Below are 230,686 nucleotides of genomic sequence, written 5' to 3' on the forward strand. Positions count from 1 at the left end.
CCTAGCCAAGCTTCGGCGTATCCGGCCATCGTCGAGCCTATGTCGCCGCGTTTGGCGTCGGCCAGCGTCAGCGTTCCGGCATCGCGGAGCGCGGCTAGCGCCTCTTCGAGGATCGCCAGCCCGGCGGAGCCGTACCTTTCGAAGAAGGCCACCTGAGGCTTCACGAGGGCGACGTGGCCGGCGAAGGCGTCGACGCATGTGCGGGTGAAGGTGCGCAGGCCGTTGACGTCGCGGGGCAGCCCCCACGCGTCGAGCAGCGCATCGTGGGGGTCGATGCCGACGCAGAGCCGGCCGTGAGTCTGGGCTGCGTCTAGCAGCCGCTCACCGAAGGTCGTCGTCATGAGGCCTGTCCCCCACCGTGATTGAGGTCCTGTAGCGCGCGGACCTGCAGCTCGTCGGAGCGCAGAGCCTCAATGCCCTGGACGCACGCGGTGACTCCCTGCACGGTCGTCATCAGCGGGATACCGGAGGTGACGGCCGCCGCGCGGATGTCGTAACCGTCGTGACGCGCACCGGCGGAACCGGCCGGGGTATTGAGGATGAGGTCAACCTCGCCGTTAAGGATGCGATCGACGATGGACTCGCCCTTCGCGCCGTCGCGGACCTCGGAACCCTTGAGCACCACTTCGCAGTCGATGCCGTTGCGGCGCAACATCTGGGCGGTGCCAGAGGTGGCGAGCAGCTTGAAGCCCATGGTGTACAGACGCTGGATCGGGAAGATGAGGGTGCGTTTGTCGCGGTTGGCGACGGTGACGAAGATAGTGCCTTGCGTGGGCAGTTCGCCGAAGGAGGCGTGCTCGGCCTTGGCGTAGGCACCGCCGAAGTCGTCGGCCAGGCCCATGACCTCGCCGGTGGACTTCATCTCGGGGCTGAGCAGCGTGTCCAGCATGGAGCCGTCGGGGCGCCGGAAGCGGGTGAAGGGCAGGACGGCTTCCTTGACGGCGATCGGGTGGTCAAGGGGCAGGGAGCCACCGTCGTAATCGGCGGGCAGCATGCCTTCATCCTTGAGTTCGGCGATGGTGGCACCCATCATGATGCGGGCGGCAGCCTTGGCCAGGTGGACGCCGGTGGCCTTCGAGACGAAGGGAACGGTACGCGACGCCCGCGGGTTGGCCTCGATGACGTAGAGGACGTCGTCCTTGAGGGCGAATTGGATGTTGAGCAGGCCCTTGACACCCACTCCGAAGGCGATGGCGGTGGCGGACCGACGCACGTTGGCGATGTCCTCCGGGCCGAGGGTCATCGGTGGGAGCGCGCAGGCGGAGTCGCCGGAGTGGATGCCGGCCTCCTCGATGTGCTCCATGACGCCGCCGAGGTAGACCTCTTCGCCGTCGCACAGCGCGTCGACGTCGATTTCGATGGCGGAGTCGAGGAAGCGGTCGACGAGCACCGGGTGGTCGGGAGACAGCTCCGTGGCGCGGTCGATGTAGTTCTTCAGGCTGGGCTCGTCGTAGACGATCTCCATGCCACGGCCGCCGAGCACGTAGGACGGGCGCACGAGCACCGGGTAGCCGATGTCCTTGGCCACGGCTTGCGCCTGCTCGAAGGAGGTCGCGGTGCCGAACTCGGGGGCGGGCAGGTTCGCATCGGCGAGAACCTTGCCGAACTCACCGCGGTCCTCGGCGAGGTCGATAGCCTCCGGCGAGGTGCCGACGACGGGCACGCCGGCGTCGGCGAGGCGCTGCGCCAGGCCCAGCGGCGTCTGCCCACCCAGCTGCACGATGACGCCGGCGACGGTGCCGGACTGGCTCTCCGCGTGGTAGACCTCCATGACGTCTTCGAAGGTCAACGGCTCGAAGTAGAGGCGGTCGGCGGTGTCGTAGTCGGTGGAGACGGTCTCCGGGTTGCAGTTGACCATGACCGTCTCGTAGCCGCGGGCGCTCAGTTCCAGGGCCGCGTGGACGCACGAGTAGTCGAACTCGATGCCCTGGCCGATGCGGTTCGGCCCGGAGCCCAAGATGATGACCTTGTCCTTGCCAGTGACGGCCACCTCGGACTCCGCGTCCGGGTCGAGCTCGTAGGCGGAGTAGTGGTACGGGGTTTGGGCCTCGAACTCACCGGCGCACGTGTCCACCGTCTTGTAGACCGGGCGCACTCCCAACGACCAACGTAGGGAGCGCACGCCGTCCTCCCCCGCCAATTCGGGACGCAGGGCGGCGATCTGGCGATCAGAGAGGCCAAACACCTTCGCTTCGCGCAGCAGGGACTCGTCGAGCACCGGGGCGTTGGCTAGCACAGCACGGAAGTCAACGAGGGCCTTGAGCTCGGCGAGGTACCACGGGTCAATACCGGAGACCTCGTAGACCTGCTCAATGCTCGCGCCGAGGCGCAGTGCGAGCTCGACGTCGTACATGCGCCCGTCCGTGGGGCGGCGCAGGTCCTCGAGCACCGCGTCGACGTCCGTGGCGCGGTCGCCGGCAAAGTAGGCGTCGGTGGTGGTCCAGAACCCGGCCTGCTTCTGTTCCAGCGAGCGCATGACCTTGTTCAGCCCGGAGATGTAGTTGCGGCCGATGCCCATGGCCTCGCCGACGGACTTCATGGAGGTGGTCAGCGTGTCGTCGGCCCCGGGGAACTTCTCGAAGGCGAAGCGCGGCGCCTTGACGATGACGTAGTCGAGGGTGGGCTCAAAGGCGGCCGGGGTGGTGCCGGTGATGTCGTTGCGCACCTCGTCGAGGGTGTAGCCGATGGCCAGTTTGGCAGCCAGCTTGGCGATGGGGAAACCGGTGGCCTTCGACGCCAGTGCGGAGGAGCGGGACACGCGCGGGTTCATCTCGATGACGACGGTGCGGCCGTTGGTGGGGTTGACGGCGAACTGGATGTTGCAGCCGCCGGTATCCACACCGACCTCGCGGATGATGCCGATGCCGAGGTTACGCAGGTGCTGGAACTCGCGGTCGGTCAGCGTCAGCGCCGGGGCTACGGTGACCGAGTCGCCAGTGTGCACGCCGACGGCGTCGACGTTCTCGATAGAGGCAATGACGACCACGTTGTCGTCGCCGTCGCGCATGAGCTCTAGCTCGTATTCCTTCCAGCCGAGGATCGACTCTTCGATGAGGACATTGGCTTCCGGCGACGCGGCAAGACCATCGCCGGCGATGCGCTCGATGTCTTCCTCCGTGAACGCCAGGCCGGAGCCCAGCCCACCCATGGTGAACGACGGGCGGACGACGACGGGCAGGCCGAGTTCCGCGACGGTCGCCCGGACCTCCTCCATGGAGTAGCAGACGGTGGAGCGAGCGGACTCACCGCCGACCTTTTCAACGATGTCTTTGAACTTCTGCCGGTCCTCGCCGCGCTCGATGGCCTCGATGTCGGCGCCGATGAGTTCCGCACCGTGCTTGGCGAGGATCCCCTGCCGGTCGAGTTGGATCGCGGCGTTAAGCGCGGTCTGTCCCCCGAGGGTGGCCAGTACCGCGTCGATCGGGTGGCCGGCGGCGGCTTCCCGGGTGAAGATCTTGTCGATGTATTCGGGGTGAATCGGCTCGATGTATGTGGCGTCGGCGAACTCCGGGTCGGTCATGATGGTGGCCGGGTTGGAGTTGATGAGGGTGACGCGCAGGCCCTCCTCTTTGAGGATGCGGCAGGCTTGGGTGCCTGAGTAGTCGAACTCGCAGGCCTGGCCGATGACGATCGGGCCGGAGCCGATGACGAGGACATGGTGTAAGTCGGTGCGCTTAGGCATGTGGGGTTTCCTCTTTTCGGGCTTAGGCCTGGTTCGGCGAGTGGTTGGTCATCAGGTCGATGAACTGGTCGAATAGGGGGTTGGCGTCGTGCGGGCCGGCGGCGGATTCGGGGTGGTACTGCACCGAATAGGCCAGACCGTTGGCCAGTGCGACGCCTTCGACGGTGTCATCGTTGAGGCAGGAATGCGTGACGATGGCCTCGCCGAAGTCGGTCTCGAAACGGCCGCCGGGCGTGCCTTCCAGGGCGAAGCCGTGATTCTGGGAGGTGATGTCGATCTTGCCGGTGAGGTGGTTGATGACCGGGACGTTGATGCCACGGTGGCCGAAAGTCATCTTGTAGGTCTTCAGCCCTAGGGCGCGGCCGAGGATCTGGTTGCCGAAGCAAATGCCGAAGAAGGGGATCTGCGCGGCGAGGACATCGCGGACGATGGCCACCATCTCGTCGGCGGTGGCTGGGTCGCCGGGGCCGTTGGAGACGAAGACGCCGTCGGGGCGGTACTGCTCAATGTCGGCGAAGGGCGTGTTGGCGGGGACGACGATGGTGCGGATGCCGCGGCGGGCGAAATTGCGCGGGGTGTTGGTCTTAATGCCCATGTCGTAGGCGACGACCGTGAAGCGCGGATCGCCTTCCGGCTCGTAGACGTAAGGCTCCTCGGTGGAGACTTCGGCGGCGAGATCAGCGCCGGCCATGGGCGGCTGCGAGGCGACGATGTCGACGAGCTCCTCGACGCTGCGCTCGGCGTCTGCTCCCGAGAAGATTCCGGCGGCAATGGAGCCGAAGTTGCGCAGGTGGCGCACGAGGGTGCGGGTGTCGATGCCGCGGATACCGATGATGTTTTGGGACGCCATTTCCTCGGCCAACGAGGTAGTGGCCCGCCAGTTGGATACGGTGTGCGACAGGTCGCGGATGACGAGCCCGGCTACCTTGATGCGGCAGTCGCGGGATTCGTCGTCCTCATCGTTCCAGCCGGTGTTACCGATGTGCGGGGCGGCTGCCACGACAATCTGCCGGTGGTAGGACGGGTCGGTCATCGTCTCTTGGTAGCCGGTCATGGCGGTGGTGAAGACGGCCTCACCCAGCGTGGTGCCGGTGGCGCCGAAACCGCGGCCGCGGAAGACGCGGCCGTCGGCGAGAACCAGGACGGCCTGGGGGTCGGTGGTGGAGCTCACGGCAGTTCCCTTTCGCTGCAAGTTATTCGTCATGATGGATGTTATACGGTTAGGCGTTGGCAGGCTGGCTCGGCTGCCCATCCAGCGCGGTCACGCGCCCGCGCAACAGCGTCGCCTTCACCTTCGTGCTGAAGGTGAGATCGTGGTAGGGGGTGTTCTCAGCCTTCGACGCCAACTCTTCCCGGTCCACCGTCCACTCGTGCTCCGGGTCGACGAGAGTGAGGTTCGCCGGCTCGCCCACCGCGATCGGGCGACCGTGATCAGGAAGCCGGGTGATCTGCGCCGGCCGCTCACTCATCACCTTCGCGACGAAACGCCAATCCGCCAGACCAGGCTTGACGAAGATCTCGGCAATGATCGCAAGCGACGTCTCCAGCCCGAGCATGCCCGGCCGGGCGACGTCGAACTCGCAGCACTTCTCCTCCGAACCGTGCGGGGCGTGGTCCGTAGCCACGCAGTCGATCGTGCCGTTGAGCAGCGCCTCGCGCAGCGCCACGGTGTCGGACTCCTCACGCAGCGGGGGGTTTACGCGGTAGACGCCGTCGTAGGACTCCAGCTTCGCGTCAGTGAGCAGCAGGTGATGCGGTGTGGCCTCTGCGGTGACGGAAATCCCCTGCTGCTTCGCCCAGGCGAGCAGCTCGACGGTTCCCGCCGTCGACGCGTGGCACACGTGCAAGCGCCCGCCGTAGTCGCGCGTCATGATGATGTCCCGAGCCACGATGGATTCCTCGGCGACCCGCGGCCAGCCGCGCAAGCCCAGCCGCGCGGCGGTCGAACCCTCGTGGGCCACGGCGCCCTCCGTGAGCCGGTGGTCCTCCGAGTGCTGGGCGAGCAAAACGTCCAGCCCGGCAGCGTACTCGATGGCGCGGCGCATGATGAGGGGATTGTCCACGCAGCGGCCGTCGTCGGAGAACATCCGCACCTTCGCATCGCCGGCGGCCATCATCCCATACTCGGTCAGCGATTCGCCCTTGAGTCCCTTGGTGATGGATCCCACCGGGTGGACGTCGCACAGCCCCGCGGCTTGGCCTTTGTGCCACACCGAGTCGGCGATCACCGGCTGGTCCATGACCGGTTGCGTGTTCGCCATGGTGAACACGGCGGTGAAGCCTCCCAGGGCGGCCGCCTGGGAGCCGGTGACAATGGTCTCAGTGTCCTCGCGGCCTGGCTCGCGCAGGTGTACGTGCATATCCACCAGCCCGGGCAGCAGCACCGCACCGTCGCCGTCGATGACCGTCGCGTCCTCGGGCACCGCCGGCGCGTCCGCGGCGTCGGGGCGGTAGTCGAGGCTGGCGATGACGCCGTCGGTGATGAGCACCGTGACCGGGTCGCCTTCGCCGTAGATGCGGACGTTTTGAAGAACGGTAGTTCCGGAGTTATTCATAGTCATTTCTCGTCCTGAAAGTCCTTGAGCTTTTCCTCGGCTACGCCAGTGACGCATCGGCGCCGGCGATTAGGGTGAACAACACGGCCATGCGCACGTGCACGCCGTTGTTTACCTGCTGAAGGACGGCGGTCCGGTCCAGATCCGCCACCCGGTAGTTGATTTCCATGCCGCGCAGCATCGGGCCGGGGTGCATGACGATCGCGTGGTCGGCGAGCATCCGCTCCCGGCGGGCCGACAGCCCGTACAGCGCCGCGTACTCACGCTGCGAGGGGAAGAACCCGCCATGCATGCGTTCGGCCTGCACGCGCAGCATCATGACCACGTCGGCACCTGGGATCTCGGAGTCGAAATCGTAGGCAACCCGTACCGGCCACTTCTCCACCCCAGCAGGCAACAGCGACGGCGGGGCGATGAGCACGACCTCGGCGCCCAGGGTGGACAGCAGGTCAACGTTCGACCGGACGACGCGCGAATGCAGGCAGTCGCCGACGATGAGCACCTTCCGGCCTTCGAGGCCGCCGAGGCGCTGGCGCATGGTGACCGCGTCGAGCAGCGCCTGCGTGGGGTGCTGGTGAGCTCCGTCGCCGGCGTTGATGACGCTGGGGCCCTGCCCGCCCGGGGCCACCCAGCCACTCAGCAGCTTCGCCGCGCCTGAGGACGGGTGGCGCATGATAATGGCGTCGGCACCGATCGCGGTCAGGGTCAAGCCGGTGTCCTTGAGTGACTCGCCCTTCTTCACGCTCGATGACGACGCCGAAATGTTGATGACATCCGCGCTCATCCACTTGCCGGCCGTCTCAAACGACGATCGGGTACGGGTGGAATTCTCATAGAAGAGGGTGAACACGGTCCGCCCGCGCAGTGTGGGCAGTTTCTTGATCTCGCGGTCGAGCAACGTCTCGCGGAAGCGATCCGCCTCATCCATGATGCCGAGGATTTCGTCCTTGCTGAGATCGGCAATATCCAACAGGTGCTTCATGTCTCTACCGGCCTGCGCTTTCCTCTGTGCCTTCGTCCTGGTTTACCTGCGAGCCGCTGTCGTAGCGGGTCAGGATGACGGCGTCGCGGCCGTCGATGGCTTCGGTGAGAACCTGCACGTCCTCGGATCGCGAGGTAGGCAGGTTTTTGCCGACATAATCCGCCCGAATCGGCAGTTCTCGGTGGCCGCGGTCCACGAGGACCGCCAGTTGCACGGCGGCCGGGCGGCCCAGGTCGCGCAGGGCGTCGAGCGCCGCGCGGATCGTCCGGCCGGAGAAAAGCACGTCGTCGACGAGCACGACGATGGTGCCGTCCACCCCCACCGACGGGATGGTGGTGGGACGCAGCGCGCGGTGTGGGCCTCGGCGCAGATCATCCCGGTACAAGGTGATATCCAGGGAGCCGGTCGGCACCGCCACCCCAGAGAATTCGGCGATCTTCTCGGCCAGCCGCGTTGCCAGCGGCACTCCCCCGGAGGGAATGCCAAGGAGCATGACCGGGGCCTGCTCTGCGGAACCGAGCGCATTCTTTTCAATGATCTGGTGCGCGATGCGTGCGACAGTGCGAGCAACGTCGTCGGAGCCCAGCAGCTCCGAGCTCGTTACCCTCAGTGACTGTGTTTCACTCATCGTGACCTCCTTTCCCGCCTCACAGTGCGGTATTTAAAGGATGGTTGATGGTTATTAAGTTATGCCGGCAGCAGCCTACCACGCCGACGCGCCCAGGTTCCACGCGCTAGCGTGGGCGCATGAGCTTCTCCCACACCCATAGCGTCGACGCCCCGGTCGAGAAGGTCTGGCGATGGCACACCCGCCCCGGTGCCGTCGAAAGACTGACCCCACCCTTCGCCCCCATGCGGGTTCGTGCCGAAGCCGATAACCTGCGCGACGGCGTCACCGTCTTTCGCCTCGCCCGCGGACTCACCTGGCGCGCCGAGCACCAGGCCGACGGCTTTCGTGACGGGGAACGCTTTAGCGACCTATGCACCTCTGCTCCCCTAGCGCAGCTCACCCGCTGGCACCACACCCACGACTTTCACCCCGATGGTGAGCTGCGCACCCTCGTGACCGACACGGTAGACACGACTGTCCCGGCGGCGCTGCTGAAGCGCACGTTCGCCTACCGCCAGCACCAGCTCAACGGCGACCTCGCCGCCTTGGATCGGCTCGCGGATTTCGACGCTCGGCCACTGAGGATCGCGTTAACCGGTTCCCGCGGAACGGTCGGTCGAGCACTGCGAGCACAGCTCGGCACCGCCGGCCACACCGTCGTACCCCTGGTGCGCTCCGGCGCTAAGGAAGGTGAGCGGCTGTGGAACCCGGACCGGCCTGCCCCGGACCTGCTCGACGGCATCGACGCCGTCATCCATCTGGCCGGAGAACCCATCTTCGGGCGCTTCACCGACGCGCATAAGGCGCGCATTTTCGCCTCCCGGGTCGGGCCGACGCGTCGGCTCGCCGAGGTGGCCGCCACGGCCGGGGTGGACGTGTTCGTCTCCGCTTCCGCCATCGGAGCCTACGGAGCCGACCGCGGTGAGGAGCCACTTGCCGAAGACGCTGGCTACGGCGACGGCTTCCTCGCGGACGTCGTTAAGGCCTGGGAGCACGCCACCCAGCCAGCGTCCGCCGCAGGCGTGCGCGTCGTCACCATTCGCACGGGCATCGCACTGAGCGCCGCCGGCGGCATGCTGCCGCTGCTTCGGGCCCTGTACTCGACGGGGCTCGGTGGTCCTATCGGCGACGGAACGCAGACCATGTCGTGGATCGCCCTCGACGACCTCACCGACATCTACCTTCGGGCCGTCCTCGATCCGGGACTCTCCGGTCCGATCAACGCCGTGGCACCCCACCCGGTAACGGGACGCGACTTCGCCACCACCCTGGCGTCGGTCATGCACCGGCCGGCGCTACTCACCGTGCCCGAGATGGGCCCGAAACTGCTCATCGGAGACGAGGGAGCGCGAGAACTCGCGCTCGCCAACCAACACGTCGTCGCCCAGGCGCTCACCGATCGCGGCCACGTCTTCCGCTACCGGCAGCTCAGCGACGCACTACGCCACGAACTCGGGCACGAATCGATGCTTCGGTAGATTACAAAGCGCACTAGTGCCCATCGACACAGCAGAAAGGATGGACTATGGCCGATTCAGAATCCAGCGCGTTGCCGGATACGCCGATTGAGCCCCTCACCATCAGCCGGATTGAGGAAATCCTCACCAGCGAGGGCATAGAGTACCGCACCGACGAGATTCCCGGGCCGGAGGACACCACCCGCACCGTGGTCCACACCGGCTACCGAAACTCAGCGCTGACCTTCGTCCACGACGCCGACGTCCTCATCTGCGACTCCATTTGGCGCGGCGAGCTCGACGTCGCCGAGGCCCCCAGCGTGCTCGCCGCGGTGAGCAATTGGAACCAGATGCGCATCACCCCAACCTTGCGGTTCTTCGAGCAGCATGGCTCCAACCTCGTCATCAGCGCCTACCGGCAGCTCTACGTGGGCGAAGGCGTGAGCCGGAACCAGCTCGGAGGGTTCATCCTGTCCAGCCTGGCCGCGATCCTGGAGGCCTACGCGAGCCTGGAAGACCGCTTCCCCGACGCCGTGACCTGGAGGTACGAAGAGTAATGGGCTTTGAAGAATTCCTGCCCCCCGCCCCGGACAACACGCACACCCTGCCGGAGGTGACCCTGGAGCGGGTTATCCACGCCATGGCCGGTCACGGCGTGGAACTCACTCCTGCCGAACACAACGTTCCGGCCGCGTCCGCCAACCTCAACGGCGTAGCGGTGAGCTTCGGCTGCCTGGGAACAACAGTGATCGTTCGCGCAGAGGCGCTCACCGACATTGACACCACCTCCGGGGACGCGGTGCTGTACATGGCCGCGAACCAGGTCAACAGCTTGCAGATGCTCGCCCGGGCGGCGGTGGTGGACCAAGCGGACAAGTTGATTGTGCGGACCGAACACGAAATTGCCGCCGGGGCCGGCCTCAGCGACGAGCAGCTCGCCGGCGCGCTGAAGGCAGCGGTCGACGGCGTGCTCGCCACCATGGACGGGCTGACAGTCGTCGCCGAGCAGCTTCGGGAGGCGTTCCCGAGCCAGGGCTAGTCCAGCCTGGGGGCCTCGTCGCTCGGCGCCGCTTCGGCGGGAGCCTCTAGTGAGGCTTCCGCGGACTCGGAGGCGTCGTCGGCATCGTCGGTGTCGTCGAGCACGGCGTTCATCGGATTGTCCGGGGAGCCAGCGTGCGCGATGTCATCGAGCACGGCGTGGATATACGGCGCCGCCTTGTCGGTGGAGTATTGCGTCGCGATCTCCACGGCATCGACAACGCTAATGGGCGCGTCGACGTCATCATTGAACATGACTTCCCAGCCAAGAACGCGAAGGATGGCCCGGTCGACAGCCGGGAGCCGTTCCAGCGTCCACTGCTCGGACAGGAAACGCTCGATGGCGGCGTCGATCTCGTCGAGCTTTACCGCCGTTCCCGACACGAGCTCGCGGGTGTACTGCGCAATCGGAGCCACTCCGGATTCTTGATCGTGCGACAACGCGATCCGCTCGTCGACGATCGCCACCGGGTCAACGTCACGAACCTCCGCCTCGAAGATGATGTCGACGGCGCGGCGACGCGCCCGGTAGCGCGCGCCATGGCGCCGGTCACGCTTGTGGGAAGTGCTCACGGAACTCTCTTCGGGTTTTGCTTACTGGGAAACGCGGGACAGGTACTCGCCGCTGCGGGTGTCAATCTTCAGCACGTTGCCGATCTCGATGAACAGCGGAACCTGCACCTCGGCACCGGTCTCCAGCGTGGCCGGCTTGGTGCCGCCGGAGGAACGGTCGCCCTGCAGGCCCGGCTCGGTGTGCTCGACCTTGAGGTCGACGGACACCGGCAGCTCGCCGAAGAGAGCCTCGCCGTCGTGGAAGGAGACCTGAACGCGCATGTTCTCCAGCAGGAACTTGCCGGCCGCACCGAAGGCGTCGTGGGACAGCTCGAACTGCTCGTAGGTCTTATCGTCCATGACAACGTAGGACGAACCATCGTCGTAGAGGTAGGTCATATCGCGACGGTCGACGGTGGCGGTCTCCACCTTCACGCCAGCGTTGAAGGTCTTGTCGATGGTCTTGCCGGACACAACCTCCTTGAGCTTGGTGCGGACGAAGGCGGGACCCTTACCCGGCTTGACGTGCTGGAACTCAGTGATCTGCGAGAGCTTGCCATCGATAACGAGGACAAGACCATTCTTGAAGTCGGCAGTAGTTGCCACGGAAGTCTCCTACGAAGGTGTCGGATAAAGGTCGAAAAACTTGAGCCAGTCTACACGAGCAGGAGGTTCTTATCCCCATCGGTGATAAGGACCGGTCCGTCGGCCGTGATGAGCAACGTGTCTTCGATCCGCACTCCGCCCCGCCCCGGTACGTAGATACCGGGCTCGATGGTCAGAGTCATATTCTCAACGAGGGTTCCCTGGCCGTTTTGCGCGGCCGACGGCGCCTCATGGACGTCGAGGCCCACTCCGTGGCCCGTGGAGTGCACGAAGTACTCGCCGTAACCGGCTTCGGCAATGATGTCGCGGCACGCGGCGTCGACGCGCGTTAATTCGGTGCCCACCGTCGCCGCGTCGATGCCTGCCAGTTGCGCGCGCAGGACGACGTCGTAGATCTCGGCCGCGAAGCCGTCGGCCTGCCCCACCACGACCGTGCGCGTCATGTCCGAGTTGTAGCCGTTGAGGTGAGCGCCGAAATCGACGGTCACCAAATCTCCCTGTTCCAGGACGCGCCCTTCCGCTCCGTGGTGCGGCTTCGCCGAATTGGGACCCGAGGCGACGATCGTGTCAAAGCTCGTGCGCTCCCCTCCTTCGATCCTCATGAGGTACTCCAGCCGGGCGGCTACCTCCCGCTCCGTCACGCCCGCCTTGATCGCGTGCTCGGACAGCAACGTCGCCCAGGCTCGGTTGGCGACAGCGGCGACGGTGCGAAGCGCGTTGATCTCGTCCGCGTCCTTGATTAGTCGTAGGTCCTCGACGAGCCGGCCGGCGGCGACGAGTTCCGCGCCGTTCACATGTGAGGTCAAGGCCGAGAACGCGGCCATGCTGAGGTGCGAATCCTCGACGCCGATCCGCACCGAGCCTGCGGAGACCGCCTCCTTGGCCTTATCAATAAGCGTCGCGGAGCCGTCGCGCACGATCGTGGCGGCGAGGTCGGGGACTTCCTGAGCGATCTGGGTGGTGTACCGGCCGTCGGTGGTGATGGCGGCGGAGCCGTCGGCAAGAACGAGCAGGTGGGCGTTCGAGCCGGAGAAACCTGAGAGGTAACGCAGGTTGGGCAGATGGGTGATGAGGATGGCGTCGAGACCGCGCTCACGCAGGCTCTCGGCGAGCCGACGGCGCCGGGCCTGGTAGTCGGGCCCCTGCCGCGTGGCATCGGAATGGGTGGGGGACGAAGTGTCAAGCTGCATGGCGTCATGATAGCCCTGCCAACGTGGCCGCCGGGCGCGGGGTGGACAGGCAGGGCCGGCACCAAAATTACCCCCTTTCCAGGGTGGCCAGGTCGCCACTGACCAGCCATTTTTGTTCGGGGTGTAACACCTTTCACACAGGTGTCCCAAAAAGTGTGGTGAAGCTAAAGATCTGCTATTCTGACCGGCGAACCCTAAGGGTTTGCTGAATACCACCTAATTGAAAGGCACTAAGCCGTGGACTTCCTTCTTCAGATCCCGGATGCACTCGCTGCCCTGACCGTTCACGGTCCGGCCCCGATCGAGCTTCCGGAACACGTGAACCTCGAGGCCCCCGAGACCATCACGGTTGGTGACATCTCCGGCGAGAACGGTGACACCACCGCCCTCAACGACGGCTCCGCTGACTGGGGCTTCGACGAGAACACCTTCGGCAACAACGGCTCCGCCGAGTGGGGTTCCTCCCAGGATGGTGCCGAGTTCTCCTCCCGCGACGGTGACTACACCTCCTCCTTCGGTCAGGAAGGCTCCGCCGATTGGGGCTCCTCTCAGGATGGTCTGTCCTCCGAGTGGACCTCCTCCAACGACCAGACCTCCTCCACCGACCAGTTCGGCTCCTCTCAGGCTGACCTCGGCGGCTCCTCCAGCGCTGGTGGCGAGGGTGGCAACGGCTCCTCCGGCGCCCTCGGCGGCCTCGGCGGCCTGGTTGCCCCGCTGCTCAAGGGCCTGATCGGCTCCTAAAGCCCCGTCCGTCACCACGAAGCGCATGCTTCGTGGTCTGAAAGGTTCAACATGGATTTCCTCATCTCTGTTCGCGAACTCCTGGACGGCATTTTCGCCGGTTCAGTGACCGGCGGACCGCTGAGCTCGATCACCTTCCCGGAAAAGATCGTCTTTGAAGCGCCGGAGAGCATCTCCGTCGGCGACATCACTTCCTCGAATGGTGACGTCGAGATTCTCAACCACGCTTCGTCCAACTGGGGCTCGTCCGACAACGAGTTCTTCAACCACGCCTCTTCTGGCTGGGGTTCGTCGCAGGATGGCGCCGAGTTCTCATCCCGAGACGGGGACTACACCTCGTCGTTCGGGGATGAGGGGTCCGCTAACTGGGGTTCGTCCCAGGATGGGTTGTCCTCCGAGTGGTCTTCGTCTAACGATCAGACCTCCTCCACGGACCAGTTCGGTTCTTCGAATGGCCCGGCCGTCGACGATGCCAAGCCTGAGCCTGTCGAGGCTGGCGATCAGCCGGCTGGCGATGACGCCGCTGCCGGTGCCGACACGAAGCCGGCGGCCGGCGAAGCTGCTGGCAAGCCGGAGGCCGAAGCAACCGGCGAGGGCAAGCCGGAAGGCGAAGCAACCGGCGAGGGCAAGCCGGAAGGCGAAGCCGCTGAGAAGCCGTCTACGGAGTCAAAGCCGGAGGCCGGCGATAACGCCAAGCCGGGCGAGGCTACTGAGAAGCCGACTGCTGAGGCTGGAACCGAAGCTAACAAGCCTGCTGAAGAACCTGCAGGCAAGCCCGCCGCAGCTTCCGAGACCACTAAGCCGACCGAGTCCGGTGCCGCTGAGACCACCGAGCCGAAGCCGGAAGAGAAGCCGACCGCCCCGGAGACTACCGCCAAGCCGGAGACCACCGAAGGCGCTAAGGCTGAGGCCTAGCGCTGGTCCGTCGCTTTCCTGGACAACACCCAACACAACTTAAGGATTCGAGAAAACATGGATTTTCTTCTTCAACTCCCCGAAGCCCTGCTTAACATGACCGTCCACGGCCCGGCCCCCATCGCCCTGCCGGACCTGACCTTCGGCGCTCCCGACGACATCTCCGTCGGCGACGTCACCGCCACCAACGGCGACTCCGAGCTGCTCAACGGCGGCTCCGCCGACTGGGGCATCGACGGCAACAAGTTCGGCAACGAGGCCTCCTCCGCGTGGGGTTCCTCCTTCGACAAGGCTGAGTTCTCCTCGCAGGACGGCAACTACGGTTCCTCCTTCGGCCAGGAAGGCTCCGCCGGCTGGGGTTCCTCCCAGGATGAGCTGTCCTCTACCTGGACCGCTGAGAACACCCAGACCTCCTCCACCGACCAGTTCGGTTCCTCCGGCCTGAACTTCGGTGGCGCTGAGCCGAAGGCCGAGGAAAAGTAGTAGCCATGGATTTCCTCGTTCAGCTACCCGAACTGCTTAACTTCGAGGCCCCGGACACCATCGAGGTCAACGACGTCTCGTTCACCAACGGGGCCACCGACGCCCTCAACGGCGGATCCGCCGACTGGGGCATCGACGAGAACACCTTCGGTAACCACGGCTCCGCCGCGTGGGGTTCCTCCCAGGAATCCGCCGAGTTCTCCTCCCGTGACGGTGACCACACCTCTTCCTTTGGGCAGGGAGGCTCCGCTGAATGGGGTTCTTCCCAGAATGAGCTGTCCTCTGCGTGGACCGCGGAGAACACCCAGACCTCGTCGACTGACGAGTTCGGTTCCTCCGCTGCCACCCTGCCGGAGACCGGCGGCAGCAGCCTCGACGGCCTGGGGAAGATCATTGGTGGCGCCGCGGGCACCGCAGCCGGTAACCCGCTGTCCATCATCTCGATCATCACCGGCCTTTCCTCCTAGGGAAAGCTAGCCGACAACACAAACGGCAGGAAACGAGCGAAAGCTTGTTTACCTGCCGTTTTGTTATGCCGTTGACCCAACCCCGCGCGGCATGCGAGGTGCCGCGTCTAGCCCTGGGCGAGGTAATGCAAAGCCGCCTCGTAGCCGTAGGCTCCCAAACCGGCAATGACTCCCCGGGCGATAGGCGACAAGTAAGAGTGGTGCCGGAACTCCTCCCGGGCGTGAACGTTGGAAATGTGCACTTCCACGAAGCCGGCCCCGTCGGCAACTTCGGCCAATGCGTCGCGCAGCGCCACCGACGTATGTGTCCACCCGCCGGGATTGATGATGACCGCCGCGTTGGCGTCGGCCGCCTCATGGATAACGTCTAGCAAGACGCCCTCGTGGTTAGACTGCGCGCAGCGCACCTCGAAGCCCAGCTGCTCCCCCACCTCGGTGCAGCGTCGTTCGACGTCAGCAAGTGTCGTGGTCCCGTACACTTCCGGCTGGCGCTTGCCCAGCCGGTTGAGATTCGGTCCGTTGAGGACATACACGATGCGCGTCATGCCTGTGCCTCGTTGGGAGAGGTGATCGACGCATAAGCGCCGCGGAGTTCGTCGAGGCTCGGGCCCTCGATGCGGGTCATGACACCCACTTCTCCGTCGAGCGCGACGAATCGAATAGTCCCGGCCCGATTCTTCTTATCCCGAGTCATGACGGTGTACAGGTCGTCGAAACGCCCCGGCTCGTAGCCGGTGGGCAGGCCAACGGAGCGGAGAATGCGGCGATGGCGCTCCACCAGATCTGCCGAAATAAGGCCTCGCCCGCGGGCGAGCTCGGCCGCGAACATCATGCCCACGGCGACGGCGCTGCCGTGACGCCACCGGTAGTTCTCGTAACGCTCCACTGCATGGCCGAACGTGTGCCCGTAGTTGAGGATCTCCCGCAAGCCGGACTCCTTGAGGTCCTGGCCAACTACTCGGGCCTTAACGCTCACCGAACGGGCGACGAGGTCGGCTAGCCGATCACCGACGGTGAGGCAGCCAGCCGGATCCTCTTCGTAGTGGGCAAGAATCTGCTCATCAGCGATGAAACCCGTCTTGATGATCTCTGCGCTGCCGGCCACCAAGTCGCTAGCCGGCAGAGTGTGAAGCCGCGCCAGGTCGATGAACACGCCGATGGGTTCGTGGAACGCTCCGACGAGGTTCTTGCCCGCTTCGGTATTGATACCGGTCTTTCCGCCCACGGCCGCATCCACCATGGCAAGCAGAGTGGTCGGTACCTGGATGACGTCGATGCCACGCATCCATGCCGCCGCCACGAAGCCGGCTAGGTCGGTCGCCGCTCCCCCGCCCAGGCCAATAATCAGGTCCTGGCGTCCGAAGGCGGCCGCTCCCAGGGCGTCCCAGAGGCGCCCGGCGGTCGCTAAGGTCTTGCCGTCCTCGGCGTCGGGGATCTCAAGACACGTCACCTTCACACCAGCGTCCTGGGCCAGCGCCGCGCTCAGCTCGCGGGCCGCGTCGGCGAGCGGCGGCTGGTGCACAATAGCCACCCGAGTCGCGGGGTGGTCAGCCACCAGCGCTGCAATCTTGGCGTCGAGGTCCTGGCCGATGAGCACGTCATAGGGGCGGGGTCCGTTGACCGTAATCGTCGTCACGATGGGCACACCATTCTTTAGAAGGATTCCAGGAAGGAGAGGATGTCGGCGACGAGCTGCTGCGGTGATTTATCGTCGCTGCGCAGGCGGTATCCCGCCACCTCGTGATAGTAGGGCTCGCGGGTGGCGATGAGGTTGCGATAGTGCTCTAGCGGATCATCGGCGTCGAGCACCGGCCGGGTTCCTTCGTCGCGGGTGCGGCGGTAGCCTTCCTCGGCGCTGACATCGACCCACACGACAGTATGGCCGGTCAGCAGAGCCCGGGTTGAGTCGGTGAGGACGGCCCCACCGCCGAGGCTGAGGACGCCGCCCATCTGGAGAGCGTCGGCGATGACTTCCGCCTCCAATTCGCGAAAGCGCGGTTCGCCGACCGCGGTGAACAGCTCCCCGCAGGTCATCCCGTGCCTTTTCTCCAGCAAGAGATCGGAGTCTACAAGCGGGAGGTTGAGGGTGCGCGAAAGGCGACGTCCGATGGTGGACTTTCCGGCTCCGGGCGGGCCTACCAGCACCACACGCGGGGCGGAATGGCAGGACCGGGTTGCAGCCTGAGGGATCATGACTTTCCCATCTCCTAGAAGGTCAAACGGGTGGCGACGTAGGCCTGGTACGCCGCAATGGAGCGAGTGATCTCGGCCAGCGAATCGCCGCCGAACTTGTGAAGAACCGCCCGGGCGAGAACAAGGGCCACCATGGCTTCGGCGACGACGGCGGCGGCGGGGACGGCGCACACGTCGGAGCGCTGGTGGATGCCCGTCGCGGCGGAACCGTCCGCCATGTCCACGGTCTTCAATGCACGCGGAACGGTAGAGATCGGTTTCATCGCGGCTCGTACGCGCAGCGGTTGCCCGTTGGTCATCCCGCCTTCCAGACCGCCGGCGCGGTTGGTCAATCGGGTGACTCCGTCGGCGCTGCGAACCATCTCGTCGTGTGCTTCGGAACCACGACGGCGGGCTTCTTCGAAGCCATCGCCGATCTCTACTGCCTTGATCGCCTGAATGCCCATGAGAGCGGCGGCGAGCTGGGCGTCAAGGCGTTCGTCGCCCGACACGTGCGAACCCAAGCCGATCGGCAGCCCGGAGACCACCACCTCGACGATGCCGCCGAGGGTATCCCCGGCCTTCTTGGCGGCGTCGATCTCGGCGATCTGGGAGGCTTCGGCGGCGCTGCTGAAGGCGCGGGTAGGACTGGCGTCGATGGCGTCGATGTCCGCTGCGGTGGGTGCGGGACCCTCGTAGGGCTCGGAACGGCCGATGGAGATGACGTGAGAGACGATCTCCACGCCGAGCGCTTCCCGAAGAAAGTTGCGAGCGACGGTGGCGGCCGCTACCCGGGCGGCGGTCTCGCGGGCCGAGGAGCGCTCAAGGATGGGGCGAGCGTCATCGTGGCCGTACTTCACCATGCCGGCGAAGTCGGCGTGTCCGGGCCGAGGCCGAGTCAGCTTCGCGCCGCGGCCGGAGTTCATGGCCGCGGCCACCTCCGGGTCCGTCATATCCAACGGGTCCGGGGACATGATGGTCGTCCACTTCGGCCATTCGGAATTGCCGATGATGATCGAGATGGGGCTTCCCAGGGTACGGCCGTGGCGGATGCCAGTTAGCAGGGTGAGGTCGTCCGCTTCGAACTTCATTCGAGCCCCGCGGCCATATCCAAGACGACGGCGGGCTAGCTGATGACCGATCTCTTCGGCGGTGACAGGCACCCCAGCGGGCATATTTTCAATCAAGGCCACGATGCCTCGGCCGTGGGATTCTCCGGCGGTCGTCCAACGCAACATAGGGATTATTATCGCACGAGGTCTTACGCCGGCGACTATCGCCCGGCTTCACCAGCATCCTCCAGCCACTGCCCCAATAAGCATCGCTGGGCCGTGTGGAGTGCCAGCTTGAGGGCGGCCGGATGCCGCGAGCCCGGATATCGCCCCGATGAGTGAGGAAACTATCACCGCGCGCAGTACACCGAGCGGCCCACCGAACGCAGCTACGAGAATGCCCAACGGCACGGCTAGTTTAAGGTCTCCCCCACCGATGCCGCCGCGTCTGGCCGCCACGGCCGCGTAGAGTACTGGCCACCCCAGGCCGACGAACCACCCCGGGTCCCACAGCAGCGCGCAGAGGCAGGCCGCCACACCTGGCGGCAGGGTGAGCCCGTTGGGCAGTCGGAGACTACGAATATCACTGATGCTCAGGGCTGCTGCCCAGCCAGCGAGGACAAGGATGCTTAGGCTCATGTCCGCTGAGCCTAAGGCCTAGATCCCGAGGTCCTCCTCCAGCGCCGAGCGCATCTGTGGATAAGGTGCCTTGCGGCCAGTGAAAGCCTCGAATTGTGGACAGGCTTGGTGCACGAGCATGGCATGTCCACCCACGGTGCGATAGCCATTCGCCGCGGCGTGGACGGTCAGCGGGGTGGGCCAGGGGTCATAGATGACATCGAGGATCGGGGCGTGGCCAAGGTCGCGCTCGTGTCCCTTGACAGCCGCAGCGGGAACGGTGGAAATGACGACGTCGGCCTGCCGGCTCGCCGTGGCCAGATCGGCGTCGAAATCCACGAACTGTGCGGTGATGCCGCAGGTCTCAAGCAGCTCACTAAGCTCTGCTTCACGGTCGGAGCGGTTGACGATGGTGACGTCGCGGCATCCTCGCTCAGCCAGAGCCCACAGCGCCGGCCGGGCGGTTCCGCCGGCGCCCACCACCACAGCGCTAGTGATCCCTACCGCGCCAAGAAGCTCGTCCAGGCAACCGAGCACGCCCACGCCATCGGTGTTGTCGGCGTACCACCCGTCGCCGGTGCGCACGAGGGTGTTGGCCGCCCCGATCACCCGCGCGCGCTCGGAGGCGTCGTCGGCGAGCGCCAGCGCCTCAAACTTGCCTGGCATGGTCACGGAGAACCCGGCGAAGCTCGCATCGGACTCTTCGACGGTTCGGCGCACGTCGTCGGCGCGGGTCTCGATGCGCAGGTACTCCCAGTCGGTCAAACCCAACGCCCGATAGCCGGCGTTGTGGATTAGTGGGGACCGGGAGTGGTGAATGGGCGAACCCAGGACGGCGGCGCGGTGGCGGATCGGAGTCACGGGGTCGTCCTTCTTTCTTCGGCGGCGTTCGGTGGCGGGTAGTGATCGGGGTTTGGTTACCGGTTGGAGTCTAGGACGCCGCTGTCGAAGGCCTGCTGTTGGGCTTCGTTGTGGGCTTCCAGCGAGCTGTTGAAGATGGTCGTCCCGTCCTTGTCCACTGTGACGAAGTAGAGCCAGTCACCTTCCGCCGGGTTCTCCATGGCACGGATCGCTTCCTCGCTCGGGGATGCGATGGGGGTTTGCGGCAAGCCGTCCGAAGCGTAGGTGTTCCACGGCGTGACGCGCTCCCGGTCCGCGTCGGTGGTAGCGGTCTCCACGGTCTCAAGGTCGTAGTTGACGGTCGAGTCCATCTGAAGCCGCATGGGCAGCTCCAGGCGGTTGAGGATGACGCGAGCGACCTTGTCGAACTCGCCGGCCGGTGCTTCCCGTTCCACGATTGACGCCGCGGTGAGCAGCTCATAGGGGGTCAGATTGATGGCCTTCGCCCGATCGACGATGCCAGTGTCGTTGTACACCTTCGTCGATCGTGTGAGCAGATCGGTGAGGATCTCCTGCGCGGACATGCCGGGATTAACGACATACTGGCCGGGGCTAATGAGCCCCTCCAGGCGCTTCGGGTCATCCCCGCGCGCCCGGATCGGTTCCAGCGCCCACTCGGGGGCGCCGAGCTCTGCGGGGTCGACGGTGGCCGCCACCCGCTCCAGATCGGCCGCGGTGACACACCCGTCGTTGCCGGTCACGCTGCACGCCACCTGGGAGATCTGCGTGTAGATACCGAAGCGGACGTCGCCGTTCGTCAGGTGTAGATCCATCAAGGTCATGCCGGGGTTGACGTTGAGCATGTCGATCTTATTGTCCGGGTTGGTCAACACGTCGACGGCGGCCTCGGCGCCCATCCCCTCCCGGAGGCGATAGAAACCCGGGTACACCTCGTGCGACTTAATGTTCAACGAGGCGGCGGTGAGGAACTCGGAGGCGCTGTCGACGATGCCCTTGTTCTCCAGCTCGGGGGCGATCTCGCTCAGCGTCGAGCCCTCCGCAACCTCGACGAGGACCTCGGCGCCTTGGCCTTTCCCAGGCCCCGGGAGTGCCAAACTCACGCCGAGAACCGCGATGACTCCGACGAGCAAGATGAGAGCCGCGGAGATGAACGCAGTTCCGCGCTGTTGGGGCTTGGAGTGGCGCCCACGCCGACGCCGGCGATGAGCTCGATGATTATGCTTCATCGGCGGTTTCTTCCTCTTCCATACGGGCCAGCGCCATCTTTCGGGCGTCGAGCCAGGATTGCAGGATCTCGACGGCCGCGACCTGATCGATGATCGACTTACTGTTCTTGGCCTTCACTCCGACCGCTTGCAGAGCGCTCATCGCGGTCACCGTGGTGAGGCGCTCGTCGGCGAAGCGGATGGGGATCGGGGTACCGGCGTTAGTCAGGCGGCGATTCAGCCGGAAGGCAATCTCCTTGGCGTGCTTCACGCTCGCCGAGCCATTGCCCTTGAGGTCGCGGGGCAGCCCGACGATGATCTCCACCGCGTCATACTCGGCGATGATCTCAAGCAGGCGGTCGATATCGCCCTTGTCCCGATCCTTGAAACCGGTCTCCCGGCGGACTGTCTCCACCGGGGTAGCGAGCACGGCCGAGCGGTCAGAGGAGGCTACGCCGATGCGGACCGTGCCGACATCGAGCGCGATCCGCCGACCGTCGCCGGGGTCCTGCTCGCCTGGGGTATCCGGGGTCGGCTTCATTGCCCTCCTTTGTTGGACATCTGACTATGTAACCAATTCGTTATTTTAACCGGTTACTGCCCGACCCCGATAATGGACTAGCTGAGAGTTTCCACAATGGCGGCGAAACCGGCGTCGATCCCGCCCGGCTCGGTGCCAGATCCCTGCGCCATGTCCGGCTTTCCGCCGCCGCGACCGCCGACGTACTGGCCGAATACCTTAACCAGCTCACCCGACTTCACCCCCGCGGCGACGGCCTCCGGAGTGGCGGCCACAATGAAGGGGACCTTGTCACCGTCGGCGCTGGCGAGCACCACAACGCCGGAGGTACCGGCCAGCTTGCCACGCAGATCGGTAGCGAGGATTCGCAGGTCACCGCCGGAGATGCCATCGGGCACGCGGACGGCAACGAGGGTGTGCGCACCCACCGTGGTCTGCTCGGACAGCAGCGACGCGGCGTTGGACAACAGTTGGGCCTGGCGAAGGGTAGCGATCTCCTTCTCGGCGGCCTTGATCCGCTCCGCCATCTGCTGGATGCGATCAGGCAGCTCGGCGGACTTCACCTTGAGCTCACCGGCCAGAGCCGACGCCAGCGCCGACTCGGCGGAGAAGTGCTGGAATGCGGCCATGCCCGAGTAGGCCTCGACGCGGCGGGCACCGGAGCCGACCGAGCCTTCAGAGAACACGGCGATGGGCCCAATCTCCGCGGAGGTGGCGACGTGCGTGCCGCCACACAGCTCACGGGAGAAGTCGCCACCGATCTCGACAACGCGCACCTGAGAACCGTAGTTCTCGCCGAATAGCGCCATGGCGCCCATCTTCTTGGCCTCGTCGAGGGAGGTTTCCACGGTGTTGACCGTGAAGTTGGCGTCCACCGCCTGGTTGGTGATGGTGGCCACCTCGCGCAGCTGCTCGTCGGTGAGGGCCTCAGTGTACTGGTAGTCGAAGCGCAGGTAGCCGGGGCGGTTGAGCGAGCCGGCCTGGACGGCGGTGGGGCCGAGCACCTGGCGTAGCGCAGCGTGAATGAGGTGGGTGCCGGAGTGCGCCTGGGTCGCGCCGTGGCGCCAGGTGGCGTCGACGGTGGCGGTGACCTTGTGGCCGAGCTCAATGCCGCCGGAGACGACGGTGGCCTTGTGGATCCACAGCTTCTTGCCGATCTTCTGCACGTCGGTGACGTCAAGGACCGTATCTCCGGCGACGAGCTGACCGCGGTCGCCCATCTGTCCGCCGGACTCGGCGTACATCGGGGTGGCGTCGAGGATAACCTCCACCGCGTCGCCGGCGGCAGCGCTGGTCGCAGACACACCGTCGACGACCAGGCCAATCACGGTGGCCTCGCCACTGAGATCGGTGTAGCCGAAGAACTCGGTCGGGTTGTTATCCACCCACTCGCGGTAGATGGACTGATCGGTGTGGCCGTGCTTCTTGGCGGCGTTGTCCGCCTTGGCGCGGGCCCGCTGGGCCGCCATGGCCTTGTCGAACTCGACCATGTCCACCTTGAGGCCGGCCTCGGCGGCCATCTCAACGGTGAGGTCGATGGGGAACCCGTGGGTATCGTGCAGCTCGAAAGCCTCCGCACCGCCGAGTACGGTCTTGCCGGAGTCCTTCAGCGCCGCGGCGGCCGAGTCGAACAGCTGCGTGCCGGATTCGAGGGTCTTGAGGAACGCCTTTTCCTCGGTGATGGCGACGCGGATGATGCGCTCCCGGTTCTCTGTGATCTCCGGGAAGGACGGGGTCATCGTGTCCATGATCGTGTTCATGAACACCTCCAGGGCGGGTCCGGTGGCGCCGAGGATGCGAGCGGAGCGAATAATGCGTCGCATGAGGCGGCGCAGGATGTAGCCACGGCCCAGGTTCGACGGGGTCACGCCGTCGAGGATGAGCATCATGGCGGTGCGGGAGTGATCGGCGATGACCCGGAAGCGGATATCGTCGTCCTGCTTGGCGCCGTAGGCCGCGCCGGTGACCTGCTGTGCGGCGTCGATGACCGGCCGCAGCAAGTCCGTCTCGTAGACGTTGTCCACGCCCTGCAGGATGCACGCGACGCGCTCAACACCCATGCCGGTATCGATGTTCTTCTTGGGCAGCTCCCCGACGATCTCGAAGTTGCCCTTCTTGTCGCCAGGTCCACGCTCGAACTCGGTGAAGACCAGGTTCCAGATCTCCATGTAACGGTTGTCGTCGGCCTCCGGCCCGCCGTCGGCGCCGTACTCCGGGCCGCGGTCGTAGTAGATCTCCGAGCACGGGCCGGCCGGGCCGGGAATGCCCATGGACCAGTAGTTGTCCTCCATCCCCATGCGCTGGATCCGCTCGGCCGGGATGCCGACCTCCTTGTTCCAGATCTCCGCGGCCTCATCGTCGTCGAGGTACACCGTCACCCACAGCCGCTCGGGGTCCAGGCCCAACCCGCCGTCGTCCACCGGCTTGGTCAGCAGGTCCCAGGCGTAGTGGATGGCTTCACGCTTGAAGTAGGCGCCGAAAGAGAAGTTGCCCGCCATCTGGAAGAACGTGTTGTGGCGGGTGGTGATGCCTACCTCGTCGATGTCGAGGGTACGCACGCACTTCTGGATGGAGGTGGCCGTTCCGTTCTTAAAGGGCGGCGTCTCCTGGCCCAGGAAGTAGGGCTTAAACGGCACCATGCCGGCGTTGACGAACAGCAGCGTCGGGTCATCCAGAATCAGCGAGGCGCTGGGGACCGCGGTGTGGCCGTTGTCGACGAAGTGCTGGGTGAACCGTTCCCGGATCTCATGGGTCTGCATGCGCGACGACACCTTCCATGCGTTAAGAAGTCAAAAATCGTCTTGAGTGTAGCAAGCGACAGCCGATAGCTAGGCCCCAGTGCCCCGCACGATGCTGCGCAGCCGGGAGACCAGCCCGGCCAGCCGCGATTCCTGACCATGGTCGGTGGGTACGTAGTAGACGGCGTCTTCCAACCCGTCGGGGATGTAGCGCTGCTCCACCACTGCGCGGGGATCGTTGTGGGGATAGACGTAGCCGACGGCATTGCCCATCTTCTTCGCGGCCGCGTAGTGACTATCGCGCAGGTGCGCGGGAACCGGCGCCGACTTGCCGGCGGCAACGTCCTCTTGGGCCTTGTTGATCGCCGCGTACACCGCGTTCGACTTCGGCGCCGTCGCCAGGTGCACGGTGGCCTGGGCCAGCGGCAACCGGCCCTCGGGCATCCCAATGAAGCTGACGGCCTCGGCGGCGGACACAGCGACCTGCAGGGCTGTCGGATCCGCCATGCCGATGTCCTCCGAGGCGAGGATAACCAGCCGGCGGGCGATGAACCTCGGGTCCTCGCCGGCCTCGATCATCCGGGCCAGGTAATGCAACGCGGCGTCGACGTCCGAGCCGCGCATGGACTTGATGAAGGCGCTGACGATGTCGTAGTGCTGGTCACCGTCGCGGTCATAGCGCACGATGGCCCGGTTGACGTTCTCACGCACCGTCTCCACCGTGAGCGTCTCCCCCGGTTCGACGGCTTCCGCGGCGGCCTCCAGATAGGTCAGGCTGCGGCGGGCGTCTCCCCCGGCGAGTAGGACGATCTGGTCGATGGCGGCGTCATCGACCGCCACCTTTCCCGCCAGGCCGCGGTCGTCGGCGATGGCGCGGCGCAGCACCGACGCCACCTCCTCGGGGGCCAGCGACTCTAGCTGCAGCAGCAGCGAACGGCTCAGCAGCGGCGACACCACCGAGAACGCCGGATTCTCCGTGGTGGCCGCTACCAACAACACGATGCGGTTTTCCACCGCACCGAGCAACGCGTCCTGCTGCGACTTGGAGAAGCGGTGGACCTCGTCGATGAAGAGCACCGTTCGCTCATCCCGGGCAAGGTCGCGCCGGGCCTGGTCGATGACCTCGCGGACCTGCTTCACCCCGGAACTCAGCGCGGACAGGGCCACGAAGTTCTGCCCCATGGCGGAGGCGATGAGCGAGGCGATCGTCGTCTTTCCCGTGCCCGGCGGGCCGTAGAGGATAACCGAGGCCTCACCTGAGCCCTCGATGAGCCGACGCAGCGGCTTGCCCTCAGCAAGCAGGTGGCGCTGACCAGCCACTTCCGAAAGGTCCCGGGGCCGCATGCGGGCGGCCAGCGGGGCCGACGGGCCGGCCTGGAAGAACGCCGATCCCCTCGCCCCGGCGGGGGCCGACGAAGCGGGAGCGAATAAGCCGTCCTGCAGATCCTCACTCATGGTTAGGCCTCCGGATCCTGTGCCAGGCGCGCACTGACGATCCGGGCAAACTCAGCGACGCAGCCGTCGCCAGGTTCCGTGCCCAGCGCCGCGAACCGAGCCAGCGCGGAGAAGGTCTCGTACAGGTCCAGTCGCATCATCCGTTGCTCAGCGGAGAACTCCTTGTCCGCGGCGGGCAGCAACAGCTCCGAGGGCTCGCCGGCATCCTGGTCGTCGTCGCCGGCGTCGAGTGCCGCCGTGTCCAAGGCCGTGAGCGCCCCTGCCAGCGACCCGTAGTGCATGAGGGCCACCGAGGAACAGGCCCACCCCACCAAGGCGGCGAGGATGTTGCTGTGAAGATAGTCGGCCCGGGTGGCCGTCGGCCACACCGTACGGACCTCGTTGACCCAGCTGCGCAGGAAGACATCCGTTTCCTCGTCGGTGAGCGGCTGAGTGCCCAGGTACTGCGGGAAGCCGCCGATGACGCAGGCGAGATCAAAGGTCACGTCGCGGAAGTCCGCCCATTTATAGTCGAGGAACTTCACCCGCTGCGTGGCGATGATGTTGTCCGGCGACAGGTCAAAGGGTGTGAAGGCCCGCGCGCGGGTGGAGCTGAGCTTGCGCACTGCCCGGTCGGCCAGGGTGTGCACCGCCGCCGGGACTGCCACTCCTGAGCGCTGCAGGATGTCGGTGCCGAGGTCGATGGCCGGAACCAGGGAGCGATCGCGCAGGTCATAGGCCGCCTCAGCCTCCGGGTGGGCGGTGAGCATCCGACTCAGCAACACCCGGAAGTGCTCCTCGCGGCCGGCGGTGGCGGCGTGCATCCGCCCCAATGCAACTCCCAGGTCGCGGACGATCTGCCGGCGCGCCGTCGGGTCGGGGCGGCTGAGCAGCGATGCCAGGGTGTCACCGTCGCCGACGTCGGTGAGCACGATGAGCCGATCGGTGATGTCGTGGGCCAACAGCGTTGGCCCGGGCTGGTGCTGCGGAGCCAACGACGTGGTGAATTGGTAGGCGGCCACCTCGCGGCACAGGGTGGCATCGTCGAGGATGTCGCCGGTCTCCGGGACGTACTTCAGGATGACCGAGCGGTGCGGGAACAGCGGTTGGTTCGCCACCCGGATCCGGAACACTTCCGCCGACCCGGAGCCCGAGAGCCGCTCCGGCTCGCTGAGCCGTTGCACGCCGCCGAAGCGGTGGCGTAGGAGCCGCTCTGCTTTCGCGATGATCTCCGAGCTGCTCGGCACGACGATGATGGCCTCCTGGGTCGGTCGGCGGGGTGTTACTTCTTGGCCTTACCCGGCTTAGCGTCCACGCCGGTCTCGCGGCGCTGCGCCGCCGGGATCGGGGCGGGGGCGTCGGTCAGCGGGTCAACGCCGCCACCGGACTTCGGGAAGGCGATGACGTCGCGGATCGAGTCAAAACCGCCGAGCAGCGAGACGATGCGGTCCCAGCCGAAGGCGATGCCGCCGTGCGGCGGGGCGCCGTACTTCATCGCGTCGAGCAGGAAGCCGAACTTCTCCTGCGCCTCCTCGTCGCCGATGCCCATGACCTTGAACACCCGCTCCTGAACGTCCCGGCGGTGAATACGGATGGAACCGCCGCCGATTTCGTTGCCGTTGCACACGATGTCGTAGGCGAAGGCTGTTGCCTCCCCCGGGTTCTCGTCGAACGTATCGAGGTACTCCGGCTTCGGGGAGGTAAAGGCGTGGTGCACGGCGGTCCAGGAGGAGTTGCCGAGAGCAACGTCGCCCGAGGCGGTGGCGTCAGCCGCCGGCTCGAACAGCGGGGCGTCCACCACCCAGGTGAAGGCCCAATCGCCCTCCTTGATGAGGCCCAGCTTGCGGGCGATCTCACCGCGCGCCGCGCCGAGCAGCGCCCGGGCGGACTTGGTCTCGCCGGCGGCGAAGAAGATAGCGTCGCCCGGCTTCGCACCGACGTGGGCGGCGATGCCCTCGCGCTCCGCGTCGGTGATGTTCTTGGCCACCGGGCCGCCCAGGGTGCCATCCTCGGCGATGGTGATGTAGGCCAGGCCCTTGGCACCGCGCTGCTTCGCCCATTCCTGCCATGCGTCGAACTGACGGCGCGGCTGGGAGGCGCCGCCCTCCATGACGACGGCGCCGACGTACTCGTTCTGGAACACCCGGAAGGTGGTGTCCTTGAAGAACTCGGTGCACTCCGTGATTTCGATGTCGAAGCGCAGGTCCGGCTTGTCCGAACCGTACTTCTTCATCGCCTCCGCGTAGGTCATCCGCGGGATCGGGGTGGTGATCTCGTAGCCGATGAGCTTCCACAACTCGACGAGGATCTCCTCGGCCAGGGCGATGATGTCGTCCTGGTCAACGAAGCTCATCTCCACGTCCAGCTGGGTGAACTCCGGCTGACGGTCGGCGCGGAAGTCCTCATCGCGATAACAGCGGGCGATCTGGTAGTAGCGTTCCATGCCGCCCACCATGAGCAGCTGCTTGAACAGCTGCGGCGACTGCGGCAGCGCGTACCACGAACCGGGCTTGAGGCGCGCGGGGACGAGGAAGTCGCGCGCACCCTCGGGGGTGGAGCGGGTCAGCGTCGGGGTTTCGATCTCGGCAAAGTCGTGCCCGTCGAGTACCTTGCGGGCGGCGCGGTTGGCCGCCGAGCGCAACCGCAGGGCCTTGGCCTGGCGCTCGCGGCGCAAGTCCAGGTAGCGGTACTTCAGGCGGGTCTCCTCGCCCACCTCCTGCGACGAGGCGTCTTCCACCTGGAACGGCAGGGCGGCGGACTCGTTGAGAACGGTGAGCTCGGAAACGTTGACCTCGATCTCGCCGGAAGCGAGGTTCGGGTTGGTGGAGCCCTCCGGGCGGCGTTCGACGACGCCGGTGACCTGCACGCAGTACTCGCTGCGCAGGTCGTGGGCCTGCTCGGCGACGTCGGACTCGCGGAAGACGACCTGGGCGAGGCCGGAGCGGTCACGCAGGTCGATGAAGATCACGCCGCCATGGTCGCGACGGCGAGCAACCCACCCGACGAGGGTGACAGTCTGTCCGGCCAGTTCAGTGCGGAGTTCGCCCGCGAGGTGTGTTCGAAGCACGATAGAGATTCGTCCTTTACCAAGAGTGATCGGTAGTGATGTTCCCGGGTAATTCTACCCTGCTGCACCAACCGATGACCGGCGGGGCTTATGGTTGAATGTTGACATGACGTTCAAGGACAACGCGCAACTTGATACCAGCCATGCTCGAGGCTCCGGTAAGGGTAAGGGAATTGTCCTCGCAGGTGGCGGCGGCATCGGCACTCTGCTGCTCGTCGGCCTCTATCTCCTCATGGGTGGCAGCCCCCAGGGCGCCGGCGACATCCTCATGAGCAACCAGGGCACCTGGCAGGATGAGACCGCCTCCGGGGAGACTAGCTTCGAGCATTGCCAGACCGGAGCCGACGCTATGGAGCACGCGGACTGTTTGCTCATTGGCGCCGGTAACTTCACCGATAAGTTCTGGACGGAGACCCTGCCTGTTCAATTCGGCGCAGAGTACACCCGCCCCTATCAGGTGATCTTCCAAGGTTCAACTAATTCCGGCTGCGGCCAGGCGACGTCGGCGACTGGGCCTTTCTATTGTTCCGCGGATACCACCTCTTACTACGACACGTCGTTCTTCTCCCAGCTTGAGCAGCTGGGCGGGTCCGCCGCCCCGCTGGCGCAGATGTACATCGTCGCCCACGAAATCGGCCACCACGTGCAAACCATCGAGGGAACCATCGGACAGATCGACTACAACGATCCGGGACCGGAGTCCATGGCCGTGAAGATGGAGCTGCAGGCGGACTGTTACGCGGGCATGGCACTAAGCTCCGCCGACGACGGCGAGAACGCCATGCTTGAACCGATCACCCCCGAGCAGGTTCAGGCAGCCATCGACACAGCCCGCGCCGTCGGCGACGACAACATCCAGCGGTACTCCGGCCAGGGCGTGCGCCCCGACGCGTGGACCCACGGTTCCTCCGAGCAGCGCCAGGAAGCCTTCCTCACAGGCTACGAAAAGCAGTCCATGGCGGCCTGCGACTACCCCGGATTCGGCCACTACCGGGGCTAATCCGGCGTGCTCAGGCCGAGACGTTGGCGTTCGGCGGCGATGATTTGCTCTGCCAGCGCCCGCTCGGACACGTCGACGGCGTCGGGAACCTCGGCGGCAGCCGAATCTCGCGCGTAGGCGTCGAAGATCGCCTGCTTCTGGCTGAGTACGTCCATCATTCGCTCATCGACGGTCTCCACTCCGACGATGCGGTGCACGAGCACCGTCGACGTCTGGCCCATGCGGTGCGCACGCGCCACAGCCTGCGCCTCGATGGATGGCTTGACCTGCGGCTCGGCGAGAATGACGACGCTCGCCGCCTGGATGTTCAGTCCCGTACCGGCCGCCCCAATCTGCGCAAGCAACACCGAGCCGCCCGGCGCGGAGGCGAGCTCGTCGACGAGCAGCTGCCGCTTCGCGGGTGCCAGCGCACCCGTGATCGAGCCGATGACACAGCTGCCGAGGAGGCCTTCCAGGCGTTCGAGGACGGGCAGGAAATAGGAGAAGATGACGACCTTGCGCCCGTTGTCTGCGGCCTCAGCGACGATGTCTGCGATGCGCCGGGCCTTCGCCGGAACACCGTGGGGTGTGGTCAGCGCGGCGCGGCGCATGGCCATCCAGTTGCTGTCCGCTACCGCGTCGCGATAATGCTCCTGGTCCGCCGCGTTGAGCTCCACGAAGTCCAGGTGGGCGTTCATCTCCGGGAGTTCATCGAGGACATCCGCCTGGTTGCGGCGGAGATACGCCGGTGCGATCCGCTGGCGAAACAGCGTCGCCGGCATGGTGGATTCCTCTTCGGAGATCAGTGCGGGATTGAGGTAGCGGATCAGCGTGACGAACTCGTGGACGCGGTTCTCGATGGGCGTACCGGTGAGCAGAATCGCGCTCCCGGCGCGTCCGAGGATCTCCTGCACCGCCACCGAGCGACGAGCCTGTGGGTTTTTCACCATGTGAGCTTCGTCGACGATGACGTATTCGGGGGCGCCGACGAGGTGGTGCATGGCACGGGCACCGTCGAAGGTCATGATGCAGTAACCGCCTTCGCTGCGCCAGGCGCCGACGATGTCCTCTTTGCCTGTGCCGTGGGCGAGGAATACCGGCAGCTGTGTGAAGGCCTCGGCCTCGCGGACCCAGTTGATGGTGACTGCGGCGGGGCAGATGACGAGGATGCGGGTGCGCTCGATGCCGTCGACGGCGGCGATGTGGGCGCTCGCGGCGAGTGCCTGGATGGTTTTGCCCAAGCCCATCTCGTCGCCGAGGAGTACCTTGCCTTGGACGACGGCGAAACGTGCGCCGAAGGACTGGTAGCCGCGCAGGCGCAGCCGGGGTTTGAGCAGCGAGGTGTCCAGCTTGAGCGCGCGGATTTTCTCCAGCGTCGGTGTGTCGAGGTCCGTGGACTCGCCGCCGGAGAATCCCAGCAGTTCGGCGAGCAGGGCCTGGTAGTCGGCCGGGCGGGAGCGGTAGTCCTCCCATAGTTCGTCGTCGGAGCGCCGGTGCCGCGCACCTCGGGCGTCGAGCACCGTGGGGTTGGCGCCGGCCCAGGCCAGGTCGTCGAGGAATTGGCTGACCGGTGCCGGACTGGAGGCAGCGATGAGCCAGACGGCTCCGTCAGCGATAGGGGAAGCGCGCAGCCCCACGGCGGTGAGGTCTGCGAACTCGGTGGCGTAGGCGTGGATCCGGTTGCGTCGGGCGATCTGCTCGTCGTCGAGGCGCACGGAGTGTTCGTACTGGGTGAGGACGCTGAGCAGGGCGAGTGCCGGTCGGCACCGGGTGTCTCCGATGCTCTTGCCTCCCCCGCTGGCGGCCGCCGCCTCGGCGAGCATAGTTTCGGCGGCGGCTTTCAACCGGGTGGCGCTGCGCTCGCCGACGCCGCGCGCCCTCATGAGGGTGTGTTCGCGGGCGTCGAGGACGTCGAGGACGCTGGTGATATTGATCTCGGCGAGGCCTTCGGTGCGCAGTCTGTCGGCCGTCACCTCCCGCAGGCGTTCTACCTCCATGGCGGCGAGCAAAGTTCGGCCGCGGCGACGGGTCAGCTGGTTGAGGTGCTCGGTGGCTTGGTCGCGCAGGGCTTCCAGGGACAGGGGGTTGCTGCGGGTGCGTCGCGCGTTGTCGAGGATGGTCGCCGCTTGGGTCACCTTCGCCGGGTCGAGGGGTTCGAGGTGGGACAAGGTGGAACCGAGCACGATACGAATTGCCTGCTGCGCTACCCGGCGCTGCTCGGCCGACAGGACACCATCGGTGGCGAACACATCGACGCCGTGGCGGGCGGCCTCCTGCGCCTTGTCCAGCCGGGCGATAATGGGGGCGACGGCGTCGTCGATCTGCGCGCGCTCGACGGTGCGCACCGCGCTCTCTAGCCGGCGGGCGGCCACTTGGCCGTCGGCGACCCGGGAGCCGGCGCCCAGGAGCCGGGCGAAAAACGACGGTGCCGCCGGCTTGGATTCGTTGATGAGTTGGGTGAGGTCGGCGGGTTCGATGTGGGCGGTGCGTCCGTCAAGCTTCTTCAACATTTTCCTGGCGGTCTTCACCTCGCGACTGGCGAAGAAGTCCTCCGGCCAGAGGATGTCTCGCTGGTCGATCACCGTGAACGTGCCGAGCTTATCGCTCACCCGCGAGATGCCGTCGATCCGCGGCAAGCCCGGCGCGGTGGCAATGCGCTCGATGCGGGTAGTGAGGTTCCCGACGGTCTTAAGCTGCTGGACGGCCCTTTCGGCCTGGTGGTGAAGGGTAGCTAGTTCCTGACGGCTGAAATCGCTCACTCATCGTATTTTGCCCGATGCATTCCGTAGTCTGGGGCTTATGACCACCCACGGTTGCACCCACCGCCCGGATGTCACCCCGGCGACGCGGTTCCTTGCCGCGTTTAATTCCATTGAGCAGTACTTACGATCCGCAATGTCGGCCAAGGACAATGGGAGTATCGGGGCCATCGCCCACCAGGCAGAGAAGGCAGGGTTGCTGTCCCCGCAGCAGAATGCGGACTTCCAGGAGTATCGGGAGCTTCGCAATGCCATTACGCATGGCGAGTACCGGGATTTCCGGCCGATCGCGGATCCGCGAGAGGATGTCATCGCCGAAATCGAGCGCTTGGCTCACGACATCATTAACCAGCCGGAGCTCCACGCGGCAGCCCGCTTAGACAGCCTCCCGCGGCAAATCGTCCGCGTGTTTCACCCGGATGACTCGGCCAGCGAGGTGTTGGACGTGGTACGCACGTCCGGCATCTCCCAGTTCCCCATCTATGAGCGCAAAACCTACGTTGGGCTGTTGACGACGGATGCGATCGCCAAGTGGGTGTCCGTGGACTATCGAGACGACGGCCGGCTGGACGCGAGGACCGTCAGTGACATCCTTGATTACGCCGGGGACGCGGATTGGGCGGTGTTTCTCCCCCGGAGCGCGAGCCTGTCGGATGCACTGGCGGCGTTGACGACGTCGTGGGGTGCGCAGCTTCCCCGCGCGGTGATTGCGACGCAGGATGGGCGCCGCAATCAGCGCCCCGTGCGGGTGATCAGCGGTGCCGACATCGCGCTGCTCATGATGGCGGTGAATAGCCACCGCCGCTAGTTGTTGACACGTCACATAGGTTTGTGCCATACTGACTCCATCAACGAAAACCCTCACTATTAGGAGACCTCATGCAGTTCGGCATCTTCTCCATCGGAGACGTCACTCCCGATCCGACGACCGGCACCACCCCCACCGAAGCCGAGCGGATCCAGGCTATGACCGCCATCGCCCTCAAGGCCGAGGAGGTGGGACTCGACGTCTTCGCCACCGGCGAACACCACAACCCGCCCTTCGTCCCCTCGTCTCCCACCACGCACCTGGGCTACATCGCGGCGAAGACCGAGAAACTCAAGCTCTCCACCGCCACCACCCTCATCACCACCAACGACCCGGTGAAGATCGCCGAGGATTACGCCTTCCTCCAGCACCTCTCCGGCGGGCGCGTGGATCTCATGATGGGTCGCGGCAACACCGGCCCGGTTTACCCGTGGTTCGGCAAGGACATCCGCCAGGGCATCCCGCTAGCCATCGAAAACTACCACCTGCTGCGCCGGCTGTGGCGCGACAAGGTAGTCAATTGGCAGGGCAAGTTCCGCACCCCGCTTCAGGGCTACACCTCCACTCCGTGGCCGCTCGACGACGTAGCCCCCTTCGTCTGGCACGGTTCCATCCGCTCCGTAGAGATCGCCGAGCAGGCCGCCTTCTACGGTGACGGCTTCTTCCACAACAACATCTTCTGGAACAAGGAGCACACGGCGAAGATGGTCAACATCTACCGCCGCCGCTTCGAAAAGTACGGGCACGGCCAGGCCGATCAGGCCATTGTCGGACTCGGCGGCCAATTCTACGTCGCCGACACCGAGGAACAGGCCAAGAAGGAATTCCGCCCCTACTTCGATAACGCCCCCGTCTACGGCCACGGCCCGAGCCTGGAAGACTTCACGGAGATGACCCCGCTCACCGTCGGCACCGCCGAGCAGGTCATCGAGCGCACCCTCTCCTTCGCCGACTGGGTGGGCGACTACCAGCGCCAGCTCTTCCTCATCGACCACGCCGGCCTCCCGCTTGAAGTGGTGCTCAACCAGATTGAGATCCTCGGCCGGGATATCGTCCCTGAGCTGCGTCGACGCATGGAAGCCCGGCGTCCCGACCACGTGCCCAGCGATCCGCCGACCCACGCCTCGCTCGTCGCCGCCCGCGCGGACAACCCGAATCACCCGCACTTCCTGGTCGCCCCCGGCCAGGCCGACGCCTAAGGGGCCGCACCCATGTCCCGCACCCTTGTTGCCATCACCGCCGGCCTGTCGACCCCCTCGACCTCCCGGCAGATCTCCGACACCATCGTGGACGCGGTGACCAGTGCCGTCACTGCCCGCGGTGAAGGGCTCGACGTCACCACCATCGAGGTCCGCGAGCTCATCAACGACCTCGCACAGGTGTTCACCACCGGCATCCCTAGCCCGCGGCTCGACGAAGTCAAGCGCACCATCTCCGACGCTGACGGCGTCGTCGTTGTCACTCCCATCTTCAAGGCCAACTACTCCGGCCTGCTCAAGATGTTCTTCGACGCGCTCGACCAGGATGCCCTCAACGGCATGCCGACGATTATCGCCGCCACCGCCGGCACCGCCCGGCACTCCCTGGCCACAGAGTACGGGCTGCGCCCGTTGCTCACCTACATGCGTGCCGTCGTCGTACCGACGTCGCTCTTCGCCGCCACCGATGACTTCGGTGGGGCGGAAGGCGCCGAGTTCGAGCACCGCGTCGCCCGCGCCGCAGGCGAGCTCGCCACCCTCATGGTCGATGCCGGCAGCTACTCCCCCGGCTTCGGCGGCGCCACGGTGGAGGCTGAGCGTCGGCCCCGCCGCTCCGGCGTCGACCTCGACGAGCCGGTGACCTCCTTCGCCGACCTGCTCAAGCACTACGGCGGATAGCCGTGGCCGGCATCCGCCGGCCACGAGGCAACGGACGGCCACGGGGCAAACGACAGCCACGAAAAGTGAGCTACGCGGTGACCGTGAGGCCCTCGCGAGCGACCGACAGCTCACCGCTGAAGGTCGCTGCGGCCCGCTCCCGCGAGGCCTCCCCATCCCCCGGATGAGCGAAGTGCGTCAAGACTAGGTGCTTGACACCAACCTCAGTGGCGATCTCTCCCGCCAGCCGCGGAGTGAGGTGACCATGGGCCGCCATGGCCCGCTCGGTCTCCTCATTGGACTCCAAGTAGGTGGCCTCACTGACGAACACGTCAGCTTCGGCAGCCGCGGCACGAAGGCCGGGACAGTCACCCGTATCCGAGCTCCACACCAAGGACTTGCCATCACGCTCAAAGCGCAGGCTAGCCGAGGTAACCGCATGGCGCGCCGCAAAGGTCACCAGCTCCGTACTGTCAATCTCGTAGCGGGTATCCCCATCAATCGCCATCTCTCGAATGTCGAAGGCTTGATCGATGGGGCTGACCATCGTCGGCAGCGTCGGGATCCCATACAGCGTGTCAAAGGCCTCCAGGCGATGCCGTTCCCCTGCCGGGATGTACAGCGGAATCCGCGGCAGAACGTCCGGGAAGGTCCACCGGTAAGCCCACGCCATAATGTCCAGCGAGTGGTCCGCGTGCAGGTGCGTCAGCACAATGCCGCGCAGCTCATCGAGAGCGTGCTCCTTATAGAAGGTCAGCAGCGAGCCCGGGCCGGCGTCCACGAGGATGACGCCCGTCTCGCCGCTCACCAGGTAGGACGAGGCAGAACCGTGCGCGCTCGGGGCCGTCGCGCCGGCACCCAGCACACTCAGTGAGAAATTCTCAGCCATGCTTCCGCCCGCCTAACCGCGCCCGATGAGGGCAGCCTTGCCGAGGCGGAAGCCCAGGGACACGACGTCGCCCTCCTCGATCGGGTCCTCCGAATTGACCTGGAAATCCTCGTGCGGGGTACGCACCACGGCCAGGAAACGGCCGCCGGCGTACTCGACGGACTTCACCGTTCCCTCGATCGCGTGCGCAGTACCCATCGGCACCAGCTCCAGCGACGTCGCCCGTACCAGCAGCTGCGGGTCTCGGTCGTCGTTGATGCGTTCAAAGGTGGACACCGGTGCGGTCCACGTGCCACCCAGGATGCTCACGGTGTCGCCCTCGACGACGGCGTCCAGCAGCGTGGCATTGGCCAGGAAGTCCGCGACGAAGGTGTTGATTGGGCGGTTCCACAGATCATCCGGGGTGCCGTACTGCACCATGGCACCGTCGCGAAGGATGGCGATGTGCGTGGCCAGCGATAGGGCTTCGTGCTGATCGTGAGTGACGATGAGCGTGCCGCACCCGGCCTGGGCCAGCATGGTCGCCAGCTCGCGGCGAAGATCGCCACGCAGCTGCGGATCGAGGGCCGCCAACGGCTCGTCGAGCAGCAGAATGTCCGGCTCGATGGCCAACGCGCGGCCCAACGCCACGCGCTGACGCTGGCCACCAGAGAGCTGACCGGGCTTACGCTCGGCGAAGGCAGTCAACTGAGTCAGCTCCAGCACAGACTTGACCTTGGCCTCGATCTGATCGGCGGGGACCTTGCGGGCACGCAGGCCGTAGCCGATGTTCGACGCGACGGTCATGTGCGGGAAGCAGGCGTAGGACTGCGGGACCAGGCCGATATTGCGCTTGGCCGGCGACTCGTACGTGATGTCCCGACCCGCCAAGGTGATCTGGCCCTCGGCGACGTGGTTAAGCCCCGCCACCGCCTTGAGCGTGGTGGATTTGCCGCAGCCCGACGGGCCGATGACCGCAGTGGTCTCTCCGGGGGCGACTGCCATAGAGATGTTGGACACGGCGACCTTCTCGCCGTACTTGACCGCAACGTTATCGACGCGCAGCCCTTGCGTGTGTGCAGTAGTCATGATTAGTCGTTTCCTCGGTTCGAGACTCGGGTGCGCGCCCACACCACAGCGGCCAGAACCGGGATGGTGAAGGCGATGAAGATGCAGCTCATCGCGGACGCAATTTCGAGGCGCTGCGTGGAGTAGGCGTCAAACAAGGCGAAAGGCGCCATGGGCGTGGCCGGCGGATTGATGAAGAAGGAAATGTTGAATTCGCCGAAACTGATCGCAAAAACCATGGTGATGGCCTGCAGCACAGACACGTTCACCCACGGGATGGTGATGGTGGTGATCACCCGGTACCACGACGCCCCGAGCGAACGGGCCACCTCCTGCGCCTCGCGGAGCTTCGTGTCGGCCAGCGACGGCATGAGGGCGCTCATCGTGAACGGCATGGTGAAGATGAGGTGACCGCAGATGAGCAGCACACCGCTGGGGCGCAGCCCGGCGAAGGTACCGATGAGCGAGATCGACAAAGCGATACCTGGAATGGCCAACGGGATGTTGACCGCGCTGGTCAAAGCGTTCTTCAGCCACCCGGGAAGATTCGGGGCATACCACGCAAACGGCCCCACGATAAGGAGGTTGAGCGCGACGACCAACATCGCGACCAGGAAGGATCGCAGGATCATCGGCCCGATCTTCATCCAGCCGAGAATGAACCAGTCCAGGGTGATCCCCTTGCCCCAGGGACCTTGCGAGAAGTCGATGGACGTCGCCGCCACGAGGGTGGCCAGGACCGGCAGGACGATGAACACGAGCATGATCCAGCTGAGGATCCGGCCAACAGTGAGATGGTCGAAGGACGATCCTGCCTTCTTAGCGTCGCTCCCGCCCGGGGCCTGCTTCGGTGTGGCCGCCCCGCCCGGGGCGACCACCATGGCGGATTGTACAGGTGCAGAACTCATGGCTTAGCCCATCTTCCTTTCCACCAGGTGTGCGCACAGCTTGCCGGCGGCGAGAGCGCCGATGGCCAGCAACGCGAGGACCACGGCAAATGCCGAGGAGGTGGCAATGTAGTAGCCGTTGTTGAGGGCGTCGACGACGTCGAGCGGCAACAGCCGGATACCTTCTGATAGCGCGGCGACGGTGCCGTAGCCACCGAGCGCGACGGCCGCGGCGGTACCGGACACCTCGATCGCGGCCGGCAGGATCAGCGGCAGCGTGACGGTGAAGAACACCCGTGCCTTAGATGCACCCAGAGAATGCGCCGTGTCCTCCAACTCCGGATCGATGAGATCTGCCGCGCCGCGCAAAGGCGACACGATGCGCGGAATGGAGAAGTAAATGTAGGCAATCATCAGCCCCAGGTAGCCGAACGCGGCGCCCTTGAGGAAGGGAATGACCTCCCCCAGCAGGCCCGTGCGGCCGGTGAGCACGATGGCGAAGAAGCCGATGATGATGCCCGGAAGGGTGATCGGGAAGGTAATGAGCGCGTCGGTGTACTTCGTCGACGTACCCGTCCGGGCTTTCTTCGCCAGGTAGAGCACGGTCGGGATGGACGCCACCAAGGTGATGATGACGGATCCCAGACCGATAATCAGCGAGTTGATGATCGACTTGGTCAATCGTTCGGAGCCCACGAACTCTCCGTAGTATTGCAACGTCGGTCCCGGGTTCTCATACGCTCCCACCTCCCCAAGCCCGAAGGAGGTAGCAATGAGCACGATCACCGGATAGATGCCGAAGATCAACACGATCAACAGGGTCGGCGCTACAAGCAGCAGTCCCGACGACGATTTTTTGGAAGCCATGTCAGGCCTTGTCTCGGTGAGCTAGGCGCGGGGAGCGGCTAGCTCATCTCCTTACGGTAGCGGGCGTTGAAGTCCTGCTGAACCTCGCCCTGCTTGAGGTAGTCGATGGTCACGGCGCGCTCGTAATCAGCATCGGGGAGGAAGGAGTCCTTGACCTGATCCGGGATGCTGCCCACCGCCGGGCCCATAAAGCCCTCGGCGAAGAGGGCCTGCCCCTCCTCCGTGAAGTAGAAGTCCAGGAGCTTCTTGCCGTTTTCCTCGTGCGGCGCGCCATTGACCAGGCCGACAACGTAAGGGATCCGCAGGGAGCCTTCCTCCGGGATGACGAGGGTGACGTTGGCGCCTTCGTCCTTGAGCTGGTAGCCGTTGAAGTCGGCGTCAATGAGGATGGGGATCTCGCCCTGGGCGACCTTGGCCGTCGCGGTCTGCGCGGAGATGATCGCCCCGTTGTCCTTGAGCTTCTTGAGGTACTCGAAGCCCGGATCCCAGTTGTCGAGGTCACCGCCCATGGCGATGTTCGCGGCGGTGGCGACCGAGTAGCCGACGGCCGCCTGGGTCGGGTCAAGGAAGCCGACCTTGCCTGCGTACTCGGGCTTGAGCAGGTCCGCCCACGACTTCGGCACCGGAGCCCCGTCCAAGTGATCCTCGTTGACGATGAACGCGACGGTGCCAGCGTGAACCGTCGTCCAATTGCCGTCCGGATCCTTGAGGTTCGGATCCACTTCTTCCGTGCCAGCCGGCTTGTAGGGCTGCAGCACTCCCGCGTTCTCCAGCTGCTCAGCGAAGGCGATGCCCACGTAGGCGACGTCCGCGACCGGGGAGGACTTCTCCGCTTGCAGGGCGGCCAGGGTCTGGCCGGAGTTCTTCGGATCGTTGGGGGCCGCGATGCCGGTCTCGGCCTCGAACGCGTCGAGCACCTTGCCGTAGTTGCCCCACTTTTCCGGAGTGTTGTACGTGATGACGATGTTATCGCCAGCAGCCTCGGAGCCAGCACCACCCGCGGCGCTATCCAGCGCACCGGTGTTTCCGCAGCTGACAAGGAACAGGCTCGTGCTCACAAGCACCGCAGCCCGGGTGAAGAAGTTGGCACCATTTTTCATGGTTCTACCTCGATTTTTAGGAGATCGTATACAGCAGCGATAACGCTATTGACCCTCGTGAAACGAACGGTTACTTATCCTTAGCCGGACAGTTAAACCACCATGAATATTGCCGTCGGTCAGGCCGGCCACGAGCACGCACGCAAGCACGATCGGAACGCCACCCTCGCCTCTGTAGACTCATAAAGAAATGCATCAGACCGGATCAATCCACGACCACAGCGAGGTGAACCATTCATGACTATTAGCGCCGTCGATATGTTCAGTATCGGAATTGGCCCGTCGTCCTCCCACACCGTCGGCCCCATGCGCGCCGCCGAGGCGTTCATGGCCGAACTCGGCGAACGCCGCCCGGACGCCGCCCTCATCCGCGTGGAATTCCGTGGCTCTCTTGCCGCCACCGGCCGCGGGCACGGCACGGACCGGGCAACGCTGCTCGGCCTCGTGGGATGGACACCGACGACCGTCACCCCGGACGTCGCCCCCTACTACGGCACCCCGATTGCCCCGATGGGCACCATCACCGGCCCGAGCGGGACGGTCAATTACGAGCTGATCTTCGACTTCTCCCCCGTCCCCGAGCACCCCAACTGCGTGATCTTCTCCGCCCTGGACGCCGAGGGCGCCTACCTCATTCAAGACAGCGAGTACTTTTCCGTCGGCGGCGGCTTCATCCTCTCCCGCCGCGAGATCGACGCCCAGCTCGCCGCCACGAAGGCTGACGACGCCCCGCTGGGCATGGCCGCGGCGGCGCACACCGAAGAGACCATGCCGTACCCCTTCAGGACGTGGTCGGAACTGCTCGCGTATTGCACGTCCTCGAAGCAGCGCATCGCCGACGTCATGCTCGCCAACGAGGCGGCGATTCACGGCACCACGGACTACACCCTCGCCCATCTCGATGCCGTGTGGGCCGCCATGCAGGACTGCGTCGCCGCCGGGCTGGACACGGACGGCATCCTCCCGGGTGGGCTGCAGGTGCAGCGACGCGCCCCGGATTTGCTCAACCAGCTGAAAAACCGTGGACAGGAGGCGCATGACGACGCCCTCTACGCCATGGACTGGATCAACCTTTACGCCCTGGCGGTCAACGAGCAGAACGCCGGCGGCGGACGGGTAGTCACCGCCCCCACCAATGGTGCCGCCGGGATCATCCCGGCAGTGATGCACTACGCCAAAGATTTCCTCGCCGGGTTCGACGATACGAAAGCCCGCCGCTTCCTGCTCACCGCCGCCGCCATCGGCATCATCATCAAGGAATCCGCGTCTATTTCCGGGGCGGAGGTGGGCTGCCAGGGTGAGGTCGGATCCGCCTCGGCGATGGCCGCCGCCGGGCTGTGCGCACTCATGGGCGGCACGACCGCGCAGGTGGGCAACGCCGCCGAGATCGCACTCGAACACAATCTGGGGCTGACGTGCGACCCGGTCGGCGGCCTCGTGCAGATCCCGTGCATCGAGCGCAACGCCATCGGCGGTGTCAAGGCTGTCAACGCCGCCCGCCTCGCTCTCTACGGCACGGGCGTGCACCGGGTCTCGCTCGACGACGCCGTGGCCACCATGGCCGAGACCGGCCGGGACATGCTCACCAAGTACAAGGAAACCTCCATGGGCGGGTTGGCGATCCGCCTCGGGTTCCCCGTGTCCCAGACCGAATGCTAGCCGGGGGAGCTAGAGCACAGCCTGCAGCGTCTCAACGACGGCGTCGAGACGCACCGCCTCCTGGGAGTGCTCGGCGAGGTTCTTGACCTGCACCTCGCCGCTTTCCAGCTCGGATTCGCCGAGGACCAGGGCGAAGCGGGCGTTCGCCCGATCGGCGCCCTTCATCGCACCCTTGAGACCACGATCGCCGTATGCCATATCCGCGGAGATCCCGGCCGCCCGCAGGTCATTGACGAGCACGGCCAGGGCCTTCTTTGCAGCTGCGCCGAGGGCAACACCGTAGACGTCGACGCGCCGATCCACCCCGTCGAGGGTGACCCCCTCAGCCTGCAGAGCCAGCACGGTGCGGTCCACGCCGAGGCCGAAGCCGATACCGGAGAGGTCCTGCCCGCCAAGCTGCGCCATGAGGCCGTCATACCGGCCGCCGCCACCGATGCCCGACTGGGCGCCGAGTCCGTCGTGAACGAACTCGAAGCAGGTCTTGGTGTAGTAATCCAAACCGCGGACCATGCGCTTGTTGATGACGAAGGGCACCTGCAGATCCTCCAGCAGCCCGGTGACCGTCTCGAAGTGCTCCCGGGACTCGTCCGAGAGGTAGTCGAGCATGAGTGGCGCGTCCGCGGTCATCTCCCGAACGTCTTCTCGCTTGTCGTCGAGCACCCGCAGCGGGTTGATTTCCGCGCGGCGGCGAGTCTCTTCGTCGAGCGGCAGCGCAAAGAGGAACTTCTGCAGCTTCTCCCGGTAGGCCGGCCGGCAGGTGCTATCCCCCAAGCTGGTCAATTCCAGCCGGAAACCGGTCAATCCCACCGAGCGGTAGCACCGATCCGCCAGGGCGATGATCTCCGCGTCAAGCGCCGGGTCGTCCACGCCGATCGCCTCGACGCCCACCTGCTGCAGCTGGCGGTAGCGGCCGGCCTGCGGGCGCTCGTAGCGGAAGAACGGCCCGTAGTAGTTCAGCTTGACGGGCAGCTGGCCGCGGTCCAGATTGTGCTCGATGACCGCCCGCATAACACCGGCGGTACCCTCCGGGCGCAGGGTGACTGAGCGGTCACCACGGTCGGCGAAGGTGTACATCTCCTTGCTCACCACGTCCGTGGACTCGCCCACGCCGCGGGCGAACAAGTGAGTGTCCTCGAACACCGGAAGCTCGATGTGCTGGTAGCCGGCCCGGCGGGCCTGGCGGGCGAATTCATCGCGCACCGCGATGAACGTCGCCGACGCCGGCGGCACATAATCGGGAACGCCCTTCGGGGCGCTCACTGCCTGGAACTTCGTGGAATCGGTCATAGGGCCTTAGCTTACAAGGTGCCCCGGAGGTTTCGAGGGATGAGGAACGGGTTGGAGGCTCGCTCCACGGCCATAGACGTCGTCGGGCCGTGCCCGGGAAGCAACGCCAAAGAATCGGCCAACGGCAGCACGACATCTTGCAGGCTGGCCTGCATGGCGGCGTCGTCGGAGTGCGGTAGGTCGGTGCGCCCGATGGAGCCGCGGAAGACCACGTCGCCAACAAGCACCATTTCCGCATGCTCAAGCAACACACTGCCTGGCGAGTGGCCCGGGGCGTGGCGCACCGTGAAGGACTCACCGACGAAGTCATAGACCTCGCCGTCAACGAAGAAGCGCAGGTCCTCGATGGGGGTCATAGAGTCGGCGTCGAAGAGCTGCCGGGATTGCTCGGACACTCCCTCGCCGCGGTCGAGCATGAAGGCGTCATCGGCGTGGATGTACACCGGGCATTGCCACGCGGCGGCGAGGTCACCGGCGTCGCGCGTGTGGTCGATGTGGCCATGTGTGAGCAGGATGGCCTCCGGGGCCAGGCCCTCCTTGTTAAGCTTCGACACCAGGAAGTTACGGGTATGCATGCCAGGATCGACGACGACGGCCCGTCCCCCACCGGACACGACGTAGGTGTTGGTGCGAAACGGGCCGGCGCTGAAACCAGAAATCTCCATACCCGTGGAGACTACTCGCGGCTACTTCAGCGCTGCGAGTGCGGCGTCGTAATCCGGCTCGTTGGTGATCTCAGACACCAGCTCCGTGTAGACCACCTGGTGCTCGGCGTCGGTAACGACGACGGAGCGGGCAAGCAGGCCTGCCAGCGGGGAGTCCGCGAGCGTCACGCCGTAGTCCTCGCCGAAGCTAGCGCGGAAGGCCGACGCCGCCACCGAATTCTCGATGTTGTGCGCCTCACAGAACCGGCCCTGGGCGAAGGGCAGGTCCTTGGAGATGTTGATAACGACGGCGTCGTCGAGCTTCTCCGCCTCGGAATTGAACTTCTTCACGCTCAACGCACAGACATCGGTATCCAGCGACGGGAAAATGTTGAGGACCAGCTTCTTGCCGGCGAAGTCCGCCGGCGTGACGGCGGAGAGGTCACCGCCGACGAGCTCAAAATCGGGGATGACAGCGCCCACGGCCGGCAGCTCACCGACGGTGTTCGCGGGTTCATTGCTAAAAGTAACGGAAGCCATGGCCGCCACTATAACGACGGTCCCCCAGGCCTGCCACGTACACTTATGGCCTGATCCCCGCAGAACGTAAGGAAAGGTTGCCCAGTGAGCAGCAATAAGCAACGCGGCGAAGAGTCCCTGAAGAACCTTGAGCGGGAGCTGAAATCCCGCGAGCGCAAGCGCAAGCGTGGTCCCATCGGGGTGATTGCCGCGTCGGCCGCCGCCGTCGTCCTCATCGGCGGTGGCATTGTCTACTTCACCAACCAAGATGGTGAGGACGCAATCCAGGCCGACGGCCAGGACACGACCTCCTCCTCCGCCCCGGAGATCCCCGACGCCACCCCCCTCGCGATGAAGCGTGACGAGGCCCTGCCGCCCACCGTCACCTGCCAGTACGGCGAGACCGGCGAGCTGTCGGCAGCGGGCCTTCCGCCCACCGAGAACATCTCCACCGAGGGCACCGTCACGGTCACGCTCAACACGAACCAGGGCGCGATCCCCATGGAACTCGATCGCTCGGTGGCCCCGTGTACCGTCAACAGCTTTGAGCACCTGGCGTTCAAGGGCTACTTCGACGACACCTTGTGCCACCGCATCACCACCGAGGGCATCTTCGTCCTCCAGTGCGGCGACCCGACCGGCACCGGCTCCGGCGGCCCGGGTTTCCAATTCGCCAACGAATACCCCACCGATGAGGCGTCACCGGAGGAGCTCGCCCAGCCGGTGATCTACCCGCGTGGTTCCATCGCGATGGCCAACGCCGGCGCCGATACCAACGGTTCGCAGTTCTTCCTCAACTATGACGACTCCCCGCTGGCTCCCAACTACACCTACTTCGGCCAGATCTCCGAGGAAGGCCTGGCCACCCTCGACGGTATTGTCGCCAAGGGTGCGCAGAACCTCGGGCCGCAGGGTGGTCAGCCCGCGGAACAGGTTGTCATCGAGTCCGCCACCGTCTCCTAAGCCCGAGGCGGGCGGGACTAGGTGGCCACCCGGTAGACGTCGAAGACGCCTTCGGTGTTGCGCATCATCGTCATGAGGGCCCCGAGCTGCTTGGTGTCCGAGACCGTGATCCTAAAGCGGACGGTGATGACCCGGTCGTCGGCACTCGTGGCGTTGAGCTCCAGAATGGACAGCTTCTGCTCCGAGAGCACCCGGGTCAAATCAGCCAACAAGGTCTGGTGATCGAGGGCTTCCACCTGCAACGACGCGGTAAACCCATTGCCCTGAGAGGTCTGTGATGCCCACGCGACATCAATAAGCCGCTCGGGGGATTGCCGTAGCTTGTCCGAATTCGTGCAGTCCACTCGGTGCACGGACACTCCCCCGCCGCGGGTGACGAAGCCGAAGATCTCGTCTCCCGGCACGGGCTGGCAGCACTTCGCCATCTTAGCCATGACATCGGGACTGCCCTCCACGAGCAGAATGTCGTCGGTCGCCGCCTGTCGAGGCCGGTGGTCCACCAATTGCGATAGCGTCATCCGCGAGGCCAGGGTATCCACGGCGTCGTCCTCGTCGCCGAACATGGACACCAGCCGCTGGGCGACGTGCCGCGCGGACACGTGACCGGCGCCGATGGCTGTATACAACGCGTCGACATCCGGGTAGTGCAGCTGGGTCGCTACCTGCCGCATGGACTCGGCGGTAAATAGCCGGTGCATGGGCAACCCACCGCGCTGCACCTCGGCAGCCAACGCGTCCCGCCCTGCCTCCAGGTGTTCTTCCCGGCGTTCCTTGGCGAACCATTGCCGGATCTTTGCCCGCGCTCGCGGGGAGACGACGAACTTCTCCCAGTCCTTCGACGGCCCGGCTGCCGGGTCCTTAGAGGTAAAGATCTCGACCCGGTTTCCGGACTTCAGCACCGTCTCTAACGCGACGAGCTTGCCGTTGACCTTCGCGCCGATGCACCGGTGGCCCACCTCGGTGTGCACGGCGTAGGCGAAGTCCACCGTCGTCGCCCCCGCCGGCAAGCTGATGACATCGCCCTTAGGAGTGAAGGCGAAGATCTGCTTCGCGGCGAGGTCGAAGCGTAGCGAATCGAGGAACTCGTTCGGGTCGGCCGCTTCCTTCTGCCAGTCGAGGAGCTGGCGCATCCACGCCATGTGCTCGACTTCAGCCTGGTCGCCCTTGTGTGAGCCCTTCGTTTCCTTGTACCGCCAGTGTGCCGCCACTCCGAACTCGGCGTTGTAGTGCATCTCATGGGTGCGCACCTGCACCTCAAGCGGGCGTCCCAGGGTGGACATGACCGTGGTGTGCAGGGACTGATACACCCCGAACTTAGGCGAGGAGATGTAGTCCTTGAACCGCCCCGGCACCGTGGCGTACAGGGAGTGCACCACGCCAATGGCGGCATAGCAGTCGTTGACATTGTCGACGAGGATCCGCAAACCCACCAGGTCGAAAATCTCGTCGAACTCCCGGCCGCCGACGATCATCTTCTGGTAAATGGACCAGTAGTGCTTCGGCCGGCCCTGAACTTCGGCCTTGATGCCGTTGTCGCTCATGGCCTTGGACAGCTCGCGGCTGATCTCCTCCAGTGCCCGGTCACGGGAGGGCGCTCGGTCGGCCACCAACCGAACGATTTCGCTGTACTTCTTCGGGTACAAGATGGCGAAGGAGAGATCCTCTAACTCCCACTTGACGTTCGCCATTCCCAGCCGGTGCGCGAGCGGGGCGATGACTTCGAGGGTCTGCCGGGCCTTCTTGGCCTGCTTTTCCGGGGGCAGAAACCGCATGGTGCGCATGTTGTGCAGCCGGTCCGCGACCTTGATGACCAACACCCGAGGATCATTCGCCATGGCCACGATCATCTTGCGGATAGTCTCCGCTTCGGCCGCCGCGCCCAGGGCCACCTTGTCGAGCTTGGTGACCCCGTCGACGAGCCGGGTCACCTCATCACCGAATTCAGCCGCGAGGTCCTCCAGCGAGTACTCGGTGTCCTCGACCGTGTCGTGCAGCAGGGCGGCCACGAGCGTCGTGGTGTCCATGCCGATCTCCGCACAAATGGTGGCGACTGCGAGGGGGTGGGTGATGTACGGGTCACCCGATTTGCGCAGCACTCCCTCGTGCAGGCCCTCGGCCCGGGTGTAGGCGCGGTTGAGCAGTTCGGCGTCGGCTTTCGGGTGGAACTCTCGGTGAATGGACAGCAAGGGATCGAGGACCGGATTGGACCTCGCCCGGCCAACGCCGGTGAGCGACCGGGCTAGGCGCACCGACATGCTGCGCACGCTCGATGATGACTTTCGAGAATTCTTATCCGTTGTAGAAGCCATGTCGCCTACCTCCTGCTGCAAACCGCCTACGCCTAGTGCAAGTCGTTAATGACGACCAACGGCGCGTCGTCCAGCACCGCGCGCCCGCCGAGCCCGGCGACCTCAAGCACCACCGCGTACCCGGTTACCTCAGCGCCTTCCTGGCGCACCAGCCGAGCGGCGGCGGCCATGGTCCCACCGGTAGCCAGGACATCGTCGATGAGCACGACGCGTGTGCCCGCGATGTCCCACGCATCCGCCGGAATCTCCAGCGCTGACGTTCCATACTCGAGGTCGTATTCAACCGAGTGCACCGGCGGCGGCAGCTTCCCGCGCTTGCGGATAGCCAGAACACCGACTCCCAGCTCGTAGGCCACAGCAGATCCTAAGAGGAAACCGCGGGCGTCGAGGGCACCGATGAAGTCGGCCCCGAGCTCCCGGCAGACCTTGACCAGCGCGGTGACGATCGCGTGGAACGCCTCCGCGTCCGCCAGCACAGGGGTGAGATCCTCAAACACCACACCGGGGGCGGGAAAGTCCTTGACGAGGCGGATGTTGTCCGCGATGGCCTCGTGGGCGCTGGAGTATTTATTCTGGGGATTCACTGGTTGCCTTCTCGTCCGAAACCTGCCACCGATCCACATTCCAGCCGATGCCGGCGGGACCTGTATACACCACCACGTTACCCACCGCCTTGTCGAACACGAACGCTCGGGGCTGTGCGGAAAGCGGGAGCAGTGGCAGCTCTTGCCACAGCCGCTGTTCCTCCACGCGCAGCTGCTCAAGGTCGCGGGCATTACTCGATACCGAGCTGTGTTCCGCCTGCGGGTCGACGGCCCCCAGGTAGGCATCAATCGTCCCCTCAGTCCACGAGGGCGTGCCCTCGGCGTCGACGTATGCGCGACCCAGATCGGCCATGCTGGCCGAGTCCACGCCGGCGTCGACGACGGTGATTCCCGCGCTCTCACAGCCGGCGGCGATCGCCTCCACCATGCGGGCGTAGCGCTCGTTCGGGCCCGCGTACCCGATGCGCACCGTCGTTGCTGAAAGCAGCTCAGCTTCCTGTGGGTCCACGCTGCCGTACTCGGCGGCGATGTCCTCAAGGCGGTGGCGTACTGGATCAATGTGATAGACGGTGTGCACGGCCACCGGCGGCACCTCCACGCCGGACGCCTCGCTCGAGACGGCGGCAATAGCTGAGCGATCGATGCACGCGGCAAGGGCTCGCCGATTGTCCGGCTCCGCCAGCGGGCCGGTGTCCGAGAACCGCAAAGCCTCGGTGAGCAGCCCCACCTGGGATTCAACGTGGTAGGGATTATCCGGGTTATCCCGGTTCACCCACGCCGGCACGGCGACGGGAGTCTCCGCCACCTGCAGAGCGCCGTTGCTGGCAAGCTCGGCGGCGTCCGAGGACGACGGCCACAAGGTGATAGCCGGCTCCGCGGCGGGCGCCCCGTAGTAGGCGGGGTTGGCCACGAGGTGGACCTCTCCGGCTTCACCTACCGAGTCGATGCGCAGCGGGCCCGAGGACACCTGCAGCGTGGGGTCGAACTCGGCGAGGCGGAAGCCGTGATTCCATATATCGGCCACTCCGGCAAGCTGGGCTCGGTCGCCGGCATCGAGGGCGTTGTGCAACTGTGCCTCATCCATTCCGGCGGCGGCCGCGATGGTGTGCGCGGGCAACACGGTCCCGGGGCCGAACATCTCCCGCCAACGTTGGCCACGCCCCTCAGCAAAGGTGACGCGGAATCGCTTCGCCTCGGGCTGGCATTCGAACCCGGCCACGTCCTGAGCGATCGGCTGGTGAGAGTCGAAAAGGTCCGGCATCGCCCCGGCGGCGTACGCCAGCTGGAAATCGACGCACGTGATGGGGTTGCCGTCGGAGAACACGGCGTTGTCAGCGATGGTGTAGCTGACCTGGAGGGAATCTGTCGGCAGCTCGTCAGCGGAGACTAGATCCACGTTGGGAATGATCTTGCCGTTGGGGCCGGCGATGAATGCCCCCGGGTAAATGCGAGCGGCCACCTGCTCCGCGTTGACGCCGACGCCTTCCCGGGAGGCGGCGTTCGTCGTCACCAGCGGCGAATTCAGCACGTAGCCGACGCCGTCGGCGCGGCTGGCACCCTCCTCCGCACCCGGAGAGCAGCCGGTGGCGATGATCGTGGTCAGCAAGGCGCTGCTCACCAGCGCGCGACGTCGGTTCATGGGCGACTGCTCCTTGATGAGTAAACTACGAGCGATTCGGCCGCCACGTGGTAGCGGTCTCGCCGGACCCGGGGTGGACACCCCTCGGGGTAATCACGGTGCGCTTGGCTCGATCCGGTCGGGTCTCTTCCTCTTCATCATGCCCCGCGTCCGCGAGGCCGGAAGCCCCTTCTGCACCGTTCGCGCCAGCCTCGGCGGCCCGGTAGCGCAACACTTCGGCTGTGTGGCGCCGGTAGCGGCGCTGCCTAGTGACAATGGTCACCAGCAGCGGGGTGGCCAGGAACAGCGAGGACAACAAGCCTTCGACGACGCCGATGAGCTGAATGACGGCCAGGTCTCTCAGCGTACCGATCCCCAGCAGCCACACGGCAACCACGAACAACGCCACGATGGGCAGCGCCGAGATCACCGACGTCGACAGCGAACGCATGATGGTCTGGTTAACGGCCAGGTTGGCCTGCTCGGTATACGTTGCCCGCCGAGACTCCAACACACCGGCGGTGTTTTCTCGAACCTTGTCGAAAACCACCACCGTGTCATAGATGGAGAAGGTCAACACCGTCAGCAGGCCAATGACAACCGCCGGGGAGACCTCCAGCCCGAACAGGGCGTAGAGCCCGGCGATGACGACGCCGTCCACCACGAGGGCCAGCAACGCCGCGGCGGCCATTTCCTTCTCCAGGCGCATGGCGACGTACACGCCGGCCAGGACCAGGAACACCAACATCGACAGGACCATGCGGTTGGTGATCGTCGATCCCCACGACTCGGAGACGTTGGACACGCCGATCTCGCTCACCCCGAGCCCGGAGGCGCCGTAGGCCTCCACGATGGCAAGCCGGGCGGCCTCCGCCTGGTCCTCGGTGAGCTGGTCGGAGTTGATCTCCAGCACGCGGGAGTCACCGGCGCCAACGATCTGGGTCAACTGGGCCTCGACACCCGTCGCCTCCTCAAACGTGGTCTCGACCTGCTCAGCCACAAGGTCTCCGGCAGGCATGGACACCTTAGTGCCGCCCTCGAAGTCGATGCTGAGGTCGAAACCGCGCACCAGCATGGCGACGACGGAAATGACGAGGAGAGCGATGGTGATGCCGTACCACAGCTTGCTGTGCTGGATGATGCGGAACCCGCCGTCGCCGGTGTAGAGGCGATCGAAAAAGGATACTCGGCTGGGTGCGTGGGCGGTGCTGCTCATCGGTTAGTTCTCCTCGTTCGTCGTCTCGACGGCGCCGTCGGCGCGCTGCCGTTCGCGCTGCGCTTCCGCGTACCGGATCATGGCTCCCAGGCCGTTGACACTTCCCTTGGACCAGAACCGGCTCCGGACCGCGAGCATCGCCAGCGGGGCGGTAATCAGGAAGGTCACCAAAATGTCGAAGATAGTCATCAAGCCGAGGGTGAAGGCGAAGCCGCGCACCTCGCCGACGGCGAGGGCATACACCACCACCGCGCCGATGAGGGTGACGACGTTACCCGTGACAATGGTCTGCTTCGCGCGGTCCCATCCTCGGTGCACCGCGGAGCGGACGGTGCGTCCGGCCCGGATCTCGTCCTTGATGCGCTCGTAGTAGACGACGAAGGAGTCCGCCGTCGTACCCAGGCCGATGATGAGGCCCGCCACGCCGGCGAGGTCCAGCGAGTACCCAATCCAGCGACCCAGCAGCACAATGAGGCCGTAGGACAAGGCCGTGGCCAGTGCAAGGGTCACCAGGGAGATGAGGCCGAAGAGGCGGTAGTAGAAGAAGACGTACACGGCGATGAGTGCGAAACCCACGAGGCCGGCGATGATGCCCGCCTTGAGGGCCGCGGCACCCAACTGCGGCGGGATGGTTTGGGTGGTGCCGCCCGGTTCACCGTTTTCGCCGGCGAAGGACAGCGGCAGCGCGCCGTAGCGGAGGTTGTTAGCCAGGGCGGTCGCCTCCTCCTGGGTGAAATCGCCGGTGATGGACGTCGCCGAGCCGTAAGGGGTGGCCGACTGGATAACCGGCGCGGAGATGACCTGCGAGTCCAAGGTGATAGCGACCTGTTCCTGGAGGTTCTCCGTGGTCAGCTCAGCCCACGTGGCGGAGCCGTTGGCCTTTCCTTCGGTCTCGAAGGAGAAGCTAATCTCCATCTGACCGGTTTCCGGGTTGTAACCGCCGGTGATCGGACGATCGGCGTCGATCTGATCACCAGTCAGGCGCGGACCGTCCTCGTCGGTCACCCCGGACAACAGCGGGGCGGGTTCAAGCACATAGGGCTGGCCGTTCGCCGGATCACAGGTGACCAAGGGCTTAGCCGGATCGTCGGTGCCGGCGAGCGGGTCCGTGCGGTCCGGGGTACAGACGAGCAGCGACGAGGCCGCAGCCTGCACGGTGGGATCGCTCGACTGGCGATCCGCCAGCAGGACCTCGATCTGCTCCTCGCGGCGATCGCCTGCCTCGATGGCGTTACTGACCGGGGCGGGGGGCTGTGCGCTGACCTGCGGGGTGGCGATCTCCTCGGCCGCCGGGTCCTGTTGCTTGAGCAGCGCGTTGAGGCCAGATACCAGCTTATCGAGGCCGGCCTGCGCCTCCTCGGGCGTGAGGATGCCGTGTTCCACCCACCGGTTAGCCATCTCTTCGGTCGCCGTGGGCATGGAGAGCACGTCGGGCAACCCCGGCTGGGCCACGGGCCTGAACAGCAGCTGGGAGGTCTGGCCGACGGCCTGCGCCTGGCTGGCGTCCTCACCGGGAACGGTGATGACCAGGGTGGAGCCATCGGCGACGACCTCGGCGCCCGAGACGCCCATGCCGTTGACTCGGTTTTCGAGAATGGTGCGTGCCTGGGACAGCTGCTCCGGGGTGGGGTTGTCACCCTGCGGCACGAGCGTGATGCGGGTGCCACCCTGCAGGTCGATGCCCAGGCGGGGCGCTAGGGACTTATCGCCGGTGAGGAAGATAAGGCCGTAGACGGTCGCCAGAATGAGGATGAAAAGGCCTATGGCGCGCTTCGGCCACGCGCGTTTCGCGTGCCCGGCTCCACCTGTGCGCCGCTCTTGTGCTGCCACGTTTCCTCGATCTTTCTTCTACTAATGCTTCACATTGTTGCGCGAGGACCGACCACGGATCCTAGCGACGGTCCTCGTCAGTGGTGTCCCCAAGCACCCGGTCTTCCGCCGAGGTCGGCCTCTCCTCCGAGTAGTCAACACCTTCGGCGTTGCCCGCCACCGGTTCGGCCGCCGGCTCGACGATGTCCGCATTATCGACCGGCACCGGGTTCACTCGGGCGATGCTGGCCCGCTCGACGGTGACCACGACGTCGTCGGCGATGTCTAGGTCCACGACGGTCTCATCGAGCCCGACGATCACACCGTGCAGCCCGGAAGCGGTAATCACCGCGTCACCTACCGACAGCGCGGCCTGCATCTGCAGAACCTGGGCCTGCGCCTGACGCTGCTTCCGGGCCATGAAGAACGTCGGAAGCAAGAAGACGGCAAAAATGACGATAAGAAACAAAAGGTCCATAGCTGGCTAGTGTGCCAGAAACCAGTAACCCCGTGCGACTTGACCCCGCCACTGCTTCACAGCTACTAATCCAGGCCGATTGTCCCCGCTGGCGGCTCTAGTCCGAGGTGGCGCCACGCCTTCGCCGTCGCCACCCGGCCGCGGCCGGTCCGCGACATGAAACCGGCGCGAACCAGGTAGGGTTCGCACACTTCTTCCACCGTGCTCGGTTCCTCACCGACGCCTACCGCCAGCGTGTTGACCCCCACCGGTCCCCCGCCGTGGCTGCGCACCAGGGCACCGAGCACGGCGCGGTCGAGCCGGTCCAGGCCCGCGCTGTCCACATCGAAGACTTCGAGCGCCGCCCGGGCTGCCGTCACCGTGACCTGACCGTCGTCGTACACGTCGGCATAATCGCGCACCCGCCGCAGTAGCCGGTTGGCGATGCGGGGCGTTCCCCGGGAGCGGGAGGCGATCTCTACCGCGGCGTCGGCATCGATTCGCACGTCGAGGATCTCCGCCGCCCGGGTCACCACTTGTGTGAGATCGGCAACGTCGTAGAACTCCATCTGGGCGGTGAAGCCGAAACGGTCGCGCAAGGGGCCGGTCAGCATGCCCGCGCGGGTGGTGGCACCGACGAGGGTAAAGGGTGGGATTTCCAGCGGAATGCTCGTTGCGCCTGGGCCCTTGCCGACGATGACGTCGATGCGAAAATCTTCCATGGCCATGTACAGCATCTCTTCGGCTGGACGGGCGATGCGGTGGATTTCATCGATGAACAACACGTCGCCCTCCATGATGTTGGAGAGCATCGCCGCCAGGTCGCCTGCGCGCTCCAGCGCAGGGCCGGAGGTCATCCGGAGGCTCGTGCCGAGCTCCTGGGCGATAATCATCGCCATCGTCGTCTTACCCAGGCCAGGCGGCCCGGACAGCAGGATGTGATCCGGGGTCACCGATCGCTGCCTCGCCCCGGAAAGCACGAGGCCTAGCTGGGTGCGGACCTTGGGCTGGCCGATAAATTCCGCCAGGGACTTGGGGCGCAGCGACTTTTCGACGTCACGCTCACCGGGTTGCTGCTGGGGGCTGACCGGTGTGACGTCGGGCAGTTGAAACTCTGTGCGTTCGATGTGCGCCATGGCGCTTCTCCTTCTCCCTTAAGACTAGGCCCGGCCTAGCTGGGCGAGTGACGTCCGCAGGGCAGCCGCCGTGGTGATGTCCGGGTTCTCAGCAACGACGCCTTCCACCACCGGGCCTGCCACACGGTCAGTGAAACCGAGACCAACCAGCGCCTCCGTCACCTGCTGGGCCACCTGGGCAGCACCTGCTGGCAGCGGCGCAGTAACCTCCGCCTCGGATTCCGCCGGGGCAAACGCGGCCACCTTGTCTTTGAGCTCGACGACGAGCCGGTCCGCCATCCGCTTGCCCACCCCGGGGATGGTCTGGAGTGTTTTGGCGTCCGAGGCCGCGACGGCTCGGGCGATCTCGCCGGGGCCGAAGCACCCCAGGCACGCCAGGGCCAACTTGGGCCCCAGGCCGGACACCGTCTGCAGCAGCAGGAACATCTCTCGCTGCTCTTCGCCGGAGAACCCGTAGAGGGTGAGAGAATCTTCCTTCACCACGAGGTGCGTGATGACCGTGGCCTCCTGGCCACGCCGCAGGCCGGCTAGCGTGGCGGGGGCGGCGAGGAAGCGGTACCCCACTCCGGCGCATTCGATGACAGCGTTATCGGCGCCGATGGCGACGACGTTTCCGCGTAGGCAGGCAATCATGGCTGCTGCGTCCTTTCCTTAGCTAGGGCGGGGCGGCCGGCGTGACCCGCCACACTGGCGGTGCGGGCCAGCACTGGCGCTCGCCAGCAGTGGCACACCGCCAGCGCTAGGGCGTCGGCGGCGTCGGCCGGTTTCGGTGCTTCGCTGAGGCCCAAGATACGGGTAATCATTGCCGTCATCTGCTTTTTGTCCGCCCGGCCGTTGCCCGAGATCGCCTTCTTCACCTCTGAAGGGGTGTAGTGGTGCACCGGGATACCCAATTCAGCGGCGGCGAGAATGAGCACGCCGACGGCGTGAGCAGTATGAATGACGGTCGAGACATTTCCGCGCTCGAACAGCCTCTCGATGGCAATGACATCCGGCTGGTAGTCCGCAATCCACTCGCGAACGCCAGCGGAAATGCTTAACAGCCGCTCACTCAATTCCGCATCGGAGGGCGTGCGCAGCACGCCGACGGAAATGGGCAGCACCGCCCGGCCGCGGCCGGCCTGAACGACGGACAGCCCGCAGCGGGTCAGCCCCGGATCGATGCCCATGACCCGCAGGCCTTCGAGGCTGAGTGGGGCTACACTTCGTTGACGAACATCCACACACATGTTCTACCACAGAAATGCTGCGAGCCTCGCCAGCGGTACGCCTGCGTGTGTCAACGTACCCGGTAGGCAGCGTTAGCTACCTACCGGGGCAAAGCAGTTAGGCCTCGAGGGCGGCGAGGACCTCGTCGGAGAGGTCCATGTTGGTGTAGACGTCCTGGACGTCGTCCGAGTCCTCCAGAGCGTCGATGAGGCGCTGGACCTTCTTGGCGTCGTCGAGCTCCAGCGGCACGAGGACATCAGAGCGGAAGTCCTGACCGGAATCTTCCACCTCGATGCCTTCTCCCTCCAGCGCCGCCCGAACGGCCGGAACGTCGCTGGCGGCGGAAGTGATCTCGAAGAACTCACCCTGGTCGGTGACTTCCTCGGCGCCGGCGTCGAGGACGGCCATGAGCACGTCATCCTCGGTCAGCTCGCCCTTGGGGATGACCACATAGCCGACCCGCTTGAACATGTAGGCCACCGAGCCGGACTCGCCCAGGTTGCCATTGTTCTTGTTCATGGCGGTGCGCACCTCAGCGGCGGCGCGGTTGCGGTTGTCCGTCAGGCACTCGATGAGCATTGCCACGCCATTCGGTCCGTAACCCTCGTAGGTGACGTTTTCCCAGTTCGCACCGCCGGCTTCCTCGCCGGCGCCGCGCTTGCGGGCACGCTCGATATTGTCGTTGGGGACCGAGGCCTTCTTGGCCTTCTTAATCATGTCATCGAGGGTCGGGTTACCGGCCGGGTCGCCGCCACCGGTCCGGGCCGCCACCTCGATGTTCTTGATCATCTTGGCCCATTCCTTCGAACGCTTCGCGTCGTTGGCGGCCTTCTTGTGCTTCGTGGTCGCCCACTTTGAGTGGCCTGACATAGTCGGTTGTTCACCCTTTCGCGTCGGTGGTCGCTGACTGAATAATCTGTCGGGAACTTGTCCGAGTATACGCAGCCGGGCGTCGAAGCCCGCATATCGGTCGGGTACTAGGCTTTCTCGGACTTGGCCAGCTCGGTACGGATAAGCCGCTCTTACGCAACCTTGGCCACCAGAGCGCCGGAACGGCGTCGGAATGTTCGGGTCTGATCCCCTCTTCCCCTACCGGGTGGACACGACCTCGGACAGGTCATAGAAGTCCGGCAAGGGTGCCGTGCCGGCCAGGCGTAACAGCCGAACCAAGGGATGATGACGCACCGCGCGGGTATCGGTCACCGCCGCGTGGTAGAAACGTGCGGCAAGCTCTACGCGCACGTCGGCCTCGCCAAGCAACGGGTGCGTACCCGTGGCCGCCTCCCGCCGGGCCTGCGCCATGGCCGCCTCAGCGGCTAGCCGGGCGGCGGGAGATGCGGAGTCCAGCCGCAAGGATTCAGCTTCGCGCGCGGCCGCGGATGCCTCGGGGATCAAGGCGGCCACCACCGCGGCGCGCCGGTCCAGGGCAGCCATCAACGCCATCCGAGCCTGGTCGGTACGGATGTGGAGCCGGTGAAGCCGTTGCGCAAGGTGGAATGCCCAGGCCACGATGAATGACACTGCGGCCACCAGTGCGATGAGTGCCAGGGTGGATGCGCTCACGGGTGTCTCCTCGTGACCGTCACGGGGGTGCCGGTGGCCACCGCGTCGTACACGGCGAGAATTTGTTTCGACACCACGGCCCAGTCAAAGTCCACGGCGCGGCGTTGGCCCTGTTCGGCCAGATCTGCCCGACGCTGCGGATCCTCGACAAGCGCTGTGAGATGTGCGTGAAGGTCCGCGACGTCACCGGTGCGGAAGAGTTCACCTGCCGGAGCATCGGAATCGGCCGCGCACACATCGGCAAAGGACTCGAGATCGCTGGCCAGGACAGCACACCCGGCGGCCATCGCCTCGACGAGGACGATGCCGAAGGACTCCCCACCGAGGTTGGGGGCAACGTAAACGTCGGCGGCGCCGAGAATGCGTGCCTTGTCCTCCTCCGACACCCTGCCGGTGTAGTCGACGCCGGGCTCGCGTCGGCTCGGCGCCGGCCCTACCACGCGAAGGCGCACTGCGCCGGCGTCGAGCAGGGGCCGAGCCGCCGCCAGCAGCACCTGCAGGCCCTTGCGGGGCTCATCCGCCCGGCCGAGGAACACCACGTCCACCGGGCCGTCTGGATGGACACGCCGGGGCTTGCTCCGAGACGCAAAGAAGGCGGTATCGACGCCGTTGGGGATCACGACGGGGTCGCCGCCGAGCTGCTCGACCTGCCAGCGTCGAGCCGTCTCGGACACCGCAATACCGGCGGTGATCCGCTCCAGATAGGGTTCGAGTAGCCCGCGGCTCAACGACAATAGCGCCGACTGCGTCGCCGACGCGTGATACGTGGCCACCACCGGTCCGCACACCCCGCGCAGCGTCGCCAGGGAGTAGCTCAGGGCGTTGGGCTCGTGGATATGGACCACATCAAACTGGCCCTCGGTGACGAACCTGCGCATGCGGCGAAGAACCATCGGCCCAAACGCCAACCGCGCCACGGAGCCGTTGTAGGAAATGGCCCAAGCCCGCCCGCCACGGGTGACATAGGGCGGGACGTCCGCGTGCCTCGTGGCCGGCCCTAACACCCCGACCGTGTGCCCTTGTTCTCGCAGAACCCTCGCCAAGTCAAGGACATGGGCTTGAACTCCCCCGGGGTGGTCGAGGGAGTAGGGACAAATGAGTCCGATGCGCACGCCGGACCTACTTCGCCCTCTTCGAGCGCCGATCCCCGGGCCACAGCGGCTGAAGGAGGTGCCAATCCTCCGGGTGGGCAGCAATATTGGCCGCGAACGCGTCGGCTACACGCTGCGTCGTCGCCTCGACGGTGGTGACCTCGATAGGTTCCGAGGCGCTCAGGCCCCACCCGTCGCCCTCGAACCAGGAATGGACGACGTGTAGCGCCGCCCCCGTGTCGACGGCCAACTTCGCCGGCCCGGCCGGCATCGTCGTCGTTTCACCGAAGAAGGAGACGTCTACGCCACGGCCGCTGAGATCCCGCTCCCCCAGCAAGCACACCACGCCGCCGGCTTCCAGCACCTCGCGCAAGCGGGTGTAGGGCGGCACCGCTGAGCCGGTGAGAGCGATGACCTCAAAGCCCAGCGACGTCCGAAAGTCCACGAAGGCCTTAAACAACACCTCGGGCTTTACCCGCTCCGCCACCGTCGCAAAGCGGCCGTAGTTCGCCACCAACCACATTCCGGCCATGTCCCAATTCCCCGAATGCGGCAACGTCAGGATCACACCTCGTCCGGCGGCAAGGGAGCGCTCGAACGCAGCCCGGCCGCTCACTCCCGCATCGAGCCGTGCGTGCAAGCGTGGATCGTCGACAATCGACGCAAGTCGGAAGGCTTCTCGCCAGTAGCGGGCGTAGGAGCGCACGGCGTCGCGCACCAGGGCCCGGGTGACATTCTCCGGGCCGACCACGCGGGACAGGTTACGCCTTAGTTGCTCCATGCCCCGGCCGTGGTCACTGACTACGTCGGCCAGACGGTCGCTCAGCCACCGCACCGCAGGCTCCGGGGCAGCGCCGACGAGCCGCCAGGCCAGCAAGTACCCGGCGGCGGTGAACTCGCGGCGCAGCACCAACGGCCACACCGACGTTGACAACGCGGGCATCAGCTACGCTCCCTCGGGCGCGGCGATCGAGCTCGTGGCCAGCGGCGACGACGCCGCGATGCGGAACCGCTGCCACACCGTGAAGGCACTACCGATCAACAGAAGCCAGATCGTGACGTCGATGGCATACGCGACGCCCAATCCCTGCAGTCCGAGGCCGCCCAGTGCGATGATGAGCCTCTCCGGGCGTTCGATAAGACCACCGACCATGGCCATCCCGGAGGCTTCGCCGCGGGCCTTGATGTAGCTAATCACCTGGGACAAGACGAGCACGCCCAACGAGGCGGCGACCAGGGGGCGCGGTGCGGCGTAGCTATAGATAAGCCACCAGGTGATGGCGGCGAACAGCGCGCCGTCGGTGATCCGGTCACAGGAGGCATCGAGGGTGGCGCCGAAACGAGTCCCGCCGCCACGCAACCGAGCCATGGTTCCGTCGACCATGTCGAAGGCAGAGAACAGCCCCGTGAGCACCGCGGCCCACACCAGATATCCGGCGGGGATCAGGGTCACCGCGATGATGATGGCGGCGGCCGCGCTGACCACAGTCATGGTGTTGGGCTCAACGCGACACCGCAGCAGCACGCGGGCGATGGGTTCCACGAACACCTTGGCGGGCTTTCGCCCGTGAACGCTGAGCATGCCTAGACCTCCCCTGCCCCAGCCTGGGCCTCCTGGGCCCCCTGGACCCAGGCCTCGGCGAGCAACGCGCGGGTATCGGCCAGCAACGCCGGAAGTACCTTCGTGGAGTCCAACACCGTCATGAAGTTGGAGTCCCCGGGCCAGCGCGGGACGACGTGGAGGTGGAGGTGATCGCTCACCGAACCACCCGCCGCCCGGCCCAAGTTGAAGCCCACATTGATACCCTCCGGGCGGGACACGCGCTTGAGCGTGCGCACCGCCTCTTGGGCAAACTCCATGAGCTCTCCCGATTCTTCGCTGGTGAGATCCTCAAGGTTGGCCACCTTGCGGTAAGGCACCACCATGAGGTGACCTGCGTTATAGGGATAGAGGTTGAGCAGCGCGTACACGAATTCGCCCCGGGCGATAATGAGGCCCTCCTCGTCAGTTCCCTTGGGAATGTCAACGAAAGGGTCACCGCCTCGCCCGGCTCTTTTGGTGATGTAGGCCGAGCGATACGGCGCCCACAGCCGGAGCAACCGGTCCGGGGTGCCGGCGCCAAAGTCCACGTACTCCGGCACGCTAATCCTCCGACCGGAGGGCGTCGATCTCGCTGCCACTCGGCTGAGAGTTATTGCGCGAACGCACCCACGCCTCGATGATGTTCACGGCCTCGTCCACCGGGACACCGTTGACCTGGGAGCCGTCAAGGAAGCGGAAGCTCACCGCACCCGCCTCGACGTCCCGGCCGCCGGCGAGCAGCATGAAGGGCACCTTGGCGGTGGTGTGGTTACGGATCTTCTTCTGCATCCGGTCGTCGGAAGTATCGACGTCGGCGCGGATGCCGCGTTCCCGGAGCTTTTCGGCCACCTGCTCAAGGTGCGCCGAGAACTCATCAGCCACCGGAATGCCCATGACCTGATGCGGGGCAAGCCATGCGGGGAACGCGCCCGCGTAGTGCTCCAGGAGCACGCCGAAGAAGCGCTCGATAGAGCCGAAGAGCGCGCGGTGAATCATGATCGGGCGCTTCTTGGTTCCGTCGGAGGCGGTGTACTCCAGGCCGAAGCGCTCCGGCAGGTTGAAGTCCAGCTGCACCGTGGACATCTGCCAGGTGCGCCCGATGGCGTCGCGGGCCTGCACGGAGATCTTCGGGCCGTAGAACGCCGCACCCGCCGGGTCCGGCACCAGTTCCAGACCGGACTTCTCGGCCACCTTCTGCAGCACGGCAGTGGACCGCTCCCACACTGCGTCGTCACCGATGTACTTCTCGGGATCCTTGGTGGACAGCTCCAGGTAGAAGTCCTCCAGGCCGTAGTCCTTGAGCAGCGAGAGGATGAACTGCAGCACCTTCGTCAGCTCGTCCTCCATCTGCTCCTCGGTGCAGTAGATATGGGCGTCGTCCTGCGTGAAACCGCGAGCGCGGGTCAGGCCGTGGACCACGCCGGACTTCTCGTAACGGTAGACGGTGCCGAACTCAAACAGCCGCAGCGGCAGCTCGCGGTACGAGCGACCCCGGGAGGCGAAAATGAGGTTGTGCATGGGGCAGTTCATCGGCTTGGCGTAGTAGTCCTGCGCCTGCTTGGTGACGTTGCCCTCCTCGTCGGTTTCGCCGTCGAGCTGCATCGGCGGGAACATGCCGTCGGCGTACCAGTCCAGGTGACCGGACTTCTTGAACAGCTCTCCCTTGGTGATGTGCGGAGTGTTGACGAAGGAATACCCGGCGGCCAAGTGCCGGCGACGGGAGTGCTCCTCCATCTCCAGGCGGATAATGCCGCCGGCGGGGTGGAACACCGGGAAGCCGGAGCCGATCTCATCCGGGAAGCTGAACAGGTCCAGTTCCTGGCCCAGGCGCCGGTGGTCCCGCTTCTCCGCCTCGGCGAGCAGGTGCTGGTAGTCGTCGAGCTTCTCCTTCGACTCCCAGGCCGTGCCGTAGATGCGCTGCAGGCCGGCGTTACGCTGATCGCCACGCCAGTAAGCGGCCGAAGACTTCGTCAATGCGAACGCCGGAATGTAGCGCGTGGTGGGTACGTGCGGGCCACGGCACAGGTCGTGCCACTCGGTGTCTCCGCTACGCGGGTTGACGTTGGCGTAGTAGGTCAGCTCCCCGGAGCCGATCTCCGTGGCCTCGTCGGAATCGGGGTCCACATTCGACTTGTCGGCCACGAGCTCAAGCTTGAATGGCTCGGCGGCGAGGTCCTCGGCGGCCGCCTCCGTGGATTCGTAGACGCCGCGGACGAACTTCTGACCGGACTTGATGATCTTCTTCATCGCCTTCTCCAGGCGCTTGAGATCCTCCGGGGTGAAGGGCTCGGCCACCTGGAAATCGTAGTAGAAGCCGTTGTCGATAGCCGGACCGATGCCGAGCTTCGTGCCCGGGAACTCCAGCTGCACGGCCTGGGCCAGGACGTGGGCGCACGAGTGCCTGATGACGCTGCGGCCCTCCTCCGTCGAGGCGGGAACCGGAGTAAATTCCGCGTCGGTCTCGGGGACGAACGACAGGTCCTTTAACTGGCCCTCAGTGTCCTTGACGCACACGATGGCATCCGGGCCCTTGTTCGGCAGCTCACGCTCCCGCATGGCCTGCCCCACGGGCGTGCCGGCCGGGACGGCGAAGGCGGAGAGATCAAGCTCGACAGTGGTCATAGGTGGTACGCGCTCCTTCTTGCGCTCTGGCGGGTACACGGCATACCTGGCCGCGACGCCGCGTGGAAGACGATGCCTGAGCACAAAGCATAACGCCCGGCCCGCCACCACGATAACGGGACCCGCATCACTGCGCCGCGTCAGCGGAGCATCATGGCGCACCTAGCGCAGCATTAGGCCTTCTCGATGAGGCGCTGCGCCCAATACTCGTCGGCATCCTCGCCTGCGCCGGTTCCCGGCGGCACCCAGTAGACACCGGAGCCAATATGCGTCACCCAGGTGTTGAGCAGGTCGGCCTCGTCGAGCCGGGCTTGGATCGCCGAAAACTGGGCTGCGGAATCCTGCTGGTAGCAAATAAACACCAGGCCCGTGTTTGACAGCTCCTCCGGGCGTGACGCCACCGGGGCCAGGTTGTAGTTGTAGGCGCGGCGTAGCAGGCGCTGCTCCGGGTGGCCGTCCACCGGCATGGCACGGGCGACGTGGCTATTGCGGTCAATGACGGGCAGGCCGAAACCATCCCGGGCGTTAAGGTCCACGTCGTCGAACTCCGTCCCACCGGTCAGTGGCGAGCCGTCAGCCAGGCGCCTGCCCATAGCGTTTTCTCTCGACGACCGGTCCAATTCCTCCCACGTGTCCACGTTCATGTGGATGCGACGCACCACCATGACGCTGCTGCCGCGCAGCCAATCGTCGCCCTCGGGGATAAAGACCTGCTCCGCAAGCTCCTCCGGGGTTCGGGGGTTCTTCGAGCCGTCGAGTTGGCCGAAGAAGTTCCTCGGCGTCGAGGACTCCCCCGATGCCCCCTTGGCATGCAAGAAGCCCTGCTGAAGGTATTCGACGGTGACGTAGGTCGGTGAGATCCGCACCAGGTGGCGCAAGGCGTAGGCGGCGGTCATGGGGTTATCGCTGCAGATCTGCAGCACCGCATCCATCTGGCCCCACTGGGGGTCCAACTGGTCGCGGCTGAAGGCCGGAACGTCGGCGAGGCCAGCCGGCCGTAGCGTCGGCTTTCCAATGACCTCGAAAAATCTGGGCCCGAGACCGCACGTGACGGTGAGGTTGGCGGGCTTGTCGGTCAGCTCCGGTTCCAAGGAACTCGGTGGCACTTCGCCGCGGCACAGCGCTCGGGCGTCCTGCGTCCACATGCGTAGTAGCCGACGCGCCCCCTCCCGATCGACGCCCTCAGTGAAGCGGAAGCCCGCCAGGATGAGATTCGCCTGCGCCGGGGTGGCAATCCCCGCCTGGTGCGGGCCGTCGAACTCCACCGTTTGTGACTCCAGGAAGCGATTCGGATCCTCCGCGACGGCTGCCACCTGCTCCTTCGCGGCTTGTGGTGCACACGCGGCGGCAGCACCGGCGACGACGACGCCTCCGGCCGCAACCCCACCCGCGGTGAGAAAGTCGCGGCGTGAGACATCGTGGGCGTTCATGGGAAAATCCTTACCTTCCTGGAGTTTCTTCGGGATTACCTAGTTGTGGTTAGCGTGGTCGTGCCCGGCATGGTCATGGCCGGCAAGCTCACCGTCGGCGCCGTAGCTCTCCCCACCGGCGGGCATGGCGCGGACCGGGGCGGGCTCAAGCTCCACCATAGAGCCGTCAGCCAGCTCGAGAGTGACCACGACCTCCGCGCCCGCGGGGACCTCACCGGCGAAGTCCATAATCATGAAGTGGTCGCCACCGGCGGCCAGCTCGAAGGACTCTCCCGGTGCGAGCGTGATGGGGGTAGGACGCATCTGCATCTGCCCGTTGACCACCTCGTGGATCTCGTAGCGAGCTTGCCCAAGATCGGTGCTGAAGCCGGTGATGACGACCTCGGCGTCGGTGTTGTTGGTCAGGGTGCCAAAGATGGCGGTCATGTTCGAGTCAGCAGCCTTCTCACGCACGACGGAATCCGTGAACGAGATAGCGGTATCAGCGGCGGGCTCGGTGGTGGCGCTCGACGTAGCCTCCGACGACGGTGCGGCGGCAGTGGTGGAAACCTCGGCGGATTCCTTCGTCTTGGAGGAGGGGTTCTCCAGCTGCGGGCTGCACGCGGTGATAGCAAGTGCGGATGCCGCAGCGACGGCGATGAACAGGGATCGCTTCATGGGGTTAACCTCATGTCTTTCGTTAGTCGGGCTCAATGAACGTTGGGGGTCACCTTCTGGTGGGGCTTAGCTCGACGCGGTGCGACGCCGCTTCTTAACGACCAACCCCACCACGCCGACGGCCGCGAGGACTGCCACGCCTACCGCTACCGTACTCGCGGGAAACGCAGACGGGGACGTGTTCTCTTCCTGTCCGGCGGCCTCGCTATCCGCTTGGCCGTCGGTGGGGCTTGCGGTTTCCCCGCCGGGCGCGGCCTCCGCGTCGCCGACGGGGGCGGCCTCCGCGTCGCCGACGCTAAAGGTCGTCATCCCCCGAGTGGCGTGACCGTCCGAGGACGTGATCTGGAAACCGATGCGATACTGCCCGTCACCCGGATCAAAGCCGTCGGGAAGTGACACCGTCAGCTCCCGGCCATTGATCTCTGGTTCGCCGGTGAACAGTACCTCGTTGGTGTCGACGTTCGACAGGGCGAAAGTGTTGAAGCCTTCGAGGGGCTCGGCGGAGAACTCCAAGGTGAGTTGTTCCGGGAACTCCTCAAGGTGCGCCTCGTGGGCGGGGTTGCCGCCAATGACCACGTCGTGGGCCTGGGCTACATCCCCGGCGCCGACCGCCAACCCCGCCATCACGCCGAGGACAACGGCGACACTGCGAGGAGTGCGTCGAATAACAGTCCCGAAGTGCTGCATGAAAGGTGATCTCCTTGGCTGGTCGGACACGTCATTGATGGAAACAACCGGACCACACCCCGACGGCTAACGCGTCGCCACGTTCCGCGCGGGTGTTCCGGCTTACTCAATAGTCGCAAACATCACGAGGAAAGTTCCCATCCGGGTTCACCGATAGCCCCCGGACGCGGTGAGAAGCCCGCTCGGGCGTCCGCCTGGCAGCGCGTGTGCCCGTTGTTGTGTTCCTGGGAGACGGTTGCCGGGACACGACAAACCCCCACGTCCCGGGAAACCGGGGGTGGGGGTAATTGAGCGGATGACGAGATTCGAACTCGCGACCCTCACCTTGGCAAGGTGATGCGCTACCAACTGCGCTACATCCGCATCGGGTGACTAGCACCCTGTGCGCGATACTGGGATTGAACCAGTGACCTCTTCCGTGTCAGGGAAGCGCTCTCCCGCTGAGCTAAACGCGCAGGACTGTACACAACGTACATGGAGGTGGAAACGGGAATCGAACCCGTGTGCACGGTTTTGCAGACCGTTGCCTCACCACTCGGCCATTCCACCGCGGCGAATGTTTCCGCCTCGTTAAGGCACCGCCAACTTCCCTTTCTAGGGACCGGCGAAACCGGAGCGGATGACGAGATTCGAACTCGCGACCCTCACCTTGGCAAGGTGATGCGCTACCAACTGCGCTACATCCGCATCGGGTGACTAGCACCCTGTGCGCGATACTGGGATTGAACCAGTGACCTCTTCCGTGTCAGGGAAGCGCTCTCCCGCTGAGCTAAACGCGCTTGTTCATTCCAACCAGGCCCGGTGAAATGAGAGCGGATGACGAGATTCGAACTCGCGACCCTCACCTTGGCAAGGTGATGCGCTACCAACTGCGCTACATCCGCACTGCACGTGAGTAACGCTTGGCGTTGCTCGGTGCGTGAAGAAACATTAGCGCGCCACCTCCAGGGGGTGCAAATCCCGTGGTCGGCGGACGATCGGCGCCAACCCCGCATCCCCGACCTCAGCATCCGACCTCACTCCAGCCAAGTGACTGCCGCAACTTAGGGCCACCGCCCACAGTCACGGCCCGCCTGTACCCAGAACTCACCCGTACTGTCACCAACCGCCGCCACACCCCTGCGCGGCAGACTCGCACCCATTCACAACGGCCTAGGCACCATGCTCCACCCCGACCGCACAGGGGCGGCCTACCTGGCAATTAGGTATCGCCAGAAGGCGCGTGCTAGATTGTGTTCCGCACCGCAACGAATGTTGTGCGACGTACGGTCCCATGGCTCAGTGGAAGAGCGTTCCGTTCACACCGGAAAGGTCGCTGGTTCGATCCCAGCTGGGACCACCAATTAAAGGCGCTGGCGACAGCGCCTTTTTTCATTTTCTGGCCGTGCGTTTACGGCAGACGCCGGGATCTCCTGGGGCAGCCCTCTCGGTCGCCATCGTCCCCCTAGCTCCAAAAGAATGACTTTTCCCGCAATTCGCGGTATACGCGAGCGACCTAGTCATGGTGACGGATGCCCGTAGTCCGGGAATAATGAGTAATCTTCATCACAGTAGTTCCCCCGTGTCAGCGCCTGAGCCAACCCTATTCAACGACTCCACGTCGCGGTTGAGGAAGAAGGCTGGCGCGTGGTCTGGATCGGGCGCATGGCGGTAGCGGTCCACCGCCCCCATCGACCACACGGCCCACGATGAGCAGTCTCCGTACCGTTGCCGGTTCGCCTCATCACAATCGAGGGCTTCGCCCGGGTTCTAGAGATCCACGGCGTCGAGTGTGTGGTCCAGCTCTATCTCCCCTACCGGCCTCGGCCCCGTGCGGGTAACGATCTTGTAGCCCGCCCACAACGCGATGGCAATGGGGAGTCCAATATAGGCAACGAGCACCCCGTACCAGCTCAATTCTCCCGCCAGGATGAGGTTGAGCCCTTGTCCTAGGATGACCCCCACAAAGACGATGAGAGCAAACCAGGTGCCAAAGGGATAGAGCTTCGCCCGGTAGCTCAACTCCTCCACGCGGCGCCCTTGCGCCCGAAGCGCGCGGCGGAACCGCACGTGCGCTATGCACACGCCAAGCCACACGATGAAGCCGGTGAGACCCGTCGCGTTATAAAACCAGGAGTACGCGACGGAGTCGCCGACCAGGGAGGACAAAAACCCCAACAGGGAGATCGAGACAGTAACAATCAACCCGCGGACAGGCACCCCGTTGCGCGATGTCCGCCCGAATGCCCGGGGCGCCTTGCCGCTGGCCGCCATGGAGTACAGCAAACGCGAACCTACGTACAAGGTGGAGTTTCCGGCAGAAAGCAACGACGTCAATACCACCGCGTTCATCACCGCGGCGGCGGCCGCCAGGCCGGTGCGTTCGAAAACAAGGGTGAAGGGGCTAGCCGCGATATTGGACTCCGAGGCCGTCAGCAGGTTCGGATCGGTGTAGGGAATAAGAGTGGACACAACGACGATGGCGCCGACGTAGAACAGCAGGATGCGCCAGAACACGGAGTTGATGGCCCGCGGCATGGTGCGTCGTGGATCCTCGGCCTCACCCGCTGCTACTGCCGCGGACTCCACGCCGATGAAGGAGAATCCTGCCACCATGAACACTCCCACTGTTCCGGTGACCCCGCCGACGAAGGGCGCGTCACCCGCCGTCCACTGCGACCAGCCGGCGGTATGCCCGGATACGATGCCGGCGATCATGGCCATCCCCACGATAAGGAAGACGATGATGGTCACCACCTTGATGGACGCAAACCAGAATTCACCCTCCCCGTACACCCTCGCCGAGAACAAGTTCAGCGAGAGGATGATGGTGATAAACGCCAGCGACCACACCCAGGACGGCGACTCCGGGAACCAGAATTTCATCACGATAGAGGAAGCGACAAGCTCCACCGCGATGGTCATGGCGCAGGAGTACCAGTAGGTCCAACCGACGACGAATCCGAGAGCCGGCTCCACGTATTCGCCCGTGTAGGTTTCGAAAGCGCCGGCGACAGGCCGATGGGTGACCATTTCGCCGAGGGCGGACATCATAAAGAAGATGGCCGCGCCGATGATGAGGTAGGACAGGACTGCGCCTCCTGGCCCGGCCGAGCTGATCGACGTCCCGGTGCCGACGAAGAGTCCCGTGCCGATGGCCCCGCCTACCGCGATGAGGTTGACGTGCCGTCGCTTCAGGGTGCGCCGAAGAAAATTATCGGAGGTTTTATCGGTAGGATTGGCACTCACGTCGGTTTCCACCTCTCAAGGTTCGCATAAACCAACACTAGACTGCATAATCTGCAAAACCAATACCTGGAAGGAATCTGCCATGAGTACCGAAGCTCACCACGCCCTCATCCGCCGCCCGAGCCCACTGCTTGCCGACGGCATCGTCACCCATATCGACCGCTCCCCGGTGGACCTCGAACTCGCCCATCAGCAGTGGTCCAACTACGTTGCCGCGCTACACGATGCCGGCTGGACGACCACCGAAGTTACCCCGGCTGACGACTGCCCCGATTCGGTTTTCATCGAAGACGCCGTCGTCGTCTACGACGACATCGCGGTCATTACTCGTCCGGGCGCAGACTCCCGTAAGCCAGAAACGCCCGGCGCTGAGGACGCCGTCCGTGCCCTCGGCTACGACGTCCGTCGCATCACCACCCCCGGTACCCTCGACGGCGGCGACGTGCTGAAGTTCGGCGGCACCGTGTGGGTCGGCATCGGTGGCCGCACGAACGAGGAGGGCGTGCGACAGCTCGGTGAGATTCTTGCAGAGAAGGGCGCGACGACGGTCGGCGTACCCCTGACCAAGGTGCTTCACCTCAAGACCGCCGTGACGGCTTTGCCCGACGGCACCGTCATTGGCTACGAACCGCTCGTCGATGACGTTAGCGTGTGGGAGAAGTTCCTCGCCGTGCCGGAAGAGTCCGGCGCCCACGTTGTGTTGTTGGGCGGCAACCGCCTGCTCATGGCCGCCGACGCCCCGCGCACCGCCGCCTTGTTCCGGCAGCAGGGATACGACGTTGTGGAGGTGGACATCTCTGAGTTTGAAAAGCTCGAGGGGTGCGTCACCTGCCTGTCTGTGCGGCTGCGTGGCATGCCTTCGGCTGTCTAACACGCAGAGTATCGGCGCACTCGCCGGAACCCATCAGTCCCCTGTCGGCGCCCCGGTTAAGGTTTAGCCTGCTTGAGTCGAGAGGGTTAAAGTCTATGAGGTGCCAACAAACTCTTCCTCCGAAGCGGTGCTGAGCTCCGCCGAACGCAATCGCGTGCTGTGGGTCATTCTGACGGGTGTCTTCATGGCACTAGTGGCGGTGTCCATCGTCAACGTCGCCATGCCGTCTATCCAAACCAGTCTGGGGGCGAGTTCAAGCGGTATCCAGTGGGTGCTCTCGGGCTTTGCGCTCACCTTCGGCGTCGTCCTCGTCGCCGCCGGGCGCGCCGGGGACATGCTCGGCCGCGGCGGCATCTATCTACTCGGGTTGACGATCTATACACTCTCCTCGATCGGCGCCGGCCTCGCGCCGAGTGTTGAAGTCCTCAACATCTGCCGACTCATCATGGGCGTCGGCGCCGGCCTGTTCAACCCGCAGGGTATGGGCATGATTCAGCAGTATTTCACGGGCCCAGAGCGCGGCCGGGCGTTCGGTATCTTCGGCGCTGTAGTGGGACTGGCCGTGGCCGTGGGTCCGGTCTTCGGGGGCCTACTCATCTCCTTAGGTGGCGCAGATCTGGGCTGGCGGCTGACCATGCTGGTCAACGTCCCCTTCGGCATCATCGCCATCGTTCTTGGGCTGAAGTGGTTTCCGCGCCCGCTACTCAGTCCGCTGCGGGACTCCGCCGGCATCCCCGTTGGTGCCGTCGCGACCGCGAAGGCCTTGGATCCCTTCGGCGCCCTCCTGCTGGGATTGGTGGTACTGGGGCTGATGTTCCCCTTCGTGCAGCATCAGTCCGCCTGGTCATGGGGTCTCATTCCGGTTGCCCTCGTCCTCCTCGCCGGGTGGGTCGCGTGGGAGAAACACGCCAGCCAAGCGACGACGGACACCACCCCGATGGTGGATCTGGCTATCTTTAAGACCCCGTCCTTCCGAAATGGTACGACGATGGCCGCCGTGTGGTTCATGGGGGCTACGAGCATCTGGGTAATCGTCGCAGCCTACTTCCAGTTGGGGGAAGGCTATTCCGCCCTCGTCGCCGGCTCCGTCGGCTTGCCCGGTGCGCTGCTCAGTGCGGCGTCATCTTATGCTGCCGGGCGCGCCGTCAGTCACTACGGACGCTGGGTGGTCATTGGCGGAATCGTCGTCACCATGGCGGGCTTGGCGTCAACCTTGCTGCTGATTGTCCTCGATGCGCACCCTCTGTGGCTCATTGCGACGCTGACGCTCCTCGGCGCTGGTCAAGGATCGGTCATCTCTCCAAATCAATCGCTGACCCTCCAAGATGTCCCACTGTCCTATGCGGGGGCGGCAGGTGCGGTGCTCCAAACCGGGCAACGCATCGGAACCTCGGTGGGTATTGCGATGATTACAGGCCTCGTTTTCTTCCTCGCTGAGAACGCCGACTGGGACACCGCGGCGGTCGGTGGATTCGCCGCCATCCTGGGTGTCCTTTTCGTCGGCCTCATTATTGCATTTGTTGATGCCCGCTCCCCCGGACGTGCGCCGACGCCATCCCGCGCGTAGTCCGCACTGCTGCCTCGGTCCCGGTCGGGGTTGAAGGAATGTTCGCCCCTGATGGTGGCGTTGAAGTGAGCACGCCCGCCCCGGCGACCCCGCCGAGGCCTATCTTCGACCTTGCTCACCGACCGTGAAAGGTATGACCTCTTGACTAGTTTCTCCATGATTCCCGACTCCGAGTGGCGCAAGCGCCTCAACGCCGCCGAGTATCACGTGCTTCGCGAGGGCGGCACGGAGCCTCCCGGAGTGGGCGAGTACACCAACACCACCACGGAAGGCGTGTACTCCTGCCGAGCCTGTGGAGCGGAGCTGTTCCGTTCGTCCGAGAAATTCTCCTCGCACTGCGGTTGGCCGTCCTTCTTCTCCCCCGCGGACAGCGACGCCGTGATCGAACGCACCGACACGTCTCTGGGAATGGTACGCACTGAGATACTGTGTGCCTCCTGCCACTCCCATCTCGGGCACGTTTTTGCCGGCGAGGGCTACGATACGCCCACCGACCTGCGCTATTGCATCAACTCCATCTGCCTGACGCTCACCCCTGCGGGGGAGGCAAGCTCCCCGCAGGAGATATAGGTTCCCCCGCGGGAGAGGGGGATGCCCAGGCATAGGAAAGGCGCCTCCGCCGCAGCGGGAAGCGCCTTTAGCGAACGGTTCGTGCGCTACGGAAGCATGGTGATGATCTCACCGATGTCGGAGACCCGACGGCCGCTGAAGAAGGGGATCTCCTCGCGGACGTGCAGGCGGGCCTCCGTGTAACGCATGGCGTGCATGAGGTCCACGATCCGCTCAAGCGAGGGGGCCTCGAAGGCCAGGAGCCACTCGTAGTCGCCGAGGGCGAAGGACTCGACGGTGTTGGCGCGCACATCCGGGTAGTCCCGGCCGGTTCGGCCGTGCTCGACGAGGATGCGCCGACGCTCCTGCGGGTCCATGATGTACCAGTCGTAGGAGCGGACGAAGGGGTAGACCGTGATCCAGTCCTGCGCCGGCTCCCCCATGACAAAGCTCGGTAGGTGGGACTTGTTGAACTCGGCCGGACGGTGCAGGCCGTTACCGATCCAGAAGACCTCAAGGCACTGCCCCAGCACCGTCTCCCGGCGCAGCCCGGCGAGGGCGGACTGAAGATCGGAGAAGTTCTCGGCGTGCCACCAGATCATGACGTCGGCTTCGGCTCGCAGGCCTGTGATGTCGTAGATCCCGCGGACGGTGACGACGCCGGCGTCGTCGAGCTGCTGGAAGTAGGCCTTCGCCTCGTCGATGATTTGGGTGCGCTCGCTGCCCAAAGCTCCCGGAATGGCACGCAGCGTCACCCATTGGGTGTAGCGCTGCATGTCGTTGAGGGCGGCGAAGTCGACCTTGGACATAGGGATCCTTTCGTAGAAAGCTCATCTCGGCAGTGGCCTTCAACCTTAAGTTGGCGGCAACCAATGGTGTTAACCCTAATCACTTTCCGGCGCGCCTCCACCGTCGACGTCTCCTACGAAAGTAGCGTTGGCGGACGTGAGCACCCCCGAAGCCCCCCTAGCGGCCGACACCGGCCAGCAGATGACACCCGCCGTGTTTGCTCGCGCTGTGGAGAGTATGCACGCCGCGCGCCTGCGCGACGAGCTCACTCTTGGCACGATCCGGCCCCCGCAGCGCTTGGCCCCGTTTAGCCATGCGATCGGCATCGAGGTCAGCCATGGCATCGACGTCGACGTCGACGCGGTCCCCGAAGTGTCCGAAGGCGACACCTTCGGCCGCCTCATCCTCCTGCACGATCCCAATGCGGACGACAGTTGGGAAGGCTCCATGCGACTGGTGGCCTACATCCAGTCGGACATGGATGGCGAAGTGGCGTCGGACCCGCTGCTTCCGGAGGTCGCGTGGCAGTGGTTGACGGAGAATCTTGCCGGCTCGGGGGCCGAGTACACCAGTCTCGGGGGCACGGTGACGTCGACGTCGTCGGTTCGATTTGGGGAGATCGGCGGGCCGCCGCGCGCTTACCAGGTCGAGATGCGTGCTAGCTGGACCGCGGGTAGCGAGTCGCTCACCGCCCATGTGGAGGCCTTCGCGGCGGTGGTGGCGGCGCTGGCCGGGCTGCCGCCGAGTGGTGTGTCCACCCTGCCGGCCCGCTAGGAGCGCCTTCACTATGGCTGACAGCGGTGCTCTGACCGCCCCGCCCACCCCCGCCACGTTTGCTGCTGATCCCGGCGCCTTCCGTCTGGTGGCCCGTCGCCTCGCCGACGGCCGCGGCCCCATCGCCATCGACACCGAACGGGCCTCCGGGATCCGCTACGACGACCGCGCTTTCCTCGTGCAATTCCACCGACGCGGCGCCGGCACCGTCCTCGTCGCCCCGGAAGGATACCGGGATGAAGTACGCGACATAATCTCGCCGGTAGTCAACGACTGCGACTGGGTGCTGCACGCAGCCGTGTCGGACTTGCCGGCTCTGTCCATGCTGGGCATGCGCCCTACCCGACTGTTCGATACCGAAGTCGCCGCCCGGCTGCTGTCCTTCGAACGCGCCAATTTGGCGGCCGTCACCAGAGATACCCTCGGCATCACGCTGGCCAAGGGACACGGGGCTGAGGACTGGTCACGGCGGCCTTTACCTCAGACGTGGCTCGATTACGCCGCCTTAGACGTCGAGTTCCTCCTCGACACAGCGGAGGTCATGGTGGAGATGGCGGAACAGCGGGGTCTTCTTCACTTCATAGAGCAAGAGTGCGACGCCATCGCCGCCGCCGATGCCCCGCGCGCCCGCACGTGGCGAGATCTCAAGGGCGTGAGCAAGCTGCGCACCGCCGAGCAACGGGCCGTCGCCCGGCACCTCTGGCAGGTTCGTGATCGCATCGCGAAGAAAAAAGACCAGGCCGTCACCAGAATCTTGCCAACGGCGCTGCTTATCGAACTGGCGTCTACCCTGCCCTCCCATCCCCGCGAGCTCGGCGATATGGCCGTCCGTGGGCACTTGCGCCGCCCCAAGGGCGACCGCTGGATTCACGAGGTCGCCCGCGCCCGGCGGAGCGATCCGCGTCAGTGGCCGGAACCGGCGCCCCGAAGTGACGCCGCGCCGACCGGGTCAACCTGGCGGCGCGTCGACGAGGATTCGTGGCTTCGCCTGCAAGAAGTGCGGGAACGGCTCCACCTCCAGGCCACGGCCACGGGCGTGCCCGATGATGCTCTTCTGTCGCCGCGGCTCACTCGCCAAATCGTGTGGGAGGTGTGCACCCTGGGTTCGGCGCGCTCTGCTCAGGGTATCGACGACCGGTTGACGCAGCTCGGGGCTCGGGCCTGGCAGCGCGAGTTATGCACCCCGGTGATCGCCGGCGCGCTGGGTTTGCTGTACTAGCCACACCGCGACCGGTTGCTGGTGTGGGTTAAAGCTGCTCCACCCACGGCCTAATCGATGCTGCCATCCCCTCTCCGTCGAGGCCCAGACTGCGCAGCAGCGCGCCGCGGGAGGCGTGCTTCGGGAAGTGCTGCGGAAATCCGAGCCGCTTCACAGGGGTGGTGATGTTGTCCGCGTCGAAGGCCTCCGCCACCGCGGAGCCAATACCGCCCCGGATGATGCCGTCCTCAGCAACGACGACGAGGTCGTGGTCCCGGCCAAGGTCCTTGATCGACTCAGCAACGGGGAACACCCATCGGGGGTCCACCACAGTCACCCTGGCCACGTCCTTGAGCCGCTCCGCGGCGTCGAGACAACGACGGGCGAAAGCGCCGACAGCCACGAGCAGCACCGTCGGGCGCTCGTCACCGTCGTCGATACCCGCGGGTGCCTCGTCGCGGGAAAGGATATCCACGCCGTCCGCGGTGCGTTCGAGCTGCTGCGGTTCGCTCGGGAGATCGCCCTTGGGGAAACGGACCACGGTGGGGCCATCGTCGATGGCGATGGCCTCCGCGAATAACTCACTCAGCCTGGCGCCGTCGCGGGGTGCGGCGATGCGCATGCCAGGGACGATCGAGGTGATGGCCATGTCCCACACACCGTTGTGGCTGGCACCGTCGGAGCCCGTCACACCCGCTCGATCCAATACGAGGGTGACCGGCAGGTGCAGCAGGCCGACGTCCATGAGCAGCTGGTCGAAGCCGCGGTTGAGGAATGTGGAATACAACGCCACCACCGGATGTGCTCCGCCGAGTGCCAGCCCGGCCGCCGACGTCACGGCGTGGGCTTCGGCGATTCCCACGTCGAAGAAGCGCGTTGGGTAGCGGTCGGCGAAGGGCTGCAAACCGGTGGGCCCGGCCATAGCGGCTGTGATAGCCACCAGGTCCTTGCGCTGGGCTCCCGCAGCTAGCAACTCTTCGGAGAACAGAGCGGTCCAGCCGGGCTCGGTCTGCTTCGTTGGGGCGCCGGTGATCGGGTCGATCGCGGGCGTGGAGTGCATCTGATCCGCGACGTTGGTCACCGCCGGGGTGAAGCCATGGCCCTTCTCGGTGACCACGTGGACAAGGATCGGGCCGGTATAGGTGCGGGCGTAGCGGAGGGCCTCGTCGAGGGCCTTAAGATCATGACCGTTGACCGGGCCAATGTACTTGATCCCCAGATCAGCGAACATCTCCGTGGGCAGGATCTGTGACTTCACACCCGTTTTGAACGCCGAGATCGCCTCAAATGCTCGCTTGCCGACCCAGCCCATCTGCTCCAGGCGCTTCTTGCCCTGCGACATGAGCTCGTTGTAGCCGTGCTGCATCCGGATCCGGGAGAGGTTCTTAGCCATGCCACCGATAGTCGGCGAGTAGCTACGGCCGTTATCGTTGACCACGATCACGACGTTGCGATCACTCTCGGCGATGTTGTTGAGCGCCTCCCAACACATCCCCCCGGTCAAGGCGCCGTCACCCACCACGGCGACGACGTTGTTGGTGGTGTTGCCGGCCAGCGCAAACCCCTTGGCTAATCCATCGGCGTAGCTCAACGCGGCTGACGCGTGCGAGGACTCCGTCCAATCGTGCTCCGACTCCTCCCGACTGGTGTACCCCGACAGTCCGCCCTCCTGGCGAAGCGTGGAAAACCCTGCGGCCCGGCCGGTGAGGATCTTGTGCACGTAGGACTGGTGTGACGTATCAAAGATGATCGGATCCGCTGGGGAATCGAACACCCGGTGCAGGGCCATCGTCAGTTCCACCACGCCAAGGTTTGGCCCGAGGTGCCCGCCCGTAGCTGCCACCTTGGTGACGATGAACTCACGGATCTCAGCGGCCAATGTGTCCAGATCATCGGCCCCCAGCGCCTTGAGGTCCGCGGGAGACGTCACTTTGTCGAGAATGCTCATAGCCAGCGGTCGAGCTCCTTGCCATGTCCAGGGCTACCCCAGTAGTCAAACAACCACGCTCCCAACCGGGTGCGTATTAGACACATGGTACCGCCCCAGATCACAGAGCCGTCATTCGTGGCCCCAACTGTGCCAGCACTTCGCAGTGGTGCGTCCCGGGAAAAGCATCGACCAGCATCAGGCGTTCGGCCACATAACCCGCCTGATACCAACTCGCCAGATCCCTAGCGAAAGTAGAGGGATCACAACCGATGTGAACCACCCGTCGAGGTTCCGCCGCAGCCGTAGCAGCGATAACCTCGTCACCGGCACCGATACGTGGCGGGTCCAAGACCACCACGCGCGGGGCGGGCAAACCGGCGATCGCGCGTTCGACGCGGACGTTGTGGCGGTTAAGGTTCAATCCGCTCAACCCGGGCTGGTCGCGCCCAGCCGCCGCCGGCGAGTAGTCCACCGCCTCGATGCGCGCCTGCGCACCTAGGGCGTCGGCGATCGCCGGGGCGAATAGCCCCACCCCCGCATAGAGGTCCCAGCCCACGGGTTCCCGAGAGTCCACCGGAGTGTCAGCCAGCCAGGAGCGGACGGTGGCGGCATAGGCGCTCGGAGCCTCGCGGTGGGCTTGCCAAAACGCCGTCGGCGGGAAGGTGAACTGGGTCTCGCCGACGCGCTCGGTGACGAAGCGAGGCCCTTCTACCAGCCGTTCGATCTTCTCGGCCCGCCGCCCTCGGGAGGCTTTACGCAGCTCGACTAGGTGGCGCTGGCCGTCGGCTCCACGCACCGCCACTACCTCCGAGCCGGGGGTGAATCGACGAGCCGACGGCCCGACCACGCCGTCGAGCAGTCCATCAACCACCTGCGTACAGGGATAGTCGGTAACGACCTCGGTGGAGCCGCGGCGACGCAGCCCGGCCCGGCCGGACTCATCGACGCCGAGGCGCACTCGGGTACGCCAACCGCGATGCGGTGCCAAGCTCATGGTCTCCACCTCTGGCAAGGCGTCGACGTCGACGACGCGGCTGAGTTGCCCGAGCAACACCTGCCGCTTCAGTTCCGCCTCGCGAGCGGGATCGACGTCGCCGAAGTCGCAGCACCCTGCCCCGTGGGCCGCGGCAGGACAGGATTGCTCGCCGCGAAAGTCGCCGGGGCTGCGCACTTCCTCCACCACAGCACGCGCGAAACGCTTTTTGACCTGGGTCAGTGTTGCCCTCACCTCATCACCCGGGTAAGCGCCACGGACGAAGACCACGCGCCCATCCGGTCCAGTGGCAAGCCCCTCCCCTCCGTGTGCCATGCGCTCGACGCGGAGGTCGAGGACGCTTCCTTCCCTCAGGGCATCGGGTTGAGGAGTCACTCGCGGGTACTTCCTTCGGTGTTGTCGTAAGAATCGGTCTTAGGGTGCGCTGCGGGCTGATCATCACGAAGGCTGCGCAGGGCCTCTGCGGCCTCGGCTATGGACTGCTCGTCGTGTTCCATTCGCGTGGTCTGCTGCGCTGCCCGTTGCGCCGCCTGCTGCTTAGCGTGCTGGGAAATGGCCTTGTTGACCTGGTTGACCAACTGCTGCGGTACCGCCACCGGCAATGAATTTCCGGCGAGCATCGGCTGGGTGCCGCGATAGACGAACGTGTGGGAGGCCAGCGCGTGGGCCGTGTCTCGGGCAGCGTCTTGGCTGGCGGCCGGGGACACCACCATGAAGCGGAGCATCCACCGGGGGCCGTCGACGCCGATGACGCGCACCGTGTTCGCGCCCACCGTGCCGAGGATTTCTCGTCCCCACGGCCCCGCCTCATAGACGGCGTCGCTGACGCCGTCGCGCTTCATGCCTGCGAGGATGTCCGCGCTGGCCGATTCCCACTGCCCGCCCGAGGCGGGAGCAGCGAAAACGAGGGGCGTGATTCGGCAGTGTTCATTGACGAGGTGAATCATCTTCGGCCCGCTGGGGCCCAGCTCCACCTGTACCTGCAGACCCGAGGGCATGGGAATGCGCATGGACCCCAGGTTCAAGGTGCCGATGGAATAATCGGAGAAATCGAAGTCCTCGATGTCGACCTGGTCGCCGTCGAAGGGGCCGCTGTCGCCGTTGACGGCGTCGTGCGGCAGACTCGCCACGAGGTCATCGCCGTGCGACGGAGGGTTGGGCTCAGACCCCGGCGTCGCCGATGCGGCCTCCTCCGCGGGCGAGGCCGCGTGAGCCACGTCGTTCAGCTGCTGCTCCGTGTCTTCGTTATCTTTTTTCTTCCTACCGAAGGGCCATACAGCCATGGTGGGTAAAGTCCTTTCTTCCTAGGGCGCTGGAGTGAATCAAACCCGGTTTACACGCCGGTGGAACCGTAGCCGCCGGCACCGCGAACGGTGGCGTCGAGCTGCTCGACCTCAACGAATTCCGGCAGTTCTACTCGCTGCACGAGCAATTGCGCGATGCGGCTGCCGCGAGGAAGGTCGATAGGCGTGTGGCGATCGTGGTTAATCAGGCATACCTTGATCTCACCGCGGTAGTCGGCGTCAATTGTGCCTGGGGTGTTCACCACGCTCAGACCATGGCGGGCCGCTAAACCCGAACGTGGGTGGATGAGGCCGACTGTCCCCACCGGCAAGGCGATCGCAATACCGGTGCTCACCAGGCACCGCTCCCCCGGCTCAAGATGCACGTCGTCGGTGCAGTAGAGGTCCACGCCCGCGTCGCCTCGATGGGCCCGGGTAGGCAGGGGAAGATCGGGGTCAAGCCGGACGAGGGGGATCGACATATCGGGGATACCGCGGCGATATTGATCAGGGTTGGGATGGGTCACCCGCTCCAGGGTACGCACCGCCGTTGCTGGTGGCATCTCTCAAGGTGGCTAGAATGACCAACTGTGAGTGGAAGCGAAGGCACCGAAACGACCGTCCTATATCGGGAGAAGCAGTGGGTTCCGGCCTACTGGTGGGTCTTGGCCGCCGGCCTGGTGGTACTTCTGACCGCCCAGATCGCGTATAACCGATCCCTGGTGTGGCTGATTATCCCCGCCATCGTCTTAACCGCCATTGCAGTGTGGGTGCTGCTGTGGTGGTCCTCCACCGTCGTGCGGGTGGAGCGTGACGCGGACGGTTCCCGCTGGCTCATCGCCGGGCCAGCTAACCTGCCGGCCGACGTCGTCTCGCGCTGCCTGGCAGTCCCGGAGTCCGCTAAACGCAGCGCGCTGGGGCCGCAGTTCGACCCGGCGGCCTTCACCATCTCGCATGGCTGGATTCGAGAGATGGTCATGATCGTGCTCGACGACCCCGAGGATCCGACGCCCTATTGGCTGATTTCCTCAAAGAACCCCGATGAGTTACTCCGGGCGTTCGTCCCCGATCTCGCCGAGGCCGCACTCGCTCACCTGCCCCGCCGATAAGCCTTCCCACTCATTGGCGCGCCGCCGGACACTAAGGCCCGGTCGGCACGCTCCGCGCAGCCCGAGGTGACTAAGCGCAGTCGAGACAGATCGGCTGGCCGTTTTCCTCGTGCGACTTTCGCCGCATCTTCTGCACCAGGTAGCAGGAGGAGCAGGTGAACTCGTCTTGCTGCCGAGGAACCACGTTGACGCTGAGTTCCTCGCCGGTCAGGTCCACGCTCGGCGGCTCGAAGGCCTCGATGATCTCGCCGTCTTCATCCATGCCGCTAGGCGCGGTCTCGGCGGCCTTGAGCCCTTCCAAAGAATCGGACTCGATCTCGTCCTCAGCGCGGCGGCGCGGTGCATCATAATCGGTGGCCATGAAAATTCCTTGCGGGTCTAGGCACTTAATGATCGTGCCAGATGAATATCAAATACAACGGGGCGCATAATAAACCAGTTTCCTCACACTTGTCTATTTGCGCCTCGAACCGGAGAAAACAGCTGGTCACGCCGGCAAAGTGCCGGCACCTCCCAGTTCCTCCAGCAGGGTCAAAAATTCAGTGGCGATCCCCGGTGCACAGGCCAGCGTCCGGTTGCCCTCCGCACCGAGAGCGGTCAGCGGCGGGGTGACGACGACGGCTCCGGCCTCCGACGCGATGAGCGAGCCGGCGGCGTAATCCCAGCTGTTGATGCCGTGCTCGTAGTACGCGTCGACCCGTCCCTCCGCGACGGCGCACAGGTCCAGGGCGGCAGCCCCCATGCGGCGGATGTCGCGCACCGTTCCCAGCAGTTGCGCAACGATCGCCCCCTGGTGAGCGCGGCGGGTCGGCGTGTACGCAAAACCAGTGGACACCAGCGCCAAGCGGAGATCCTCGACGGGGTTGGCCTTCAGCTCAATGGTCTTTCCTGAACGTTCCACGGTTGCCCCCGCGCCCGCGGCCGCGCTGTAGAGGTCACCCGAGACCACATTAATAACCGCACCTGCGACGACATGGCCGTCAACGGCTGCAGCCACCGACACCGCGTACTGCGGGATCCCATAGATGAAGTTAACGGTGCCGTCGATCGGGTCGATGACCCAGGACACACCACTCGTCGAGGCCCGGTTGGTCCCTTCTTCGCCAATGATGCCGTCGTCCGGCCGCATGGAGCGGATGGCGCCGACGATGAATTCTTCCGCCGCCATATCCACGATCGTCACCGGGTCCACCTGGGTCGACTTCGTCTTGGTGTGATCCCGGATGTCACCCCCGTCGCTCAACTCCGCACGACGGCTTTGGATCAGCCCCGCAGCTTCCCGGGCCCACCCCCGAGCCAGGTCTCGCAATTGTTGCGGGTCGACACTCACAAAATTGTTCTTATCCACGATGGATCTCCTGCCCCCTGAGGCGTCTTAGTTTGTACGATTGAGACATGGCTGAAACTACCACGTCACAGGTACTAGGAATTGACATTGGCGGCTCGGGAATCAAGGGCGCCATCGTCGACCTCAACACGGGGGAATTCCTCACCGAACGCCACAAGATCGAGACCCCAAAGGCCTCCACTCCCGAGGCAGTTGCGAGCATCGTCGCCGAGATCGTCGAGCACTTCGACTACGAAGGTCCCGTCGGCATCACCCTGCCTGCGGTCATCAAGCAGCAGGTGGCGCGCACGGCAGCAAACATTGACAAGTCCTGGATCGGTACAAACGTCGACGAGCTGTTCTCCCGGCACCTTCCGGGACGCGAAATCTCGGTACTCAACGACGCCGACGCGGCCGGCCTGGCTGAAGTCGCGTTCGGTGACGACCTTGCCCGCCAGGGTGCAGTGATTTTCTTGACCCTCGGCACCGGCATCGGCTCGGCTTTCATCTGCGATGGGGTCCTCTTCCCCAACACCGAGATCGGCCATCTCATCGTCAACGGCGACGAGGCCGAACACCAGGCCGCTTCCTCTGCGAAAGACCGCGAGGAGCTCAGCTACAAGAAGTGGGCGAAGCGCGTCGATCTCGTCCTCCACGAGTACGAACGCCTCTTCTTCCCCTCCGCCTTCGTCATCGGCGGCGGCATCTCCCGCAAGCACGAGAAGTGGATGCCGTTGCTGACCGTGGAGACTCCCGTCGTGCCGGCTCAGCTGCGGAATACGGCCGGTATCGTCGGCGCCGCCATGGCCGTCTCGCAGCACCTCCACCCGTAGCTACACCCGGTACCAACGCCCTCAGAGCAGCCAACTGCTGCTAACTTGACAAAAACAGTTATAATGGGCGGTCGATCGTCGCGCGCTCCCGTCGGCCACCCCGGAGCGGGGTTATTTTCTCGACGCAGGCACGCGACACCGAACCCCACCTGTCAAGGCCACGGTGATCGTGGACTCACACACGAGGCCATGGGCGGTGACGAGTTGAGACATCTGCACGGAAAGGGCGTACGTGGTAGCCACAGATTCTTCTGACAAGGCAGGCACCGGCGAGGCCGAAGCGCCAGCCGCCTCTACCCCGGCCAAGAAGGCCGCCAAGAAGACGGCCAAGAAGGCCGGCGCCCGAACGGCGAAAAAGACCGCGCGCAAGGCGGCCACCAAGACCACCCGGAAGGTTGCTCCCGCCTCTGCCGTGTCGGCCCCGGCCGAGGCAGCAGCGGAGCCGGCGGCCCCGGCCGTCGAGGACTCCGTAGAGGCTCCCGCCACCCGCAAGGTGGCTAAGAAAACAACCAAGAAGACCACCCGGAAGGTCGCCAAGAAAACCACCCGCAAGGTCTCCCCCGCCTCTGCCGTGTCGGCCCCGGCCGAGGCAGCCGCGGAACCGGCTACGGAGCCTGCGGACGCTGCCGCCGAAGAATCCACTGCGGCTTCCACTGCCACCAAGGCGGCGAAGAAGACCGCCAAGAAGACCACCCGTAAGGCAGCGAAGAAGACCGCCAAGAAAACGGCGAAGAAGACCACGAAGAAGGCCACCAAGGCAGCGAAGAAGACTACTCGGAAAACGTCTCGCGCCGCGGTTGCCGCGGTGTCGGAGGAGGCTGCCGAGTCGACGCTGAGCGAGGATAAGGTCGGCGTCGAGGACGTTCTAGAGGAACGCACTGATCTCGATAACGACGTCGTGGGTGCAGACGAGGACTTCAAGGATGACCTCGACGGATTGGATGACCACGACCTGGAGGACGACGAATTCGGCGACCTCGCCACCGACCTCGACGATGATGACGACCTCGATCGCGATGACGACGAGGACGAAGATGAGGATGATGACGAGGAATCGGAGGACGAAGAGGACTCCGAGGACGACGACGGGTCTTCCGTGTGGGATGAGGACGAGTCCGCCGCGCTTCGCCAAGCCCGCAAGGACGCTCAGCTGACCGCCTCGGCCGACTCGGTACGCGCCTACCTCAAGCAGATCGGCAAGGTCGCCCTCCTTAACGCCGAAGAAGAGGTGTCCCTGGCAAAGCGCATTGAGGCCGGCCTCTACGCCCAGTACCGGCTTGATGAAATGGCCCGTGCACTCAGCGCGGGAGACAAGGACGCCAAGCTCTCCCCGTCGTTCAAACGCGACCTCCGGGCGGTCACCCGGGACGGACGCAAAGCCAAGAATCACCTCCTCGAAGCAAACTTGCGTCTGGTGGTGTCGCTAGCCAAGCGGTATACCGGTCGCGGCATGGCTTTCCTGGACCTCATCCAGGAGGGCAACCTCGGCCTGATCCGCGCCGTGGAGAAATTCGATTACTCCAAGGGATACAAGTTCTCCACCTACGCGACGTGGTGGATCCGGCAGGCCATCACGCGCGCCATGGCGGATCAGGCTCGCACGATTCGCATCCCGGTGCACATGGTGGAGGTCATCAACAAGCTTGGCCGGATTCAGCGCGAATTGCTCCAAGACCTGGGCCGCGAGCCCACGCCGCAGGAGCTTGCGAAGGAGATGGATATCACCGAGGAGAAGGTCCTCGAAATCCAGCAGTACGCGCGGGAGCCGATCTCCTTGGATCAGACCATCGGTGACGAGGGCGATAGCCAACTCGGTGACTTCATCGAGGACTCCGAAGCCGTAGTGGCCGTCGACGCGGTGTCCTTCACGTTGCTGCAGGACCAACTCCAGGATGTTCTGACCACCCTGTCCGAGCGAGAGGCCGGCGTTGTTCGCCTGCGCTTCGGTCTGACGGACGGTATGCCGCGCACATTGGATGAGATCGGCCAGGTTTACGGCGTCACCCGGGAACGCATCCGCCAGATCGAATCCAAGACGATGTCCAAGCTACGTCATCCTTCGCGCTCGCAGGTGTTGCGCGACTACCTGGACTAACGCGTCGTCAGCAGGAAGGCCGGCCCCTTTTTCGGGGCCGGCCTTTGTGGTCTTTGTCTGCTGTTGGGCGGCTAGCGCTGCTTGTCGCTCGACGGTGCCGGCTCTACCGGCAGCCCCGTTGGCGCCTGCTGCGGCTGCTGTGCCGGCGGCAGCTCAAACCGTGCCGGCAGTTCCGATCCTTGTCCATAGGCCAGGCGGCGGTGCAGCGCTTCGACGGGACCTCGCGATCCAGCAACCTCCATCAACCATGCGCACACTACTGTGGCGAGCCACACGCCGAAGGCGATAAGCAACAGCACGAAAGCGCCCTTGTCCTCGCCGACATTGAAGGTGAACGGGAGCATGAGCGTGAACATGAAAACCGACTGCAGAATGTAGCCGGACATGGAACGCTTGCCGAGGGCAATGACCATGCGCACCGGCAGTGGCCATGCAGGCGGCTTCTCGCCCGCCTCGTAGGCGGCGTCGACCCGCCGCTGCATCGGTCGACAGGCCAGCAGGATGCCGGCTAGGATGCCGGGTCCGGTGAGGAAGCCGATGCTGTTGTTGAGAACACTGAGTGGATGAGCCCAGGACTCAGGCAGCACTCCCACTGTCGACAAACCCCAGGGCAGACCGATGCCAACGATGATGAGCACCGCGACACCGATGAGGGCCCGCAGCAACCGCAGGTGCGCGTTAGGGTTGAGATGAATCCCTACCCGGGCGGCGACGAACCCGAGGATCATAATCGGGAAGATGTTCGTTACCGAGAGCAGCGGCACCAGAGTGAGGTAGCCCAAGGCGGAGAAGAATCCCCACAGAAGGTAACCCGGGTAGCTGCTGGCTTGGTCCGAGGCGAAGCCCGACATGGAGCCGAAGTCCGACGGGACGGCGAAGGCTAACACCACGCCGCCGAGAGCGCCCAGGGCCAGCAGGCTGCACGCGATGATAACGAGGGTGCGGTTGCGCATCCGCAGCATGGAGATAACGACCAGGGCCAGAACCGAGTACAGCACGATGATGTCACCGTAGAAGAGGAACACACAGTGCAGCACGCCGATCCCGGCAAGCCAGCCGTAGCGGCGCCACAGCACCCGTTGTGCTCGGAGGGCGGGATAGCCTCGACGCCACAGGCTCATGGTGATTAGACCGATGCCAAAGCCGAGCAAGGTGGCGAACATGGGCAGCCCACGTACGTGAGCGAACATGGCGGAGAGCACGGCAGTGATGGTGTCCAGCATCGGAAACATCCCAACGCCACCGAAGTAATTAGCGGGCCCCTCTATGTTTATGTTCATGACCCAGCCGGTAGAGATATTCGCCCAGGCGATGCCTAAGAGGGCAAGCCCGCGTGCCAGATCGGGGGCGACGATGCGCGGCGGTCGCTGATCACGCGTTGTGAGCGCGGTGTGGTGTGACATCGTCTACGCGGCAGCGGTAGTGTCCAGGCTCGCCATGGCGTCCTCGATGCACTGATTCAATTCATCGGGGTTTTGGATTCCCATGCAATCCATTACCCCCGTGTTGACGAACACGGTCACGAACAGCACGCCAATGCAGACCACCACCACGGTGACCAGCGTGGACAGCACCAAAGAGGTGATGGACATCGCCATCCGGCGCCCCGGTCCCACGATGGAACGAGCCTTGACGATGGCGATGATCGCCAGCACGATGCCAATCAGGCCGACGACGGGGGCCAGCACCGTTCCAATGACGCTCAGCATCAGGAGCACGGCGATGATCGACACCACGAGCGCCGCGATAGCCATCCCGTTGGTCTCGGGGCTCTGGTAGGAGTCCGTGTAGGGCTGCGGGGCCGCGCCGTAGGGCTGGTAGGAACCGGAGGAGGCGCCAGCGTAACCCGGAGCGGCGTCATTCGGGTTGTAGTCGGGATAGGGGTTGCTCACCGGTGTGGTTCCCTTCGTCGAGAGTGTCGTCGCTCCAAATGAAGCGATAACCCGATTATATAGCCTTGTTCAATAAAGCAGCGGCCTACCAATCCCGCAGGTAGGCGATGCGATCCCGCAGTTGTTCGGCGCTGCACAGTGCCGTCGGCGGTCCTCCGCACGCCTTACGCACCTCGGTGTGAATGGCCCCGTGTGGGCGGCCGGTGCGTCCCGCCACGATGGAGACGATGTTGTTGAGTTCACGCCGCAGGCGCGGAATCTCCTCGGCCGCCACCTCCCCGGCGGAGCCGGCTGTACCGGTCGCCCCCGGCGCGCCCATGGGAGTGCCAGCGGGGATGCCTTCGATCTGGCGTCGGCGTGCTTCTTCCGCTTCTCGTTCGCGGCGTGCGCGTTCCTGCTCCTCCCGGGCGTCGAGCTGATCGGCCTGGCGTTTGCGCAGCAAGGCTTTGACTTGATCGGCGTCGAGCAACCCGGGAAGCCCCAGGTAGTCCTGCTCCTCCGCGGAGCCGGCCATGGTGGCGGTGCCGTAGGTTGAGCCGTCGTAGATCAGCGAGTCCAATTCTGCTACTGCGCCGATGGTTTCGTAGGACGACGCCTCGTCGGCCTCGTTCTTTTCCCGGTTCGCGTCGGCGAGCAGATCGTCGTCGAGCCCTTGCTTCTCCCGATGAGGTTTGCCGAGGACGTGGTCGCGCTGCTTTTCCAGGGATTCCGCCAAGCCCAGCAACACCGGCACTGACGGGACGAAAACACTCGCTGTCTCGCCGGGCATGCGTGAACGCACGAAACGCCCAATCGCCTGGGCGAAGAACAGCGGCGTGGAGGCACTGGTGGCATAGACACCAACCGCTAGGCGGGGAACGTCGACGCCTTCGGACACCATGCGTACCGCCACCATCCACTCGTCGGTCGACGCGGAAAATTCCTCGATGCGCTCAGAGGAACCGGGTTCGTCTGAGAGGATCACCGCCACGGGCGTGTTGGAGATTTTCTTCAGGATGGCGGCGTAAGCCCGGGCTGTTTTGGTGTCTGAGGCGATCACCAGGCCTCCAGCGTCGGGCATATTTCTGCGCACCTGTGTAAGGCGGGTGTGAGCGGCCTGGAGGACAGCCGGAATCCACTCGCCGGCGGGGTCCAGCGCGGTGCGCCAGGCTCGGGCGGTGTGCTCGGGACTCAGGGGCTCACCGAGGCGCGCTTCGTACTCTTCGCCGGCACTGTCCCGCCAGCGAGTCTCGCCGGAGTAGGCCAGGAACACCACGGGGCGAACGACGCCGTCTCGCAGCGCCTCGGAGTATCCGTAGGTGTAGTCGGAGCGGGAGACGCTATGGCCTTCGCCGTCTTCCTCGTAGCGCACGAAGGGGATGGGCGAGTCGTCGGAGCGAAAGGGGGTGCCGGTCAAGGCAAGGCGATGGGAGACGTCATTATAGGCCTCACGCACGCCGTCGCCCCAGCTCTTGGCATCACCGGCGTGGTGGATCTCGTCGAGGATTACCAGGGTGCGGCGCGCGGAGGCGACCGCGTGATGCTTGAAGGGGTGCATCCCGACTTGGGCGTAGGTGACGACGATACCGTCGTAGGACGGGTTCACCGCCGAGGAGTTGGTGAACTTGTGGTCGAGCGAGATCTTGAGCCGGGCAGCCGAATGAGCCCACTGGACTTTGAGGTGTTCCGTGGGCACCACGACGATCACTCGCTCCACGGTGCGGTCATTGAGCAGCAGGGCGGCGAGTGTCAGTGCGAAGGTGGTTTTACCGGCACCGGGCGTTGCCACCGCGAGGAAATCCTTGGGGCGGCTACGCCGGAACAGGTCGAGCGCTTCTTGCTGCCAAGCGCGGAGCCGGGTGGGAATAACTTTGTCTGCCACGAACTTAGACAAACCTACTTCCGCAGTCCCTTATAGATTTTCTCACAGTCCGGGCATACCGGGGATCCGGGTTTCGCGGACTTGGTCACGGGGAAGGTTTCCCCGCACAGTGCGACGACCATCCGGCCGTTGATAGCCGAATCAACGATCTGGTTCTTTTTGACGTAGTGAAAGAACTTCGGGGTGTCTCCCCCGGTGCCCGTGCTCGTGTCTTCCCGAAGATCCGGGCGTTCAATAGTCTGGGTCGTAGTACTCACGCCCACCATCATGCCCCACCCGCGACGCCCTGGCAGAGCCGGGGTCTATACGCTGTGAGGGTATGGATGCTGACCCACGCAACGGTCGTCTGAGCGCTAGATGGCGGCCCTTTCGGCGCCCGTCGCAATTAATCACCAGCGCCCCACAGTCCAGCCATCAGCAACGCGCCCACCGCCGCAAGTGGTATCTCATCGTCAATCTCAGCCGCGTCCCGCTGCTGGTGCTCTGTGGGGTGGCGTTTTGGGTGTGGGACAATGTGTGGCTGACGGTCGTGCTCTTCATCCTGGCGGTGCCGACTCCGCTCATCGCGGTAGTCTTCGCCAACGAGAAGAACCCGAAGAAGGATCCCCGGATGAAGGGGGTTTATAAGCCGGCGGTGGCGCGCGCCCAGCAAGAGTGGCTGGAGCAGCACCATTACACGGCGATCTCGGCGCCAGTGTCCGAGGTTATCGACCACGTCCCCGATGTCCCCCACCAGGAAGGCCCCGAGAATCGATGAATGCTGCTTTTTCGGCCCACAGCGACGAGGCGTTGCAGCGGGCAGGTCATAGCCTCGGAGAGGCGTTGCGCCGCCACGGCTTCAGCCCGGCCGGCATCGCCGAGGCGCTGGGGCCCGGCGCGACGGCAGCGCTAGACCGAGGAGATGCGGCCGCGACGCGGCGCCGAGCCGACGTCACCACCTCGATGGGCGTGTTGATACGGTGGCTGCTGCTTCACGACACCCTGCCTGAGGGCGACGTCGCGGCAGTTATCGGCGTGCCCACCCTGGCTGATCTGTTGTCGGCCGGCGCCGCCGAGCGCAACGCTCACGGAGTCCGGCTCCTCATCGACGTCCGAGCATTCGACGCTGCCGGCAGCACCAGGTACGTGCTCTCCGACCTGGACGCATCCATGGTCGAGCACATTCCCGGGCCCGATCACGTTCTGGGGATCGGTGCGGCCAGTGTGTCCCTCATGGCATCGGTGCCCAGCTCCCCTACCGGGTCCGTGCTGGACCTCGGTACGGGCTCGGGAGTTCTCGCGCTGTTCCACTTGGACCGGGCGGAGTCGGTGACCGCGACCGATATTCATCCCCGAGCGTTGACCTTCGCGCGGGCTTCCTTATCGGCCAGTGGCGAGTCGGCAACGTCGGTGGAGCTTGTGGAGGGGTCGTGGTTTGAGCCAGTGGCCGGGCGTCGGTTCGACCGCATTGTGGCGAACCCGCCCTTCGTCGTTGGCCGTCCGGAGGTGGGCCACGTCTACCGTGACTCCGGGCTGGCGCTCGACGGCGCCAGCCAGCTAGTTGCCTCCCAGGCGCCGGAGTTTCTCACCCCCGGTGGGCGCGCGCATGTACTGTCGGCGTGGGCTCACGTCGAAGGCGAAGCCTGGCAGTCTCGGGTCGCCGGTTGGCTTCCGGCTCGGGGCGTGGCTGCGTGGGTGTTGCAACGTGACGTCGTTGACCCGGAGCTGTACGTTCACACGTGGCTGTGCGACGAATCCCTCGATCCTCGTTCCGCGGAGTACCAGCGGCGCGCTGATCAGTGGCTGGACTTCTTTGAAGACAACCGGGTGACGGGTATCGGCGTTGGCTTCCTCGCCCTCGAGAATATCGGTGACGTGCCCAGCGAGGTGACCGCCGAGGAGTTGTCCGGACCGACTGCTGGCCTCGGCGATGAGGTGGCTGAGTTCTTCGACCGGATCGCGTGGTTGCGCGAGCGTGACCGCGACCAGCTCGCCGGGGCGCGCTACCAGGTGCGTCCGGGGCTGGCCCGCGAGGAGGTGTCGGTTGCGGATACCGACGCCCAGCAGGGCTTCGCCCCGGCCGCCTTGCGGCTCACCCGCACCGACGGTCCCCGTTTCAGCCACGACGTCGATGAGGCGCTGGCCGCGATCGTCGCCGGTCTGCACCCACACGGCCTTAGTCTGGCGGAAACCGTCGAGCTCTTTGCGGTAGCGCGAGGGCTCGACGACGATCGCAGCGAGGTTCTCGTTGCCGAAGCTGTGGACGCCTGCGCTGACCTGGTGCGCCACGGCTTACTCATTCCCGCTGATCTTATCGAGGAGATTTAAGGTGAAGGCTGTTCTCACCCGCGTCACTGAGGCGACGGTCCGGGTCGATGGCGAGGTCGTGGGGGCGATCTCCGCGCCGGATACCGGCGGGGTGCTCGCGCTCGTCGGCGTGGGGCGCGACGATGACGACGCCTCCGTGGCCACTATGGCGCGAAAGATAGCCGAGCTCCGATTGCTCGATGGTGAGGTGTCCGCCTCGGATGTTCACGCCCCGATCCTGGTGGTCAGCCAGTTCACCCTGCAGGGACGCACGGCCAAGGGCCGCCGCCCGTCGTGGTCGGACGCGGCTCCGGGTCATCAGGCGGAACCGATGATCGCCGAGCTCATTCGGCAGCTACGCGACCGGGGCCTGTCGGTGGAGCAGGGGCGTTTCGGGGCCATGATGCAGGTCAGCTCCGTCAACGACGGCCCGTTTACGCTCTTAGTCGAAACCTAAACCAACACCCCTTTAAGGGGGTGACCACGACCTGCAACGACTCCCATAAGCCCAGCACGTTGTGTGCCCTCCTCGACTGATCGGATACCCCGGAACTAAATCCTCAGCCTCGCCGTTAGACAATGTAGATCGCGACTACGAGGAGGACCCCACATGTCAGATCCGGCCATCTCTGACCACCACGACGAGGACGAGCAGGACATCGACCCAGGTAGTCGCCGGAACCAGACCAACGATAACCCGTCAGCGGATTTGGTGCGGGTTTATCTCAACGGCATTGGCAAAACGGCTCTGCTCAACGCGGAGGAAGAGGTGGACCTCGCGCAACGCATCGAGGTCGGATTGTACGCCCAATATCAGCTCGACAACCCGGACATCACCTTGACGCGTGCGCAAAAGCGCGACTACAAGATCCTGGCCCGCGACGGCCGCAAGGCCCGCTCCCACCTCCTGGAGGCAAACCTGCGCCTGGTGGTTTCCTTGGCCAAGCGCTACACCGGCCGCGGTATGCCACTGCTGGACCTCATCCAGGAGGGCAACCTTGGCCTCATTCGAGCCATGGAGAAGTTCGACTACTCCAAGGGCTTTAAGTTCTCCACCTACGCCACGTGGTGGATCCGGCAGGCGATCACGCGAGGCATGGCCGACCAGTCTCGCACCATCCGCCTTCCCGTTCATTTGGTAGAGCAGGTCAATAAGCTCTCGCGAATTAAGCGCGAGATGTATCAATCCCTCGGCCGCGAGGCCACGAACGAGGAACTTGCGGACGAATCCGGTATCGACGAGTCCAAGATAGAGATGCTGCTGCGTCAGTCGCGTGACCCGGTGAGCTTGGATATGCCCGTTGGAGCCGACGAGGAGGCCCCGCTGGGTGACTTCATCGAGGACACGGAAGCGACGGACGCGGAGACCGCCGTGGTGGCCACGATGCGTCACGAGGATATCCGCGACGTCATCGACACCCTCGAACAACGCGAGCAGGACGTCATTCGACTGCGCTACGGGCTCACCGACGGGGTTCCGCGCACCCTTGACCAGATTGGTCGCCGGTACGGGCTGTCCCGGGAGCGGGTTCGTCAGATCGAGCGGGAGGTCATGATGAAGCTGCGGGCCGGCGAGCGCGCGGAGCGGTTACGGGAGTATGCCTAACCCGCCTTCACATAGGAACAAGCAATCAATCGGCCAAGGCAGATAATCTTTCCAACTTGAGGGTTTACCCTGGCTAGTCTTAGTATGATGGTTATTACCGGCAGTGTGCTGCAAGAAAGGGCTACAGCTCGCTATGAAAGATCTCGTTGATACCACGGAAATGTATCTTCGGACCATCTACGAACTCGAAGAAGAAGGCATCGTTCCCCTTCGCGCTCGCATTGCCGAGCGGCTCGAGCAGTCCGGTCCCACCGTCTCCCAAACCGTCGCCAGGATGGAGCGCGACGGCCTACTGCTGGTCAGTCCGGACCGCTCTCTCAAGATGACGGCCCTGGGGCGTGACCTTGCGGTCAAGGTTATGCGCAAGCACCGCCTCGCCGAGCGGCTGCTGACCGACGTCCTCAACCTCGACATCAGCCAGGTTCACGACGAAGCCTGCCGCTGGGAACATGTGATGAGCGAGGACGTCGAGCGCCGCGTAGTCGACATCGTCTCCGACCCGGTGACGTCCCCCTTCGGTAACCCCATTCCCGGGTTGGCTCAGCTCGGCGTCTCCGTGGATCCCTTGGAGAACACTTCGCAGCGGCTGTCCGACCTGGACATTACCGAGCCCACCGCCGTGCGGGTGGCTCAGCTTAACGAGATCCTCCAGGTCGATTCTGAGGTGTTCCGCGACTTTGCCGTCGCCGATATCCACCCAGGTTCGGAGGTGACCGTCGAGCTCGTAGCAGACGGCGCGGAGCTCACTACCGGCGCTGGCCACGTCGTATTCGTTCCCGGTGATCTCACCCACGCCGTGCGCGTTGATCTGCTGAAATAACCTCCTGCCACGACAGCGTTCATCGTCCTATAGTGGGGCTTATGAACGTTCTCGTTACTGGAGCCGCCGGCTACGTAGGTAGTGTCTGTGCGGCTGTTCTTGCAGAAGCGGGCCACTCGGTCACGGTCATCGACAACCTCACCACCGGCAACCGGGACGCCGTCCCGGCCGCTGCCACCTTCGTGGAAGGCAATGTCGCCGACGTCATCGACGATGTCCTCGAATCCCAGCACTTCGACGGCGTGTTCCACTTCGCTGCCCGTTCCCTGGTCGGCGAGTCGATGGAAGTGCCGGAGGAGTACTGGCGCGACAACGTCGGCACCACCCTCAAGCTCCTCGAATCCATGCGCCTGCACGGAGTGACCAACTTGGTCTTCTCTTCCACGGCTGCCACCTACGGCGAGCCGAAGCAGATGCCCATCACTGAGGACATGCCGACCGCCCCCACCAACACCTACGGTGCGACGAAGCTGTCGATCGACTACGCGATCACCTCCTACTGCAAGGCCCACGGCCTTGCCGCCACCAGCCTGCGCTACTTCAACGTGGCCGGCGCCTACGGCTCCATCGGCGAGAATCGTAAGATCGAGACCCACATCATTCCGCTCGTGCTCCAGGTGGCCCTCGGACACCGGGACAAGATCTACATCTTCGGCGACGACTACCCGACCGATGATGGCACCGCGGTTCGTGACTACATCCACATCCGCGACCTGGCCGATGCTCACGTGCTCGCCTTCGAGACGAACAAGCCCGGCGAACACCGCATCTACAACCTCGGATCCGGCGAAGGCTACTCGGTCCAGCAAGTCATCGAGATGTGCCGCGAGGTCACCGGCCACCCGATCCCCGCGGAGCTCGCTGCGCGCCGCCTCGGCGATCCGCCGATCCTCATCGCCTCCTCCGAGAAGATCAAGAACGATCTGGGCTGGAACCCCACGCGCACTGACCTGCGCACCATCATCGAGGACGCCTGGGCCTTCACGTCCGCCCTCGGCGACGGCATGCATAGCGCACGTCGTTAAGGCAGTTCATCAGGGATAATTGGGCTGTAGAGCCGGCGGCGAGCTTCCTCGCTGCCGGCTCTAATCGCGTCAAGGACCACGTCATCCAGCCCAACCGAAAAAGCCTGCTGAAGCAGCCGCGTCAATGTATGTTCGGGGGCTTCCTCGGCCGCCGTGGCCAAGGCCGCGGTCGCCAACGCCAAGGGCCCGACCGTAGCCCGAGCCAGGGCGTAGAGGCAGAGCGCATTGACCCGCAGCGATCCGGTCACCGCCGAGGCTACCGCCGCGAAAAGCTCCGTTGCTGTGTCGGGCTGGGCGATTGCCACGCTCGCCGCAGCATCGCGCAACCCGCGATGAGCACAGACCGTAGCCGCGCAGCGTAACGCCGCGTAGTCGAGGCCTAATTCCCCGCCTTCTGGAGGCTGGTCGCCGTTGAGGTAGTCCTCCAAATCGCACAGGAGCGCCCGGCACGCCTCGGCTGATCCGTACGCGTCGGCGGCGTCGTCGCTCGCTTGTCGAGTGAGCTGGGTGATCTCCGCCACCGATAACGCCGGATGCGCGGTAGTGAAGTGCCCGAAATGATCCTCTCTCCTGATCTCGGGCAACAGACCATGTGCTCGCCAAGGCTCCATGCTGGGGGCGGCAACGATCTCGGGGATCGTGCCGCGCTCCCACGGCGTTCCGGCAGGGGCGCGAACCGGCGCGTCGTCGCTCGCCGGCGGGACGAGCCGGTAGGGCGACTGGTGAGTGATCTCCTCCGCCGCCCAGACACCCAGCACGGTGGCGCCGCTTGTGGCTGCGACGCCGTCAAGTAGCCGGTTGGCCTTCTGAGCTGCGGTTTCCGCCTGCTCCGAATCGGGTGGGAAACCGACGATGAATGCCAAGAGACTCATACCCGGGTCTCGGACGATCGGGGGAAAGTCCTCCGGGCGGATAACGTTGAGTGCTTCCACGTCGACCCGCAGGACCGGACCGAGTTGGTGCGTGGTTCCACCGATCGGATAGAGGCCGAGCAGAATGAACGAGTGCGAGGGGTAGAAACCGAGTAGGCCGGGTAGGCAGGACAGGAGATGGCCGGGATTGGTTAGGTGCGGCGGAGACGCCGGTGTGCATGTGCTCATGGCGTTGAGTGTGGCTGCCCGTCGACCACCACCGCCTCGACTGTCCACAGCACTTCCCTACTGCCTCGAATAATGGGCAGCCGTCGTCGGTTATCCACAGGTCTGGGAATAGCACAGGCCGCGTCGTGGTTGAATCGGACTACCAACCAGGTCCGCCCCGAGCCGTCCCGGAGGCTTTAGAATCGTCACCAGGAGGACATCATGCAAGATGAATCGTCGATGTACGAACTCGAATACCCGGCGCCCGCAGTGCAAGCCGACGGCGCCCGAGGGCCCGTCATGATCGTGGCCCTCCAGGGTTTTGCCGACGCTGGTGTGGCAGTGTCCGGAACCTCCGACCATCTCAAGGCCGCCCTAGAAACGCATCCACTCGTGTCTTTTCATACGGATGAGCTCGTCGACTTCCGCTCGCGTCGGCCAACCATCACGATCAACGACAACGCCATCGTCCACGCCGAGGAGCTCTGCTTGGATCTCCGGGTGGCCAGGGACACCGAGGGCACGCCCTTCCTGCTACTTTCCGGCCCCGAGCCGGATATGCGTTGGAACGCGTTCACCGCCGCGGTGGCTGATCTGGCGGAGAAGTACAACGTCTCGGCAACCTTGTGTGTCTATGGCGCCCCGATGACTGTGCCGCATACCCGCCCGCTGGTCGTGTCCGCTCACAGTAGTGACGCCGCGTTGACCAAGGACCTGTACACCCTGGATTCGCAGCTGGTCCTGCCCGGGTCGGCGTCGTTGTTCATTGAGCACGAGATGACGAGGCGGGGCCTGCCCGCCGCCGGCTACACCGCTCACGTCCCTCACTACGTCGCCTCATGGCCGTATCCTCAGGCGCCGTATCAGCTGTTGCGCTCGTTGTCCTCGGTCACCGGTTTGAAGTTCCCGCTGCGCAGCCTGGAGCATGATATCGACCGTGCTAACGCCAAGCTTGATGACTACCTCCAGGAGAACCCCGAGGTGGCCCAGGTGGTGGCATCCTTGGAGCAGCACTATGACGAAGAGCTGGAGCGATTTCGGGAAGACCACCCGGGCGAGGTTTTGCCGGGTGAGTCCGCTATCCCGAGTGGCGAAGAGATCGGCAAGGAGTTCGAGCGTTTCCTCGCCGAGATCGAGGACGGGTCGGACTCTGAGTAGGCCGGATAGGCCACCCGTAGGTCGCACCGCGGGCACCCCGCCCACTCCGCTACGGTGGAAAGGGTGAACCTCGCCGACTCCCTCGCCGACCTTGTTGACGTTCCCGAGTCCCTGCTCGACGACGTCATCTTCGACTCCTTCACCCGCTGGGTAGCCAGCCGCGGAATATCGCTGTACCCGGCGCAGGAGGAGGCGTCGCTGGCGGTGCTTGCCGGCGATAACGTCATTCTCGCGACGCCCACCGGCTCGGGCAAGTCCATGGTGGCCAACGCCGCCCACTACATCGCCCTCGCTCGCCAGCAGCGCAGCTTCTACACCGCGCCTATTAAGGCCCTGGTGAGCGAGAAGTTCTTCTCTCTGTGTGAAACCTTCGGCCCGGAGAACGTCGGCATGATGACTGGCGACGCCACGGTGAACGGCGGCGCCCCTATCATCGCGGCGACCGCTGAGATTGTCGCTAACATCGCCCTGCGCGACGGCGCCGACGCTGCCATCGACCAGGTGGTGATGGACGAGTTCCACTACTACTCAGATCCCGAGCGCGGCTGGGCATGGCAGGTGCCGCTGCTGGAGCTTCCGCGCACCCAGTTCGTCCTCATGTCCGCCACCCTCGGCGACACCACCCGACTGGAAGCTGATCTTTCCGAGCGCACTGGCCGCGACACCACCCTCGTCACCGGGTCCACCCGGCCGGTGCCCTTGGATTTTCACTACGTCTTCTCCCCCGTACATGAGACCATCGAGGAACTCATGAAGGCGGGTAAGGCCCCGATCTACGTTGTTCACTTCTCCCAGCGAGAGGCCACCGAACGCGCCCAGGCGCTGACCAGCATTAACCTGCTGTCACCTGAGGACAAGGCGGCCATCGCCGAAGAGATCGGCGGGTTCCGCTTCACTACTACCTACGGCAAGCAACTGTCGAAGCTGCTGCGCAAGGGAATCGGCGTCCACCACGCTGGGATGCTGCCGAAGTATCGCCGACTGGTGGAAAAGCTGTCTCAGACTGGCCTGCTCAAGGTGATCTGTGGGACGGACACCCTGGGGGTGGGGATTAACGTTCCGATTCGGACGGTGCTGATGACGGGGCTGGCGAAGTACGACGGCCACCGCCAGCGCATCTTGAAGTCTCGGGAGTTTCACCAGATCGCTGGCAGGGCCGGGCGGGCCGGCTACGACACGGAAGGCACCGTCGTCGTCGAAGCCCCGGAACATGAGATCGAAAATGCGCGCCTGCGCCGGCGCGCCGGCGACGATCCCCAGCGGCTCAAGAAGATCCGCAAAAAGTCTGCCCGTGATGGCGAAGTGAGCTGGTCGGAAAAGACCTTTGACCGGCTCACAGTGGCCGAACCAGAGCAACTGACCAGCCAGTTCAAAGTCTCGAACTCCATGCTGATCAATGTGCTGGAGCGCCATGGCGACGGCTACGAGCACCTGCGTCACCTACTGCGCACCAACCATGACGCCCGTGCCAAGCAGAATCAGGACATCCTCACCATGATTGCGCTCATGCGGGGCCTGCTGGACGCCGGCCTGGCAGTGCGTCGCGAGGAGCCGGACCGCTACGGGCGGACTTATCACTTGCTGCGCGAGCTTCCCCGAGATTTCGCGCTCAACCAGCCGCTGTCGCCATTCGCTTTGGCGGCACTGAGTTTGCTCGACCCGGACTCTGACACCTTCGAGCTGGATATCATCAGCGTCTTCGAGTCCATCCTCGATGATCCCCGCCAGATTCTTAAGGCTCAGGAATCCCAGGCTCGCGGCGAGGAAATCGCCGCTCTCAAAGCGGAAGGGGTGGACTACACCGAGCGGATGGCGCTCATCGAGGAAGTGACGTATCCGAAGCCACTGGAAGAGCTGCTGGAGCAGGCGTTCGATACCTTCGCCGAGACACAGCCGTGGGTGAAGGAATTCGAGCTCTCTCCGAAGTCGATAGTGCGCGAGATGATCGAAAAGGCGATGACCTTCTCCGACGTGGTGGCTACCTACCAGCTCGCCCGTTCGGAAGGGGTGGTATTGCGCTATCTCACCGACGCCTGGCGCACGTTGCGCCATTCGGTTCCGCAGGAGTACCTCACCCCGCAACTAGCGGACATTGTCGAGTGGCTGGGCGAGCTCATCAAGCAGGTGGACTCGTCACTCATTGACGAATGGGCCCGGATGGGCAATGAAGACACCCCGATCTCGAAGGAGGATCTGCAGCGAGAACTCGCCTTCGGCGTCGAGGACCCGGACGCACTCACTGCCAACCGTCGCGCGTTCACGGTCATGGTGCGCAATTACTTCTTCCGCCTGGTCGATCTCTTCGCCTTCGAAAAGGAGGAACAACTCGCGGATATGACGGCCTACCTCGACGACGCCCCGGACTTCCCGGCGGCGCTCGACGCCTACTTTGACGAATACGACGACGTCGACATCACGCAGGCCGCACGTTCCGCCGAGTTCTTCCGGTTAACCGAGACGGGCCGGACGTGGGAGGTACGGCAGGTGATCAAGGATCCCGAGGGCGATCATGGCTTCGCATTCGTCGGGACGGTGGACCTCGATGCCTCCGATGCCGCCGGGGAGGTCAGGCTCTCGGAGCTGCGTTTCGTCGACAGCTAAGGCAGCGAGGACAGCTAGGACTATAGTTTCCACCTATTACTGACCGGCGATAGGCATAGTCTATAGTGTCTGCTATGAGCCCTAAGGAGTATCGTCCGACCCTCGCGCAGTTGCGGACCTTCGTCACCATCGCCGAAAAGAAGCACTTCGGTACCGCGGCCCAGGCCCTGGGAATCTCCCAACCTTCCCTCTCCCAGGCCCTTGTCGCCTTGGAGACCGGGCTCGGATTCCAGCTCATCGAACGCTCCACGCGGCGCGTCATCGTCACCTCCGCCGGCCTTGAGCTCATGCCCTACGCCAAGGCCACTCTTGAGGCCGCCGACGCCTTCCTCGCCCATTCTCGGGGAGCCACCGGCACTCTCACCGGCCCGTTATCCATCGGGATCATCCCCACCGCGGCACCCTACATCCTCTCGGAGCTGCTGCCGTTGCTCAAACAACGCTTTCCCGACATGGCGCCGCGCATCATCGAAGAGCAGACGGGAGATCTGCTGAGCCAATTGCGTGATGGCCAACTCGACGTCGCCTTGCTCGCCGTACCCTCGGAGGCCAACGGAATCGTCGATTTTCCTCTCTACACTGAGGACTTCGCCGTCGTCGTCCCCGCAGAGCATCCCCTGGCCGGCCGCGATGACCTGACCCTGGCGAACTTGAGTGAGTTGGACCTGCTCCTGCTCGACGACGGCCACTGCCTGAGAGACCAGGTCCTCGACCTGTGCCGCCGCGCCCACATCAACCCCTCCGAAGCCTCTAGCTCGTTGACCCGGGCCACGTCATTGACGACGATCATCCAGCTGGTGGCGGGAGGCTTCGGCGCCACGCTGATTCCCGAATCCGCCTTCTCCTCGGAGCGGACCCGGGAGGGCATCGCCCTGTCCTCTTTCGCCGATTCGGTGACCGCCCGTCGAACCATGGGCCTGGCCTACCGGGCGTCGAGCGCCCGGGAAGAGGAGTTTCGCGCCCTCGGCGCGTCCATCGTCGAGGCGTTCCAGCGCTCCATAGCGACGGTGTAGGACCGGCAGTTCGCCGGCCGCGCTGACTGGGCTTCTAGTATTTGACGGCAACACCCACGGGCAGTCCAGCTGCCTCGCGGTACATGTACGCAGCCGCTAGCAAAAAGCCGGCCACGACGAAGACGAACCCGACGCCCAGGGTCATGAAGGACACCACCACTGTGACCAGGAGCATAAGCAGGAAGAAGAGCACCAGGCGTAGGTAGTTCCGCAGAGAATCCCGCAGCCCCTTGGTGAGAGCCTCACCAACCCCTGCTTGGCGATCAGCCACGTAGTAAGGGGCGAAGAGGAAGAGCGGGAAGACCAACGTGCTCACCAGGAAGTAAAGACCGAGGCCGAGAAGGAAGGTTCGAAACGCGGCCGCGTCGGCCAGCGTGTCCGGTGTCAAGGCAAAGAAGGAACTGAAGAGGGGCGTTTCAAAGATCCCGAAAATAACGGTGTTCATGGCGGCAATGAGCAGCGTGATACCCAGCAGCGGCCAGAAGTTGACCTCTCTGACCAGGTCCGCCCAGCCTACCTTGCTCCGATCCAGCTGACGGATCACGGCATTAGTCACAAATGGGCCCACGAGAAGCGGCAGAAACGACGACGCAACTGTGATGACGGGAGTGAGCGAAGCTAGCTCGCCGTGAGCCAGCAGTGAGGAGCTGGCGAGCACGCCTTCGGACAACAGATAGGCCGCGACAATCGACGCAGGCAGCAGGATCCACAGCTGCCAATTGGCGAAGGCCGCGGTCATGCCCCAGGACAGTGCCTGAAGCGGATGGACTGTTCCGGCGCCCACAATCCGAGGCGAGCCGGATTCGAGTTCAGCGGCGACGGCGCCGTCTAGAGGCGTGTTCATACCCCCAAATATACGACGCCGGACGTCGCCTACGCTGCGATATCCGGCCCTCAAAGCGAGGAGATTCTAGCCCCTGGCGTTGACCCCGACCGGCAGTTCGGCGGCCTCGCGGTACATGTAAGCGACCGCGAGCATGAACCCGCTGTAGATGAAGATGGTGCCGATACCGAAAGTGATGATGGTGATCAGGACGCTTCCGACCGTAACCACGATGTAGAACAGCAGGAGGCTGAAGTAGTTACGCAACGACGCTTTGAAGCCCTTACCCACGGCGGAGAACACACCCGCCTGGCGATCGGCCACGTAATAGGGGGCGAAAACGAGCAGCGGCGAGACAACAAGGCTCACCAACATATAGGCGCCGATACCGAGGAAGAACCCCTGAAGCACGGCCGGGTCCTTGAGCTCCTCAGAACTAGCGGTAAAGACCGTCTTGAAGAAAGCGCCCGCGAAGATCAGTCCAAGCAGGCCATTGATGAGGCCTACAACGAGCGATACGCCCACCAAGGGCCAGAGATTGATGCCTTCAACGAGGTCTCTCCACCCCACCTTCGGACGATCCAACTGCCGGACCAGGGCGTTAATGAGGAAAAGACCACCAATGAACGCCAGCACAGAGGTCACCCAGGTGGAGATCGGGCTCGTCGTCGGCACCTCCCCGTAGGCGGGTTCGCTCAACAGAGCATTGACCAGGCCGTACACGGCGAACGCCAAGATGAAGGCCAAGGGCAGAAGGATCCACAACCGCCAATTCGCAAACGCCGTGGACATTCCCCAGGACAGCGCCTTGAAAGGATGAACCTTCCCCGTGCCCACCGGCCGCTCCGCAGCTGCGTCGCCCAGCCCCGGGGTTCCGTAGTAGGAACCAGCGTAGCCGGGGTTGGCGTACCCGTCGGGGCCGAGGCGGCCTGCTGCGCTCGCGCCGTAGCTCAGGCCGCCGGGCTGATCCTCAGGATGGTTTGTTCCAGGATAGGGGGTGAAGTCGTCGTTACCTGGTGTCGTCATAGGCCCGAATGTACCTGACTAGTTTTTTCCCTGCCAAGACGCGGTAGGCTCATCTCCTAGCTATGACTGTTAACGAATCCCCTCGCAGCAAGCGAGACCTTATCGCGATTCTCCCCCACCTCCGGCTTGCTGACGAGCGAGCTTTCCGCCGCCGGCTCGGCAAGGCACGCTCCGCGCAGGCGCTGACCGAGATCGGACTGGAGATCGACGAGGCCCGCGCCCGAGTTGCGGCCATTGACGCAGGTATCCCGGATATCACCTACCCGGAGCAGCTGCCGGTTTCCGCGCGGCGCGAAGACATTATGGAGGCCATCGCCGGCAACCAGGTGGTCATCATCGCTGGCGAGACCGGATCCGGAAAGACGACGCAGATCCCAAAGATGTGCCTGGAACTGGGTCGGGGTCGCCGGGGGTTGATCGGCCACACCCAGCCTCGTCGTCTGGCGGCGAGGACCGTCGCCGAGCGCATAGCCGAGGAATTAGGCCAGGACATTGGCGACTCGGTCGGCTACGCCATCCGCTTTGACGATCGGGTGTCTGCCACGTCGGCCGTGAAATTAATGACCGACGGCATCTTGCTCGCCGAGATGCAACGTGATCGCTTCCTCAACGCTTACGACACCATCATCATTGACGAGGCGCATGAGCGCAGCCTTAACATCGATTTCCTCCTCGGCTATCTCAAGCGGCTGCTGCCCAAGCGGCCCGACCTGAAGGTCATCATTACCTCGGCGACGATTGACCCCGAGCGGTTCGCTGAGCACTTCGCCGCCGCCGACGGCACTCCGGCGCCCATTATCGAGGTGTCGGGACGCACCTACCCGGTAGAGATTCGCTACCGGCCCCTCGAAACCGAACAAGGCGGCCGGCTCGTAGAACAGGACCCGCTCGACGGGTTGTGTGACGCCATCGAGGAACTCATGGCCGAGGGCCCCGGGGATATTCTGTGCTTCTTTCCCGGCGAGCGCGACATCCGCGACGCCATGGAAGCCATCGCCGCCCGACGTTGGCGCGGTGTCGAAGCCACCCCCCTGTTCGGTCGGCTTTCCAACCAGGAGCAGCACCGCGTCTTCTCTCCCCACGCCGGGCGTCGGATTGTTCTAGCCACCAACATCGCTGAGACGTCGTTGACCGTCCCCGGTATCCACTACGTCGTTGACACTGGCACGGCCCGGATTTCTCGCTATTCCACGCGCACTAAGGTCCAGCGCCTGCCCATCGAAGCGATCTCTCAGGCCAGCGCCAACCAGCGCTCCGGGCGCTGTGGCCGCGTGGCCGACGGCATCGCCATCCGTCTGTACTCCGAGGAGGACTTTGCTTCCCGCCCGGAATTCACTGATCCCGAGATTCTCCGCACGAACCTGGCCAGTGTCATCCTTCAGATGATTTCCTTGCGCCTCGGCGCCGTGGAGGACTTCCCCTTCGTCCAACCCCCAGAGGCCAAGGCGGTGCGCGACGGCCTGCTGCTCCTGCGAGAGCTCGGTGCCTTAACGCCCGAAGAATCCCACGGGTTGCCGGTGCTCACCCGCATCGGCCGTGACCTGGCCCGCCTCCCCGTTGACCCGCGCATGGCCCGCATGTTGGTCGAGGCTGACCGGCGTGGCGTGACCGCAGACGTCATGGTGCTCGTCGCCGCGATGACCATCCAAGACGTGCGCGAACGCCCTCTGGAGAAGCAGGCGCAGGCGGACCAAGCCCATGCGCGGTTCAAAGATCCACAATCAGACTTCCTCGCCACGCTGAAACTGTGGGACTACATCGACGCCTCGCGAGACGACCTCTCCGGCAACGCGTTCCGCAAACGGATGAAAAACGAATACCTCCATTACATGCGCATCCGGGAGTGGTATGACCTGGTTCGCCAGCTGCGCGACGTCACCCGCTCCATGGGGTGGCAGGCGCGGCAGAACCAGTCGGTGAACCGGGATGCCGAGTCGATCCACCGAAGCCTGCTCAGCGGGCTGTTGTCCAACATCGGCGCCCGGGATGACCGCGAGGCCTCCCCCGCGCGCTCGGGGAACAAAAAACCCAAGGCCGGCCGGGAGTATCAGGGACCGCGGGGCACCCGTTTCATGATCTTCCCCGGTTCTTCCTTGGCCAAGAAGCCTCCCGAGTTTGTCATGGCTGGCGAGCTGGTGGAAACCTCCCGGCTGTGGGCCCGGGAGGTAGCCGCCATCGAGCCGGCATGGGTAGAGGAGCTGGCCGGGGACCTGATCCGACGGGTCTACAGCGAACCATCCTGGTCCCGCAAACAAGGAGCAGCTATCGCCCACGAAAAGGCGATGCTCTACGGAGTGACGATCTACGCAGACCGCACCGTGCCCTACCACCGCGTCGATGCGCCCGCCGCCCGGGACATGTTCATCCGTCACGCCCTCGTCGAGGGCGATTGGAGCACCCACCACAGCTTCTATCGAGACAACCAGCAGGCACTCACCGACGCCGCAGCGCTGGAGGACAAGGCCCGTCGCCGGGGTCTCGTCGCCGATGAGGACAGCCTCTTCGAGTTCTACGACCGCCGCATCCCGCCCACAGTCACCACCGCTGCCCACTTCAATTCGTGGTGGAAGAAACAGCAGCACAAGGACCCGGACCTGTTGCGCTTTGATCCGCAGGCACTGCTGTCTGAGGAAGCCGACGCCGTCACCGAGGAAGCTTTCCCCGATACTTGGCGCGCCGGGTCGGTCCCTTTTGAGCTGACGTATGTCTTCGAACCCGGTGATCCCCGGGACGGCGTCACCGTGCGAATCCCCGTGCCCATGCTGGCGGGAATCGACGCCGCCGATTTTGAATGGTTGGTTCCTGGTCTACGCGAGGAACTCCTCACCGAGCTCATCCGTAGCCTGCCGAAAGCGCTACGACGGTCCGTGGTGCCCGCACCAGACTTCGCCCGCCGAGCCGTCGACAAGCTCATCCCCTTCGAATCACCGATAACGACTCAACTCGCCGATGTCTTACGCGAACTTGGCGGATCTGGGATCAACGGCACCGACTTCCAACCAGCCAAGCTTCCGCCGCACCTGCGGATGACCTACGCGGCAGTGGATCGCCGCGGTCGCGTCATCGATTCCGACAAGGACCTCGACGCCCTCCGGGAGCGGCGTGAGCAGCAGATCCGCTCCTCCGTGAGTAAGGCGGCCCGCGTCGCCGAATCTGAGGTGGTCCGCACGTGGACGGCCGACAACCTCGGGGCGGTGCCTAAGACGGTGACGACTTCCGTCGACGGCCATCGCGTGGATGCCTATCCGGCACTGTCGATCACACACGACGGCGTGGAAGTGAAGGTCTTTCCCACCGAGGCCGCAGCAGAGCGTTCGCTGCTCACCGCCAATCTGACCATGCTCATGCGAGCGATCTCGGTCAACACCAATCAGATGGTTAAGGGGCTGCCTCTCAAACAGCGGGTAGCGGTAGACCGCTACCCCCATGGCGGGGCGGAGGGGCTCGTCGAGGACGCCCGGGTGGCGGCCATCCGGGATTCTATGCGGGCGCACGGCGGCCCGGTGCGCGATCCCGAGGCTTTCGAAACCCTGCGAGCCGCGGTGGCCCCGGATGTTCCGGGTCTCGTTCGCCAATCGGTGGTGAGCGTGGCAGGGGCTCTGGTGCTTTACCACCGGGTCCGCGAGGAGCTAGCGCGATGGACCGGGCCGGGAATCGACGATATGACAGCCCAGCTGGACTTCCTTCTGCCCGCACGGGCGATCACCGTGCACGGGATGGACAACCTCAAGCATCTGCCGCGCTACCTCCAGGCGATGAGCATGAGGCTCGACGACATGGGCCTCGACCCTGACCGGGACGCTGACCGCCAGGATGAGATAGACGAGGTGATCGCCTACCTGCGCGCAAAGCTCCGCGCTCTTCCTGCGGATCGGGCTAAGCAGCCAGCGGTCAAAAGGATTCTCTGGGACCTCCAGGAGCTCAGGGTGAGTTTGTTCGCGCAGCGGCTGGGCACGGCCCGCCAGGTGTCAGCCCGACGGGTGCGTAAGGCGATCGACGCGCTGTCCTAGACCTCGTCCCGGTGGTCGTGCCGACGCATGGCACGGATCTCGGCCTCGAAGTCCTTCGCGCTTTCGAAGGACTTGTACACCGATGCGAAGCGGAGATAGGCGACCTCGTCGAGCTTGCGCAGCGGTTCCAGCACCGCCAAGCCGATGTCATTGGCGTGGACAAGCGAGCTGCCCTTGCCACGCACGGTCTCTTCCACCTCCTGCGCGAGCTTTTTCAACGCATCGTCGGAGACGTCCCGCCCCTGGCAAGCTCGGCGGACGCCGCGAATGAGCTTTTCGCGGCTGAAATCCTCAGAGATGCCGTTGCGCTTGACCACCCGGAGGACGGCCTTCTCAATGGTCGTAAACCGACCGCTGCATTCGGTGCACTCCCGACGCCGCCGGATGGACGTTCCGGCGTCGATCACGCGAGAGTCAATCACCCGCGACTGTTGATGGTGGCAAAAGGGGCAATACACGGCGAACGGGTTTCCTTTCCAGCCAGGCTTCTTCGCTTATGAGCGTAGTGTGCGCTGCTGCCTCCGGTGACGAGACGTCGACGGTGTGCTTGGCGGGCGTCTGCGATGGTTGGAGCTGCTTAGGGGCGCGCGGCGGTGACGGTCTGCGCATCCTCAGGAAACTGCAGTACACCGCTGTATCCAAAGCCTGCTACACCGCTGAGGACCATCAAAGCACCGAAAAGGAGGCCTAGAATCATCGTTCGACGTTCCTCGTTGGTCGAGTCATCGGATGCATCAGAGAACGACGATGAACGAACACAGGAACGTACATGAGACCCGCCAAAGGTGGCTGGGCGAAGGGTGCGGACAGACCGAACGCGCCAGCAATGAACACCGCCTACCGGTCCGTCCCACTGCGCCGCTGGAGCCACCTCCTGCCCAGAAGATACTGGATAAACCTGATTAAGCAGATCACCGTCGCGCGACATTGCCATACCACCCTTCTTCCGAGACGGGGCTTTCCGGTTAGCTACACGCAGTATAGGAGGGCCCCGATACCCTGACCGTGAGATTCGGCCAGACGTTCGACCTTCGTTGACATGTTCGAAGCGTAGACCCATGAGGCCAGTTTGTCTACCCCGTGGGTAGAACGTCGAACACACTGGCGGTTTTGTGGTAAACATGACGGTAACGAAAGATGCCACCGTGACGTCCATCGTCAGTCACGTCCGGCTTACACATCCACTCCCGAAGGAGATCCCATGTCCCCCGCCCCTCGCAACAGCCGCCGTAAGCCCGATCCGGCCACCTTGACCGCCCGCCAACGCCGGATCTTGGAGGTGATCCGCGACGCCGTACTACTGCGCGGCTACGCGCCGACCATCCGCGAAATCGGCGACGCGGTGGGGCTGAAGTCCACCTCCTCGGTGGCCTACCAGTTGTCCACCCTGGAAGAGCGGGGCTTCTTGAGGCGAGACCCCAACAAGCCGCGAGCGGTCGATATTCGCCACCTCCACAACACCGACGCTCCGGATCCGGTTTCCCGCCACGCGGATGAGTCCGTCCCCGACGATGCGTCGACCCCGAGCTATATCCCGGTGATCGGCCGGATCGCAGCTGGTAACCCCATCCTCGCTGAACAGAACGTGGAGGGTCACCTGCCGTTGCCCTCCGAACTCGTCGGCGACGGCGACCTGTACATGCTTCGAGTGGTGGGTGAGTCGATGAAGAACGGCGGGATCCTCGACGGAGACTGGGTAGTAGTCCGCTCCCAGCCGGTCGCCGAGGAGGGCGAATACGTCGCCGCGATGATCGACGGGGAAGCCACGGTTAAGGAACTTCACCGAGACCGCAGTGGCACGTGGCTGCTCCCCAAGAATGAGGCCTTCGATGCGATCCCGGGCGACGACGCCGAGATCCTGGGCAAAGTGGTAGCGGTCTTCCGTCGGCTCTAAAGCACCGATTTAACCGGTATCCACCGCGGCCACCACCTTTCACTGGGCCCATTCGGGGGTAATCGGGCACCTTTTCCTCGGTTCACGCGTTGAATCGGTAGTAGTACCAAAAGGCATTCGGACAGTGAATGGAGCCGCATGTACGCAGAAGAGCGACGCCGCCAGATCGCATCCCTTACCGCCGTCGAAGGGCGGGTCAACGTCACGGAGCTCTCCGAGCGCTTCGACGTCACGGCGGAGACCATCCGGCGTGACTTGGCAGCGCTGGACAAAGAAGGCGTCGTCCACCGCGTTCACGGTGGCGCGGTGGCCAGTCAGTCATTCCAGACCACCGAGTTTTCACTCGATACCCGTTCCCGCTCTGCCCAAACAGCGAAGCTCTCTATCGCCCGCGCGGCTTTGAGGTTCCTGCCCAACCCGGGCGGGTCTGTGTTCCTCGACTCCGGTACCACCACCAATGCCATGGCGGAACTGATGGTCGAGTCCGCCACCGGCCCGCAGTATTCGATCGTCACCAACTCGCTGCCCATAGCGCTGTACTTGTCCACCAAGAACGCTCCCGACGTTCAATTGCTCGGTGGAACCGTGCGGGCCATCACCCAGGCCGTGGTGGGCGACCCGGCACTGCGAACCCTGGCGCTTATGCGTGCCGACGTGGCCTTCATCGGCACGAACGCGCTCACCCTGGACCACGGGCTGTCGACTGCGGACCCGCAGGAGGCCTCTGTGAAGTCGGCGATGGTTATCAACGCCCACAAGGTGGTTGTGCTGTGTGACTCGACGAAGCTGGGCAATGACTACCTGGTCAGCTTCGCTCCGACGACAAGTATCGATGCCCTCATTACCGACGCCAACGCCCCGGAATCCTTCCTTGAAGGCCTACGCGAGCGCGAGATCGAGGTCGTAATTGCCTCGTCGAACCTGGATTAGACCAGTCAATTTGGACAATCACACCCACCTTGGCCAGGATTAATGAAGAAACAACTCACGTGACGTGGGCGCCTGCCCACGTTCACCCCGCCCCATTGACCAGGAGCTAGCCTTCGTGATCGTGACGCTGACGCCCAATCCAAGCATCGACGTCACTATGGAACTCACCGCGCCCCTGAGTACGGACACGGTCAACCGGGCACAGTCGCTACGCCAGGCGGCCGGCGGGAAGGGGATCAACGTCTCTCATGTTGCTTATCTTTCCGGCCAGGAGACGTTGGCGCTCTACCCGAGCCAGCACCAGGACCCTTTCGTCTCTCTGATTGAGCAAAGCGGTATTCCTTCCCGACGCGTCGCCGTGAATGCACCGGTACGGATCAACGTCACCATCACCGATGACCGCTCGACCGCGAAGGTGAACAGCCCCGGTACTGCCGTGCCGGCGGATACGTCGGAGATATTGATTTCCGCTTTGCTCGAACACGTCGATGCCGCCAACATTATCGTCGCTGCCGGGTCGCTGCCGCCGGGACTACCTGAGGACTTCTATGGCCGATTGGTCAGCGAGGTTCGGGCCCGCAATGCCGACGTCATTATCGCCGTCGATACTTCCGACGGCCCGCTGCGTGCACTGGGCGATGATCTTTCGGTAGCGGCACCGACGATTATGAAGCCGAACAGCCATGAACTGGGCCAGCTCATCGGCACCAACGGGCGCAACCTCGAAGAATTGGCGCTGGCTGGACACGTTGGCCCCATCGTCGAGGGCGCCGCTCGCCTCGTCGATCAAGGCGTTCACGAGGTGCTGGTCACCCTCGGCCCCGCCGGCGGGGTGTTGGTCACTGATTCCGGAGCCTGGAAGATTACTCCCCCACCAGCCCGGGTCCGCACCACGGTGGGCACCGGGGATGCGTCGCTGGCCGGGTATCTCATCGGCCGTGCAGCGGGGAGAACCTGCCCCGACGCAGCTCGCCAAGCGATCGCCTTTGGCACCGCCACCGCCAGCCTGCTTGGCACGGCGTTTCCCGACAGCTCGGTTATCGACCTTGAGCGTACCGAGGTCGTGCAGCTTGTCTGAGACCAGTAGCGCCGACGGTAGGTGACGTAGACCCCAACCTGCGCTTAGGATGGAGCCAGTTAACAACCTCGAAGTCCGAGAGAGGATCCTTCGCCGTGGCTTCCACCACCGTCACTGTCGGCTCTACCGTCGGTCTGCACGCCCGCCCAGCGGCTCTCATTGCCGAGGCCGCCGCGGGATTCGACGATGTCGTGCTCTTGCACCTTGTCGGTGACGAGGGAGAGGACGACGCCGACGCCTCTTCCACACTCATGATTATGGCGATGGGCGCCCGCTGCGGCGATGAGGTCACGGTCCGCAGCGCCAACCCACTGGCCGTGAAAAAGGTCGCCGCTCTCATCGCAGCGGAGCTTTCTTAAGCCTCCCTCTCCAGCGGCCCAACGGCCGCTGGCCTAGTTGTTCTTCAGCGACACTACGTAGCGCCCCTCACCGAGGTGGCGGTAGCACCACATGAGGATCGGGTAGCCAACGAGGATGCCCACGGACCCCCACGCGATTCCCTCCAGCGGAACCCCGAACACCGGCAGGGTGAGATTTCCGATGCCCGCAATCATCGCCACTGCGGCCGCGGCAAGGTTGACCGGGTGCGCCAGGTCGACCTTGTTATCCATCCAAACCCTCACGCCGAGCAGGCCGATCATGCCGTACAGCATGAGGGTCGCTCCGCCGAGCACACCGGTGGGAATGGTGAAGATCAAGGCCCCAAACTTCGGGATGAACGCGAGGGCGATCGCGAAGAGCGCAGCCACCCAATACGCCGCCGTGGAGTAGACACGAGTGGCCGCCATGACGCCGATGTTCTCCGCGTAGGTGGTGGTACCGGAACCGCCGAAGCCGCCGGCCAGGGTGGTAGCCAGGCCGTCGCCGATGAGGGCGCGACCAGAGAGATCGTCGACGTTGCGCCCCGTCATGGCGCTGACCGACTTAACATGGCCGACGTTCTCCGCGATGAGCACGATGAGCACCGGCAGGGTGACCGCGATGGCCGACAACCGGAACTCCGGCGTGGTGAATTCCGGCAGGCCGATCCATGCCGCGGCGTGGACCGCCTCCGCGGCACCATCCGCCAAATTGCCGGTGACGGCAGCGAAGACCCATCCGAGGATGACGCCGAAGAGGATGCTCAGCCGGGACAGCAGGCCACGGCACAATACCGTGAAGCCCAGGATGCCCACCAAGGTAACCCCGGCGACCAGGGGCTGCGATTCAACGTTCGCGGTGGCGGCCGGGGCCAGGTTGAGGCCAATGAGCGCGACAATGGCGCCGGTCACGGCGGGCGGCATGACGGCATCGATGACCCGCCGGCCAGCCACGTGGACAGCGCAGCCCACCAGGATGAGAGCAATGCCGGTGACCATGACGCCACCGAGCTGCGCCCCCATGCCGTGAGCCTGGGATGCGCTCAGCGGGGCGATGAAGGCGAAGGAGGAACCGAGGTAGCTAGGAAGTCGGTTACCGGTGATGAGCAGAAAGATGATGGTGCCCAGTCCGGAAAACAGCAGTGTGGTGTTGACCGGGAAACCGGTGAGGGTCGGCACGAGCAGGGTGGCGCCGAACATGGCGACGACGTGCTGCATGCCGATTGTGATGGTGCGGCCCCAGCTCAGCCGCTCGTCGGGGGCTACGACTGCCCCGGGTTTCAGTGTCTTGCCGTCGCCGTGGACGGTCCAACCTAGAGCAGTATTCACAAGCCGCTATTATCAGCCCTCGGTGGGCGAAACAACGAATTCACGCAGCTCGTCGGCGAGCCGCTGCGGCAGCCGAACATCGAGGCGGGTGCCCGCAGCCTCGTAGTCCTCCTTGAGTACCGTCCCTAGTTCGTGCACCCGCGAGACGACGTCTCCCCTGGTGAAAGGTACTACGAGAGTTACTCGCGCATCGAGCGAATTGAGAAAAAGCTCGATGCGAGTCGCCAGCTCGGCGACACCCTCACCAGTCGCCGCTGAGACGTAGACCACATTGTCCCGGTCCAGCACGTGCCGCAGCTCAGCGAGGATGAGGGGATCCGCGGCGTCGATCTTGTTGATGACGATGATCTCCGGCGGGACCTCTTCGCCGGATTCCTTGACCACGTCGTAGATGACCGCATTGACGGCCTCGATCTGCTGCAACGGGAACGGCGCCGAGCCGTCGACGACATGCAGAATGAGGTCCGCGCCCAAGACCTCCTCAAGGGTGGATTTGAACGCCTCAACGAGCTGCGTCGGCAGGTGCCGGACGAAGCCGACCGTATCGGTAAAGACGATGGCGCGCCCGTCGGGCAACGTCGTGCGCCGTGTCGTCGGATCCAGGGTCGCGAAGAGCGCGTCTTCGACGAGCACGCCGGCGCCGGTCATGGCATTAATGAGAGAGGACTTCCCGGCGTTGGTGTATCCAGCGATCGCGATCTTCGGGACGGTGGACTCCTGGCGCCGCGCGCGCTTGACCTCACGGGCGGTCTTCATGCCCTGCAGCTCCCGGCGCAAGCGGGCCATTTCCGTGCGCAGGCGCCGACGATCCGCCTCAATACGGGTTTCACCTGGACCGCGCAGACCCACGCCGCCATTCGACCCGGCGCGGCCGCCGGCCTGGCGGGAGAGGTTCCCACCCCAACCGCGCACGCGGGTGTAGAGGTACTCCATTTGTGCGAGCGAGACCTGGGCCTTGCCCTCTTTAGATTTCGCGTGCTGGGCGAAGATGTCGAGAATGAGCATCGTTCGGTCGATGACCTTCACCTTGAGCCGATCTTCGAGGGCCACCATCTGCCCCGGGGACAACTCACCGTCGCAGACCACGGTGTCGGCGCCGGTGGCCTCGACGATGCGTCGCAGCTCCTCGACCTTGCCGGAGCCGATGTAGGTACCGGGATCTGGCCGGTCACGCTTTTGGTAGAGCAATTCCAACACCTCGGCGCCGGCGGTTTCAGCCAGGGAGGCGAGTTCCTGCATGTTGGCTTCCACCTGGGCGGTGGTCCCTTCGGTCCACACCCCAACGAGGATGACCTGCTCCAGGCGGAGCTTGCGGTACTCGACTTCGAACTCGGCTTCTTTTTCGCTGGTTTTACCGGTTGAGCCTTGCGCCACGGACCGGAAGGAATTGCGCTCCTCTAGATCTAGCTGGCCTGTCGTCGGCGATTCTAGGCCGCTGAGGTCGACGCCCTCGTCGGGGTTGTGCTCGCTCGCCTGCGGGGCGTTGTCTTTGAAGGCCTGTGAGAGCAGCTGGTCGGTATCGTAAGAGGTGAACTTCGTCATCGTCTTCTCAGTATCCCACGCACCCACCTGGTGGCCGAACCGTACCCCTCCGCGGGAGTCGATCCCCTGGCTATAACCTGGCGCGTCTAGACTGGTTGGCCATGAGCACCGACTTACTGAGCATCGGCCTAGGTTTCGAGCGCTGGCAAGACGCCGTCGAAGCCGCCATCGCCACCAACCAGCTTTCGGTCCTAGGGGAAGTACGCGGCGGGCAGCTGATTCACTACGCCGACCCCTCCGGAGCTCTCATCACCATCATGGCAGTGGAGCCCTACGCGACCTTCGCCGGATTCGAATCCGTCTCCCAGACCTTCGGCAACGTCACCATGGTCAACGACGTCGTCGCCTACTGTGAGGTCATCGATGCTCACGGTTCCGTCATGCAAGGCGTGACGGTGAACTTAGTGCATGGTCCCTTGCTCGCGGAGCTGCCCACCCAGGAATGGCAGCAGTTGGCAGTGGCGGCACTCATGATCGATTACACGCTGTATCCCTCGTCCGAGGACTTCGCCGCGGCCGGGTTGGGCGCCGTTGGGGAATTCGACTCCCCCGGCGCGAGGATCGTTGCCTCGGGCGACGGCTCCCAGGTGCCGGACGCGGCTGCGACGTTCAGCGCTCGAGTCCTTGACTCGGAGTATCGGCATAATCAACTCTCCGGCCAGCGTTTCATCCACGCGACCGTCGACGGCGCTTTCCCCTTCGACGTGTGCCTGCCGGACGCGCCTGAGCTTCCGGTTCGAGATAGCATTATCTACGGCTCAGCGGTGATGACTGCCGCCGTCACCAGCCCGACGGGCGGCTGCGGAGGATGTGGAGGTTCCTGCGGCTGCGGCGGGCATTAGGCAAAGAAGGGGAGGGAAGAGATGTTGACGACGCGTCTCGGGGTTATTTGGGCCGCAGTAGCGGTGCTGTGCCTGCTACTCGTGTTCACTCTGCGGACGGCGGGGCTGTTCCTCTCGGGACTGCTCTTCCTCGCCGCTGCCCTGTTTGCGTGGCGTTCGTCGTTCATCCAACCCGAATCCCGCGCCCTACGCACGTCGATCCAGCTCAGTACCGATGACATTCAGGCGATCCTCGACGCGTACGATCGTTTCCTCCTCGCCGGCGACGCCGATTCCATCGCAGACCGAACGCTGCACCGCCCGGCGCTGGCCGACGAGAGTTGCGACGCGCCGGCGATTACCGAGTTTCGGGCCAAAGCGGAGGCCGCCCGCCGCTTCATCTACCGTGTGGGGGCCATCGTCGAGGACCCGTCAGTGACCACTACCGAGCTCACCAATATTCTCGGCATCGCCGACCAACGCAGCCAGGAGCTGGCCGAGGCGTGGAATCAGGCCCGCTTAGAGGCCCGCCGCCTCGGCCGCGACTATTAATCCGCCGACGGCTGGAGGCTTTCTAGCTCCACCTCACCGGTGGCGACGATGCGCGAGGGGCCGGTGAGCCGCGCTCCGGAATCGTCGATGCGCACCGTGACGGTGCCCCCAGGCACATGGACGTCGAGGGTCCCCGTCGACGATCCCTCTGCTGCCAACGCCGCCATTGTGGCTGCCACCGTTCCGGTGCCGCACGAACGGGTCTCCCCTACTCCCCGTTCCCACACGCGCATGGCGATGGCGCCGTCGGCAGGCGGAGTGACGATTTCGACGTTGACGCCCTCCGGAAACACCTCGGTGCTAAACACCGGGGCGCACAGCTCCAGCTCCGCGAGGCGCTCGGGTGTAAGCCCCGGAATGACAGCCGCCAGGTGCGGGTTGCCCACGTCCACCGCCTCACCGCTAAAGGAACAATCCCCCATGGATGCCGTGGAGGTGCCGGTGATGCGCGCTGCTCCCATGCCCACGGAAACAACGGCCGCGGTGTCGCTGACCTCAAGGATCTCCACTTCACGCTCGCCGGCTCGGGTATCGATGACGAAACGGTCCTCGGTGACCCCCTCCCGGGTGCGCAGCCAGTGGGCAAACACCCGGACACCGTTTCCGCACATCTCCGCGACGGAGCCGTCGGCGTTGCGATAATCCATGAACCATCGCTGGCCGCGGCGGACGACGTGGAGAATCCCGTCGGCGCCGATGCCGGCGCGCCGGTCGCACAGGCGGGCAACTATGTCCGGGGTGAGGTCGATGGTGTCCTCGGCGTCCGGGATGATGATGAAATCATTCTCGGTGCCATGGCCTTTGGCGAATGTCAGGGTAGTCACGTCAGCAATTCTAGTGACTGAGTCAAGGCGTCCCCGGCGGCATCGATCCAGTGGATGCGCCGGTCCCGGTTGAACCAGGACCGTTGGCGCCGCACATACCGCCGGGTCCCGGTGATGGTGCGGTCGACGGCTTCTTCCGAGGTGAGGGTTCCGGCCAGTAGCTCAAGCACCTGTGCGTAGCCGATGGCGCGGCCGGCGGTCGAGTCTGCGACGAGTCCGTGATCGGACACCAAGTTGCTGACCTCGTCGATAAACCCGCGCTCGAACATCTCCCGGGTGCGACGCTCGATGCGCGGATTGAGCCATTCCGCATTGGTACGAAGCCCGATGATCCGGGTGTTCCACCGCGGTACGGCGTTCTTAGGCGGCTGGGAAGCCCGGAAAGGCCGACCGGTGAGCTCGATGACTTCCAGGGCTCGCACGGTACGCCGCGGGTCCGCGTCCTCGATGATGCGGGCAGCGTCGGGATCGATGGCGGCGAGTTCGGCGTGCAGCCGCAGAACCCCAATTTCCTCGAGGCGGCGTTCGTAGCGTGCTCGAACGTGAGGATCGGTGGGCGGGAACTGCCAGTCGTCGATGAGGCTCTGGTAGTACATCATGGACCCGCCCACCAGGATCGGGGTGATCCCGCGGGACATGAGCTGCTCGGCCACCGCGACGGCGCGCCGTTGGTAGTCGGCTACCGAGGCGGTACGGGTCACGTCCCACACGTCGAGCAGGTGGTGGGCGATGCCACGGCGTTCAGCCATGCTCAGCTTGGCTGTCCCGATGTCCATCCCCCGATAAAGTTGCATCGAGTCAACGTTGATAATCTCGCCGCCCAGGCGTTCGGCCAGCGCGAGCGACAGCGCCGACTTGCCCGAGGCCGTGGGCCCGACAACGGCCACGGGACGCACGGCAGGGATGGGGGTCATTGGGCAAAGTTTACGCGCCGGACCATCATAGGCCAACGCCCCTGCTGCCAGCAGAGCCTGTTCGCGGTATCGTACAAGGGCGAACATGTGCGCGCGCCGTGTCGGCGGGCGCACTGGAATCCTGGCAGCCGTGACGCGCGGCACTCATCCTCAACCCAAGGACGTTTCTTATGACTGGCGAGCACACTCCCTCCCCTATCCCCGGACCGAAGCCGGGCCCCCGCCCAGGCCCGCGGCCGACCCCAGGTCCGGCGCGCGGAGTCAACCCGGCCCCCGTCCCCGCTGCCGCCACTGACCCCTCGAAGTTCGGCCGCATCGATGAAGACGGCACCGTCTACGTCACCACGGCCGACGGCGAACGCGCTATCGGGTCCTGGCAGGCCGGAACCATCGAGGAGGGACTGGCCCACTACGGTCAGCGCTACGACGACCTTGCCACCGAAGTGGAGCTGCTCGAAACGAGGATCGGCGCCCACCCGGAGGAGGCGAAGAAGCTCGCCGCCCAGGCCGAGGCGTTGCGTGACACGCTTCCCACTGCCGCGGTGATCGGAGACCTGGAGCGGCTCGGCACTCGCCTGGCGGCGGTCATTGACCACGCCCACAGTGCCGAGGAGAAGGCGGCACAGGACAAGATCAGCCGGCGGGAGAAAGCCATCGCCCGCAAGGAAGAGCTGGCCGCCGAGGCCGAAGACCTGGCCGAGAACTCCACCGAGTGGAAGACCAGTGGTGACCGGATCCGGGCGATCCTCGATGAGTGGCGCACCATCCGCGGCATCGACCGCGCAACGGACGACGCCCTGTGGAAGCGCTACTCCCGCGCCCGCGACTCTTTCAACCGCCGCCGCGGCGCCCACTTCGCTGAGCTGGACCGGGGCCGCGCGTCGGCGAAGGCGAAGAAGGAAGCGCTCATCGAACAGGCCGAAGCCCTGCAGGACTCGACGCAGTGGCGCGAGACCGCACAGCGCTACCGGGAATTGATGACAGAGTGGAAGGCCGCCGGGCGCGCCCAGCGCAGCGACGACGATAAGCTCTGGGCTCGCTTCCGAGCCGCGCAGGATCACTTCTTCGCCGCCCGCGACGCCGATATTGCCGCCCGCGACCACGAGTTCGAGGCGAACGCCGCGGCCAAGGACGCACTCATCGCCGAGTTTGATGCCCAGATTGACCCCTCGTCGAACATCGACCAGGCCCGCGCTAAACTGCGCGAGCTCCAGGAAAAGTGGGAGGAGATCGGGTTCGTGCCGCGCAATCGGGTGCGCGAGTACGAGGATAAGATCTCCGCGCTAGAGTCCCGCGTTGCGGATGCAGAGAAGGCGCAGTGGCGTCGCACGGACCCGGCTGTGCAGGCCCGCGTGGCACAGTTTGAGGCGAAGGTCGCCGACTTCACCCAGCGAGCGGAGAAGGCCGAATCCCAGGGTAAGGAGTCCGAGGCTGCGGAGCTGCGCGCCCAGGCCGCCCAGTGGGAGCAATTCGCTGAGGCTGCCCGCAACGCCGTCGACAATTAGGCCCGGATGCAGCTGATCCACCTCAACCGGCCGGTGCCGGGCGAGCCGCCGGCCGACATCGCCCGTACTTATGTCTTCCTGGCCAATCTCGCCGCCCAGGAGGCCAGCGGTGATCCAGCCGCGTCGGTGAGCATCGACTCGGTGTTGACCCGGCTGGGCGGCTCGGCGGAGTCCGACGCTGTGCTGCTGGCGCTCGTCGATGATGAACTCACTCCCGTCGTCGCCGCGCTCGGTCCCTGGGGGTTGCCGATGGTGCCGTCCACCGTGCGACCTGGGGACGAGGATCGGGCTCTGGAGGTCGCCGGGCTGTGCCACATCGCTATCCCACTGCTGGAGGACCTTGACACCTTAGACGTCGATGTCGTCTTCGACGCCGCCTACTTGCCCCTGCCCGGGGAGCGTATCGGCGCCGACGCCCTCGACGTCGAACGCCGCCTGCTCGACGCCGCCGGCGACATCGCCCGGTCGTTAGGCCGCCGCTCGATCCACTACTGGGTCGACCGCCACGAGAACCTCCCGGAGGGGTACGACCCCGCGGTGGAGGTGCACCAGGTGCGCATCGACATTCCTGCGGCCACGCCCCTAATCGATGCCTACCCGCCCCGCATCGACGTCTCAACCGCGATCGTCGACAACTACGGCGGTGACACCTCCGCCGCCCACAGCATTGCCGAGCTTCTCACCCGGGCCAGCGCCGACGCCTACCTCGGTGCCCTCCCGGCGGAGCCGATTTGCTGGACGCCTCAACGGCTCGTCGACGCCGCCGCCAGGCTGGGCGACCGCTGCCAGGAACAATTCCTGGCAACGGTCATCGACGACGGTCAAGCGGTGGCAGCGTGCGAATTCACCTATCAGCGCCCGGACCCCGCGAATCCCACCGTCGCGGAGCTCGGCGTTGTTGCGGTGGCCCGCACGCATCGCGGGCGGGGATTGGCTCGGCACGTGCTCGCTGCGGGCATCGCCGAGCTGCGTCGTCGGCATCCGAGCATCGTTGCGCTGTATGGTTCCTACGCCGCTGGCGACGCCGCCTCGGTCGCGTTGCTTGCCCCCTATCGGCCCCGGCTGCTGGCCACCTGCCTCGGACTCGTGGGCACGGTGGCGCCCGTCGAGCCTCGCGTTAACTAATCGTGCGGCCGGTGCCGCTCGGCGGCCCGGCGCCGGCGGTCGTCCTTAAGGTACTCCGGCAGCTGCTCCTCGCTCCGACGCCGAGCGTCGAGCAACGCGCGCTGGGCGCGGCCTACCTCGTCGAGGTCATCCGCCTCCGAGCGGGCCTGAGCGAGAGCGGCCTGTTCGGGGTTTCGCCGCAGGGCGCTCATCGAATAGGCGCATACGGCGATCAGCGCCGCCGCCGAGAGCAGCCATACTCCGATACCGAGGTTGATGCCATCAAAGGACGACGGCCGCGTCTGACGCAGCCACACCGCTAACAGGGAAGAAAAGGCCGCCACAGCAGAGAACATCCACGCCACCAGGGCGAACACCGTCCGCTTGGTCACGAGGGTGGCGAGGGTGAACACGCCCATCCCCAAGGTCCCCAGGATGGCGAAAATGTACTCGGTGATTTTCATCCCGGCATCGCGGGCACCGGGAAGGACGAAGGCAACCTCGTAGCCGCGGACCGGGCCGGCGTAAGGCAAGACCATAAACGCTAGCCACAGGGCCGCCACCACCCACAGTGCGGTATTGATGCCGGCCAGGGACACGGTCCTGGCGGCAGCGCGTTCTTGTGCGGCAAGCTGGCGAGAGTCTGCGGGGCTTTCCATGTCTCGGTAGCTTACCCCCACCCGCACGGCTAGTTGCTGCGACGGATGCCGGGCAAGCCCAGGCCGATGCCGATGGGTGCCGTTGTGGGCACCTGTCCTGCCGCCGACATGTCGCCCGCCTTCGTCCGACGGTGCCGGCGCACACCCGAGTCCGCGATGAGGTAGTGCGGCTTGGAATCTGTGATGACGACCGTCACCAGGTCGCCGGGGCGGATGTCGCCATCGGTCTCTCCACGCGGGGTGAAGTGGACTAGGCGCCCATCACGGCCCCGACCGCTGAGCCGCTGGGTGCGGCTGTTCTTGCGCCCGCCGCCGGCTTGCACCAGGAGTTCGACCTCGGTGCCGACCAGGCGGGCGTTCTCCTCCTCGGAGATCCGTTCCTGCAGCTCTACGAGGCGTTCGAACCGTTCCTGGACAACCTCCTTGGGAACCTGATCCACCATGTCGGCCGCCGGGGTGCCCGGGCGAGGCGAGTATTGGAAGGTGAAGGCGCTGGTGAATCGGGCGCGTTCGACGACATCCAGCGTCGCCTGGAAGTCCTCCTCGGTTTCGCCGGGGAATCCGACGATGATGTCAGTGGTGATGGCAGCATGGGGAAGTTTCTCCCGGACCTCGTCGAGTATCCTTAGGAACTTCTTGGACCGGTAGGACCGGCGCATCCGCTTGAGGACGTCGTCGGACCCGGACTGCAACGGCATGTGCAGCTGCGGGCACACGTTCGGAGTCTCCGCCATGGCATCGATGACATCTGACGTGAATTCCGCCGGGTGCGGGGAGGTAAAGCGCAGTCGTTCCAGGCCCTCGATCTCCCCGCAGGCGCGCAGCAGCTTCGAGAAGGCGGAGCGGTCACGTTCCAGGCCCGGATCGGAGAAGTTCACGCCGTAGGAGTTGACGTTTTGCCCGAGCAGGGTCACTTCGCTGACGCCCTGGTCCACGAGGGCTTGCACCTCCGCGAGGATGTCGCCGGGGCGGCGATCCTGCTCCTTTCCGCGAAGGCTCGGCACAATGCAGAACGTGCAGGTGTTGTTGCACCCCACTGAGATGGACACCCAGCCCGCGTAGGCGGACTCCCGCTTGGCGGGCAGCACGCTGGGAAACTCCTCTAGGGATTCAACGATTTCGACCTGGGCGGCGTCATTGTGCCGGGCTCGTTCCAATAGAGCAGGCAAGGACCCCATGTTATGGGTACCAAACACCGCATCGACCCACGGCGCCTTATCGATGACGTTGTCTTTGTCCTTCTGCGCCAGACAGCCGCCGACGGCGATTTGCATGCCGGGGTGATTGTCCTTGGTGTGCTTGAGAAGACCGAGAGTGCCGTAGAGACGCTGGTCAGCGTTCTCCCGCACGGCGCAGGTGTTGAAGACGACAAGGTCAGGCTCCTGGTCCTCGACGGCGGCGACGTAGCCGGCGTCCTCCAATAGGCCGGAAAGCCGCTCCGAGTCGTGGACATTCATCTGGCAGCCGAAGGTACGCACCTCGTAGGTGCGAGGTTCGGTCAAGGTCTCGTGCTCCATCACGGTGGGCATTGTAGTGATCGCCTCTGATGAGGACCTAACCCGTGCTGTCCGCGAGCTCGGCGAGCCGATCGTCGAGAGCTTGCTGCGCGATGCGCAGGCTGAGCCCCTCCCCGAAGCCCCGCCGGGCGAGTACTCCAACGATGCGCCGCAGAGCACGTTGGCGTTCGGCGTAGTCGCCTGGAACGGAGGTTATTGTCCGGGCTTTCTTGCGGGCCAGCGCCTCCGCCGTTGCGGCTTCGTCGGCATCGCTGACGTTGGCCAAGGCCTCGGCCCGCACCGAAGCGTCGACGCCTTTGGCCCGAAGCTCCTGCTCGAGTACCCGGGTGGATTTACCCCGCCGGGAACGCCGTTGGCGGACCCACTCGGCGGCGAAGTCGGCGTCGTCGATGAGGCCTACCCGCTCCAAGTCGTCGATCACCTCCGTGACGAGTGCCTCGGGAAACTCGGCATCGATGAGCCGTTGACGCAGTTCCGCACGGGAGCGGCGCCGGTGATTGAGCAATCCCAGGGCGCGGGAGCGTACCGCGGCTTTATCCGATTCGTGGGCGTGGTCGAACAGCCCGGTTCCCCGGCCCGAGTCGTATTCCGCGAGCGCGGCGCGTAGGGCATCGATGCGTTCGCGTTTAGTTGTCATCGTCCTCGTCATCGAAGTCGACGCTCGGCACCATGTCCACCGGATCATCGGTCAGATCGTCGTCCACGCCGGGAACCTGGGAGCCTTCGTCAGTCGCCGCGTTGGCATACTCCCCGACGCCTAGCTTGGCGAAGATCTTCTTTTCCAGCTCATCCGCCAAGTCGGCATTGCCCTTGAGGAATTGGCGGGCCTTCTCCTTGCCCTGACCAAGCTGGTCGCCTTCGTAGGTGTACCAGGACCCGGACTTCTTGACGATGCCGTTTTCCACCGCGAGGTCGATGATGGAGGACTCCCGGGAGATGCCTTCGCCATACATGATGTCGAACTCCGCGACCTTGAACGGCGGCGAGACCTTGTTCTTGACGATCTTGATCCGGGTCCGGTTGCCGATGGCGTCCTGCCCGTCCTTGAGGGTCTGAATCCGGCGGACATCGCAGCGGACCGAAGCGTAGAACTTGAGCGCCTTGCCGCCGGTGGTGGTCTCCGGGGAACCGAACATGACGCCGATCTTCTCTCGCAGCTGGTTGATGAAGATGGCGGTAGTACCGGCGCTGTGGAGGGCACCGGTCATTTTGCGCAGCGCCTGCGACATGAGCCGGGCCTGAAGGCCGACGTGGCTGTCGCCCATTTCGCCTTCGATTTCGGCTTTCGGAGTCAACGCAGCCACCGAGTCGATGACGATGATGTCAATAGCGCCTGAGCGCACCAGCATGTCGGCGATCTCCAGGGCCTGCTCACCGGTGTCCGGCTGCGAGACCAGCAGATTGTCGGTATCCACGCCGAGCTTCTTGGCGTAGTCGGGATCAAGCGCGTGCTCGGCGTCGATGAACGCGGCGATGCCGCCGCCTTTTTGGGCCTGGGCGATCGCATGCAGAGCCACGGTGGTCTTACCGGAGGATTCCGGACCATAGATCTCCACGATGCGCCCGCGGGGGAAGCCGCCGATGCCGAGCGCCACATCGATCGCGGTATTGCCGGAGGAAATGACCTGGATGGGTGGGCGGTTATCGTCGCCCAGGCGCATGACGGCGCCCTTGCCGAAATCCTTCTCGATCATCGACAGCGCTGCGTCGAGCGCCTTCTGGCGGTCTCCGGCCGCCGATGTCGCCTTACCCTTGGTTTTCTTCGCAGCCATGCTTTGTCCTCTCGCTAGGTAGATCCGTTGTCGTGATGGTCGTTGACGAGCGACCGGCGTTGTCTCCGGCCGTTACTAGTGTTAGACCGTCGAGCTAGGCGGAAGGATCCCTTGCTTCACGATCTCGGTGTCCATTTCATCATGCGGGTGTTACACCACCGACCACCCTACACGAACACCTATTCGAACTACCAGCCTGGCCGGTCACGGCCAAGCTGACGTTCTTCCGGCACGTCGAACTCCGCACAGAGCTCTTCCCAGATGACCTTGAGGTCGACGCCTCGTTCGACCAGTTCACTGGCAGTCGCGCCACGTCGGGGAAGGACGTGAGAATCGGCAATCCACCGGCCCCGAGCCGGACCAAATTCGTCGTCGAGCAGTCGCGCGAACTCTGTAAGACGCATGACCTTGATCCTACCCACCCCCCAGGAAACCATCGCGAGCCGTCCCACTGAGCTGTACGTGGGCAAAAATACGCTACTTGAACACCGTTCAAGGTATGTTCGTTCTCATGAGCACCCACAACTCCACCGTCGACGTTGCCTACGTGGCCGGCTTCGCAGCCCTGATCTGCGTCTTCGCGTTCGTAGCCATCCCCATCGGCGCCGCCGGCGTCCCGATCGTGCTGCAGAATGCCGTCATCATCCTCACCGCGCTCATCGTGGGCGCCCGGCGGGCCGTTCTCGCCACCGCGTTGTTTCTCACCGTCGGCCTAGCGCTGCCCGTTCTCGCCGGTGGGCGCACAACTCTCGTTGCTCTCGCCGGACCAACCGCCGGGTACCTCCTCGGTTACCTTCTCGCTGCCGCTGTAGCCGGCGCCCTCGCCTACCGAGCACTCCCACGTGCTCGAGGCTCGCAACTGACGTGGTTTACCGCGGCTGGCGTCGCCGGACTCGCCGCCCAGTACCTCTGTGGCGCCCTCGGCTTAGTGCTACGGACAGATCTCTCCCTCGCGGCGGCCGCCGCTGCGCAACTGCCTTTCCTCGCAGTCGACGCCGCCAAAGTGGCTGCCATGGTCCTCATCGCGCTGGGTGTTCACGCGGCGATCCCCGATCTTCTGCCGCGACGGCCATGACCAGCATCGAATTCGTCGACGCCAGCGTCACCGTCGACACCCCCACCGACGCTTTTCCGAACGCCACCAGTACCATCCTTGGACCGGTGACGGCGACCCTCAGCGAACATCGGGTGGGCATTATCGGCGCCAACGGCTCCGGGAAGTCCACCCTTGCCCGGCTCATCAACGGGTTGGTCTCCCCCACCGCGGGATCGGTGAGTGTTGGCGGGCTTGACGTGTCCCGGCACGGTCGCGAGGTGCGGCGACGCGTCGGGTTCGTGTTCTCCGACGCCGATAATCAGATCATCATGCCGCAGGTCAGAGATGATGTTGCCTTCTCGTTGCGCAGACATCGCCTCTCAGCCGCTGAGCGATATGCCCGCGCCGACGCCGCCTTGGCACGCTTTGGGCTGTCGTCGCACGCCGAGGATTCGCCCCACGTACTCTCCGGTGGGCAGAAGCAGCTGCTGGCCCTGGCCGCAGTGCTCGTGCTTGAACCCGAGGTGATCGTGGCCGATGAACCCACCACCCTGCTTGACCTGAAGAATCGGCTCCGTATCCGCCGGGAGTTTGCCCACCTGGACCAACAGCTCATCGTGGTGTCACACGACCTGGAACTCGTCTCAGACTTCGACCGGGTTCTGTGCATCGACGCTGGAAGAATCGTCGACGATGGTCACCCGGCTGCCGTCATCGCGGCCTATCGCGAACGGATGCTAAGCCTCAGTGAGGAGAGGTAGGGTAACGCGATGAAACACGCCATACCGCTGGGCACGTACCATCCGGGCAGGTCGGGACTTCATCGGGCGCCGGCCGGCGTGAAGCTTGTCGCCCTCGTCGCTTTCGTCGTGTTGCTTACCGTCGCCGCGGACTCGCCCGTCGTCGTGGCCGTGGCTGCCGGCGTCGTCGCTTCCGGGTATGGCTACGCGCGGATCCCCGCCGCACTGGCGGTTGGACAACTTCTCCCGGCCGCCTACTTGATCGCTTTCTTTGGGTTCTTTGATCTCCTAGTCAACGGGGTAGCGTCGGCGGCGCTCCTGGTGAGCGGCCTGCTGGCCACCGTGGCCGCAGCCGTGCTCGTCACTCTCACCACACGGGTTTCTCATCTCCTCGACGCGGTCGAGGCCGGTCTGCGCCCCGGCGCTCGTATCGGCCTTCCCGTGGACAGGATCACGCTTGCTATTGCGTTGACACTGCGCCTGATCCCCCGCCAGGCGGCCACGGTCAGAGACGTTCTCGAGGCGCGAGCCGCCCGCGGCGTCGGCTTCTCGCTGCGGGCCGTCGGGGTCCCGGTACTCGTGCGGTGCATCAGGCGGGCGCGCGCACTCGGAGAAGCGCTCGCCGCCCGCGGCGTCGGCGACGATTAGCTGCCGCCGACGTTAGCTACACATCGCCGCGCAGTTCGCGCATCTTCTGCGCAACGGCGTCGTCGGACACGGACTGCCCCAGGGGGCTACCCTGCTCGATTGCCGGGTTTCCCGCGGAGGTGCCCTTGTTCAAAGCTCCGCCACCCTTCATCTCGGCGCGGATCTGCTCCAGGCGGGAGTGGCCCGCCATTTGCACGCCGGCCTGCTCGATCTCGGCCATGCGGCCTTCGACGGAGTTCTGGGCCAGCTCGGCGGTGCCGAGGGCATTGGCGTAACGCTTCTCGATCTTGTCGCGCACCTGGTCCAGGTTCGGGGTAGAGCCGGAGGTGATGGAGTTCATCGAGTTGAGGGACTCGGCCACCTTCTCCTGCATCTTGGCCTGCTCCAGCTGGCTGAGCAGCTTGGTGCGTTCCTGCACCTTCTGCTGCAGCTGCATCGAGTTGCGCTCGACGGCCTTCTTCGCCTGGTCGGCCTGGCGCAGGGCCTGGTCGTGCAGCTGCTTCGTCTCCTCCACACCCTGCTCGGCAGTGACAAGCTGAGCAGCGAACGCCTCGGCGGCGTTTTCGTACTCCGTGGCCTTCTGGTTGTCACCCTTGGCCCGGGCCTCATCGGCGAGGGTCAGTGCCTGGCGGGTGTTGGCCTGCAGCTTCTCGATCTCATTAAGCCGACGGTTGAGCTGCATCTCCAACTGGCGCTGGTTACCGATGACGGCAGCGGCCTGCTGCGAGAGAGCCTGGTGCTGGCGCTGAGCCTCGCGAATAGCCTGTTCGATCTGAATCTTCGGATCGGCGTTTTCCTCGATCTTGCTATCGAACAACGCCATGAGGTACTTCCACGCCTTGACAAACGGATTCGCCATCGGTAACTGGCCTTTCTTAGGGTTGAGTCAATTTTTGCCAGGATTTTACTCGCCTCAGTGTAGCCGAGCCGGGTTCCTGGAGCCCTGGGTACTGCAGTTCCCGGGCGGTGCCTGTTGCTACAGGTTACTCCGCCGCTGCCGGGGTTGTCGCAGCGAGTTCGTCCTGGATCGAAGGCATCGCCACGCGCGCAGCGGCGTCGAACAACACATCGCTCACACTCACGCCGAGGGCGTGGCAAATGGCGGCGAGCAGCTCCGAGGAGACTTCCTTGCGGCCACGTTCGAGTTCGGAGATGTAGCCTGGCGATACTCGTGCGATCTCAGCGAGCTCACGCAGGGTCATCGATTGATCCGCCCGGAACGTCCGCAGCGCCATGCCCAAGGCTTCGCGCAGCAGCACACTCGACTCACCCGCCGAGCTCTGTGCCCGGGACGGTCCAGTAGTTACGGTAGTCACTGTTGTGGTTGCCATTACCTATACCAACGGCTCGGGTGGGAAATTTGTTCCCGCGTCCAGACTTCCTGCATCGAGGTTTTCGGCGGAGTGTCGAAGCTCCGCTAACGCCACGGCAACGGCCGCTTCCCGGATCTCCTGTCGTGTCCCGCTGAGCATGACGTGCCGGTGATACGTTCCGTGAGGCCCGTGCACCCCTACAAAGAGCTCGCCCACCGGGTGCCCGTCTTGGGGGTCTGGACCGGCCACACCGGTGAGCGCGAGCGCCCAGGTTGCCCCGCAACGCCGGGCGGCGCCGTCGGCCATCTCCCGAGCTGTAGCAGCGGCGACGGGGCCGACAGCGGCCAATACATCCGGGTCGACGCCCGCGAGGTCCCTCTTCAGCTCCGTGGCATACGTGATGAGTCCACCGCGTAGCACCTTCGACGCCCCAGGGACGCCGGCGAGTGTAGCGGCGCACAACCCGGCGGTGAGGGACTCGCAGGTGGCAACCGTCTGACCGAGGCGCGACAGCGTCCGAATGACGTCGACGGCCACATCGGCAACAGACTCCCTGGTTGCCAATGCACTCACTGCTTCCTCGAATCCCACAGGTACTGGAAACCTGTCACCACCGTCACGACGACGGCGGCGATCATGAGCCCGTGGGTCGGCAGGTCCATCCAGGCCGGCAGCGGGCACAGATACATGCCGATAGCAACCGCCTGCAGGGTGGTCTTGAGCTTGCCGCCCTTGGATGCGGGAACGACGAGCCCTCGGCGCAGCATGAACATCCGCCAGATGGTGATGCCAAACTCGCGAACGAGGATGGCCACGGTGTAGGCAACCGGCAGCCATCCGACGACGTTAAGGCAGATCAGCGCCGCAGAGACAAGGGCTTTGTCCGCGATGGGGTCGGCGATTTTTCCGAAGTCGGTGACGAGGTTGCGCTTGCGGGCGATGTCGCCGTCGAGCTTGTCGGTAATCATCAAGGCGACGAACATCGCAAATGCCGCCCACTGCCAGCACACGCACTCGGGCGCTTTGAGCACCATCCACGCGAAAACGGGCACGAAAATAATGCGCAGGCTGGTCAACACGTTGGGCAGATTCAGGTTCGACGGCCGGGAGTCCCCAGACGGCGACGAGCTCGTCATAGTCACGTCAGTCAACCCTACCTGGGGATGGGTCCGCCGAGTACCCCACCCGCCTAGAATGGCCCCATGACCTACTTCGCAGTTCACTACACCTACGCCGATGGCGACCCCGACATCGCCCGGGTCCGCCCCGATCACCGCGTCTTCCTCGGAAAACTCAAGGAGGAAGGCAAGCTCGTGGCGTCCGGGCCTTATGTCGACGGCCACGGTTCCGCGCTCATCCTGCTCCAGCTGGACGACACCGCCACCGTCGACGACGCCCTGAAACTCATGGACCACGACCCCTACACCGTCGAGGGTGTTCTCGACGGCCGGGAAATCCGTGAATGGAGCCCGGTTCTTAAGGTGTTTTAATCACCGCAGCAAGAACCGCCGTCGTCTCCACGGGGACGGCGGCGGTGCGGTGGCTATCGGGGTGGCTATCGACTAGTGGAAGTGGCCCGCCGACGGATCGGCGCCCTTCTCGATAACGTTGCCGTCCCAGTCAAGCTCGTTGCCCTCGTCGTCAACCATGTAGCCGTTGTCGTCGAGGTAGTGCTTGTTGCCCAGGTCGTCGTAGTCCACCTTGAGCGTCTTGTGGGATACTCCGCCCTGAGCCTCGTCGCGCTTGTTCTTGATGATCGAGGCGATGACGGTGATGACCAGCACGCCAACGATGACCAGCAGCGAGCCCGTGGTGGTGATTTCGGGCGCCCAGTTGATGTTCTCGCCGCCGTTGATGAACGGCAGGTTGTTCTCGTGCATCGCGTGGAACAGCAGCTTGATGCCGATGAAGCCGAGGATGATCGACAACCCGTAGGACAGGTACACCAAACGGTCCAGCAAGCCGTCGAGCAGGAAGTACAGCTGACGCAGGCCCATCAGCGCGAAGGCGTTCGTGGAGAACACCAGGAAGGGCTCCGGGGTGATGCCGTAGATGGCCGGGATGGAGTCCATCGCGAACATCACGTCCACCAGGCCGACGGCCACGAGCGCGACGAACAGCGGGGTAAAGGTCAGCTTCGCGCCCTTGCGCAGCCACAAGTGGTCGCGGTGGTAGCGGTCGGACACCGGGATGACCTTGCGCACCCACCGAATCACCGCCATGTCCTGCGGGTCGGTTTCGGGCTTGTCACCGATCTCGTCGAGGAACAGCTTCAGCGCCGTCCAGATGAGGAAGACGGCGAAGAGGTAGAACACATCCGACCAGGCGGCGATGATGGCGGCGCCGAGCAGGATGAACAGGAAGCGGAAGAACAGGGCCAAAACAATGCCGATCAGCAGCACCTTCTGCTGGTAGCGGCGGGGAATCTTGAAGGCGCCGAAGATAAGGGCGAAGACGAAGAGGTTATCGACACTCAGTGCCTTTTCCGTGACATAGCCGGTGAGGTACTGCATGCCGTGCTCGCCATCCCAGAGCAACCACACGATTCCGCCGAAGGCGACGGCCAGGCCCACGTAGAAGGCCGACCAGATGGCGGCTTCCTTCACGGTCGGAGCGTGCGGGGTGCGCACGTGGGTAACGAAATCAAAAATAAAGAATCCGAGTACGCCAACGATGGTGACGGCCCAGATCCAGAAGGGAACGCTCATTGCGTGACAAGCCTCCGGTCAGTAGAGAAATAGGAACAGTGACCGGAGGTCTCCCCCGCCCCGCGCAACCAACCGCCGGACCGGCATTACCGGGGTAAACGCTACCCGTGCTGACGATAATGACCGAGGATCTGGGGTACTCCCCTCCATGCACGTGGGGCCACTATACAGCACCACCGGTCGGATTGTATGTTGCAGTGACCGACGTCGTGGTGGCCTCCTCAGTACCCGCGGCGGGCCCAGCCGGGTCTTCCTTGGGAGCGTCGGCCGGGTCTCCGCCCTTAATCATCCAGATGATCGTGTCCAGCTCTTCCGGCTTGACCAGGACTTCGCGGGCCTTTGATCCCTCGGAGGGCCCAACGACGCCCCGGGTTTCCATGAGGTCCATGAGCCGGCCGGCCTTGGCGAAGCCGATCCTCAGCTTGCGCTGGAGCATCGAGGTGGAACCGAACTGGGAGGTGACCACCAGCTCGACCGCTTCGAGCAGATCGTCCATGTCCTTGCCGATCTCCTCGTCGATCTGCTTCTTGTCCTCCTTCGACTTGTCCTCGGTCACACCTTCGGTATAGACCGGCTCGGCCTGCTGCTTGGCCGCCTCGACGACGGCCTGAATCTCCTCGTCGGTCACGAAGGCACCCTGCAAACGGCGTGGCTTGCCGGCACCTTGGGGGATAAAGAGGGCGTCGCCCATACCGATGAGCTTCTCCGCCCCGCCCTGGTCCAGGATCACCCGAGAGTCGGTGAGCGAGGAGGTGGCGAAGGCCAGCCGCGACGGGACGTTGGTCTTGATAAGACCCGTGACCACGTCCACCGAGGGGCGCTGGGTGGCCAGCACCAGGTGGATGCCCGCGGCTCGGGCCTTTTGGGTGATACGGACGATGGAGTCTTCGATCTCCTTCGGGGCGGTCATCATGAGGTCAGCCAGCTCGTCGACAACGCACACGATGAGCGGATAGGGCCGCATCTCTCGCTCCGAGCCGAGCGGCGCCTGGTGCTCCCCGGAGAGCACCTTGGCGTTGTAGTCCTTGATGTGGCGCACCCTGGCGGACTTCATGTCCAGGTAGCGCTGCTCCATCTCCTCCACCAGCCACTGCAAAGCGGCCGACGCCTTCTTCGGTTGCGTGATGATCGGCGTAATCAGGTGCGGGATGCCCTCGTAAGGAGTCAGCTCCACCATCTTGGGATCCACGAGGATGAGACGCACCTCGTCCGGGGTCGCGCGGGTCAGTAACGAGATGAGCAGGGAGTTGACGAAGGCGGACTTACCGGAACCCGTCGAACCAGCGACGAGCAGGTGCGGCATCTTCGCCACCGAGTGGCTGACGAACTCGCCCTCAATGTCCTTTCCGAGGCCGATGAGCATCGGGTCTTCGTTGCCCATCACGCTCGGAGCGCTAAGGACATCGCCCAGGCGCACCATTTCTCGGTCAGTGTTGGGGATCTCGATGCCCACCGCTTGCTTACCCGGGATCGGTGCGAGCATACGAATGTTGTCCGTCGCCACCGCGTACGCGAGGTTCGGCTGCAGGTTCGTCAGCTTCGACACCTTCACGCCGGGGCCCAGCTCTACCTCGTAGCGGGTGACTGTCGGCCCGCGGGAGAAACCGGTCACCCGGGCGTCCACACGGAACTCCTCGAAGACGTCGGTGATCGCCTCGATCGTGCGGTCGTTGATCTCCGTGCGGGCCTTCGGGGCCTCACCGGGGATGAGCAGGCTCGTCGACGGCGGGACGTAGCCGCCGGCGTCCGGGATCAAGGCCGGCGCCGACGGTGCCTGGGTGGTTCCTACGCTGCGGGCATCGTAAGACCCCCGGGCATCATTCGCCTCCCGGGCAGCATTCGCCTCCCGGGCGTCGATACCGGAACGGGCGATGATGGCCTGCCGGACAGCCTCTCGGGAAGCAGCCACGGCATCCGGTGCGGCGGTGCTTTCTGAAGCCTCGCCGACGGCACCGAGGATCTTCGTCTCCTCGATGCCCTCTGGCTCCTGACGTACCGGCTGAGGAACGTCGTCAGGGCGCACCGCCGGGAATTCATCGGTTTGGTCGAGTGGCGGTTGTACAGGCACGACGCCGCCGGCTGCAGGGTTCACGGGTGCCACTCGGTGTGGTGTGGCGGGAATGACTGGACGGGCGTCGGAGCGAGCCGGTTGACGCCGGACCGGTTGCGCCGCCGGGCGAGGTGCGGGGGCGGGGCGTCGTGCTGGAACCGGGCGGCCCTGGACTCGGGCGGTGATGGCTTCGTCGACGTAACCGTACGCGTCGTACTCAGTCTCTTCGGTGCCCATGGCCCGGTCGGCGCCGATGCCACCGATGACCTCGCGGAGATAGTCGTATCCCTGCCGCAGCGTGATCCCCGTGACGCGCAACGCTCCGTAAACAATGACGAGGGCCAGCAGCGGAACGGCGACGTAGGCGGAGAATCCCTTGGCTAGTAAGCCACCAGTCCACGCACCGATTGCGCCGCCGGCGTCCATCCGCGGTTCCCACTCAGCGGGGTTTCCGGCGAAGAGATGGATCAGCCCCAGCATCCCGACGACGATGATGCCGACTCCGGCGGCGACGCGCCGGACCTCGGTGGGGCTATAACGCAGGTCCAGCATCATCGCCACCGCAAGGCAGACTAGCGCCACGGGCAGAATGAGCGCGCCTGCGCCGATCACCAGATGGGTAGTCAGCGCGATTGCCTGGCCGATGGGGCCGGCGATGTCGAACCACACGGACGCACCGAGCACTGCGGCCAAGCCGACGAGGGCCAGCGCGATGGCGTCGAGGCGCTGCGAGCCCTGACCGTGCCCATCTCCGTAGGATCCAACGGCGTAATCGATATGGTCAGGGTCCTCCGACTCGGGCTCCGGCCGCGAGGAGGAGTAAGTCTCGAAGGCGGTCTCGGGCTGGTCGGTGTCGACGAGGAGGTCAGCGTCGTCACCGCGCTGCACGGACTTGCGATGCCCACCGGCTGATTGCGCCATCTTGGCGGCCGAGCGGGTAAGGGAACCCATGCCCTTGGATAGTGCGCTAAAGGCTCCCGTTGCGGCGCTTCCCAGCGCAGCGCCCACCGGTTTGAGGGCGCTGCCGGTGCGCTCATCCGCGGTGTTCACGGCCCGCAGCGCCGACGTGGTGGGGTGAGACCCGCCCCGTTGGCCGTTGCTGGTGGACGACGAAGCCCGCCGGGAAGGGCGGGCGGACGAGGAACGCGAGGAACGGGGAGCCGTATTTCGCACAGACATACCCGTCATTCTAGCCCCAGCGTTAACAGTCGTCACATACGCCACATCGGCGGTCGAGTATGCCCGAGCAGGTGGGCCGGCAGCACGTCGTAGCTAGCGGAACCTAGCCGCGGACGACGCCAGTGGTGTCGCCAGTCACGGTCACCTTCACCGCGTCGCGCCCGAAGACCCACAGGACAATCTCGCCCACCGGGCCAGCGACGCGCACGACGTCGTCGCCCTTTACCGCCACGCCGCGCTTGCCGCCGACGGTGATGGGCTCATGACCCTCCGGGGTGAGGATGACCGGCTTCGACGATCCCTTCATAAGCATCGGAGCCAGCCGCTTCAGGCCAGCGAGCAGCTCCTTCTCAGCAGCGAGAGAAAGATCCCGCGGGGCGATCTCGCCGGCGCCACGCGCCACATCCTCGTAGTGAACGAAGTGCTCGACGGCATTGGCCTTGGAGTCTAGAACCTTCCACAGCCCCGCCGGCCCGGCCGCCCAATCATCAACCAGCTCGGTGAAATCGCGACGCCGCTGCTCATCCATCGCCTTGTCCAGGCGCTCAGCCAGCCGCTCAACAAACATCCCGGCGGCGGAGAAGAAGTCATTCTCGCGTACGTACAAGTGGGCGGCAAGGTCCCGGGTGGTCCAACCCTCGCAGAGAGTCGGGGCGTCCGGGCCTACCTTAAGCATCAGGTCGGCTAGGTGGCGGCGTTCAGCAGCTGAGAAACTCATGTTTCTCAGCTTACTAGCCGGACTAGAGCGACTCGCGGGCGGAGGTCACGTCATCATCGTCGATGACGAGCGATCCCGTATTCATCGCGATGACGGTAGGCAGGATCACCGGCTCGCGCTTCCACTTCTGGTTAATCGCGCGCGACACACGACGTCGAAGCTGCTGCACGATGCGGTACGTGTCGTTCTCGCCCTGGGCGGCCATATCCGTCATGGTGCCCTCCACCATGTCCGTCACCTCGGGGATGACGCCCCGGTCGTCGTCGGCGAAGCCGGTGGTGGAAACGCTCGGCGGCTCCACGAGGCGGCCCGTCGAATCGTCAATGATGCACGTGATCGAGATGACGCCGCCGGCACCCAGGTGGGTGCGGTCGGTCAGCACGTCGGAGTCCACATCGCCCATGGTCACGCCGTCTACGTAGAGGTGACCCACCGGCATCTGCCCGGTCACCTGAGCCTTGCCGTTGACGAGATCGACCACCACACCGTTTTGGGCCAGCACGACGTTGTCCCGCGGCACGCCGGTAGCGATCGCCAGCTCCTTGTTCGCCCGCAGATGCCGCCACTCGCCGTGCACTGGCATAGCGTTCTTCGGCCGGGCAGCGTTGTAGAGGAACAGCAGTTCACCAGCGTAACCGTGGCCGGAAGCGTGGACGTTGGCGTCCTTGCTCGTGACGACCTCGGCGCCAATCTGGGCGAGGTTGTTAATGACCGCAAACACGGCCTCTTCATTGCCCGGAATGAGCGAGGACGACAGGATAATCATGTCCCCGTCCCGGACCGTGATCTGACGATGCTCACGGCGAGACATCCGGCTCAACGCCGCCATGGGCTCGCCCTGGGTGCCGGTGGTGATGAGCATGACCTTGTGGGGAGCCATCTTCGACGCCTCGTCGAGCGAGACGATGGTACCCTTCGGGGCCTTGAGGTAGCCCATCTTCTCCGCGATTTCCATGTTGCGGATCATCGACCGGCCGTTGAACGCCACCTTGCGGTTCGCCGCGACGGCCGCGTTCACGGCCATCTGGACGCGGGACACATTCGACGCGAAGGACGCGAGGATAACCCGCTGCCGGGCGCGGCCCACCAAGGAGATGAAGGTGCTTTCGATGCCTGCCTCGGAGCTAGAGATGCCCGGCGTGGTGGCATTCGTTGAGTCGACCAAGAACAGGTCGATGCCTTCGTCGCCTAGCCGCGACAGGGCCGGAAGATCCGTCGGCTTGCCGTCGTACGGCGTCTGATCCAGCTTAATGTCGCCGGTCATGACGATGTGGTTGTTGCCTGCCTTGATGGACACACCCAGCGCATCCGGGATGGAGTGGCCGACGGTCCAAAAACGCAGACGGAACTCCCCGATCTGGATGTCCGAGTCCTTGTTGACCTCGTGCAGCTTGGGACGCTGCCGGTGTTCCTTCGTCTTCGCCTCGATCAGGGCAAGGGTGAACTTCGCGGAATAGATAGGGATATCGTGCCGCAGCTTGAGGATCCACGGGATAGCCCCGATGTGGTCCTCATGGCCGTGCGTGACGACGATGCCGTCGATCTTGTCCAGCTTGTTCTCGATAGGCCCGAAGTCCGGGAGGATGAGGTCCACGCCCGGCTCACCCGAGGAGGGAAACAGCACTCCCACGTCGACGATGAGCAGGCGGCCGTTGTACTCGAAGACCGTCATATTGCGGCCGATTTCGGAGATACCGCCGAGGTTGTAGAGGCGAACGCCGCCCTTGGGGGCCTTCGGCGGCTCGGGCAGGCGCTTGGTCAAATCGTTGCCCTGCATGGACTTCACGACGTTGCGGCGCCCCCGGTTACCACCGTTGCCGTTGCCGCCGTTGCCACGGCCTCGGCCACCACGCCGATTGCGGGAGCGGTTCCCGCTGCCGTTCTGCGCAGCCTTGCCGGACTCCGCCGACTCCGTGGTCATATCCGCCTTTTCCGGCGCCTTGAACACGGCCGCCGCCTCCTTAGTGGACGCGGCGGTGTGCTCGGTCTCCGGCGGGCCTGCCTTACGGGTTACCTTCCGGGACCGATTACGGGGTTCATTCATATTTAAAGGACTCCAGCTTGTTCCATATCGCGGCGGAGGTCCGCCACCTCGTTGTCCTGAATACCGACAACGGGTAGGCGCGGATCTCCTACCTCAATGCCCTGCAGTCGCAGGGCGGCTTTCGCCATCGTGGCCCCACCCAGGCGAGCCTGGGCGCGGGTCAGCGGCGCAATGACAGTGGCGTTAATTTCCCGTGCCCGGGTGAGGTCGCCGGCCTCAAAACTCGTATGCAATTGTCGCAAGGCCTGCGGAGCGGCGTGGCCGACCACCGAAATGAAGCCGGTTGCGCCGATGGCCAAGAACGGGAGATTCAGCGGATCGTCACCCGAATACCAGGCCAGACCCGTTTCCTCGATGAGCGGGGCGGAGACCCCCAGTTGGCCCTTGGCGTCCTTAACGGCCTTGACCGTATCAAGTTCCGCCAGCCGCCGGATGGTGTCCGAGGTGATCTCCACTCCAGCACGACCCGGAATATCATACAGGCACACTGGGAGATCCGTGGCACCGGCCACGGCCGTGAAGTGCTCGATCAGGCCCGGCTGCGAAGGCTTAGAGTAGTACGGCGTGACCACGAGCAGCGCGTCCGCTCCGGCTTCCGCCGACGCTCGGGCCAGCTCAACGCTGGCAGCGGTGTTATTCGTGCCCGCACCCGCGATGATTCGAGCCCGCTCGCCCACCTCGCGCTTGACCTCCGCCAACAGCGTGAGCTTCTCGGTCAGCGTGGTGGTGGGTGACTCGCCGGTCGTGCCGGCGAGTACCAGTGCGTCGACGCCATTGTCCACCAGGTGCGCCGCCAGCCGACGCCCAGCTGCAACGTCGAGCGCCCCATCCTGGTCAAAGGGGGTGACCATGGCGACGCAGACGGTGCCGAATTCTTCGCTTCCGTTCTTCACGGTCAAACCAGTACTCATACGTCCCAACACTACAGGCGCCGGGAGCGCAGTGGGATCATCACACCCAATGATCACACTAGTTTATAGGTCGGACACCAGTGTGCTCACAGCCATCGGTGTCCCATCGGACAACTCCGAGATCTGGAAGTCCGAGAACAGCGTAGGTGCCTGCGCGCTGAGGATCTCCAAGCAGCGCACTGCGAGGGTGCGGATCTCGACGTCGGCGTGCTCTGTGGCCCGCGCCGCAATGAAGTGACGCCACGCACGGAAGTTGCCGGTTACTACCAGGCGCGACTCCGTCGCATTCGGCAACACCGCGCGGGCCGCCTGACGGGCTTGCTTCCGGCGCAACAACGCGTTCGGCTCGTCCGCTAACTTCGTCTCCAACGCGTCGAGGAGCTCATCGTAGACAAATCGGGCCTCGTCCGCGGCGTTAAGAAACAGCCGGCGCAGTTGCTCGTCCTGGGCGATGATGTCCGGGATGACCACCTCAGCGTCGTCGGCGTGCACAAACCGCTGGGACAGCTGAGAAAAAGACAGGTGCCGGTGCCGCATGAGCTCGCCCGCAGCTGCTCGGGATAGACCGCGAATGTAAAGCGTCGCCTGAGCGTGCTCAAGCAGAGCGTGGTGACCAACCTCCATCACGTGGTGGAGATAAGCACTGTTCGGCGCGGTCCTCGGGTTGGGGCGGTCAAAGGACTCATAACACGCCCGGCCGGCGAACTCCACCAGGGACTCGGCGTCCGTCGCGGATTCCTCCGGCCGCCAGTTCACGCTGGCTGGGGCGTGGAAGGCCGTCGACGCCAGGAGCTCGACGTTCAGCGTCGCTGCATGTGCCATCGCCCGCGAGCTCCTAAAGACCCAGGTAGGAATCCAAGCCCACCGTCAATCCGAGGTGTTGCTGCACTCCACGCACACCGGTGAGCACGCCGGGGACGAAGGACGTCCGGCCAAAGGAATCCTGGCGGATGGTCAGTGCCTGGTCGGTGGTACCGAAGATGATCTCCTCGTGTGCCACCATGCCCGTCATGCGTACGGCGTGCACGGCGACGCCGTCGACGTCGGCGCCGCGGGAGCCGGCGAGCGCAGACTCCGTCTTATCCGGCATCGCGCCGAGGCCGGCCTCCCGCCGGGCGTCGGCAATGCCCTGCGCGGTCTTGATGGCGGTGCCGGACGGGGCGTCGAGCTTATTCGGGTGGTGATATTCCACGACCTCCGCGGACTCGAAGTAGGGAGCGGCCTGCTTAGCGAAGGCCATCGCCAACACCGCCGAGATGGCGAAGTTCGGGGCGATGAGCACGCCCACCTCCGGGTTCGCCGCGCACCACTGTCGGACCTGCTCGTAACGAGTGTCGTCGAACCCCGTAGTTCCGACCACGCAGTGAATACCGTGGGAAATGCAAAACTCCAACGTATCCATGACCACGCTCGGGGCGGTGAAGTCTACGATGACCTCTACGCCGGCGTCGAGAAGGTCGCTGAGCGCGTCGTCCTTATCGATCGCGGCGGCCAGGACGAGATCCTCCGCAGCCTCGACTCCCTCAACGACGGCGGTGCCAACGCGGCCGGCTGCCCCTACGACTCCCACCTTGATGGCCATGGTGTCCTCCCTAAACGTGGTGACCTTCCCGCCGGGTGCCGACGGGCCTAAACTCGCCCCAGTGTACCCCCGGCGGGATGGCCCTTAAGCCATCGGATCCATACGAGGGCCTTAAAGTGGTGCGGGTCACGCGCTATTCTGGCAACTATGACACAGCGACCACTCCTCCCCCGCTCCGCGCGGAAACTATCCATCGCCGCCCTGTCCGCCGCATCGGCGCTGTTGCTGGCCGCCTGTACCCACGGCGCGGACGCCCCAGTGGCCCCCCGCACGACCACGATGACCGCCAGCCCGCAGGCCAGCGCCCCCGATGAGCACTCCGGGACAACCTCCGCTGGGGCGAACGCCACGACCGAACCCTCCGAGGCGAGCCTCAATGCCGGCGCCGAAAAGAGGGACAAGAAAGACAAAGCCCAGGCCCCCGAAGGCGCCTGGAATCTGGCTATTACCGACGTGCGCGTCGGCGAACACTCCGACTTCGACCGGGTCGTCGTCGAGTTCTTAGGCGAGGGCACGCCGGGGTGGAACGCGGCGTACGCCAAGCAAGCCCACCAGCAGGGATCAGGTTTTCCGGTTGAGCTCGCTGGTGACAGCTACCTCCAGGTGATGATCGAGGGCGTGGGCATCTCCATCGACCACGGGCACCCCGACTTCGAGGTAGGCCCGGTCGAGGATTCCGCGGTCGGCCACATCGCTGAGGTCTATCACGGCGGCGTCTTCGAAGGCCAGTCCCAGCTGGTCATTGGCCTTGAAGGCCGGGCGCGCGCCTACTCGGTGACAACCCTTGAGAACCCGACGCGCCTCGTCATCGATATCTCCAACTAGTCCTCGACGGGCACGAGGGAGATCTTGCCGCGGTTATCGATGTCGGCGATCTCCACCTGGATCTTGTCGCCGACGTTGACAACGTCTTCGACCTTGTCGATGCGCTCGTCGCCGCCGAGCTTGGAAATGTGGATGAGGCCGTCACGGCCCGGCGCCAGCGACACAAAGGCGCCGAAGGTGACAGTCTTGACCACGGTGCCGAGGTAGCGCTCGCCCACCTTAGGCATCTGCGGGTTGGCGATGGAGTTGATCCGCTCCATCGCGGCGTCAGCCGCCTCCGCGGAGGACGCGGAAATGAACACCGTTCCGTCTTCCTCGATGGAGACGTTCGCCCCGGTCTCTTCAGTGATGGCGTTGATGTTCTTGCCCTTCGGGCCGATGATCTCGCCGATCTTCGACACCGGCACCGAGATCGACGTGATCTTCGGGGCGTTGGCACTCATCTCATCGGGCTCGCCGATGACGTCGGCCATGGTGTTAAGGATGGTCAGGCGGGCGTCCTTCGCCTGGTCAAGGGCCTTGGCCAGCACCTTAGAGGGAATGCCGTCCAGCTTGGTATCCAGCTGCAGGGCGGTGATGAACTCCGCGGTACCGGCAACCTTGAAGTCCATATCACCGAAGGCGTCTTCGGCACCGAGGATGTCGGTGAGGGCGACGAATTTCTCCTTGCCGTCGACCTCCCCGGAGACCAAGCCCATGGCGATACCCGCCACCGGGGCGGCCAGCGGGACGCCGGCGTTGTACAGCGACAGCGTGGACGCGCACACCGAACCCATCGACGTGGATCCGTTGGAGCCCAACGCCTCAGAAACCTGGCGAATCGTGTAGGGGAAATCCTCCCGCGACGGGATCACCGGGGTCAGCGCCCGTTCGGCGAGGGCACCGTGGCCGATCTCGCGCCGCTTCGGGGAGCCCACCCGGCCGGTCTCACCGGTGGAGTACGGCGGGAAGTTGTAGTGGTGAATGTAGCGCTTCGACTTCTCCGGGGTCAGCGAGTCAATCTGCTGCTCCATCTTGAGCATGTCCAGCGTGGTCACGCCCAGGATCTGGGTCTCGCCGCGCTCGAAGAGGGCGGAACCATGGGCCAGGGGGACGTTCTCCACCTCGACGATGAGGTCACGCAGGTCGGTCACACCGCGGCCGTCGATGCGGAAGCCCTCGCTGAGAATCTTGGAACGGACGATCTTCTTCATCAGCGCGTTGTACGCGGCGCGCAGCTCGTCCTCATCGAAGTCGTCGGACAGCGCCTCCACGACCGTGGCCATGTGCTCGTTGGTGGCGTCGTCACGCTCGGCCTTGGTCGGCAGCGTCAGCAGCGTAGACAGCTTCTTGCTCGCCTTGCGCTCGACGGCGGCCAGTGCTTCCTCGGTGTACGGCGGGAAGAGCTCGAACTCCTTGGTGTCTTGGCCGACCAACTTCGCGAGTTTCTGCTGGGCCTCGCAGAGAACCTTAATGAAAGGCTTGGCGGCCTCCAGGCCCTCGGCGACGACGCTCTCGGTCGGCGCCGGAGCGCCGGCCTTGATCTGGGCGACGGCGGTTTCGCCGGCGCCGGCTTCCACCATCATGACGGCGACGTCAGCCTGGGTGCGACGGCCACGCTTCTTCTTCACGATCCGGCCGGCCACGACCATCTCGAACAGCGCGCGCTCACGCTGGTCATGGTTCGGGAAGGCAACCCACTGACCCTCGGGGTGCTTATCATCGACGAGCAGCGCCAAGCGCACTCCCCCGACCGGGCCAGAAACCGGCAGGCCGGAGAGTTGCGTTGCGGCGGACGACCCGTTGATGGCAACGACGTCGTAGTATTCGGTGTCCTTGATGCTGAGGACGGTGTTGATGACCTGGACCTCATTGCGCAGCCCCTTGACGAAGGTGGGGCGCAGCGGGCGATCGATGAGACGGGCGGCGAGGATCGCATTCGTCGACGGGCGTCCCTCCCGACGGAAGAAGGAACCCGGAATGCGTCCGGCCGCGTACATGCGCTCTTCCACGTCCACCGTCAGCGGGAAAAAGTCCACTCCCTCGCGCGGTTTTTTGGATGCGGTGGTGGTGGAGAGGATCATCGTGTCCTCGTCCAGGTAGGTGGTTACGGAACCGCCGGCCTGGCGGGCCAGGATCCCGGTTTCGAACCTGATGGTGCGGGTACCGAAGTCACCATTATCAATGGTCACGGTTGCGCTGGTGAGTCCGTATTCCTCATCAACTTCGAAATCTACGGTGTGGCTCATGGGTCGCTGTTCAACTCCTGAAGGTAACTATCCGGGCGATCGTCGATGCCGCCCTTAACTGAAGGTTTATTTCTGACGAAGAGGATCCTACCAGCTACAACCGCTAGTAAAGAATGCAAAAACCGCCCGCCTCTCCGTGTAGAGAGGAAGGCGGTGTCAACCGTCGGTCTGGCGGGGACTAGCGGCGCAGACCCAGGCGGGAGATGAGGTCGCGGTAGCGATCAATGTTGGTCTCTGCCAGGTACTTCAGCAGGCCGCGACGACGACCAACGAGCAGCAGCAGGCCACGACGGGAGTGGTGGTCGTGCTTGTGGAACTTGAGGTGCTCGGTGAGGTTGTTGATGCGGTCAGTCAGCAGCGCAACCTGAGCCTCCGGCGAGCCGGTGTCGGTCTCGTGCAGGCCGTACTCGGCGAGGATTTCCTTCTTGCGCTCAGCGCTCTGTGCTCCCACGGACATGGGTTCTCCTTCGTTGTTTCAGTCCGCATAAAAGGTACCGACCTCCCCACCTGGGGCGAGGCGCGGTGCGTCGCAACTGCTGCGGACCGCAGTCGCGAGGACATCGGCATACTGTACTCTCCTGGCCGGCGGCCACGCAATTCCTTGCTTTCTCAAAGTCTTGAACTTAAAAATGAAGCCGACACGTCCCCTATCTCTTCCGGGAGGTTGCCCATGCCACGAAGCCCCGTCGAAAGCGACGAGTCCCACCACCCCGGCGCCCACGCCGGCCACGGGCACCACCACGACGTCGATGCCACAGGACTGAACACCGTCGGCGGCGCCACCATCATTCTGGCGTTGGGCGTGGTGTGCGTCGGCCTCGCCGTTACCGGCACCCTCAATAACTATCTTCAGCCCTACTTCCGCCCCCTCATGGTGCTCACCGGGGCGGCCCTTATCGGGCTTGCTGTTTGGACGCTCTCCACGCTTCGCCGCGCGGCGCACGCGTCAGCCACCTCTGCCGCAGCGTCGTGGACCCCGGTCAAGGTTCTAAGCCGGACCAGCGCGCTAGTGGCCGTGCCGGTGCTGCTCGTGCTTGTGGCCGCCCCCGATCCGCTCGGCGCGGCGATGGTCTCCGCCTCTTCGGTTGGCGGTGGCCAGCTCAGCGCCGCCCCAGCGGCACTGAGTGCCAACGATTCGTCGGGCTTCGCCCCGCTCGGCGAAGGAGTCACTGACATCGGCCTCGATGAGCTCTACCTGCGCCACGCTTTCGGTAATCCCGAAGACCTTAACGGAAAGACAGTGACCACCACCGGCTTCGTTACCCCGGTCCAGGAAGACACGCAGATGTTCGGCACCTTCATGGTCGCGCGCTTCAAGATCTTTTGTTGCGCCGCGGACGCTATCCCCGTCGCCGTCATCATTAACTCGGCTCAACCAGCACCACCAACCGATTCGTGGGTGAGCGTCACCGGTGTCGTCACCACCACCGAGAACTCCATCATCCTTAACGACGTCACCGTCGAGCCCATCCCCGCACCCGAAAGGCCCTACCTGTGATCCCCACCACCAACAGGCACTGGCGTCTGAGCCCGGAGTGGTGGACCGTTCCCATCTCCGCGCTCGGGATCACGGGCATGCTCCTCGCTGTCAACCAGCTGGCCGGACCCGTCGTCACGCTGCCCGGACAGGTGGAGTCCTGGGCGGCGATCACCGTCGCCATTGTGTTGCAGGCCCTCCCCTTCCTGGTGTTGGGCATCATCGTGTCCTCCGTCATCTCCGCCCTGCTGCCGGCGCAGACATTGGGAAGGATCCTGCCGCGTAACCCGCTCACGGCGGTTCCCGTTACCGCGGGCGCCGGCATGCTCCTGCCAGGCTGTGAGTGCGGCTCTGTGCCGGTCGCCCAGTCACTCATGCGTCGCGGAGTTACCCCCGCGGCCGCCCTGGCGTTTCTCCTCGCCAGCCCGGCTATCAACCCCGTCGTCCTCGTGTCCACGGCGGTTGCTTTCCAAGGCAACCCCCGGATGGTGCTCGCCCGCTTCCTCGCATCGATCCTGGCCGCCATCGCCGTCGGCTGGTTGTGGCTGAGTCTGGGACGAGGGCGGCTCGACGCTTCCGCCACCTCACCGGATCCGCACGCTGTTAATTCCGGCAGGTGGGAGGCGTTTCGGGCCACGGCGATGCACGACCTGCTCCATACCGGTGGCTACCTAGTCCTCGGCGCCATGCTCGCCGCGGCCATCAAGGTGCTCGTGCCCGCAGGCTGGTTCGAATACCTGGGCAACAACCCGTGGCTGGCGGTGCTGCTCATGGCGGCCTTGGCCGTGGTTATGAGCCTGTGCTCGGAGGCCGACGCCTTCATCGCCGCGTCGTTTACGGCCATCTCACCGACCGCCCAGCTCGTATTCCTCGTCGTCGGGCCGATGGTGGATATCAAGCTCATCGCCATGCAATTCGGCGCGTGGGGGCGCAGGTTCGTGGCGCTCTTCGCTCCCCTCACGGCCGTGGTGGCCGTGGTGATGGGCACCGGCGTCGGCCTACTGCTCTTCGGCGGGCTATAGCACCGAACACTACGTAGCCGGCCTCCCCCTCGGCCGGCACCAGCTGCTTAGATCGCGGCGGTTGCAGCAGCGACGCGAGTGAGCCGCTCCATGAACTCGGCCAGGAAACGCTCGACGTCCACGGTGATCGCCACGTGGGCGGTCTTGACTGGGTTGTTGAGACGGGTCTCGTCGGAGATGACACGCCCGCGCAGCTCACCGTCAAGATCTACCTTGAGGTTCGTGTGGTGCAGGCCGACCAGGCTCGGGTCCGCAGCCACGCCGACGGCCAGCGGGTCATGCAGACCACAGCCACCCAAGTGCGGGGCGTTCGTCTCGTAGGACTTGATGTAGTAGTCCGTGGCATCGGCCAAGAAGCGTCCACCGACGGTGCCGAGCTCACGCCAGGTCGCGGTCTCCTGGTAGGTGAGCAGCGTCTGCAGGGTGACGTCGAGGCCGATCATGGTGACGTCCGCGGCGGTGCGGAACAGCGCGTCGGTGGCCTCGGGGTCCTGATTGACGTTGGCCTCAGCCACGGGGGAAACATTGCCCGGAACCAGCAGCGCCCCGCCCATCATGACGATATGGGCGTTGCGTGCGAAGGTCTCGTCGGCCTCGATCGCCGCTGTAATGGTCGTCGACGGACCGGTGGGCACGATCACGAGGTCATCCCCGTACTTCCGCACCGATTCGATGAGGAAGTCCACCGCGGACTGTTCCTGCACGCTGCCGGTGGGCTCGGGAAGCTCCGCCTCGCCGACGCCGTTGCGCCCGTGGATGAACTCGGAGACGGGCAGCACCTCGAAGGAATCCTTCGTCGACGCGTGCGTCGGCCCGGCGAACACCGGAACCTCCGGCGCGCCGAACAGCTCCAGCAGGGCCAGGGCGTTACGCACCCCGGTTTCGACGAGGACGTTGCCGTAGGTACCAGTGACACCAATGAGCTCAAGCTCCTCAGAGCCCAACGCATAGGCCAGGGCTAGGGCGTCGTCAATGCCGGTATCCAGGTCGAGGATGATTTTCTTGCTCACAGGCTGGGGTCTCCTTCAACGAAAATGAAAGCGAACACGGATTCCCGACCCAGCTTAGCCGGCGCCCTGGGACCTCCTCGCGCCTGCTGTACCGCTACGCCCCGAGAGGCTTCGGGCGGGGCGCGTCGATGAGGATGTGCCGGATCTGGTCAACGTCGGCGTTGATCTGCCGCAGCAGCTCCTCGACGGACTCGAAGCGCACCATGTCACGGATCTTCTGCACGAAATAAACCGTCGCGGCACGGCCGTAAAGATCAGCATGGCGGTCCAGGACGAAGGATTCGACGGAGCGCCGCCGGTCCCCGAACGTCGGATTGGTGCCCACGGAAATGGCGGCAGGGTAGGCGCGGTTCGGGTGCATGTTGCCGTCGATCGGCTCCGGCCCGTGGACAACAAACCAGCCCGCGTACACGCCGTCGGCGGGCATGGCCGTCTGCTCCGAGAAGTACTGATTCGCCGTGGGGAAGCCCAGTTCCCGGCCGCCACGACCGGCGCCGTGCACGACCTCACCGGTGAGGCAGTAGGGCCGCCCCAGCGCCCAGCTAGCCCGAGCGACGTCGCCCTCAGCCAAGGCGTCGCGGATCATGGTGGAGCACAGGCGTTCCTCGCCGTCGTGCAACAGCTCCACGACGGTCACCTCAATGCCGCGTTCCTCACACAGCTCCTGCATGGTGTGCGCCGTACCGCGCCCCATGTCACCGAACGTGAAGTTCTGGCCTACCACCACGTGCCGTGCGTGGAGCGTGTCGACCAACAGCGTGTCAACGTAGTCCTTCGGACTGAGACCTGCGAGTTCTCGACGGAAATCGATGCTGAGCACCGCGTCGATCCCGAGCTCCTCGCACAACTTCGTACGCACTTCGACGGTGGTCAGCTGCGTGGCGGTCATGTCGGTGCAGAACACCTCCCGCGGGTGCGGATCGAAGGTGACCATCACGCTGGGCAGCTTGGCCACCGCCGCGGCGGACACCGCCGAGTTGATGAGGCGTTGGTGCCCGCGGTGTACACCGTCGAACACGCCGATGGTCACCACCGTTCCGGCATCGCTAACGTTGACCTCGTCGAGACCATGCCACATAATCACGCGACCTAGGTTACGTCATACACTTCCACCATGACTGATTCGCTCTCTACTTCCGGGCTCGTCGTCGTGGACAAGCCAGCCGGTATGACGTCGCACGACGTCATCGCCCGGCTCCGCCGAATCCTCGGGACCCGCAAGGTCGGCCACGCCGGGACGCTCGACCCTATGGCCACCGGGGTGCTCGTGGTGGGCGTGGAGCGTGGCACAAAGTTCCTCGCTCATCTGGTCGCCACCACGAAGTCGTACGACGCCACCATCCGCCTTGGTGCCGCTACGACCACCGACGACGCGGAGGGAGAGACGCTTCGCAGTACCGATGCCAGCGGCGTCACAGACGAGGCGATCATTGCCGGAGTGGCGGCACTGTCCGGGGATATCCTCCAACGGCCGGCGGCGGTATCGGCCATCAAGGTCGATGGCCGGCGGGCCCACGAACGAGTCCGAGACGGCGAGGAGGTCGTCCTTCCTGCTCGGCCGGTGACCGTGAGCCGGTTCGACGTTCTCGACGTTCGACGCACGGGGCGCTGGGTGGACCTCGACGTCAGCGTCGACTGCTCCTCCGGTACCTACATCCGTTCCCTCGCCCGTGACCTCGGTGAAGGCCTCGGCGTGGGCGGGCATCTCACGGCGCTGCGGCGCACCGCCGTCGGTGAGTTTCGACTCGACGACGCGCTCACGCTCGACGAACTGGCCGACGCCCCGCGGCTGTCGCTTAACCTCGATGAGGCCCTCACCCGCTGCTACCCCACCCTCGAACTCACTACCGACGAGGCCCGTGATCTCGCTATGGGTAAGTGGCTGCCCGCCCGGGGGTTGCGCGGTATTCATGCCGGGGTCTCCCCCGAGGGCCGGGCGGTGGCGTTGGTCGCGGAGAAGGGCCGTCGCCTGGCCACGGTGTTCGTCGCCCGCCCGTCGACGCTGTAACCGTGGGGTGGCTGTCGTTATCCCGCGGGGTGGCTTGTCGTCCTGCCCGTGGGGTGGCTTTTCGTCCTGCCCGTGGGGTGGCTTAAAGCCACCCCACGACTAAAGCGAAGCCCCCCACCACGCGCCAGCGGCCCTCGATCACTGCCACTTCCGGCTGGGGTGCCAGGATCCGCGAGCGCATACGGCCGTCGGGGAAGAGCTCGATATCTGCCTCCTCGAAACCCAACCATCGCCTGGTTACCGGGAACCAGGTCTTGTAGGTTGCTTCCTTAGCGCAGAACAGCACCCGATCCATCCCGGTGAGGCCCAACTCTTCGTACCCCGCTAGCCGGCGCCGTTCCCCGGGTAAGGCGATCGCGTCGAGGACGCCGTCGGGCAGTGGCCCGGAGGGTTCGGCGTCGATTCCTACCGAGGTCAAGGTCTGCGAGACGGCGGCGGCGCGGTAGCCCTCGGTGTGGGTGAGGCTGCCGACGATCCCCGCGGGCCAGCAGGGCGCTCCTCGCTCGCCGCGCGGAATGGCTACCGGCGAGTACCCGAGCTCCGCCAACGCCTGCCGGGCCAGTTCCCGGGTGTGGGCGAATTCGGCCCGTCGTGTTGGCACTGCCTGGGCGATGACCGCCCGTTCCGACGGCGGCAGTCTTTCGGGGTCAGCCACCGGCGTGCCCGTGGCCTCCTTGAGGACCACCCCCGGAGGGAATAGACCCTGCGCGAGAAGACTCACACCGTCGCCCCGGTGACCGCCCAGCGCATGGAATGAAAACGCCACCCGACGGCGAGGGCGCGCAAGGCGATGAACGACGCCAGGCCCAGCCAAATGCCCGGCAGACCGGCGCCAACCGCGTAGGAGATCCATACTCCGGGCAGAAAACCGCAGATTACCGCCCCAATGGAGATGGTGCGCAGGAAAGCGGCATCCCCGGCGCCGAGCAACACGCCGTCGAGCGCGAATACCACCCCGCCTACGACAATCATGACCAGCAGGATCCACCATGGCAGCCGCATGGCGTCCAGGACCGCCTGGTCCGAGGTAAACCACCGCGGAATCACCCGTGCGCCCAGGGAAAACACTCCCGCCAACCCAGCGGAGAACACCAGTGAGTACAGCACCACGCGCCGGCCGATGAGACGCGCCGTGTTCACTGTGCCTCGCCCGAGCGCCGCACCGGTGAGGCTTTGCGCGGCGATGGCCAGGGAGTCCAGCACGAGGGAGATGAAGTTCCACAATTGCAGCATCACCTGGTGCGCGGCGAGGGCGGCGGTGCCGAAACGTGCGGCGACGGCAGCCGCGGAGATGAACGCAACCTGGAAGGACAGGGAGCGGACAATGAGGTCGCGGCCCAGGATGAGTTGGCGCCACATGACGTGCGGATCTGGTCGCCACGAGCCGTCGTGCTCGCGCAGCAGACACGTGATGAAGAGCGTGGCGCTGATGGCCATCCCGAGGACATTGGCCATGGCGGAGCCGATGAGGCCGAACCGGTTGACGAACACCACGATGGCTACCGCGCCGGGAATGATCCCGGAGAGGACGAAAATCAAGGGGCGCCGAGTGTCTTGGATGCCTCGCAGCCAGCCGTTGCCGGCCATGACCATGAGGGTGAGTGGGATCGCCGTCGCGGAGATTGATAGCCACGAAGCGGCCGCCGTCGCCACCGCCTCGTCGCCGGTTAGCCACCAGGCGATGTGGTCGGCGCCGACCCAGACGAGTGCAGCCAGGACGAGTCCGACGATGAGGGCCAGCCACGTCGCCTGGACTCCTTCGGCGACGGCGTCGGACCGGCGGCCGGCCCCGAACAGTCGCGCCGAGCGGGCGGTGGTGCCGTAGGACAGGAAGGTCAGTTGCGTTGTCACGCTGGACTGAACTGTGGCGCCGGCTGCGAGGGCGGCCAGTTCGAAGCCGCCGAGGCGTCCGACAATCGCCGTGTCCAGAAGCAGATACAGCGGCATAGCCGCCAACACGCCGAGTGCCGGAAGGGCGAGGGCGAAGATGTCTCGGGCTAAGACGCGTTCGTCGCTCACTCGGCGCCTCGCAGGGTGGCAAGTAGCTGCAGCACCGCGTCCTCGCGGGTTCCATACGTGGTGTACCCGGCGGCCGGAACGTGTCCCCCTCCGCCGAGGACACCGGCGATGCGGGACACGTCCGCCTGGTTAGAGCGCAGCGACACCGCCCAGGTGCCGGGTTTTTGTTCCTTGAACACTGCCCCGAGAGTGGTTCCCTCTAGGGTGCGCACGAAGTCGACGAGGGTCTCCACGGCCGACTGGCTTGCGACCGTGGTCGATTCATGATCGGCGATGAGGATGGCGACCGTGTGGTCACCGGCGCGGCGAATCTGTAGTCCGGACAATGCTCGGCCGAAAAAATGCAGGTCATCGACGGTGACGTGATCGAGGAGATCGGCCGCGATCTGCTTGGTGTCCAGTCCGAACTCCATAAACTCCGCCGCCACCCGGTGCATCCGCGGGGATCCCCATCGGAAGCTGCCGGTGTCCGTCATGAGCCCGGCATAGAGAGCATGGGCCATGGGCTCGGAGATGGGCGCGTTGATGAGGGCGAACAGCTCGTAGAGCACCAAGGTGGTGGACTCCACCGTGTCGACGAGGTTGTCCGCCCCGAAGCCTTCATTTGAGGCGTGGTGATCGAGGACGAGCACCTTCTCCCGGCGGTCGATGATCGCCTGTGCAAGCAGGCCGGTTCTTTCCACCGAGCCGCAGTCGACGGTGACGATGAGGTCGCACTCCTGCGGTAGGGTGTCGCTGAGCTCCACGAGCTCCGCCCCCGGGATAGTGCGGAGATTCTCCGGGATGGCGGCAGTTTGTCCCACGAACGCCCGCACCTTCGTGCCCAGCCCGGTCAGGGCCATGGTCAACGCCGCAGCGGAGCCAATCGCATCCGCGTCGGGGCGCACATGAGTGACGACGCACACCGACTCGGCTGCGGACAGGAGTTCGGCGGCGCGCTCATAGGATCCGATCATCGCGGGCTAGTCCTCGTCGTCGGACTTGTAGGGGTTCGCATCACCAGCCGGCACCGCAGATTCCTTGAGTTTGGCCAGCTCCTCGTCGCGGGCCCGGGCCTTGGCCAGCAGCTGTTCCATGTGCGCAGAGAACTCCGGCATGGTGTCCAGCTCGAAGGTGATGGTCGGGGTGAAGCGCACCCCCAGTTGCTCCCCGACGGTTTTGCGCACCTGCCCGCGAATCCGGTTGAGGATCTCCGCGGCGGCGGCCGGGTCCGGCTCCTCGTCGAGGCTTCGGCCCCGCACCGTGTAGTAGACGGTGGCGTCGTGGAGGTCGCCGGTAACGCGGGCGTCGGTGACGGTCACGAGCTTGAGCCCGGGATGATTCTTGTTCTGCTCCAGCGCCGTCGCGACGATGTGCTGAATTCGCTTGGCCAGGCGGCCGGCTCGGGCGTGGTCTGCCATGGGGACTCCTTCGAACGGCGGGAAACGCGCAGCCCGCGGTGGGGCTGCGCAACTCACGAGTCGTCATTCTACCGCGCGGCACGAATGGGACCGTCACCCCGCCCGGCGCCTGGAGTGCCACAAACGCGAAACCCGGCCCGCCGCCCGCGGTATGCGGGAAGCGAGCCGGGACCGAAGCTCTCATCGGGCTTTACAGCCGGACGGGCTTACTTGTCGCGCGGAACCTCGACCATCTCGAACGCCTCGATGGTGTCGCCCACCTGGAAGTCCTGGTAGGTGAGCACCATGCCGCACTCGTAGCCGGCGGACAGTTCGGTGAGATCATCCTTCTCGTGGCGCAGCGAGGTGACCGTCGCCTCGGAGGCAACGACAGAACCGTCGCGGACGATGCGCACCTTGGCGTTGCGCTTCATCTTGCCCTCGGTAATCATGCAGCCGGCGATGTTGCCGATGGCGGAGGCCTTGAAGATCTGGCGGATCTCCGCGGAACCGATGGCCCGCTCCTCGTAGATCGGCTTGAGCATGCCGCGCAGGGCCTGCTCCACCTCGTCGATGGCGTTGTAGATGACCGTGTAGTAGCGGATATCCACGCCCTCGGCGTTGGCTTCCTCGGTCGCCTTGCCCTCGGAGCGAACGTTGAAGGCGATGATGACCGCGTCCGACGCCGCCGCCAGGCTGACGTTGGTCTGGGTCACCGCACCGACGCCGCGGTCGATGATGTTCAGCTCGACTTCGTCGTCGACCTGAATCTTGAGCAGGGACTCCTCCAGGGCTTCCACCGAGCCGGCGTTGTCGCCCTTGAGGATGAGGTTGAGCGTCGAGGTCTCCTTGAGCACCTTGTCCAGGTCCTCCAGGGACACGCGCTTCTTGCGGCGGGCCTGCTCCGCGGAACGCTTCCGGGAGTCACGCTGCGCTGCAATCTGGCGAGCGACGCGGTCGTCTTCCACCACGAGCAAGTTGTCACCGGCGCCGGGCACACCATTGAGGCCCTGCACTTGAACCGGCTTCGACGGGCCGGCGGCCTCGACGTCGTTGCCCCATTCGTCGAGCATGCGGCGAACGCGGCCGTGCGCCGAACCGACCACGATGGAGTCGCCGACGCGCAGCGTACCGCGCTGAACAACGACGGTAGCCACCGGGCCGCGGCCTCGGTCGAGGTGCGCCTCGATCGCGGTGCCCTGCGCATCCATGTCCGGGTTGGCGGTGAGCTCAAGCTCAGCGTCCGCGGTAAGGACCACGGCCTCCAGCAACCCGTCGATGTTGATGTTCTCCCGGGCGGAGATGTCCACGAAGAGGGTGTCGCCACCGTATTCCTCGGGGATGAGGCCGTACTCGGTGAGCTGGCCACGAATCTTCTCCGGCTGGGCCTCCGGCTTATCGATCTTGTTGACCGCCACCACGATGGGGATATCGGCTGCCTTGGCGTGGTTAATGGCTTCCACGGTCTGCGGCATGACGCCGTCGTCCGCCGCCACCACGAGCACGGCCAGGTCGGTCGACTTCGCACCGCGGGCACGCATGGCGGTGAACGCCTCGTGGCCCGGGGTATCCAGGAAGGTAATGACGCGGGGCTCGCCGTCAACCTCAGTATCGACCTGGTAGGCGCCGATGCCCTGGGTGATGCCGCCGGCCTCGCCCTTGCCCACGTTGGTCTTTCGGATCGTGTCCAAAAGGCGGGTCTTGCCGTGGTCGACGTGACCCATGACCGACACGACGGCCGGGCGCTGCGCGAGATCGCTCTCGTCGCCCTCATCCTCGCCGTACTGCAGATCGAAGGATTCAAGCAGCTCGCGGTCCTCGTCCTCCGGGGAGACGACCTGCACGTCGTAGTTGATCTCAGCACCGAGCAGCTGGAGGGTCTCCTCCGGCACAGACGCGGTGGCGGTCACCATCTCGCCCAGGTTGAACAGGGCCTGAACCAGCGCGGCGGGATCGGCACCGATCTTCTCCGCGAGGTCCGCCAGCGAAGCACCCTGACGCAGTCGGACGACCTTGCCGCCGCCATCGGGCAGGCGAACGCCGCCGACGACGTTCGGCTGGTGCATCTCCTCGTACTCGCTGCGCTTCTGACGCTTCGACTTCCGCCCACGACGCGGCGCGCCGCCCGGACGCCCGAATGCGCCCGCAGTACCGCCACGGCGACCGCCGCGGCCGAATCCACCACCGCTGGTGCCGCCACCCGGGCGGCCACGACCGCCCTGGCCGCCACCGGAACGGCCGCCACGAGCCTCGGCAGACTTCGCCGGCATCTCGCCAGGAGACGGACGCTTCGGCATCATGGCCGGGCTGGGACGACGGCCGCCACCCTGGGCAGCAGCCCCGGGGCGGCCTGCGCCCGGCTTCGGACGGCCCTGGCCTTGGCCCTGGGCACCCTGGCCCGGCTTCGGACGGCCCTGACCACCCCGGCCGCCGGGACGCGGCGCGGGCCGCTCGCCGTTATTCGACGAGAAGGGGTTGTTCGCTACGCGCGGCTTACCGCCCGGCTTCGGCATGGGACGCGGCATGGGTCGCGGAGCCGCCTGAGTACCAGCGCCCGGCTTCGGTGCGCCCGGCTTCGGAGCCGGGGTGGCAGCGGACTTGAAGGTCGGTGCGCCCGGCTTCGGCGCCTGGGTAGCGGTACCCGGCTTCGGTGCCGGCGCGGCCGGCTTGGCTGCGGCGGGCTTCGGTGCGCCCGGCTTGGGCGCCTGGGTAGCCGTGCCCGGCTTCGGTGCCGGCGCGGCCGGCTTGGCTGCGGCGGGCTTCGGTGCGCCCGGCTTCGGGGCCTGGGTGGCCGTGCCCGGCTTCGGTGCCGGCGCGGCCGGCTTGGGAGCCTGATTGGCAGTACCCGGCTTCGGGGCGCCCGGCTTCGGCGCGTTACGACGCGGCGCACCCGGCTTGGGGGCGGCCTTCTTCGACTGGTCACTATCGCCGCCGGCCTTGGCGTCGTAGTAGTTGCGCATCTTGCGCACCACCGGAGATTCGATGGTCGACGATGCGGTTTTGACGTATTCGCCCTGCTCCTTGAGCGCGGCGAGAAGTTCCTTACTGGTTACGCCGAGCTGCTTTGCAAGCTCGTGGACGCGTAGCTTTCCGGGCACTTGTCTCCTCTAAGTTGTCGCCTAGAGAACCGAGTGCCAACGGCGGCCCCGGACTCTAGGAATGGTGGTGGACGTTCATCGCTGATGCTTCATCGTGAATTGCTCATCAGGCTTCGGTCTTCCTTACAATGTCGGGTCCTGCTGCATGTGCTGCAAGGTACGTGCGTACATGACCTGTGTCCACGGGGCCGGATATCCTCAACGCCCGCCCGAAGGCATGGCGGCTTTCGGCGGTCTGATAGGCGTCAAGCGTCGGGCTCAGCCACGCTCCCCGCCCCGGCATATTCCGCGCCGGGTCGGCGACCACACAGCCGAGGGACGGGTCATAGACCACCCGCAGCAACTCATGGCTCGGACGACGTTCACGTGTGGCGATGCACGTACGAATAGGCGCCGGGTGTGGCAACTGTTCTCCTTTGCGCTTCGCCGAACTACCAGGATTTTTCCAGGGCGGCCCGTGGGCCGTCGTACAGCTTACGCCATTTCAAACGGAATTTGAACTCGCTACCGCACCGCCGGTGCTCAGACCACTCACGAGGATTTTTCAGCTACCGGCGACGACACCCGCGTCCGACGCCGGCCGCGCTGCCGCTCCTATTCGGCGTCGCTGTGGATGTCGATTCGCCAGCCCGTCAACCGGGCCGCAAGGCGGGCGTTCTGCCCCTCCTTGCCGATGGCCAGTGACAGCTGATAGTCCGGCACCGTCACGCGCGCGATCTGTTCGTCGGCGTCGACGATCTCCACCTTGACGGCCTTCGCCGGGGCGAGCGCATTACCGACGAATACGGCCGGATCAGTGCTGTAGTCGATGATGTCGATCTTCTCGCCGCCAAGTTCCTTCATGACGTTGTTGACTCGCTGGCCGCGGGGCCCGATGCACGCGCCCTTGGCGTTCACCCCCTTGACCTTCGCGTGGACCGCCACCTTGGAACGGTGCCCCGCCTCCCGGGAGATGCCGGCGATTTCGACCGTGCCGTCGACGATCTCAGGAACCTCCAGCTGGAAGAGCCCGCGAACCAACTCCGGGTGGGTGCGCGACAGGTTGACCTGCACCTTTACGTTCGACTTGTTGACGCCGACCACGTAGGCCTTAAGGCGATCGCCGTGCTCGAAGCTCTCCCCCGGGATCTGCTCCGCAGGCAGCAGGATGCCGTCTTGGGAATCCTGCTCGGTGCCGAGTTCCACCACGACGATGCCGCGCTCGTTGGCCCGCGCATCCCGCTGGACCACCCCGGAGACAACGGTGTGCTCGTAGGCCACATACGCGTCGTACGTCCGGCCAGTCGCGGCCTGGCGCAGCCGCCTAAGCATTGCCTCCCGGACCGCGGAGTTAGCGATGCGGCCGAAGTTGTTCGGGGTGTCGTCATACTCAGATTCGACGTTGCCTTCATCGTCGAGCTCGCTGACAATGACCGCCACCGCTCCGGTATCCGAGTCGATTTCGACCCGGGCGTCGGTCCCCTCCTCGCGCGGGCCGCGGTACTCGCGGTAGGCATAGAGCAGCGACTTTCCGATGGTCTCCAGCATGTCGTCGACGCCGATTCCCTTCGCCTTTTCGATGTCGCGCAATGCGTTGAGATCAATATTCACTTGTGGTCCTCCTGCCACTGTTGGGCATCGTCGAAAGTCATCTCGGTCAACTCCAGCTCATCGGCGGCTGGAGCGCTGAACTCAATTTCTACCATTATGGTCGCGTCACTGGAAACGGGATGGGTGGCAACGGAGAGCTTTTTCTTGGCTTTGGTGACGAGGATGATGTGCTCATTGTCCTCGCTCATCGCTCCGAGGCGCGCCACCTGGCCGTTGACTGTGACGAGGCGGTGCCGGTTGCGGCGGAAGTGACGCGGCAGAGTCAGCGGCAGATCAGTGCCGGGAGTCGACACCTCCAGCGTGTATCCCGCCCCGAAATTGAGTTCACCGTTCTCCTCTGCGGCGTCGAGGGCGTCGCTGATCTCCGCGGACACCCGCTCAAGGTCGTCGAGCGTTGGGGCGTCGTCGGCGTCGACGCGCACCTGCACCGTCGACTTCTTCCCCGCCGGGTGGGCCTTAATCAGCTCGATGTCGAGGCCCCAGCGGTCCGTAATGGGGCTGAGGAAGCGCGCTATGTCTTCGGGTGTCGGAAAAGCCATGCCGTCCAGCCTAGACGCCGAGGCCGGTGTGGCTCGTGGGGACGGTAATCTGTGCTCTCGTGACGCTACGATTTTCCTCTCTCGCATCCATGATCGCCGTCGGTGTGCTCGCGGCGACGGTGAGCTCCTGCTCCGTCATGGATTCGCTGAGCCCACGCCCGGACCGGGAACTAACCCAGCTGGCGCTGCTCGCCCGCGACGACGCCGCCCAGGCCGAAGCCGTCGGGGATCCGGCTCTGGCCGACCTGCGCACCGGCCACGCCGACGCCCTCGACGCGGAGATCCTCCGGCTCTGCGGAGTGGATGACACCGGCGCCGCCCCCGCGTCCTGCACCGGCGACGCTGCGACTCACGCCACGCCGCTGGACGACACGGGGCTTAACGCCTACACGAGTGTGTGGCAGGATCTGCCCGACGAATCCCGCTCCCTGGTGGCCGCCCAGGCGATCGATCACCTGGCCGCCGCGTTGGCGGATCCACTTACCGAACTGAGCGCACCGAAAAGCAAGGACGACCTGGCGGCGTTGAAGAATCACACCGGCACCGAACAGGCGGCGGCCTACACCCTTGAAGCTTCCGCTGCGTTCACGAACACTCCGGGCGTGGGCGCCATCATGGAACGCCGGGACCACCGGCTGCTCGCGTTGGAGGGAATCCTTGGTAGCCTGCCGGTCCCGGCGCCGGCTTATACCTACGAGGGCCACCAGCTCGGCGACGGCGCCATCGTCGCCACCGAAAAGCAAACTCTCGCCATGTGGACGAAGGCGGCCGCAGAGTCGGACGACCCGGCGGCCTTTCTACTCCTAGGAGCTGACGCGCTGCGCGGCTTCCGGGAGATCGACCCCACCGCCAGCGCTGTCGCCCTGCTCACCCAGCAGGCCGCTACGCCCGAGGCAAGCTCGGCTGCGCCGGAGTCGTCTACCCCTAAGGCGTCTACGCCTTAAGGTGACCGAGCAGGGTTGAGACGGCGTCATCGTAGGCGATGGTCGTTGTCTCCCCACCGCGCACGCGCAGTTCCACGTCGCCGTCGGCAAACGCGCGGCCGAGGATGACCGCGTAGGGCATGCCAAGTAGCTCGGCGTCCTTGAATTTCACACCCGGGGAGACCTTGGGCCGGTCATCAAAGAGCACCTCGACGCCGGCGGCATCCAGCTCGGCGACGAGTCGCTCACCGGCCGCCATCGCGGCCGAGTCCTTATTGGCGACGGCCACGTGGACCTGGAAGGGAGCCACCTCGGCGGGCCAAACCAGGCCCTTGTCGTCGTGACGCTGCTCGGCAATGACCGCCATCATGCGCGAGATGCCGATGCCGTAGGAGCCCATGGTCGGGATGACGCGCTTGCCGTTCTCGTCGAGGATGGACACGTCGAACGCCTCGGTGTACTTCCGCCCGAGCTGGAAGATGTGACCAAGTTCGATGCCGCGCGCGAGGGTGAGCGTGCCCTCGCCATTCGGGGCCGGGTCGCCTTCCCGGATCTCGGCGGCCTCCACATACCGGGCGACCTGGAAATCCCGGCCGGCGATGAGTCCGGCGATGTGGCGCTCGTGCTCGTCGCCACCGGCGATCCACGTGGTGCCGTTGACTACGCGCGGGTCGGCGAGCACCGGCACACCGTTTGCGTTCATGCCGCGTGGCCCGATGTAGCCCTTGATGAGGAAGGGGTACTTCTTGAAGTCGGCTTCCTCGGCCAGGCGGTACTCGGCGGGCTCCAGCGCCGCCTCAAGGCGCTTGGCGTCAAGCTCGCGGTCACCCGGCAGCACCACAGCCTGCAACTCCCAGTCCTCGCCCGGGGTGCGAACCATGATCGCCATGCACTTGAGGGTGTCCGCGGCCGTGACGTCCATGCCCTCGCCGCGCGCCCACTCCACGAGGGCGTCGATCGTCTCCGCGTTAGGGGTGACGTACGTGATGGGATCGGGCAGGTTCGAGGTCGGCTGCTCCTGCGGCTGCGGGGTGACGACGGCCTCGACGTTGGCAGCGTAGGTGCCGTCCGTCGAGCGCACGAAGGTGTCCTCGCCGTTGTCGCTGATCGCCAGGAACTCCTCCGACGCCGAGCCACCCATGGCCCCCGACGTGGCGTGGCAGATGGCGTACTCGATTCCCAGGCGGTCAAAGATCCGCTGGTAGGCGGCCCGGTGCTGGGCGTAGGAATTGGCCAGGCCCTCGTCGGTCATGTCGAAGGAGTAGGAGTCCTTCATGACGAACTCGCGGCCGCGCAGAATCCCGGCGCGCGGGCGTTCTTCGTCGCGGTACTTCGTCTGAATCTGGAAGAGCGTGACGGGAAAGTCCTTGTAGGAGGAGTACAGGTCCTTGACCACCGAGGCGAACATCTCCTCGTGGGTGGGCCCGAGGAGCAAGTCGGTGTCCTTGCGGTCCTTGAGCCGGAAGAGGGAATCCCCGTACTCCGTCCACCGGCCCGTCGTCTCGTAGGGTTCGCGCGGGAGCAGTGCCGGGAACAGCAGCTCCTGGGCGCCAATGCTCGTCATCTCCTGGCGCACCACGTCCTCGATCTTGCGCAGGGTCCGCAGCCCCAGCGGCAACCACGTGTAGATGCCCGGGGCGGCCCGACGGATGTATCCGGCGCGAACGAGCAGCTTATGGGAGGGGACTTCGGCATCAGCCGGGTCTTCGCGCAGCGTGCGCAAGAAGAGCTGAGACATGCGGGTAATCATGCGGAGAACTTTACCGCCCGCCGCTGCTGCTAGCCTGTCCGGCATGCTCATTATCCTCCCGCCTTCGGAGACCAAGGCTGCCGGCGGTGACCATCCGCCCCTGGACCTCGGCGCGCTGTCCTTCCCCGGCTTGACTACCGTTCGCCGCGGGCTGATTGAGGAATTGGCTTCCTTGAGCGTCGACGACACCATGGCCCAGCTGGGGCTTTCCGAGAAACTACGCGAGCAGGCTGCTGCCAACCAGCGGTTGCTGTCTGCGCCGACGTTGCCCGCTATCCACCGCTACACCGGTGTGCTTTACGACGCTCTCGATGCCGGCACCCTTAGCGACGTGTCGAACCTGGCAATCGGTTCCGCGCTGTTTGGCGTGGTGCGCGCGACGGACCTCATCCCCTGCTACCGGCTGTCCGGCGGGTCGAAAATCAACGGCCGCACCATTAAGTCCCGGTGGGGACGCACGCTGAGCTCGGAACTGGCCGACGTCGACGAGCTCATCCTCGACCTGCGCTCCGGGGCCTATCTCTCCCTCGGTCCCGCGCCGGAGGCGGTGACGCTGCGCGTGGAAAACCCCGACGGGCGCGTGGTCAGCCACTTCAACAAGCACTACAAGGGCCTGGTGGCCCGGCATCTGGCGGGCGTCGACGCCGGTGGTGCCGACGAGGTGGTGGAGCTGCTGGACGCGGCGGGGTTCGACGTCCGGCTGGATGGCTCTCGCATCACTTTGGTGGTGGGCTAGGACCGTGCCAGAGGCGCCGAGGGGCCCTCATTAACCATGGTGAGCAGCCCGGCGAGGCGCCGATAGGGCGTCGGCTGGTGGCAGACGTCCGGGTACGTGACTGTGATGTTGGCGTGGACATCGTCGGTCAGCGTCTCGGAGCTTCCTTGGGTCATGGCCGCGGCCACCCATCCCTCGCCGTAGGTCATGGAGTTCGTTGTGGGGGTGGAGTACATCCAGCCGTGCTTGGAACCGATGGCCCCGGGCAGGCTATCGGTGCCGGAGGTTTGATCGAAACCGCTCGGGGTGGTGTCGGGCGCCTCGCGCATGAGTTCCAGCAACACCGCGGCCTCGGGGTCCTGGCGGATGGCGGCAAGAGCCGTGGCCATGTCGTACGCGGAGGTCACCATGGCTCCCCACTTGCCGAAATAGCGGGTGTCTTTGAGCCCCAGCTCGGCGATGGCTTCCCGCATGGCCTGGGGGTATTTCTGATCCAAGCGCGTTGTGGCGTTATTGTCCGAAATCTGGATCATGGGTTTGACCAGCGCAAGGTCCTCCGCCTCGCCGTTTTTGAGCACCCAGTAGCCGAGGTAGACCTTGACGACGGACAGTGCCGTCCGCGGCTCGTGCATGTTGTCGGTGCCGTAGACCGCGTCCCCCACTACTACGGCGAGGGAGGTTCGCTCAGGGGTGTCTGGGTTGATCCGGACCTGGGCGGTCTCGGCGTTGTAGGCATTAACCCCGAGCACCGGTACGGCGAGCGAGATGGGCAGCAGTGCGGTCACTGCCGCCGCCCCGAAAATGTGTCCCTTTAGCACCTGCTGTCCTCCCCTTTCCGCCGCAGACACTATAGGACACCGCCTCGGGGAGGGCGGTGCTCGGCGTCGGCTTAGCCGCCCGCGCCGACCAGTCCCATAACGGTCGGCAGCCAGAGCGAGAACTGAGGCACAAATACCACGACGAAAAGCGCGATGATGAGACCGATAAGGAAGGGCCAGAGCTTGGCGATGACCGGCTCAATGCGCAACCCGGCCACCTGCGATCCGACGAAGAGGACGTTGCCAACCGGCGGGGTAATCACACCCAGGGACAGGTTCATGACCACCATGGCGCCGAAGTGCACGGGATCCACCCCCAGGTCAGTGACGATGGGTAGGAAGATGGGCACGAAGATGAGGATCGCCGGCGTGGGGTCCATGAAGGTGCCGATGACCAGCAAAATCAGCATGATGATGAGGAGGATGATGACCTTGGACTCGGACACCGCCAGCAGGCCCGACGCGATGAGGTCGGGGATGCCTGCGAAGGCCATAACCCAACTCAGCGCCGAGGACACCGCCACGAGCAGCATGACGATGGAGGTGGTCCGGGTCGCCTCAAGCAGAATGCGCGGCAAGTCGAGCAGGCCAATGTTGCGGTAGGCCAGCCCGAGAACGAGGCAGTACACCACAGCGATGGCGGCGGACTCCGTCGGAGTGAACCAGCCGGCGAGGATACCGCCGATGACGATGACGATCATGGCCAGGCTGGGCACCGCGCGCCACAGGGTGACGGCGGCGACTCGCAGTGACGGGTGCTCGGTCTCCCGCTGGTAGTTCTCCTTGCGGGCCAGCAGCAGGGCGACGGCGATGACGGCGACGACCCACAGCAGGCCCGGGCCGACGCCGGCCATGAACAGCGCCGCGATGGACGTCGAGGAGACCAGGGAATACACAATGAAGGTGTTCGACGGCGGGATGAGCATGCCCGCCGGGGCGCTCGCGACGTTCACGGCCGCCGCATACGGGCGGGAGTACCCCTCCTCACGCATGCGCGGGGTCATGACGGTGCCAACTGCCGACGCGGCGGCGACGGCAGCGCCGGAGACGGAACCGAACATGGCGTTGGCCACCACGTTGGTTTGGGCCAGCGATGCCGGCATCCGGCCGACGAGTACCTTGGCGGCGTCGATGAGCCGGGTGGCAATACCGCCGGAGTTCATCAACGCGCCCGCGAGCACGAAGAAGGGAATGGCAAGCAGAGAAAACGAGTTCGCGCCGGTGTACATCCGTTGCGTGATGGCCTGGACGGCGTTCTCCGGGCCGAGAACCGCCATGGCGGCCAGCATCGAGGGCAGGCCGATGGCCACCGCGATGGGCACGGAGGCGGCGATGAGGACGATGACGCCGATGAGCAGGATAAGGGCGGCGACTGCGGATGGGGACAGCATGTTAGATCTCCTCTGCGGCGTCGTAGGGGGCCTGGGTGCCGCGTGCCACCGCGACGAGATCCATCGCGGCGAAGACGGCGATGAATACCCCGGCGATGGGGATGACGGTGTACACCCAGCCGAGGTTGACCGGCAGCGCCGTCATGTTCTGATTCCACGCGATCGAGGAGCTCAGCACCCCGCCCCACACCATCCCGACGAGGGCGAAGAGAAGCACCATGAGCTGGACGAAGCACTGGGCAACGCGCTGGCCGACTACCGGGAGCCGACGGGCGAGGAAGTCCACGGCGATGTGGCCGCGCTCGCCGAAGAGCAGGGCGGATCCTAAGAATGCGAGCCACACAAAGAGGAGCTTGGCGAGCTCCTCAGACCAGGTGGAGGGCTGGTGGATGACCTGGCGGGCGATGACCTGCCAGGTGGTCGTGACGACGAGGAGCCCGAAGAGAACGGCGCTCACCGTGCCGAGGAAGCCATTGAGGACGCTGCGCATTTACTTCTCCTCCGGGTCGGTCGCGCGGATCGCGTCGTAGAGCCCGCGCTGGTAGTCGGTGGTGAGGAATTCGTCGGCGATGGGCAGCAACGCGGCGCGGAAGGCTTCCTGGTCAACGTGGTGGAAGGTAGCGCCGGCGGCCTTGGCATCCTCGATGGCCTTGGTGGTTTCGGTGCCCCACAGCTGCGTGTGCTCGGTCATGGCCTTGTCCCATTCCTCGTCGAAGATAGCCCGGTCCTCCTCGCTCATGGCCTCGCGCAGGTCGTGGCGCATAATCATGTAGTCCAAGCCCACGAGGTGCTGGGTGTCGTTGAAGTAGGGCGCGACTTCGGAGTGCTTTTGGGTGGTGTAGGACACCTCGTTGTTTTCGGCGCCGTCGAGGACGCCGGACTGGATGGCCGTGTACACCTCGCCGTAGCTCAGCGGAGTGGCAGAACCACCCATGAGCTCGATCATGCGAATGTGCATGTCCGACTCCTGCACGCGGATCTTCAAACCGCTCAGGTCCGCCGGAGTGTCCAGGGGCGCATCGGAGGTGTAGATGTTGCGGGTGCCCTGGGTAAACCCGCCGATCACGGAGATATTGGATTGCTCTTCCAGGGAGGAGAAGAGCTCACCGACGAGCTGCGGGTCCCTGATGGCGGACATTTGGTGCTCGATGGAGCCGAACGTGGTCGGCATGTTGAGCACCTGGAAGTCCTTATTGAGGTTTTCCAGCTGCGTGCCGGAGACGATCGCCATTTCGATGGCGCCGGAGGTGACGAATTGGAGGACCTCCTGCTGGGACCCGAGCTGTTCATTGGGGAAGATGTCGATCTCCCATCGGCCGTCGGTGCGCTCGGAGAAGCGCTGGGCGAAATGGTCGAGGGCGACGTAGCTCGGGTGGGACTCGGTTTGGTTCAGTGCAAGCTTGACGTAGGTGACCTGGTCCGGGTCTCCTACCGTCTCGAGGTTAAGACCGCCGAGGTTAGCGCACGCGGTCGCGGCCGTGGTGAGGGCGACGGCGACCGTGGCGGCAAGGCGGCGCAGTGCGGAATGCGGCACGTAAGGTGGCCTTTCTGGTCGATACTCAGCTAAAGGTATGACAAAAGACTAGCGGGTATAACCAGTGCTCACGAAAACCAGACCACCCCCGCCGGATCACCCCATCCCGGCAAGCAAGGACAATCCCGCCACCTCCCCGATCGCGTATACGACCGGAGCGGTGATCCCGGCCTCCGCCATGGCCGCAGGTAGCGTCGCCGCCGTCGCCCGGACGCAGCGCTGGCCGTCGGTGGTGCCCTCCATGACGGCCACCGCCGGTGTGTCGGCGGCCAAGCCCGCGGCCACGAGGCGCTCACAGATCGCCTGGACGTGCCGGGCGCCCATAATGACGACGATGGTCCCGCCCACCCGCGCCAACGCGTCGAAGTCCGTCAACGATCGCTCATCCCCCGGCGCGACGTGGCCCGACACCACGGTGAAACTATGGGTCACCCCTCGGTGAGTCACCGGCACACCGGCTGCTGCCGGCACCGATACGGCGCTGGTCACTCCCGGTATCACCTCGCACGGGATGCCGGCCTCGGCCAGGGCGATCATCTCCTCGAAACCGCGGCCAAATACGTATGGATCCCCGCCTTTAAGCCGAGCCACCCGCTTTCCATCGCGGGCATAGCAAACCAGAAGCTCGTTGATTTTCTCCTGCGCCACGGAACGCCCGTAGGGCAGCTTGGCGACGTCGATTACCTCGATCGTGGCGAGATCGCCGCCGAAGTCGGCGACGATGGTCTCCAGGTACGGGGTGGGGCCGAGGTGATCGGTGAGGATGACGTCGGCCTGCGCCAGCGCGCGGGCGCCACGCAGGGTGATGAGGTCCCAGGCGCCGGGGCCGCCGCCGATCAACGTAACGGGTGTAATCATGAGGTTTAAGTGTAAGAGCTACCCTGGGCGGTCATGGAACCGTGCCTGCCCGCTTTCGTCCGCGCCGTCGCCGAATTCGCCCTCCCCGCGAACCCAGAGGCCATGCCGCGACCGGCCATCGTCGTGCTCAACGAACCCCTCGCCGTCGAGCTCGGGTTGTCTCCGGAGTGGCTGCGCAGCGACGACGGTCTCGCCTACCTCCAGGGCCGGTCTACGCCGACCTTCGCCCTGGCCTACGCGGGCCATCAATTTGGCCACTACTCCCCGCTGCTCGGCGACGGGCGGGCCCTCCTGCTCGACGAGCGAGAGGTGGCCGGCCAAGCCATCGAGCTCCACGCCAAGGGAACGGGGCCGACGCCGTTGTCCCGGCCCGGCTCCGACGGGCGTGGTTCGCTGAGCTCCATGCTCAAGGAGTTTCTCTTCTCCGAGGCACTGCACGCCCTGGGGGTGCCAACCACCCGCACCCTGGCCGTCGTCGCCACCGGGCACGGCGTCGTCCGTGAGTATGGGCCGGAGCCTGCCGCCTTCCTCGTGCGCACCTCCGCCGGCCTGACCCGGGTCGGGACGTATGAGCTGGCACGAACGCACAATGCCGACACGCTCGATCGTCTCCTTCGCCTCGATAGCGGCCGTATCGCCGGTGCTTCGGGCCCGGTGGAGTTCTTCGCCGAGGTAGTACGGCGCCAGGGCCGCCTCGTCGGGGCGTGGATGCGCCTCGGCTTCATTCACGGGGTGATGAATACGGACAACACCTCCATCGCCGGCGAGACTCTCGACTACGGTCCCTGCGCGTGGACCCCCGGCCTCGATCCGACGGCCTGTTACTCCAGCATCGACGCACAGGGGCGCTACGCCTTCGGTAACCAGCCGGCCATCCTGCGCTGGAACCTCACCCGGTTGGCGCAGTCGATGGCCGAGGTCGCCAGCGTGAGCGATCTAGTGGCACAGCTTGCCGCGCTGCCCGACCACCTCGAGGCGGGCAGGGCAAGAATCGACGACACGCCGCGGTGGTTGCCGCTCAATCACCTCGTCGAGGCGGCGCTGGCCGGCGTCCGCCACGGCGAATGTGGCCCCTTCGACGAGCTTGCCCACGCCGTCACCCACCCATGGGAAGAGGATGCCGGCAGTGACTTCACCCGCCGGCCGGCGCCGTCGACCGATTCTTACCGCACCTTCTGCGGAACCTAAAGCTAGCGCTGAAGCTTGAGCGTCTTTTGGGTGTACTCCCACAGCTCGTCGTAGAGGTCAGGGTTGTCGGAGAGCTTTTTGTTGTAGGACGGGATCATCTCGTAGATCTTCGGCGCCCAGTCGATGAGGTACTCGCCGAAGCACCGCTCGATGAGCTCCACCATGGCCGCCGGGGCAATCGACGCCCCCGGAGATGCGCCTAGCAGGCCGGCGATGGAACCGTCGATGGAGTTGACCAGAGCAGTGCCGAACTCCAGGGAGCCGAAGCGCGGCGCCGCGGTGGGCTTAATGACCTGGACGCGCTGGCCGGCGACGATCGACTCCCAGTCCTCGGCCCGCGCCGTGGGGACGTACTCACGCAGGTCTGCGATGCGGGCGTCGGTGTTCTTGGTGACCTCTTCGACGAGATACTTCGTCAGCTTCCACTCCTGCACGGCCACGCCGAGGTAAGAGGGGATGTTGTCCGGGCGGATGGACTTGAACAGGTCGAGGTAGCTGCCCTTTTTAAGGAACTTCGGCGTCCATCCGCCGAAGGGGCCAAACAGCAAGCCCTTCTTGCCGTTGATAACCCGAGTGTCGAGGTGCGGGACGGACATCGGCGGTGCCCCCACCTGGGCCTTGCCGTACACTTTGGCGTCGTGGGCGTCGATGAGCTCCTGGTTCGTCGAACGCAGCCACATGCCGGACACCGGGAATCCGGCGTAGCCGTTGACTTCCGGAACACCAGCCTTACGCAGCAGGTCCAAGGCGTACCCACCGGCACCGACGAAGACGAACTTCGCCTTGACCACGTACTGGTCTCCCGTGTGGACGTTCTTGACCTTGAGCTTCCACGATTCGCCGGAGCGCTTGACGGTGGTGACCTCATTGCCGTAGCGGATTTCCGTGCCGGCAGCCTTCGCGGCGGTGAGGAACTGCTTTGTCAAAGCACCGAAATTGACGTCGGTGCCGTTGACGTTGGAGGCGTAGGCGACCGGCTCCGAGAAGTCTCGCCCCTCGGCCATGATCGGCAGCCGCTCGCTGAACCCCTCCACCGTGTCGACGAAGTCCATGCCGGCAAAGAGCTTCTGGTTCTTCAGCGCGTCGTAGCGCGCCTTGAGGAAGGTGATCTGCTCCTCGCCCCGGGCGAAGGAGATGTGGTCGACGGGGTTAATGAAGGCCTGCGGATCGTGCAGCACACCGTTATTGACCTGGTGGGACCAGAACTGGCGGGAAACCTGGAACTTCTCGTTAATAAGGATCGCTTTGTGGATGTCAACGCGCCCATGCTTGATGGGCGTGTAGTTCTGTTCACACAAAGCGGAGTGACCGGTCCCGGCGTTGTTCCAGGGGGAGGAGGACTCCATGGCCGGGGCGTCGAGCCGCTCAAGGATGATCTGGCTCCAGCTGGGCTCCAGCTCTCGCAGCATGGCGCCGAGAGTGGCGGACATGATACCGGCGCCCACCAGGGCGATATCCACCTCGTCGCTGGCGCCGTTGGTCTTCGCTGTGTTGTTCTGCGTCATCGTGTTTCCAGACACCTATTCGTTTCTCGTTGACTCATAGACACTGTGGGCTCGCCCACTCCTGCTCGCAGCGTGATCTGCGCCACGCTTTCGGCCCAGCCTACGCTGATACCCCTCAGGGTGTAATACTCTCACCCCCAAACTCCCCTTCCCCTGTGCGTTACTACCCCCTACCCCCGTACTGGCCTGAGGCGTGTTCTCCCGACCACGCCAACTTTGCCACCGGCCTCGCCTAGGGTTGTCGGTATGACGACTGACTCCAGCACCTGGCAGCCCGACATCTTGGGCGCCGACTTTGAGCAGCAGAGCATCCCGCTGGACCCGGACCCGGACTTTCCGACCGAGGTCACCGCGACCCTCGTTCGCTACACTGCCTCCGCCCAGCCGGGGCGCACCGCGGTGCTTTGGGTACATGGGCTCTCCGACTACTTCTTCCACACCCACGTCGCGCAACGCCTGCACGACGAGGGCTTCGCCGTCTACGCACTCGACCTGCGAGCCTGCGGCCGCTCCCGCCGCCCCGGGCAGCACTGGCACTACAGCACCGACATCGCCCGTTACGGCGAAGAACTCACCAAGGCGTTGAGCCTGATCGTCGACGCCGGGCACGACCGCGTCGTCCCCCTTGCCCACTCCACCGGCGGACTCATCGTCCCCCTGTGGCTCAGCGCTTTACACTCCGAGCGCCCCGAGCTGCACGCCCACGTCGCCGGTGCCATCCTCAACTCCCCATGGCTGGACATGATGTATCCCCGAGCCGCCGTCATCGGTATGCGCGCCCTGGCAGGAACCATCGGCAGGATCTGGCCGGGCGTCGCCCTTCCGGCCGGGAAGCTCGACGGTTACGGGGTGTCACTGCACGCGTCGAAAAACGGCGAGTGGGACTTCGACACTCGCTTTAAGCCTCTGAGCGGGCACCGGATCTACCTCGGATGGCTGGGCAGCATCCTGAAATCGCAGAAGGCCATCCACGCCGGGGGCGTCGACGCCGCCGTGCCCACCCTGGTCTTGCGGTCCTCGCAGTCCTATCTGGGCCAGCCCTACTCGGCGGCCACGGACACTGCAGACGCCGTCCTCGACGTCGAACAAATCGCCCGGCGCGCCCCGCTCGTCAGTTCCACGGTCACTCAGCAGGTCATCGAGGGTGCCCGTCACGACGTGTTCCTCTCCCTTCCGCACGCGCGCGAACAGGCCCTGGACCTCACCGTGGAATGGCTCCGCGGTCTTGAGCGCTAGTAATAGCGAGATACCCTTACGCCCCGCATCAGAAAGGCCTCCCTTCGCCCATGACTGCTGTCGACGCCCACTACGACCTCATCATTATCGGCACCGGCTCCGGAAACTCTCTCCCCAATGACGACTTCGCCGACAAGAAGATCGCCATCGTGGAAAAGGGACGTTTCGGCGGCACGTGCCTGAACGTCGGGTGCATTCCCACGAAGATGTACGTCTACGCGGCCGAGCAGGCCTACAAAGCGGCTCACTCCGAGCACCTCAACATCCACACCAGCTACGAGGGTGCCGACTGGGACCGCATCGTCGATCGTGTTTTTGCCCAGCGCATCGACCTCATCGCCGCCGGCGGCGAGGCCTATCGCCGCGGCGAGGAGACCCCGAACATCGACGTCTACGATGGCCACGCACGCTTCGTCGCGCCGCGCACTATCACCACTGCCCAGGGCCCGGAGGAGCGGACCATCTCCGGCGATCAGATCGTCATCGCCACCGGTTCACGGCCGTTCATCTTGCCTGTTATCGCCGACTCGGGGGTGCGCTATCACACCAATGAGGACATCATGCGCTTGGAGAAGCAGCCGGAGTCACTCATCATCCTCGGCGGCGGCGTCATCGCGGCGGAGTTCGCCCACGTCTTCTCCGCCCTGGGAACCGCGGTGACGATCATCAACCGCTCCCCGCTGCTGAAGAACCTCGATTCGGATATCTCCGGCAGGTTCAACGACATCATGGCCGATCGCATGGACACCCGCATCGGGCGTACGGTCACTGCGGCCAGCGAGTCCGACGACGGCATCAGCCTCACCCTCGATGACGGCTCCACCGTCACCGCCGAAGCCCTGCTCGTCGCCCTCGGGCGCACACCGAACGGGGACCAGATGGCACTGGAGACGGCGGGCATCGATATGCACGACGACGGGCGGATTGTCGTCGACGACTACGGCCGCACCACCGCCGACGGGGTGTGGGCGCTCGGTGACGTCTCCTCGCCCTACCAGCTCAAGCATGTGGCCAACGCGGAAGCCCGCGCCGTGCAGCACAACCTGCTGCACCCGGATGACCTGCAGGCGATGCCGCACGACCACGTCCCAGCGGCGATCTTCTCCCATCCGCAGATCGCCACCGTCGGGCTCACAGAGGACCAGGCGCGAGCCACCGGCCGCGAGCTGACCATCAAGGTGCAGAACTACGGCGACGTGGCCTACGGGTGGGCCATGGAGGATCACGAGGGCATCGTCAAGCTCATCGCGGACAAGAACACCGGCGAACTGCTCGGCGCCCACTTCCTCGGCGAGCAGGCGTCGACGCTCATCCAGCAACTAATCACCATCATGGCCTATCGCATCGACGTTCGCGACGTGGCCCGCCGACAGTACTGGATCCACCCGGCCTTGCCGGAGGTCACCGAAAACGCGCTACTGGGGTTGCAGTTCTCCTAGACCCGGCGGCACCCGCCGGCACCCGGCGGCACCGGTGCTCTGGTCTTAGGAGATCTCGATATCCGGCAGGGTCAGGATCTCCGGCCCATCGTCGGTGATGACGATGGTGTGCTCAAACTGGGCGGTGTACTTTCCATCGAGGTTTTGCACCGTCCAGCCGTCGTCCCAGATCCGATACGGCAGCTCGCCGAGGTTAATCATCGGCTCCACCGTGAGCGTCATGCCGGGGACAAGGACGTCCCGGTAAGCGTCCGAGTCGTAGTGGAGCACCACGAGGCCATTGTGGAAGGTCGGCCCCACCCCGTGGCCGGTGAAGTCCTCCACCACCGTGTAACCGAAGCGCTTGGCGTAGGACTCGATGACCCGGCCGATGACGTTGATTTCCCGGCCCGGCTTCGCCGCCCGGATGCCCCGCATGGTGGCTTCCCGGGTTCGCTCCACGAGAAGGCGGTGTTCCTCGGATACGTTGCCGGCCAGGAAAGTGGCATTGGTGTCGCCATGGACGCCGTTCTTATAGGCGGTGACGTCGATATTGACGATGTCGCCGTCCTCGATGACGGTGCTGTCCGGGATGCCGTGACAGACGATCTCGTTGAGTGAAATACAGCTGGACTTGGTAAAGCCTCGGTAGCCGACGCACGACGGGTAGGCGCCCTGGGAGATGATGTACTCGTGGGCGATCTCGTCGATCTCGCTCGTGGTCTTACCCGGTTCCACGGCGGCGCCGGCCAGCGCCAAGGCGTTCGCCGCGATTCGGCTGGCCTCCCGCATGGCTTCGATGGTCTCAGGAGTTTGGACGAAAGGCTCGCCGATGGCTTCCTGGACCTCGTCCTTCCAGACGTACTCCGGGCGCTCGATGTTCTTCGGGATCGGCAGCATAGGAGTGGGATCACCGGGGGTAAGCATTGCTCGACTCATGGTGGTCATCGTAGTACCGGACCCCGGACGATCAACAGGCCCGCCGGCTACGCACACCGGCTAGGCCAGCTGGCGGGCCTTAGGAGGTGACCTTCACCTCGGCCTTGGCGCCACGGATCGGTTCCAGGCCCTCTTCTTCGATGATGCGCTCGGATTCCTCGATGAGGGTTTCGACGATCTTCGACTCCGGCACGGTCTTGATGACCTGCCCCTTGACGAAGATCTGGCCCTTGCCGTTGCCGGAGGCCACGCCCAGGTCGGCGTCGCGGGCCTCGCCGGGACCGTTAACAACGCAGCCCATGACGGCCACCCGCAGCGGGTAGTCCATGCCCTCGAACGCGGCGGTGACTTCGTCGGCCAGGGTGTACACGTCCACCTGTGCCCGCCCGCACGACGGGCAGGACACGATCTCAAAACCACGCTGGCGGAGGTTGAGGGCCTGCAGGATCTGATCGCCCACCTTGATCTCCTCCACCGGGTCCGCCGACAGCGACACCCGGATGGTGTCGCCGATACCCTGGGACAGCAGCGAACCGAAGGCGACCGAGGACTTAATCGTTCCCGCAAACTTCGGACCGGCCTCGGTCACGCCGAGGTGCAGCGGATAATCGCACTGCTCGGCGAGCTGGCGGTAGGCCTCCACCATGAGCACCGGGTCGGAGTGCTTCACCGAAATGGCAATGTCACCGTATCCATGCTCCTCAAACAGGCCTGCCTCCCACAGCGCGGATTCCACGAGCGCCTCCGGGGTGGCCTTGCCGTCATACTTCGCCAACAGCCGCTTGTCCAGGGAACCGCCGTTGACGCCAATACGGATCGGGATACCCGCGTCCCCGGCCGCTTGGGCGACCTCCTTGACGCGGCCGTCGAACTCCTTAATATTGCCGGGGTTGACGCGGACCGCCGCGCAGCCGGCATCGATGGCGGCAAAGATGTACTTCGGCTGGAAGTGAATGTCAGCAATGACGGGAATCGGGGACTTCTTGGCAATCGCCGGCAGCGCCTCCGCGTCGATCGGCTTCGGGCAAGCCACCCGGACGATATCGCAGCCAGCCGCGGTGAGCTGGGCGATCTGCTGCAGCGTGCCGTTAATGTCATGGGTCTTCGTGTTGGTCATGGACTGCACCGAGACCTGGTAATCCGATCCCACGCCCACCGAGCCGACCATAAGCTGCCGGGTCTTACGCCGCGGGGACAATGTCCGCGGCGGTTCCGGGATTCCGAGTCCGATGGTGGTCGACATGCACGCTCCTTGCAGGTTGGATAATGGCACCCCGTAGCCTATCATCGGCGCAGCCCGAAACGCCGGGACGGCACCTACCCCGTGAGGCTCACCGGATTGACGACGTCAGCCACCAGCACCAGGGCGCCGAAGGCCATAAGTACCGCCGCCGCGCCAATGGTCACGGGGGTGAGTTTCTCGTAGTTCACCGGGCCCCTGGGAGCCTTGCCTCGCAGCCTGCGCGCGCCGTCGCGCAGTTTCTCGTAGAGGACAACGGCGATGTGCCCACCGTCGAGCGGGGGCACCGGCACCAGGTTGAACAGCGCCAGGAAGAAATTCAACGACGCCAGCATCATCCAGAACCCGTCCCAGATGGAGCGCTCGACCAGCTCGCCGCCAATCATCGACGCCCCCACCACGCTCATTGGCGAGTCCTGGGCCCGCTCCTGGCCAACAATGGCGCCGATCAGACCCGGGATCTTGGCCGGCAGGCTCACCACTCCCTCGACGGTGGCCGAGAGCACCTGGCCGCTGTAGCGCAGGACCGCCGGCACCGCCTCAACGGGCCCGAAGCGCCGGTACGCGTCGGTGACCGGTTGGCTCACAACACCCACCGCTCCCATCGTCCGCGCTTCGCCGTCGGCGGTGTAGCGGGTGACCTCGTCCACCACGACCGGGATCTCGCGGCGGGTGCCGTCGCGCTCGACGGTCATCGTGACCGTCTGCCCGGGCCGTTCGGCAACGTAGTTCGCTAGCTCGGCGAAGGAGCCCAGGCGGGCGTCGTCGATCGCGAGGATGCGGTCACCCGCCTCGATGCCGGCGCGGCCGGCGGCGCCAACTCCCGAGCACGTCGCCAATTCACCGGTGGCCGGGAGCTGATCGGCGGTGCAGGTGATCTCACCGACGGTCGGAGTGAAGTCCGCATCCGGGTTGGGAATCCCTGACGTCACCGCCACCGCGTAAAGAATGCTCACTCCGAGCAGGAGGTTCATGGCGATGCCTCCCAGCAGCACCACGACGCGCTGCCACCACGGCTTACGCACCATGGCGTGCGGCGCTTCGTCGATGGTCACCGGGTCATTAATGGTCATGCCGGCGATCTCGCAGAAGCCACCGAAGGGGAAGGCCGCGATGCCATACTCGGTGCCGCCGCGGCGGGTGGACACCAACGTGGGCCCGAAACCGATGAAGTAGCGCCGCACCGGCATGGAAAACGCGCGTGCGGCCAGCAGGTGACCGCACTCGTGCAGGGCGATCGTCACCGCGATGCCGAGGGCGAAAAGAACCACGCCCAGCAGATAGGCCCCCACTAGCGAACGCTCAGCCGGTCGACAACACGATTGGCCTGGCGCCGTGCCTCGGCCTCCACGGCGAGGATGTCCTCGATACTCGCCGGCTCCTGTGCGTACGCATCCGCAGCGCTCATCACCTCCGCTACCGTGTCCACGATGTCAATGAAGCGGATACGACGGTCGAGGAAGGCGGCCGCCGCTTCCTCATTGGCGGCGTTATACACCGCCGGCATGGTGCCGGAGGCCTCTGCCGCGGTGCGGGCCAGCTCGACGGCGGGGAACGCGGCGTGGTCCAGCGGTTCAAACACCCACGTCGACGCAGTGCGGAAGTCCAACGACGGTTGCGCACCAGGAACCCGGTTCGGCCAGGCCAATGCGTGGGAGATGGGTAGCTTCATCGACGGCGGCGAGGCCTGGGCGATGGTGCACCCATCGCGGAAGGTCACCATCGAGTGGACGATGGACTGCGGGTGGACCGTGACCTCAATGTCTTGAGGTGCGAGGTCGAAGAGCAGCGTCGCTTCGATGAGCTCTAGGCCTTTGTTCACCAGCGTCGCGGAGTTCAAGGTGTTCATCTGCCCCATCGACCACGTGGGATGCTGGGCTGCCTGCTCCGGGGTGACGTCCGCCATCTCTTCTCGGGTCCAGCCTCTAAAGGGCCCGCCCGACGCGGTGAGAACGAAACGGTCAACGTCCTCGCGCCGCCCAGACCTCAGGCACTGCGCCATGGCGGAGTGCTCGGAGTCCACCGGGATGATCTGCCCCGGTGCGGCCATCGACGTCACCAGACGGCCGCCGGCCACGAGCGACTCCTTATTCGCCAACGCCAGGGCCACCCCGCGCTTGAGGGTCGCCACCGTGGCGGCGAGACCTAAAGAGCCCACTAGGGCGTTGAGGACAATGTCCACCTCCGGGCACTCGTCCACGAGCTGCTGCGCCGCATCCGGCCCAGAGAGCACTGGGGCGCCAAGTGCCTCCGAGACAACGGCTGCCGCGTCCTCGCGGGCCACCGCAATGCGGTTAGCCGAAAGGTTGAGAACGCGGGCCTGCTCAATGATGGCGGCGGGGTCGCTGCCCGCCGCGGCAATGCCTTCGACGCTCAACAGCTCCGGGTTGGCCGCCACTACTTCGAGCGCCTGCGTGCCAATTGAGCCGGTAGAGCCCAGGATGAGGATTCGACGAGGTTTTTCATTGTGGTGCACGCACACCATTCTGGCACGAGCCGACGACAGTGGTGCCGCAACCCCGACGCTCACTCGCTGCTGGGGCTGAGGGGGTGAGTATCTCCCAACATGGGAAAGGTATGCCAGAATACTGTGCAGATAAGCTTTGCACGAGGTGAAGGAGTTCATCGTGGCCAAGTCCCACGCAGAAGAGTTTGAGGTTCACAACGGCGTGTCCACGCGTGACGTGCCCAATGCCGCCTTTGGCTGGAGCTCGGTCGGCCGCACGGCCATCCAGATCAGCGGTTGGGCAAGCGTTGCGGTTCTCTTACTGCTTAACTTCGGCAACCACCAGGGCCACGTGGAAACGATCTGGCTCATCGGCCTAGCCGTCGTGCTGATTCTGGGCCTCATCCTGCACGCCTTCGCGCCCCGCCTCCACCAGGTGCGTACCGTCACCGGCCACAACAAGCCCGAAGGGTGGGTGGAGCCGGACCACGCCTACAACCAGGCCACGCTGTCGGGCAATTACGCGAACCTCGACGACGATCAGCTCCGGGCCCTGAACATCGACCCGCAGCGCGTCAAGCACCTGCGCTCGCTGTCCTCCTAACAGCTAGCGCCACACCGCCGCCTCGAACGCCGTCACCGGCGCCGCCGAGGCGGCGGTTTTCGCATCTAGTTAGCGCTCCTCCGCGGCGAGCTGTCCGCAGGCCGCGGCGATCTCCTGGCCCTTAGTGTCGCGCACCGTACAGGTCACGCCCTGCGCGCGTACCCGACGGACGAACTCATCCTGCCGCGCCCGAGGCGACGCGTCCCACTTCGAGCCCGGAGTTGGGTTCAAGGGGATGAGATTGACGTGCACCTTGGAACCAAGCGCCTGGTGCAGCCTGCGCCCCAGCAGGTCCGCGCGGAAGTCTTGATCGTTGATGTCGCGGATGAGCGCGTACTCGATAGAGACCCGTCGACCGGACTTCTCGGCGTAGTACCGGGCGGCGTCGAGGACCTCCGCTACCGGCCATCGGTTGTTCACCGGCACGAGGGTGTCACGCAGCTCGTCGTCCGGCGTATGCAGGCTCACGGCAAGGGTGACCGACATCTCCTCGTCGGCCAGCTTGCGGATTGCCGGTGCCAGGCCCACGGTGGACACCGTGACATTGCGCTGGGAGATGCCGAAGCCGCTCGGCGCCGGTTGGGTAATCTGGCGCACCGCGGACACGACGCGTTTATAGTTCGCCAGCGGCTCGCCCATGCCCATGAACACGACGTTGGACAGCCGTGAGCCCTCTTCGGCCATCCGGCGGGCCGCGGCGCGCACCTGATCCACGATCTCACCGGTGGAGAGATTACGATCCAATCCTCCCTGCCCGGTGGCGCAGAAGGGGCAGTTCATCCCGCACCCGGCCTGGGAAGAGATGCATAGCGTCGCCCGATCGGGGTAGCGCATGAGGACTGATTCGAGCAGGGTGCCGTCGTGCAGGCGCCACAGGGACTTGGTGGTGTCGCCGTCGTCGGTCTCGTGGTGGCGAACCGGGTCCATAAGCACCGGGAACAGCGCCTCAGCCACCTCAGCTCGCTGAGCGGCGGGCAAGTCCGTCATGGTGGAGGTATCGGACTCGAAACGGCCGTAGTAGTGCCGAGCGATCTGGTCCACTCGGAACTTCGGAAGCCCCAACTCCCCCAGCGCGGCCACTCGCTCATCGTGGGTAAGGTCAGCGAAGTGGCGCGGGGGCATTTTCGCCTTCGGCGCGGAAAATTGCAGCGTGACAGGTTGATTCATCGCCCGTCATCATTCCATGCTGGGCCTGGTAGGGGCAACTACGGGCCGGCTGGCCTAATCCAAGGCGGTGATAATGCTCAAGACAACCCAGCTGGCCGCCGCCGACGGCAGCATTCCGTCGAGCCGGTCCATGATCCCGCCGTGTGCCGGCAGAATCGACGACATGTCCTTGATGCCCAGTTCGCGTTTGAACTGGGATTCGACCAGGTCACCCATGGTGGCGCATACCACCAGAGCGATGCCCAAGATGATGCCCCGCCACCAGTCCATATCCATGAGGAATTCCATGGTCAACGCGCCGGCAATGATGCCAGCGACCATGGATCCGGCCACGCCTTCCCAGGACTTACTCGGGCTGATAGCTGGCGCCATGGGACGGGAACCGAACATCACTCCCACGACGAAGCCGCCGGTATCCGAGGCGACCACGCACAGCATAAACGTCAAGATAACGTTGGCGCCGGGCTCGTCTAGGGTACTGGAGCGCGACAGCATGGCGGCAAAGGCGCCAAAGACGGGGATCCACACGAGCACGAACAGGCCGATGGCCGTGTCCCGGAGGTAGTTCACCGGCGACTGATGCCGACCGTGGTTAAACATGCGCCCAAACATGAGCGTCAACGCCGCGATCGTCAGCCCCACAATGATTCCCTGGGTTTCCAACGGCCACGACAACCACACAATCGCCTGCCCAAACACCAGCAGAAGCGTGCGTGGCAGGACATAGGAGGCCTCGCGCAGGCGGGTAATCACTTCCCACATCCCGGCACCGACCGCCACCGAGACCAGGACATACCAGGCCAACGGTCCGGCCAAGACGGCGCCGACAACCGTTAACCCCAGAGCCGCGCCCACGCCGATGGCGGTAGGTAAATCCCTACCGGCCCGGTTCTTCGGCTTCGGGAAACTCTCCAGGTGAATATGCCCGCCCCGGGTGATCGACCCAATGCGGCCGAGACCGGTTCCGTTCTCGTCGGTCAAACCCATGGTTGCGCTGGAAGGCCTAAACCTCCATCAGCTCCTTTTCCTTAGCGGCGACGACGGCGTCGACCTGGGACACGTAGGTGGCGGTGAGCTTATCCATCTCGCCTTCGGCGGCCTTGACCTCGTCCTCGCCGGCGTCGCCGTCCTTCTGCAGCTTCTTGAGCTGGTCCATGCCCTTGCGTCGAATGTTGCGGATGGCGATCTTGCCGTCCTCGCCCTTGGAGCGGGCCAGCTTGACCATGTCCTTGCGGCGTTCCTCGGTGAGCTGCGGGATGGTCACGCGCAGGATGTGGCCATCACTGGTCGGGTTGACGCCCAGATCAGAGTTGCGGATGGCGGTCTCGATGGCGCCAATCGTCGACGGGTCGTAGGGCTTGACGATGATCATGCGCGGCTCCGGCGCGGTGATCGACGCCATCTGCGGGACCGGCGTCGGCTGGCCATAGAACTCCGCGACAACAGCGTTGAACATATTCGGATTCGCCCGCCCGGTGCGGATGGTCACGAGCTCCTCGCGGGTGTGCTCCACGGAAGACGCCATGTGGAGTTCCGCGTCCTCGAAAATTACATCGATCATCGGTGTCGTATCCTCACATCACTAATCGGAATCGTGCAGGTATTAGCTATTGAATCTAGCAGCCCTTTCTGCCCTCACGGGCATTAGGACACCACCAGGGTACCGATCTTCTCCCCCGCCACGGCGCGGGCGATGTTTCCTTCAGTGAGCAGGTTGAACACAAGAATCGGCATGTCATTGTCCATGCACAGGCTGAAGGCAGTAGCGTCCGCGACCTTCAGGCCCTGCTCGATGACCTCCCGCGGGGTGATCTGCGATAGCAGCTTCGCATCCGGGTTGGTACGCGGATCGTCGTCGTAGACACCGTCGACGGCCTTGGCAAGGAAGAGCACGTCGCAGTTGATCTCCAGGGCGCGCTGGGCGGCGGTGGTGTCCGTGGAGAAGTACGGCATACCCATGCCGGCGCCGAAGATGACGACGCGGCCCTTCTCCAGGTGACGGGCAGCACGCAACGGCAGGTAGGGTTCAGCGATCTGGGCCATGTTGATCGAGGTCTGCACGCGGCAATCGACGCCCTTCTGCTGCAGGAAGTCCTGCAGGGCCAGGGAATTCATGACCGTGCCGAGCATGCCCATGTAGTCAGAGCGGGCCCGGTCCATGCCCCGCTGTTGCAGTTCCGCGCCGCGGAAGAAGTTGCCACCGCCGATGACCACCGCGATCTCCGCGCCGGTGCGGGCGACCTCCGCGATCTGGTTCGCCACATTGTCCACCACGTCCGGATCGATGCCCACCTGGCCGCCGCCAAACATCTCTCCGCCCAGTTTGAGCATGACGCGCTTGTAACCCTGGGGCTTCTCGGCAGACATATCTTCGTTAGTCACGACGGCTGTTCTCCTTCGAGTTGGGTGATCGTGGTCGTTATAAAACCGCCCATCATCCTACATTGCCTCGGCCACGAGGACCGAGGAGCAGACATGCCAATGCCCCGCCAGCGCCCCGATCTCAGCGTTGCTGGGTACGGGACGACGGCGGGGCAGTAACAGGTTCGTGAGGCGAACCGCGGGTGCTACCGGCGCTTAGCGCTGGCCAACCTCGTAGCGGACGAAGCCGGTCACGGTGATGCCACCTTCGTCGGCGACGGCCTTGACGGTCTTCTTGTTGTCAGCGACGGACGGCTGCTCCAGGAGCACAACGTCCTTGAAGAAGCCGTTCATGCGGCCCTTGACGATGTTCGGGATGGCCTTCTCCGGCTTGCCCTCCTCGCGGGTGGTCTTCTCCGCGATCTCCTCTTCCTTGGCGACGACCTCGGCGGGGACGTCCTCGCGGGTCAGGTACTGGGCCTTGAGAGCGGCAATCTGCAGGGCGACGGCGTGAGCAGCCTCGGCGTTGTCACCGGTGTAGCTGACGAGGACGCCCACGGCCGGCGGCAGGTCGGCGGAGCGGTGGTGCAGGTACACCTCAACGTTCTCGCCTTCGACGGTAACGGCGCGGCGCAGCTCCAGCTTCTCGCCGATCTTGGCGGACAGCTGCTGGGTGGCCTCGGCGGCGGTCATGCCGTCGACGTCAGCGTTGGCAAGCTCCTCCGGCGAGTTGGCCTTCACCGCGGCGGCAGCCTCGGCGACCTTGGCGGCGAAGTCCTTGAACTCCTGGTTCTTGGCCACGAAGTCGGTCTCAGAGTTAATCTCGATCATCGTGTGACCGGAGACGGCGATGAGGCCCTCAAGGGCGTTGCGGTCGGCACGCTTGCCCACGTCCTTCGCGCCCTGAATGCGCAGGATCTCAATAGCCTTTTCGAAGTCACCATTGGTCTCTTCGAGGGCCTTCTTGCAGTCGAGCATGCCGGAGCCGGTGATCTCGCGCAGCTTCTTGACGTCTGCAGCAGTGTAGTTCGCCATTACGGGCGGTCCTCCTCAGATTGGAACAAATATCGGGGTTGAAGTTTAGCCGAAGACCGGCCCCCGCGCTTACCCGGGGCCGGGAATCGAAAAATCGCCATCGCCGGGCGATACTTCCCCGTCGATGGCGATTAAAGCGAAGAGTTAGTTCTCCTCGGCAGCGGCCTCAGTGGACTCGGCGGCAGCAGCGGCGGCGGCTGCGGCCTCGGCGTCCGCCTGAGCCTTCTCATCGGTGTCGCCGGCAGCTTCCTTAGCGGCGGCGAGCTGGCGCTCCTCGCGGGCCTTCTTGCCCTCGACGATGGCCTCGCCGATGATGCGGCTCAGCAGCTTGGTGGCGCGGATGGCGTCGTCATTGCCCGGGATCGGGTAGGTGACGTCGTCCGGGTCGCAGTTGGTGTCCAGGATGGCGACCACCGGGATGTTGAGCTTCTTAGCCTCGGAGATCGCGATGTGCTCCTTGTTGGTGTCCACGATCCACAGAGCGGAGGGAACCTTGGACATCTCGGAGATGCCGCCCAGGACGCGCTCCAGCTTGGTGCGCTCGCGGGTGAGCATGAGGATTTCCTTCTTGCCGCGGCCCTTGTAGCCGTCCTCGGCGGCGTCCATGGCGCGCAGCTCCTTGAGGCGGTGCAGACGCTTGGACACGGTCTGGAAGTTGGTGAGCATACCGCCGAGCCAACGGTGGTTGACGTACGGCATGCCGACGCGCTCGGCCTCTTCCTGCACGGCCTCCTGGGCCTGCTTCTTGGTGCCAACGAACAGGACGTTGCCGCCGTGGGCGACGGTCTCCTTGACGAACTCGTAGGCCTCATCGATGTAGGTCAGCGTCTGCTGCAGGTCGATGATGTAGATGCCGTTGCGGTCGGTGAAGATGAAACGACGCATCTTCGGGTTCCAACGACGGGTCTGGTGTCCGAAGTGGACGCCAGCGTCGAGGAGCTCGCGCATGGTTACGACTGCCATGGGAATTATCTCCTTGGGAGTGCTCTAGTTTTCGGTTACCAATGTTTCAGTGTGCGGGTTTTGTTCCCTCGGCCATCCGAGGGCTTTGCCACGCATCCTGGCGATTCGCTCGGATACCAACGCCCCGCGCTGCCCTCTTTTCGAGGTCAACCCGGGGACCAAGTCAGTCTCCGACACGCGCGAACCGCGCGAAGTCAGCGCACCCCGGGAGGGCACACTGCTGTACGCGAACGTTAGCCGACCGGTCCTTAAGGCACAAACTGAAACCGCGTCAAGTGCTAGGATCCGGGCCCTGGCTGGGGAAAACTCCGCCGCTAGCGGCGTTATCCCCAACCTCCAGCCTCCGGCGTTCCGCATCAACGCTCCTTCGAGGCAGTGTGGGCGGCGTGTCTGTGCCAACTCCTTTCGTCTTCGCTGCCGCAGCGCTTATCGCGGCCGCAACAGTTACGCCTCCAGCAGATCCCCTAGACAACCGACCGGTAGCTGGGCCCGCGTCGACGCGCGTCGCCGTGACCAGCCCACCTGCGCATCCTCAGAGTTACGTGTGCCCCACCACCGGCACTGTTCAGCTCGGCCGGGTGCTCCGGCCGGCGGCCATCCCGCAGCAGCGATGGTTACCCGGGCACCGTGGCGTCGACCTTGCGCTCAACGTCGGTGAGCCGGTTCGGGCCGCCGGCACCGGAACCGTCGCGGTTGCTGGTCCCGTCGTCGGTACCCCCACCGTGTCCATCGACCACCCTGACGGGATAAGAACCACCTACCAGCCGGTCTACGCCACAGTGAGTTCCGGAGAGACGGTCACCGCCGGGCAGGTCATCGGCCGGCTCGCCCCCAGTACCACCGGTTTCCCCGGGCTGCAGTGGGGTGCCAAGATCGGTTCGGATGGATACCTCGATCCGTTGACGCTGCTGCCGCTACCGGTCATCCGGCTGAAACCGCTCGCAGCGGCAGCCCCCGCGCGACCCTAAGCCCGCGGGTGTGCCCGGGCCACCACCTCCTTCAGGCGTTGAGGTGACACGTGGGTGTAGATCTGGGTGGTCTGCAGCGAGGAATGTCCGAGGATTTCCTGGACGACGCGGAGGTCAGCCCCGCCTTCCAGCAGGTGCGTTGCCGCGGTGTGACGAATGCCGTGCGGGGTGAGCTCACTGCCAGGACCTTGGGAACTGCGGGCGGCCCGCTCGACGATGCGCCGAACCTGGCGCTGATCGATACGCCCGCCGCGGGACCCCAGGAAAACGGCTGGCGGCGAATCCGCCCGGGCTAAAGCGCCTCGCCCCTCGCCAACCCACGTCCGCAGGGCCGCAGCCGCGGTCTCGCCGAAGGGCACGACGCGCTGCTTGTTGCCCTTGCCCGTCACCCGGACGGTGTGCCGGGCGTAGTCGACGTCGTCGAGGTCCATTCCGCATAGTTCGGACACCCGCATCCCGGTGGCGTAGAGCATCTCCAAGATGGCCGCATCGCGCAGGGCTTCCGGCGCGTCGGGCTCGTCGCGTTGCGTGGGTTCGGTGACCAGGAGGTCAGCCTGGTTCGGCGCCAGGATGTGGGGCAAGGCCCGTCGCACCTTGGGCGACGCCAGCCGCGCGGCGACGTCGGTGGCCAGATGTCCGCGATTCATCGCCCAACGGGTAAACGCGCGGGCGGCGGCGGTCCGACGCGCGATGGTGGCCCGGGATTTACCCTGGTCCACCGCTTCGGCGAGCCAGTCTCTTAAAACCGCCAGCGTGAGCGAGTCGAGGTCTTCCACCCGCTCGGCGAGCTGTCTGAGGTCGCTGCGGTAGGAGGAAACCGTGGCCTCGGAGCGCCCGAGCACCATGCGTTGGTAGTCGGCGAAATCCTCGATCGCCTCCTGGAACTGCGTTCCCACGTGTTGGCTCATGCCCTCTCAGGCTAGTCGCGGCGCGCCCACCCGTCGTTGTGCCTAACGACGATGTTGCGTTGCGCCAGGTCCAACAGGATGGTCACGCACAGCGCAAGGGTGAGGCCGGCCTGTCGGGCGACGTCCTCGGTGCACAGATCCCCGCTGACGGGAAGGGCGTCGAACACGCGCATCTCGTTGCGGCTCAGGCGCTGGATGTCCGTGGCTTGGAAGGCAATCTCGTATTGGGCATCAGCGTCCACCGCGCCGATGGGTTCGAGCAGTGCCCGGATATCGGTGCCAGTGGCCACGAGCTGGGCGCGTCCATCGCGCAGCCGACCATGGCAGCCGAGCGACGCCACGGAGGTGACGGGCCCGGGCACGGCCATCGCTATCCGACCGAGTCCTTCCGCCCACGTCAGGGTATTAAGCGCCCCGGACCGCCACGCCGCCTCCACCACGACCGTGCCTTGGGTCAGCGCGGCGACGAGCCGGTTGCGGGTGAGGAAGCGGTGCCGCTGCGGCCGGTCTCCGGGAGGGTACTCAGTGACGACCGCGCCGTGGCGGGCGATGTCTGCGAAGAGCTCCCGATTGCTCGCCGGGTAGACATGGCCCACCCCGCACGCCGTGATGGCGATGGTCGGAGTGGCTGCGTCCAAGGCCGCTCGGTGCGCGGCCGTGTCGATGCCCAAGGCACCGCCGGACACGATCGTCCATTGATGTCCGGCCAGGTCGTGGACGAGGCGGCGAGTGACCTCGGCGCCGTAATTGGTGGCTGCCCGCGTTCCGACCACTGCCACCGCCCGAGCAAGCAATTCGGTCAAGGGTCGGCCGGTGACCCACAGAGCGTGGGGCGCCACAGCGTCTGCTTGATAGGTACGGCCATGCTCGCTCAAGCCGGTTGCTCTGGCGCCGAAGGCGTAGTCGAACTGTTCACCGGGCCATTCGGCGCAGTCGGGGGTGACAAGCCTGGCTCCTAATTCGGCGGCCGCGGCAAGGTCTTCTTCGGCACGGCACGTGGCGTAGCGTGCCTGGGTCTCCCCGGCGAGGTCCCCGAGCCAGGACGCACGTCGTCGTACGCCGCGGGCGATTTCGTCGGCGTCGCGGCCGGCGCTGAGCAATTCGTGCAGGGCGCGGCTGGGTCCCTCGATAGTCCGGGAGAGATAGGCCCAGCTGGTCGGCGAGCTCATGCTGCCTCCCGCAGGCCGGCGGTACCGATGCTGCGCAGTTGGACGGCGCACGCGACGTTGTCGAGCCCCGGCCTGTCGTTACCGGCTAGGTCGCTGAGCGTCCAGGCCACCCGAAGCGAATGGTCGACGCCACGTTGGGTGAGCTGGCGCCGGCCCAGCAGCGCCTGGAGCAGGGCCATGCCGGCCTCATCCGCAGGTGCATGGCGGCGCAGGTAGGGACCCGGCACCGCGGCATTGGTCCCGCCGCCGAGGCACTCCCACCGTCGGGCGGCACGCTGTCGGGCCAGGGCGACCCGCTCGGCGATGACGGCGGAAGGTTCGGCATCGACCGGCGCCACCGTCGCGCGCGCCGCGGTGGTGGCGGCGATGATATCGATCCGGTCGAGCAGCGGCCCGGACAGGTTCGCCAGATAGGTGCGCCTTTCGGCGACGCTGCACCGGCAATCGGTAGTTTGCTCAGCGCCACAGCGACACGGGTTCGCCGCCATGACCAGCTGGAACGACGCCGGGAAGACCGTGGTCGCCGCCCCACGGCGCAGCTCCACTTCATGGTGTTCGAGCGGAGTGCGCAACCCGTCGAGGACCCGGGCGGGGATCTCGGATACCTCGTCGAGGAAGAGCACGCCGCGATGCGCTTGGGTAATGGCCCCGCAGCGCACTACCCCGCTGCCGCCGCCGATGAGTGCGGCTCGGGTGATGGTGTGATGGGGTGCGCACAGCGGCGGGGTGAGCGAATAGCCTACCCGGCCGGGGACCTCGGCGCTGATGGAGCGCACCATGGCTACTTCCATCGCCTCCTCGGGGGACAGTGGCGGCAGGATGGATGGCAGGCGCTCGGCAATCATCGACTTCCCGGACCCCGGTGGCCCGACGAGGAACATATGATGCCCGCCCGCCGCGGCGACTTCCGCCGCCCATCGGGCGTTGTCGTTGCCGGCGAGGTCGCTAAAGTCCGGTTGTTCGCCCGTCGCTGCTGGTGTGTCTTCGGCGGTACGGTGCGAGGTGGGCAGCTCCGTAGCGTCGAGCGCCCACTGCCATGCCTCGGCCAGCGTGTGTACGACGCGGACGTCGACACCGTCGACGAGAGCCGCCTCGCCGCCGCAGGCGGCAGGCACGATCACCCGGGTGATCCCGCACCGGTGTGCTTCGGCGACGAGGGGCAGCACGCTCGTCACGGGGCGCACCGCGCCGTCGAGTCCGAGCTCGCCGAGGATGAGGGCGTCGTCGAGCCGCTGCTGCGCTTGGGGATTCCCGGCAGCGAGTACGGCCAGGCACAGGGCCAAGTCGAAATGAGATCCGCGCTTGGGGACGTCAGCCGGCGAGAGCGACAGCACGATCTTGGTGCGCGGCCAATTCAGCTGGGCGTTAGCGACGGCGGTGCGCAGCCGAAACCGGGATTCGCGGACCGCGGTGTCGCCGAGGCCGACGATGTGCATACCGGGTAGCCCGGGTCCGATGTTGGCTTCCACGGTGACGATCCTGCCGGCCAGGCCGTGCGGCGCGGCGGTCAGTGCTTTACCAAGTGCCATCGTCGACTCCCTCGTAGCAGGTGACCTCAAAGTGGTCGGCGTCTTCGATGAGCTCCAGGACGTCAAAGCGAACGCTCATCCACGGTTTGTCATCGAGCCAGCGCGCGGCCGCGGCCCGCATCCGGGCGAGCTTCGCGGCATCCACCGCTTCCGCTGCCCCGAAGTCCCGGGTGCGCCGGGTCTTGACTTCGACGAACACGATGTCGTCCCCGTCGGCGGCGATGATGTCGATCTCGCCGCAGCGGTAGCGGACGTTTCGGGCAATGAGGTAGTAGCCGTGAGCCTGCAGCCAGGAGGCGGCGTACTCTTCGCCACGCTGTCCCAGGGCGAGCGGCGGTCCGTGGTGGCCAGTGGTGGGGTTCATGAGGGGTGCTCCTTCGCGAGTCGGTCGGTGGTAGCTACTACCTGACCTTGGCGCGGCGAAGCCTTCTGCGGTACTCATCGGCCCGTACGATGCGAAAAACTGTGGACAACGACGGTTGTCCACAGTTTCGATGTGTCTAAAGTTGACGCCGCTACTCGGGGAAGGTCAGCTCCGGTTTGTCGAGTTCCTCGATGTTGACGTCCTTGAAGGTAATGACCCTGACATAACGCACGAAACGGGCGGCTCGGTACATGTCCCACACCCAGGCGTCGGACATGCGGACCTCGTAGTACACGTCCGGACCTGCGGAATGCGGAATGAGCTCAACGGCGTTGGCCAGGTAGAAGCGGCGTTCAGTCTCCACCACGTAGGAGAATTGGCTGACGACGTCGCGGTACTCGCGGTACAGCGACAGCTCCGCGTCGGCCTCATAGTTGTCGAGATCTTCTGCGCTCACCGCGTACACTCCTTGCTCGTTGACCGGGGGCGATTATCGCTGCTCCCACTCGGCGTGGGCGGCAGCGACGTTGGCATAAGTGTAGCGATGCTGCGGGCTGGCCCCGTGGCGGCGCACCGCGTCGAGGTGTGCTTTCGTTGAATAGCCCTTGTGCTTGTCGAAGCGGTAGACCGGGTAGCTCACGGCGAGCTCGTCCATGACGCGGTCCCTGGTGACCTTCGCCAACACTGAGGCTGCGGCGATACACCGCGCCGTGGCGTCACCACCGATGATCGGCAGGTGGGGAACGCGTAAGGAGGGGATTCGCCACGCGTCGGTGAGGACGTAGCCCGGCCGGATTCGCAGTCGTTCGACGGCGAGCCGCATGCCTTCTCGGTTGAGGGTGTGCACGCCGTAGTGATCGACGGCTGAAGCTTCGAAGCTGACTACCTCGTAGTCGAGTGCTACCCGGGTGATGACGTCGAAAAGCTCTTCCCGCAGGCGCGGGGTGAGCTTTTTCGAGTCGTCGAGGCGGTCCAATGCCGGTATGACGCGCGGCGGCAGCGCGCAGGCGGCGACGGTCAGTGGGCCGGCGCAGGCGCCACGGCCGGCCTCGTCGACGCCCACGACGGGGCCGAGGCCCGCGTTGACGAGGGCGACCTCGTAGGTCCGTGACTGCTTCAGCCGACGCAGGCGCCCCATCAGCCGGCGAGTTGCTGCGGCTGGATCTCGGGGTCGTCGACGCCGCCGATGCGATTCAGCGGGAGGATAATGGCTTGGACCTTGCCGCGAATGTTCTCCTCCGGGATGGTGCCCTGCAGGGGATCGCCGATGTGGGCGCGGGAATCGGCCGAGTTGGTGCGGTTGTCACCCATCATGAAGTAGTGGCCCTCGGGCACGGTGATGGGCCCGAAGTAGTCGCCGCCGCAGGCTTCGGACCCGGTCTCGGGATTGACTGGGTATTGCAGCGGCTGCAGGGTGAAGGACTGGTCCGTCGGCTGGTCGTCAACCATGACCGATGAGTCTCCCGGCAGGCAGCGCACGGTCTGGCCCCCTTCGGCCACGATCCGCTTGACTAGGTTGTTCTCATCGGGGGCGACGAGTCCCACGTAGGAGCCGAGGTTTTGCAGCCCCCGCACGACGACGTTCTCGCTGCGGTAGGAGACGAAGAAGGAATTCCAGGAATCGGTGCCCTCGAAGACGACGACGTCGCCCGGCTCCGGGTCGCTGACGTAGTAGGACAGCCGCTCGACGAGGATGCGGTCGCCCGTGCAGCCGTCGCAACCGTGCAGCGTCGGTTCCATCGACGCCGAGGGGATGAGGTAGACACGACCGACGAAGGTTTGCAGAAGAAACATGCAGACCATCGTTACGACGATGATGAGAGGGAACTCCACCCACCACGGCAGGGCCGCCTCTTTCTCCGCGTGGTCGTCATTCTTCATAGTCACCCGCGCGAGCTTAGCACTATCCACGCAAAGCAAAAGGCCCGGACCATGAGTGGTACCGGGCCTAGCAGCGCTGGGATTAGCGACGCTCCTTGATGCGAGCGGCCTTTCCGCGCAGCTTGCGCATGTAGTAGAGCTTCGCGCGACGGACGTGGCCGCGGCGAACGACCTCGATCTTCTCGATGTTCGGGGAGTGAACCGGGAAGGTACGCTCCACGCCGATACCGAAGGAGACCTTACGCACGGTGAAGGTCTCGCGGATGCCGCCGCCCTGACGACGCAGGACGAAGCCCTTGAACAGCTGGGTACGCTGGTTGCTGCCCTCGATGACCTTGACGTGCACGTCGAGGGTGTCACCCGGGCGGAAGTCCGGGATATCGTCGCGCATCTGCGCGGCTTCGATCTTGTCGATGATGTTGGTCATAATCAACGTTTCCTTATTCTCATTCAGGACAGAGGACCCTAGCGGGCGTTCGCGCCCACGGTGGTGACGCGCCGCCGGTTCGTATCCGTGACATTCGACCGGGCCATGCTCTCATACGTCACCCCGCAGCGCCAAATCCTTATCGGTTGGCGGCTGCGGGGTGCAAGCAGGCGGTCCAGCTATCGCCTAGTGCTCGTCGTAGTGGTCGCCGTGAACGGCGTGGCGGTGACCATCGTGCAGGTAGTCGACGTGGTCGCCGTGCTCGATGGCCTCGTGGCCGCAGTCCGCGCCGTGGACATGGTCGTGGGAGCCGTGGACCTCGTGGGCCTCGGTCTCGCACTCATCCCAGTGGCCTTCATGCTCGCGGTGGACGTGACCGTCGTGAATGTAGTCAGTGTGGTCCAGGTGAGCGAAGGACTGGTGGCCGCACTCCGGGCCGTGAGCGTGGGCGTGCTGATCGTGAACGAGATGGGACATGGCGTGCCTCCTAGATCGGGGTTTTCAGTTCGTTGCCAATAACGTTAGACCCTGCTCGCCACATTTTCAACTAGTTTTCGTTAAGGGTGTTAATTTTCATTAACGACGCCCACTTCCGAACCCCGCACGCCGGAGCGCGGCCGCCATCGACCCGCCCGAATCCTGACCCTTACGATTGCTTTGACCAGCTTTTTTCTTCGACTTTCGAGCCTGATCCGGATCCCGCCGAGAGGGTGCGGAGACCTCCCCTTGCGTGCGCATCGTTAATGAAATTCGGTGGCGATCGACGTCGACATCCACCACCCGTACCCGCACCACCTGTCCAGAACGAACCACCTCGTGAGGGTCGTGCACGAAGCGATCGGCCAACTGCGAGACGTGCACCAACCCGTCCTGGTGGACCCCAACGTCCACGAAGGCCCCAAACGCGGCCACATTGGTCACCGTGCCTTCTAGGGTCATACCGGGCCGCAGGTCGGAGATCTTCTCAATGCCCTCGGCGAAGCTGGCCGTCCGAAACTCCGGCCGCGGGTCACGCCCCGGCTTGTCAAGCTCGGCGATAATGTCCGTCACCGTGGGAATCCCCACCCGCTCGTCGGCGAAGTCCTGCGGGTTAAGCCGGGCCAGCACGGCGGAATTGCCGATGAGTTGCCCCACTGCCAGGCCCGTGGAGTCACATATCCGGTCCACCACCGCATAGGACTCTGGGTGGACCGCGGAGCCGTCGAGTGGGTTACGCCCGCCGCGAATGCGCAGGAAGCCGGCGCACTGCTCGAAGGCTTTGGGGCCCAGCCGGGTCACCTTGAGCAACTCCCGGCGCGACGCGAAGGCGCCGTGGGCGTCCCGGTAGGCGATGATGTTGCGCGCCAGGGTCGGCGTCACCCCAGCAACTTGCTCCAGCAGCGGCGCGGAAGCCGTGTTGAGATCAACGCCGACGGCATTAACCGCGTCCTCGACCACGTCGTGCAAGGTCGAAGCGAGGGCGGACTGGTTGACGTCGTGCTGGTACTGCCCTACCCCGATGGACTTCGGATCGATCTTGACCAACTCCGCCAGCGGGTCCTGGAGCCGACGAGCAATAGAGACCGCCCCGCGTAAGGAGACGTCGAGCTCCGGGAACTCCTGTGCCGCAATCTCCGATGCCGAATACACCGAGGCTCCCGATTCGCTGACGACCACCGGCGTCACCTGCCGGCCTACGACGGTTCGTGCCACGTCGGCGGCGAGCCTCTCGGATTCCCGCGACGCGGTGCCGTTGCCAACCGCAAGCAGCTCAACGTCGTGCTTTTTCACCAGCGACGAGAGTGTGGCCACGGCCTCTGCCCAGCGATTCTGCGGCTGGTGGGGATAGACGACGACGGTATCCACCACCTTGCCGGTGCCGTCCACGACGGCGCACTTCACCCCGTTGCGGTAGCCGGGATCCAGGCCCAGGGTAGGCCGCTCCCCCGCCGGAGCGGCCAGCAGCACGTCGCGCAGGTTTGTCGCGAACACCGTGAGCGCCCCTTCCTCCGCTACGGTCTTGAGCCGCATCCGCACGTCCAGGCCGGAGGAGATACTCAACTTCGTGCGCCAGCCGAAGCCGACGGCGTCGCGCAGCCACGTCGACGCCGTCGTGTCCAGGCCGAAACGGTCGGCAATGAGGGACTCGTAGACCGCGTCGTCGCCGGCGTCGAGAGTGAGCGAGAGCACTCCCTCGGTTTCGCCGCGTAGCAGCGCCAGGATGCGGTGCGGTGGCAAGGACGTGAAGGGCTCGGCGAAATCAAAGTAGTCGCGGAACTTCTCGCCTGCCTTTTCCTTGCCTTCCACCACGTGCGATCGCAGGCTTCCCTGTGCGTACATCTGTTCCCGCACGCTCCCGAGAAGTTCGGCGTCAAGGGCGAAGCGGTCGACGAGGATGGCCCGAGCGCCGTTCAACACGTCACGCTCGGTGGCGAAGCCCTCCGTGAGATAGGCTGCCGCCGCGCCGGGCTCGGCGCCGGCGACGAGGGCGTCGGTGAGCGGTTCGAGTCCCGCCTCGCGGGCGATGTCCGCCTTGGTGCGTCGGCGCTTTTTGTAGGGCAGGTACAGATCTTCGAGTCGTGCCTTGGAGTCGCAGGCGTCGATGGCGACGCGCAGTTCGTCGGTGAGCTTGCCCTGTTCCTCGATCGCGGCGAGGATGGTTGCCTTGCGTTCGGATAGTTCCTGCAGGTAGCGGGCGCGAGTCTCCAGGTGCCGCAGCTGGGTGTCATCGAGGCCACCGGTCGCTTCCTTGCGGTAGCGGGCGATGAAGGGCACCGTGTTGCCCTCGGCCAGCAAGGCGAGCGCCGCATCGACGCGCTGAACTGGGACGCCGAGCTCGTCAGCGATGATGGTGGAAATCATCCCGCACATTTTAGTGCACCTCACACGCCAATCGAATCGCTGTTTCCTCCCTCGTCTGAGATAATCAGAAGGTATAGCATTGTTTAACCTAAGGATTGACACAGCGTGACTGAAGTCTTCAAGTTCTTCGCTGACCAGCCGATCTTGCTGGTCTTTCTCCTGGTCGGCCTGGGAATGGCGTTCGGTAGCGTCAAATTCCGGGGAGTCACCCTCGGCGCCGCCGCGGTGCTGTTTACCGGCATCGCCTTCTCCGCTATCGCGGCTGCCCTCGGCGTCCATGCAGCGGTGCCCCATCTCATCGGCATCCTGGGCCTGACCCTTTTCGCTTTCGGCATTGGCAATAACTCCGGCCTGACGTTCTTCGCCTCGCTGCGCACGGCTACCGGCCCGATCCTCGGCCTGGTCGGCCTGTTCATCGCCGCGGCGGTCATCGCCGGCGGTCTGGGCATGCACCTTCTGGGCCTCGACCCGTCCACCGTCGCCGGCACCTTCGCCGGCGCGACGACGAACACGCCGGCCCTCGCCGCCGCCGGTGAAGTCACCGGCGACGAACCCACGGCGACGATCGGCTACGCCGTCGCCTACCTCTTCGGCGTCATCGGCATGATTATCGCCGCCACTGTGACCCTGCGGGACTCGGCCAATGACTCCGACGCCGTGGCGCCAGTCACGCACGCCAACGTCGTCGTCGAACGCGATGACGAGCTCATGCTCAATGACTTCCTCACCCCCTACGGCGGTGACGTCCAGATCTCGCGCTACCAGCGGGCCGATTCCGACGTCCAGACCATCCCGGAGTACCAGGATCGCCTCCGCCCCGGGGACATGCTCACCCTCGTCGGTTCCGCCGAGCACCTGGAGGACGCCGTGCGACGCCTGGGGCACCGCTCGGAGCGTTCCCTGCGCTCGGACCGGCGCCAGCTGGACTTCCGCCGCATCACGATCTCCCAGCACGCCCTGGCCGGGAAGACCATCGCCGAGCTCGACAAGGTTCTCGCGGAGCGGTGGAATGCTCGCATCTCCCGCGTGCGTCGCGCCGATAGCGACATGGTCGCCCTGGAGGAGTTCGTCGTCGAGCTCGGCGACCGAGTGCGCGTGGTTGCCCCGACCGAGAACATGAAGAACATCAGCCACTACCTGGGCGATTCCTCCAAGGGCCTGACGGATATCAACCCGGTCGCCTTGGGCCTCGGTCTCGCCATCGGCGTCATCCTCGGCGAGATTGCCGTGCCCATGCCCGGCGGCGGGTCCTTCGCCCTGGGTTCGGCCGCGGGCGTGCTGATCGTCGGCCTCATCATGGGCCGGGTGGGCCGCATCGGCCCGGTGGTCACGGCGCTGCCTCACTCCGCGAACACGGTGTTGTCCGAGCTGGGACTGTTGCTCTTCCTCGCCCAGGCGGGCACGAACGCGGGCGGGCAGATCGCCGGCGCGTTCACCGGCGGCGACTGGTGGAAGATCCTGCTCTTGGGCGTGGTGATTACCACGTTCATGGCGGTGGGCATCATCGTGGTCATGCGCTCCGCCTTCGGTTTCGGCGCCACGAAGACCTCTGGTGTCCTCGGCGGCGCCCAGACCCAGCCGGCGGTGCTGGCTTTCGCCAATGGCCGCACGAATGCCGACCCGCGAGTGTCTTTGGGCTACGCCCTGGTGTACCCGGTGGCCATGATCGCGAAGATCCTCACCGCGCACTTCCTGGGCATGGTCTTGCTTATGTTCGTGTAGCTCGGTTACGCCGGAACATCTGGAAGAACAGCAGCGCAAGCAGCGCTAGCGTCACCCAGAGCAGGTACTTGTTCACGACCTCGATCACGGCTAGGACTTGGTCACCGAAGTGGTAGCCGAGTCCGGCCATGATGCCGTTCATCACCGCCACGGAGCCGAGATTGATCACGAGGAACGGCACGAGGCCGACGCGCAGCAGCCCCAGCACCGCGTTGAGTACCGGACCCGGTACCGGCCCCGGCGCGTAGCCCAGCGGGATGAGGGCCATCGTCCCGGCGATGGCCTTGTTGCTGCCCAGCAGCCCCGTCACCCACCGTTGCACCCGCGGGGTCTCCTTGATGGTCATGTCGATGAAGTCCTGGCCCCACCGCCGTCCCATGTACCAGTAAACGAGCATGAACTTGGTGGCCCCGAACAGGGTGAGCAGCACATAGAGCCAGGCGTGGCCGTGACCGGCGGAGGCATGTGCCCCGCCAACGACCGCGCTGGTGTAGCCGCCCACCATAATCGTGTAGGCGAAGGGGTGGCTGAGGAACCAGCCGCGTAAGGGGATGAGCGCGAAAGAATAGATCGTCATCGCAAACAGGGCGACGATGAGCGCGATGTCTACCTTGGTGGGGTGTTCCAGAAATTCGGGGAGTTCGGGTTCGCTCATTGGGTTCCTCCTGGCCATGCGCACGCCACGGGGACGTCCGGGTCGCTGTGTCCTTCGTTGGTGCTGCCGTACCACTCGGTGCCCTCCGGCAGTGCCGCGACGACGAGGCGGGTCAGCTCAGCGTCGCTGAGCGTACTTCGGCCGTTGATGAGGATTCGGCGCACCTCATTGGCGCCGCCGCCCGAGGCCGCGAACATGGTGTCCGGCTGGCAGCTAAAATCCACCGGTTCGGAGTCGATGGACTGAACCACGTAGCCGGAGCGCTTGAGCTTCTTGCGCAGCTTGAGCGCCCGCCACTCGGCGTCCGAGAGGACGACGTTAAGGTCGGTGTGCACGTCGCGGGCGTCGAGGGCGAATCGGTCGGCGTCGCTAAGTTCAGCGTTCGCTAGCAGGTCGGGGCGGTTGGCCCGGGTCCGCTTGAGGGACTGTTCGCGGCGCCAGGCGGCGATCTTCGCGTGGTCGCCACTGAAGAGGACGTCGGGGACGTCGAGGCCTCGCCAGCTCCGGGGCCTGGTGTAACTCGGCCCCTCCAACAGCCCGTCGGAGAAGGAATCGTCGAGGTGACTGTCTTGATTGCCGAGCACTCCGGGGATGAGCCGCACAACGGCTTCGGTGATGACCAGTGCCGCCACCTCTCCGCCGATGAGGACATAGTCCCCGATGGAGACTTCCCGAACCCGGTACCGCCGGGCCGCATCGTCGAACACCCGTTGGTCGATGCCCTCGTAGCGGCCGCAGGCGAACACGAGGTGGCGTTCGCGGGAGAAGGCTTGGGCGTCGGCTTGGGTGAAGGGACGCCCGGCCGGGGTGGGGACGATGAGCAGCGGGCGGTCGTCGACGTCCGACGGGGCGTCGTAGTGGTGCGGTGCGACGCCTGCGAGGTCGTCGTGCCGCGGTGTCGTGAGGTGCGGGCTGGCACTGGCGAGGTCGCCGCCGGCCACGCCTGCGGCGACGTCGTCCAACGCCGGACCCCACACCTGTGGCTTCATGACCATGCCCGGTCCGCCGCCGGCCGGGGTGTCGTCGACGCTGCGGTGCGCGTCCGTTGCCCACGCGCGCAGATCGTGCACACCGACGCTCAACAGTCCGCCTTCGATAGCCTTGCCGAGCAGGGCGTGGCGCATCGGCTCCAGGTACTCGGGGAAGATGGTAATGACGTCGATGCGCATTACAGGTCCAGCAATCCCGGTGGCGGGGTGATGGTGGCGGTGCCGGCGTCGAGGTCCACGTCGGGGACGATCTCGTAGACGAAGGGGATCATGACATCCTTGGCACCGAGGGAGTCGTCGAGCCGCGCTTCTAAGATGGTGCGCCCGGCCGGGTGGATGACGCCGGTAACTGTGCCGATGCGTCGACCGCCTTCGATCAAGGTGAGGCCTTCGAGTTCGTGGTCGTAGAAGCCGTCGTCGTCAGCGTCGTCGAGGGGGGCGGCGAAGAATTTCAGACCGCGGAGCGTGTCGGCAGCTGTGCGATCCGGGATCTCCTCGAAGGAGATCAGCAGCCGGCCCTGGTGGGGGCGGACGCTGGCGATGGTGAGGTGAAGCTCCCGGTTTCCGTGCCGCCCGGTAAGTACTTCACCGACGGCGAAGCGGGTGGCAGGGTCATCGGTGGTGATGTCCACTGAGACCTCCCCGCGGATTCCGTGGGACTTGATGACGCGTCCGATCTGTAATTCCATAGCTTCCTAGGATATGGGCATCGTGTCTGTGGCGTGTAGGCAGTACTCTAAGCAAACGTGAAATCTCGGCAACCCTTCCCGCCGGGGTTAACAATTGCAAATCGGTTAGTTGTTCTTTGTTCATCCGGCGGCTACGCTGGATATAACAAATCCGACACCGTCGACACCAGGCTCTCACCGAAAGGACAGCCGATGCCTGCCACCACTGCCACCACACCGCACATAAATCCCCAGGGTGCGCCCATCGCGGAGACAGTTCTGCTCCCCGGCGACCCGCTGCGCGCGAAGTTCATCGCCGAGACGTACCTGGAGGACGTCGTGCAGTTCAACGCCGTGCGCAACATGCTCGGCTTCACCGGCACCTTCCAAGGCCACGAGGTGTCCGTCATGGGCTCCGGCATGGGCATCCCGTCGATCTCCCTCTACGCCTACGAGCTCATCCACTTCTTTGGAGCGAAGAAGCTCGTCCGCGTCGGTTCCTGCGGTTCGCTGCAGAAGGATCTCGGCCTCTACGAGGTCATCATCGCCCAGGGCGCATGCACCGATTCCGACTTTGTCAGCCAGTACGGCCTGCCGGGCCACTACGCCCCCATCGGTTCCTTCCGGCTCATCAAGGACACCGTCGAGCGCGCCGACGCTGCCGGCATCACCACCCACGTGGGCAATATCCTCTCTGCCGACGTCTTCTACAACCACGACAGCTCGGTCAATGACAAGTGGGCCGCCATGGGCGTGCTCGGCGTCGAAATGGAATCTGCCGGGCTGTACTCCGTCGCGGCCGAGGCCGGCGTGGAGGCGATGGGTATCTTCACCGTCTCTGACAACATTGTCACCGGTGAGAAGACCACGGCCGACGAACGCCAGACCGCGTTCACGACCATGATGGAACTCGCACTCCCCCTGGCGGCGATCTAATGGATACTCGAAACCTCAACCCCAAAAAAGCAGTCCCCGTTCTGCTCACCGTCTTCCTCTTCAGCCTCATCATCGACAACGGGTTCAAGTTCCTTAACCTGCCCATCGCCGAGGACCTGGGCCTGACCGCCACCGAAGTATCCCTCCAGGCCACCCTGGCCGGCATCCTTATCGGCATCGGCGCCGTCGTCTACGCCGCACTGTCGGACTCCATCAACATCCGCAAGCTCCTCATCATTGGCATCGGCTTCATTGCCATCGGCTCGATTATGGGCTTCGTGGGCCAGGATGTGTGGCCCGTCGTCGTCGCCGCGCGCGTTATCCAGACCGCCGGCCTGGCCGCCGCCGAGACACTGTACGTCATCTACGTCACCAAGCACCTGCCGGAGAAGGACCAGAAAACCTACCTCGGTTACTCCACCGCCTGCTTCCAGCTGTCCTTCCTCTTCGGCACGCTGGCTGGCGGCTACATCGCCGCCAACATCGCCTGGCCGTTCATGTTCATCCTCGCCCTGGTCTCCGTGGTGTCCATCCCCTTCATCCTCAAGACCGTCCCCGACGAGGAGCAGGACACCACCGACCTCGACGTGTTGGGGCTGGCCTGCATCGCCGTGTTCGCCGGCGCCCTGGTCATGTGGACCCAGAAGTTCAACCACGTGTGGCTGGTCCTGGCCATCGTGGGCATCGTCGTGTTCATCTGGCACATCCGCACCCACGACCGCGCCCTGGTCCGCCCGGAATTCTTCAATCCGCGCTACGCTAGCTGCCTCATCGTCGTCTTCCTCATCTACTCGACGCAGCTCGGCCTCACCGTTATCGTCCTGCCCTTCGCCCTCAACGGCCTCCACGGCATGGAGATCGACCAGGTGTCCTACCTGCTGGTCCCCGGCTACATCGCCGGCACCCTCGTGGGCATCTTCTCGGGCGCCATCGGCAAGGTGATGAACTCCCGGATGACCATGGCGGTATCCCTGTCGGCCATCCTCGGCGCGCTGGTCATCTCGGCGCTGTTCATCAACACCTCCGTGGCCATGCTGGTGGTGGGCGTCATCCTCTTCTCCGGCGGCTTCGCCGGCATGTACGCCCCGCTGCTCAACACGGCGATGAGCCACATCGAACCCGCCAAGCGCGGCGTGGCCGTGGGCTTCTACAACCTCACCATCAACATCGCCATTCCGCTGGGTATTACCTACTCCGCCGGCCTGGTGGACCGCCTGCCCTTCGCTGAGGGCTCCGCCGGGCTCTACTCCGCGGTCCTGTGGGTGCTCGTGGTCATCGCCGCCATCGGCGCGGTGGTGTTCTTCGCCGCGGACCGTGTCATCTCCGCGAAGGAGAAGCGCGCCGGCGAGGTGCCGGCCACCCTGGCGTAACCTGTCGCGTACCCAGTCCCTGTAGCGTCCCAAGGGCGCCACAGGGACTTCGTTTCTTCTACACCGGTCTGTTCCATTAGCCAGGAGCGGTTGTGGCGGCCGCGATAGTGCGCGAGGTTTTCCCACCGCGGTAGCTCCTGGCCTAGCGGTGTCCGAAGCCGTCGCAGGTGGCTACACGTGTAGCCACTATCAACAGATTCTTATGCATTGGACGGGCCTTCGAGCGCGAGGTGCCGGGGCCCAGAATTGTGTGCAGGTTCGACGTTCGGTCAGCTCCCAAGACCGCGAGAATGACACTAAACTCGCCGCGTTCCACGCAGCCGATCTCGGCAGTTGGCCTTGGGGAGGTCAGCCACGATCACGGGAACCAAACGGCAGCGGGGCGAGTCTAACCAAGAGTGAGACCGCCATACTCACCCCGGGGAATCCATGACACCTGCCACCACGCCACCACACGCCCCAGCACGAACGCCGCGCCGACGCGCCCTTAGCGCTCTGGCGATCGCCGCCCTGCTCCCACTAGCTGGCTGCTCCGACGCCTCCTACACGACAGTCACCAACACCGACCTACCACCGGGGTTCTACCTCAGCGGCGAGTTCGTTGAACTCGGCCCCCGTGACCCCAACGCACCAGAGCCGGAATGGATCGACCCCTGCAACGAAATACCCGAAGACATCGGCATGAAACGAGGAACCCGAGCAGGCGGCAAAATATTCGGAATGAATGGCTGCTCGGGACCGGTAAGCAAGAAACTCACCAACAACGTCGAATACCCCATCTATGAGATCGATCAAGGCTTAACGGCTGGCCCTACTTTCAATGAGCAAATAATCTCCCAGCAAGAGGTCGACAGTGTGAACTTCCTCGATGACGTACCGGGGGTCGTAGTACGGAAGAGAGAGCGTGACTGCCATTTATCGATTGACACCGAGCGAGGTTTCTTCTCGGTCGGTGTACGTGGCGCCAAAGGGGGCATCGGCGGCGACGAAGCCTGCGAGATCGCGACCAAGAGTTTCTACCGTCTCTACAATCAGCTCAGGGAGCAGAAATGAACTTCATCATCGAACCCGGACTTGACCTTTCACCAGTAGTAAGGCTGGGCCTTCGTAGGTGCGGGCGCATCCGATAGGGCCCCGCGTTGCTCTACCCTCGGCGCGGCAGTACACCCCCTTTCACCGCAGTAGCTCCTGGCCTAGCGGCGTCCGCAGCCGCCGCAGGTGGCTACACGTGTAGCCACTATCAACAGATTCTTATGCATTGGACGGGCCTTCGAGCGCGAGGTGCTGGAGCCCAGAATTGTGTGCAGGTTCGACGTTCGGTCAGCTCCCAAGACCGCGAGAATGACACTAAACTCGCCGCGTTCCACGCAGCCGATCTCGGCAGTTGGCCTTGGGGAGGTCAGCCACGATCACGGGAACCAAACGGCAGCGGGGCGAGTCTAACCAAGAGTGAGACCGCCATACTCACCCCGGGGAATCCATGACACCTGCCACCACGCCACCACATATCCCAACACGAACGCCGCGCCGACGCGCCCTTAGCGCTCTGGCAATCGCCGCCCTGCTCCCACTAGCTGGCTGCTCCGACGCCTCCTACACGAAAGTCACCAACACCGACCTACCACCAGGGTTCTACCTCAGCGGCGAGTTCGTTGAACTCGGCCCCCGTGATCCCAACGCCCCAGAGCCGGAATGGATCGACCCCTGCAACGAAATCCCCGAAGACATCCTCGAAGACATCGGCATGAAACGAGGAACCCGTTCCGGTGGGACAATTTTCGGTGTGAACGGGTGCTCAGGTCCGGTGAGCGAAAAGCTCACCAATAACATTGAGTATCCAACTAATCAAATCATCCAAGGAATCCTTTCTGGACCTGCTCCCAATAGTCAATTCCTAACCCACTCAGACTTTGCCAGCAATGGCTTTCTTGAAGATATTCCCGGCGTCATCACCCTAAAAAATGATGAAGGCTGTGGACTATCTACTGACACCGAACGAGGACTATTTGTAATTTACATCGACGATATAGGCGAGAATCTAACCGGCGACGAAGCCTGCGAAATCGCGACCAAGAGTTTCTATCGCCTCTATAACCAGCTCAGGGAGCAGAAATGAACTTCACCATCGAACCCGAATCATTCAGCACCGCCGCAATAGGAATTCTTAGCAACGTTCCGTTTGCGAGCCGCTCATCGAAGAGTGCGCTCTACGCCCTGATCGGCTCCGACTACTCCACAGCATCGGGCTTCGACCAGCTCGGCACTATCCACGGCTTGTCACTCAACTCCACCCCAGGCTCCGCAGAGAGAGTCCTCCGCCAAGTCGCCGACGAACTAGAAGCACTTGCCGCGAACCTGGTAACCACCCGTAACGCCTATCAAGAACAAGACACCCTCCTTGCGCGGATCTTGCGTCGGGCGGATACCGGCGATAGTGGTGCAGCCTGCCTGGGTGCGTTTCGTACCGGCGGGCTGAGCAACATTGCTGGGATGCACCGCCAGGAAGTCTTCGTCACCCCCGCAGCCAGCCTCGACGCGCTCATCGCGGCCCTGGCTACAACTAACGCCGCAGCAGTGCACCAGTCCTTACCGATCTGGGCTGAGATCACCGCAGCCGCGGCCAACATCGGTGGTGCCTTAGTCGAGATCTCCTCCTACATCGGGGCCAACAACTACGGCGACACCACCGATGCGATCATCACCCGGCTGCAACGCTCCGCGAAAGCCAGTGAGACCATCGCGGCGAATGCCACCCATTTCGAAACCACCCTCGCCGAATTGGAACCCACCCGCGTGGCCAACCTCGCCGGCGCACAAGCACTCAAGGCAGAACTAGACGCTCTAGCCGCGACTGGCCCGGAGGCTGCCGGGGTGGTGGAGATGATCGAACGCGTTGCCCTGGCCGAGATCGCGGTGACTACCCAGGCGGCGTTGACCGCGATCACCCCGAGGGTGCTGAGTTTGACGGACCCGGTGCTAGCGGTCATGGCTGAGCCTGTGGTGAGCCGCACTTCGGCCGAGGGGGCTGGGGTGGGTTTTGATGGTACGAGGTTTATCGCCCCGCAGGGGGTGGTGGATACGGTGTTGGGGTTCGCTCATGCCCATCCTGAGAAGGTGGCCGGGGTGAATGCTGTGACTCGCGAGTTGGCCAGGCAAGCGGGGTTTGATGCTCAGGTGGGGCTAATTGCCCCGGAGTCGATCGCCACCTCAGCGTCAACGGCTGGGGTGTGGTCACCACCGTCGCCGGTGACCACCTTAGGTGGTGGGCATGGTGGTGGCGTGTCGTCGGGGTTGGCGGCGTTGACCAGTGGTATCCCGCAGGTAGGTGGGCCGTTGACGCAGGGCACTGGTGTGATCGGCCGTGGTGTCAACCGGGTAGGTAGGCGGCACACGACGGGTGGTGTTGTGGGTGGAGCGTGGTCCCCGCCGCCGAGCCGCGCTGGTGCGGGTGGGCACCTGGGTTCCGATGGTGTGGCAGGTGTCTCGGCACCGAGGCATGGTTACGGTGCTGACGCCCCTCGGGTTTCGCGTACTCCGGGTGCTTTCAACTCGCCGGGCACGCCAAGCTCGCCGAATACGCCGGGCACTCCGGGTGGGCCTGGGGCCACGCCCTCGGCCGCTCAGCCGTCGTCCTCGTTGTCGTCGTCGCAGGGTGTGCCAGTGGGTGCTGGCGCCGGCTCGGGCCGTGGGCAGGGGCGGAAGAAGCGACCGCCGAAGATCATGATTACTGAGGTGGAGCGGGATGCGAACCGGCTGGCGCTGCTGGGCGAGCCGCGCAAGGTGCTGCCCGGGGTAATCGGGGAATGGATCTACGAAGATCCCGATGACCCGAACGGCACCTACCCCAACAAGATCTGAATCGGCTTAGCTAGGCGCCCTGGGCCGCCCCGCACCCGCCGACGGCGCTGGGCCTGGTCTTGGCACTCCTTAAGCACCCTGTCCAGCGCGGGAGGAAGCATCTGCTCATGCAGCTTCTCCCACTGTTGCTCACCCAACGGGGAATCGGGGAACAGTCCGCGGACCAATCGCTGGGCGATCTCGATGGGATGCTCGCGCCACCACGTGGTGACCTCGGCGGCAAACTGCGAAGTCACAGACTCACGCAGCGACCCGTGGCCGGGGGCGTTAAACGCCGCCAAAAGGGCCTCTACCTCCGCATTCGACCAGGCAGCCGGACGGGTCACCTCGGCCCACAGCTGCTTCTTGGTCTCCTTCGTGGGCACCGACCACCTCGCGCGCAGCGCGCTGGCCCGTCCGGTGAGCGAATCATCCTGGGCCAGCTGGGCGTCGATAAGCTCCTCGCTGTCGGCTCCGGCCGCGCTCAGCGCCGCGAGCACCGCCCAGCGAACGTCATCATCGACAGCCAGTCCGTCGACGGTCCCGCTCAGCACGCCGTGAAGCCACGTCGTGTCCTTGCGTCCCGCGGCGGAGACGATGGCGGCGCGCGTGATAGCCAACTGCGCGTCGCTTCCCGGCTCGGCGGCACGCAGCGCTGCCAAAAGCCCTTCGTGCAGTTCAACGGCAGTAATCTCTTCGTCGGTGTAGTCCGCCGCGGCCGCGAGTGCGCTCGATAGCACCTGTGCGATCATCGAGGGGTTCGGTTCCACAGGAGCGTGCTTCACCGCCGCCGCCACGAAACGCGCCACGGACAACTCACCGTCCCGGGTGGCGTTCCACAGGCTGGTCCACACCACCGCCCGGGTGAGTTCATCCCCGACCTCGCTTAGGTGCGCCAGCAGCCACGTCAGCGACTCCTCATCAAAGCGCGTCAGCGCGTACGCGTGGTCCGTGTCATTCACGATCACCGCGTCCACGCCCCCAGGCAGCGAGACAGTGACCTCAGCGGCATCGGCCTCGACGAGCACGTCCATCCGCTGAGTAAGCTCCCCACCTGCGTAGCAGCCAACATCCAGCCGGTGCGGGCGGGTCCCCTCGTGGGCAATGTGTAGCACATCGCCCTCACGGCGAGCCCGCAGCACGTCCGGCCCGGAGGTCTTCAGCCAGGCATCCGACCACGCCTTAAGATCAGCATCCGTGTAGGGCTCGAGCGCGCCGAGAAGATCCGCATACGTGGCATTACCGAAGGCGTGATCCCGGAAGTATTGACGGGCACCGGCGTAGAAATTCTCCCGGCCGATGTAGTGCACTAGTTGGCGCAGCACCGCCGCGCCCTTGGCATACGTGATGCCATCGAAGTTCTGCCGGGCCGCGTCCACGTCCGCGATCACCGCGGCGATGGGGTGCGTGGTGGGCAGCTGATCCTGCTGGTAGGCCCAGTTCTTGCGCACCCCGGCGAAGTTCGCCCAGGCTTCCACGTAGTCCGTCGCGTGCTGCGAGGCATCCGCTCCCATGAACTCTGCGAAGGACTCCTTCAGCCACAGGTCATCCCACCACCGCGGGGTAACCAGGTCTCCGAACCACATGTGGCTCATCTCGTGCAGGATGGTATTCGCCCGTGCCGCCCGCTGCGCGCGCGTGGCCCGGGAACTGAAGAGGTACTTCTCGGTGAAGGTGACCAGTCCGGGGTTTTCCATTGCGCCAAGGTTGTACTCGGGCACCAGGATGCTGTCGTACGTGCCCCAGGGATACGGGTAGCCGAAATGCTCGTGGAAGAAATCCAGGCCTCGCGCGGTGATCTCCAGGAACTCGTCATCGACGTGCTCAGCCATGGACGCCCGGCACCACAGCGCGATTTCCATGTCGCGCCACTGCGACCGCGTGGCGACGTACTCCCCCGCCGCGAAGGCCACCAGGTAGGTGGACAACGGCGGCGTGGGAGTGAAGCGAACCTTGTCCCCGTCGCGCGACTCCACGGCACCGTTGGCCAACGCCTGCCAGCCCTGAGGCACCCGCAGCACGGTGGTTACCGCTGCCTTGAGATCAGGTTGGTCGAAGCAAGGGAACACCCGGCGAGCGTCCGACGGCTCGAAGTGCGAATACAGGTAGGTACGGCCGTCGGCGGGATCGGTGAAGCGGTGCAGGCCTTGCCCGGTGCGGGAGTAGGCGCTAGCCCCCCGGATGGTCAGTGTGATCGCCCGACCGGTAGGCACGGTGACAAAGACCCGGGAGCCGTCGAAAGAGTACTCAACCGGCTGACCATCAACTAAGACACCGGTGACGGCCTCGCCCAGGTAGTCCACATCCACTTCCGGCTGCGTGCTGGTGAAGGTGATGTGACTGGTGGCCTCGAAGGTGGTGGAAGACGTAGGTGCCGAGCGAAGATCGAGCTCAATGCGGTAGCTCTCGACACTCAAGGCCTCACGACGCCAATGGGCGTGGGCTTCAGATAGCGCATAAACCATGGCTACAGAGTAGGCGGCCTGCCTAACAGGAAGGCGTGAGGGCTAGGAGCGGCGAGCACAACCCCAGAAGAACTAGTGAACCCGTAGCGCCGCTGAACGCGCGACGCTACAAGTGTTCAGCAGCCAGCTGCACCTGACTTGACCCCGGCGCAGGGACCCTACGTTGCCGCCGTCACCGCTCTCCGGCTGTTGCGCGGCTCTTCCGCTCTTAGGGCGTGAGCCTGGGCGCCTGAGGCGGTCTAGCAGTGACGGTGTCCACAATCTGCAGGCAACCCCAGAGATCCCTGCTCCAGGCAAGAGGATTCAGAGCCTTGCTACGCCCCCGACTGGGAAGAGCCACTTCACCTCGCATGGGAAGCCTCTCTGCTCAGTCGTTGCGCGTGAGATCCGCAGTTATATCACTGTTGCCCGCTAAAAGCTCTTGCAGTGAGAGATTGTTGAAGCTCGGAGGTTCTCTCCAGCTTCTCCCTGTTAATCTGAATGAGGGACCTAAATGCAGCTATACGCCGTTGCACCTCACCGATATCACCGTCGGCAAGTACTGGAATTTCAAGCCCTCTCAAGTGGCGAAGATCAAGCTTTTTCGTTCCGTGAGCAGAGGAGCTAACACGGGCAAGGAGCTCACTAGTTTTAGTTTTAATCAAGTAGAATAAGACCTCTACCGGTATCCCATTCTTGGGAGTGAGTAGCTTCAGATCTTGATTAATACAGCTACCGGCAGGGATTATGCCCATTGGCACTGTATGCGCCAACGACATCCCTCTGAGCGAGATAGCCACGCCAGGTTCCGACGAAGCCTTGAGCGAGGTTCTTTCGAGGGCACTCTCAGTAACATGCTCGGTAGAATCCGATAGGAAATCTTGTTTCAGGTCCTTGGAGCTGAACCAGCGTACACTACCTCCCCAGAATTCGTCATTGTCTCGGGAGGGGGTTAGTCCACCCTGAATTGAGACTAGGTCTCCCAAAGAGAGCAAGTCTGTCGAGCCACTCGACACAGAGCGCACCATATGCAATAGGGCACTATCCAGGTTTTCCAAGACGGACTCAACTCGCGAAACCGCCCTGCGGGACAATGAAAGAACTTTCGCGATCCGCCGTTGCTCCCCTATAGGAGGAAGAGGGAGCGCCAGGTTCAGCAGGGCGGCTTCCTTCACTCGCTGACGGTTAGTCGTGCCAGAACTAAGAACCTTGACAGCATTTTCAAGCAAACCCGAAACGGAATAGAAGTAAAGGTATTCAGGGTCGACCCTGTCTTCATCAACGGAGAAGACAGGAAAATCCTTAGAAACAACCGCCCCGTTAAGATATGCTGGCACAATACCAAAGGCGCCGTTACGAGCATCTATGCGGGAGAAAATGAACTGCCCTGCTTTTACTCGATAGCCGGACGACATCCTAGGTGTCTTCCCGTCACCGATAACCCTTCGCACGACGCCGCCACCATGAAGCTTAACGGTCAGGAAGGTCTCCACTGAAGGGTCGTCAATTCTGACAACGGTATCGTCCTGGGCAAGCACCTCCCCGAGCTTCACCATCGGCCACTGGCTCATCGCGCACCCCCCAGCATGGCCTTCAGCTCGGCTAAGCCCTGGGCGATCTGCTCATCCAGGGCTTCGATCTCGGCGATGATCTCCAACGGGTCTCTCGTCTCAGCATCATCAACCACGATCTCTTTGTACCGATTCATCGACAGATCGTAATCATTGGCCGCGATCTCTGATACCGGCACGCAGAAACTCTGCTCGGTACGGGTGCGTTCACGCTCGGTCGTCGCACGCTGGCGGAACCTCGCCACCACGTCGGGAAGGTTATTCTTCGCGTGGCACTCAGCATCGAACGCCACCGGCTCGCTACCCGCAGCGTCCTCGCCTTCAGCAATCGGTGCTGGCCCTAGTAACTGCTCGGCGAGCAGCGGGGTGCGCTTATCATCCAACGAGTACCCATCGGCGGTCACCTCATAGAACCACACCTCATCCGTGCCCGGGGAGTCCGTGCGGGTAAAACACAGCACCGCGGTAGACACACCGCTATAGGGCTTAAACACCCCGGACGGTAGCTTGATGACCGCATCCAGCTTCTGGCCCTCCACTAACTGCTTGCGTAAGGCCTTGTGTGCCTTCGTGGAGCCGAACAACACCCCTTCCGGCACGATGACCGCTGCGCGCCCACCGACGGTGAGCAGCGTGAGGAAACGGGTGAGAAACAACAACTCCGTCTTCTTCGTCTTCTCCCCCGCCAGTAATGCCTTATCGAGGTTGGTGGGGTCCACGCTGCCCGCGAACGGCGGGTTCGCTAGCACCACATCGAACACCCCGCGATCGGTTTCGGGGATGCTGCCCAGGGAGTCTCTGTAGGCGATGTTCGGGCGGGTGAAGCCGTGCATGAACATGTTCATCGCGGCGATGCGCACCATGGTTGCGTCGAAGTCGTAGCCGGTGAATCCGTCGCGTTGAAACGCCCGCTGGGTGTCTCGGTGCAGCAACTGCTCGTGGTGGTGGGTGCGTACCCACTGTGCGGCGTTGACGAGGAAGCCGGCGGTGCCGCAGGCCGGGTCGATGATCTTCTCACCGGGTGCGGGGCGCATGAGTTCGACGATGAGGTTGATGATGTGCTGCGGGGTGCGGAATTGGCCGTTGGTGCCCGAGGCGGACAGTTTCGACAGCATGTATTCGTAGAGATCGCCGAGGAGGTCTTTGTTTTTAAAGTCCAATTCGTTGATCGCGGCCATCGCCGAGTTCAGTGTGGTGGGGCTATCGATGCCGAAGGTGGCGTTGCGCATGTGTTGCGCCATGCCGGAGTCGTCCCCGCCGAGGCGGCGCAGGAAGGGAAAGACCTCGGTGGCCATGAGGTGTTGGGCCTCGGTGGGGTCGGTGAGGGTGGTGAGGTTTTTCCACCGTAGGTGCTGCTGGTGTGGGGTGAAGATGTGCTCGTCGTCAGCGACGGTGAGACCGAGGGCGGTTTTTTGGTCCAGGCCGTCTTGGGTGGCGTCGAGTTGGCGGATGAACAACAGGTAGGTGAATTGTTCGATCACTGTCATGGGGTTGGTGATCCCCCCAGTCCAGAACGTGTTCCAGATTCTGTCTACCCGGTTCTTCAACTCACCCGTCATCATGAACATTGAGCATAGTAGGCGCGCCGAACACAACCCCGGTTGCAACACCTACAGAAGGGAACGGGTGTTCTAACCTCACGCCTCAGGCGCAGGCAGTCCACCAGGCGAAGGCAGTCCCCCGCTCTGCCCACGCCCCCGCCGTACCCCTAGCCGAAGTACCCGGCCAGCTCCTCTTTGAGCGCCTCGACGCGCTCACGGGCGGCGTCGTAGGTGGTGCCAATGACCTCCAGGTAGCACTTGAGCTTCGGCTCCGTGCCGGACGGGCGGATGAGCACGCGCGCCCCGTCGGCGGTGCGCAGGACCCGGCCCGGGGTGGGCGGTAGGCCCTCGTAACCCTGGCCTAGATCGGAGAACTCCACCACCTCAGAGCCGCCGAGCGTTGTCGGTGGTTCTGCCACGAAGCGTTCCAATGCCTCCACGGCCTGTGAGATGTCCTGCTTGCGCAGGGTCAGCGGCACGGTGACGTGGTAGCCGTAGGTGTGCCCGATCTCATCGAGCAGCTCCGGCAGTCCCACCCGGGCGGCCAGTTCGGCGACGCGCAGGCACGCCGTGATGCCGTCTTTGTCCCGCACCGCGGCCGGGTCCGAGCAGTAGCCCAAGGCTTCTTCGTAGCCGTACACCAGTCCTTCCTGCCGCCCGATCCACTTGAAACCGGTGAGCGTCTGGGCGAAGTGCAGTCCGTGCCGCTGGGCGATGGCCCGCAGCAGCTGGGAGGACACCACCGAGCACGCGAGCGTGCCGGTGTCAACACGCCGCGCCGCATCCTCGCCGAGCAGGCCACCAACCTGGTCACCGCTGAGTTGGGTCCACTCTCCGGCCTGTTTGATGGCCACGGAGCAGCGGTCAGCGTCCGGGTCGAGTGCGAGGATGACCGAGGCGCCAGCTTGATCCGCCGTCGCGATGGCCAGGTCCAGCGCGCCGTCCTCCTCGGGGTTGGGGAAGGCCACCGTGGGGAAGTCCGCGTCCGGCTGCTGCTGCTCGGCCACGGGGGTGACGTGGGTGAACCCGGCGCGTCGCAGCGCCTCGCCGAGCATCTCCCCACCCACGCCGTGCATGGCAGTAAACACCACGGGGATGTCCCGCTTAGCGGTGTCGATGAGGGACACCGCGCGCTCGTAGTACGCCTCGCGCGGGTCTACCTCGTCGATGTTCGCGCGGTTTCGGGCAATCTCATCGGCGTAGCCTGCGGCGTCGATGGCGGCGGAGATCTCCGCATCGGCCGGGGCGATCAGTTGCACGCCTCGCGCGTCGTCGGAGCCGACGACCCGTCCGCCGAGGTAGACCTTGTAGCCATTGTCCGGCGCCGGGTTGTGCGACGCCGTCACCATGACGCCAGCGTCGGCGTTGTAGTGGCGGACGGCGAATGACGTCAGCGGCGTCGGGTGAGCTGGCGGGAGCGCGAGTACCCGGCACCCGGCGGCGGAAAGGACCTCACACGCGGCGTCGTAGAAATCCTTCGAGCCGTGTCGGGCGTCGCACCCGACGACGACGATCGGCTCCGGCACGCGCTCGGTGAGCCAGGCCGCCAGCCCGGCGGTAGCCCGGGTGACCGTGGCGACGTTCATGCGGGACTCCCCCGGCCCCACCACGCCGCGCAGTCCGGCGGTGCCGAAACGCAGCGGCCCGTTCATGGCCTCGGCAAGTTCCGGCGAATCCTCGTCGAGGAGGGCTGTGAGGGCGTCCCGGGTGGCGGGGTCCGGGTCGTGGGCGATCCAGGCGCGGGTGCGATCCTGGAGGTTCATTACTCCTGCGCCCCCTCAAGGATCGCGGCGGTAGCGGACAGGCCCAGGCGGGTCGCTCCGGCGTTAATCATGGCCACGGCGGTGTCGTAGTCCCGGATTCCGCCGGAGGCCTTGACGCCCAGGCGGCCGCCGACGGCGGCGTGCATGAGTTCGATGGCGTGGACGCTGGCGCCGCCCGCCGGGTGGAATCCGGTGGAGGTCTTGACGAAGTCGGCGCCGGCGCGCTCGGCGGCCAGGCAGCACTGCGTGATGGCCTCATCCGACAGGCAGGCGGTCTCCAGGATGACCTTGAGTAGAACCTCCCCGCAGGCCTGCTTGACGGCGCGGATGTCGGCCTCGACCGCGTCGTACTTACCGGCGACGGCATCGGCAACGTTGATGACCATGTCCACTTCGTCGGCGCCGTGCTCGACGGACAGGGCAGCCTCGGCGGCCTTGACCTGGCTGTGGTGGGCGCCGGAGGGGAAGCCGCACACGGTGGCGACGTGGAGGCCGTCTGCCACCTCAACGGGCAGCTTGGAGGGGGATACGCAGATGGAGTAGGTGCCCAGCTCGGCGGCTTCAGCGGCGAGGGCGGCGACGTCGGCGTCGGATGCTTCCGGCTTGAGCAGGGTGTGGTCGATGTACTGGGCGAGTTCAGCGCGCTTCATGGGACGTGGATCTCCTTAGGGTGCGAGGGGTTAGCGGGTGGGGTCGATGGTGTCGAGAATGACGCTACGCTCAGCGACCTCGGTATCGCCGATGACGACGCCCGGGGTGATGGACGCGAGAGCGTAGTCGAAGCGATCCTCGGTTTCGGTGTGCAGGGTCATGAGCTTCTGACCAGCCTGGACGCGGTCGCCGATGCCAACGTGCAGCTCGATGCCCGCACTGAGCTGCACCGGATCCTCCTTCCGGGCCCGCCCGGCGCCGAGGCGCCAGGAGCCGACGCCGATGGCCAGGGCGTCGAGCTCGGTGACGACGCCGTCGCGGTCGGCCACGAGGTCGTGGGTGTGCGGGGCCACGGGCAATGCGGCGTCCGGGTCGCCACCCTGGGCGGTGACCATGGCACGCCACGTGTCCATGGCACGACCGTCGCGCAGGGCGGCCTCGACGTCCGCGTCCGGCTGGCCGGCGGCAGCCAGCATGCGCCGGGCAAACTCACAGGTCAGCTCGACGATGTCAGCCGGGCCGCCGCCGGCGAGCACCTCGACGGTTTCGGCGATTTCTAGGGAGTTGCCGATCTTCTTGCCCAGCGGCACGGACATGTCGGTGAGCAGCGCGGAGGTGATGACACCGGCGTCGTTGCCGAGGTCAACCATGGTGCGCGCTAGCTCGCGGGCGGTGTCCAGGTCCTTCATGAAGGCACCCGAGCCAACCTTGACGTCGAGGACCAGAGAGTCCGCGCCGGCGGCGATCTTCTTGCTCATGATGGAGCTGGCGATGAGCGGGATGCAGTCGACGGTGGAGGTGATGTCGCGCAGCGCGTAGATCTTCTTATCCGCCGGGGCGAGGCCGGCGCCGGCGGAGGCAATGACGACGCCGACGTCGCGCAGGATCGACATCATGCGCTCGTTGTCGATGTCTACGGTGAATCCGGGGATGGCTTCGAGTTTGTCGAGGGTGCCGCCGGTGTGGCCGAGGCCGCGTCCGGAGAGCATAGGCACGGCGACGCCGAAGCTGGCCACCAGCGGGCCGAGCGGCAGGGATAGCTTGTCTCCTACCCCGCCGGTCGAGTGCTTGTCCGCGGTGGGGACGCCGAGGGCGCGGAAGTCCATCCTCTCACCGGAGTCGATCATGGCCTGGGTCCAGTCGACGATCTCCCGGCGGTTCATGCCGTTGAGGAAGATGGCCATGTTGAGGGCGGCGAACTGTTCGTCGCCGACGGCGCCGCGGGTGTAGGCGTCGATGATCCAGCGGATGTAGTCGGTGGATAGTTCCTCTCCGTCGCGCTTGGCGCGGATGACATCGACGGCGTCGATGCGGGTGGGGGAGCTCATGGGGGTTACTCCTTTGGGGTGAGGGGAAGCGAATCTTGTCTTGCTCCTATGGGATCGATTATCATGACCTTCAGAACATTTGTCAAACGTCAGTTTTTCATAATGTAGATCGCCTCGAAAGGGTCACCCATGGTCATTGCCACCCCACCCAGCGACGCCGAGCTGCTCGCCGCGGCCCGACGCGCCGCCGGACACTCCTACAGCCCCTACAGCCACTTCCCCGTCGGCGCCGCCATCTGGACCGGAACCGACGTCGTCACCGGATGCAACGTCGAAAACGCCGCCTACGGCGAAGCCATTTGCGCCGAACGTAATGCAGCAACGACGATGGTGTCCGGCGGTGTCACCACCATCGATACCGTCGCCGTCGTCGGCCTCAAGGCCTCGCCTTGTTACCCCTGCGGCGCCTGCCGACAGGTCCTGCGCGAGTTCGGCTGCCGGCGGGTCATCGTGGAAGGCCCTACCGGTGAGCCCATCGCCCACGACTTCGTCGACATCCTTCCCTATTCCTTCGGACCCGAAGCCCTCGGAGAGTAAAACACCATGGCACAGCTACAAGGACTTCTCGGCATCGCCGTTATTGTCGCCCTCATCATCGGACTATCGTCCTCCCGCAAGAACATCAACTGGCGCATCCTCGGCGTCGGCCTGGCCCTCCAAGTCGGCTTCGCGGTCCTCGTGCTCAAGTGGGAACCCGGCTTTCACGCCCTGGTGTGGTTCTCCAAGCAGCTGACCAAGCTCATCGACTTCACGGCCGAAGGCACCGCGTTCGTCTTCGGTCCGCTGTTCGGCGACGACATCGGCTTCGTCTTCGCCCTCAACGTGCTGCCGGTCATCATCTTCCTCGGCGCCATCATCGGCGCCATGTACTACCTGCGGATTCTCCAGTGGTTCGTGGAGATCGTCGGCACCGCCATCAACAAGGTCATGGGTGTGTCCAAGGTCGAAGGCGTGTGGGGCGCCACCGTCGTCTTCCTCGGCCAGTCCGAAGCGCCGCTGATTATCCGCCCGTGGCTGGGCAAGCTCACCCGCTCTGAGCTCTACACCTGCATGTCCGGCGGCTTCGCCTCCGTGGCCGGCTCCACCCTCATCGGCTACTCGCTGCTCGGCGCTCCCCTAGAGTTCCTCCTCGCCGCGTCCATCATGAACGCCCCGGGCTCCCTGCTCGTCGCCAAGACGCTCATGCCGGAGACCGAGGTGTCCACGGCCTCCGCCAACGTCCGCAGCGTGCGCGACGAAAAGAACAAGAACGTCATCGACGCCATCGGCTCCGGAGCCATGGACGGCGGCCGCATCGCCGTGGCCGTGGCCTGCCTGCTCATCGCCTTCGTGGCGCTCATCACCATGCTGTCGGCCATGATCGGCGGCTTCGGCTCCCTCATCGGCCAGGACGGCTGGTCGCTCGAAGGACTCTTCGGCATCCTGTTCAGCCCCGTCGCCTGGCTCATCGGCGTGCCGTGGGAGGAAGCGACCACGGTCGGTAACTTCATCGGTCAAAAGACGATCCTCAACGAGTTTGTGGGCTTCACCTCGTTCTCCGAGCACGTCGACACCCTCTCCGAGAAGTCCATCCTCCTGTCGTCCTTCGCCCTCGCCGGGTTCGCAAACCTGTCGTCCATCGCCATCCAGATCGGCTCCTTCGGCGCCCTGTGCCCCGAGCGCCGCTCCGACGTCGCCTCCCTCGGCATGCGCGCCCTCTTCGCGGGCTTCCTCACGAACCTGCTCAACGCCGCCATCGTCGGCGTCGTCATGTTCTAGCCGCTAACGGCGCACCAACTCGCCGGCGGTATCGCGATCCACCACCAGGTGGGTCGCCAAACCCATACGCAGCGCGACGTCAATCGCCGTCGCCTTCTCCTGCCCCCCGGCCACGAGGATCCGCGTGGGGCGGGTGGCCAAGTCGGCCAACGAGATACCCACCGTCCGCTCGTCGACGCTTCGTAGCGCCACCTGACCGGACTCGGTGAAAAAGCGCGAGCACACATCACCCACAGCCCGCTGCCGCAACTGCGTCATCTCCTCGTCACTGAGATACCCCAAGGTCAGCGGCAACGACTGCTGATCGATGTGGCCCACCGTGAAAATGGCCACGTCCGTCTGCCTACCCAGCTCCAGGATCTGCGCGATATGGCGATCGGATTCGACGATGCGCTTGACCTCGGGGTTATCGAAGATGACCGGCAACGGAAGCGTCCGCGCGTAGGCGTCGAAAGCCTGGCAGAACAAGGTGATGGTCTCCACGTCATTGGTGGTGGACTGGGTGTAGCTCATCCCTCCCTTGAGCTGAACAATCTCCACCCCGCTGCGCGGCGAACGCTCCAACGCCCGCGCCACCGCGTACATGGTCCGCCCCCAGGACACGCCGACGAGATCCCCGTTATGCACGTGTTCGGTGAGAAGCTGAGCGCCGGCGCGGCCCAATTCCCCCAATAGCACCTCGGCCCCCGACCTCGGCACGTCCACGATTCGAGCTTCGCTGAGCCCGACGTCGCGGTAGCGCTCCAGCAGCCGATTGGTCAGCTCGCCGCGCTGCTCGCGCGGATCATGAATCTCGATGGTGACGTACCCGCGCTCCCGGGCGAGTCCGAGGAGCTTGGCGACCGTCGGCCGGGACATCCCAATCTCTGCCGCCACCTCCGCTTGGCTCATCCCGGAGATGTAGTAGAGCTTCGCAGCGCGTAACGCCTGCTCATCGCGAGATTCCATGGTTGGCCATTCTAGCAGCCGGGCCCCCGTTTCCGAGACGCCCGGACCTTAGCCTTTCCCAGAAGCCTTCCCTAGAAACAACACAACCCGCCCCAAGATCACCATGGTGATCTCTGGGCGGGAGTGGGAAACGAGCCGAAAGACTTACTCGGACTCAGCCTCGGCGTCGGCTTCGCCGGCAGCCGCGGCGGCTTCCTCAGCCTTGCGGGCAGCCTCAGCCTCAGCAGCGGCCTTGGCCTCAGCCTCTTCCTTGGCCTTCTGCTTCTTGTCCGCGATGTCCTTGATGGTCGGGCCGTCGTTGGCCTCGGTCAGCGCCTGGTTGAACAGGTCGAGCTTGGACGGCTTCTCCTCGGCCACCTTGAGGGTGCCCTCGGCGCCCTCAAGGCCCTTGAACTTCTGCCAGTCACCGGTGACCTTCAGCAGGGCCAGAACCGGCTCCGTCGGCTGCGCGCCGACGCCCAGCCAGTACTGGGCACGGTCAGAGTCGATGCGGATGACCGACGGCTCTTCCTTCGGGTGGTAGATACCAATGTTCTCGATGGCGCGGCCGGAGCGACGGGTGCGGGCGTCGGCAACGATGACACGGTACTGAGCGTTACGGATCTTACCGATACGCTGAAGCTTGATCTTGACAGCCATGATGGCTCCTTTAACTCTTGAGTAGTCACTGGGCAGTTCTGACGTTGGCCAGGTGTTCTTTACTTGGCCAACCGGTTCAACCCTCGGATTCGACTGCGCGTGACAGACCGGCCGACCGTAGTCGGTGTCGGCGTAACGCAGCTGCTTTGACGCGAGGATTGAGCTTACCTGCCGCTGCCACGGATCCCCAAACCAGCACTTCATGCCATGACCACAATAAATACGATTCGAAGTCCGCCGTACAGTACCCTCATTCACATCATTGATCCTTAATACCCGTGTTAACCTCGAGGACTTGAAGCATGGCTCGAACAACCAGGAAACCCCTGGTCGGAACAACAACGATGCTCAGCGTCTTGCTGGGCCTGGTGGCGTGGGTAGCCTACCGGTACTTGGTGGCCTACGACGGGCCTAAGAACCCCTTGACCTGGGTCATCCCCGTGGATTTGGCCATCTATCGCATGGCCGGCGCCGAAATGCTGCGCGGCGGATTGCTGTACGACACCGCCTACGTCTTCGACCTTACCCTTTACTTACCCGCCCTTTTCCAGCCTGCTCTTCGAGCTCCTCACGCCACTGTCGGATAGGCAATTGGTCATCGCGTGGCAAGGCGGCACCATACTCAGTCTCGCCGTCGTTCTCCTGCTGGTCCTGCACGAGCGCCGCGTGCCGTTAGGTGTCACCTCACTGGCCCTCGTGGCCCTGACGACGATTGCGCTACTCGCCACCGAGCCGCTGTCGGGAAGCCTGTTCTTCGGTCAGATCAACCTCTTCCTCATGTTGCTCGCCGCCGTCGACATCCTGCCGCGACGCTGGCGCCTGCCCGGCATCGGCGTTGGCCTAGCAGCCGGCATCAAACTGACCCCCGCCTACCTGGGCCTGGTGTTCCTCCTGGAACGCCGCTGGGGCGCCGCAGTGGGGTCAGTGGTGACCTTCCTCGCCACCGTCGCCATCGGCTTCCTGGGGGTTCCCGACGCGTACTCCTACTGGACCGAGAAGATGCTCAATTCCTCTCGGATTGGCGATCACCTCAACCCCGGTGCACAGTCCCTACGCCCGGTCTTCGACCGCGAGTTCGGCATTGATTCCACGCTCGTGTGGATTCTGGCCGTCCTCGTGGTCACCGCCGTGGCGGCGGCCGCCGTCGGGCAGGCGGTCGCCCGCGACGACCGAACCACCGCCCTTTCGCTCGCCGGCATCGGCGCGTGCCTGGTCTCCCCGTTCTCGTGGTTCCACCACTGGGTGTGGGTTCTGCCGATGGCCTTTGGCTTCATGATCGGCGTCAACCGTTTTCTTGCGGACCGGTGGACCTTTACCGGCGGTCACCAGCTAGCCGGGGCGGCGTCGGTGGCCGCCTTGGTCCTCCCCCTCGTGCCTTTTGTTAGCCACGTCATGATCGACGCCGCCCAGTCGCGTTTCTATACCGCGGCTGGGTTCGCCTTCCTGGTGTGCTACCTGGTCGGGTCGCTTATTTCTTCCCGCGTAGCCGCTCCATCGCCGCATTAAGGTCGAAGGAACCGGCGCTCGGCGCGGCGGGCTTCTCTTCCGCGGCGGGCTGCGGCTTAGGTTGCGGCTGCTTCGGGGCCTTCGACGCGGCCGGCTTCTGGGTAGCGGCCGGCTTCTGCGGCGCCGGCGAGGCCTTGGCAGCCGGTGCGGAGCCACCCAGCCCCGGGAACCCGCCCATGCCAGGCAAGCCGCCACCCAAGCCGGGCAGACCGCCACCCATGCCCGGCAGGCCACCGCCGGCCTCCATCTGCTGAGCCATCTTCTGCAGCTGGGCCATATCCATGCCGCCCATGCCCGGTCCGCCCATGCCCGGCAGCTGCGGCTGCCGCGGCTTATTCTTCACGGGCTTGCGCTTGCCCTTCTTATTCTTGCGGCCCTTGGGCTTCTTCTTCGTGGCGGAACGTTGCATCCCGCCCATGCCCATCTGGCCGGCCATCTTCGTCATCATCTTCTTGGCCTCGAAGAAGCGCTCGACGAGCTGGTTGACGTCGGAGACGCTCACGCCGGAGCCATTGGCGATGCGCTTGCGGCGCGACGCGTTGAGGATCTTCGGGTCCTCTCGCTCCGCCGGGGTCATGCCGCGGATGATGGCCTGGATGCGGTCCAGCTGCTTCTCATCGACCATGTCTGCGATGTCGTTCATCTGCTTGCCGCCGGGCAGCATCTTGAGGATGTTGCCCAGGGGGCCCATCTGTCGGATCATCATCAGCTGGTCCAGGAAGTCCGTGAGGGTGAGCTCGCCTGAGCCGAGCTTGGCGGCCGCGGCCTCGGCCTTTTGCTGGTCCATGACCGCTTCGGCCTGCTCGATGAGGCTGAGGACGTCACCCATGCCGAGGATGCGGCTGGCCATGCGCTCGGGGTGGAAGATGTCGAAGTCGTCGAGCTTCTCACCAGTGGAGGCGTAAAGGATCGGCTTGCCGGTGATCTCCCGGATGGACAGGGCCGCGCCGCCGCGTGCGTCACCATCGAGCTTGGTGAGCACCACGCCGGTGAAATCGACGCCGTCGGCGAAGGCCTTGGCGGTGGTGACGGCATCCTGGCCGATCATCGCATCGATGACGAACAGGACCTCGTCGGGGTTGACGGCGTCGCGGATGCTGCGCGCCTGGTTCATGAGTTCCTCATCGATACCCAGCCGGCCGGCGGTATCGATAATGACCACGTCGTGCTGGTCACGCCGCGCCTGCTCGACGCCCTGTCGGGCCACCGCCACGGGGTCGCCGTGCGAGGTGCCCATGACGTGCTCGTGGGTGTCCACCGAGGTCCCCGGGTCCGGGGCGAAGGTCTTCACACCGGCGCGTTCGCCGACGATCTGCAACTGCTGCACCGCGCCCGGGCGCTGCAGGTCACAGGCCACCAGCATGGGGGTGTGCCCCTGCTTCTCCAGGTGCCGGGCGAGCTTGCCCGCCAGGGTGGTCTTACCCGCACCCTGAAGGCCGGCGAGCATGATGACGGTCGGCGGGTTCTTCGCCAGGCTCAGCCGGCGGGTCTCTCCGCCCAGGATGGCGATGAGCTCATCGTTGACGATCTTGACGACCTGCTGCGCCGGGTTGAGCGCGGCGGACACCTCTGCGCCCTTGGCTCGGTCCTTGATGCGCTTAATGAAGGCGCGGACCACGGTCAGTGAGACGTCAGCCTCCAGCAGCGCCAGCCGAATCTCGCGGGCAGTAGCGTCGATATCAGCGTCGCTGAGCTTGCCCTTTCCGCGGAGACCCGCCAGGGCGTTTGTCAGGCGATCAGACAGTGACTCAAACACGTGGTTCGTTCCTCGCGTTTCAACTAGACATCAAGTGATTACTAACCTCCCCAGCCTAGCGTGTCCCCAATACGGCGGTCACATCCCGTTCCACCCGCGCACGGTCGACGGCCTGCGGGAATGCCACCTGAAGGATCGTCGTCCCGCCGGGGTTGAAGCCCGAGAGCCAGGACACCTCCCCCAAGACGTTAAGCACCGCGGCGGTCGTGCCCCGCGAATCGGGCACCCGCAGCTCCACCACCCTGCCCGAGTGCCAGTGGAAGGTAACCGGGCCGGGCTCGGGGGCCTGGATGGACTCGTACACCCCGGAATGAAACGCCCGGACCAGCATCTCTTCGTCGGCGGCATCGGAGAAGGACTCGGTGAGCGGGCGGACGTCGGCCTCCGCCAGGTAGCCCTGCTCCCCGGAGACTACGCGGAGGGACTCCATGACCCACGCTTTCGCGTCGAGCACCGCCATCATCCGCTTGATGTCACCGCGGTCCGTCGCGCGCCAGAAGACGGTGAGATAGGGCGCGTGGTCCCGGCGCCGCAGGCCAACATCGCGGGGGACGCTAACCAGCGGCTGGTGCGGGGTGATCCGCGCCAGTGCCCGCGTTGCCTGGCGCGTGACGATGTCGATGAAGCGCCGCAGCGACCGGGTGAGCACACCCGGGCCGGTCGCTTGGGCATCGGCGATGGCGAGCTTGGCCAGCAGTTCCACGGTGAGGCGGTCGTAGTGGCAGGCCTCCACGACCGCCTCGGCGGCCTGCGGGTCCCAGGGATCGAGGCGCGTTGCGAGCCGCGCCAGGGTGGTGTGCTCGGCGACGAGCGTCTGCACCCGGGAGCGGTCCAAAATGTTTAGCCGCAGCCGCGCCGCCATCCGGGCGACGAATTCAGCGCCGACGTCCTCGTGGGGGCGGTCGTAGCCTTTGCCCAGATCATGGTAAAGGGCGGCGAGCAAGAGCAGGTCGGGTCGCGCGACCTCGGTGCGCGTCGCCGCGCACTGCGCCACGGTCGCGAGGAGATGCTGGTCAATGGAATGCGTGTGGCTCGGCTCATTCGGCATCCGCCCCGCCACGTGCGCCCACTCCGGAACCAGCCGCGTCCACAGCCCGTAACGGTGAAGGTCGTTGATGACGTTGCCGCTGTGCCTCGGGGACGACAGCAGCGCCAGGAAGTCCCGTGCGGCCGGAGCAGTGAACGGGCCTGAAGGCACGGGCACGGCGTCGAGCTGGCGCAGCGTCGACGCCGCGATGGGCAAACCATATCGCGCCGCGGCGGCGCCGACGCGCGGCACCAGCCCGGGGTCGGACAAGTTCGGGTTTCGCGCCAGATGGACCTCCCCGTCGCGTTCCACGACGTCCAGGGCCAACGGCACGGCCGGCACGGCCCGCGGTCGTGAACTCCTGGCCGAGGTCCGGGCTGATGCCAAAGCGCGGGCGGAGGCCAGGGCTGCGGTGAGCGCCTCGTCAACGTCACGGCCGGTGGCGGCCACGGCGGCGCCGAGCTCGTAGCGGTCGGCAAAGCCGAGATCCTCGGCGATGTCGGCGGCAAACTCGGGATCGAGGATGTCGCGGCGGCGACGTGCGGCGTCGTGCAAGGCGGAGCGGACCTTCACGAGGAGGCGGCGCTGATCGTCAAGGCGTGGGGTGTCCGCGACGTTGGCCAGGGCCAGCGCCCGGGCCAGGTCGATATCGCGCAGCCCACCCCGGCCGTGCTTGAGGTCCGGGCGGGTCATGGTCACCAGCGAACCGGATCGGTGCCACCGGGCGACGGCCAGCTCGATGATGCTCGGCAGTCGCTGGGCGATCGTGGCGCGCCACTGCGTGAGGAGCAACTGGCGGGCGGTGGCGGTGAGCTCCGGGTCGCCGGCGAGGTGGCGCAGGTCGAGCAGCGCCAACGCCGACCGGACGTCGGCGGCGGCCACGTCGGCGCATTCCTGCGGCGTGCGCACCACCGCGTCGAGGTGGCGCGGCGAGTTCCATATCGGGTACCACACGTCCTGAGTGTCGGGAACGTCACCGGGATAATGCAGCAACACCAGATCGAGGTCCGAGTGGGCGGTGAGCTCGCCGCGCGCGAGCGAACCGGTGGCGGCCAACGCCGTCGCCGGCGGCAGGACCAAGGACTCGATGATCTCCTGTGGGTCCACTTACAGAGCGGCGTCGTCGCGGTCGCCGGTACGCACGCGGATCACTCGCTCAACATTGGTCACCCACAGCTTTCCGTCGCCGATCTTGCCGGTGTACGCCGCGCGGACGATGGCCTCACACACGTCGTCGACGGCCGCGTCGGACACCACCACTTCCACCTTGACCTTGGGCACGAAGTCGGTGGCGTACTCGGCTCCCCGGTACACCTCGGAATGCCCGCGCTGCTGGCCGAAACCCTGGGTTTCGGTCACCGTCATCCCGTGGATGCCCAGCTGGTCCAGCTCCTCCCGGACGTCGTTGAGGGTGAAGGGTTTGATGACTGCGGTGATGAGCTTCATGTCGGGGTTTCTCCTCGTCTTAACGTGTCAGCGGCTAACCTAGCAGGGCGTCGACAAAGCCCTCGACCTCGAAGGGGGCGAGATGGTCCGCGCCCTCGCCGAGGCCAACAAGCTTGACCGGAACGCCCAGCTCTTCTTGCACGTGGAACACAATGCCGCCCTTGGCGGTGCCGTCGAGCTTGGTGAGCACCACGCCGGTGATGTCGACGACGTCTTTAAACACACGGGCCTGCATGAGGCCGTTCTGGCCGACGGTCGCGTCGATGACCAGCAACACCTCGTCAACGTGGGACTTCTTCTCCACCACGCGCTTGACCTTGCCCAGCTGATCCATAAGCCCGTGCGAGGTGTGCAGACGCCCGGCGGTGTCGATGAGCACGACGTCGGCCTGCTGTTCGATGCCGCGGGCAACGGCGTCGAACGCGACCGACGCCGGGTCGGCGCCCTCGGCACCTCGGACGGTAGTGGCGCCGACGCGCTTGCCCCACGTCTCTAGCTGGTCCGCGGCCGCAGCGCGGAACGTATCCGCCGCCCCGAGCACCACCTTGTGCCCCAGGGACACGAGCACGCGGGCGAGCTTTCCGGTGGTGGTGGTCTTGCCCGTGCCGTTGACGCCCACGAGCAGGATCACGGCCGGCTTACCGTCGACGGGCTGGGCCTTGAGCGAGCGGTCCAGCTCGGGACGCCCGGCTTCGATGAGGGTCTCACGCAGCATGGCGCGGGCCTGCGCCTCGTCGGCAACGCCGCGCTCGGCGATCTTCTCCCGTAGGCGCTCGGTCACCCTCATCGTAAGATCCGCGCCGAGGTCAGCCATGATGAGGGTGTCTTCGATCTCCTCCCAGGCGTCCTCGTCAAGGTCACCGGCGGTGAGGATGCCGAGCAGACCCTGGCCGAGGGCATTCTGGGAGCGAGACAACCGCCCGCGCAACCGGCCGATGCGCCCGGCGGCCGGCTCGATGTCATCGAGGGGTTCCGGCGCCGGAGCAGGTACCGTGTCCGGAACCGGCGTGGCGTCGACGGCTTCGGTGACCGCGTCCTCGGCGACGACCGCTGCGTGCGCGGCCTCCACTGCCTGAGACTCTGCGTCCTCGGCAGGCTCGACCGGCTGAGTAACCTCGACCGGCGGCGCAGGCTCGGCCGGCTCGGCGACGTCGACCGCGACCTCCGGGTCCTGCGGCAGCGGCACAGGCGATACCTGCTCAACAGGTTCCACCGGCTGCGCCGGCACGGGGATGCGCTTCTTGTCCGCGTCCCCCAGGGTCGCCTGCGTGAAGTTAAACCCGCCCACTGCCTGGTAATTGCCGGACTTTTGCTCCTGGGTTAATTCCTTCGGCTCCGCCTCCTTGGCGAAGCTGACGGTCTTGGCGGATTTGCGCTTCTTGCCGACGATGACGACCGCGCCGATGATGACCGCCAGCACCACGACAATGGCGACGATGACCAGCAGCAGGGTCGAATCAATACCAAACAGGGTTGCGTTCATGCCCTCATGGTACCGGCCGGGGCTACCTGCCTGCGTACACCTCCGCTAGCACCATCGCCTCCGCCGCGATGAGGTCGCCCGTGACCAGGTCGGGAACCAAATCCGCCAGCTTCGACCACGCCAACGCGGACTCGTCCAGCAGCTGCGTCTTGCTCAGTTGCCCGTGAGCTCGCATGCGCGCAGCCAGGGCAAACACGATAGACACCACGGGGGCGAGCGCCCACCGGTTCTTCGGATCTTCGGTGTCGACGCCATCGAGCTTGTCGAAGCGGACGTTAGCAGCGTTGTAGAGGCCTCGATTCGCCCCGCGCAGCGCTCTCAGCAGCTTCACCGACCGGGGAATGAGGTCATACTCGGTGAGCAGGTCACCGAGCTGCTCGCGCTGGTCAAAGGCGGCGAACACCGCGAGCAGACGGGTCGTATCGTCCATGATGGCGCCGGGCACGATCTCCGAGCGCTTGAAGAACATGTCCAGCAACGCCTGCTGCTGTGCCGGCGGCATCTGGGCGATCTGAACGGTGGAGGCGTCAATGCAGGCGCTGTCCAAGGTGGTGTCCCGCCCGGTCGCGAGCGTGTTGACGGCATTCTTGCCCGCCACCGTGGTCAGTTGAGAGCGGATGGCCCGCAGACTCGTAGCATCCTCGGAGTCGAACACCGCCGGCAGTCCAGCCAGCAGCTGCAGGGCACTGATCCACGGGCTGCGGTGCAGTTCCGAGACGTCGCCGCCCACGGCCTCGCCGGCGAAGTCACCGAAGACCAGCCCGGAGGCGATGATCCGGCCCGGCTGCAAGCGCGCCGGGACGAGGGACTCCGACAGCCCTCTCAAGGCTGCTTCCGGGTTGGCGACCAGTGCCTTGTGCGCCACGGGAACCTCGGCGGCCACGTAGTCCCACAGCAGCGGGAAAATGGTTGGGTCGGTGGGAGTGTCCTCCGTTTCACCGGCGAAGAAAGCGGACAGCTGAGCCCACCCCTCGCGCTGAGCGGTGTAGTACCCCGGCTGGGACAAAGTCACCGCTGAGGAGCTGGGGGCTTGCGGGGCGCGCATCGCCGCGAAGGGGTCATCCACGAAGATCTGGACGAGCAGGTCGCCGGCGTCGACGAGCGACTCCGGCAACGCGGTACGCTCGCCGATCGGCCGCAGCGTCGTGCCCAACGCCCAGGGCGCGGTGGCCAGCCACACCCAAGCACCGAGCCGGGTCGCGTCGCGGGCGCCGGTGACGACCAACTCCCCGCCGTCGAGCTCTACTCCCGTGACGGCCGGGACCCCGACCAGGTCGACGATGCGCACGGAGACGCGCTTGTCACTGACCTTGTCGACCCATTCCAGCTCAATCCGGCCGGTCATGACCGCCGTTGCCGAGGCCGCGATGGCGGCCATGGGCGCCGAGTAGGTGGTACCGCCGTCGCGGCTGACGAGCTTCTGATTGCGCATGGGGGTGCCGTGCTGATTGCGTACGGACACGCGCGGGTCGCCGATGGCACGCGGCAGACGAATCTTGAGCTCCCCGCGGGCGGCGAGCTCGTTGGGGCGCACGGCCAGGCGCGTCGAACGCCACCCGGTCGCTCCATTGGCTAGCGGCAGCTCGAAGAGCAGCTGTGGCGGGCTGAAACGCAGCGGAAGCTGATCGCCGGCGTCCGTCGTGATCGTCAGGTCCGTGGCGGCGGCGTCGGGGGCGACGGTGATGCGCCGGGGGCTGACGTCGAAGGTCTTGTCATCGTGGTAGATGTTCAACCCCGCCCCGGTGAGTCCGCCGGGGCCGGGAATGCGGAAGGACTGACAGATCCCGTCGTAGACCACGTCCGTGGTCATCCCCTCGACGATTGCGTAGCGGTGACGGAAGGATTCGTTGCGGGGGCCGCGCAGCCGGATGAGGTACTCCCCCACCCACGGGGTGTCCCAGGCCTCGGGGTCAAAGATGTCGAAGGCGCCACCCTCCGCCGGGATTTCCAGCGCCTCCGGGCCGGCGACCAATTCTCCTTCCTCGCCGAGCCCGGCCAGGGCCGCGATGGACAGGTACCAGTATTCGGTGTCGCCGGAAACCGTCGCCGGGAACTCCGCCACCAGGGAGGCGTTGTGCACCGGCAGCCCGGCGGTGGATTCCACGAAGGGAATCTCGGAATCCGCCGGGTGGGCGAAAACGACGCGCTGGCGCGGGTCGATGCAGCGTACCTGCTCGACGTTGTCCGTCACGGAGTCGCCGTCGCGGACCAGTTTGAGTGAGGAAGCATCGGAGGTGTCCAGGCGGCGTGCCGACCACCCTTCCCAGCCGTCAATGGGGAAGCGTTCGAGCTCGGTGTGATCGCGCTCGGCGATGACGTCGTAGAGCCGGGCGTCGTCCGGGCACACCGCGAACAGCTCCGGGTAGTGCAGCGATACCTTGTCGTTGAGGCTGGCGCCGCCGGGGGCGAAAACGATGAGGGGATCGGCGGAGTCGACGACGGCGGTGACCCACTCCAGGTCGTGATTGACGTCGGTAATCATCACCTCACGGGTGGCTTGAGCAACGGTGACGTCGAGGATCTCCGAGTAGGGCGACGTGGTGCCGCGGGGGCTGCTGGTGCGGTAGACGCGCGTGGTGCCGTCGACGGCGAGACGCCACTGCACTTCCTCGTGCCCGTCGAGCTTCTGTTCGGGCAGGCGCACGCAGACCTTGCGGCGGGGAAGGTCCAGCACCAGCCGGGGACGCATTTCGCGCACGCTGACGCCAACGGCGTCGTAGCGTTCGGCGGTGCCCACCGGCCGCTCGCGGTACTCCGCGACCACGGCTTCCTCGATCAGCTGCGGCAGTCGAGGCTCCGGCCATTCGGCTCGACGCACCCGCCACGTTCCGCGGTTGTCGACGATGAAGGCCCGCAGCGCGAGGATCCGCTCGACGATCTCCTCGATGCGCTCCCCGCAGGTGGCGGCAATGTGCGCGGTGGCTGGGTAGTCCTCGTCTTCGGCTAGCGCGGCGACGGTGGCTTGCGCGTCCTCGTGGGCGTCGACGAGCTCGAGAACCCGCGCGATGGCTGCGCCGGTGATACCGGCGTGCCACAGCAGCACGTGCACCGGGTCGTCTAGCTCGGCCGGCACCGTCAGTCCGTGCTCCGTGAGCAGCGGAACCACCAGCTCGGCGACGGCCGCGGCGTCGTCCTCCTCGGCGGCCAGCCCCAGTCCACCGAGGTACTCGGCGAACAGCGAGGACGGCTCCACGACGCGGGAGGCGCGGGCATACAGCGACGCGAGCGTCAGCCCCGGAGTGCGAACGAGCACATCGGCGACGCCGTCGCCACTATCCGCGCATTGGGCGGCCACGAAGACGCCGAAGAAGCGGTCGATGCGCTCCAGCTCGTCGGAACTCAGCGGCAGCTGAGAGAGCCGATCGATGCTTTTGAGATCTCCCGCGCAGGCCATCTCGGTACGAAACGCCCATCCGAGCAAAACCTGGCCGGCGCCGGCATCGTTGGTGTTCACAAGGCTCCTTACATATCTGCAGTCGTGATCGCTAACTGTGGTCGCTTCTGGGGCCGGCAGCGGCCGCCCGACACCAGTGGAGAGTCTACTCAGAGACCGGGCGCATGCGTTGACTGATGACCCGGGTGACACCGTCGCCGCGCATGGTGACTCCGTAGAGGACATTGGCCACGTCCATCGTTGGCTTCTGGTGGGTGATGACGATGAGCTGCGAATCGGCCCTCAGCTGCTCAAAGAGCGCGATGAGCCGGCGCAGGTTGACGTCGTCGAGCGCGGCCTCCACCTCGTCCATGACGTAGAAGGGACTCGGCCGGGCCCGGAAGATGGCCACGAGCATCGCCAACGCCGTCAAGGACTTCTCCCCTCCCGACAGCAGCGACAGGCGCTTGACCTTCTTTCCCGGGGGCCGTGCCTCCACCTCAATGCCGGTGGTGAGCATGTCTTCCGGGTCGGTGAGCACAAGCCGGCCCTCCCCGCCGGGAAAGAGGATGGAAAACACGGTGGGGAATTCCGCCTCGACGTCGCGCCACGCGTCGGTGAACAGGGTGAGGATGTGCTCGTCGACGTCCTCAATGACGGCCGTGAGATCCGCGCGGGCCTTGACCACGTCCGCCAGCTGGGTGGACAGGAAGGAGTAGCGCTCCTCAAGGGCCTTGTATTCCTCTAGGGCTAGCGGGTTGACCTTGCCCAGGGAGCGCAGGTCCCGCTGCGCCTGGGTGAAGCGGGCGCGTTCGGCGTCGCGGTCAAAGTCCGGGCCGGGACTGTGCTCGCGAAGCAGGTCGGCGATGGCGATGCCGAGTTCGTCTGCGGTCTTGGCTTCCGCCTCTTCGGCTCGCACCTGGGCCTGGGATCGAGCGATCTCGGCCGCGTGTGCGGCGGCGGTCAGCTCGTCGAGCTGCCGGCGAAGCGCGCTGACCTCGTGCCGCACCGCGCTCGCCGCCTCCTGAGCGCGCGTGCGCTCGCGAAGCAGCTCGTCGCGTCGAGCGGTGGCGGTCTCTAAGGCGTCGGCGGTGCGGTGGGCCAGTGCGTGTGCGTGCTCGGCGACGGCGGCGGCCAGCTCTCCGGCGCGGCGCCGGGCCACCATCGCCCGTTCGTGGCGAGCTTTCGCCTCGCGTTCCTGCTTAGCCTGGCGGCGCAGCGCTTCGGCCTTACCGGCGTGTTGCCCGGCGCGCTCAGTGGCGCTGCGTAAGTCCAGCTGCGCCTCCATTTCCATGGCCTTGATCTGGGTGAGCGCGGCGGCGGCACGGTCCCGATCGGCGGTCGAGGCCTCCGGTGGGGCGTCGTCGTGCTCGACGTGGGCTAGGCGGTCGCGGGCGTCGGCGTGGTCGGATCGCAGCGTCGCGAGGCGGGCCTCGGCCTCGGCGGCGCGCTGGGCGTGGCGTTCGTGTTCGGCGACGGCTTTTTCGGCCTGGCTGAGCAGACGGTCGTGGTCGCGTTGCCACGTCGCGATGGCGGTGTCGTGGTCGCGTAGCGCGGCGGTCGCGGCCGCGGCGGCGACGCGGGCGTCGTCGGCGGCCAGCCGGGCGCCTTCGAGGGTGCCGGAGAGCTCATCGAAGGCGGCGGTGGCTTCGGTGAGCAGTTCGGTGGCCTCGGCGATGTCAGCGGTGACCTCGACGGTGCTTACGGCCCCCATTCCGGTGGCCACCCACCCTTCGCCGAGCAGCACCCCGGCGGGGGTGACGGCGCGCAGCCGGGGGTCGGCGTCGACGACGGCGCGGGCGGCGGCCACGTCGTCGACGAGGACGACGTCGGCGAGCAACCGGTTGATCGCCGGCGCGATTGAGGCGTGGACCTCGATGGCGTCGAGTAACCAGCGCGCCCCGGCCGGGAGCGTGGCGGTGATTCGCCAGGGGTCGTGCGCGCCGTCGCGGTGGTCGACGAGGACGGTGCGACGGGCGTCGGTGAGTTGTTCGACGATCTCCTCGGTGACGTTTCCGGCCAGGGCCTCCGCGTGAGGGCCGAGGGCGGCGGCGACGGCCGCGCCGAGGCTGGCGTCGGCGCTGAGAGCGGCGGCGATGGGGGCGAAGTCGGCGCCGAGAATATCCGCGGCGTGGCTCGTCGGCGCGGTGGCCTGGAGCGTGTCGATCTTCGCGCGCAGGGAGAATACGACGCGTTCGCGTTGGCGTTGGAGCTCGCGTAGCTCGTCGAGGCGGGCGTCTGCGGCGCGGGACTCAGCCGTGGCCTGCGCGTGGGCGTCCTCGATCGGCTGGCGTTCGGCGCGCAGGCGGTCGAGCGTGGTTGCGGCGGTGTCGGCGTCGTCGCGGGCGGCGCGGACGCGGGCTCGGGTGTCGGCGAGGGTGTCGTCGGCCCGGGCGATTTCCGCCTCGGCGGCGCTGATCTGCCGGGCGAGGGATTCCTCCGCGGCGATGAGGCGGACGAGCCCCTCGCGACGATCGGCAAGGGCGCGCAGGGCGGCGAGGTGCTCGGCCTCGGCGGCGGCGAAAGCCTCTTGGTGCTCGTCGACTTTGTCTCTGATGCTGTCGAGGCGTTCGACGGCCTCTTCGGCGGCGGCGATGAGCTCCTCGTGTTCCTCGTCAGCTAGGCGGGCGCGGGCGTCGAGGTCGTCCGGGTCGACGCCGCCGTAGGCGGTGATCCCGGCGGCCGCGGTGGAACGTTCCTCGGCGACGCGAATCGTGGCCGCCAGCCGCTCGGCGAGTGTGGACAGGCGGTACCACAGTTGCTGGGCTTCCTCGGCCTGCGGGGAGAGCTCGCCCAGGCGGGCGTCGTACCCCTGCTCGCGGTGGGTGGCCTCGGCGAGCGCCTCCGTCGCCGCGGTGACGCGGGCGGCGTGGAGGTCGGCGGTGCGGGTGGCGTCGGCGAGCTCCGTGCGAAGCGTGACGACGCGATCCCCGGCCAGGGCGAGGCGGGCGGCGCGCAGGGTGGCTTGGACGGTGGCGGCTCGGCGGGCAGCCTCTGCTTGGCGCGCCAGGGGGGTCAGCTGCTTGCCCAGCTCGTCGGTGAGGTCTTGCAGTCGGTCCAGGTTGGCCTGCATGGACTGGAGCTTGCGCTGCGCTTTTTCCTTCCGGCGGCGGTGTTTGAGGACGCCGGCGGCTTCCTCGATGTAAGCGCGTCGTTCTTCCGGTCGGGAGGCAAGGATGTCGCCGAGCTTGTTCTGGCCGACGATGATGTGCATCTCCCGGCCGATGCCCGAGTCGCTGAGCAGCTCCTGGATATCCATGAGGCGGGCGCGGGAGCCGTTGATTTCGTATTCGCTCGCGCCGTCGCGGTACATGCGCCGAGTGATGGAGACCTCGGTGTAGTCGATGGGCAGCTTGCCGTCGGAGTTGTCGATGGTGAGGGTCACCTCGGCGCGGCCGAGGGGTGGGCGATCGCCGGCGCCGGCGAAGATGACGTCTTCCATTTTCCCGCCGCGCAGGTTCTTCGCGCCTTGTTCCCCCATCACCCAGGTCAGCGCGTCGACGACGTTCGATTTGCCGGATCCGTTGGGCCCGACGACGGCGCAGATGCCCGGTTCGAAGGCCAGGGTGGTCGCGGACGCGAAGGATTTGAAGCCCTTGAGCGTCAACGATTTCAGGTGCATTGCCACGAGCTTAGCGCAGGGTTGTCGCTGGCTGTGAGTTGGAAAGGAGATGCTTTGATACCGCTATGTTTGTTTGCAAACAGATTCAAAGGCACCTATCGTTGGCCAGACAACTTTCGACAAGCAAAGGAGATTTCCGTGCACAAACGCCGCACCGTCGGAAGGTCAGGCAGGTGGACACCGTGAAGACCCTCCTCATCGCCAACCGCGGAGAGATCGCCGAAAGGATCATTCGCACTGCCCGGGAGCTCGGCATTACCACCGTCGTCGGCTACAGCGACGGCGACCGGGACGCGGGCTTCGTCGCCCTCGCCGACCACGCCTACGCCCTCGGCGGCACCCACGCCGGCGAGACCTACCTCAACGTCGCCAAGCTCCTCGACCTCGCTCGTCGCAGTGGCGCCGATGCGGTCCACCCCGGCTACGGCTTCCTCTCCGAATCCGCGGACTTCGCCGCCGCCGTCATCGATGCCGGCCTGACATGGGTCGGCCCCGATCCGACGGTGCTCGCTGGCACCGGCGATAAAATCGCCGCCCGCCACCTAGCCGACCGGGTCGGCGTAGCCACCGTTCCCGGCGTGTCCGAGCCGGTACGCGACGCAACCGATCTTCGACACTTCGCCGCCGACCACGGCTTTCCCATCCTCGCCAAACAAGCCGACGGCGGCGGTGGGCGCGGGATCGTCGCGCTACGCACCCCGGGCGACATCGACCGTTTCGTGCGCCACCCGCAGTTTCCCACCCGCTCCTACTTCGTCGAAAAGCTCATCGGTAACGCCCGCCACATCGAGGTTCAATGCGCCCGAGACGCCGCCGGTCACTTCGCCGCCGTGTCCACCCGGGACTGCTCGCTGCAACGACGCAACCAGAAGCTCATCGAAGAGGCCCCGGCCACCGGACTGAAAGAGGAGGCCACCGCCTACCTCACCGACGCCGCCCACGCCCTGTGCGAAGGCGTCGGACTAGTCGGGCTGTGTACGTGCGAGTTCCTCGTCGAGCCAGGCGCGACCGGTGAAGACGGGATCTACTTCCTGGAAATCAACCCCCGCCTGCAGGTCGAGCACCCGGTGACTGAGGAGGTCGCCGGCGTGGACCTCGTCGCCTGGCAGATCGCCATCGCCCGCGGGCAGGATCTCCCCGAGCGTCCGGCCCCGCGCGGGCACAGCCTGGAGTTTCGCATCACGTGCGAAGACCCCACCCAGGAGATGAAGCCCACCGGCGGGACCATCGAGCGGCTTCGGTGGCCGGTGGGCCCCGGGGTGCGCATCGACTCCGGTGTCACCGCCGGCGACGCGGTCTCCGCGGACTTCGACCCGATGATCGCAAAGATCATCGTCACCGGCCCGACTCGCGAGCGAGCCGTGGCCCGGGCCCGGCGCGTGCTCTCCGAGTTCGAGCTCGTCGGCATCCCCACTCCCGTGCCGCTGTATCAGAGCATCCTCGCCACCGACGCCTTCGCGTCGCAGCGCTACTCCACCCGTTGGTTGGAAGAGGGCTTCCTGCCGAACTGGCCCGGAGTCGCGGGCACCACTCGCGCTCGGGGCAACGAGGACGAGACAGCTCCCCAACCCGGGCACTGGCGAGAGATCGTCGTCGAGATTGACGGAAAGCGCACCGTGGTGGGTCTGCCTTCGGAACTGCTGCCCGGCGCCACCTCGACCACACCCGAGCCGCTTCGTCGAGCAGCCCAGCGCATCCGTCGCGCCGCCCGGCGCGTGCATCGACCCAAGGACGCCGCCCCCGTCACCGGGGAGGTCCGCTCCCCTATTCAAGCGATCGTCAGCGGCATCGCCACCAACGTCGGCGCCGAGGTCGACGAGGGCGAACTCTTGCTCACCCTCGAGGCCATGAAGATGGAGACCTACGTCTGCGCGCCGTGCGCCGGCACGGTGGAGTCCATCGCCGTGACCGCGGGAGACTCCATCAACGCCGAGGACCTGCTCGTCACCATCCACGCCGCCTCAGCAGCCACCCCCACCGAGGAGTCCTAGCCCATGGCACCTATCATCCGCGACAACTTCACCGCCGTGCGTGCCGAACTCAGCGAACGCGCCGAACAGCGCGCCCGGCAGCGCCAGCACCCGAAGGGCAAGCTCACCGCTCGTGAGCGCATCGAGGCGCTCGTCGACGCCGGCAGCTTCCACGAGATCGGCCGCTTCGCCGGCGGCGACGTCTCTGAAGGGTTCTCCGGGGCGGCCGTCGTCACCGGCCTCGGGCGGGTCGACGGCCGCCAGGTGGCCGTGTACGCCCAGGACTTTTCCATCATGGGCGGAACCCTCGGCGAGGTGGAGGGCGAGAAGATCATCGCGCTCATCGACCACGCTCTCACCTTGCGGGTTCCGGTCATCGGCATCCAGGACTCCGGCGGGGCCCGCATCCAGCAGGGTGTGCGCGCGCTGCGCCAGTACGGCCGGCTCTTCCGCAAGACGTGCCAAGCGTCCGGGGTCATCCCGCAGATTTCCCTCGTCTTCGGCCCTTGCGCTGGCGGCGCCGTGTACCTGCCCGCCCTGACGGATTTCGTCATCATGACCCGGGAGAACTCCCACATGTTCGTCACCGGCCCCGACGTCGTCCGGGCCACCACCGGAGAGGAGGTCAGCTTCGACGCACTCGGCGGCGGCGAGGTGCACTCAAGCATCTCCGGGGTGGCGCACTACCTCGCCGAGGACGAGCATGACGCCCTCGACTACACCCACGCGCTGTTGTCCTACCTGCCGTCGCACTCGCAGGCGCCCGCCCCTCGCTTCGGCTACGATCCGGCCACCGATGCCCGTCCGCTCATCGACCTTGAGCAGGTCGTTCCCGTGTCGTCCCGGGTGCCCTACGACATGTGCGAGCTCATCGCCGCGCTCGTCGATCACGGCGAATTCGTCCAGGTGCATGAGCACTTCGCCCGCAGTGCCGTCGCGGGCTTTGCCGCCATTGAAGGCCGCAGCGTCGGCGTAGTGGCCAATCAGCCCAATGTCGGGGCCGGCACTCTCGACGTGGACGCGTCGGAAAAGCTCGCCCGGTTCGTGCAGTTCTGCGACGCTTTCGGGCTGCCCGTCGTGTCCCTCGTCGATGTCCCCGGCTATCTTCCCGGCACTGACCAGGAACACACCGGCATCATCCGGCGCGGCGCGAAGCTCATCTGGGCTTATGCGAACGCCACCGTTCCCTTGGTCACCGTCATCGTGCGTAAAGCCTACGGCGGCGCCTACATCGTCATGGGCTCTAAGGGCCTCGGCGGGGACCTGACGTACGCCTGGCCCGGCGCGGAGATAGCCGTGCTGGGCGCGGAGGGCGCAGTGAGCATCATCCACCGCCGAGAGCTCGCCGACGCCCGTGAACGAGGCGTCGAGGCCGCCACGCTCGAACGGTTGACCGCCGAGTACCGGGAGGCCAACGTGAACCCGAACCTGTCGGTGGCGTGCGGGGAGCTCGACGGCATCATCGCCCCGTCGGAGACCCGGGAGACCATCGCGTCGTCCCTGGCCGCGCTCGATTCGAAACAACCGGCCCAGCCGCTGCCCCGCCGCCACGGCAACCCACCGCTCTAGCGTCACCGTCCACACCAACATTGCAGTTTTGTTTCCAAAGGATCATTTTATGCTTGCGCAGACGCCCTTGTCCCTCATTCCCTTCCACGAACGACTAAGCACCCACCCCTACAGCCTGCACTTCGCCGGCCAGGCCACCCCCTGGCAGGCCGCCCTCGCCGAGGTGACCGCCGATCCTCGGCTGCGCCGCGCCCTCGACGCCGCCCTCACCCGCAGCGACGCCCTGCTCGCCGACGTCCTCCCAGAGCTCACGCGCATCACCGGCGGTCCGCTGAATCTACTCGACGCCCCCACCAACCACGCCTACTCTTCCGTCCCCGGCATCCTTACGGCCCAGTACGGCCACCTGCTCGACCTCTTCGGCGATGCCCTTCCCGCACAGCCGGTCGCCGCCGTCGGCCATTCGCAAGGCGTGCTCGCCGTCGCCCTCGCCGAGCGTCATGGTGATCCTGACCACGCCGCCGCGCTCGTCGCTCTCGCTCGCCTCATCGGCGCCGCCGCTACCGCCGCTACCCGCGCCCACCGCGCCGAACGCTTCGGCGAGCTCACCCCCATGCTCGCTGTGCGCGGCATCGACCGCGATCGGTTGGACGCCGTCCTTACCCGCCACGACAGCGTGTGCGTCGCCATCCGTAACACCCCCACCGCCGTCACCCTCAGTGGCCTGCCGGCCGCCCTTGATGCGGTGAGAGAAGACCTTGCTGCCCTGACGGCCGAGCACGCCGAGGCACTCGCCGCCAAGCGCACCGGCGGCGCCCCGCTCACCATCGTCACCGAGTTCCTCGACGTCGCCGCCCCCTTCCACTCCCCGCTGCTCGACGACGCCGTCGTCAGTGTCGTCGAATGGGCGAGCCGCTGCCCCGGTCTCGCCGATATCGAGTCCGAGCGCCTCGCTCGCGCCGTGCTCACCGACCGGCCGCACTGGGACGACGAGGTCACCGCGGCCCTCGACGCGGAGTTCCTCCTCGACCTCGGACCCGGCTCTGGTGTGCGCGGCCTCACCGCCCAGCTGGCGGAAGGCCGCGGCGTCGGGCTCATTGACGCCTCCACCGCCGACGCCCGGGACGCACTCCGCAGCCCCGCCTTCACCTGGCCCACGGGGCAGGATTACGCCGAGTTCGCGCCCCGGCTGCGCACCATCAACGGTCGCACCGTCGTCGATACCGCCTTCACCAGGCTCACCGGCCGTGCCCCGGTTGTGCTTGCCGGCATGACCCCCACCACCACCGAGCCGGACATCGTCGCCGCCGCAGCCAACGCCGGCTACTGGGCGGAACTCGCCGGCGGCGGCCAGGTCACCGAGGAGGTCATCCGCACCAACCTCGACTCGTTGAAGGACCAGCTCGACCCCGGTCGAACCGCCCAGTTCAATGCCATGTTCATGGACCGCTACCTGTGGAATCTCCAATTCGGCGCACAACGGGTGGTGACCCGCGAGCGGGAATCGGGAGCGCCGCTCGACGGCGTCGTCATCTCCGCCGGTATTCCCGAGCTCGACGAAGGCGTCGAACTGCTCACCTCCCTGCGAGCCAGCGGTTTTAGCTACGTTTCCTTCAAGCCCGGGACGGTGGCGCAGATCCGCCAGACCCTGGCTATCGCCCGGCAGGTTCCCGAAGTCCCCGTCATCATGATGGTCGAAGACGGTCACGCCGGCGGCCACCACTCCTGGGAGGACCTCGATCACCTGCTGCTGAGCACGTACGCCGAGATCCGAGCGCAGCGCAACGTCGTGCTCGTCGCCGGCGGCGGCCTGGGCATGCCGCAGCGCGCTGCCGAATTCCTCACCGGCGACTGGGCGCTGGCCCACGGCGCGGTGCGCATGCCCGTCGACGCCATCATGATCGGTACCGCCGCGATGACCGCCAAGGAGGCGCACACCAACCCGGACGTTAAGCAGTTGCTCGTCGACATTCCCGGCATCTCCGCCGAGGACAACGGCGGCTGGGTCGGTGCCGGCAGAAGCGCCGGCGGCGTCACGTCGGGCCTGTCTCACCACCTGGCGGACATGTATGAGGTGGACAACGCCGCCGCCGACGCCGCGCGGCTCATCGCCGAGGCGCACGCCAATCCTCAGCTGCGCACCACCCGCAGGGCCGAGATCATCGCCGCCATCAACAAGACGGCC

General features: G+C 65.2%; 209 protein-coding genes and 7 tRNA genes (2 of these 216 cut by a window edge). 69 read left to right on the forward strand and 147 right to left on the reverse strand.

The genetic code is table 11. The features are described 5' to 3' along the window. The 6 genes in view from pyrF to pyrR are tightly spaced (at most 34 nt apart) and all read right to left on the reverse strand, a layout consistent with a single transcriptional unit that may run on beyond the window. On the reverse strand, positions 1-341 hold the beginning of the coding sequence (gene pyrF, locus CUTER_RS05855) for an orotidine-5'-phosphate decarboxylase (protein WP_047259646.1). It extends 484 nt beyond the left edge of the window; only the first 341 of its 825 coding nucleotides appear in the window; its start codon is at positions 339-341; the stop codon falls past the left edge of the window. Continuing rightward, positions 338-3,682: a carbamoyl-phosphate synthase large subunit gene (gene carB / locus CUTER_RS05860; protein WP_047259647.1), complete on the reverse strand. Its 3,345-nt coding sequence runs from the start codon at positions 3,680-3,682 to the stop codon at positions 338-340. The genes pyrF and carB overlap by 4 nt, the downstream gene beginning before the upstream one ends. A gap of 22 nt (positions 3,683-3,704) precedes the next feature. Further along, a complete protein-coding gene (carA, locus tag CUTER_RS05865; RefSeq protein ID WP_082121290.1) occupies positions 3,705-4,886 on the reverse strand; it encodes a glutamine-hydrolyzing carbamoyl-phosphate synthase small subunit in 1,182 nt (393 codons plus the stop codon). Between the two features lie 16 nt (positions 4,887-4,902). Next, the gene (locus tag CUTER_RS05870) at positions 4,903-6,243 is read right to left on the reverse strand and encodes a dihydroorotase (RefSeq protein ID WP_047259649.1); all 1,341 of its coding nucleotides are present in this window, start codon (positions 6,241-6,243) and stop codon (positions 4,903-4,905) included. A 34-nt stretch (positions 6,244-6,277) separates the two neighbouring features. Continuing rightward, positions 6,278-7,219, reverse strand: coding sequence for an aspartate carbamoyltransferase catalytic subunit (locus tag CUTER_RS05875; RefSeq protein WP_047259650.1), 942 nt, complete (start codon positions 7,217-7,219; stop codon positions 6,278-6,280). 4 nt (positions 7,220-7,223) lie between these two features. Further along, on the reverse strand, positions 7,224-7,847 hold the full coding sequence (gene pyrR, locus CUTER_RS05880) for a bifunctional pyr operon transcriptional regulator/uracil phosphoribosyltransferase PyrR (protein WP_047259651.1): 624 nt from the start codon (positions 7,845-7,847) through the stop codon (positions 7,224-7,226). A gap of 119 nt (positions 7,848-7,966) precedes the next feature. Between pyrR and CUTER_RS05885 the strand changes: the two genes are divergently transcribed. Genes CUTER_RS05885 through CUTER_RS05895 form a run of 3 tightly spaced genes read left to right on the forward strand, consistent with a single transcriptional unit; the run spans position 7,967 to position 10,325 of the window. Next, on the forward strand, positions 7,967-9,307 hold the full coding sequence (locus CUTER_RS05885; protein WP_047259652.1) for a TIGR01777 family oxidoreductase: 1,341 nt from the start codon (positions 7,967-7,969) through the stop codon (positions 9,305-9,307). A 47-nt stretch (positions 9,308-9,354) separates the two neighbouring features. Further along, positions 9,355-9,843 (forward strand): YbjN domain-containing protein, encoded by a 489-nt coding sequence (locus CUTER_RS05890; RefSeq protein WP_047259653.1) that lies wholly within the window; start codon positions 9,355-9,357, stop codon positions 9,841-9,843. Further along, positions 9,843-10,325: a YbjN domain-containing protein gene (locus CUTER_RS05895; RefSeq protein WP_047259654.1), complete on the forward strand. Its 483-nt coding sequence runs from the start codon at positions 9,843-9,845 to the stop codon at positions 10,323-10,325. The genes CUTER_RS05890 and CUTER_RS05895 overlap by 1 nt, the downstream gene beginning before the upstream one ends. On the opposite strand, the gene nusB is transcribed toward CUTER_RS05895, so the two are convergent. Genes nusB through CUTER_RS05910 form a run of 3 tightly spaced genes read right to left on the reverse strand, consistent with a single transcriptional unit; the run spans position 10,322 to position 12,672 of the window. Then, complete coding sequence (gene nusB, locus CUTER_RS05900) at positions 10,322-10,897, reverse strand: transcription antitermination factor NusB (RefSeq protein ID WP_047259655.1); 576 nt, start codon at positions 10,895-10,897, stop codon at positions 10,322-10,324. The genes CUTER_RS05895 and nusB overlap by 4 nt on opposite strands. Positions 10,898-10,918: 21 nt before the next feature. Then, positions 10,919-11,482, reverse strand: a complete 564-nt coding sequence (efp, locus tag CUTER_RS05905; RefSeq protein WP_047259656.1) for an elongation factor P — start codon at positions 11,480-11,482, stop codon at positions 10,919-10,921. Positions 11,483-11,532: 50 nt separating this feature from the next. Then, positions 11,533-12,672 carry a M24 family metallopeptidase gene (locus CUTER_RS05910; protein ID WP_082121291.1) on the reverse strand — a complete coding sequence of 380 codons (1,140 nt, stop codon included), beginning with the start codon at positions 12,670-12,672 and terminating at the stop codon, positions 11,533-11,535. A 237-nt stretch (positions 12,673-12,909) separates the two neighbouring features. On the opposite strand from CUTER_RS05910, the gene CUTER_RS05915 reads away from it, so the two are divergent. Genes CUTER_RS05915 through CUTER_RS05930 form a run of 4 tightly spaced genes read left to right on the forward strand, consistent with a single transcriptional unit; the run spans position 12,910 to position 15,278 of the window. Then, entirely contained in the window at positions 12,910-13,413 is a 504-nt protein-coding gene (locus tag CUTER_RS05915) for a hypothetical protein (RefSeq protein ID WP_047259657.1), read from the forward strand. Between the two features lie 51 nt (positions 13,414-13,464). Then, entirely contained in the window at positions 13,465-14,328 is an 864-nt protein-coding gene (locus CUTER_RS11060; protein ID WP_052844051.1) for a prolipoprotein diacylglyceryl transferase, read from the forward strand. 57 nt (positions 14,329-14,385) lie between these two features. After that, the gene (locus CUTER_RS05925; protein WP_047259658.1) at positions 14,386-14,811 is read left to right on the forward strand and encodes a hypothetical protein; all 426 of its coding nucleotides are present in this window, start codon (positions 14,386-14,388) and stop codon (positions 14,809-14,811) included. Between the two features lie 5 nt (positions 14,812-14,816). Further along, positions 14,817-15,278: a hypothetical protein gene (locus CUTER_RS05930; protein WP_047259659.1), complete on the forward strand. Its 462-nt coding sequence runs from the start codon at positions 14,817-14,819 to the stop codon at positions 15,276-15,278. Positions 15,279-15,385: 107 nt separating this feature from the next. On the opposite strand, the gene aroQ is transcribed toward CUTER_RS05930, so the two are convergent. The 12 genes from aroQ to aspS form a co-directional block, all read right to left on the reverse strand. Continuing rightward, entirely contained in the window at positions 15,386-15,823 is a 438-nt protein-coding gene (gene aroQ, locus CUTER_RS05935) for a type II 3-dehydroquinate dehydratase (protein ID WP_047259660.1), read from the reverse strand. Next, entirely contained in the window at positions 15,820-16,923 is a 1,104-nt protein-coding gene (gene aroB / locus CUTER_RS05940) for a 3-dehydroquinate synthase (protein WP_407919160.1), read from the reverse strand. The genes aroQ and aroB overlap by 4 nt, the downstream gene beginning before the upstream one ends. Positions 16,924-16,931: 8 nt before the next feature. After that, positions 16,932-17,471, reverse strand: a complete 540-nt coding sequence (locus CUTER_RS05945) for a shikimate kinase (protein ID WP_047259661.1) — start codon at positions 17,469-17,471, stop codon at positions 16,932-16,934. Positions 17,472-17,485: 14 nt separating this feature from the next. Beyond that, entirely contained in the window at positions 17,486-18,688 is a 1,203-nt protein-coding gene (aroC, locus tag CUTER_RS05950; protein ID WP_047259662.1) for a chorismate synthase, read from the reverse strand. A 48-nt stretch (positions 18,689-18,736) separates the two neighbouring features. Next, entirely contained in the window at positions 18,737-19,141 is a 405-nt protein-coding gene (locus tag CUTER_RS11340) for a prepilin peptidase (RefSeq protein WP_082121292.1), read from the reverse strand. An 18-nt stretch (positions 19,142-19,159) separates the two neighbouring features. After that, the gene (locus tag CUTER_RS05955; protein WP_201775026.1) at positions 19,160-19,981 is read right to left on the reverse strand and encodes a shikimate dehydrogenase; all 822 of its coding nucleotides are present in this window, start codon (positions 19,979-19,981) and stop codon (positions 19,160-19,162) included. Between the two features lie 56 nt (positions 19,982-20,037). Further along, a complete protein-coding gene (mltG, locus tag CUTER_RS05960) occupies positions 20,038-21,207 on the reverse strand; it encodes an endolytic transglycosylase MltG (RefSeq protein ID WP_047259663.1) in 1,170 nt (389 codons plus the stop codon). Then, positions 21,197-21,727 carry a Holliday junction resolvase RuvX gene (gene ruvX, locus CUTER_RS05965; RefSeq protein ID WP_047259664.1) on the reverse strand — a complete coding sequence of 177 codons (531 nt, stop codon included), beginning with the start codon at positions 21,725-21,727 and terminating at the stop codon, positions 21,197-21,199. The genes mltG and ruvX overlap by 11 nt, the downstream gene beginning before the upstream one ends. A 77-nt stretch (positions 21,728-21,804) precedes the next feature. After that, complete coding sequence (gene alaS, locus CUTER_RS05970; RefSeq protein ID WP_047259665.1) at positions 21,805-24,465, reverse strand: alanine--tRNA ligase; 2,661 nt, start codon at positions 24,463-24,465, stop codon at positions 21,805-21,807. 69 nt (positions 24,466-24,534) lie between these two features. Beyond that, on the reverse strand, positions 24,535-25,899 hold the full coding sequence (locus CUTER_RS05975) for a replication-associated recombination protein A (protein ID WP_047259666.1): 1,365 nt from the start codon (positions 25,897-25,899) through the stop codon (positions 24,535-24,537). A gap of 2 nt (positions 25,900-25,901) precedes the next feature. Continuing rightward, positions 25,902-27,125: a phosphotransferase family protein gene (locus tag CUTER_RS05980; RefSeq protein ID WP_047259667.1), complete on the reverse strand. Its 1,224-nt coding sequence runs from the start codon at positions 27,123-27,125 to the stop codon at positions 25,902-25,904. Between the two features lie 35 nt (positions 27,126-27,160). After that, positions 27,161-28,945 (reverse strand): aspartate--tRNA ligase, encoded by a 1,785-nt coding sequence (gene aspS / locus CUTER_RS05985; protein WP_047259668.1) that lies wholly within the window; start codon positions 28,943-28,945, stop codon positions 27,161-27,163. Between the two features lie 106 nt (positions 28,946-29,051). Here aspS and ypfJ point away from each other — a divergent pair, with 106 nt between their 5' ends. Beyond that, on the forward strand, positions 29,052-29,945 hold the full coding sequence (gene ypfJ, locus CUTER_RS05990; RefSeq protein WP_047259669.1) for a KPN_02809 family neutral zinc metallopeptidase: 894 nt from the start codon (positions 29,052-29,054) through the stop codon (positions 29,943-29,945). Here the strand turns inward: ypfJ and CUTER_RS05995 are convergent. Beyond that, complete coding sequence (locus tag CUTER_RS05995) at positions 29,942-32,683, reverse strand: DEAD/DEAH box helicase (RefSeq protein WP_236684680.1); 2,742 nt, start codon at positions 32,681-32,683, stop codon at positions 29,942-29,944. The two genes, ypfJ and CUTER_RS05995, sit on opposite strands and share 4 nt — an antisense overlap. Before the next feature lie 40 nt (positions 32,684-32,723). Between CUTER_RS05995 and CUTER_RS06000 the strand changes: the two genes are divergently transcribed. From CUTER_RS06000 to CUTER_RS06010, 3 genes are all read left to right on the forward strand, one after another. Further along, a complete protein-coding gene (locus CUTER_RS06000) occupies positions 32,724-33,491 on the forward strand; it encodes a CBS domain-containing protein (protein WP_047259670.1) in 768 nt (255 codons plus the stop codon). Positions 33,492-33,562: 71 nt separating this feature from the next. Then, positions 33,563-34,690: an LLM class flavin-dependent oxidoreductase gene (locus CUTER_RS06005; protein WP_047259671.1), complete on the forward strand. Its 1,128-nt coding sequence runs from the start codon at positions 33,563-33,565 to the stop codon at positions 34,688-34,690. Positions 34,691-34,702: 12 nt separating this feature from the next. After that, positions 34,703-35,368 carry an FMN reductase gene (locus CUTER_RS06010; protein ID WP_047259672.1) on the forward strand — a complete coding sequence of 222 codons (666 nt, stop codon included), beginning with the start codon at positions 34,703-34,705 and terminating at the stop codon, positions 35,366-35,368. A 70-nt stretch (positions 35,369-35,438) separates the two neighbouring features. Here the strand turns inward: CUTER_RS06010 and CUTER_RS06015 are convergent, their stop codons facing one another. From CUTER_RS06015 to CUTER_RS06035, 5 genes are read right to left on the reverse strand one after another with little or no spacing between them, the layout of a single operon-like run. Further along, positions 35,439-36,236, reverse strand: a complete 798-nt coding sequence (locus CUTER_RS06015; protein WP_047259673.1) for an MBL fold metallo-hydrolase — start codon at positions 36,234-36,236, stop codon at positions 35,439-35,441. 12 nt (positions 36,237-36,248) lie between these two features. Next, on the reverse strand, positions 36,249-37,304 hold the full coding sequence (locus CUTER_RS06020) for an ABC transporter ATP-binding protein (protein ID WP_047259674.1): 1,056 nt from the start codon (positions 37,302-37,304) through the stop codon (positions 36,249-36,251). A 2-nt stretch (positions 37,305-37,306) separates the two neighbouring features. Then, the gene (locus tag CUTER_RS06025; protein WP_201775027.1) at positions 37,307-38,191 is read right to left on the reverse strand and encodes an ABC transporter permease; all 885 of its coding nucleotides are present in this window, start codon (positions 38,189-38,191) and stop codon (positions 37,307-37,309) included. A gap of 3 nt (positions 38,192-38,194) precedes the next feature. Beyond that, the gene (locus tag CUTER_RS06030) at positions 38,195-39,037 is read right to left on the reverse strand and encodes an ABC transporter permease (RefSeq protein WP_047259675.1); all 843 of its coding nucleotides are present in this window, start codon (positions 39,035-39,037) and stop codon (positions 38,195-38,197) included. 38 nt (positions 39,038-39,075) lie between these two features. Beyond that, positions 39,076-40,137: an extracellular solute-binding protein gene (locus CUTER_RS06035; RefSeq protein ID WP_047259676.1), complete on the reverse strand. Its 1,062-nt coding sequence runs from the start codon at positions 40,135-40,137 to the stop codon at positions 39,076-39,078. A 237-nt stretch (positions 40,138-40,374) separates the two neighbouring features. On the opposite strand from CUTER_RS06035, the gene CUTER_RS06040 reads away from it, so the two are divergent. Further along, entirely contained in the window at positions 40,375-41,796 is a 1,422-nt protein-coding gene (locus CUTER_RS06040) for an L-serine ammonia-lyase (RefSeq protein ID WP_047259677.1), read from the forward strand. A gap of 9 nt (positions 41,797-41,805) precedes the next feature. On the opposite strand, the gene hisS is transcribed toward CUTER_RS06040, so the two are convergent. The 3 genes from hisS to tpx are packed head-to-tail and all read right to left on the reverse strand — an operon-like array spanning position 41,806 to position 44,267. Further along, positions 41,806-43,083 (reverse strand): histidine--tRNA ligase, encoded by a 1,278-nt coding sequence (gene hisS, locus CUTER_RS06045; RefSeq protein ID WP_047259678.1) that lies wholly within the window; start codon positions 43,081-43,083, stop codon positions 41,806-41,808. 11 nt (positions 43,084-43,094) lie between these two features. Then, complete coding sequence (locus CUTER_RS06050; protein WP_047259679.1) at positions 43,095-43,748, reverse strand: MBL fold metallo-hydrolase; 654 nt, start codon at positions 43,746-43,748, stop codon at positions 43,095-43,097. A gap of 21 nt (positions 43,749-43,769) precedes the next feature. Further along, entirely contained in the window at positions 43,770-44,267 is a 498-nt protein-coding gene (gene tpx, locus CUTER_RS06055; protein WP_047259680.1) for a thiol peroxidase, read from the reverse strand. An 84-nt stretch (positions 44,268-44,351) separates the two neighbouring features. On the opposite strand from tpx, the gene CUTER_RS06060 reads away from it, so the two are divergent. After that, entirely contained in the window at positions 44,352-45,209 is an 858-nt protein-coding gene (locus CUTER_RS06060; RefSeq protein ID WP_047259681.1) for a peptidylprolyl isomerase, read from the forward strand. Positions 45,210-45,226: 17 nt separating this feature from the next. On the opposite strand, the gene CUTER_RS06065 is transcribed toward CUTER_RS06060, so the two are convergent. The 25 genes from CUTER_RS06065 to CUTER_RS06185 form a co-directional block, all read right to left on the reverse strand. After that, entirely contained in the window at positions 45,227-47,518 is a 2,292-nt protein-coding gene (locus CUTER_RS06065; RefSeq protein ID WP_047259682.1) for a RelA/SpoT family protein, read from the reverse strand. Positions 47,519-47,550: 32 nt separating this feature from the next. Beyond that, positions 47,551-48,141, reverse strand: coding sequence for an adenine phosphoribosyltransferase (locus CUTER_RS06070; protein ID WP_047259683.1), 591 nt, complete (start codon positions 48,139-48,141; stop codon positions 47,551-47,553). After that, positions 48,086-49,702 carry an ABC transporter substrate-binding protein gene (locus CUTER_RS06075; RefSeq protein WP_047259684.1) on the reverse strand — a complete coding sequence of 539 codons (1,617 nt, stop codon included), beginning with the start codon at positions 49,700-49,702 and terminating at the stop codon, positions 48,086-48,088. The genes CUTER_RS06070 and CUTER_RS06075 overlap by 56 nt, the downstream gene beginning before the upstream one ends. 25 nt (positions 49,703-49,727) lie before the next feature. After that, on the reverse strand, positions 49,728-50,897 hold the full coding sequence (gene secF / locus CUTER_RS06080; protein ID WP_047259685.1) for a protein translocase subunit SecF: 1,170 nt from the start codon (positions 50,895-50,897) through the stop codon (positions 49,728-49,730). Positions 50,898-50,900: 3 nt separating this feature from the next. Next, complete coding sequence (secD, locus tag CUTER_RS06085; protein WP_047259686.1) at positions 50,901-52,727, reverse strand: protein translocase subunit SecD; 1,827 nt, start codon at positions 52,725-52,727, stop codon at positions 50,901-50,903. Between the two features lie 61 nt (positions 52,728-52,788). Continuing rightward, the gene (gene yajC, locus CUTER_RS06090) at positions 52,789-53,184 is read right to left on the reverse strand and encodes a preprotein translocase subunit YajC (protein ID WP_047259687.1); all 396 of its coding nucleotides are present in this window, start codon (positions 53,182-53,184) and stop codon (positions 52,789-52,791) included. Between the two features lie 65 nt (positions 53,185-53,249). Continuing rightward, positions 53,250-54,299, reverse strand: coding sequence for a Holliday junction branch migration DNA helicase RuvB (gene ruvB / locus CUTER_RS06095; RefSeq protein WP_047259688.1), 1,050 nt, complete (start codon positions 54,297-54,299; stop codon positions 53,250-53,252). A gap of 24 nt (positions 54,300-54,323) precedes the next feature. Further along, a complete protein-coding gene (gene ruvA / locus CUTER_RS06100) occupies positions 54,324-54,932 on the reverse strand; it encodes a Holliday junction branch migration protein RuvA (protein ID WP_047259689.1) in 609 nt (202 codons plus the stop codon). Continuing rightward, on the reverse strand, positions 54,929-55,468 hold the full coding sequence (gene ruvC / locus CUTER_RS06105; RefSeq protein ID WP_047259690.1) for a crossover junction endodeoxyribonuclease RuvC: 540 nt from the start codon (positions 55,466-55,468) through the stop codon (positions 54,929-54,931). Before ruvC ends, ruvA begins: the two co-directional genes overlap by 4 nt. A 157-nt stretch (positions 55,469-55,625) precedes the next feature. Then, complete coding sequence (locus tag CUTER_RS06110) at positions 55,626-56,378, reverse strand: YebC/PmpR family DNA-binding transcriptional regulator (protein ID WP_047259691.1); 753 nt, start codon at positions 56,376-56,378, stop codon at positions 55,626-55,628. 219 nt (positions 56,379-56,597) lie between these two features. Further along, positions 56,598-57,071 carry a hypothetical protein gene (locus tag CUTER_RS06115; RefSeq protein WP_047259692.1) on the reverse strand — a complete coding sequence of 158 codons (474 nt, stop codon included), beginning with the start codon at positions 57,069-57,071 and terminating at the stop codon, positions 56,598-56,600. After that, a complete protein-coding gene (locus tag CUTER_RS06120; RefSeq protein WP_047259693.1) occupies positions 57,068-58,183 on the reverse strand; it encodes a glycosyltransferase family 4 protein in 1,116 nt (371 codons plus the stop codon). Before CUTER_RS06120 ends, CUTER_RS06115 begins: the two co-directional genes overlap by 4 nt. 7 nt (positions 58,184-58,190) lie before the next feature. Beyond that, positions 58,191-59,105, reverse strand: a complete 915-nt coding sequence (locus tag CUTER_RS06125; RefSeq protein WP_047259694.1) for a phosphatidylinositol mannoside acyltransferase — start codon at positions 59,103-59,105, stop codon at positions 58,191-58,193. A 3-nt stretch (positions 59,106-59,108) separates the two neighbouring features. Further along, complete coding sequence (gene pgsA / locus CUTER_RS06130) at positions 59,109-59,744, reverse strand: phosphatidylinositol phosphate synthase (protein ID WP_047259695.1); 636 nt, start codon at positions 59,742-59,744, stop codon at positions 59,109-59,111. 2 nt (positions 59,745-59,746) lie between these two features. Beyond that, positions 59,747-60,304, reverse strand: a complete 558-nt coding sequence (locus tag CUTER_RS06135; RefSeq protein WP_330217678.1) for an HIT family protein — start codon at positions 60,302-60,304, stop codon at positions 59,747-59,749. 1 nt (position 60,305) lies between these two features. Beyond that, positions 60,306-62,366: a threonine--tRNA ligase gene (thrS, locus tag CUTER_RS06140; protein ID WP_047259696.1), complete on the reverse strand. Its 2,061-nt coding sequence runs from the start codon at positions 62,364-62,366 to the stop codon at positions 60,306-60,308. Positions 62,367-62,539: 173 nt separating this feature from the next. Beyond that, a complete protein-coding gene (locus tag CUTER_RS06145) occupies positions 62,540-63,796 on the reverse strand; it encodes a Dyp-type peroxidase (protein ID WP_047259697.1) in 1,257 nt (418 codons plus the stop codon). A 39-nt stretch (positions 63,797-63,835) separates the two neighbouring features. Further along, positions 63,836-64,453 (reverse strand): copper chaperone PCu(A)C, encoded by a 618-nt coding sequence (locus CUTER_RS06150; RefSeq protein ID WP_047259698.1) that lies wholly within the window; start codon positions 64,451-64,453, stop codon positions 63,836-63,838. A 66-nt stretch (positions 64,454-64,519) separates the two neighbouring features. Further along, complete coding sequence (locus CUTER_RS06155; RefSeq protein ID WP_047259699.1) at positions 64,520-65,140, reverse strand: copper resistance CopC family protein; 621 nt, start codon at positions 65,138-65,140, stop codon at positions 64,520-64,522. Between the two features lie 290 nt (positions 65,141-65,430). Continuing rightward, a tRNA-Gly gene (locus CUTER_RS06160) sits at positions 65,431-65,503 on the reverse strand. 20 nt (positions 65,504-65,523) lie between these two features. Then, positions 65,524-65,595: transfer RNA gene (locus tag CUTER_RS06165), tRNA-Val, on the reverse strand. A gap of 20 nt (positions 65,596-65,615) precedes the next feature. Next, a tRNA-Cys gene (locus CUTER_RS06170) sits at positions 65,616-65,689 on the reverse strand. A gap of 65 nt (positions 65,690-65,754) precedes the next feature. Next, positions 65,755-65,827, reverse strand: a tRNA-Gly gene (locus CUTER_RS06175). 20 nt (positions 65,828-65,847) lie between these two features. Next, a tRNA-Val gene (locus tag CUTER_RS06180) sits at positions 65,848-65,919 on the reverse strand. 32 nt (positions 65,920-65,951) lie between these two features. Next, positions 65,952-66,024, reverse strand: a tRNA-Gly gene (locus CUTER_RS06185). A 383-nt stretch (positions 66,025-66,407) separates the two neighbouring features. Between CUTER_RS06185 and CUTER_RS06190 the strand changes: the two genes are divergently transcribed. After that, a tRNA-Val gene (locus CUTER_RS06190) sits at positions 66,408-66,482 on the forward strand. Between the two features lie 407 nt (positions 66,483-66,889). On the opposite strand, the gene CUTER_RS06195 is transcribed toward CUTER_RS06190, so the two are convergent. After that, positions 66,890-68,368 (reverse strand): amino acid permease, encoded by a 1,479-nt coding sequence (locus tag CUTER_RS06195; RefSeq protein ID WP_201775028.1) that lies wholly within the window; start codon positions 68,366-68,368, stop codon positions 66,890-66,892. 82 nt (positions 68,369-68,450) lie between these two features. Here CUTER_RS06195 and ddaH point away from each other — a divergent pair, with 82 nt between their 5' ends. The 3 genes from ddaH to msrB all read left to right on the forward strand — a co-directional run bounded on the left by ddaH (position 68,451) and on the right by msrB (position 71,376). Continuing rightward, entirely contained in the window at positions 68,451-69,239 is a 789-nt protein-coding gene (ddaH, locus tag CUTER_RS06200; protein WP_047259701.1) for a dimethylargininase, read from the forward strand. A 100-nt stretch (positions 69,240-69,339) separates the two neighbouring features. Next, positions 69,340-70,806, forward strand: a complete 1,467-nt coding sequence (locus tag CUTER_RS06205; RefSeq protein ID WP_047259702.1) for an MFS transporter — start codon at positions 69,340-69,342, stop codon at positions 70,804-70,806. 141 nt (positions 70,807-70,947) lie between these two features. After that, entirely contained in the window at positions 70,948-71,376 is a 429-nt protein-coding gene (gene msrB / locus CUTER_RS06210) for a peptide-methionine (R)-S-oxide reductase MsrB (protein ID WP_047259703.1), read from the forward strand. A gap of 86 nt (positions 71,377-71,462) precedes the next feature. Here the strand turns inward: msrB and hemQ are convergent, their stop codons facing one another. Beyond that, positions 71,463-72,164 (reverse strand): hydrogen peroxide-dependent heme synthase, encoded by a 702-nt coding sequence (hemQ, locus tag CUTER_RS06215; protein WP_047259704.1) that lies wholly within the window; start codon positions 72,162-72,164, stop codon positions 71,463-71,465. 181 nt (positions 72,165-72,345) lie between these two features. Here hemQ and CUTER_RS06220 point away from each other — a divergent pair, with 181 nt between their 5' ends. Together CUTER_RS06220 and CUTER_RS06225 are read left to right on the forward strand one after the other, a co-directional pair. Further along, a complete protein-coding gene (locus CUTER_RS06220; RefSeq protein ID WP_047260644.1) occupies positions 72,346-72,918 on the forward strand; it encodes a DUF3000 domain-containing protein in 573 nt (190 codons plus the stop codon). Positions 72,919-72,931: 13 nt separating this feature from the next. Then, positions 72,932-74,137 carry an HRDC domain-containing protein gene (locus tag CUTER_RS06225; protein ID WP_047259705.1) on the forward strand — a complete coding sequence of 402 codons (1,206 nt, stop codon included), beginning with the start codon at positions 72,932-72,934 and terminating at the stop codon, positions 74,135-74,137. Positions 74,138-74,165: 28 nt separating this feature from the next. On the opposite strand, the gene dxs is transcribed toward CUTER_RS06225, so the two are convergent. From dxs to dut, 4 genes are all read right to left on the reverse strand, one after another. Further along, positions 74,166-76,064 (reverse strand): 1-deoxy-D-xylulose-5-phosphate synthase, encoded by a 1,899-nt coding sequence (dxs, locus tag CUTER_RS06230; RefSeq protein ID WP_047259706.1) that lies wholly within the window; start codon positions 76,062-76,064, stop codon positions 74,166-74,168. Positions 76,065-76,164: 100 nt separating this feature from the next. Continuing rightward, entirely contained in the window at positions 76,165-77,415 is a 1,251-nt protein-coding gene (locus CUTER_RS06235; RefSeq protein WP_047259707.1) for a class I SAM-dependent RNA methyltransferase, read from the reverse strand. Then, the gene (locus CUTER_RS06240; RefSeq protein WP_047259708.1) at positions 77,412-78,323 is read right to left on the reverse strand and encodes a DUF3710 domain-containing protein; all 912 of its coding nucleotides are present in this window, start codon (positions 78,321-78,323) and stop codon (positions 77,412-77,414) included. The genes CUTER_RS06235 and CUTER_RS06240 overlap by 4 nt, the downstream gene beginning before the upstream one ends. 50 nt (positions 78,324-78,373) lie before the next feature. Continuing rightward, positions 78,374-78,805 carry a dUTP diphosphatase gene (gene dut / locus CUTER_RS06245; protein ID WP_047259709.1) on the reverse strand — a complete coding sequence of 144 codons (432 nt, stop codon included), beginning with the start codon at positions 78,803-78,805 and terminating at the stop codon, positions 78,374-78,376. Positions 78,806-78,913: 108 nt separating this feature from the next. Here dut and CUTER_RS06250 point away from each other — a divergent pair, with 108 nt between their 5' ends. Next, entirely contained in the window at positions 78,914-79,432 is a 519-nt protein-coding gene (locus CUTER_RS06250; protein ID WP_047259710.1) for a DUF3093 domain-containing protein, read from the forward strand. 70 nt (positions 79,433-79,502) lie between these two features. Here the strand turns inward: CUTER_RS06250 and CUTER_RS06255 are convergent, their stop codons facing one another. Beyond that, on the reverse strand, positions 79,503-79,793 hold the full coding sequence (locus tag CUTER_RS06255; RefSeq protein WP_047259711.1) for a DUF4193 domain-containing protein: 291 nt from the start codon (positions 79,791-79,793) through the stop codon (positions 79,503-79,505). A 126-nt stretch (positions 79,794-79,919) separates the two neighbouring features. Continuing rightward, positions 79,920-80,780: an inositol monophosphatase family protein gene (locus CUTER_RS06260; protein WP_236684682.1), complete on the reverse strand. Its 861-nt coding sequence runs from the start codon at positions 80,778-80,780 to the stop codon at positions 79,920-79,922. A 47-nt stretch (positions 80,781-80,827) separates the two neighbouring features. Between CUTER_RS06260 and ppgK the strand changes: the two genes are divergently transcribed. Both ppgK and CUTER_RS06275 read left to right on the forward strand, forming a co-directional pair. After that, positions 80,828-81,592 carry a polyphosphate--glucose phosphotransferase gene (gene ppgK / locus CUTER_RS06265; RefSeq protein WP_047259712.1) on the forward strand — a complete coding sequence of 255 codons (765 nt, stop codon included), beginning with the start codon at positions 80,828-80,830 and terminating at the stop codon, positions 81,590-81,592. Between the two features lie 232 nt (positions 81,593-81,824). Beyond that, positions 81,825-83,687, forward strand: a complete 1,863-nt coding sequence (locus CUTER_RS06275; protein ID WP_407919161.1) for an RNA polymerase sigma factor — start codon at positions 81,825-81,827, stop codon at positions 83,685-83,687. A gap of 71 nt (positions 83,688-83,758) precedes the next feature. On the opposite strand, the gene CUTER_RS06280 is transcribed toward CUTER_RS06275, so the two are convergent. The 4 genes from CUTER_RS06280 to CUTER_RS06295 form a co-directional block, all read right to left on the reverse strand. Then, positions 83,759-84,910, reverse strand: coding sequence for a DUF418 domain-containing protein (locus CUTER_RS06280; protein WP_158408117.1), 1,152 nt, complete (start codon positions 84,908-84,910; stop codon positions 83,759-83,761). A gap of 183 nt (positions 84,911-85,093) precedes the next feature. Continuing rightward, on the reverse strand, positions 85,094-85,579 hold the full coding sequence (locus CUTER_RS06285) for a DUF4870 domain-containing protein (RefSeq protein ID WP_047259713.1): 486 nt from the start codon (positions 85,577-85,579) through the stop codon (positions 85,094-85,096). A gap of 85 nt (positions 85,580-85,664) precedes the next feature. Beyond that, positions 85,665-87,425 carry a DEAD/DEAH box helicase gene (locus tag CUTER_RS06290; protein ID WP_047260649.1) on the reverse strand — a complete coding sequence of 587 codons (1,761 nt, stop codon included), beginning with the start codon at positions 87,423-87,425 and terminating at the stop codon, positions 85,665-85,667. 29 nt (positions 87,426-87,454) lie between these two features. Further along, positions 87,455-87,709 (reverse strand): DUF3039 domain-containing protein, encoded by a 255-nt coding sequence (locus CUTER_RS06295; RefSeq protein WP_082121296.1) that lies wholly within the window; start codon positions 87,707-87,709, stop codon positions 87,455-87,457. Between the two features lie 50 nt (positions 87,710-87,759). On the opposite strand from CUTER_RS06295, the gene CUTER_RS11345 reads away from it, so the two are divergent. From CUTER_RS11345 to galE, 6 genes are all read left to right on the forward strand, one after another. Further along, positions 87,760-88,197: a DUF3099 domain-containing protein gene (locus CUTER_RS11345; protein ID WP_047259714.1), complete on the forward strand. Its 438-nt coding sequence runs from the start codon at positions 87,760-87,762 to the stop codon at positions 88,195-88,197. Beyond that, positions 88,194-89,747: a DUF7782 domain-containing protein gene (locus CUTER_RS06305; RefSeq protein WP_047259715.1), complete on the forward strand. Its 1,554-nt coding sequence runs from the start codon at positions 88,194-88,196 to the stop codon at positions 89,745-89,747. Before CUTER_RS11345 ends, CUTER_RS06305 begins: the two co-directional genes overlap by 4 nt. A gap of 1 nt (position 89,748) precedes the next feature. Then, complete coding sequence (dtd, locus tag CUTER_RS06310) at positions 89,749-90,183, forward strand: D-aminoacyl-tRNA deacylase (RefSeq protein WP_047259716.1); 435 nt, start codon at positions 89,749-89,751, stop codon at positions 90,181-90,183. 153 nt (positions 90,184-90,336) lie between these two features. Next, a complete protein-coding gene (locus CUTER_RS06315; RefSeq protein WP_047259717.1) occupies positions 90,337-91,332 on the forward strand; it encodes a sigma-70 family RNA polymerase sigma factor in 996 nt (331 codons plus the stop codon). 133 nt (positions 91,333-91,465) lie between these two features. Beyond that, entirely contained in the window at positions 91,466-92,152 is a 687-nt protein-coding gene (locus CUTER_RS06320; protein ID WP_047259718.1) for a metal-dependent transcriptional regulator, read from the forward strand. A gap of 41 nt (positions 92,153-92,193) precedes the next feature. Beyond that, complete coding sequence (gene galE / locus CUTER_RS06325; RefSeq protein WP_047259719.1) at positions 92,194-93,177, forward strand: UDP-glucose 4-epimerase GalE; 984 nt, start codon at positions 92,194-92,196, stop codon at positions 93,175-93,177. Here galE and CUTER_RS06330 read toward each other — a convergent pair. Beyond that, positions 93,174-94,277 (reverse strand): DUF4192 domain-containing protein, encoded by a 1,104-nt coding sequence (locus CUTER_RS06330; RefSeq protein WP_047259720.1) that lies wholly within the window; start codon positions 94,275-94,277, stop codon positions 93,174-93,176. The two genes, galE and CUTER_RS06330, sit on opposite strands and share 4 nt — an antisense overlap. Positions 94,278-94,478: 201 nt before the next feature. On the opposite strand from CUTER_RS06330, the gene CUTER_RS06335 reads away from it, so the two are divergent. From CUTER_RS06335 to CUTER_RS06345, 3 genes are all read left to right on the forward strand, one after another. Further along, a complete protein-coding gene (locus tag CUTER_RS06335; protein ID WP_047259721.1) occupies positions 94,479-95,414 on the forward strand; it encodes a PAC2 family protein in 936 nt (311 codons plus the stop codon). Positions 95,415-95,477: 63 nt separating this feature from the next. Then, positions 95,478-98,015 carry a DEAD/DEAH box helicase gene (locus CUTER_RS06340; protein WP_047259722.1) on the forward strand — a complete coding sequence of 846 codons (2,538 nt, stop codon included), beginning with the start codon at positions 95,478-95,480 and terminating at the stop codon, positions 98,013-98,015. A gap of 74 nt (positions 98,016-98,089) precedes the next feature. After that, positions 98,090-99,028, forward strand: a complete 939-nt coding sequence (locus tag CUTER_RS06345) for a hydrogen peroxide-inducible genes activator (RefSeq protein WP_047259723.1) — start codon at positions 98,090-98,092, stop codon at positions 99,026-99,028. Between the two features lie 34 nt (positions 99,029-99,062). Here the strand turns inward: CUTER_RS06345 and CUTER_RS06350 are convergent, their stop codons facing one another. Further along, positions 99,063-99,872, reverse strand: a complete 810-nt coding sequence (locus tag CUTER_RS06350) for a hypothetical protein (protein WP_047259724.1) — start codon at positions 99,870-99,872, stop codon at positions 99,063-99,065. A gap of 66 nt (positions 99,873-99,938) precedes the next feature. Further along, positions 99,939-100,877, reverse strand: coding sequence for a DUF2189 domain-containing protein (locus CUTER_RS06355; protein ID WP_047259725.1), 939 nt, complete (start codon positions 100,875-100,877; stop codon positions 99,939-99,941). A gap of 62 nt (positions 100,878-100,939) precedes the next feature. Here CUTER_RS06355 and hrpA point away from each other — a divergent pair, with 62 nt between their 5' ends. Further along, positions 100,940-104,887 (forward strand): ATP-dependent RNA helicase HrpA, encoded by a 3,948-nt coding sequence (gene hrpA, locus CUTER_RS06360; protein ID WP_047259726.1) that lies wholly within the window; start codon positions 100,940-100,942, stop codon positions 104,885-104,887. Here the strand turns inward: hrpA and nrdR are convergent. After that, entirely contained in the window at positions 104,884-105,345 is a 462-nt protein-coding gene (nrdR, locus tag CUTER_RS06365) for a transcriptional regulator NrdR (protein ID WP_047259727.1), read from the reverse strand. The genes hrpA and nrdR overlap by 4 nt on opposite strands. 38 nt (positions 105,346-105,383) lie before the next feature. Between nrdR and CUTER_RS11610 the strand changes: the two genes are divergently transcribed. From CUTER_RS11610 to CUTER_RS06385, 5 genes are all read left to right on the forward strand, one after another. After that, positions 105,384-105,578, forward strand: a complete 195-nt coding sequence (locus CUTER_RS11610) for a hypothetical protein (RefSeq protein ID WP_144412274.1) — start codon at positions 105,384-105,386, stop codon at positions 105,576-105,578. A gap of 510 nt (positions 105,579-106,088) precedes the next feature. Beyond that, positions 106,089-106,781: a transcriptional repressor LexA gene (lexA, locus tag CUTER_RS06370; protein ID WP_047259728.1), complete on the forward strand. Its 693-nt coding sequence runs from the start codon at positions 106,089-106,091 to the stop codon at positions 106,779-106,781. A 138-nt stretch (positions 106,782-106,919) separates the two neighbouring features. Then, the gene (locus tag CUTER_RS06375) at positions 106,920-107,711 is read left to right on the forward strand and encodes a DeoR/GlpR family DNA-binding transcription regulator (RefSeq protein ID WP_047259729.1); all 792 of its coding nucleotides are present in this window, start codon (positions 106,920-106,922) and stop codon (positions 107,709-107,711) included. A 121-nt stretch (positions 107,712-107,832) separates the two neighbouring features. After that, on the forward strand, positions 107,833-108,789 hold the full coding sequence (locus CUTER_RS06380) for a 1-phosphofructokinase family hexose kinase (RefSeq protein ID WP_236684683.1): 957 nt from the start codon (positions 107,833-107,835) through the stop codon (positions 108,787-108,789). Between the two features lie 95 nt (positions 108,790-108,884). Beyond that, positions 108,885-109,148 carry an HPr family phosphocarrier protein gene (locus tag CUTER_RS06385; protein WP_047259730.1) on the forward strand — a complete coding sequence of 88 codons (264 nt, stop codon included), beginning with the start codon at positions 108,885-108,887 and terminating at the stop codon, positions 109,146-109,148. Positions 109,149-109,181: 33 nt separating this feature from the next. Here CUTER_RS06385 and CUTER_RS06390 read toward each other — a convergent pair whose 3' ends face one another. Together CUTER_RS06390 and hflX are read right to left on the reverse strand one after the other, a co-directional pair. Further along, positions 109,182-110,477, reverse strand: a complete 1,296-nt coding sequence (locus CUTER_RS06390; RefSeq protein ID WP_047259731.1) for a uracil-xanthine permease family protein — start codon at positions 110,475-110,477, stop codon at positions 109,182-109,184. Positions 110,478-110,489: 12 nt separating this feature from the next. Continuing rightward, positions 110,490-112,019 carry a GTPase HflX gene (gene hflX, locus CUTER_RS06395; protein WP_047259732.1) on the reverse strand — a complete coding sequence of 510 codons (1,530 nt, stop codon included), beginning with the start codon at positions 112,017-112,019 and terminating at the stop codon, positions 110,490-110,492. A 101-nt stretch (positions 112,020-112,120) separates the two neighbouring features. Between hflX and CUTER_RS06400 the strand changes: the two genes are divergently transcribed. Beyond that, on the forward strand, positions 112,121-112,861 hold the full coding sequence (locus CUTER_RS06400; RefSeq protein ID WP_047259733.1) for a hypothetical protein: 741 nt from the start codon (positions 112,121-112,123) through the stop codon (positions 112,859-112,861). Between the two features lie 21 nt (positions 112,862-112,882). Beyond that, the gene (locus CUTER_RS06405; protein WP_047259734.1) at positions 112,883-113,392 is read left to right on the forward strand and encodes a hypothetical protein; all 510 of its coding nucleotides are present in this window, start codon (positions 112,883-112,885) and stop codon (positions 113,390-113,392) included. On the opposite strand, the gene dapF is transcribed toward CUTER_RS06405, so the two are convergent. Both dapF and miaA read right to left on the reverse strand, forming a co-directional pair. Then, positions 113,389-114,216 carry a diaminopimelate epimerase gene (dapF, locus tag CUTER_RS06410; protein ID WP_236684684.1) on the reverse strand — a complete coding sequence of 276 codons (828 nt, stop codon included), beginning with the start codon at positions 114,214-114,216 and terminating at the stop codon, positions 113,389-113,391. The genes CUTER_RS06405 and dapF overlap by 4 nt on opposite strands. After that, positions 114,213-115,130, reverse strand: a complete 918-nt coding sequence (gene miaA / locus CUTER_RS06415; RefSeq protein WP_047259735.1) for a tRNA (adenosine(37)-N6)-dimethylallyltransferase MiaA — start codon at positions 115,128-115,130, stop codon at positions 114,213-114,215. Before miaA ends, dapF begins: the two co-directional genes overlap by 4 nt. 170 nt (positions 115,131-115,300) lie before the next feature. Here miaA and CUTER_RS06420 point away from each other — a divergent pair, with 170 nt between their 5' ends. Beyond that, positions 115,301-116,635 (forward strand): DUF349 domain-containing protein, encoded by a 1,335-nt coding sequence (locus CUTER_RS06420; RefSeq protein ID WP_047259736.1) that lies wholly within the window; start codon positions 115,301-115,303, stop codon positions 116,633-116,635. Between the two features lie 6 nt (positions 116,636-116,641). After that, positions 116,642-117,760, forward strand: coding sequence for a GNAT family N-acetyltransferase (locus CUTER_RS06425; protein WP_047259737.1), 1,119 nt, complete (start codon positions 116,642-116,644; stop codon positions 117,758-117,760). On the opposite strand, the gene CUTER_RS06430 is transcribed toward CUTER_RS06425, so the two are convergent. The 5 genes from CUTER_RS06430 to CUTER_RS06450 all read right to left on the reverse strand — a co-directional run bounded on the left by CUTER_RS06430 (position 117,757) and on the right by CUTER_RS06450 (position 122,091). Then, positions 117,757-118,398, reverse strand: a complete 642-nt coding sequence (locus tag CUTER_RS06430) for an Rv2732c family membrane protein (protein ID WP_052844056.1) — start codon at positions 118,396-118,398, stop codon at positions 117,757-117,759. The two genes, CUTER_RS06425 and CUTER_RS06430, sit on opposite strands and share 4 nt — an antisense overlap. Before the next feature lie 29 nt (positions 118,399-118,427). Continuing rightward, positions 118,428-119,915 carry a tRNA (N6-isopentenyl adenosine(37)-C2)-methylthiotransferase MiaB gene (miaB, locus tag CUTER_RS06435; RefSeq protein ID WP_082121406.1) on the reverse strand — a complete coding sequence of 496 codons (1,488 nt, stop codon included), beginning with the start codon at positions 119,913-119,915 and terminating at the stop codon, positions 118,428-118,430. A 37-nt stretch (positions 119,916-119,952) separates the two neighbouring features. Next, entirely contained in the window at positions 119,953-120,552 is a 600-nt protein-coding gene (locus CUTER_RS06440; RefSeq protein ID WP_047259739.1) for a regulatory protein RecX, read from the reverse strand. Next, positions 120,542-121,687, reverse strand: a complete 1,146-nt coding sequence (recA, locus tag CUTER_RS06445; RefSeq protein WP_047259740.1) for a recombinase RecA — start codon at positions 121,685-121,687, stop codon at positions 120,542-120,544. The genes CUTER_RS06440 and recA overlap by 11 nt, the downstream gene beginning before the upstream one ends. A 188-nt stretch (positions 121,688-121,875) precedes the next feature. Continuing rightward, entirely contained in the window at positions 121,876-122,091 is a 216-nt protein-coding gene (locus tag CUTER_RS06450) for a DUF3046 domain-containing protein (RefSeq protein ID WP_047259741.1), read from the reverse strand. Between the two features lie 107 nt (positions 122,092-122,198). Between CUTER_RS06450 and CUTER_RS06455 the strand changes: the two genes are divergently transcribed. The 3 genes from CUTER_RS06455 to CUTER_RS06465 are packed head-to-tail and all read left to right on the forward strand — an operon-like array spanning position 122,199 to position 124,111. After that, positions 122,199-122,762, forward strand: coding sequence for a biotin transporter BioY (locus CUTER_RS06455; protein WP_047259742.1), 564 nt, complete (start codon positions 122,199-122,201; stop codon positions 122,760-122,762). After that, positions 122,759-123,484 (forward strand): energy-coupling factor ABC transporter ATP-binding protein, encoded by a 726-nt coding sequence (locus CUTER_RS06460; RefSeq protein WP_047259743.1) that lies wholly within the window; start codon positions 122,759-122,761, stop codon positions 123,482-123,484. Before CUTER_RS06455 ends, CUTER_RS06460 begins: the two co-directional genes overlap by 4 nt. Before the next feature lie 9 nt (positions 123,485-123,493). Beyond that, positions 123,494-124,111: an energy-coupling factor transporter transmembrane component T family protein gene (locus CUTER_RS06465; protein ID WP_047259744.1), complete on the forward strand. Its 618-nt coding sequence runs from the start codon at positions 123,494-123,496 to the stop codon at positions 124,109-124,111. Between the two features lie 16 nt (positions 124,112-124,127). Here CUTER_RS06465 and CUTER_RS06470 read toward each other — a convergent pair whose 3' ends face one another. The 4 genes from CUTER_RS06470 to pgsA (CUTER_RS06485) all read right to left on the reverse strand — a co-directional run bounded on the left by CUTER_RS06470 (position 124,128) and on the right by pgsA (CUTER_RS06485) (position 126,560). Continuing rightward, positions 124,128-124,970, reverse strand: coding sequence for a PspA/IM30 family protein (locus CUTER_RS06470; protein WP_047259745.1), 843 nt, complete (start codon positions 124,968-124,970; stop codon positions 124,128-124,130). Between the two features lie 124 nt (positions 124,971-125,094). After that, the gene (locus CUTER_RS06475) at positions 125,095-125,442 is read right to left on the reverse strand and encodes a helix-turn-helix domain-containing protein (protein WP_047259746.1); all 348 of its coding nucleotides are present in this window, start codon (positions 125,440-125,442) and stop codon (positions 125,095-125,097) included. Positions 125,443-125,445: 3 nt separating this feature from the next. Next, on the reverse strand, positions 125,446-125,997 hold the full coding sequence (locus CUTER_RS06480; RefSeq protein WP_236684686.1) for a CinA family protein: 552 nt from the start codon (positions 125,995-125,997) through the stop codon (positions 125,446-125,448). Continuing rightward, entirely contained in the window at positions 125,994-126,560 is a 567-nt protein-coding gene (gene pgsA / locus CUTER_RS06485) for a CDP-diacylglycerol--glycerol-3-phosphate 3-phosphatidyltransferase (RefSeq protein ID WP_047259747.1), read from the reverse strand. Before pgsA (CUTER_RS06485) ends, CUTER_RS06480 begins: the two co-directional genes overlap by 4 nt. A gap of 66 nt (positions 126,561-126,626) precedes the next feature. Here pgsA (CUTER_RS06485) and CUTER_RS06490 point away from each other — a divergent pair, with 66 nt between their 5' ends. Then, a complete protein-coding gene (locus CUTER_RS06490) occupies positions 126,627-126,914 on the forward strand; it encodes a YciI family protein (RefSeq protein ID WP_047259748.1) in 288 nt (95 codons plus the stop codon). Between the two features lie 72 nt (positions 126,915-126,986). On the opposite strand, the gene CUTER_RS06495 is transcribed toward CUTER_RS06490, so the two are convergent. From CUTER_RS06495 to dapB, 7 genes are all read right to left on the reverse strand, one after another. Further along, positions 126,987-128,132, reverse strand: a complete 1,146-nt coding sequence (locus CUTER_RS06495) for a TerC family protein (protein ID WP_047259749.1) — start codon at positions 128,130-128,132, stop codon at positions 126,987-126,989. 163 nt (positions 128,133-128,295) lie between these two features. Next, positions 128,296-131,361, reverse strand: coding sequence for an FtsK/SpoIIIE family DNA translocase (locus tag CUTER_RS06500; protein WP_082121297.1), 3,066 nt, complete (start codon positions 131,359-131,361; stop codon positions 128,296-128,298). Between the two features lie 103 nt (positions 131,362-131,464). After that, positions 131,465-132,079, reverse strand: a complete 615-nt coding sequence (locus tag CUTER_RS06505) for a TIGR03085 family metal-binding protein (RefSeq protein ID WP_047259750.1) — start codon at positions 132,077-132,079, stop codon at positions 131,465-131,467. Positions 132,080-132,101: 22 nt separating this feature from the next. Further along, on the reverse strand, positions 132,102-134,123 hold the full coding sequence (locus CUTER_RS06510) for a ribonuclease J (protein WP_047259751.1): 2,022 nt from the start codon (positions 134,121-134,123) through the stop codon (positions 132,102-132,104). Positions 134,124-134,125: 2 nt separating this feature from the next. Further along, positions 134,126-135,034, reverse strand: a complete 909-nt coding sequence (dapA, locus tag CUTER_RS06515; RefSeq protein ID WP_082121298.1) for a 4-hydroxy-tetrahydrodipicolinate synthase — start codon at positions 135,032-135,034, stop codon at positions 134,126-134,128. Between the two features lie 63 nt (positions 135,035-135,097). Beyond that, positions 135,098-135,856, reverse strand: coding sequence for an FAD-dependent thymidylate synthase (thyX, locus tag CUTER_RS06520; RefSeq protein ID WP_047259753.1), 759 nt, complete (start codon positions 135,854-135,856; stop codon positions 135,098-135,100). Between the two features lie 13 nt (positions 135,857-135,869). Continuing rightward, a complete protein-coding gene (gene dapB, locus CUTER_RS06525; protein ID WP_047259754.1) occupies positions 135,870-136,616 on the reverse strand; it encodes a 4-hydroxy-tetrahydrodipicolinate reductase in 747 nt (248 codons plus the stop codon). A 147-nt stretch (positions 136,617-136,763) separates the two neighbouring features. Here dapB and CUTER_RS06530 point away from each other — a divergent pair, with 147 nt between their 5' ends. Next, positions 136,764-137,441, forward strand: coding sequence for an AMIN-like domain-containing (lipo)protein (locus CUTER_RS06530; protein WP_047259755.1), 678 nt, complete (start codon positions 136,764-136,766; stop codon positions 137,439-137,441). On the opposite strand, the gene CUTER_RS06535 is transcribed toward CUTER_RS06530, so the two are convergent. Both CUTER_RS06535 and rpsO read right to left on the reverse strand, forming a co-directional pair. Next, complete coding sequence (locus tag CUTER_RS06535; protein ID WP_047259756.1) at positions 137,438-139,669, reverse strand: polyribonucleotide nucleotidyltransferase; 2,232 nt, start codon at positions 139,667-139,669, stop codon at positions 137,438-137,440. The two genes, CUTER_RS06530 and CUTER_RS06535, sit on opposite strands and share 4 nt — an antisense overlap. Before the next feature lie 178 nt (positions 139,670-139,847). Then, entirely contained in the window at positions 139,848-140,126 is a 279-nt protein-coding gene (gene rpsO / locus CUTER_RS06540) for a 30S ribosomal protein S15 (RefSeq protein WP_047259757.1), read from the reverse strand. A 213-nt stretch (positions 140,127-140,339) separates the two neighbouring features. Here rpsO and CUTER_RS06545 point away from each other — a divergent pair, with 213 nt between their 5' ends. Beyond that, positions 140,340-141,167 (forward strand): TIGR03943 family putative permease subunit, encoded by an 828-nt coding sequence (locus CUTER_RS06545; protein WP_047259758.1) that lies wholly within the window; start codon positions 140,340-140,342, stop codon positions 141,165-141,167. Positions 141,168-141,244: 77 nt separating this feature from the next. Next, entirely contained in the window at positions 141,245-142,168 is a 924-nt protein-coding gene (locus CUTER_RS06550) for a permease (RefSeq protein ID WP_047260656.1), read from the forward strand. Positions 142,169-142,215: 47 nt separating this feature from the next. On the opposite strand, the gene CUTER_RS06555 is transcribed toward CUTER_RS06550, so the two are convergent. Beyond that, positions 142,216-143,178 carry a nucleoside hydrolase gene (locus CUTER_RS06555; protein WP_047259759.1) on the reverse strand — a complete coding sequence of 321 codons (963 nt, stop codon included), beginning with the start codon at positions 143,176-143,178 and terminating at the stop codon, positions 142,216-142,218. Between the two features lie 94 nt (positions 143,179-143,272). Further along, positions 143,273-144,256: a bifunctional riboflavin kinase/FAD synthetase gene (locus tag CUTER_RS06560; protein WP_144412338.1), complete on the reverse strand. Its 984-nt coding sequence runs from the start codon at positions 144,254-144,256 to the stop codon at positions 143,273-143,275. A gap of 36 nt (positions 144,257-144,292) precedes the next feature. On the opposite strand from CUTER_RS06560, the gene truB reads away from it, so the two are divergent. Continuing rightward, positions 144,293-145,186 (forward strand): tRNA pseudouridine(55) synthase TruB, encoded by an 894-nt coding sequence (gene truB / locus CUTER_RS06565; protein WP_047259761.1) that lies wholly within the window; start codon positions 144,293-144,295, stop codon positions 145,184-145,186. Positions 145,187-145,268: 82 nt separating this feature from the next. Here the strand turns inward: truB and CUTER_RS06570 are convergent, their stop codons facing one another. The 8 genes from CUTER_RS06570 to rimP all read right to left on the reverse strand — a co-directional run bounded on the left by CUTER_RS06570 (position 145,269) and on the right by rimP (position 153,811). Beyond that, entirely contained in the window at positions 145,269-145,907 is a 639-nt protein-coding gene (locus tag CUTER_RS06570; protein ID WP_052844057.1) for a 4'-phosphopantetheinyl transferase family protein, read from the reverse strand. Beyond that, positions 145,904-147,205: an MATE family efflux transporter gene (locus CUTER_RS06575; RefSeq protein ID WP_047259762.1), complete on the reverse strand. Its 1,302-nt coding sequence runs from the start codon at positions 147,203-147,205 to the stop codon at positions 145,904-145,906. Before CUTER_RS06575 ends, CUTER_RS06570 begins: the two co-directional genes overlap by 4 nt. Continuing rightward, positions 147,202-148,161, reverse strand: coding sequence for a DHH family phosphoesterase (locus CUTER_RS06580; RefSeq protein ID WP_047259763.1), 960 nt, complete (start codon positions 148,159-148,161; stop codon positions 147,202-147,204). The genes CUTER_RS06575 and CUTER_RS06580 overlap by 4 nt, the downstream gene beginning before the upstream one ends. 6 nt (positions 148,162-148,167) lie before the next feature. Continuing rightward, entirely contained in the window at positions 148,168-148,605 is a 438-nt protein-coding gene (rbfA, locus tag CUTER_RS06585) for a 30S ribosome-binding factor RbfA (RefSeq protein ID WP_047259764.1), read from the reverse strand. Positions 148,606-148,811: 206 nt separating this feature from the next. After that, entirely contained in the window at positions 148,812-151,682 is a 2,871-nt protein-coding gene (infB, locus tag CUTER_RS06590; RefSeq protein WP_047259765.1) for a translation initiation factor IF-2, read from the reverse strand. Positions 151,683-151,788: 106 nt separating this feature from the next. Then, positions 151,789-152,088, reverse strand: a complete 300-nt coding sequence (locus tag CUTER_RS11350; RefSeq protein ID WP_082121299.1) for a YlxR family protein — start codon at positions 152,086-152,088, stop codon at positions 151,789-151,791. A gap of 188 nt (positions 152,089-152,276) precedes the next feature. Beyond that, positions 152,277-153,272, reverse strand: coding sequence for a transcription termination factor NusA (gene nusA / locus CUTER_RS06595; RefSeq protein ID WP_047259766.1), 996 nt, complete (start codon positions 153,270-153,272; stop codon positions 152,277-152,279). Continuing rightward, on the reverse strand, positions 153,269-153,811 hold the full coding sequence (gene rimP, locus CUTER_RS06600; RefSeq protein ID WP_047259767.1) for a ribosome maturation factor RimP: 543 nt from the start codon (positions 153,809-153,811) through the stop codon (positions 153,269-153,271). The genes nusA and rimP overlap by 4 nt, the downstream gene beginning before the upstream one ends. 59 nt (positions 153,812-153,870) lie before the next feature. On the opposite strand from rimP, the gene CUTER_RS06605 reads away from it, so the two are divergent. Beyond that, positions 153,871-154,755 carry a hypothetical protein gene (locus CUTER_RS06605; protein ID WP_144412276.1) on the forward strand — a complete coding sequence of 295 codons (885 nt, stop codon included), beginning with the start codon at positions 153,871-153,873 and terminating at the stop codon, positions 154,753-154,755. Here the strand turns inward: CUTER_RS06605 and CUTER_RS06610 are convergent. Continuing rightward, entirely contained in the window at positions 154,745-156,484 is a 1,740-nt protein-coding gene (locus tag CUTER_RS06610; protein WP_047259769.1) for a proline--tRNA ligase, read from the reverse strand. The genes CUTER_RS06605 and CUTER_RS06610 overlap by 11 nt on opposite strands. Positions 156,485-156,527: 43 nt before the next feature. On the opposite strand from CUTER_RS06610, the gene CUTER_RS06615 reads away from it, so the two are divergent. Beyond that, positions 156,528-157,220 (forward strand): YaaA family protein, encoded by a 693-nt coding sequence (locus CUTER_RS06615; protein ID WP_047259770.1) that lies wholly within the window; start codon positions 156,528-156,530, stop codon positions 157,218-157,220. On the opposite strand, the gene CUTER_RS06620 is transcribed toward CUTER_RS06615, so the two are convergent. The 5 genes from CUTER_RS06620 to cobA form a co-directional block, all read right to left on the reverse strand. Beyond that, the gene (locus CUTER_RS06620; RefSeq protein WP_144412277.1) at positions 157,217-158,017 is read right to left on the reverse strand and encodes a serine hydrolase; all 801 of its coding nucleotides are present in this window, start codon (positions 158,015-158,017) and stop codon (positions 157,217-157,219) included. The genes CUTER_RS06615 and CUTER_RS06620 overlap by 4 nt on opposite strands. A 71-nt stretch (positions 158,018-158,088) precedes the next feature. Next, positions 158,089-159,408 (reverse strand): TRAP transporter large permease, encoded by a 1,320-nt coding sequence (locus CUTER_RS06625; RefSeq protein ID WP_047259771.1) that lies wholly within the window; start codon positions 159,406-159,408, stop codon positions 158,089-158,091. 1 nt (position 159,409) lies between these two features. After that, positions 159,410-159,898, reverse strand: a complete 489-nt coding sequence (locus CUTER_RS06630; protein ID WP_047259772.1) for a TRAP transporter small permease — start codon at positions 159,896-159,898, stop codon at positions 159,410-159,412. Further along, positions 159,899-160,927 carry a TRAP transporter substrate-binding protein gene (locus CUTER_RS06635; RefSeq protein ID WP_047260659.1) on the reverse strand — a complete coding sequence of 343 codons (1,029 nt, stop codon included), beginning with the start codon at positions 160,925-160,927 and terminating at the stop codon, positions 159,899-159,901. Between the two features lie 111 nt (positions 160,928-161,038). Then, complete coding sequence (gene cobA / locus CUTER_RS06640; RefSeq protein WP_052844059.1) at positions 161,039-161,800, reverse strand: uroporphyrinogen-III C-methyltransferase; 762 nt, start codon at positions 161,798-161,800, stop codon at positions 161,039-161,041. A gap of 33 nt (positions 161,801-161,833) precedes the next feature. Between cobA and CUTER_RS06645 the strand changes: the two genes are divergently transcribed. Continuing rightward, on the forward strand, positions 161,834-162,988 hold the full coding sequence (locus CUTER_RS06645) for a protein adenylyltransferase SelO family protein (RefSeq protein WP_052844060.1): 1,155 nt from the start codon (positions 161,834-161,836) through the stop codon (positions 162,986-162,988). 2 nt (positions 162,989-162,990) lie between these two features. On the opposite strand, the gene mqo is transcribed toward CUTER_RS06645, so the two are convergent. Beyond that, positions 162,991-164,493 (reverse strand): malate dehydrogenase (quinone), encoded by a 1,503-nt coding sequence (mqo, locus tag CUTER_RS06650; protein WP_047259773.1) that lies wholly within the window; start codon positions 164,491-164,493, stop codon positions 162,991-162,993. Between the two features lie 246 nt (positions 164,494-164,739). Between mqo and CUTER_RS06655 the strand changes: the two genes are divergently transcribed. Next, a complete protein-coding gene (locus CUTER_RS06655) occupies positions 164,740-165,729 on the forward strand; it encodes an alpha/beta hydrolase (RefSeq protein WP_047259774.1) in 990 nt (329 codons plus the stop codon). A 50-nt stretch (positions 165,730-165,779) separates the two neighbouring features. After that, positions 165,780-167,168, forward strand: a complete 1,389-nt coding sequence (gene mtr, locus CUTER_RS06660; protein ID WP_047259775.1) for a mycothione reductase — start codon at positions 165,780-165,782, stop codon at positions 167,166-167,168. Positions 167,169-167,213: 45 nt separating this feature from the next. On the opposite strand, the gene map is transcribed toward mtr, so the two are convergent. The 4 genes from map to dxr all read right to left on the reverse strand — a co-directional run bounded on the left by map (position 167,214) and on the right by dxr (position 171,802). Then, the gene (gene map / locus CUTER_RS06665) at positions 167,214-168,095 is read right to left on the reverse strand and encodes a type I methionyl aminopeptidase (RefSeq protein ID WP_047259776.1); all 882 of its coding nucleotides are present in this window, start codon (positions 168,093-168,095) and stop codon (positions 167,214-167,216) included. 70 nt (positions 168,096-168,165) lie between these two features. Next, the gene (gene ispG / locus CUTER_RS06670; RefSeq protein ID WP_047259777.1) at positions 168,166-169,329 is read right to left on the reverse strand and encodes a flavodoxin-dependent (E)-4-hydroxy-3-methylbut-2-enyl-diphosphate synthase; all 1,164 of its coding nucleotides are present in this window, start codon (positions 169,327-169,329) and stop codon (positions 168,166-168,168) included. 74 nt (positions 169,330-169,403) lie between these two features. Then, complete coding sequence (locus CUTER_RS06675; RefSeq protein WP_047259778.1) at positions 169,404-170,618, reverse strand: M50 family metallopeptidase; 1,215 nt, start codon at positions 170,616-170,618, stop codon at positions 169,404-169,406. Next, on the reverse strand, positions 170,618-171,802 hold the full coding sequence (gene dxr, locus CUTER_RS06680) for a 1-deoxy-D-xylulose-5-phosphate reductoisomerase (RefSeq protein WP_236684688.1): 1,185 nt from the start codon (positions 171,800-171,802) through the stop codon (positions 170,618-170,620). The genes CUTER_RS06675 and dxr overlap by 1 nt, the downstream gene beginning before the upstream one ends. A 151-nt stretch (positions 171,803-171,953) precedes the next feature. Here dxr and CUTER_RS06685 point away from each other — a divergent pair, with 151 nt between their 5' ends. Continuing rightward, complete coding sequence (locus CUTER_RS06685) at positions 171,954-172,376, forward strand: DUF2631 domain-containing protein (protein WP_047260662.1); 423 nt, start codon at positions 171,954-171,956, stop codon at positions 172,374-172,376. 69 nt (positions 172,377-172,445) lie between these two features. Here the strand turns inward: CUTER_RS06685 and rlmN are convergent, their stop codons facing one another. The 6 genes from rlmN to rpsB form a co-directional block, all read right to left on the reverse strand. Further along, entirely contained in the window at positions 172,446-173,543 is a 1,098-nt protein-coding gene (gene rlmN / locus CUTER_RS06690) for a 23S rRNA (adenine(2503)-C(2))-methyltransferase RlmN (RefSeq protein ID WP_047259780.1), read from the reverse strand. Positions 173,544-173,597: 54 nt separating this feature from the next. After that, positions 173,598-174,530, reverse strand: a complete 933-nt coding sequence (locus CUTER_RS06695) for a phosphatidate cytidylyltransferase (protein WP_082121300.1) — start codon at positions 174,528-174,530, stop codon at positions 173,598-173,600. Between the two features lie 16 nt (positions 174,531-174,546). Next, the gene (gene frr / locus CUTER_RS06700) at positions 174,547-175,104 is read right to left on the reverse strand and encodes a ribosome recycling factor (RefSeq protein WP_047259781.1); all 558 of its coding nucleotides are present in this window, start codon (positions 175,102-175,104) and stop codon (positions 174,547-174,549) included. Positions 175,105-175,187: 83 nt separating this feature from the next. Continuing rightward, positions 175,188-175,910 (reverse strand): UMP kinase, encoded by a 723-nt coding sequence (pyrH, locus tag CUTER_RS06705; protein WP_047259782.1) that lies wholly within the window; start codon positions 175,908-175,910, stop codon positions 175,188-175,190. A 210-nt stretch (positions 175,911-176,120) separates the two neighbouring features. Then, positions 176,121-176,939 (reverse strand): translation elongation factor Ts, encoded by an 819-nt coding sequence (tsf, locus tag CUTER_RS06710; RefSeq protein ID WP_047259783.1) that lies wholly within the window; start codon positions 176,937-176,939, stop codon positions 176,121-176,123. Positions 176,940-177,083: 144 nt separating this feature from the next. Further along, positions 177,084-177,902, reverse strand: coding sequence for a 30S ribosomal protein S2 (gene rpsB / locus CUTER_RS06715; protein WP_047259784.1), 819 nt, complete (start codon positions 177,900-177,902; stop codon positions 177,084-177,086). A 509-nt stretch (positions 177,903-178,411) separates the two neighbouring features. Here rpsB and CUTER_RS11890 point away from each other — a divergent pair. After that, complete coding sequence (locus CUTER_RS11890) at positions 178,412-178,870, forward strand: M23 family metallopeptidase (RefSeq protein ID WP_047259785.1); 459 nt, start codon at positions 178,412-178,414, stop codon at positions 178,868-178,870. Here CUTER_RS11890 and CUTER_RS06725 read toward each other — a convergent pair. The 10 genes from CUTER_RS06725 to CUTER_RS06770 form a co-directional block, all read right to left on the reverse strand. Next, positions 178,867-179,778 (reverse strand): tyrosine recombinase XerC, encoded by a 912-nt coding sequence (locus CUTER_RS06725; RefSeq protein ID WP_047259786.1) that lies wholly within the window; start codon positions 179,776-179,778, stop codon positions 178,867-178,869. The two genes, CUTER_RS11890 and CUTER_RS06725, sit on opposite strands and share 4 nt — an antisense overlap. Before the next feature lie 11 nt (positions 179,779-179,789). Further along, complete coding sequence (dprA, locus tag CUTER_RS06730; protein ID WP_047259787.1) at positions 179,790-180,947, reverse strand: DNA-processing protein DprA; 1,158 nt, start codon at positions 180,945-180,947, stop codon at positions 179,790-179,792. Continuing rightward, complete coding sequence (locus CUTER_RS06735) at positions 180,944-182,476, reverse strand: YifB family Mg chelatase-like AAA ATPase (RefSeq protein WP_047259788.1); 1,533 nt, start codon at positions 182,474-182,476, stop codon at positions 180,944-180,946. Before CUTER_RS06735 ends, dprA begins: the two co-directional genes overlap by 4 nt. Beyond that, the gene (locus CUTER_RS06740; RefSeq protein WP_047259789.1) at positions 182,463-182,840 is read right to left on the reverse strand and encodes a YraN family protein; all 378 of its coding nucleotides are present in this window, start codon (positions 182,838-182,840) and stop codon (positions 182,463-182,465) included. The genes CUTER_RS06735 and CUTER_RS06740 overlap by 14 nt, the downstream gene beginning before the upstream one ends. Positions 182,841-182,991: 151 nt before the next feature. Next, positions 182,992-183,297, reverse strand: a complete 306-nt coding sequence (locus CUTER_RS06745) for a DUF2469 domain-containing protein (protein ID WP_047259790.1) — start codon at positions 183,295-183,297, stop codon at positions 182,992-182,994. Between the two features lie 33 nt (positions 183,298-183,330). Next, positions 183,331-183,978, reverse strand: a complete 648-nt coding sequence (locus CUTER_RS06750; RefSeq protein ID WP_047259791.1) for a ribonuclease HII — start codon at positions 183,976-183,978, stop codon at positions 183,331-183,333. Next, positions 183,978-184,721, reverse strand: a complete 744-nt coding sequence (gene lepB / locus CUTER_RS06755) for a signal peptidase I (protein WP_047259792.1) — start codon at positions 184,719-184,721, stop codon at positions 183,978-183,980. The genes CUTER_RS06750 and lepB overlap by 1 nt, the downstream gene beginning before the upstream one ends. Positions 184,722-184,803: 82 nt before the next feature. Next, positions 184,804-185,148 carry a 50S ribosomal protein L19 gene (rplS, locus tag CUTER_RS06760; protein ID WP_047259793.1) on the reverse strand — a complete coding sequence of 115 codons (345 nt, stop codon included), beginning with the start codon at positions 185,146-185,148 and terminating at the stop codon, positions 184,804-184,806. Positions 185,149-185,334: 186 nt separating this feature from the next. Further along, positions 185,335-185,625, reverse strand: coding sequence for a hypothetical protein (locus CUTER_RS06765; protein ID WP_047259794.1), 291 nt, complete (start codon positions 185,623-185,625; stop codon positions 185,335-185,337). A gap of 99 nt (positions 185,626-185,724) precedes the next feature. Then, a complete protein-coding gene (locus tag CUTER_RS06770; protein WP_047259795.1) occupies positions 185,725-187,989 on the reverse strand; it encodes a Tex family protein in 2,265 nt (754 codons plus the stop codon). 105 nt (positions 187,990-188,094) lie between these two features. Between CUTER_RS06770 and CUTER_RS06775 the strand changes: the two genes are divergently transcribed. Next, complete coding sequence (locus tag CUTER_RS06775) at positions 188,095-189,711, forward strand: aspartate:alanine exchanger family transporter (protein ID WP_047259796.1); 1,617 nt, start codon at positions 188,095-188,097, stop codon at positions 189,709-189,711. Here the strand turns inward: CUTER_RS06775 and CUTER_RS06780 are convergent. The 3 genes from CUTER_RS06780 to rimM are packed head-to-tail and all read right to left on the reverse strand — an operon-like array spanning position 189,698 to position 192,044. Beyond that, positions 189,698-190,366, reverse strand: a complete 669-nt coding sequence (locus CUTER_RS06780) for a hypothetical protein (protein ID WP_236684689.1) — start codon at positions 190,364-190,366, stop codon at positions 189,698-189,700. The two genes, CUTER_RS06775 and CUTER_RS06780, sit on opposite strands and share 14 nt — an antisense overlap. After that, positions 190,363-191,535 (reverse strand): tRNA (guanosine(37)-N1)-methyltransferase TrmD, encoded by a 1,173-nt coding sequence (trmD, locus tag CUTER_RS06785; protein WP_047259798.1) that lies wholly within the window; start codon positions 191,533-191,535, stop codon positions 190,363-190,365. The genes CUTER_RS06780 and trmD overlap by 4 nt, the downstream gene beginning before the upstream one ends. Continuing rightward, positions 191,535-192,044 (reverse strand): ribosome maturation factor RimM, encoded by a 510-nt coding sequence (gene rimM, locus CUTER_RS06790; protein ID WP_047259799.1) that lies wholly within the window; start codon positions 192,042-192,044, stop codon positions 191,535-191,537. Before rimM ends, trmD begins: the two co-directional genes overlap by 1 nt. 192 nt (positions 192,045-192,236) lie before the next feature. Between rimM and deoD the strand changes: the two genes are divergently transcribed. The 5 genes from deoD (at position 192,237) to CUTER_RS06810 (ending at position 198,187) form a co-directional block, all read left to right on the forward strand. Next, a complete protein-coding gene (gene deoD, locus CUTER_RS06795) occupies positions 192,237-192,959 on the forward strand; it encodes a purine-nucleoside phosphorylase (protein WP_047259800.1) in 723 nt (240 codons plus the stop codon). Further along, positions 192,959-194,329 carry an MFS transporter gene (locus tag CUTER_RS06800; RefSeq protein WP_047259801.1) on the forward strand — a complete coding sequence of 457 codons (1,371 nt, stop codon included), beginning with the start codon at positions 192,959-192,961 and terminating at the stop codon, positions 194,327-194,329. The genes deoD and CUTER_RS06800 overlap by 1 nt, the downstream gene beginning before the upstream one ends. Before the next feature lie 429 nt (positions 194,330-194,758). Then, positions 194,759-195,382, forward strand: a complete 624-nt coding sequence (locus CUTER_RS11615; RefSeq protein WP_144412278.1) for a DUF3558 domain-containing protein — start codon at positions 194,759-194,761, stop codon at positions 195,380-195,382. Between the two features lie 427 nt (positions 195,383-195,809). Next, entirely contained in the window at positions 195,810-196,445 is a 636-nt protein-coding gene (locus tag CUTER_RS11620; RefSeq protein WP_144412279.1) for a DUF3558 domain-containing protein, read from the forward strand. Further along, on the forward strand, positions 196,442-198,187 hold the full coding sequence (locus CUTER_RS06810) for a hypothetical protein (protein ID WP_047259803.1): 1,746 nt from the start codon (positions 196,442-196,444) through the stop codon (positions 198,185-198,187). Before CUTER_RS11620 ends, CUTER_RS06810 begins: the two co-directional genes overlap by 4 nt. Here the strand turns inward: CUTER_RS06810 and pepN are convergent. The 6 genes from pepN to CUTER_RS06840 all read right to left on the reverse strand — a co-directional run bounded on the left by pepN (position 198,169) and on the right by CUTER_RS06840 (position 207,464). Next, complete coding sequence (gene pepN, locus CUTER_RS06815) at positions 198,169-200,631, reverse strand: aminopeptidase N (RefSeq protein WP_047259804.1); 2,463 nt, start codon at positions 200,629-200,631, stop codon at positions 198,169-198,171. The genes CUTER_RS06810 and pepN overlap by 19 nt on opposite strands. Before the next feature lie 398 nt (positions 200,632-201,029). Then, positions 201,030-202,181, reverse strand: coding sequence for a restriction endonuclease subunit S (locus CUTER_RS11070; RefSeq protein WP_052844061.1), 1,152 nt, complete (start codon positions 202,179-202,181; stop codon positions 201,030-201,032). After that, positions 202,178-203,743, reverse strand: a complete 1,566-nt coding sequence (locus CUTER_RS06825; RefSeq protein ID WP_047260665.1) for a class I SAM-dependent DNA methyltransferase — start codon at positions 203,741-203,743, stop codon at positions 202,178-202,180. The genes CUTER_RS11070 and CUTER_RS06825 overlap by 4 nt, the downstream gene beginning before the upstream one ends. A 146-nt stretch (positions 203,744-203,889) precedes the next feature. Then, positions 203,890-205,485 carry a phospho-sugar mutase gene (locus CUTER_RS06830; RefSeq protein ID WP_047259805.1) on the reverse strand — a complete coding sequence of 532 codons (1,596 nt, stop codon included), beginning with the start codon at positions 205,483-205,485 and terminating at the stop codon, positions 203,890-203,892. Beyond that, positions 205,485-206,135: a deoxyribose-phosphate aldolase gene (gene deoC, locus CUTER_RS06835; protein ID WP_047259806.1), complete on the reverse strand. Its 651-nt coding sequence runs from the start codon at positions 206,133-206,135 to the stop codon at positions 205,485-205,487. Before deoC ends, CUTER_RS06830 begins: the two co-directional genes overlap by 1 nt. A gap of 30 nt (positions 206,136-206,165) precedes the next feature. Continuing rightward, entirely contained in the window at positions 206,166-207,464 is a 1,299-nt protein-coding gene (locus CUTER_RS06840) for a thymidine phosphorylase (protein ID WP_047259807.1), read from the reverse strand. Positions 207,465-207,593: 129 nt separating this feature from the next. On the opposite strand from CUTER_RS06840, the gene CUTER_RS06845 reads away from it, so the two are divergent. Together CUTER_RS06845 and CUTER_RS06850 are read left to right on the forward strand one after the other, a co-directional pair. Continuing rightward, positions 207,594-208,001: a cytidine deaminase gene (locus CUTER_RS06845; RefSeq protein ID WP_047259808.1), complete on the forward strand. Its 408-nt coding sequence runs from the start codon at positions 207,594-207,596 to the stop codon at positions 207,999-208,001. A 6-nt stretch (positions 208,002-208,007) separates the two neighbouring features. After that, positions 208,008-209,222 (forward strand): NupC/NupG family nucleoside CNT transporter, encoded by a 1,215-nt coding sequence (locus CUTER_RS06850; RefSeq protein ID WP_047259809.1) that lies wholly within the window; start codon positions 208,008-208,010, stop codon positions 209,220-209,222. A 3-nt stretch (positions 209,223-209,225) separates the two neighbouring features. On the opposite strand, the gene CUTER_RS06855 is transcribed toward CUTER_RS06850, so the two are convergent. Both CUTER_RS06855 and rpsP read right to left on the reverse strand, forming a co-directional pair. Continuing rightward, positions 209,226-210,170 (reverse strand): sugar-binding transcriptional regulator, encoded by a 945-nt coding sequence (locus tag CUTER_RS06855; RefSeq protein WP_047259810.1) that lies wholly within the window; start codon positions 210,168-210,170, stop codon positions 209,226-209,228. A 144-nt stretch (positions 210,171-210,314) separates the two neighbouring features. After that, the gene (gene rpsP, locus CUTER_RS06860) at positions 210,315-210,809 is read right to left on the reverse strand and encodes a 30S ribosomal protein S16 (RefSeq protein ID WP_047259811.1); all 495 of its coding nucleotides are present in this window, start codon (positions 210,807-210,809) and stop codon (positions 210,315-210,317) included. 302 nt (positions 210,810-211,111) lie between these two features. Between rpsP and CUTER_RS11895 the strand changes: the two genes are divergently transcribed. Further along, positions 211,112-211,396 carry a hypothetical protein gene (locus CUTER_RS11895; protein ID WP_236684690.1) on the forward strand — a complete coding sequence of 95 codons (285 nt, stop codon included), beginning with the start codon at positions 211,112-211,114 and terminating at the stop codon, positions 211,394-211,396. Then, a complete protein-coding gene (locus tag CUTER_RS06865) occupies positions 211,386-212,315 on the forward strand; it encodes a glycosyltransferase 87 family protein (RefSeq protein WP_236684791.1) in 930 nt (309 codons plus the stop codon). Before CUTER_RS11895 ends, CUTER_RS06865 begins: the two co-directional genes overlap by 11 nt. Here CUTER_RS06865 and ffh read toward each other — a convergent pair. The 6 genes from ffh to smc form a co-directional block, all read right to left on the reverse strand. Further along, complete coding sequence (ffh, locus tag CUTER_RS06870; RefSeq protein ID WP_082121303.1) at positions 212,278-214,071, reverse strand: signal recognition particle protein; 1,794 nt, start codon at positions 214,069-214,071, stop codon at positions 212,278-212,280. The genes CUTER_RS06865 and ffh overlap by 38 nt on opposite strands. A gap of 55 nt (positions 214,072-214,126) precedes the next feature. Next, a complete protein-coding gene (locus tag CUTER_RS06875) occupies positions 214,127-216,205 on the reverse strand; it encodes a [protein-PII] uridylyltransferase (protein WP_047259812.1) in 2,079 nt (692 codons plus the stop codon). Next, positions 216,206-216,544 carry a P-II family nitrogen regulator gene (locus CUTER_RS06880; protein ID WP_047259813.1) on the reverse strand — a complete coding sequence of 113 codons (339 nt, stop codon included), beginning with the start codon at positions 216,542-216,544 and terminating at the stop codon, positions 216,206-216,208. Positions 216,545-216,578: 34 nt separating this feature from the next. Beyond that, on the reverse strand, positions 216,579-218,027 hold the full coding sequence (ftsY, locus tag CUTER_RS06885; protein ID WP_082121304.1) for a signal recognition particle-docking protein FtsY: 1,449 nt from the start codon (positions 218,025-218,027) through the stop codon (positions 216,579-216,581). A gap of 22 nt (positions 218,028-218,049) precedes the next feature. Next, entirely contained in the window at positions 218,050-221,481 is a 3,432-nt protein-coding gene (locus CUTER_RS06890; protein WP_047259814.1) for a hypothetical protein, read from the reverse strand. An 85-nt stretch (positions 221,482-221,566) separates the two neighbouring features. Beyond that, complete coding sequence (smc, locus tag CUTER_RS06895) at positions 221,567-225,022, reverse strand: chromosome segregation protein SMC (RefSeq protein WP_047259815.1); 3,456 nt, start codon at positions 225,020-225,022, stop codon at positions 221,567-221,569. 173 nt (positions 225,023-225,195) lie between these two features. Between smc and CUTER_RS06900 the strand changes: the two genes are divergently transcribed. The 3 genes in view from CUTER_RS06900 to CUTER_RS06910 are tightly spaced (at most 49 nt apart) and all read left to right on the forward strand, a layout consistent with a single transcriptional unit that may run on beyond the window. Then, positions 225,196-227,013 (forward strand): ATP-binding protein, encoded by a 1,818-nt coding sequence (locus CUTER_RS06900; RefSeq protein WP_047259816.1) that lies wholly within the window; start codon positions 225,196-225,198, stop codon positions 227,011-227,013. Between the two features lie 3 nt (positions 227,014-227,016). Next, positions 227,017-228,561, forward strand: coding sequence for an acyl-CoA carboxylase subunit beta (locus tag CUTER_RS06905; RefSeq protein ID WP_047259817.1), 1,545 nt, complete (start codon positions 227,017-227,019; stop codon positions 228,559-228,561). A gap of 49 nt (positions 228,562-228,610) precedes the next feature. Next, on the forward strand, positions 228,611-230,686 hold the start of the coding sequence (locus CUTER_RS06910; RefSeq protein ID WP_047259818.1) for a type I polyketide synthase. Its footprint extends 6,912 nt past the window's final position; 2,076 of the gene's 8,988 nt are visible here — the first part of the coding sequence; it begins with the start codon at positions 228,611-228,613; its stop codon lies beyond the right edge, outside the window.

The organism is Corynebacterium uterequi (assembly GCF_001021065.1).
Lineage (GTDB): Bacteria > Actinomycetota > Actinomycetes > Mycobacteriales > Mycobacteriaceae > Corynebacterium > Corynebacterium uterequi.

Coding starts and splice junctions, on each gene's coding strand:
- dprA (WP_047259787.1), bottom strand. CDS start 180,947: ATGAGCTCGCCGACCAGCTGGGCCTATCTCTCCCGGACTATCGAGGGA.
- CUTER_RS05870 (WP_047259649.1), bottom strand. CDS start 6,243: ATGACTATGAATAACTCCGGAACTACCGTTCTTCAAAACGTCCGCATC.
- CUTER_RS11070 (WP_052844061.1), bottom strand. CDS start 202,181: ATGAGCCAGTGGCCGATGGTGAAGCTCGGGGAGGTGCTTGCCCAGGAC.
- secF (WP_047259685.1), bottom strand. CDS start 50,897: ATGAGCAGCACCGCCCACGCACCCAGCCGAGTATCCTTTTTCGATCGC.
- CUTER_RS06630 (WP_047259772.1), bottom strand. CDS start 159,898: ATGCGCAGCGTCCTCAATGGCTTCCTCGGCACGGTGAGCGCCGTTCTC.
- thrS (WP_047259696.1), bottom strand. CDS start 62,366: ATGACCACTGTCGAGCTTGATCTCTCCGCCTTCGCCGTCCCGGCCGGC.
- ruvA (WP_047259689.1), bottom strand. CDS start 54,932: ATGATTGCCTGCCTACGCGGAAACGTCGTCGCCATCGGCGCCGATAAC.
- hisS (WP_047259678.1), bottom strand. CDS start 43,083: ATGACCGATTCCACGAAGTTCCAGGCAGTGAGCGCCCCGAAGGGCGTT.
- tpx (WP_047259680.1), bottom strand. CDS start 44,267: ATGGCTTCCGTTACTTTTAGCAATGAACCCGCGAACACCGTCGGTGAG.
- CUTER_RS06020 (WP_047259674.1), bottom strand. CDS start 37,304: ATGACTACTGCACACACGCAAGGGCTGCGCGTCGATAACGTTGCGGTC.
- CUTER_RS05885 (WP_047259652.1), top strand. CDS start 7,967: ATGAGCTTCTCCCACACCCATAGCGTCGACGCCCCGGTCGAGAAGGTC.
- CUTER_RS06050 (WP_047259679.1), bottom strand. CDS start 43,748: ATGGAGATTTCTGGTTTCAGCGCCGGCCCGTTTCGCACCAACACCTAC.
- ruvC (WP_047259690.1), bottom strand. CDS start 55,468: ATGGGCATCGATCCGGGGCTGACCCGCTGCGGGCTGTCCGTCGTTCAG.
- CUTER_RS06615 (WP_047259770.1), top strand. CDS start 156,528: ATGCTCATTATCCTCCCGCCTTCGGAGACCAAGGCTGCCGGCGGTGAC.
- CUTER_RS06905 (WP_047259817.1), top strand. CDS start 227,017: ATGGCACCTATCATCCGCGACAACTTCACCGCCGTGCGTGCCGAACTC.
- CUTER_RS06545 (WP_047259758.1), top strand. CDS start 140,340: ATGCCACGAAGCCCCGTCGAAAGCGACGAGTCCCACCACCCCGGCGCC.
- rlmN (WP_047259780.1), bottom strand. CDS start 173,543: ATGAATCAACCTGTCACGCTGCAATTTTCCGCGCCGAAGGCGAAAATG.
- CUTER_RS06655 (WP_047259774.1), top strand. CDS start 164,740: ATGACGACTGACTCCAGCACCTGGCAGCCCGACATCTTGGGCGCCGAC.
- mltG (WP_047259663.1), bottom strand. CDS start 21,207: ATGAAGCATAATCATCGAGCTCATCGCCGGCGTCGGCGTGGGCGCCAC.
- CUTER_RS06490 (WP_047259748.1), top strand. CDS start 126,627: ATGACCTACTTCGCAGTTCACTACACCTACGCCGATGGCGACCCCGAC.
- CUTER_RS06500 (WP_082121297.1), bottom strand. CDS start 131,361: ATGTCTGTGCGAAATACGGCTCCCCGTTCCTCGCGTTCCTCGTCCGCC.
- deoD (WP_047259800.1), top strand. CDS start 192,237: ATGCCTGCCACCACTGCCACCACACCGCACATAAATCCCCAGGGTGCG.
- CUTER_RS06465 (WP_047259744.1), top strand. CDS start 123,494: ATGAAACACGCCATACCGCTGGGCACGTACCATCCGGGCAGGTCGGGA.
- CUTER_RS06580 (WP_047259763.1), bottom strand. CDS start 148,161: ATGATCGGATCCTATGAGCGCGCCGCCGAACTCCTGTCCGCAGCCGAG.
- CUTER_RS06855 (WP_047259810.1), bottom strand. CDS start 210,170: ATGGAATCTCGCGATGAGCAGGCGTTACGCGCTGCGAAGCTCTACTAC.
- pepN (WP_047259804.1), bottom strand. CDS start 200,631: ATGGTTTATGCGCTATCTGAAGCCCACGCCCATTGGCGTCGTGAGGCC.
- CUTER_RS06450 (WP_047259741.1), bottom strand. CDS start 122,091: ATGCGTCTTACAGAGTTCGCGCGACTGCTCGACGACGAATTTGGTCCG.
- dxs (WP_047259706.1), bottom strand. CDS start 76,064: ATGAGCATTCTCGACAAAGTGACGTCTCCCGCGGACCTCAAGGCGCTG.
- cobA (WP_052844059.1), bottom strand. CDS start 161,800: ATGATTACACCCGTTACGTTGATCGGCGGCGGCCCCGGCGCCTGGGAC.
- CUTER_RS06750 (WP_047259791.1), bottom strand. CDS start 183,978: ATGGGGCGCCTGCGTCGGCTGAAGCAGTCACGGACCTACGAGGTCGCC.
- hrpA (WP_047259726.1), top strand. CDS start 100,940: ATGACTGTTAACGAATCCCCTCGCAGCAAGCGAGACCTTATCGCGATT.
- hemQ (WP_047259704.1), bottom strand. CDS start 72,164: ATGTCCAAGGTCGACTTCGCCGCCCTCAACGACATGCAGCGCTACACC.
- CUTER_RS06610 (WP_047259769.1), bottom strand. CDS start 156,484: ATGATTACCCGCATGTCTCAGCTCTTCTTGCGCACGCTGCGCGAAGAC.
- rimM (WP_047259799.1), bottom strand. CDS start 192,044: ATGGAATTACAGATCGGACGCGTCATCAAGTCCCACGGAATCCGCGGG.
- CUTER_RS11620 (WP_144412279.1), top strand. CDS start 195,810: ATGACACCTGCCACCACGCCACCACATATCCCAACACGAACGCCGCGC.
- CUTER_RS11610 (WP_144412274.1), top strand. CDS start 105,384: ATGAGCGTAGTGTGCGCTGCTGCCTCCGGTGACGAGACGTCGACGGTG.
- yajC (WP_047259687.1), bottom strand. CDS start 53,184: ATGGACCTTTTGTTTCTTATCGTCATTTTTGCCGTCTTCTTGCTTCCG.
- CUTER_RS06065 (WP_047259682.1), bottom strand. CDS start 47,518: ATGGCTTCTACAACGGATAAGAATTCTCGAAAGTCATCATCGAGCGTG.
- dut (WP_047259709.1), bottom strand. CDS start 78,805: ATGTCGATCCCCCTCGTCCGGCTTGACCCCGATCTTCCCCTGCCTACC.
- alaS (WP_047259665.1), bottom strand. CDS start 24,465: ATGCAGACCCATGAGATCCGGGAACGGTTCACCCAGCACTTCGTCGAC.
- CUTER_RS06470 (WP_047259745.1), bottom strand. CDS start 124,970: ATGGCGAATCCGTTTGTCAAGGCGTGGAAGTACCTCATGGCGTTGTTC.
- thyX (WP_047259753.1), bottom strand. CDS start 135,856: ATGGCACATGCAGCGACGCTGAACGTCGAGCTCCTGGCGTCGACGGCC.
- CUTER_RS06475 (WP_047259746.1), bottom strand. CDS start 125,442: ATGGCAACCACAACAGTGACTACCGTAACTACTGGACCGTCCCGGGCA.
- CUTER_RS06155 (WP_047259699.1), bottom strand. CDS start 65,140: ATGCAGCACTTCGGGACTGTTATTCGACGCACTCCTCGCAGTGTCGCC.
- tsf (WP_047259783.1), bottom strand. CDS start 176,939: ATGGCGAACTACACTGCTGCAGACGTCAAGAAGCTGCGCGAGATCACC.
- rpsP (WP_047259811.1), bottom strand. CDS start 210,809: ATGGCTGTCAAGATCAAGCTTCAGCGTATCGGTAAGATCCGTAACGCT.
- CUTER_RS06420 (WP_047259736.1), top strand. CDS start 115,301: ATGACTGGCGAGCACACTCCCTCCCCTATCCCCGGACCGAAGCCGGGC.
- CUTER_RS05890 (WP_047259653.1), top strand. CDS start 9,355: ATGGCCGATTCAGAATCCAGCGCGTTGCCGGATACGCCGATTGAGCCC.
- smc (WP_047259815.1), bottom strand. CDS start 225,022: ATGCACCTGAAATCGTTGACGCTCAAGGGCTTCAAATCCTTCGCGTCC.
- CUTER_RS06075 (WP_047259684.1), bottom strand. CDS start 49,702: ATGAACCGACGTCGCGCGCTGGTGAGCAGCGCCTTGCTGACCACGATC.
- map (WP_047259776.1), bottom strand. CDS start 168,095: ATGACCACCATGAGTCGAGCAATGCTTACCCCCGGTGATCCCACTCCT.
- hflX (WP_047259732.1), bottom strand. CDS start 112,019: ATGACGAAGTTCACCTCTTACGATACCGACCAGCTGCTCTCACAGGCC.
- CUTER_RS06845 (WP_047259808.1), top strand. CDS start 207,594: ATGGTCATTGCCACCCCACCCAGCGACGCCGAGCTGCTCGCCGCGGCC.
- CUTER_RS06825 (WP_047260665.1), bottom strand. CDS start 203,743: ATGATGACGGGTGAGTTGAAGAACCGGGTAGACAGAATCTGGAACACG.
- dapA (WP_082121298.1), bottom strand. CDS start 135,034: ATGAGTACTGGTTTGACCGTGAAGAACGGAAGCGAAGAATTCGGCACC.
- CUTER_RS06830 (WP_047259805.1), bottom strand. CDS start 205,485: ATGAACCTCCAGGATCGCACCCGCGCCTGGATCGCCCACGACCCGGAC.
- CUTER_RS06375 (WP_047259729.1), top strand. CDS start 106,920: ATGTACGCAGAAGAGCGACGCCGCCAGATCGCATCCCTTACCGCCGTC.
- CUTER_RS06425 (WP_047259737.1), top strand. CDS start 116,642: ATGCAGCTGATCCACCTCAACCGGCCGGTGCCGGGCGAGCCGCCGGCC.
- CUTER_RS06530 (WP_047259755.1), top strand. CDS start 136,764: ATGACACAGCGACCACTCCTCCCCCGCTCCGCGCGGAAACTATCCATC.
- pgsA (WP_047259747.1), bottom strand. CDS start 126,560: ATGACGAGCTCGTCGCCGTCTGGGGACTCCCGGCCGTCGAACCTGAAT.
- CUTER_RS06800 (WP_047259801.1), top strand. CDS start 192,959: ATGGATACTCGAAACCTCAACCCCAAAAAAGCAGTCCCCGTTCTGCTC.
- CUTER_RS11060 (WP_052844051.1), top strand. CDS start 13,465: ATGGATTTCCTCATCTCTGTTCGCGAACTCCTGGACGGCATTTTCGCC.
- CUTER_RS06350 (WP_047259724.1), bottom strand. CDS start 99,872: ATGAACACGCCTCTAGACGGCGCCGTCGCCGCTGAACTCGAATCCGGC.
- CUTER_RS06035 (WP_047259676.1), bottom strand. CDS start 40,137: ATGAAAAATGGTGCCAACTTCTTCACCCGGGCTGCGGTGCTTGTGAGC.
- CUTER_RS06330 (WP_047259720.1), bottom strand. CDS start 94,277: ATGAGCACATGCACACCGGCGTCTCCGCCGCACCTAACCAATCCCGGC.
- CUTER_RS06280 (WP_158408117.1), bottom strand. CDS start 84,910: ATGCTGGACACCATCACTGCCGTGCTCTCCGCCATGTTCGCTCACGTA.
- CUTER_RS06255 (WP_047259711.1), bottom strand. CDS start 79,793: ATGGCCACCGATTATGATGCACCGCGCCGCCGCGCTGAGGACGAGATC.
- CUTER_RS11895 (WP_236684690.1), top strand. CDS start 211,112: ATGGCTCGAACAACCAGGAAACCCCTGGTCGGAACAACAACGATGCTC.
- CUTER_RS06535 (WP_047259756.1), bottom strand. CDS start 139,669: ATGAGCCACACCGTAGATTTCGAAGTTGATGAGGAATACGGACTCACC.
- CUTER_RS06040 (WP_047259677.1), top strand. CDS start 40,375: ATGACTATTAGCGCCGTCGATATGTTCAGTATCGGAATTGGCCCGTCG.
- rimP (WP_047259767.1), bottom strand. CDS start 153,811: ATGGCTTTTCCGACACCCGAAGACATAGCGCGCTTCCTCAGCCCCATT.
- CUTER_RS06220 (WP_047260644.1), top strand. CDS start 72,346: ATGACACCCGCCGTGTTTGCTCGCGCTGTGGAGAGTATGCACGCCGCG.
- CUTER_RS06110 (WP_047259691.1), bottom strand. CDS start 56,378: ATGTCAGGCCACTCAAAGTGGGCGACCACGAAGCACAAGAAGGCCGCC.
- CUTER_RS05945 (WP_047259661.1), bottom strand. CDS start 17,471: ATGATCCCTCAGGCTGCAACCCGGTCCTGCCATTCCGCCCCGCGTGTG.
- rbfA (WP_047259764.1), bottom strand. CDS start 148,605: ATGGCAGACCACGCCCGAGCCGGCCGCCTGGCCAAGCGAATTCAGCAC.
- CUTER_RS06070 (WP_047259683.1), bottom strand. CDS start 48,141: ATGTGGATCGGTGGCAGGTTTCGGACGAGAAGGCAACCAGTGAATCCC.
- miaB (WP_082121406.1), bottom strand. CDS start 119,915: ATGGAGCACGAGACCTTGACCGAACCTCGCACCTACGAGGTGCGTACC.
- CUTER_RS06335 (WP_047259721.1), top strand. CDS start 94,479: ATGCAAGATGAATCGTCGATGTACGAACTCGAATACCCGGCGCCCGCA.
- rpsB (WP_047259784.1), bottom strand. CDS start 177,902: ATGGCAGTCGTAACCATGCGCGAGCTCCTCGACGCTGGCGTCCACTTC.
- CUTER_RS06495 (WP_047259749.1), bottom strand. CDS start 128,132: ATGAGCGTTCCCTTCTGGATCTGGGCCGTCACCATCGTTGGCGTACTC.
- CUTER_RS06315 (WP_047259717.1), top strand. CDS start 90,337: ATGTCAGATCCGGCCATCTCTGACCACCACGACGAGGACGAGCAGGAC.
- CUTER_RS06505 (WP_047259750.1), bottom strand. CDS start 132,079: ATGAGTTTCTCAGCTGCTGAACGCCGCCACCTAGCCGACCTGATGCTT.
- pgsA (WP_047259695.1), bottom strand. CDS start 59,744: ATGCTCAGCGTTCACGGGCGAAAGCCCGCCAAGGTGTTCGTGGAACCC.
- CUTER_RS06430 (WP_052844056.1), bottom strand. CDS start 118,398: ATGGAAAGCCCCGCAGACTCTCGCCAGCTTGCCGCACAAGAACGCGCT.
- CUTER_RS06850 (WP_047259809.1), top strand. CDS start 208,008: ATGGCACAGCTACAAGGACTTCTCGGCATCGCCGTTATTGTCGCCCTC.
- CUTER_RS06765 (WP_047259794.1), bottom strand. CDS start 185,625: ATGTCCCATCTCGTTCACGATCAGCACGCCCACGCTCACGGCCCGGAG.
- ruvX (WP_047259664.1), bottom strand. CDS start 21,727: ATGAAGCCGACCCCGGATACCCCAGGCGAGCAGGACCCCGGCGACGGT.
- CUTER_RS06240 (WP_047259708.1), bottom strand. CDS start 78,323: ATGGCTGTATGGCCCTTCGGTAGGAAGAAAAAAGATAACGAAGACACG.
- CUTER_RS06150 (WP_047259698.1), bottom strand. CDS start 64,453: ATGAAGCGATCCCTGTTCATCGCCGTCGCTGCGGCATCCGCACTTGCT.
- lexA (WP_047259728.1), top strand. CDS start 106,089: ATGTCCCCCGCCCCTCGCAACAGCCGCCGTAAGCCCGATCCGGCCACC.
- CUTER_RS05925 (WP_047259658.1), top strand. CDS start 14,386: ATGGATTTTCTTCTTCAACTCCCCGAAGCCCTGCTTAACATGACCGTC.
- ruvB (WP_047259688.1), bottom strand. CDS start 54,299: ATGGCGCACATCGAACGCACAGAGTTTCAACTGCCCGACGTCACACCG.
- CUTER_RS06400 (WP_047259733.1), top strand. CDS start 112,121: ATGAGCACCGACTTACTGAGCATCGGCCTAGGTTTCGAGCGCTGGCAA.
- frr (WP_047259781.1), bottom strand. CDS start 175,104: ATGATCGATGTAATTTTCGAGGACGCGGAACTCCACATGGCGTCTTCC.
- miaA (WP_047259735.1), bottom strand. CDS start 115,130: ATGACCCCCATCCCTGCCGTGCGTCCCGTGGCCGTTGTCGGGCCCACG.
- CUTER_RS05975 (WP_047259666.1), bottom strand. CDS start 25,899: ATGAGTGAGGATCTGCAGGACGGCTTATTCGCTCCCGCTTCGTCGGCC.
- CUTER_RS06355 (WP_047259725.1), bottom strand. CDS start 100,877: ATGACGACACCAGGTAACGACGACTTCACCCCCTATCCTGGAACAAAC.
- rpsO (WP_047259757.1), bottom strand. CDS start 140,126: ATGTCCGTGGGAGCACAGAGCGCTGAGCGCAAGAAGGAAATCCTCGCC.
- CUTER_RS06015 (WP_047259673.1), bottom strand. CDS start 36,236: ATGGCTGAGAATTTCTCACTGAGTGTGCTGGGTGCCGGCGCGACGGCC.
- CUTER_RS06440 (WP_047259739.1), bottom strand. CDS start 120,552: ATGACAACTAAACGCGAACGCATCGATGCCCTACGCGCCGCGCTCGCG.
- CUTER_RS06225 (WP_047259705.1), top strand. CDS start 72,932: ATGGCTGACAGCGGTGCTCTGACCGCCCCGCCCACCCCCGCCACGTTT.
- CUTER_RS06030 (WP_047259675.1), bottom strand. CDS start 39,037: ATGGCTTCCAAAAAATCGTCGTCGGGACTGCTGCTTGTAGCGCCGACC.
- CUTER_RS05895 (WP_047259654.1), top strand. CDS start 9,843: ATGGGCTTTGAAGAATTCCTGCCCCCCGCCCCGGACAACACGCACACC.
- CUTER_RS06345 (WP_047259723.1), top strand. CDS start 98,090: ATGAGCCCTAAGGAGTATCGTCCGACCCTCGCGCAGTTGCGGACCTTC.
- CUTER_RS11340 (WP_082121292.1), bottom strand. CDS start 19,141: ATGAGCCTAAGCATCCTTGTCCTCGCTGGCTGGGCAGCAGCCCTGAGC.
- CUTER_RS11615 (WP_144412278.1), top strand. CDS start 194,759: ATGACACCTGCCACCACGCCACCACACGCCCCAGCACGAACGCCGCGC.
- CUTER_RS05930 (WP_047259659.1), top strand. CDS start 14,817: ATGGATTTCCTCGTTCAGCTACCCGAACTGCTTAACTTCGAGGCCCCG.
- rplS (WP_047259793.1), bottom strand. CDS start 185,148: ATGACCAACATCATCGACAAGATCGAAGCCGCGCAGATGCGCGACGAT.
- CUTER_RS06560 (WP_144412338.1), bottom strand. CDS start 144,256: ATGTGGCATGGTCTCGACGAGGTCAACGTTAGCGATGCCGGAACGGTG.
- CUTER_RS06145 (WP_047259697.1), bottom strand. CDS start 63,796: ATGAACGCCCACGATGTCTCACGCCGCGACTTTCTCACCGCGGGTGGG.
- CUTER_RS06645 (WP_052844060.1), top strand. CDS start 161,834: ATGGAACCGTGCCTGCCCGCTTTCGTCCGCGCCGTCGCCGAATTCGCC.
- CUTER_RS06695 (WP_082121300.1), bottom strand. CDS start 174,530: ATGGGTTTGACCGACGAGAACGGAACCGGTCTCGGCCGCATTGGGTCG.
- CUTER_RS06510 (WP_047259751.1), bottom strand. CDS start 134,123: ATGAATGAACCCCGTAATCGGTCCCGGAAGGTAACCCGTAAGGCAGGC.
- ddaH (WP_047259701.1), top strand. CDS start 68,451: ATGAGTACCGAAGCTCACCACGCCCTCATCCGCCGCCCGAGCCCACTG.
- CUTER_RS06010 (WP_047259672.1), top strand. CDS start 34,703: ATGTCCCGCACCCTTGTTGCCATCACCGCCGGCCTGTCGACCCCCTCG.
- recA (WP_047259740.1), bottom strand. CDS start 121,687: ATGGCTGCGAAGAAAACCAAGGGTAAGGCGACATCGGCGGCCGGAGAC.
- CUTER_RS06455 (WP_047259742.1), top strand. CDS start 122,199: ATGAGCACCCACAACTCCACCGTCGACGTTGCCTACGTGGCCGGCTTC.
- CUTER_RS06840 (WP_047259807.1), bottom strand. CDS start 207,464: ATGAGCTCCCCCACCCGCATCGACGCCGTCGATGTCATCCGCGCCAAG.
- CUTER_RS06625 (WP_047259771.1), bottom strand. CDS start 159,408: ATGCTGTCCCCATCCGCAGTCGCCGCCCTTATCCTGCTCATCGGCGTC.
- CUTER_RS06025 (WP_201775027.1), bottom strand. CDS start 38,191: ATGAGTTCTGCACCTGTACAATCCGCCATGGTGGTCGCCCCGGGCGGG.
- CUTER_RS06735 (WP_047259788.1), bottom strand. CDS start 182,476: ATGGCACTTGGTAAAGCACTGACCGCCGCGCCGCACGGCCTGGCCGGC.
- CUTER_RS06460 (WP_047259743.1), top strand. CDS start 122,759: ATGACCAGCATCGAATTCGTCGACGCCAGCGTCACCGTCGACACCCCC.
- CUTER_RS05910 (WP_082121291.1), bottom strand. CDS start 12,672: ATGCAGCTTGACACTTCGTCCCCCACCCATTCCGATGCCACGCGGCAG.
- aroQ (WP_047259660.1), bottom strand. CDS start 15,823: ATGACGCGCATCGTGTATGTCCTCAACGGACCGAATCTCAACCGGCTG.
- ispG (WP_047259777.1), bottom strand. CDS start 169,329: ATGTCGACCACCATCGGACTCGGAATCCCGGAACCGCCGCGGACATTG.
- CUTER_RS06770 (WP_047259795.1), bottom strand. CDS start 187,989: ATGATTTCCACCATCATCGCTGACGAGCTCGGCGTCCCAGTTCAGCGC.
- carA (WP_082121290.1), bottom strand. CDS start 4,886: ATGACGAATAACTTGCAGCGAAAGGGAACTGCCGTGAGCTCCACCACC.
- ftsY (WP_082121304.1), bottom strand. CDS start 218,027: ATGAACGCAACCCTGTTTGGTATTGATTCGACCCTGCTGCTGGTCATC.
- ypfJ (WP_047259669.1), top strand. CDS start 29,052: ATGACGTTCAAGGACAACGCGCAACTTGATACCAGCCATGCTCGAGGC.
- mtr (WP_047259775.1), top strand. CDS start 165,780: ATGACTGCTGTCGACGCCCACTACGACCTCATCATTATCGGCACCGGC.
- galE (WP_047259719.1), top strand. CDS start 92,194: ATGAACGTTCTCGTTACTGGAGCCGCCGGCTACGTAGGTAGTGTCTGT.
- pyrH (WP_047259782.1), bottom strand. CDS start 175,910: ATGTCTGCCGAGAAGCCCCAGGGTTACAAGCGCGTCATGCTCAAACTG.
- CUTER_RS06405 (WP_047259734.1), top strand. CDS start 112,883: ATGTTGACGACGCGTCTCGGGGTTATTTGGGCCGCAGTAGCGGTGCTG.
- aroC (WP_047259662.1), bottom strand. CDS start 18,688: ATGTTGCGTTGGACGACCGCCGGAGAATCCCACGGCCGAGGCATCGTG.
- CUTER_RS11345 (WP_047259714.1), top strand. CDS start 87,760: ATGGATGCTGACCCACGCAACGGTCGTCTGAGCGCTAGATGGCGGCCC.
- pyrR (WP_047259651.1), bottom strand. CDS start 7,847: ATGAGTGAAACACAGTCACTGAGGGTAACGAGCTCGGAGCTGCTGGGC.
- CUTER_RS06550 (WP_047260656.1), top strand. CDS start 141,245: ATGCTCCTCGCTGTCAACCAGCTGGCCGGACCCGTCGTCACGCTGCCC.
- CUTER_RS06810 (WP_047259803.1), top strand. CDS start 196,442: ATGAACTTCACCATCGAACCCGAATCATTCAGCACCGCCGCAATAGGA.
- CUTER_RS06880 (WP_047259813.1), bottom strand. CDS start 216,544: ATGAAGCTCATCACCGCAGTCATCAAACCCTTCACCCTCAACGACGTC.
- ppgK (WP_047259712.1), top strand. CDS start 80,828: ATGGCTGAAACTACCACGTCACAGGTACTAGGAATTGACATTGGCGGC.
- CUTER_RS06005 (WP_047259671.1), top strand. CDS start 33,563: ATGCAGTTCGGCATCTTCTCCATCGGAGACGTCACTCCCGATCCGACG.
- truB (WP_047259761.1), top strand. CDS start 144,293: ATGACTGATTCGCTCTCTACTTCCGGGCTCGTCGTCGTGGACAAGCCA.
- CUTER_RS06125 (WP_047259694.1), bottom strand. CDS start 59,105: ATGCCCGCGTTGTCAACGTCGGTGTGGCCGTTGGTGCTGCGCCGCGAG.
- dapB (WP_047259754.1), bottom strand. CDS start 136,616: ATGGCCATCAAGGTGGGAGTCGTAGGGGCAGCCGGCCGCGTTGGCACC.
- CUTER_RS06320 (WP_047259718.1), top strand. CDS start 91,466: ATGAAAGATCTCGTTGATACCACGGAAATGTATCTTCGGACCATCTAC.
- trmD (WP_047259798.1), bottom strand. CDS start 191,535: ATGCGCATCGACGTCATTACCATCTTCCCCGAGTACCTGGAGCCGATG.
- CUTER_RS06000 (WP_047259670.1), top strand. CDS start 32,724: ATGACCACCCACGGTTGCACCCACCGCCCGGATGTCACCCCGGCGACG.
- CUTER_RS06780 (WP_236684689.1), bottom strand. CDS start 190,366: ATGAGCGAACCCGAACTCCCCGAATTTCTGGAACACCCCACCAAGGTA.
- lepB (WP_047259792.1), bottom strand. CDS start 184,721: ATGAAGAATGACGACCACGCGGAGAAAGAGGCGGCCCTGCCGTGGTGG.
- deoC (WP_047259806.1), bottom strand. CDS start 206,135: ATGAAGCGCGCTGAACTCGCCCAGTACATCGACCACACCCTGCTCAAG.
- CUTER_RS05875 (WP_047259650.1), bottom strand. CDS start 7,219: ATGAAGCACCTGTTGGATATTGCCGATCTCAGCAAGGACGAAATCCTC.
- mqo (WP_047259773.1), bottom strand. CDS start 164,493: ATGACGCAGAACAACACAGCGAAGACCAACGGCGCCAGCGACGAGGTG.
- CUTER_RS06740 (WP_047259789.1), bottom strand. CDS start 182,840: ATGAACCCCACCACTGGCCACCACGGACCGCCGCTCGCCCTGGGACAG.
- CUTER_RS06725 (WP_047259786.1), bottom strand. CDS start 179,778: ATGAGCCAACACGTGGGAACGCAGTTCCAGGAGGCGATCGAGGATTTC.
- CUTER_RS06305 (WP_047259715.1), top strand. CDS start 88,194: ATGAATGCTGCTTTTTCGGCCCACAGCGACGAGGCGTTGCAGCGGGCA.
- CUTER_RS06295 (WP_082121296.1), bottom strand. CDS start 87,709: ATGATGGTGGGCGTGAGTACTACGACCCAGACTATTGAACGCCCGGAT.
- carB (WP_047259647.1), bottom strand. CDS start 3,682: ATGCCTAAGCGCACCGACTTACACCATGTCCTCGTCATCGGCTCCGGC.